This window comes from Ruegeria sp. BC5, from assembly GCF_056539205.1.
Genome location: NZ_JBQFUN010000003.1, coordinates 55049 through 278053, shown reverse-complemented (window position 1 = coordinate 278053; position 223005 = coordinate 55049). Strand labels below are relative to the sequence as shown.

The following is a 223005-nucleotide window of genomic DNA, read 5'->3' as shown; positions in this document are numbered from 1 at the left end:
GCCCATCGGTTTGCTGCCCGATGTGTCCTTTCAGCGGATCGAAACTTACCTGCACCCTGGCGATAAACTGATGCTGTATTCTGATGGCTTTACCGAGTGTCGTCTGGCCGATGGCGGCTTGCTTGAGGAAGAAGGCCTGCAGCAGATGGCCCGCGATTGTGCGCCCGACCGCAGCGGTACCGAGTTTCTGGACGATATGTTCTGGCGCCTGACGCAGGCCATGGCACCGGGCAGCGGCATGGATGATGACGTGTCCGCCGTGTTCTTTGAATATAACGGGGTTTAGAAACTGTTCAGATGTCGGGTGGCAAAGTGACGGTCCCCCTCGTTGCCAAGCATCTGCACCGCAACGGCAGTTTCCATCCAAAGTGCTTCGTGAAACTCTTCGCGAGGCGGTCCCATCCGGCGCACCGGACGGGCGCTGTAGATCATGCAGATTTTCTCGGCCCAAAGGTCATATTCAGGCATAAAGGTGAACCGGCGAAACGCACCGATCCGCCGCGGGGCGGCGATCAGCCAGCCGGTTTCTTCGAACACTTCGCGATGCAGCGCGGTAATCGGGGATTCGCCCGGATCAATGCCACCGCCCGGCAGCTGCAATTCGGGGTTCAGCCCATCGTCATACCACGTGACCAGAAGGTCTTTTCCTTGCGGCAGCAACGCATAGACACCCGGTCTGCGTGTATATGTACGTCCTTTTTCCGGGGTTTCACCGAACCGTCTGATCATGTATGGCCCCTTCAAACCCAATCTGTTCAACCTATATGGTGCCGGTATGCCAACCCGTGGCGTGTAAGGAAACCCCATGTCTCTTGGAACGAAAATCGCGTGGGACGATACTGTCCTGCCCTTTCAACTTGATGTATCGGATATGCGCGGCCGTGTAGCCCGTCTTGATGGCGTGCTGGACGGCATCCTGAAGCAGCATGACTATCCTGAAAAGGTCGAGGCGTTAGTGGCCGAGATGGCCCTGCTGACCGCGTTGATCGGCCAGACCGTTTCGCTGCGTTGGAAACTGTCTTTGCAGGTGCAGTCCAAGGGCCCGGTACGCATGATCGCGACCGATTACTTTGCGCCCAAGGTCGAGGGTGAGCCGGCCCGCATCCGCGCCTATGCCAGTTATGATCGCGACCGCCTGACCGATGGTGGGCCGTTTGATCAGGTGGGCGAGGGTTATTTCGCCATCATGATCGACCAGGGTGAAGGCACGCAGCCGTATCAGGGAATCACACCGCTGGCGGGGGGCTCGATCTCTGCCTGTGCCGAGGCGTATTTCGCACAATCCGAGCAGCTGCCGACGCGGTTCTCGCTCAGCTTTGGCAAATCGACCGAGCCGGGCGTCGGTGAACATTGGCGCGCGGGCGGAGTGATGTTGCAGCACATGCCCAAGGCCTCGCCCTTTGTGGCGGACGGACAAGGTGGGGGGCAGATCCTGACCGCCGAAGATCTGGTCGACGGGGAAGAGAGTGAAAACTGGGGCCGCGTCAACATCCTGTTGGATACGGTCGAGGATCTCGAATTGATCGGGCCTTCGGTGGCGCCGACCGACCTGTTGATCCGGCTGTTTCACGAGGAACAGCCGCGGGTCTATGACGCTCAGTCCGTGCAATTCGGCTGCACCTGTTCGGAAGATCGTGTGCGGCAAAGCCTGTCGATCTATTCGGCCAAGGACATCGAAAAGATGACCACGCCCGAAGGCAAGGTAACCGCCGATTGTCAGTTCTGTGGCGCACATTACATACTGGAACCGGGTTCGGTCGGCTTTGATGCGGACGACGCCTGATCCTACGGTCCAGTTGCGGGCGGCCCTGCGCCGCCCCGGCCACGGTTCAAGCGATTTCGACCTGAACCCCGAAACCAACCTGCCTGAAGGGCGCAAATTGCGCCCGGCGGGGGTGCTGGTTCCGATCACGGTGTTTGACGACACGCCGCGGCTGATTCTGACGAAACGATCCTCGGCTCTGAAACACCACCCCGGCCAGATCGCCTTTCCCGGCGGTAAGCAGGATCAAGGCGACGTAGATGTCACCGCCACTGCCCTGCGTGAGGCGCAGGAGGAGATCGGTCTGCCGCCCGACTTGCCCGAGATTCTGGGCCACCTATCGTCTCATGAAACCGTCACGTCCTTTACCGTTACACCGGTTGTCGCGATCCTGCGCGAACCGTTTCAACTGACCCCCGAACCGGGCGAAGTGGACGAGGTGTTTTCGGTTCCGCTTGCACATGTCCTCAACCCCGCGAATTATATCGTTGAATCGCGCCGCTGGCGTGGTCACAAACGGTATTATTTCACGGTGCCGTTCGGCCCCTACTACATCTGGGGCGCGACGGCCCGAATGTTGCGGGGATTGGCCGCACGGGTGAATGAATGACGCGAATTTCTGAGGCCTGGGTTACTGATCCGGCAACGCAAAAGGTCTGTGCAGCGTTGACGGGCGCCGGTGCGCAAGCGTTGTTCGTCGGGGGTTGCGTGCGCAACGCGCTGCTGGGCGCGCCGGTCTCGGATATCGATATCGCCACCGATGCGCGCCCCGAACGGGTGATGGAGCTGGCGCAGGCAACGGGCCTCAAGGCCATCCCCACCGGAATCGACCACGGCACGATCACTGTGGTCAGTGGCGGTGCCCCGCATGAGATCACCACTTTTCGCCGCGACGTGAAAACCGATGGCCGCAGGGCGGTGGTGGCATTTTCCGACAAGTTGGAAGAAGACGCCGCGCGCCGCGATTTCACCATGAATGCGATCTATGCGCGGCCCGATGGCAGTATTCTCGACCCGTTGAACGGGCTGCCCGACCTGCAATCCCGCCGCGTGCGCTTTATCGGCAACGCCGAGAACCGCATTCGAGAGGATTACCTGCGATCCCTGCGGTATTTCCGGTTTCACGCCTGGTATGGCGATGCCGAGGCTGGGTTTGATCCGGACGCTCTGGCGGCGATTGCGTCTAATCTGGACGGGCTAGAGGGCCTGTCTCATGAACGGGTCGGGGCCGAACTTCTGAAACTTATGGGCGCACCCGATCCGGCACCCTCGATTGCCGCGATGCGTCAATCGGGAGTTCTGGCCCGGCTGTTGCCAGGGGCCGAGGACCGTGCGTTGGCACCGTTGATAGCCTTAGAGGAACAGGCCGGGGCCGCCCCTGAGTCAATTCGGCGTCTGGCCGCAATCGCAACACCGGATATCGCCAAGACCCTGCGCCTGAGCAAGGCGCAATTACAACGTCTGACCCGCATGCGGGATGAGGCATCCGGTACTGCCAGCGTTGCCGAACTGGGGTTTCGTTATGGCGAAGAGGGCGGCTTGCACGAAACCTTGCTGCGCTGCGCCTTCCTTGAACAGCCGTGGAGCGAAACCTTGCGCACCGATCTGCACAAAGGGGCTGAGGCTGATTTCCCGATCAAGGCCACCGACCTGATTCCCGATTTCACCGGTCCCGCGCTGGGCAAAAAACTGGCCGAGCTTGAGGCGCGCTGGATTGCATCAGGCTTTGCGCTGACCCGCGAGGAATTGCTGAGCATCTGACACGAAGTCTCAAAAGGGGATGACAAATCAACTTCTTTGTGGTTTCGTGCGCCTGTCACATGAATGGAGGGATGCGAATGTATTACGGGATCTGGTTCGGCTAAAGCCGGAACACTTTGACCCGTAGGGGTGGTGTTCTGGTGCCATCTTTCTTCGCATGACCTATTTGCTGCTCAATCGGAGCACTCTCCATGTTTCGCTATTTCGAAAACCTTGTTGACCCTTTTGCCGACTATACCGAGACCGACACACCGCCCACGCGGCTGTGGCCGTTTATGCTGGATTATTCCCGACCTTTCATGCGGGTGTTTTTCTGGACCGCGCTGATTTCAGTCATCGTCGCCGCGGTCGAGGTCGGGCTGATTTATTACATGGGCCGCGTGGTTGACCTGTTGTCTGGCCCTCCGGCTGAGGTCTGGCAGGCCCACGGGACTGAATTGATTCTGATGGCTGTGTTTGTGCTGCTGTTACGGCCGATGCTGCATGTGGTTGATGTCCTGCTGCTGAACAACACGATCCTGCCGAACTTTGGCACCATCATACGTTGGCGGGCGCATAAGCATGTGCTGCGTCAGTCCGTGGGGTGGTTCGAGAATGACTTCGCGGGCCGTATCGCAAACCGGATCATGCAGACGCCCCCCGCCGCGGGTGAGGCCGTGTTTCAGGTTTTTGACGCGATTTCTTTCTCGCTGGCTTATCTGATCGGGGCGGCGATCCTATTGATGGCGGCCGATCCGCGCCTGTTGTTGCCGCTGCTGATCTGGTTTGCACTATATGCATTGTTGGTGCGCTGGACGGTCGCTCGGGTCGGACCGGCGTCCAAGGCGGCGTCGGATGCGCGCTCGGCGGTGACGGGTCGGGTGGTGGACAGTTACACCAACATCCACTCGGTCAAGATGTTCGCGCATGATGATCAAGAGTTGGACTATGCCCGCGAAGCCATAGCTGAAACCCGTCGCACCTTCCAGGTTGAGATGCGGATCTTCACCATTATGGATGCGGTTCTGGTGACGTTGAACGGCCTGCTGATCGTTGGTGTTGTCGGTTGGGCCATTGCCTTGTGGATGCAGGGCAGTGCCACGGTCGGTGTGGTAGCAGCGGCGACCGCGCTGACCTTGCGACTGAATGCGATGACCGGTTGGATCATGTGGGCGTTGACCAGTTTCTTCCGCCAGCTTGGTGTGGTGGCTGAAGGGATGGAGACGATTGCCCAGCCTATCGACCTGCTGGATGCGCGGGATGCGAAACCATTGCAACTGACCACAGGTCAGATCGACATCCGCAACCTGTCGCATCACTATGGCCGCAAAACCGGTGGGCTGGATCATATCAACCTGACCATTCAACCGGGTGAAAAGATTGGTCTGATCGGGCGGTCCGGTGCCGGAAAATCGACCCTAGTTAAGCTGCTTTTGCGGTTTTATGACGTGGAACAGGGTGCAATCCTGATTGACGACCAGAACATCGCAAGCGTCACTCAGGACAGTCTGCGCAGCAAAATCGGTATGGTGCAGCAGGACAGTGCGCTGCTGCACCGGTCGGTGCGCGATAATATCCTGTATGGTCGTCCCGAGGCATCCGAGGAACAGATGATGGCCGCCGCCAAACAGGCCGAGGCGCATGAATTCATCCTCGACCTGCAAGATCCGCAGGGACGCACCGGATATGATGCACATGTGGGGGAACGGGGCGTGAAGCTGTCCGGTGGACAGCGGCAGCGGGTGACGCTGGCGCGGGTGATCCTGAAAGACGCACCGATCCTGCTGTTGGATGAGGCGACATCCGCCCTGGATTCCGAGGTCGAAGCGTCGATCCAGGAGACCCTCTACGGCATGATGCAAGGTAAAACCGTGATCGCCATTGCCCACCGGCTGAGCACCATTGCGCAGATGGATCGTATTCTGGTTATGGATGGAGGTCGGATTGTAGAGCAGGGCGGGCATTCCGAATTGTTGGCGCATGGGGGGCTTTACGCTCAGTTCTGGGCGCGGCAATCTGGTGGCTTCCTGAACCCGGAGGCTGCGGAATGAAGGCTGCCGATCTTATAGATCCGTTCAAAAAATCTGAGACGCCCCCGCCGCAAACGCTGGGGGCGTTCATCCGTTGGTGCCTGTCCGGCGCGTGGCCGATGATTTTTGTCGCGGCCAGTTTTTCGGCCATGGCTGGCGCGATGGAGGCAGGAACGGCCTGGATGTTGGGTCTGGTGATCGATCTTGCCTCGGAAAATGGACCTCAGGGTTTTTTCAACGCAGATAATCTGTGGATGATTCTGGGCGTGGTGGCATTTTTCATGTTGCTGCGCCCAGCGCTGTTCGGGCTGTCTTCGGTGACGAACAACTATATCGTCATGCCCAATGTGCCGCCGCTGGTGCTGGCCAAGCTGAACCGCTGGACCCTTGGCCAATCGGTCACTTATTTCGACGATGATTTCGCGGGCCGGATCGCGCAGAAACAGATGCAGACGTCTAACGCATTGGCCTCTGTCGTGTCCGAGACAATCAGTGCAATTGTGTTTGCCTTGGCCTCACTTGCCGGTTCTTTGTTCTTGTTAGGGTCTATTCATCCACTGGTGATGTTACCCTTCGCCGGGTGGCTGGTGGTGTATTTCCTGCTGATCCGCTGGTATCTGCCACGCATTCGCGCCCGGTCTGCTGCGCGGGCTGGCGCGCGCGCCATGGTGTCCGGGCAAGTGGTTGATACCATCACCAATATCAAGACCGTAAAGCTGTTCGCCCATTCTGCGTTTGAGGATCAGGCCGCGCGAAACTCGATGGTTGATCTACGCGAAAAGATGTTGGCCTTCGGGGCATTGTCCGCCAGCTTCCGATTTATCCTGATGGTGCTGGCCGGGGTTCTTCCGGTTCTCTTGCTGGGCGCGACGCTGCTTTTGTGGAGAAACGGGATTGCGACGGCGGGTGATATCGTGGCGGCTGGCGCGGTTTCGATCAGAATTGCGCAGATGACCGGCTGGGTCAGTTTCACACTGATGGGGCTCTACGCGAATGTGGGTGAGGTCGAGAACGGTATGAAGACGCTTGCCAAACGCGACCGGGTCGAGGACGCCGCGCAAGCCATTGACCTGACAGTGACCGAGGGGCGGATAGAATTCGACCATGTCAGCTTTGCCTATGGTCGCGATGTGGGCGGTGTGTCCGATGTGAGAATGACCGTGCATCCGGGTGAAAAGCTGGGAATTGTTGGGGCCTCGGGCGCTGGGAAATCCACTTTGGTCTCGTTGTTGCTCAGGCTCTATGACGGGGAAGAAGGCATTATTCGCATTGATGGGCAAGATGTCAGCCAGGTAACGCAGGACAGTTTGCGTAGTCAGATCGGCATGGTCACGCAGGAAACTGCGATGTTCAACCGCTCAGCGCGTGAGAATATCCTGTATGGCCGCCCAAACGCGTCAGAAGACGACATGATTGCAGCGGCGAAGAAGGCTGAAGCGCATGAGTTTATTCTTAGCCTACAGGATGCCCATGGCCGCAGCGGCTATGACGCGCATCTAGGCGAACGCGGTGTGAAGCTCAGCGGTGGGCAGCGGCAACGGATCGCTCTGGCGCGCGCTATCCTCAAAGATGCGCCGATTCTGGTGCTGGATGAGGCGACCTCGGCGCTGGATTCCGAAGTTGAGGCGTCGATTCAAACCGCCCTGCACCGGGTGATGCAGGGCAAGACGGTCCTGGCGATTGCACATCGCCTGTCCACGCTCAGCGAGATGGACCGGATTATCGTCCTGGATCAGGGGCAGATCGTCGAATCCGGCGCCCATGACGCGCTGTTGGAGCAGGGCGGGTTGTACGCGCGGTTCTGGCATCGCCAATCGGGCGGGTTCATTCAGGCCGAAGCCGCCGAATAACGCACAAAGCGTGCTAGGGGGTTTTGTTGCACGCAAAGCCCCGGTATCAGGCCCCTTATGACGCAACACTTCACCATAAATCGCCTGGGTCATCAGGGAGACGGCATTGCTGACGGCCCGGTTTACGCGCCGCGTACCCTGCCAGGTGAAGTGGTAAGTGGTACATTAGTAGGGCAGCTGCTGACTGACATACGGGTTGAAACACCCTCGGACCAAAGGGTGAAACCTCCTTGCCGTCACTACAAGGCCTGTGGTGGATGCCAATTGCAGCACGCCGCAGATGATTTTGTGGCCGACTGGAAGGTCGAAGTGGTGCGCACCGCACTGGCGGCGCAGGGGCTAGAGGCGCAGATGCGCCCGATCCATACTTCGCCCGAGCGGTCGCGCCGCCGTGCCACGATCGCCGTGCGTCGAACCAAAAAGGGCACGCTGGCCGGATTCCATGGCCGAGCGTCCGACACGATCACCGAAATCCCCGATTGTCATCTGCTGGACCCGGCCCTGATTGCTGCCATACCGGTGGCCGAGGCGCTGGCTATTCTGGGCGGAAGTCGCAAGGGCGTACTGGCCGTGACACTGACCTTGTCCGAAGGCGGGCTGGATGTGGCCGTCAAGGGTGGCAAACCGCTGGATGGGCCGTTGGAACTGGCATTGGCGCAGGCAACCGAGAAGCACGGCTTGGCGCGGCTTAGCTGGGATGGTGAAGTGATCGCAATGCGCCAACCTCCGATGCAACGCTTTGGGGGTGCTGGGGTTGTGCCACCGCCCGGAGCATTCCTGCAGGCGACAAGAGATGGAGAACAGGCTCTGTTACAGGCCGTTTTGCAGGCAATACAGGGTGCGAAGCGTATTGCCGACCTGTTTGCAGGCAGTGGGACTTTCTCACTACCACTTGCCGAAAGTGCCGAGGTACACGCGGTCGAAGGTGAAGCCGCGATGACGGATGCGCTGGATCAGGGCTGGCGCCGCGCGCAAGGGTTGAAACGGGTCACGACCGAGTCCCGCGACCTGTTCCGCCGCCCGCTGATGCCCGATGAGTTGAAATCCTTTGACGCCGTTGTGCTGGACCCGCCCCGCGCTGGGGCCGAGGCGCAAGTTGCCGAACTGGCACAGGCGCAGCGCCCGGTGATTGCATATGTCTCGTGCAACCCGGTGACCTTCGCGCGGGACGCAAGAACGCTGGTTAATGCGGGCTACACTCTTGAATGGGTACAGGTGGTGGACCAATTTCGATGGTCGTCACACACGGAACTTGCCGCGCGGTTTGTATGGGGGCCCGCATCATGAGCAGACAGGAGAGTGTCAATATGGGCTTCAATCAGCGTCTGCTGACCATCATCGAACATCCCACTTTTGGCCGGTTCATCACTGCGGTCATCATCTTTAATGCTGTGTTGTTGGGGATGGAGACATCGCCAACCCTGATGGAGGCCGCGGGACCCCTGATCGTGACGCTGGACACAATCTGTCTGGCCATTTTCGTGGCCGAGATCGCCATGAAGCTGTTGGCGACCGGGCGACGGTTCTTTCTCAGCGGCTGGAACGTCTTTGACTTTATCGTTGTCGGCATTGCCCTCATCCCCAGCGCCGGGGGGCTGTCGGTATTGCGGGCGTTGCGAATCCTGCGGGTACTGCGGGTTATCTCGGTCGCGCCGCGCCTGCGGCGGGTGGTCGAGGGTTTTATTTCGGCCCTGCCGGGCATGGCCAGCGTATTCCTGTTGATGGCGATCCTGTTCTACATCGGTGCCGTGATCTCGACCAAGCTGTTCTCGGCCACTTTCCCGGACTGGTTCGGCGACCTAGGTCTGTCGGCCTATACGCTGTTCCAGATCATGACGCTGGAAAGCTGGTCCATGGGCATTGTCCGTCCGGTGATGGAGGTCTATCCCTATGCCTGGCTGTTCTTTGTTCCGTTCATCATGGTCACCACCTTTGCGGTCGTGAACTTGCTGGTCGGTCTGATTGTGAACTCGATGCAGGATGCGCATCATGCCGAGGATGAGGTGCGAACTGACGCCTATCGCGACGAAGTATTGGAACGGCTGGAAAGCATCGAGCGCCGCCTGACCGAACAGCAGCACATCAAAAAGTGATTTCAGTTTTTCGGAAATCTGGCATAATGCTGAAAAAAAAGAGCAGGCAGTGAAACATGGATCGTCGAGCATTTGGATTGGGCGCTATGGCAACGCTGGGCCTTTCGGCCTGTGCCACAGCTAGCCCACGATTTCTGACATATGATGGCCCCGAGGTGACTTCTTTGGTCATCAACAAGGGCGCGCGGAAGATGTATCTTCTGCACAACCAAACCATTCTCAAGGAATACAAAGTCGATTTGGGCTTTGCGCCAGATGGTACAAAGACAAAGCGCGGTGATGGCCGCACGCCCGAAGGCAGCTATCTGATCGACCGTCGCAACCCCAACAGTCGCTATCACCTGTCGCTGGGGATTTCCTATCCGAATTCCAATGATATCGCGCAGGCCAAGGCGGCCGGTGTTGATCCGGGTGGTGATATTTTCATTCACGGTCAGCCGAAAAAGCGGTCGGAACTGAAACGCGCCAAGAAGACAGCGGATTGGACCGCCGGTTGTATCGCCGTCAAGAATGAAGAGATCGAAGAGATCTATGCGATGGTCAACAAGGGCACACTGATCACGCTGCGCCCGTAACTGGTTCCCAATCCCCGAACCCGAATTGCACATAGTCGCGCTGGTAGGCCTCAGCCGCCAGCGTTTCTAATCTGTCGTCATAAATTTCGGCCAACGTGAACGGGATTTCCGGCGCGCAAAACCCGGGTGTTGGTGGGCTGTCATGCCCCATCCGTCTGGCTAGATCGGGCAGGGTTGTTGCGATCTCATCCTCGCGCAGGATGAAGTCAGGCAGAGCAAAGGATGCCATCCCGTCTAATACCTGAGACTGGCTGCACCACGTTCCATCCACACGAACGGGCGTCTGTCCAGCCAGATTTTGGCGTAGGAAGATTAGGAAGGCCGAAAACGCCTCATAATGCTGATCAACCGGGTAATTGCCGTCACGCAGCTGACCCGGGATCGGAATTTTGAACCGGTTGCGCAGCATATTTCGGATTTTCAGGTAAGCGCCGGGCCCGGTGCTGAGGATGTTGGAGCAAAAGGCCGAATGCGCCCGTGCCAGAGGGTGCTGTAGTACCGTGAATTTTCGGTGTCCGGGATGAGCGTGCAGCCATCGCCGCATCTGTTTGCGGTTCAGATTGGTGACCAGCTTGTCGGTGCTGACCGAGTCAAGATCGGCCATCCATTGGGTCACAGGTGCCTCAAGCCCGCCGCGTATCGGCATAAACATCAAGGGCGTATGCGGCGCGGCGACATAATTGCCGACGGTCGATCCGCGCCGGGGCTCGAAATTCGGGGTGCGATGCAGGTTGAAACTGTCGATCCGGGCCAAGGCATGCTCGGTCTCTTCCGGGTTTGTCACCTTGGACAGGGTCGGGCCCGGGTTCTGCGGCTTGATCGTATCGTCAATCGAAGCCGACCGCGCCGAAATACCCAACCACGCGGCCAGCCCGTTCAGCACCTCCAGATTGGTCAGGTCGTCATAGGAAATGTAAAACCCGGTTTGACCTGTTCGCTGAAGGGTATTGAGCAACAAGAGCTGAAAATCCTGCTGTCTATCCAGATAGGATTCAAACTCTTCCGCATTAAACTCTACCTGTGCTTCGCGGCGGCGTTTGATGTTCTTCAGTTGCCACTGCTTGGTTTCCCGCGCAATTTTCAACGAAACGTAACTGTCCAGAGGATTGCGCGTCAAAATGATTTTGGCGCAGCGTGGGTCAGCCAAAACAGGCTCTAACACGCGGTTATCGTGCCCCTGAAAGAAGCGGAACCCATTTAACTCGCCGGGTGCATCTTTGATTGCCTGCACCAGTTTCATCGGATCGCCGTCACGATCTTCCAAAGTTACATCCAACAGACTTTCAGATTTCAGCCGACCAATGAAATGTGGGTTGAATGCCTCACCAAAGCTGGTGACGCCTTCAAGCGCGTTGAGATTGAACTCAAGCAGGTTGGACCCGGTGCGCATCGCGGCGAGGATGACGAAATAGTCGAACTTGGATGTCATGACAGACTATTGCACCAGATAGGGTTTCTTGAATGGCCGAACCCGCGCGCCGAAAATATCATCTGCCGGAAAATCCCCCACCAAATAAGGATGCATTCCCTGATTTTTGAGGTTCTGGAGGAATTGTCCAAAGCCAGTCAAATCCACCATTTTTGGCGCCTCGGTCAAATGGTTCGCGCGATGGGTGCCGATTTCCTCGATCACGGTCTGCATGGGCTCCATCGGAGATTCCACAAATTCGGCCAAGGACCAGGTCCGCACCTGCGCCTTGGTCCAGACCGAGCCCAGAACCTCAAGCTGTTTGGTTTCAATCTGTTGAAGGCGTGCCGCTTCACAGCGGATATCGGCGAAATTCATGTTCGACCGGAACAGTGGGATCGCCCAGGCCCCGGTGATAACCGAGATTTGCGCGTTCTTATCCCGCGCCAGAAACCAGCTGATCTTTTGCGTGTCCCCGGGACCGAATTGAAAGCACTGCCGCTCACCCCGTGTGTTCCAGATCAGGTTCGAGATAAAGGCCGTTGGGTTATAGTCACGCAGAACCGCACAATCGCTGAGCGCACCGTTTGTGATCGTGTCCCCGTTGGCGAACTCGGCCCGAGCGGGGCCAAACAGGTGCCCATGCACCCGTGCGCCTGTGGTCTCAGCCAGCCAGGGTTCAAAATCCTCGAACAGCTCGGCAAAGCCCTGAAATACCGAATAAGGGAATGAGGTCAGGCCGTTCTCACTGCCGTGGCGAGGAAAGCGGCTTTGCATGTACAGCCCGTCGCGCCCACGGGTTCGACGCTCGACCGCTTTGGAAAATACCCGGTCGATCTTGCCCGGGTTGGGTTCGGCTGGTCGCATGGCGCTGCTCTGATCGGTCAGAAAGGCCTGATACAGCCGATCAGCACGCGGCCAGATCTTTCGGGCCACAAAACAGTCCGACCGGCGCAGCAACTGTAGATGATCATCATAAAAGATATGTGGTCGCCCCTGATAGTCGAATTTCGACAAGGTCAGCGACCGGCTTTCGATGTGGGTGGAATACAGTCGGGCCAGCGTCTGGAAATAGCTTTCATCCGGAATCCAGACGCGGCGGAAATAGCGGTCATAGGTCTGCCGCTTGGGGTCCTGCAGAATGGCCGACAGGGTCTGTCGGGTCAGGCACCACCATTGGCTGCCCATATGCGGCATCAGCCCTTCGGGGATTTTGCGGCGCATCCCGAGGGCGCGTTGCAGTTTTACATAAGCGTCGAACAGTTTGCGGTTCCGGCGCCAGGAAAACGGAAAGCGCAGTGTAAAACGTTCCTGATCCAGCCCACCGATCGTCCAGCTGACATCGGCGGTCGTTGCGCTTTCGATGAAATCGACCCGAGGCCGGTCAGAAAGATAGTCGATCAGCTCATCCACGGGCCGCAGGGGCAGGCAGGCCCCCGAAGACAAGTAGACGTGATGAACGTCCGGAAAAGCCTCAAGCATCAGTTCGGCCGCGGATTGTGAGGCCGCGACAATTCCCCAACTACCCCATTCGCAGGTATGGCGTTCCGAGAACCGGATCAACGCTTCATCCGCGAACGCGGCAACGAAATCGGAATAAACTTGATCCGGCACTTTGCGGTCCACATGGATCACCACCGGACAGCCCGATGCCGTCCAATGCCGTGCCACCTGCTCGGCCCGGTGCAGTGCTGTATGAACCAGCATGACAACGCCCAGACGGCTCATGCCCAGTTTCCTTTCGACATGAGGCCAAGGATCTCAAGCTGACGCCAGTTGATGTATTTCTCGGACCGGTCGCACCAGAATACCGGCTGCTCGTCCAGCCCCTGGGCATATGCGCGATATTCGCCAGAGCGGCGGTAATGCTGGCCACGCTGCATCTCTTCGCGGGCTTTGTCGCCCAGCGTGCTGATCAGCTTGGCGTGCAGCAACGCGCCGCTGGTCTTTTCACCGCCCCAATCGTCATAAACCTGGTTCAATCCACGCGGCAGCAGCGAATGGGTCGAGCTGACATAGACATAGCGACGGTCCCATTTGACCAAGGGGATCTTGTTAAGCGCAGGCGCTTGCAAGGGGGTGTCGCGAAAGAAAACGCGCGCACGAGGTCCCCCCTGAATCCACAGGTTCTTATACTCGGGGTTCTTTGTGATCATATAGTTGCCGGCATCAAACCAGCGGGCGATCTCAAACGGGTCCTGCCCTTCGTGATATGGCTGAGTATCCACTGGTCCTTGCGGATACATGTCGATCAGCATGGTGCCGAAACTGCGTACCGCGCAGCCATCCAGCCAGTCGGTCAGGGCGCGGATCGGTCGGGTGTCGCAGAACGGATAGATAAAGAACTCATCCGGGTCGACTGTCAGAACCCAGTGTCCATGCGCGTATTTCCGCAACAGATAGTTTGACCAATCCAATCCAAACGAAGCCTGTTTATAGCTGGCATTTGCCCGCCAAACCGAAGCGTCAGGTTGGCTTGCCAGGTATTCGCCCGAGCCATCATCGCTGTCGTTGTCGACAAACAGAAAATGATCGACGCCCAACCTGCGGTAGTATTCCAGAAAGTAAGGTAGGCGGATTTTCTCGTTCCGCAGAACGCTCATCAACAAGATATCGTCGCGTTGGATATCGTTGGTCTTGTCGGAAATCGGCTTTAATTGCCGACGTTTGCGCAGGCAGCGCACCAGACGACGCTTGCGCCGCAATCTCATTCGGTATGAATCCAACAGGCTCACGCGTTTGCACTGCCTTTTTCGTTACGCGAGCATGCCCGGGGGCTGGACGATCCAGAGTGGTGCCGGGCAAGTGCCGTTTTATGCCATTGATGCATCTTTCAAGGCAACGAATTTAAAAACAGTTAGTCACATATGCTGCTTTTCAGCAAACTTTCCCCATCAGACCCAATTGTTGTAACTGGACCCAGCCCTCAAGACGCACGGACTGAGGCGTCCACATGTCGGGGCGGTTTCCAATTGCATCATAATATGACCCAAATAGGTCGGGATCATAAAAATGCTGCCGTCGGGTTTTTTCGGTCGATGACTTGTCCACCACCTCGGGAAGAAATTTGGTGTGCAGCAACACGCCCGAAGGCGTCTTGCCGCCGGGGCCGTCATAGACCGCGTTCAGATGCCGGGGCAGGGCCGAGTGGCACGAGTTCACATAGGCATAGCGCCGTGACCAGCGCACCAGCGGGATTTTGTTCAACGTGGGCGAATGCCGCGGCCTGTCGGCAAAAAACATCCTTTCTCGCGCGCCACCCTGCACCCACAGGTTACCCAATGGGCCTTGGCGCTGCGCCCGGTAGGGGCCGGGATCGAACCAGCTAAGGGTTTTGGTCGGGTCCATTTCGGGGTCATAGGGCTGCGCGCCCAGTGGCCCCTTGGGGTAGAGATCCAGCAGCAGCGCGCCAAAGGCGATGTGGCCTTGTTGGTCCAAGGTGCCTGTTAGGTCATGCAGGGATTTGCTGTCGTGGTTGGGGTAGATCAGCAGCTCATCCGCGTCCACCATCAAGGTCCAGTGTCCGTGGCCATAGCGCATTTGCAGCCATGTCAGCCAATCCAAACCGTATCGCGCGTCGCGATAGCTGTTAAGGGTCTGCCACAGCGACACATCGGGCTGATCGCGCAGAAATTCTACCGAGCCGTCATCGCTGCCGTTATCCACGACCAGAAAGCGATCCACCCCAAGCCTGCGATAGTGGCGGAAGAACCACGGAAGGCGATTGATTTCATTGCGCAACGTGGTGAAGGCCAGTACCGCGCCGGGTCTGATTTGCGCGGTCTGATCCTTGAGGCTGGCTAGCTGATGGCGGCTGCGAAAGGATCGCCAAAGCAACCGCCGTCGTTTCAGACGCAACCGGTACTTCTGCACCCATCCAATGGGTGGAAGATTATCGGCTACATGATCTGTCACCTATGGCTCACTTTTCGTAATTGCCGTTCTGATGCCAGCGCCAGGCATCACTGATCATAGTCTCTAACGTTGATCTTTTTGGGGTCCAACCAAGCTCTTGCCCGGCGCGGACCGAGCCTGAAACAAGCTTGGTGCAATCGCCAGCGCGGCGGGGGCCGATGGAATAGGGCACCTCGCGGTTAGTGACGGCTTTGGAATGGTCGATCACCTCCATCACCGAAAAGCCCGATCCGGTGCCAAGGTTGAAAACCCGACTACCCTTGCCCTGTTCCAGCCAGTTCAACCCCAAAACATGAGCATCGACCAGATCACAGACATGCACATAGTCGCGGATGCAGGTACCGTCGGGCGTGTCGTAATCGGTGCCGAATACGGTCAGCCCGTCGCGCTTGCCGTCAATGGCGTCCAGCATCAGCGGCACCAGATGAGTTTCGGGACGGTGGAATTCCCCCACTTCACCCTCGGGGTCGGCACCGGCCACGTTGAAATAGCGGAAGATCACGTGATTCAGGCCATATGCAGCCTCGAAATCATGCAGGATATCTTCGATGGCCCGCTTTGAGGCACCATAAGCGTTCAGCGGCAGTTGCGGTGTGTCTTCATCCAGCACCACATTGTCATGCTCACCATAGGTGGCGCAGGTCGAGGAGAACACAAAGTTCAGGCAACCGGCTGCCACGGCTGCCTCGATCAGGTTCAGTGACCCTGTGACATTGTTGGTCCAATATCTGCCTGGCTGGGACATCGCCTCGCCCACCTGACTGAGGGCGGCGAAGTGCATTACTGCGGCGGGTTGGTATTTGGCGAAGACCTCATCCAACCGAGCGCGATCCAGCAGATCGCCCTGTTCGAACGGTCCGAATTTCACCGCGTCCTGCCAGCCGGTGATCAGGTTGTCATAAGTCACGGGTGTATAGCCCGCCTGCGCCAGCGCCTTGCAGGCATGCGATCCGATATATCCAGCCCCGCCGGTTACAAGAATATTGGTCATCTGTCTTCCAGACAAAGAAGTTTGTGCCCTGCTATGCCAACAGGTGTGTCCAGGTCAGGGGGAAAATGGCTCAATCCAACCCCATCGCGGCCATCATTTCCTCAAGCTTGGGAACGTCCTGCGGGTTGTTCAGCTCCCAGAACTGGCGGCCTTTGGCCTCAACCTCGACGCACAGAACTTTGCGGCCATTCTCCATAAAGCGCAGTTGCTCAAGCCCTTCCAGCTGTTCCAGCGGGCCCACCGGCCAGGTGGAATAGGCGGCCAAAGCATCGGGGCGATAGGCGTAGACGCCGACATGGTGGAAAACCGGGGTCTCTTCTTCGCCTGCGTAGGTCTCGGCGGTGAACGGGACGACTTCTTTTGAGAAATACATGGCGCTGTGATCCGCGGCGAAGACGGCGGTGGTGCCGCCAACGCGCCCGTGCTTGCGGTCGTTCAGCAGACTGTTCAGCGCGTCACCATCGCAGCGCAGCACGGGTGTGGCCACGCCCGCCCCGGGCGCGGCGCGCAGGCCAGCGACTAGGTCTTCGACAAACCAATGCGGTGTCAGCGGCGCGTCGCCTTGCAGGTTCACCACGATGTCATAGCCAGCGCCAAGGTTGGCATGGGTCTCAGCGCAGCGTTCGGTGCCATTGCCACAGCTTTCCGAGGTCATCACCACCTCGGCCCCGAACCCTTCGGCCACTTCGCGGATGCGGTCGTCATCGGTGGCAACGACCACCTTGTCGACGCCCGACACCGAACAGGCCGCGCGCCAGGACCGCTCGATCAACGTCATCGCGGTGCCATTGGCGCCGGTCAGCGGAACCAGCGGTTTGCCCGGATAGCGGGTCGAGGCATAGCGGGCGGGAATGGCGATCAGAACGGACATCAGGCCTCCTTCAGGTCAACACCCGGAGCGTAGGCGATAAAGAACGGGTTTGCATAGCCGTCCTTGCCATAGGTCAGCGGTGAATGATCATCAAAGCGCACCACGTTGCCGCCCGCACCGGCCAGCACGGCATGGCCCGCAGCTGTGTCCCATTCCATCGTGCGGCCAACGCGGGGGTAAAGATCTGCCTCGCCCGTGGCCACCAGACAGAATTTCAGGGATGAGCCCGCGCTCTTGCTGTCCTTCACCTGATATTTGTTGATGTAATCCTCGGTGGCCTGATCGCGGTGCGATTTCGACGCAACGATTAGAAGTGCTGAATTTTCCGGATTAGACACTGATATGGAAGTCACCTCCCCAGCCTGGGCTTTGTCCAATGCTCCGGTCTCTTCAACCGACTGACCATCGGCCTGTGTATAAAACATGCGACCCTTTGCAGGCGCATAAACCACGCCACGGGTTGGAACGCCGTTTTCGACCAACGCAATATTCACCGTGAAATCGCCGCGCCGGTTGATGAATTCTTTGGTGCCGTCCAAAGGATCGACAATCAGGAATCTGTCACCCTTTTCTGAATGCGAGGCGGACTGTTCCTCGGTCACCAGCAGAATATCCGGGAAGGCATCGCGCAGACCGGCCGAAATCAAGGCATCGGCAGCTTCGTCTGCTTCGGTCACCGGGCTGGAATCGGATTTGACCTTTACGTCGAAATCATCCGAATTGTAGATCTCCATGATCTTGTCACCGGCTTCCAGGGCCAGCCGTCGAATGACGGGAATGAGGGCGTCGTAGGTCACAAAAAAGCTCCGTTCCTGTGATTTGTTGATCGAATAGCCTGACGGCCTTATGATGTGCCGGTTACGGAACGGCAAGAATTTCGTGACAGATTGCAGGCGAAAAAACGGGAAAGACGCTTCGGGTGTATTATTTCAAGCGAAACCAGTCCTTACTGGGCGGCGCGTTCACAACGGCCGAGCTGATTTTCCACGCCGTTGTTCGCAGCATACGGTCCCAGCATCACAACGCGGTCGTGGCCATAATCATCAACATCTTGCAGGTTCTCGCCCTGGTTTTGGTGTTGTATACGATCCTGTCTTTCCTGGGACCACGTATTGCAAGAATCCGGGGCGAATTTGTCCTGTTTCTGCTGTCGGGCGTATTTCTGTTCATCACCCATATCAAGTCCGTCAGCGCGGTAGCGGGGGTCGGGACCGGCAACAACCCGATGATGCTGCATTCGCCGATGAACATGGTTGTCGTCCTGTTGGCCACCGCTTTTGGGGCGCTTTACACGCAGATTGTGACAATCATCGTGATCCTCTTTATTTACAGTGTAGCAGTCGCGCCAATTGAAATTCAGGAACCGGGCGGCGCTTTTGGCATGTTGATCCTGAGCTGGTTTGTTGGCTGCGCAATTGGCGTCGTCTTCATGGCTCTGCGACCGTGGTTTCCCACTTTTGTGACAGTCCTGACCAATATCTACCGGCGCTTGAACATGATCTTTTCGGGTAAAATGTTCGTGGCGAATGCGCTGGGCGGTGCCACGTTGGCCATGTTCACCTGGAACCCCCTGTTTCACGTCATCGATCAGTGCCGCGGTTTTCTTTTCCGCAATTATTTTCCTCGCAATACCAGCTGGGAATACGCGCTTTGGGTGGGGCTGATCCTGCTGCTGATCGGCTTGTTGGGAATTTTCTTCTCTCGTCAGCATGTGTCCCAAAGCTGGGAGGCGCGCCGCTAACCTGCCACACGCAGCGTCAGGTTGATCCGACCACCCTTGGGCAACAGTTTTGATGATCCGAACCGGATGCGGTCGACGCCGTGATAGGTCAGCCGGGCGGGCCCGCCCATGATCACCACATCACCCGAGTTCAACCAGATGGATTCGGTCTTGCCGCCCCGTGTCTGGTTGCCGATGCGGAACAGGGCATCATCCCCCAGTGAGATCGACAGGACCGGCCAGGAAAAATCGGCCTCGTCCTTGTCCTGATGCAATCCCATCCGGGCCCCTTCGCCGTAGTAGTTGATCAAACAGCAATCAGGATCACGGTCCGCACTGGCAAGGTCGCGCCAGATACCAAGAATCTGCTCCGGGATCGCGGGCCAAACCGCGCCTTTGGGGTGTTGCGCCTGATATCGGTAACCCGTCTTGTCGGTGACCCAGCCCAGTGACCCGGCCGACGTCATACGCACGGACATTTCCTTACCCGATGGCGTGACCGGCCGGAACAAAGGGGCGGATTTCAGAATCGGCCGCAGGCTGTCGATCAGCCGCTCCTGCGCGGGCCCGTCCAGCCAGGCTTTCCTGATATCAAAACCGCGTAAAAGCAGCCGCGCCATCCGAGAATCCCCGATCCTTGCCAAAACCTTGCCAAAAAGGCCACAGATTCCCGAAAACCTGCGTTTTACAACGCTTGCAGGCCTCTGATCCCGCCCTTATATACGCCGGGACGCGCGATGGTGTAGGGCTGTTGCGCACATCAGATCGGGGCCGGGTGCCATAACGGGTTCGGACCTCGGGACATCGCCTTGAAGAGAAAGGGATTGAACATATGGGAAAAGTAATCGGGATTGACCTCGGAACCACCAACTCGTGTGTGGCCATCATGGACGGCTCGCAGCCGAAGGTCATCGAAAACGCCGAAGGGGCGCGGACCACGCCCTCGATCGTCGCCTTCACCGAAGATGAGCGACTGGTCGGTCAGCCTGCAAAACGCCAGGCGGTCACCAACCCCGACAACACGATCTTTGGTGTTAAGCGTCTGATCGGTCGTCGTGTGGATGATGCAGAAGTCGAAAAAGACAAGAAAATGGTGCCGTACGCCATCGTCGATGGCGGCAATGGCGACGCGTGGGTGGAAGCCCGCGGTGAAAAGTACTCCCCAAGCCAGATCTCGGCCTTCACTCTGGGCAAGATGAAGGAAACCGCCGAGAGCTATCTGGGTGAGGAAGTCACGCAAGCCGTGATCACCGTTCCTGCATATTTCAACGACGCACAGCGTCAGGCCACCAAAGACGCCGGTAAAATCGCCGGTCTGGAAGTGCTGCGGATCATCAACGAACCGACAGCGGCTGCGCTGGCCTATGGTCTGGACAAAGAAGAAACTCAAACCATCGCGGTCTATGACCTTGGTGGCGGTACTTTCGACGTGACCATTCTGGAAATCGACGACGGCCTGTTCGAGGTCAAATCGACCAACGGTGACACCTTCCTAGGTGGTGAAGACTTTGACATGCGCATCGTCAACTACCTGGCGGATGAGTTCAAAAAGGAACACGGTGTCGACCTGTCGCAAGACAAGATGGCGCTGCAGCGTCTGAAAGAAGCTGCTGAGAAAGCCAAGATTGAGCTGTCTTCGACTTCGCAAACCGAAATCAACCAGCCGTTCATCTCGATGGGTTCGAACGGTCAGCCGCTGCACATGGTCATGAAACTGACCCGTGCCAAGCTGGAATCGTTGGTTTCGGACCTGATCAAAAAGTCGATGAAGCCCTGCCAGGCCGCACTGAAAGACGCTGGTCTGTCGGCTGGCGACATTGACGAGGTTGTTCTGGTCGGTGGTATGACCCGGATGCCGAAAGTGATCGAAGAGGTCACCAAGTTCTTCGGGAAAGAGCCGCACAAGGGTGTGAACCCGGACGAAGTGGTTGCCATGGGCGCCGCCATTCAGGCCGGTGTTCTGCAGGGCGACGTCAAAGACGTAGTTCTGCTGGACGTGACCCCGCTGTCGCTGGGGATTGAGACGCTGGGTGGGGTGTTCACCCGTCTGATCGACCGCAACACCACGATCCCGACCAAAAAGTCTCAGGTCTTCTCGACCGCCGAGGACAACCAGAACGCCGTAACCATCCGCGTGTTCCAGGGTGAGCGTGAAATGGCTGCGGACAACAAGATCCTGGGTCAGTTCAACCTCGAAGATATCCCGCCTGCACCGCGCGGCATGCCTCAGATCGAGGTGACTTTTGATATCGACGCCAACGGCATTGTCTCGGTTTCGGCCAAGGACAAAGGCACTGGCAAAGAGCAGAAGATCACCATCCAGGCCTCGGGCGGTCTGTCGGATGAAGACATCGACAAGATGGTCAAGGACGCCGAAGAGAACGCGGAAGCCGACAAGGAACGCCGCGAGCTGGTAGACGCCAAGAACCAGGCGGAAAGCCTCATCCACTCGACCGAAAAGTCGATGGAAGAGCATGCCGACAAAGTCGACCCGACCACCATCGAAGCCATCGAGCTGGCAATTGCCGCGCTGAAGGACGAGCTGGAGACCGAGAATGCCGACAAGATCAAGTCGGGCATCCAGAACGTCACCGAAGCGGCCATGAAGCTGGGCGAAGCCATCTACAAGGCGCAAGCCGAAGAAGGTGAGGATGAACCTGCGGCGGCAGATGCTGCGCCGGGTGAGGACGACATTGTTGACGCCGAGTTCGAAGATCTGGACGACGACAAGCGTAACTAACGGGTAACCGGGCCAATGTGGGCCGGTCCGGTTGCCGGGCCGGCCCAAATACGTTGAGGCTGAAGGAAATACTGATGTCAAAACGCGACTACTACGATGTGCTCGGCGTATCAAAGGGCGCATCAGCGGATGAAATCAAAAAGGGTTTTCGCAAGAAAGCCAAAGAGTTGCATCCCGATCGCAACAAAGACAACCCGGATGCCGAGTCGCAGTTCAAAGAAGCCAACGAGGCTTATGATGTTCTGCGCGACGCCGACAAAAAGGCCGCATATGACCGTTTCGGCCATGCCGCCTTTGAAAACGGTATGGGCGGCGGTGGTGGTCGTCCGGGCGGCGGCTTTGGTCAGGGTGATTTCTCCAGCGCATTCTCAGACGTGTTCGACGATCTGTTCGGCGATTTCATGGGCGGTCAGCGTGGCGGCCCCGGTGGCGGGCGCCGTGCGGCGCGCGGATCGGACCTGCGCTATAACCTGCGCGTGACGCTGGAAGAGGCGTTCGCGGGCCTGCAGAAAACCATCAGTGTTCCTGCTGCCGTGGCCTGTTCGGCCTGTGACGGATCGGGTGCAGAAGGCGGAGTGGAGCCAACCACCTGTCCAACCTGTTCGGGCATGGGCAAGGTGCGTGCACAGCAGGGTTTCTTTACCGTCGAACGATCCTGCCCGACCTGTTCGGGTCTGGGTCAGATCATCAAGAACCCCTGTAAAGCCTGTGGCGGTGCAGGCCGCGTGGAAAAAGAGCGTGCGCTGTCCGTCAACATCCCCGCCGGTGTCGAGACCGGAACCCGCATCCGCCTGGCGGGTGAGGGTGAAGCTGGGATGCGCGGTGGCCCTCCGGGTGATCTGTATATCTTTGTCGAAGTGTCGGATCACAAGCTGTTCGAACGCGACAGCGTGAACCTGTATTGCCGCGTCCCGGTCAGCATGGCCAAGGCTGCGCTGGGCGGTTCGATCGAAGTGCCAACCATCGATGGTGGCCGTGGCCGCGTGCAAATACCAGCAGGCAGCCAATCGGGCCGTCAGATGCGCCTGCGCGGCAAAGGCATGCCCGCCCTGCGCGGTGGTGGTGTGGGCGACATGTTCATCGAACTGGCGGTGGAAACGCCGGTCAATCTGACCAGCCGCCAGAAGGAACTGCTGAAAGAGTTCGACGATTTGGGTGAGGATAACCACCCGGAATCAAAAAGCTTTTTCTCATCCGTCAAATCCTTTTGGGATGGGATGAAGGGCTAAGATCACTCCACCAAGTTGCTAAAAGGCCGATCCCCTTGGGTCGGCTTTTTTCGTTTTATAGGTCCAGTTTGTCCATGAACTTCGCGAAATTTGGCTCTTGAATCTTGCCACATCCCCTGAGATTGTCGCGCCAACCGTTGGGGTGCCCTGATCAAGGGGCTGAGAGGCGTGAATGCGCTAACCCATCGAACCTGATCCGGGCAATACCGGCGTAGGGAACGGTCTACACACACAGACGTTTTCCATGCTGCGTTGCCCCCTGATGATGGAGCAACGATATGGCGCATATTGCCCTGACAATTGCGGGCTCGGACAGTGGCGGTGGGGCCGGGATTCAGGCGGATCTCAAGGCTATGTCTGCGTTGGGCGTGTATGGGGCCAGCGTGATCACGGCGGTCACGGCGCAGAACACGCGGGCTGTGACCGCAGTGCATGGCATACCGCTCAACGTAGTGGCCGCTCAGATCGAGGCGGTGCTGACCGACCTGGATGTGAGCGCGATCAAGATCGGCATGCTTGCGACCCCTGAAATTATTCAAACCGTTGCCGGGGCCATCGCTGGGTTTGATGGCCCCGTCGTTTTGGACCCGGTGATGATCTCCAAATCTGGCGATGCCTTGCTGGCACAGGATGCGGTTCGCACCCTGCGTGATGTTCTTGTGCCCCAAGCGACCATGCTTACCCCGAACTTACCCGAGGCCGCTTGTTTGCTGGGCACCTCGGTCGCCGAATCCCCCGATCAGATGATCGCGCAGGGGATGGCGCTGTGCGGGCTGGGGGCGCGGTCGGTATTGATGAAAGGCGGACATGGGCGCGGCGACGTTTGCCACGACGTCTTGCTTGATCCTTCGGGAGTTGTGGCAGAATTCACCGCCCCCCGGTGCGATACGCGCAACACGCATGGCACCGGTTGCACCCTGTCGTCTTCGATAGCAGCCGGGCTGGCGCGAGGGCTGGGCCTGACCGATGCGGTCGCGCAGGCGCATGAGTATCTGCAAGGGGCCATTGCTAAAGCTGACGGTCTGATGGTCGGACAGGGGCATGGCCCGGTTCATCATTTCCATCGGGTCTGGCCCGCGTGACGGTCTGGTCGGTCATAGGGGCCGGTGTGGCCGGGCTGGCAGCAGCCAGCGAGCTAGTGTCGCGCGGGGCCAAGGTTCAGATCTTTGATCCCAGTGGTCCACCTGGCCCGCATGGGTGTTCTTGGTGGGCTGGCGGTATGCTGGCCCCATGGTGCGAGTTTGAAAACGCCGAAGAACCGGTGTTGCGGTTGGGAAAGGCTGCGTTCGAGTGGTGGTCTACGCGTACTCGGGTGGAACAACGTGGCACGCTGGTTGTTGCCAACCCGCGTGATCTGCCGGATTTGCGTCGGTTCGCCCGTCGGACCGGGGGGTATACCGAGATTAGTCCGGCTGAAGTTGCCAATTTAGAGCCTGATTTAACCAGTTTCACCAACGGTCTGCATTTCACGGATGAGGCTCATCTGAACCCACGACAGGCGCTGCGGGATCTGCACCGCCAATTGCTGGACCAAGGGGTAGTCTTCCACCGGAAACTGGCCCCGACCCAGCTGGAGAATGTAATCGATTGCCGCGGTCTGCACGCGCGTGAGGTTTTGCACGACCTGCGCGGCGTCAAGGGAGAGATGTTGGTGATCCGCTGCCCGGACGTGACCCTGACGCGACCTGTACGTCTACTGCATCCAAGGATGCCGCTGTACATCGTGCCGCGTGAGGATGGTGTCTACATGCTGGGCGCAACGATGATCGAAAGCGAAGACAGCAGCCGTATCACGGCCCGATCCATGCTGGAACTGCTCAGTGCCGCCTATGCGCTGAACCCCGCCTTTGGCGAGGCCGAGGTGCTTGAGATCGGTGTCGATCTGCGCCCGGCTTTTCCCGACAACCTGCCCCGCATCCGGCGGCTGGGGCATACGATTTATGCCAACGGACTGTACCGCCATGGCTATCTGCTGGCCCCAGCGCTGGCGCAGGGAGTGGCCGATCTGGCGTTGGACAACGAACATTCGGAGATGGTCGATGAAGATCGTGCTTAATGGTGAATCGCGCGAGGTGCGCGCCGAAATCCTCTCGGACCTGTTGGTCGAATGCGGGTTCTCTGGACGGGTGGCGACAGCTGTAAACGAAGACTTTGTGCCCTCGGGTCTGCGCATTGCTCAAAAGTTGACCGATGGCGACCGGGTTGAAGTCGTCGCGCCGATGCAGGGAGGCTGAGGATGAAAAGCTTTTATGGGACCCAACTTCCCAACTCATTGATGCTGGGCACGGCGCAGTACCCCAGCCCCGCCATTCTGGAACAGGCGTTTCGCGAGAGCGGCGCGGGTGTTGCCACAGTTTCCTTGCGCCGTGAATCCGGGGCTGGGCAGACCTTCTGGCAGATGATCCGCGAGCTGGGCGTGCTGATCCTGCCAAACACCGCTGGTTGCCACACGGTCAAAGAAGCCGTAACCACCGCCCATATGGCGCGTGAGGTGTTTGACACTAATTGGATCAAGCTGGAATTGATCGGCCACACTGACAGTTTGCAGCCAGATGTGTTTCAACTGGTCGAGGCCGCGCGCATACTGACCGAGGACGGGTTTCAGGTTTTCCCCTACACCACCGACGACCTGATCGTGGGCGAGCGTCTGCTGGCCGCCGGGTGCGAGGTGCTGATGCCTTGGGGTGCACCCATCGGGTCGGGGCGCGGGCTGAACAATGAATATGCTCTACGCGCGATGCGGGCCGAGTTCCCCAATGTTCCATTGGTTGTGGATGCCGGGATCGGCCTGCCCAGTCACGCTTCGCAGGCGATGGAGTTGGGTTATGACGCCGTTCTGCTGAATACCGCTGTCGCTCGTGCTGGAAACCCTGTGGCCATGGCCCGCGCGATGATACTGGCGATTGAGGCCGGGCAACTGGCGCATCAAGCCGACCCGATCGAGGCGCGCGATATGGCCGAACCGTCAACTCCGGTAATCGGAAAGGCCTTCTTATCATGATGTTAGGCCGATTTTATCCGATCTTCGACCACTCTGATTGGTTGCGCCGGATGCTGCCCCTGGGTGTGAAGCTGGTGCAACTGCGGATTAAGGATCAGCTTGATGTGGTCATACGGGAACAGATCGCCCAATCGTTGGAACTATGCCGTGCCCACGGCACCGTGCTGGTGGTCAATGATCATTGGCAGGCGGCTATCGACGCTGGTTGTGAGTGGATTCATCTCGGGCAAGAGGATCTGGACGTGGCTGATCTGAAAGCCATCCGCAAGGCGGGGCTGAAACTGGGTGTCTCCACCCACGATGATGATGAATTAGAGCGAGTCCTGACCATGGACCCGGACTATGTGGCTTTGGGCCCGGTCTATCCGACGATCCTGAAAAAAATGAAATGGGAACAGCAGGGCCTGCCACGCGTCACCGAATGGAAGGCACGGGTGGGGGATATCCCTCTGGTCGCGATTGGCGGCATGAGCGTTGAGCGGGCGCCGGGCGTCTTGCAGGCGGGCGCCGACATCGTCTCGGTCGTCACGGACATCACGCTGAATTCCGATCCAGAAACCCGTGTTCGCGAATGGATCGAGGTCACGAGATGAGCCGCTATGCCCGCCAGATGATCCTGCCCGAGGTTGGATCGGCAGGCCAGACCCGCCTGTCAGCAGCGCGGGTTCTGGTGGTGGGCGCGGGCGGATTAGCCTCCCCGGTCTTACCCTTGTTGGCCGGGGCCGGGGTTGGGCATATAACCATCTTGGACCGGGATCAGATCGCGCTATCGAACCTGCACCGGCAGACATTGTTCGCTGAATCCGACTGTGGGCGCGCCAAGGCCAAAGTCGCCGCAGAACGCTGCCGGGCGCTGAATGGTGACATCACCGTAATGGCCAAGAATCAGGCTCTAACAAACCAGAATGTTTTAAATTTTGTCCGCAGCTCTGACATTGTTCTGGACTGCGCGGACAGTTATGCGGCCAGCTATATCCTGTCGGATACCTGTTTGTTGCAGGGCAAGCCGCTGATCAGCGCATCCGTATTGGGGCTGACCGGCTATGTCGGTGGGTTCTGTGCTGGCGCGCCGTCCTTGCGTGCGGTGTTCCCGGATGCACCGGATAGCGGCGCGAGCTGTGCAACGGCCGGCGTGCTGGGCCCTGTCGTTGGGGTGATAGGTGCCTTGCAGGCGCAAATGGCGCTGGGCGTGATCCTTGGCATGGACCCCTCGCCTTTGGGACAGTTGGTACAGTTTGACGCCCGCACGCTGCGCAACAGCACATTCAGATTTGACGGCGCACCGGAACCGGCGCACCACTTTCGATTTCTTTCCGCCAGCCAATTGACCGAAGATGATGTGATCATTGAACTGCGCACCCGGGACGAGGCCCCCGAGCCTCTTCACAGCAGGGCACGTCGGGACATTGTTGAATCCCTGAAAACAGAGCCTAACAAAGGAAAAAGACTTGCGCTTTGTTGCTCTAGCGGATTGCGCGCATGGCGGGCGGCTGAGCAAATTCAATTGGATTGGTCCGGTGAGATTGTCCTGGTTGCAGCCTCAACTACATGAGTGAATTGATTCACGAGGTAAGTGGAAACCGGTGACTATCGACCAAAGGGGTCTAGGGTCGTTTGGGCGCGTTAACCTTTCGGAAACCGATTCTGCGTAAATCTGAACGCATGACTCAGGACGCCTTTGCCGAAGCCCCGATGCTGTTTGAAAGTGACGAAGCCCCGGTGGCACCCCTGCCCTCGGGTCGGTTACCGTCCTACATCAAAGACCACCGGAAACGCCTGCGGGAACGGTTCATGTCAGGCGGATCGGCGGCGATGCCGGATTATGAACTGTTGGAACTGGTGCTGTTCCGTTCAATCCCGCGGCAGGATGTAAAGCCGCTGGCACGGGCGCTGATGGACACGTTTGGGGATTTCAACCGGGTTCTGACCGCGCCCGAGGAACGGCTGCGTCAGATCAAGGGCGTTGGTGACACGGTGATCACCGATCTGAAGATACTTGAGGCCTGCGCCCATCGCATGGCCCGCGCGCGGGTGATGCAGCGGCACGTGATTTCAGGTTGGGATGCACTGCTGGACTATTGTCACACCACGATGGCCCATCGCGAGACGGAGCAGTTCCGGGTGTTCTATCTGGATCGCAAGAACGTGCTAATCGCGGATGAGGAACAGGCCACGGGCACCGTCGATCACGTACCGGTATATCCGCGCGAGGTTGCGAAACGGGCGTTGGAATTGAATGCGTCAGCCTTGATCCTGGTACACAATCACCCTTCGGGCGATCCGACCCCGTCGCAATCAGATATCGACATGACCAACCGGATACAGGACGCATGTTTGGCCCTGGGGCTGACGCTGCATGATCATCTGATCATCGGCAAATCGAATGAACTGAGCTTTCGGTCGCAGGGATATCTGTAGCGAGTTACTGAACCCAGATCTCGACCCGGCGGTTGATCTTTCGGCCCCATTCGGTGTCGTCGCAAGCCATCGGCATCGCCTCACCAAACGCATCGACTTGCAATTCAACACTATCAGGAATGGCAGTTTCCACCGCCGCCAACACCGCATTGCGCACGGTTTTGGCCCGCAGCAAGGCGATCCGCTTATTTGCAGTCGCGGCTCCGTCGCCGTCGCTGAAACCAACGAACACCAGCTTGCGCGCATTCAGCGTCCCGGCCTCAAGCTGTTGGGCCAAATGCTGGATGTTCGACCGTGATTGTGCGTCGGGGCGGGACGAGCCTGCCTCGAACCTGACCGATAGCGACAGCCGGGACATGGGTCTGAGGGTATCGACCATACGCTGCAATTCCTCCAACCCAACCTCGGGGCCACCCGAGGCCACCGCATTGGCCAGACGATCCCCCTGCAATCCGATCCGCATCATCTCGGGTTCCTGATCGACAAAACCCGCATTGCGGATCGCCTTTTGGGCTGCGTCGCCTTGGGTATAAGCCAGAAACTGCCGGGCGATACGGGGCAGGCGGCGCTTGGGGAGGTACAGGAACATGGGTGAGGTCAGCGGGTAGTCCTCGGTCTTGATCGTCTGCCGGGTGGCCATCAACACGTGACCACATCCACCGGTCAGGGGCAGTGCGCGGGCCGCGTCAGCCTCGGCCTGGCTAGCGATGCCGATGGCAAAAGGGTCCTTGGTGACCTTTTGAACCAGATCGCTGCTGCGCTCATGCCGGATAACGGCATCAGACAGAACGACACTGGCGGGTGAAAGCAGTTGATCCTCGACCCCTTGTGCCAGACCTGATCCGGCGTCGGGCAGGTGCAGCGCAATTGGTGCGTCGGGTCCACCCAAGGCGGACCAATTGTCAATCGTGCCAGAAAACACCAAGGCGAGATCCGCGGGAGTGATTTGGGGCACGGGATTGTCCGGCGCTACGATGGGCACCAACGCATCCAACGCAATAACCCGCGACCGGCGCGCGTTGTTCAAGTCGCCCAAACCAGCGGCCTCGGCAGCCTCTTGCTCTGACGGGCGAATTTCGCGCAAAGCCATGACAATGTCGGTTTGATCCGCGATCAGATCGGCAAAGCCCTGACCGGTATTGCCGATATCGAAATAGAATCGGCCAAGCGGCGCGTCGCGCCCATCCTGATGAAGCTCGTATATCAAACTGTCCGGAGCGGATTGGCGGGACGTGACTGACAGCCCTTCCTGTTCGGCAAAGCCCATCAACAGGGCAGGCAACACGTTCTCGGCCATGACGGAAGAGCCTGAAAACCTCAGTTCGCCCACGAAATCGGTCAGATTGGGGCAGGCAGGGCCATCGCAGGTCACGCCCGAGCCATCCACCGTCAGCTCACCAAATTGGGTGTCGACGCGGTAGAACTCTCCGTCAAAGCCAAGCAAGGTACCTGTCACCTCGACCTTGCCGTCATGAGAGGTGAGCGTGATATCCTGCGCCTGAACGGCTGAGGAAAGTGTTGCCGAAAACAGTGCGACCGCCGCCACACGAAGAAATGTCATAGGAAGTTCTAGCCTGCCTGCGGTTTTAGTTTGCCGCGATTGTCAGGTTTTGGAACAGATTATTCAACACCAGAAACTCACCTGTTTTGGAGCAGTCTGGAAAGTTCAGCGTTAATTCGCGCGGCCGCAGTTTCCGGTCTTCGCGCAACTCCAGCGACTGGACGTGCAGGTCCGTGCCGCAATTTTCTGCCGTCACCTCAGCCTCGACCGTCAATTCGATCGAGCCCGATTGACCCGATTGCCCGGCGGGAAAGGAATAGATCTCGAGGTTGCGCGCATCGCTGAAGGTCGGTTGCGTCAGCTGAACGACACTGCCTGCGCCTTGCGAGTCAGACTGAGCCGAAACATGACCTGCATCCCCATAGCTGGCCCCAAATTCCAGCGCGTGGATCTGCAGTTCGGTCGTGCCCTGCCATTGTAATACAACGCGGGCATACTGGCTGATGTCGGGAACGTGAGTGGTGGCTACGGTCCCTTTCTGATCGTCAAGCGAGATCAGGAAGATCGCGTATTCCGACAAGGCTGGTATGGTCAGGTCCAGCGTGCCATTGGCGTCTGTCTGCTGGGTTACGGTCAGTCCACTGTGATGCACCTCGATCCGTTCATTGCCATAGCAGGGGGCCTTGATGATCAGGCGCGCGGCAGCACCGGGCACGGCGCGTGCGCGGGCGCTCAGGCTACAATCAGCGTGATCAGAGGGGGTTGACCGGCCGGGAGTCTCAACTCGTTGTGCAGAAGGGATGGCGCGAACCGTTTCCTGGGCGGGGGTCGAGGAGGTCAAGACAATGTCCTCCAGCCCGGGAATACCGGCGCCTTGATCAGCGGCCGCAAGTTCAGTGCCCTGCACGTCGTCAGACCACGCAGGAAACCCATTTTGCATCAGGTAACCAATTGCCAGCGCGCAAACGACTGTGCCGCCGGTGGTCACGTAGTTCTTTATTACAAACAAGACACCCTCCCCAGTTGAAGGAGCGAGTCGCATATTGATTCTGAATCACGGCCAATATGTGGCCGTGAGGGGGACTCAATGTGTCTGAATTACGCTGACGTCAGGTCAGGCGCCCGTGGCAGTGTTTAAATTTTTTGCCCGATCCACAGGGGCAACGGTCATTGCGCGACGGGTTGCCCCAGGTGCTTGGATCATCCTCGACAAAGCCGGGACGCGGATCGCCCGAGGCTTCGGCCTCGGCTACCGCTTCGGCCCGTTCGGTCGCTTGTTCGACCTGCTGCTGCGCCTGAGCCTGTTGTGCTTGCATCTGCGCCAGCATTTCCCGCTGCTCTTCTTCAGACAGTGGGCGCACGCGTGACAATTGCTGAGTCACGGTCTCACGCAGGCTATCGAGCATCGACTCGAACAGCTGGAAGCTCTCGTTCTTGTATTCGTTCAGCGGATCGCGCTGGGCATAGCCGCGGAACCCAACGACCGAGCGCAGATGTTCCAGCGTCAACAGATGCTCGCGCCATTTACCGTCGATGGTGTTCAACAGCACCTGTTTTTCGATGTTGCGCATGTTTTCGGGACCAAAGGCCGCCGCTTTCTGCGCCATCATCTCGTCTGCGGCGTTGATCAGACGTTCGCGTACCTGCTCGTCATCCACGCCTTCTTCGGCGGCCCAGTCCTGTACAGGGGCGTCGATGGTCAGCTTATCCTTGACCGCCTCGTGCAGACCGTCAGTGTCCCATTGATCGGCATAGGATTTTGGCGGCATGTGTTCGTCGATCAGATCGTCGATCACCTGTTCGCGCATATCCGAGACGATTTCGGACAGGTCGTCCGAAGACATGATCTCACGCCGTTGGCTGAACACTACCTTCCGCTGGTCGTTCATCACGTCGTCAAATTTCAGGACGTTCTTGCGCATGTCAAAGTTGCGGCCTTCGACCTTGGACTGTGCCCGCTCCAGTGACTTGTTCACCCAGGGGTGGACGATGGCTTCGCCTTCTTTCATGCCCAGGGTGGTCAGCACCTTATCGAGCCGTTCTGACCCAAAGATTCGCATCAGGTCGTCTTCGAGGCTCAGGTAAAACACGGTGCGGCCCGGATCGCCCTGACGGCCCGAACGGCCACGAAGCTGGTTGTCGATGCGGCGGCTTTCGTGACGCTCGGACGCCATTACATAAAGACCACCGGCTGCCAGAACCTTTTCCTTTTCCTCGGCATGGCGGGATTCTTCAGCGGCACGCAGCTGGGCCGGGTCGGCCTCGGGGTTTTCGGCCAGTGCCTGCAAAACCTTCATTTCCACATTGCCGCCCAGCTGAATATCGGTGCCGCGGCCAGCCATGTTGGTGGCGATAGTCACCGCACCCAGACGGCCGGCATCGGCGACGATCTGCGCCTCTTGCTCGTGCTGGCGGGCGTTCAGAACATTGTGTGCAATGCCTTCCTTTTGCAGCATTTGGCTGAGCAGTTCGGATTTCTCGATCGACGTGGTGCCCAGGAGGACCGGCTGGCCCTTTTCCTGCGCCTCTTTGGTCTGTTCGATCATCGCGCCGTATTTCTCACCGGCGGTGCGATAGACCTGATCGTCTTCGTCCAAACGGGCAATCGGTTTGTTGGTCGGAACCTCGACTACGCCCAAACCGTAGATTTCAGCGAATTCTTCGGCCTCGGTCAGTGCGGTGCCAGTCATGCCGCCCAGCTTGTCGTACAGGCGGAAATAGTTTTGGAAAGTCACACTGGCCAGCGTCACGTTTTCCGGCTGAATCTGCACACCTTCTTTGGCTTCGATGGCCTGATGCAGACCTTCGGACAGGCGGCGGCCCGGCATCATCCGGCCGGTGAATTCGTCGATCAGCACGACATCGCCGTCACGGACGATATAGTCCTTGTCGCGCGTGAACAGCTTGTGCGCGCGCAGACCTTGGTTGACGTGGTGCACCACGGTTGTGCTTTCGGGATCATACAGCGAATGCCCTTCGGGGATCAGCCCCGCAGCAATCAGCTGCTGTTCCAGAAACTCGTTGCCCTCATCGGTGAAGGTCACGTTGCGGGACTTTTCGTCCAGCGTATAGTGATCGTCCTGCAACGAGGGGATCAATCCATCAATGGCGGTATACAGATCCGAACGGTCCTGCGACGGCCCAGAGATGATCAGAGGTGTTCGCGCTTCGTCGATCAGGATCGAGTCGACCTCGTCCACAATCGCGAAATTGTGGTATTTCTGGTAAATCTGATCCAGCTCGGCCTTCATATTGTCGCGCAGATAGTCGAAACCCAGCTCATTATTGGTGGCATAGGTCACGTCACAGGCATAGGCCGCTTTCTTTTCGGCGTCGGGTTGGCCCGACCAGATCACGCCGGTGGTCATGCCCACGGAGGCAAACACCTTGCCCATCCATTCCGAGTCGCGCTTGGCCAGATATTCGTTCACCGTGACCACGTGAACGCCCTTGCCGGTCAGCGCATTCAGATAGGCGGGGAAGGTGGCGACCAGAGTCTTGCCCTCACCGGTCTTCATTTCCGAGATGTTGCCTTGATGCAGGAACGCGCCGCCCATCAGCTGCACGTCAAAGGCGCGCAGACCCAGCGCGCGCTTGGCGCCTTCGCGGACGTTGGCAAAGGCTTCGGGCAGCAGGTCATCCAGGCTTTCACCATCCAGCGCGCGTTTGCGCAGCTCGGCGGTTTTTTCGATCAGGCCGTCATCGGACAGTTTTTCGAACTCTGGCTCCAGCGCGTTGATTTTCTCGACCAACGGGCGGGTCGCCTTAATCTTGCGGTCGTTCGGTGTTCCGAACACCTTTTTGGCGAGCGTTCCGAGTCCCAGCATGTTCACTCCAGCGGATCTGTTCTTATCGTGGTTGCGACAGGCTTGCCCACCTTGCGCGCAACCCATAGATACGGGGGGTGAAAGGCGGCCCTGTCCAAGGCTTCAAAGCGATGTAAGCGGCAGGTCCCAGAGTGTCAACGCTGCGCCCTGTCGCGGCAAAGAAATAGGATGATTCCATGCCCAAAGGCCTCACTTTTCTGCCATCGTTGGCGCTTGCTGCTGTGATGGCCCTGCCATTGGCCGCCGAAACCAAACCTGATGCCGCCACCGTGGTCGCTCGTGTGAACGGTGATGAAATCACATTGGGTCACATCATCGCCACCGCAGCCGCGCTGCCCGAGCAGTACCAGCAGATCGAAGACGATGTTCTGTATGATCTGATTCTGGATCAGCTGATCCAGCAACAATTGTTGAGCCAGCAGCAGGACGCTTTGAGCAAACTGAACACTCTGGCCTTGGAAAACGAGACGCGATCCATGCGGGCGGTGCAGGCGGTGGATGCGTTGATCGACGAAAACCTGACGGACGACGTGATACAAGACGCCTATGACGCCCAGTACGCAGATTTCGAAGGTTCGGACGAGTTCAACGCCAGCCATATTCTGGTGGAAACGGAAGACAAAGCCAAAGAAATCAAGGCACAGCTGGATGATGGCGCCGATTTTGCCGAGATGGCCAAAGAACACTCCACCGGCCCGTCGGGCCCGAACGGGGGTGAGCTGGGCTGGTTCGGACCCGGTCAGATGGTCCCGGAATTTGAGGCGGCCGTGATCGCGCTGGACAAAGGCCAGATTTCCGAGCCGGTGAAAACTCAGTTCGGCTGGCATCTGGTCACCCTGAACGACAAGCGCAAAACCGAAGCGCCTGAATTGGAACAGGTACGCGCCGAGTTGACCCAAACCCTGCAACAGGGCGTCATTCAGGCGCGGATCGACGAGCTGACCCGCGAGGCCGACATCGATCGTCCCGCCCCCGAGGGTGCTGGCCCCGAGGCGCTGCGTCAGATCGAACTGCTTCAGGAGTAACCCCCGTGGCCACGATCACCAAGGTATCCCCGCTGGCCCCGGCGGCCTTTCCCGATTTGCCCGCGATTGACGGTGTGCGGTTCGCCACGGTCGAGGCCGGTGTGCGTTATCAGGGCCGTACTGATGTTATGCTGGCGGTGATGGACCCCGGCACCTCGGTGGCCGGGGTGTTCACCCGGTCCGCCACACGCGCGGCCCCGGTTCTGGACTGTCAGGACAAGATCGGCGGTGCCAGTGACGGGCCAGCGGCGATCCTGGTGAATTCGGGTAATGCCAATGCCTTTACCGGCCACTATGGTCAGACCTCGGTGGCCGAGGTGACGCAGGCAGTTTCCAAGGCCACCGGTGTTCCGGTCGAACGGGTTTTTACCTCGTCCACCGGCGTAATTGGTGAGCCGCTGCCTCATGATCGCATCGTGGCGCAGCTTGAGGCTCTGAAAGCGGGCCTCAGCCGTCACGCGGTCGAGGATGCGGCGCGTGCGATCATGACCACGGACACGTTCCCGAAAGGATCCTGCGCGCAGGTCGAGATTGATGGAAAAACAGTCTCTATTGCGGGGATTGCTAAGGGATCAGGCATGATCGCCCCGGATATGGCGACGATGCTGGTTTACATTTTCACAGATGCGCAGGTCGAACAGTCGGCGCTGCAGGCGCTGCTAGGCGCGCAGACGGACCGGACATTCAACTGCATCACGGTGGATAGCGATACCTCAACTTCGGACAGCCTGTTGCTGTGCGCGACCGGGGCGTCAGGCGTGGATGCGACGGGCAATGCCGCCTTCGCCGAGGCACTGGAAGGCGTGATGCTGGACTTGGCACAGCAAGTGGTGCGCGACGGAGAAGGTGCGACAAAGTTCGTGGAAATCCGTGTGACTGGGGCCACCTCGGACGCAGATGCCAAGGTGCATGGGTTGGCAATCGCCAATTCCCCTCTGGTCAAAACCGCAATTGCGGGCGAGGACCCGAACTGGGGCCGCGTTGTTATGGCCATCGGAAAATCGGGTGCCGCGGCGGATCGGGACCTGCTGAGCATTTCTTTCGGTGACATTCTGGTGGCCGAGAAAGGCTGGGTCAGCCCCGATTACAGCGAGGACGCCGCCGCCGCCTATATGAAATGTCAGGATCTGGTGATTTCGGTCGACCTGGGGCTGGGCGAAGGTAAGTCCACCGTTTGGACCTGCGATCTGACCCACGGGTATATCGAGATCAACGCGGATTATCGCTCGTGAAACCGGAGCAATTCAAGCAAAAGTGGAGCCCGGTTTTGCGTCCGGGATTGCGACCATGAAAACCGTATTAGTGTCTGCCGTCGCCCTGATCGACATCGAGGGCCGGGTGTTGCTGGCGCAGCGCCCGGAAGGCAAATCCATGGCGGGCTTGTGGGAGTTCCCCGGCGGCAAGATCGAAGCCGGGGAAACGCCCGAAGCCGCCTTGATCCGCGAATTGCATGAGGAGCTGGGCATCGACACCTGGGCCTCGTGCCTTGCCCCGCTGACCTTCGCCAGTCACAGCTATGACGATTTTCACCTGTTGATGCCCTTGTTTGCCTGCCGCAAGTGGGAGGGGATCCCGCAGTCTAAAGAAGGGCAGGCACTGAAATGGGTGCGCGCGAATGAGCTGCGAAACTACCCGATGCCTGCAGCGGATGTGCCGCTGATCCCAATTTTGCGGGACTGGCTGTAAGTCCGTCAGATTGGACGTCGGAACGAAATCAGTTCCGTTTTCAACCAAGAGAATGTGAATGCAATGTGAACAACGCGTTGCTTCTGTATTTAATATTGTTGATGCAAACTCTGTTAGCTTACGGCGAGTCGAAAACACCTAATGGTGCCTGTCTGCAGAATTACTCAATGATAAGGTCAGGGGCGGCTACACAGATTGAATGGCGCAGATCGGATTGGTGATGTTATGAAAAGCGATACAAGTTCCACCAACAATGAATTGCAAAACAAATGGGCGACATGGACGATGAAGCCTGAAAAGAAACAGCTAAGTTTCAAGTATTTAGCGTCTGCATTGGTCATTGCGGCGTCGGCCTTTGTTGTTGTCGGCCTTCATCAACACGCGATTTTCTGAATTTTTTACCAGCGCCTAATGCGCCGTGTCTTATGTGGTAATCCAGAATATTTAGCCATTAGAAGACCTCCGCAAGACCGATGTCTGCGGCGGCAAATCGTTCCTGACGATCAGAGCATTTGATAGTAGGTCAGAGCTGTTTATCTGTTCGTTCGGTTTAGGTTTGCAATTTCCACACCCGAGATCGGTCAGGTTTCACCACGTCTTGGTTGTTACAATTCGTAAGAATTGAGAAAACATCAGGAAAAAGTTGACGCTGATCGTGCAAGCGTCCCTTAATCGGGCGTTGGCGTCCGGGGTTGATCCTCGGGTCCGCTTTTTCCGGCCCGGGGAGAGGCCGGATGTGGAGGAGAGGAAGATTGGCTCAGACGCAGTCGGGCGCCGAGGGGATGCACTCCCTTGCTGCGCTGCTACACCGAAACGCGACACAGTTCGGGGACGCCCCGGCCTATCGAGAGAAAGAATTCGGCATCTGGCAATGCTGGACCTGGGCTGAGACGACTAAGGAAGTTCGTGCCATCGCGTTGGGGTTTCTCGAGTTGGGTGTTGAAAAGGGCGACCACATTGCTGTGATCGGTCGCAACCGCCCGGCGCATTATTGGTCGATGGTCGCGGCGCAAATGGTCGGTGCGGTTCCGGTTCCGCTGTATCAGGACGCGGTGGCCGAAGAGATGGCCTATGTGCTGGAACATTGCGGTGCAAAATACGTCGTCTGCGGCGATCAAGAGCAGGTCGATAAGGTCATCGAGATTCAGGAAAACCTGCACCAGGTCAAACACATCCTTTATACCGACAAGCGGGGGATGCGGAAATACGACCATTCCCAGATGAATGCGCTGGATGATATTATGGCCGAAGGCCGCGCCGGTCACGCCCGGTTCGATGCGGAACTGGACAAGCGCATCGCTGCGATCACCTATGACGATACCTGCGTGATGCTCTATACCTCAGGCACTACCGGCAAGCCCAAGGGCGTGGTGTTGTCGAACCGCAACGTCATCGAAAGCGCCAAGAATTCAGCCGAGTTCGATCATCTTACCCAGAGCGAGGATATCCTGTCCTACCTGCCGATGGCCTGGGTGGGCGATTTTATCTTTTCCATAGGTCAGGCCTATTGGTGCGGGTTCTGCGTGAACTGCCCCGAAAGCGCCGATACGATGATGACCGATCTGCGCGAGATCGGGCCGACCTATTTCTTCGCCCCGCCGCGCGTGTTTGAGACCCAGCTTACCAATGTGATGATCCGGATGGAGGACGCGGGCAAGCTGAAGCAGCGCATGTTCCATCACTTCATGGCGCATGCCAAGAAGGTCGGAGGTTTGCTGCTGGATGGCAAACCCGTGGGCCTTGGTGATAAGTTGAAATACGCGCTGGGCAATCTGCTGGTCTACGGCCCGCTGAAGGATACGCTGGGTTATGGCCGGTTCCGGGTGGGCTATACGGCGGGTGAGGCCATCGGGCCCGAGATTTTCGATTTCTACCGATCCCTTGGCATCAATCTGAAACAGCTCTACGGGCAGACCGAGGCCACCGTGTTCATCACCGTGCAACCGGACGGCGAAGTACGCGCGGATACGGTTGGTGTGCCTGCGCCGGATGTCGAGTTGAAGATCGATGACAAGGGAGAAATTCACTATCGCTCGCCCGGTGTTTTTGTTGAGTATTTCAAAAACCCGGATTCCACGGCCTCGACCAAAGATGCCGAGGGATGGGTTGCCACTGGCGATGCCGGTTTCATCGAAGAGAACTCAGGGCATTTGCGGATAATTGACCGCGCAAAGGATGTGGGCAAGATGGCCGACGGGTCGATGTTTGCGCCGAAATACGTCGAGAACAAGCTGAAATTCTATCCTGACATCCTTGAAGTTGTATTGTTCGGAAACGGCAAGGATCGCTGCGTGGCCTTTATCAATATCGACCTGACAGCAGTGGGCAATTGGGCGGAACGTAACAACGTGGCCTACGGGTCTTATCAAGAACTGACGGCGAATCCACAGGTGTTAGAGACCATCAAGGCGCATGTGGAAGAGGTGAACAAATCTGTTGCCGCCGACGAGATGCTGTCGGGCTGTCAGGTTCATCGCTTTGTGGTTCTACACAAGGAACTGGATGCGGATGACGGCGAGATGACCCGCACGCGGAAAGTGCGGCGCGGGTTTGTCGAGGACAAGTTCAGCGACATTATCGCGGCGCTGTATGACGGGTCAGAGACCGTCTCGACCAAAACGGAAGTGACCTATGAGGACGGCCGCAAGGGATCGATCAGCGCAACGCTTGAGATCGTAGATGCGTCGGTTGTACCGGTCGCTCAACATAAAGTGGCTGCGGAATGATGGGTCGCCGAGCGCCGCTCGACCTGCGGTCATCGCCCCGCCCGCCATCCCGTTTTTGCGTAGGTCAGGGAGTGACTGATGCTGGATAGTTCCGAAGGATATGTCACCGAAGACGGCCGCAAGATCGGCGGCGTGGTGATGGAGATGAAGAACATCACTCTGCGTTTTGGCGGTGTGGTGGCGATCAAGGATATCTCGTTCGATATTCGCGAGGGTGAGATCCGGGCGATTATTGGACCGAACGGGGCGGGCAAGTCCTCGATGTTGAACGTGATTTCCGGGTTCTATGTCCCGCAGGAGGGTGAGGTCTGGTTTCACGGAGCCAAGCGCCCGCAGATGCGGCCATTCGAGGTCGCGCAGCAAGGCATTGCGCGGACGTTCCAGAACATCGCTCTGTTCGAAGGTATGAGCGTTTTGGACAACGTTATGACCGGACGGCTGAACTTTATGAAGACCAACATTTTTCAGCAGGCCTGGTGGAAGGGCAAGGCAGAAGCGGAAGAGGTGGAGAACCGCGAGGCGGTGGAGAAGATCATCGATTTTCTGGAAATCCAGCACATTCGCAAAACGCCGGTGTCGCGCCTGCCCTACGGGCTGAAAAAGCGGGTCGAGCTGGCCCGTGCGCTGGCGGCCGAACCCAGGCTGCTGCTGCTGGATGAGCCGATGGCGGGCATGAATGTCGAAGAAAAAGAGGACATGAGCCGCTTTATCCTAGACGTGAATGACGAATTCGGCACCACCATTGCCTTGATCGAACACGATATGGGCGTGGTGATGGACCTGAGCGATCGCGTGGTCGTGATGGATTATGGAAAAAAGATCGGCGACGGCACCCCGGATGAGGTGCGCAGCAATCAGGACGTCATCGACGCCTATCTGGGGGTCAGTCATGACTGAGCATCGGACAGACATGGGGAGAGGCGCAGATGCCTGAACAACTCGTATTCGCGATGGAGGTCATCCTCAACGGTCTGATGGCCGGGGTGCTCTATGCGCTGGTCGCGCTGGGCTTTGTTCTGATCTACAAAGCTTCGGGGATTTTCAATTATGCCCAAGGCGTTATGGCGCTGTTTGCGGCGATGACGCTGGTCGGGATCATGAACGGGCAGGTGCCCTTTGCGCATGTGATCAACGCGACTTTTGGCACGCACGTTCATACTTTCGGGTGGAATGTGCCCGCTTTTGTGGCGATCCTTTTGACCATGGGTGTCATGGTATTGCTGGCCTGGGCGGTACAGCGGTTCGTCATGCGTCATCTGGTAGGGCAAGAGCCGATCATCCTGTTCATGGCCACCATCGGGCTGGCCTATTTCCTTGAAGGTGTGGCCGACCTGATGTGGGGGTCCGAGATCAAGACGCTGGATGTGGGCCTGCCGCAGGGCATCAATCTGTGGATTGATGAGAGCACCTTTAACATCTTCGGTTATGGCTTCTTCCTCGACAATCTGGACATCGTGGCGACCGTGATTGCGGCGCTGCTGGTGGCGGCCTTGGTGGCGTTCAGCCAGTACACCAAACAGGGCCGGGCCATGCGTGCAGTGGCCGATGACCATCAGGCAGCACTGTCGGTTGGCATCTCGCTGAACTTCATCTGGATCATGGTCTGGTCGGTGGCTGGGTTCGTGGCGCTGGTCGCGGGCATCATGTGGGGCACCAAGTCGGGCGTGCAGTTCTCGCTGTCGCTGATCGCGCTCAAGGCGCTGCCGGTGCTGATGCTGGGCGGGTTTACCTCGATCCCAGGTGCCATTGTCGGCGGGTTGATAATCGGTGTGGGTGAGAAACTGTTCGAGTTCGCCGTCGGCCCGCTGGTCGGCGGCGCGACCGAGAACTGGTTCGCTTACGTTTTGGCGTTGATCTTCCTGGTGTTTCGTCCGCAAGGTCTCTTCGGTGAGAAAATTATCGAGAGAGTATAGATGGATAAGCTGGAACCCCTCTTCAAAACGTTGCCAATTGCATTGCTGGCCTATGGGTTCGCGCGGTCACTTGGTGACTGCTTTGAACTCAACCTGTCTGGTTCAAGCATAGCGATGCCTGGCGATACAGCGTGGGAGATGAGGATGTTGCTCATTGTGAGCTATCTGCGAGCCTTGGACTCGCTGTTCTTCTACGCAGCTTTTGCTGCTGTGGTGCATTGGCTGAACGTCAAAAGCCGCGGGGTCGCTGCATGACCAAACTGATCGCCATCATCAACGTCATCGCATGGGCAGGGTTCTGGGCCTTTGGCTATATCGCCGTCACCTCGGAAGATCTGACCGAAAGCCAGCTGGTCGTGGCCGCGATACTGGCTTTTGCCGGGCTGATCACGGGCGTTCTGGCCTACATGAAACTGGTGCGCAACTCCGAGGCGAGCGGATACGCCAAGGGCACAAACCAACTGGATGCCGAGGCTCGTAACCGGGCACAGGAAGAGTGGGAGAAGTAAGTTATGTTCTACCGTGAGGCCGGGGATTTCAAAACCTCCTACATCGATGACAACCAGACCTTTCCGATCAAGTTCGACCGGTATCGGTACTATGTCGTGCTGGCCGTGGCCTTTGGGATTATTCCGTTCCTCATCAATGATTACTGGGCCAATGCGTTGCTGTTGCCGTTTCTGATCTACGCGATTGCAGCGATCGGGTTGAACATTCTGGTGGGCTATTGCGGTCAGGTCAGCTTGGGCACCGGGGGGTTCATGGCCGTGGGGGCCTATGCCTGCTACAAGCTGATGACCGCGTTCCCGGATGTCAGCATGTTCATACATGTCATTCTGGCGGGCGGGATCACCGCCATTGTCGGCGTGCTGTTCGGCCTGCCAAGCCTGCGGATCAAGGGGTTCTATCTGGCGGTGGCAACTCTGGCCGCGCAGTTCTTTCTGGTCTGGCTTTTCAACCGCGTACCGTGGTTCTACAACTATTCCGCTTCGGGCCAGATCAACGCGCCCGAGCGTGACGTGTTCGGCATCATTATCACCGGCCCGAATGCACCGGCCTGGGCCACCTATCTGTTCTGCCTGATCTTCCTGTCGGTCAGCGCCATCATTGCGCGCAACCTGACGCGTGGCACCACGGGGCGCAGCTGGATGGCGATCCGCGACATGGATATCGCCGCCGAGATCATCGGGGTGAACCCGCTGAAGGCGAAACTGACCGCTTTTGCCGTCAGCTCGTTCTTTGTGGGCATCGCCGGGGCGCTGTTCTTTGCCGTCTATTTGGGCGCTGTCGAAGTGGGTGAGGTCTTTGGCATTCAGAAATCATTTCTGGTGCTGTTCATGATCATTATTGGCGGGTTAGGGTCTATTTTCGGATCCTTTGCGGGCGCTGCGTTTCTGGTGTTGCTGCCCGTGGTGCTGAAAGTTGTTGGCGCCGATTGGCTGGGCTGGCCCACCGATATTGTGGCGCATCTGCAGCTGGTGATTGTCGGCGCGCTGATCATCATGTTCCTGATCCTTGAGCCACACGGTCTGGCGCAGCTTTGGCGCGTGGCGAAAGAGAAACTCAGACTCTGGCCGTTCCCGCACTAAGGGGCAGGCCCAATCAGATAACGGGTGCAAAGCCCGACCCCAACATCGGACCAACCAAGGGAGGAGACACCCGATGAAATTGACACTGGCAACCGCGGCGCTTAGCGCCCTGATGGCCGCAGGACCGGCTCTGGCGGATTTGGTAATCCCTGATCTCAGCTACCGGACTGGGCCCTATGCAGCTGGCGGCATTCCGTTTTCGGACGGGTATAACGACTATTTCACTCTGTTGAACGAACGGGATGGTGGCATTGGCGGCGTGCCGATCCGCGTGGTCGAATGCGAAACCGGCTACAACACCGAAAAAGGGGTTGAGTGCTACGAATCCACCAAGGGCGAAGGCGCGTTGGTGTATCAACCGCTGTCGACGGGCATCACCTATCAGTTGATCCCAAAAGTGACTGCGGACAATATCCCGCTGCACACGATGGGATATGGCCGGACTTCGGCTAAGAATGGCGACGTTTTTAGCCATACGTTCAACTATCCGGCCAACTATTGGGACGGGGCGTCAGGTGCGATCAACTATCTGTTGGAAGAAAACGGTGGCGATCTGAGTGGCAAGAAAATTGCTCTGGTCTACCACAATTCGGCCTACGGCAAGGAGCCGATCCGCACGCTGGAAGAACTGTCCAAGAAGCACGGCTTTGAGCTCGCGGCCCTACCGGTTGATCACCCCGGTCAAGAGCAGAAGTCGCAATGGCTGCAGATCCGCCGCGACCGTCCTGACTATGTCTTGATGTGGGGCTGGGGCGTCATGAACCAGGTTGCGGTACAGGAAGCCGCAAACATCCGCTTCCCGATGGAGAATTTCATCGGTATCTGGTGGTCCGGCTCGGAAAATGACGTTGTGCCTGCGGGTGAGGCCGCGAATGGCTACAAGGCGCTGACCTTCCACAATGTGGGCACGGATTTCCCGGTCTTTGCTGACCTGCAACAATATGTGGTCGATTCTGGCAAGGCTGCCGGTGCAGGCGATCAGGTTGGGACGGTACTGTATAACCGTGGCCTTTACGCTGCGGTGCTGGCTGCAGAAGCCATTAAGAAAGCACAAGAGCTTTCGGGCAATGCCGAAATCACTCCGGCTGACATGCGTGACGGTATGGAAGCGCTTGAAATGACCGAAGAGAAAATGGCTGAGCTGGGCCTGCCGAACTTTGGTCCGACCTTCTCGGTCTCGTGCAAAAACCACGGCGGCGACGCTCTGGTTGGTGTGACGCAGTGGGACGCGGCGAACAAGACCTGGTCGCTGATTTCGGACTTCAAACCAACAGATGGTGACGTGATCGGTGCGCTTATCGACGAGGATTCCGCAGCTTACGCGTCGGAAAACAACCTCGAGGGGCGCTGCAACTAAAGCACAACAAAAACAGGGGCGGCGGTGATCTGCCGCCCCATCCCCCAAACAAGGACGCGCGGTGATGCTGGAGTTTCTCCGGATAAGAACAGGGATAGTGCTGGGTACGGTACTTGGGCTTGCTGCGTGCAGCGCGCCCGAGATCGACGGGCCGACCTGCACCGGGCTTGTCCGAGATTTTGTTCCGGCGAAATCCGTGGTCGGGCGCAGCTCAGCGCCGAATGTGGATGCGACTGCGGATCTGTTTGCCCGGGTGTTCGAAGGTCAGGCCGCGCAACGTGCAAACCTTGACCGCGATGGGCGGGGCATTCCCGTCGAAATTCTGGCTATGACCACCGGTGGGCAATATGGTGCCTTCTCATCAGGCGTTCTGACCGGCTGGACAGAAAACGGCAGGCCAGACTTCAACGTCGTGACCGGGGCCAGCGCCGGGGCTTTGATTACCCCTCTGGCATTTGCGGGATCGGCGTTTGACGCGCGCCTGAAATCCAATACCAGGATCAATTTGAACGATGTGCTGTCGCTGCAAATCGTGCCACCGATTCCTTTGGCCAGCTCTGTCTTCAGCACCAAAAAACTGAAACGGCTGGTCGAAAGTGAAATTGACGAACCTCTGCTGGATCGTATCGCCGAGCGGGCCGATCCGGGCCAATCCGGGCAAGAGGTCAACAGCGTGGTGGTCGGCGCGGTCAATCTGAAAACCGGGCGGTTCGACATCATGGATATCGGTCAGTATCTGGCCACCACCCCAGATGATTTCGCGACAAAAGAGGATTGCGTGTCCGAGGCGGTTCTGGCCAGCTCGGCCATTCCGGTTCTGTTCCCGCCTCGCAAGATCAATGGGGACCTATATGCGGATGCAGGTGTGCGCCAGCACGTGTTTCTGGAAGGCCTGGCTAAAGGTCAGCAAACAGCTACGCAGCGCACAGGCCAACAATTTGACATTCGGGTAACTTTGCTGGTGAACGGCGATCTGGTTGTCGCAGAAAAGGACCCAGGACCCGGTATCCTCGCGTTGGCAGGCCGGAATTTCCAACTGGTCACCGATCAGGGATTTCGCGAGTCGATCGATCGAACCCTTCGCGTTGTGAAACAGAACCCCTCTTGGACCTTTAAGGCATTGGTTGCGCCTGAACTGCCCGCGCTCAATTGCAAGAACCCCGAACCCCTGTTTGACAAATGTATTACCGGGGCGTTGTTCGAGGCGGGGAAGAACATGACAAGCTCTCAACCCATCCCGTGGCTGACCGCGGCTGAGTTGGAGCGCAAGATCAACGAAATCTACGGGAGTTGACGATGCTGGATGCGGCACAAACCACCGATGTACAGGCCGAAACCCTGTTGGAGGTCAACAATATCGAGGTGATCTACAACCACGTCATTCTTGTGCTGAAGGGCGTCAGCCTGACCGTGCCCAAGGGTGGGATCACCGCCTTGCTGGGCGGCAACGGGGCGGGCAAGACTACGACGCTCAAGGCGGTGTCGAACCTGCTGCAGTCCGAACGGGGCGAGGTCACCAAGGGTACGATCACCTATCGCGGCACCAGCGTGCATGAAAGCGATCCGGCCGATCTGGTGGAAAAGGGCGTCATTCAGGTGATGGAAGGCCGCCATTGCTTTGAACACCTGACGGTCGAGGAAAATCTGCTGACCGGGGCCTATACTCGCAAGGATGGCAACGCGGCGATCCAGCAGGATCTGGAACTTGTGTATTCCTATTTCCCGCGTCTCGCCGAACGGCGCCGGTCGCAGGCGGGCTATACCTCGGGCGGGGAACAGCAGATGGTGGCGATGGGTCGGGCTTTGATGTCGCGCCCAGAAACGATCCTGCTGGATGAGCCATCGATGGGTCTTGCGCCGCAGCTGGTCGAAGAGATTTTCGGCATCGTCAAGGATTTGAACGAGAAAGAGGGCGTGTCCTTCCTGCTGGCCGAACAGAACACCAATGTGGCACTGCGGTTTGCACATTACGGATACATTCTGGAATCGGGGCGTGTTGTGATGGACGGCCCGGCGGCCGATCTGCGCGAAAACCCGGATGTGAAAGAGTTTTATCTGGGCATGTCCGACGAGGGGCGCAAAAGCTTCCGTGACGTGCGCTCATACCGCCGCCGCAAAAGGTGGCTGTAAGCGGATGGAGGATCTGGTCATGACGAATTACTACGACGCGCTCGAGACCCGTTCAGCCGACGAGCGCGCTGCCGATCAGGCGCAGGCGCTGCGTGTTCAAATTCAGCGGGCGTTGTCCGCGCCCGGTTTTGCGGCGCATCTGGCAGGGGTTGATTGCAATGCTGTTGCCTCGGCCGAGGATCTGGTGAAACTGCCGGTGCTGCGCAAATCTGAACTGGCGCAGGCACAGGCGGCGCGGCCGCCGTTTGGCGGGTTCACGGTCACACCGGCGCGGCATTTTCACCATGTTTTCCAGTCCCCGGGTCCGATTTATGAGCCCGGCAGCACTGATCCCGATTGGTGGCGCATGGGCCGGTTCCTGCATGCGGCAGGCGTAGGACCCGGTGATATCGTCCATAACTGTTTTGGCTATCACCTGACCCCGGCTGGGATGATTTTTGAAAGTGGTGCGCGGGCTGTTGGGGCCGCTGTGCTGCCCGCCGGTACCGGCCAGACCGAGTTGCAGGTCACTGCGGCGCGTGATGTGGGGTGTACGTCTTATGCGGGTACTCCGGATTACCTGAAGGTCATTCTGGACAAAGCGGATGAGATGGGCGTGGAGCTGAACTTTTCTTCTGCCGTGGTGGGTGGTGGCGCGCTGTTCCCATCGCTGCGTCAGGATTATGCCGACCGGGGTATTTCCTGTCTGCAATGTTATGCCACCGCCGATCTGGGCAATATCGCCTATGAAAGCCACGCGATGGAGGGAATGATCATCGACGAGCATGTGATTGTCGAAATCGTCACGCCCGGCACAGGCACCCCGGTTGCAACGGGTGAGGTGGGTGAGGTCGTGGTGACCTCGCTAAACCCAGATTATCCGCTGATCCGGTTTGCCACCGGTGATATGTCCGCGATCATGCCCGGACAATCGCCTTGTGGCCGCACCAACCTGCGTATCAAGGGTTGGATGGGACGGGCCGATCAGACCACCAAGATCAAAGGCATGTTCGTGCGTCCTGAACAGGTGGCCGCGCTGGTCGACAAACATTCAGAGATCGTCAAAGCCCGTGTCATCGCCGCGCGACAGGGGGAAATGGACACGATGACCGTTCAGATCGAAAGTCCACGCGACGATGACGTGACCTATGCCAAATCCGTAATTGAGGTGCTGAAACTGAAAGGCGCAATTGAGGTTGTGGCCCCCGGGTCGCTGCCCAAGGACGGGTTGGTGATCGAGGATCAACGCGTTTACGAATAGTCCAACAAAGGGTTCTGCGGCAGTTTGTGCCGTAGAATTGTTCCTCTGCCTACTGGTGTTTCTTAGCATTTTAGTCGATTAAAGGCGAAACCTGCGCCTCTTTGCCTGTAACACCGGAAACATGGCCGAAATCGAATACTCAGAACACGGAACGCGCAATCGGGGCGTGTTTGGCACCCGGCTGGTGGCCGTGGTGGCCTATCTGGTGGCTGCGGCCTGTCTGCTTCCGATGATGGCTGTTGTGCTGGCAGCGGTGACGGGTGGGACGGAAACGATCTCACACCTGCTGGATACGGTTCTGCCCGGCTATGCGCTGACAACGTTGATTTTGGTGGTTCTGGTCGCCATCGGCACCTTGTCCATCGGTGTGGGCGCGGCCTGGCTGGTGACGATGACCCGCTTTCCGGGCGTCCGCTTTCTTGAGATCGCACTGGTCTTGCCACTGGCCTTTCCGGCCTATGTTCTGGCCTATGCCTATACGTTCATTCTGGATCACCCCGGCATCGTTCAAACCACCCTGCGCGAGGTGACCGGCTGGGGCCCGCGCGACTATTGGTTCCCCGAGATTCGCTCGACCGGGGGCGCGGCGGTGATGCTGATCCTGGTTCTGTATCCTTATGTCTATTTGTTGGCCCGCGCCGCCTTTCTACAGCAAAGCTCGACCGCTTTTCTGGCCGCGCGGGCGTTGGGAAAAAGCCCTTGGCTGGCGTTCTGGCATGTGTCCTTGCCAATGGCGCGCCCGGCAATTGCCGGCGGGGTCCTGCTGGCGATCATGGAGACCATCGCCGATTTTGGCACCGTGGCTTATTTCGGCGTTCAGACCTTTGCCACCGGTATCTATACCAGCTGGTTTTCGATCGGAGACCGCGCTGCCGCCGCGCAGTTGGCCATGTGCCTGCTGGGTTTCGCATTGCTACTGGCAGTGATCGAACGCACTCGGCGGGGCAAGGCAAAATATTACCAGGCAGGTAAAAGCCACGCCCCACTGCCAGCACAGCAGATTAAAGGTTGGTTTGCAGTTGCGGGGTTCACGCTGTGTGCCATTCCGGTGCTATTGGGTTTTTTGCTGCCGGTGTTCATTCTCGTGCAGATGGGGCTTGATTCGGAACAGAACCTGCTGTCGCGGCGCTATATCGGGTTTATCCAGAACTCGTTGACGCTGGCAGGTACGGCCGCCGTCGTCACCGTTTTTGCGGCGATTTGCATCGGGTTCTATCAGCGGTTGCGCCCGGGCAAAGGGTCAGCCACGACGGGTTATGTCGCGCGGCTGGGTTATGCAGTGCCGGGCGGTGTAATCGCGGTGGGCCTTTTGGTGCCATTTGCCAGTTTCGACAACGCATTGGATGCTTGGATGCGCGAAACTTTCGATATCTCGACCGGACTGCTGGTTACCGGGTCAATCTGGTTGCTGATCGCGGCCTATATGGTGCGTTTCCTGGCCGCTGCGCTCAGCGCTTATGAGGGTGGGCAAAGCACGGTGCATGTCAACATGGACGCCGCTGCACGGTCGCTGGGCCAGACCCCGTTGGGAACGCTGAGACGGGTGCATTTGCCGATCCTGACGCCCTCGCTGCTGACGGCGCTGCTGATCGTCTTCGTCGACGTGATGAAAGAGCTTCCCGCCACCCTGATCATGCGGCCCTTCAACTTTGATACGCTGGCGGTACAGGCGTATCGGCTGGCCTCGGATGAGCGGTTGGAGGGTGCCGCCGTGCCCTCGCTGGTGATCCTTGCGGTGGGGCTGTTGCCGGTGATTCTGATCTGCCGTCAGGTCGGGCGGCGCTAGCACAGGGCGAACCAAAAAATCACATCCTGTTGTGCTTGGGCTTGATTCAAACGCAATTTCCGGCAAGGCTTGGGGTATGAACATGCAGCCTCCCAGCCGGTTTTCTGCAAACTCGGCCCAGATGCCCGTCGCGTTTAACCGGCACGAGATGTCCCATATTCTATCCGTCTATGGCAGGATGGTCGCCGCCGGAGAATGGCGCGATTACGGAATTTCCAACCTGCGCGACATGGCGGTGTTTTCCATCTTTCGGCGAACGGCAGAACATCCGATTTACCGGGTCGAGAAACATCCACGTCTGCGGCAAAGGCAGGGGATGTATTCGGTGGTTGGCATGGATGGCCGCATCCTGAAACGCGGCCAGGATTTGCGCACGGTTCTAAGGGTGTTGGAACGCAAGCTGATTCGCTCGGTCGACCTTGATTAGAGCCGTTTGTGGGCGGTCACTGGCCCATCACCCTGTTCCAGAATACGCGTGATAGCCTGATCCATCGGCTCGAACGTCACATCCATGTGATAGGCATTGGCATGCAGCAGCATGTTTTCGCCATAGACCCAGGCGACGTGACCCTTCCAAAACAGCAGATCGCCGCGTTTCGGTTCCGTCCCAGCGGGCAGGGCCTCGCCCAATTCACGCTCTTGATCGCCGCTATCGCCGGGACAGGGCGTGCCGCAGGCCAAAAGCCCAGCCTGCACCAGACCCGAGCAATCCAATCCGAACCGGCTGTTGCCGCCCCAAAGATAGGGTGTGCCCAGAAACAGTTCGGCCACGGAAACCGGATCGGTCAGGTGGATGGCGTTGCGCTTGGCATGAACGGCGGGGATGAATCCCAGCTCAGTTTCCAGAAACCGGCCATTTTCCGAAAGAACCTGAACCCTGCTGCCGAAACTCAACGAGATCCGGTCGGGGCTTTTTATATCCGGCTGCGCATAGGCGTGGGTCGCAGGCGCCGTGACCCAATGCGTATCGGGCACCGGTGCCCCCAAATGATCCAGGTTTACCCAGCCCGGGTAACCGTCCTTGTCGGCGGTGATCCGGCCCCAACCCTGTTGCGTTTCAAGGACGGTGACGGTGTCACCGAATAAAAGCTGCCGGTCCCGCGGACCATCCGGGCGGCGCAACAGGTCAGCGACGGGGGTTATGATGCGCTGTTGGGTCATAAGCCCAGAATCTCGGGTAGGGCGGTCAATATGGCGCGGGGGCCTTGACCGAGGCCGCCTTTGCTGCGACCCGGGACCTTGCTGGGCTGCCACGAGTAGATGTCGAAATGCATGTAACGACTATTGCCCACAAACCGACGCAGGAACAGCGCGGCGGTGATCGAGCCTGCAAACCCACCCGGAGGCGCATTGTCCAGATCGGCGATGCCGGGTTCGATCATTGCCTCATAGGGTTCATGGAACGGCATCCGCCAAACCGGATCAGCGGCCTGCCTGCCTGCTTGTGCCAAAGCATCGGCAGCACTGTCGTCATCGGTGTAAAACGGCGCAAGATCGGGGCCAACGGCCACCCGCGCGGCACCCGTCAGCGTGGCCATCGAGATTACCAGATCCGGCTCCCCCTCATCTGCCAGCGTCAGCGCATCGGCCAGTACCAGCCGCCCCTCAGCGTCGGTATTGTTGATCTCAACCGTCAAGCCCTTGCGCGAGGTCAGGATATCGCCGGGGCGAAAGGCGTCTCCGGCCACCGAATTTTCAACCGCTGGGATCAACACCCGCAGTTGCAGCGGAAGGTTCAACGCCATGATCATCCGGGCCAGGCCCAGCACATTGGCCGATCCTCCCATGTCCTTCTTCATCAAGCCCATCGAGTTGCCGGGTTTCAGGTTCAACCCACCGGTATCAAAACACACACCTTTGCCGACCAATGTCAGCTTGGGGCCAATACTGCCCCAGTTTATCACGATCAGCCGGGGGTCCTGCGCGGATGCCCGGCCAACGGCGTGGATCATCGGAAAGTTCTGATCCAACAGCGCCGCGCCGCGGATCACGTCGCACGACGCCTCGAATTCCTGCGCCAGCGCCTCTGCCGCAGCTTGCAATTGATCCGGACCCATATCTGCGGTGGGCGTGTTGACCAAATCGCGGGTCAGGGCCTCGGCTTGGGCCAAAACTTCGATCAACGTGGCGTCGACGCCCTCGGGCGCGATCAGCCGGGCGTTGGCCGGAGATTGCTTGGCATAGCGGTTGAACGCATAGCCGGTCAGCAACCAGCCCAGACATTCGGTCGCTAACACCTCGGATGGGACGCCAGAAGCAATGTGATAGGTGCCTTCTGGCAGGGTTTCGGCCACGGCGGCCAGCGGAAAGCGCTTGCGCACCCGGCCTGTTGCTTTGCCATATCCCCCCAGCGCAAATTCGGGTTTGCCTTCCGGTCCGGGAATCAGCACTGCCTGACCCAGCGCGCCGGTGAACCCGCTGGCCCTGACCCAGTTTGGAATATGGTCTGGCTGATCGCTCAGCCAACCTTCCAGATCGGGTTGTGCGATGACATGCAGCGGAAGCGATGGATCAGAAGAGGAAGCGAAGGACAGGGTCATGGAAATCTCGGCTTGTTCGATTTGCGCCCAGCCTAGCCGCCCACGGCCCGTCCGCAAGCCCCGTCAGACCGAAAGGTCCTGCTGATCCCAGATCACCGTCAACGAGTTTTCACCGACCCGGATCAGCCGCGACAGGGTGGCGCCGGTGGCAACGGCATCCCCTGCATCCACGGACTGCGCCACATCTCCGGCGACGCGGGCCAATGCGACCATGCCGATCTGTTCGGCGATCGCCACCAGCGACCGCGCGCATTTGCGCAACCCGGCCCAATCGCGTTGCCGCCAGAACCGTTCGCAGTTCGACAGGCGCACGGCCAGTTCCTCGACCGTACGGCACAAAACGTCCAATGCGTTCTTGTCGCCCAATTGCCGGTACAATCCATTCAGCCGGTCCTGATCCAGACGAACGGTTTCCTTGTGTTCAAGCGTGAGTATCTTATCCACCACATTCACCCCAATATTTTGTGCCCCCACGGCATGGACCGACTTTGACCGCGAATTCCTTTGCAAAACCTTGCATTCGCGGGGGATAATCGCTCGAATTTTCTGCGAATTCGGGGTAGAGCAGCCCCCAGCGAACAAATCAGGGACTTTCAAATGGATCACGCCAAACCTTTGCCGAACTATTTGGTCAAGCGGTATCACGGCTGGAAAGCCACCACATATTCTGAAAATCAAGTCTGGTATCGCCGTCTGGCCACTGAAGGACAACGTCCACGGGCGATGGTGATTTCATGTTGTGACAGCCGCGTCCATGTCACTTCGATCTTCGGGGCCGATCAGGGTGAGTTCTTTATTCACCGCAACATTGCCAACCTGGTGCCGCCCTATGCACCGGATGGTGATCATCACGGCACCAGTGCGGCGATTGAATATGCGGTCACCGCTCTGAAAGTGGCGCATCTGATCGTGCTGGGCCATTCGCAATGTGGTGGTGTGCAGGGCTGTATCGACATGTGCAAGGGGCAGGCCCCGCAACTGGAAGCCAAAGAAAGCTTTGTGGGCCGCTGGATGGATATCCTCAAACCGAAATACGACCTGGTCGCCGATGTCGAGGACAGCGTTGAACAGGCGCGTCAGTTTGAGCGGCAGGCGGTTGTGGCCTCGCTTGAGAACCTGATGACCTTTCCCTTCGTGTCCTCTGCGGTGCAGGATGGTTCGCTCAGCCTGCATGGGTTGTGGACCGATATCGGCGAAGGCGGGCTGCAAAGCTATGATCCGCAGGAAAAGAAATTCGTCGTCGTCTAAGCGGCGCTGAAATGTTGCGCAAATAGTGGGCGGAGGATCAGGTCTCTGATTCTGCGCCCTTTTTTGGTATAGTGGCCTGATCCAGGTTTGGGTTAGAGGCGCGATATGCGAGTCATCAAACGTATTTTCCTTTTTCTAATCTGTCTTGTTTTGCTATTGATCGGTGTCTCATACCTGCTGCCCGGCAAGGCGATCGTGTCGCGCAGCATCACCATCGATGCCCCGGCCAGCGCCATCTTTCCTTATGTGAATTCCATGCAAGAGACCGAGAAATGGTCTCCCTGGCTGGCGCGGGACCCGGAAACGCAACTGTCCTATAGCGGACCCGAAGCTGGGGTGGGCAATACCCTGAGCTGGAGTTCCGAGCATCCACAAGTCGGCAGCGGCACTCAGGAAATCATCGAAAGTGTTCCGGATCAGACCGTCAGAACCGCGCTGGATTTTGGTCCGATGGGCACGGCATCGGCGTCGTTTGAGCTGGCGCCCGAAGGCGATCAGACTCAGGTAACTTGGGGGCTTGAATCCGATCTTGGGATGAACCCGATGGCACGCTGGATGGGGTTGATGATGGATAAGTGGGTCGGCGGCGATTACGAACAGGGACTGAGCGATCTAAAGGCGCTGGTCGAAGGACAGACCTAAGCCAATAGGTTTTGCGCCGCAGGTTTTGATCTATGCAGCCCGGCGCAACGGTCGGGCAGATTATTCAAATCGAATTCGGGCGAGCTTTCCAAGGTGGTCGGAGCCCATAAAGGGGCGCAACTCAACCGTTCCCGTTGTTCCTTTCGGGAACAACAGGTTGTCGATTGGCAAGGGTATCTGCCAGCTGCCAAGGTTATGAGTGTTCAAGATAGTTCCAAAGCTTTGATTGTCTGCTGCCGCCGCGATCCGCTGAACGCTTTGGCCCCAGGGCACCATATTGAAATCTCCGGCAATCAGAACCGGCCCGTCGAGTTCCTTAATGCGATCAGCAATCACTTGGCTTTGTTTGGATTGGTCGTAAGGAAACGGCCAGTTCAGGTGTACGGATACAACCCAAACCAGACCGCCGCCGGGGGTTTTAACCTGCACCCCGACAAGCCCATACCCTTCCAGGCAAAACTCGGAACCTTCGACAATTGGCAATGTGGTCAAGATGGCGACGTTTTGTTCGGGGCGAAATTCACAGATCGATTTTGCCGGGTAATGTTCGAACATGTTTCTCATGAACTTGCGATTGTGACTGGACACTTCCTGCAAGGTCACGATCTCGGCGTTGGATTCTATTATGTCATCGGCCAAGGGATAGCGTGGCCAGGCCTGGCTCATGAGGTTCTTTTGATACAACGTCAGGCAAGCACCGTTGCAATCACCTGAGGGCGCTGCATAGCTGGTTGCGATTGACCCAATCGCGAGGACGGCGACGGCTATCGCGCTCAAAGCGACGTAACGCGCGCGCATGCACAGCAAAATCACGGCGCATGGTAAAAGCAGAACGCCGGCCAGCGGGCGAAGCAGGGCGAACGAATCCCCAGCTGCAATGACGGGGCCTGTAAAGCCAATAATGACCAGACCCATCAGCATACTTGCGCAGCCTATGATCAGGTTTCGTACAATCCTGTGCTTGGTCAAAACTCGCATGCTCTGCCTCTGTCGCTTTGTTCGGGGCAATGCATGTGGTTTGCTGTGTCACATGTCCCGCTGTCAAAGCGCGTCATTTTGGTGACAAGCCAGCCTGTCTTTGTCAACAGGCAGAGGTGGAATGTGCCACGTCATCCAACATGGCACATTCGATATGTTTATCAGCCCTTTTTCAGGACTTCACGACCCAGCAGTTCGGCAATCTGCACAGCGTTGAGCGCCGCGCCCTTGCGCAGGTTGTCGGACACGCACCACAGGTTCAGGCCGTTTTCGATCGTCGAATCCTGGCGGATGCGGCTGATGAAGGTGGCAAAATCGCCTGCGCATTCGATCGGCGAGACGTAGCCGCCGGGTTCGCGCTTGTCGATCACCATGATGCCCGGTGCCTCGCGCAGGATGTCGCGGGCTTCGTCTTCGTCCAGGAATTCTTCGAATTCGATGTTCACCGCCTCGGAATGGCCGACGAACACCGGAACACGAACGCAGGTAGCAGTAACCTTGATCGACGGATCGACGATCTTTTTGGTTTCGACAACCATCTTCCACTCTTCCTTGGTCGAGCCGTCTTCCATGAAGACGTCGATCTGAGGAATGACGTTGAAGGCGATCTGTTTCTGGAACTTCTTCGGTTCAACCTCGGTGGTGGGGTTGTAGATGGCCTTGGTCTGATCCCACAGCTCATCCATCCCCTCTTTGCCAGCACCCGAAACCGACTGATAAGTCGACACGACAACGCGCTTGATCTTGGCGCGATCATGCAGCGGCTTCAGCGCGACAACCATCTGCGCCGTCGAGCAGTTGGGGTTGGCGATGATGTTCTTGTTCTTATAGTCGTGAATCGCCTGCGGATTACATTCCGGCACGATCAGCGGAATCTCCGGGTCATAGCGATAGAGCGACGAGTTATCGATCACCACGCAGCCAGCCGCGGCCGCCTTGGGGGCGTAAACCTTGGTGGCCTCGGACCCCACGGCAAACAATGCCATGTCCCAGCCGGTGAAATCGAATGTGTCCAGGTCTTTGGTCGTGAGGGTCTTGTCGCCAAAAGTCACCTCAGTCCCCAGCGAACGACGGCTTGCCAGGGCAGCAAGTTCATCGACAGGGAACTGGCGTTCCGCCAGGATGTTCAGCATTTCGCGGCCCACGTTACCCGTGGCGCCGACGACTACGACGCGATAGCCCATTTCATGTCTCCAAAGTTAAGGACGCGCGTTCATAGCCGCGTTGCAGCAAAGAAAAAAGAGGAATCGCGCCATTATTCCGAGGATGACGGCGATTTGAGGCGTTTCCGGCCTCAGTCTTGCGCTAACAGGGATCGATACACCTTGACGATCTCTTCTGCCTCGCCTTCGATTCGAAAATTCTGTTCGATATGCTGGCGGGCGGCGGTTCCGGCGGCGGCCATTTTGCCTGGGTCGCTCAGCATGTCGTGCAAAGCCTCGGCCAGCGCATCAACGTTGTCTTTTTCTACCAAACGACCGGTTACTCCGTCCTGAATCTGCGCACTAAAGGCGCCAACGCCATGGCAGGCGATGGCCGGAACGCCTGATGCCATCGCTTCAAGCGGGGTCAGGCCGAACCCTTCATGGCGGGCAGGGGCGACGAACAAATCCAGCGCGCGATAGGTTTCGACGATCTCCTCCCACGGGCGTTCGCCCAGAAACCGGACACGGTCGGCCAGCCCGGCCTGTTTCAGCTTGGTTTCCTGTTCACGCTGGAAGGCTTCGAATTCTTTCGTGGCATTGCCGGTAAAGACGATTTTGGCATCAGGAAAGGATGGCAGCACCTTGATCGCCGCATCAACCAACAGATCGACGCCTTTTTGGGGTCGAATACGCCCGAAACACCCGATCAACGTCCCGGTTGGCAATCCAAGCTTGGCGCGCAGTGCTTCCTTATCCTCGGCCGGGTGGAAGATCTGCGTATCAACGCCATGCATGATCACCTTCGACGGGTGTTGCAGGAATGAGGCCGCCTGTGGTGTGGTGGCAATCAACGCATCCATTTTCGAGATCAGCTTTTTGGTAAATCCCGAATGATCGCGTTGTGCGGCCGACGTGAACAGCATTTTATAGTTGCGGCGGAATACGGACCTTAGGAACAGTCCCATCAGCATTTCGGTGTTGCGACGCGCATGCCAAACGATGGGCTCTCGATTGGGCAAAAACAGAGTCTTCCAAAGGGGGATATGCGGAATATTATCTGGCAACCCTGGGCCCGTGGCGCGGATGTTGATCATCTTTTCCTGGATGGGCAGTAGCCGGATAACAGTTGTGGTCACTCCCGAAAGACTATGTTTCAGGTTCGGCGCCAGAACTTCGATATCCTGCATTGAGTTCTCCATACCCGATGATCCGAGGCGGGATCAGTCTATGCTGTCGCGGCTGAATAGATAAATCACGCACCCGATAGCAAGCGCGACTGCGAAAAAGCCGAATATCGCTGTGTAGGGTGCGGTCGGGCTGATGTCCACCGTGGCCGCGTGAATGCGTCCGGTGATAAATTGGGCCAGCCCCACACCACCGATGCCAAACAGGTTCAGCAAGGTCATGCCGCGCCCAACCAGATGCGGTGCAACGAAAGCGCGGCCATGCGCCATGATCACCGGAAAGCTGGCCCCTATGAATCCAATTACCGCCATCAGAACCACTGATACCCAGACGGCGTTGTCGATCCACAGACACAACAGCACCAGCGCCACGGTGCCCAACGCATTGCCGCCGAAAATCACCCATTTCCGCGTGCCTAGCATCCGGTCAAGCGGCCCGTAGGCAAAGGTGCCTGCAATCATCGCCGCGCCCATGATCAGAGTCGCCGTCCCGATCTGAGTGGTGCTTAGGTTGAATATATCGCTTAGGTACGGCCCGGCCCACAGTCCTCGTGTGGCGCCCGAGGGTGCATAGGCGACCAGCATCAAAGGCAGGATCGTCCAAAGCGCGGGTTCCTTCAGCAAATCCAGCACGGACCCCCTGTGTTCGGTCTCGACCCGTTTTGGGTCATGCACGGTGAACAAGATACCCAGTGCGATAGCCCCCGAAAACAGCGCCAACACCCACATCGTTGCGCGCCATCCAACCAGTTCGACCGCCAGCGCAGTGGGGTATGAGGCCACCAGATTGCCGACCGATCCAACCCCCAACATCACGGCGGCCAATGTCGCAAAGCGGGCGGGCGGGTATTCCCGCGCGAAGATATAATAAGATGCCATCAAAACAGGGGAGCATCCGACCCCGATCAATCCCATGGCGATGGCGATGTGAAACGGCGTTTGGGCCACGGCAAACAGGGCTGCGCCGCCTGCGCCGCCGACCAGCAAAAGAACGGCCGAGGTCAGGCGCGGCCCGACTTGATCCAGCGCCCATCCTACCGGTAATTGCATCGCGGCAAAAATCAGAAACCAAAGACCCGAGGCAAAGGCCAGATCCTCGGGTGTGGCGCCGATATCGCGGCCCAGATCAACGCTGAGAACCGCCAGAAAGGCGCGAAAGAACTGGCTGAGCACATAGCCCAGGCACAAGACCACCAGACCTGCCTTCATTTTTCGTCCCTTCTACCCCTGCCTGCGCGGAAATGCTTCGCACGTCACGATGCGCCACACAAGCGCGTGTGCTATACTGTTTTCACCGGACAGCGTTCACATTCGGTCTATCTAACTATTTACCCATCACCCCGAGGTGCAGATGAAAGACGCCCAGGCCGCCTTTTATGACAGCCTTCCCCTGCAGCGGGACTTTACTCGACTGGCTCAGCCTGCGCGGTTTACCGCTGTGCCGGATGACTGGGCGCTGGGCGTGGCCGATATCGTTGATTCCACCGGTGAGATTGCCAAAGGGCGTTATAAAACCGTCAATATGGTCGGCGCGGCTGTGATCTCGGGCATGATCAACGGGTTGAAGGGGCAGGAGTTTCCCTATGTCTTCGGTGGCGACGGGGCCGGATTTGCCATACCCGCCAGCGCGGTTGACACGGGCCGAACGGTCCTGGCCCAGCTTCGGCGCTGGGCGGACGAGGAGTTTGGGATTACTCTGCGCGGGGCCTTGGTGCCTGTGTCCGAAATCCGCATGGCGGGCAAAGACCTGCGTGTGGCACGCTATGCGCCGTCAGACGGGGTGGATTACGCCATGTTCTCGGGGGGTGGGCTGGCCTGGGCTGAGGCGCAGATGAAGGAAGGCCAGTTCGAAGTGCCGCCCGCCGACCCCGGCGCGCAGCCCGACCTTACCGGCCTGTCCTGTCGCTGGTCCAACAGCAGGGCACGGCATGGAATGATCGTCTCGGTCGTGGTGCAGCCGACTTCCAAAGCCACCGAAAGCGATTTTGCCGATCTGTCTCAATCCGTCCTATCCGCGGCCGATCGGTTGGAGCGCGCAGGTCACCCGGTGCCAGAAAACGGCCCACCAATCAGTTGGCCACCCCCCGATGTCGCGCTTGATGCGCGTGTGTCACGGGCCGGGCGCAACCTGTTTGCGCAGAAACTCAAACTTTTGGGGCAAAACCTGCTGATTGCGCTGCTGTTCAAGACCGGTAAGCGATTGGGTCAGTTCGACCCTGAACATTACAAACACATGGTCAGTCGCAATGCCGATTTCCGCAAATTCGATGATGGGTTGAAAATGACGCTGGATTGCGATCCGGCCACCTTATCGCAGATCCGCGTGATGCTGGAACAAGCGCGCGGGCAGGGCAAGGTCCGCTATGGTCTGCACGTGCAGGATGAGGCGATGATGACCTGTTTCGTGCCCTCGGCCACGCGCGATGATCATGTGCATTTCGTCGATGGAGCTTCGGGTGGTTACGCGCAGGCCGCGGCAGGGATGCAGGGCTAAGGCGTCACTTCGCTCTCCACTTGGCCGCTAAGGCCCGCGCCGCCTGCGCCAATAGCATCACATCGATTCCCACTGCCAGAAACTGCGCGCCCATATCCATATAGGTCTGATTTGCCTGATCATTGGTGCCCAGAATGCCAGGTGCCTTGCCGGCGGCTTTGATACGGATGATGGCGTCGGCGATGGTGGCCTGCACCTCGGGCGCGGCGCTATTGCCTTGATAGCCCATGTCGGTGGACAGGTCCGCCGGGCCGATGAACACACCATCAATACCGTCAACCGTCAGAATATCGTCCAGTGCTGCCATCCCGGCGCGGTTTTCCACCTGAACCAGCAGGCAAATCTGCGCATCTGCCGTTTGAATGTAATCCGTGACGGACCCATAGCCAGTCGCCCGTGCGGCCCCTGCACCGACACCGCGTAGGCCCATGGGCGGATAACGACAGGCGCGGACCAATTCCTGTGCCTGTTCGGCGCTTTCTACAATCGGTACCAGAATGGTTTGCGCCCCCACATCCAGCACCATCTTGATCTTCGCCGTTTCCCCCACGGGCACGCGTACCACCGGATGCGAGGGGCTGGCGGCCAGCGCCATAAGCTGATCGCGTATCGAACGGATGTCATTCGGCGCATGTTCACCGTCGATCACCAGCCAGTCGAATCCGGCGGTGCCCATGATCTCGGTTGCGATGGGTTCGGCAAAACTGCTCCAGCAACCGATTTGGCGATCTCCGTTGATCAGAGCCTGTTTGAAAGTATTTTTTGGTGCAGACATGGTGGAACCCTTAGGTTAGTGAGCGTGCGATTTCGGTGATGACATCATAGGCCATTCGCACGTCATCTTGCGTGGTTTCGAACTGACCCGCCTGAAAACGGATCGTCATATCACCATCAACACGGGTTTGGGTCAGGTAAATGCGGCCATCATCGTTGATGGCATTAACCAGCCGCAGGTTCAGCGCGTCCAGATCGGGGTGCCCTTCAGGCGCATAGCGGAAGGTCCACAACGACCACATCGGTTGCGTGGTGATCTGGAAATCCGGCTCGGCCGCCAACTTGTCATTCAGGTCGACGGACCAGTTCACATGATTGCGCAGCCGTTCACGCAACCCCTCAAGCCCATAGGCGCGTATAACGAACCACAGTTTCAGCGCACGGAACCGACGGCCCAGAGGCACCGACCATTCCGAGTAGTTGATGATCCCGTCCTTACCATGTGTCTTCAGGAATTCCGGGCTAATTGCCAACGTCTGCACCAGGTCATCCGGGTTTTTCAGGAAATGCGCACAGCAATCGAATTGCACACCAAGCCATTTATGCGGGTTGAAGACGATGCTATCGGCCTGATCCACGCCGGGCCAATAGTAGCGATATTCCGGGCAGATCATCGCCGACCCGGCCCAGGCCGCATCCACATGCGTATAAAGCCCGTATTTCTGCGCCACCTTCAAGCATTCGTCGATCGGATCGGTGGCCCCAGTTCCGGTGCCACCAACACACATAATGACACCGGCGGGCTGAAAACCAGAGTCTAAATCAGCTTGAATTGCCCTATCTAGTGCCGCAGGATCCATCCCACGCCAATCTCCCTTGATCGGAACACGTACCAGATTATCCTGCCCAATCCCCGCAACCCAGATGGCGCGGTCCACCGATGTATGGACCTCGGCCGAGCAATAGACACGAAGCGGTTTCTGACCGAACAACCCCTGACGATTGCCCTGCCAGTTCAACACTTTTTCCCGCATAGTCAGCACAGCGGCCAGCGTTGCCGACGAAGCAGAATCCTGGATGACACCAGCAAACTCTTCGGGCAGGTCCAGCGCCTGTCGCAGCCAGTCCATCATCCGCGTTTCCATCTCGGTTGCGGCGGGCGAGGTCTGCCACAGCATGCATTGTGGCGCGATTGCGCTGGCCAGAAACTCGGCCAGAACCGAAGGGGCCGAGGCGTTCGAGTTGAAATAGGCAAAGAACCGGGGGTGCTGCCAATGGGTAATGCCGGGCATCACGATATCTTCGAAATCGCGGAAAATGTCCTCGATCGCCTGCGCCTGTTCCGGCGGATGGGCGGGCAGGGCGTTGAACACTTCTCCGGGCTCGGTCTGGGAGCGCACCGGTTTGTCCCCCACGGTCAGGTGATAATCCTGTGCCCATTCGGATATTTTCTTGCCCCAGTCTGAGAATTCATCCCATTTCATCGCTATCCTCAGCATTGTTTGGTGGGGGTTACCCCCAGGCTGGTTTTGTCTTGCTGATAGTGATGGACAACGCGGGCAGAAGGTCAACGATCTTTCGATCCTTCACTTCATCACAAAATGACAACTCTGTGAAAATATCCCATCGCATAGAGTCTATTTATGGCCAAATAGGTAAGAACAGCCGAAAAAACCCTTTGTCCCGTTGCAGTGTCGGCGGAATTCGGCAAGAATTTCGTATGACCAATGATGTACCATTGACGTCACGTTCATTGCCCATTGCGTTGCTGCGGGCGCGGGAACGGGTCATGGGACCCATTCGCAAGATGCTGGTGGATGTTGGTGTGACCGAACAGCAATGGCGCGTGCTGCGTGTCCTGAACGAGGAAGGCCCGCAAGAGCCGACTCATATTGCGGACCGTGCTTGCCTGTTGTTGCCCAGCCTCACTCGCATTCTGCAAAAGCTTGAGGTCAAAGGCCTGATCCTGCGGAGCGCGCACCCTTGTGACAAGCGCCGCCAGATCGTCGACATCACAGCCAAAGGAAAGCAGATTATCCAAGACAATATTCAGATAACCATCCATCTGGCCGAGGATCTGCGCACCAAACTTGGGCCCGACCGGCATGAGGCCCTGTTGGACCTGCTGAACGAATTGCGCGAACTGGAAACGTGACACCCCAAATACGAACCCCGCCAGAGACAGGTGCTATCTCTGACGGGGCGGCCAGACGTGTACTGGATTATATGCCTGGCCCGAGGCCGGTTGCACCGGATAGTTCCCGACGGTCCGGCCCGCAATTCAGAGAACGCGCCAATCAAAAAAGTAACCGGCTTTTTGCTCCAAAGACATTGGGGGTAACGCCTTTGACCATAGTTCTCTGAAATATTCGCACCCGATAATTCCGCGTGATGCGGGACCCTATGGGGTGTCTTGACGTCGTGGCGGGTGCTTGGGTCCCCGCCATATCTGTGAGTGGCGGTCAGAGCGCGCGGCACCCCGATTTGCCAGCGCTCGTCACCCAGCCATCTTTCAACTTAGAGCTGTTTGAGCGTTTTCCAAGCCCGTCGACCAGATTGTGAACAGCTGTCGGCCAGGGCTTGCCGATTGGCAGGTAAAATTGCAGTGAATTCAGCCGATGTCGCGAGAAGCGGCGACTTGTTCCCGCGGTTCACCGCATTAAGATGCGCGCTGGCTGATAGATTAGGGGGCTCCCATGCCAGACAATTTGTTTTCTCTTCCCGATCCGGTTGTGATTCCGATGCGGGGGCAGGATGCGGCCTATCCGGTGGGGCGAATTTTCTGTGTGGGCCGTAACTATGCCGCTCATGCCGCCGAAATGGGGCACGAGGTCGACCGCGAAGCCCCCTTTTATTTCACCAAATCAGCTCCAAACGCAGTTCTGACCGGTGCGTCTGTGCCATACCCTCCGGGGACCGAGAATTTTCATTACGAGATGGAGCTGGCTGTAGCCATCGGCAAGCCCGTTTTCCGCGCCACCAGTGCGCAGGCCTGGGACGCCGTCTATGCCTATGGCTGTGCCCTGGACATGACCCGTAGGGATCTGCAAATCCGAGAGCGCAACAAACAGCGACCCTGGGATCTGGGTAAGGACCTTGAGGCCGGGGCAGTGTTTGCGCCCCTGACCTCGGCTGCGGACTGGTCACCGCAAGACAACACACGCATTCATCTAAGCGTGAACGGCGACATTCGTCAGGATGCCACGCTGAGCGAACTGATCTGGAAGATCGACGAAATCATCAGCCATTTGTCCGGATATTACCATCTGCGTCCAGGTGACCTGATCCTGACGGGCACACCCGCCGGTGTTGGCCCAGTGCAGGCTGGGGATGTGATCGAAGGGGGGATTGACGGGTTGCAGCCGATCCAATTGACGCTGACGGATTCAGAATAGACCCTATTTAGGGTCTTTCAGCCAATCGGTTGCGAATTCAAAACCGTCCAATCCAGCAAACCGGCGGACGCGATCCATCTCGGCCTCTAGCCTGCGTGTCCGCGCGCCGGACCAGCGCACGGATCGCTCTGGCCATAACGCGTTGATCTGTAGAATGCCACGGTCGCGCTGGGCTTTCATATCGATCCGGCCAATCAATCGGTCCCCTTCCAGCAGCGGAAACACGTAATAGCCATAGGTCCGTTTGGCGGCGGGAACGAAGACCTCAATCCGATAATGGAACCCGAACAGACGTTCCGCGCGGTTGCGGTCGCGCAGCATCGGGTCAAAGGGGCTAAGCACGCGAATGCGACTGGACGGCGAAGGCGGGTTTTTCTCGGCCAAATCCGGGCGCGCGAGCAGTTTGCGGCTTCTTCCATCGGCACAGGTGACTTCAATCTCCTCCAGAATACCCTGTGTTAGACCCTTATTACACCAGTTCTTGGCCTCGCTAACACTGACCGTATCCCAGAATGCCGCCAGCTCTCCGGGTGTGGCAAATCCCAGCCGGTCCAACGCTGCATTGCACAACCAATCCACGGTTTCCTTGGCGTTGCAGGGTATGTTGCCAGGACACAGATGCGTCTCGATGACCCGTTCGGTCAGATCGTATTGTTTTTGAAACCCGTTGCGGCCAACCACGGTCAGCGCGCCCGACCGCCACAGGAACTCAAGCGCCGTTTTCGATGGGTGCCAATCCCACCAACCGCCCGAGCCCTTTTTCTCGTCCTTGCCCACATCCGAGGACGAGACCGGGCCATGATCGCGGATGTGTTGCAGGACAGAGGCAAATTGCTGCTCAAATCCATCCCGGCGCCAGTTTTTCCAGCGGGATTTCAACAAGGTCTCATCACGTTGAAAACGCAGATGCCAATGGGGGTAAAACTCTATCGGGATGACAGCAGCGTCATGAGTCCAGTGTTCAAACAGCGCCTTGTCACGTTCGTAAAGTTGTTTGAGGTTTTTGGCGCGATAGGATGGCCTGCGCGAATACAGGATCATGTCATGGGCGCGGGCCACGGTATTGATACTGTCCAGCTGAACAAAGCCCAGTCGGTGGATCAAGCCCAATAACTCCGCACCTTTGGCCCCGCCCGAAGGCGGTTCGGCCAGCGCATGGTGATCCATAAACAGCGCGCGGGCCGTTTTGTTGTCCAGCCGCCGCGGCGCCATGAGTTTAGCGCCGCTTCAGGGTGTCGCCATAGCTGATCTTGGGGGTCAGTGTCAGACGCGTGTCGACCTCGGTATTCGGATCGGCCAATTGCGTGGCGATAATCTCGGCCGCCTTGCGCCCGATCTCAAGACGGCAGGCATCCATCGTGGCAAGCTTGCGTGGTAACCCCTGCAGCAGTTCCACATTGTTGAACCCGGCCAGACCGATCTGTCCCGGTATGTCGATGCCCTGTTCCAGCAGGTACAGCAATCCACCAGCACCAATCATATCATTGGAATAATACAGGAAATCCAGATCTGGCGAACGATCCAGCATGGTCTGCGTCATCTCGCGCCCTTTGGCCAGGGCCGAGCCGCCGGAGTAGAACTCGCGATCTTCGATCTCGATCCCGTTCTTGCCCAGCACTTCGGTAAAACCTTCAAAGCGTTTCCGCGCGCGGTGGTCCAACGGCATCTTGGTGCCCATGAAACCGATATGTTGATAACCCGCTTTCAGGATCGCAGCAGCCATTTCACGCCCGGCACGGCGGTGTGAGATGCCGACCATCGCGTCCACTGGTTTGCCGTCCGTATCCATGATCTCGACCACCGGAATTCCGGCTGAATCCAACATTGCGCGGGCGGCTTCGGTATGTTCCAGTCCTGCGATGATCACACCCGACGGCCGCCACGAGAGCATCTCGTAAAGGACCTTTTCTTCTTTCTCGGGCAGGTAATCGGTGACGCCGACCACGGGCTGCAATTCAGTGTCTTCCAACACCTGATTGATACCGGTCAGAACCTCGGGAAAGACCATATTGGACAGCGACGGGATAATCACCGCAACCAGATTTACGCGGCTGGAAGCCAGCGCGCCTGCAATCTTGTTAGGAACGTATCCCAACTCTTTCGCGGCAGCCAAAACGCGGGTGCGGGTGGCGTCGGACACGTCACCTCGGTTCCTCAGAACGCGGCTGACTGTCATTTCGGACACTCCTGACGCTTCCGAGACATCACGAAGGGTAAGCGGACGTTTTGTTTCTGTGGTCACGGAGGGCACCTGCACTGTTGTTTTGCCCGATGGTAGCGTGAACGGGACTTGATTTACAACTGTTGTGCAAAGGTCATGACAACCTGAAAAAACCGGGTTACAGAGAGCCTTGCGCGGCCCCGTGGCTCAACTGGATAGAGCAGCCCCCTCCTAAGGGGCAGGTTGCAGGTTCGAATCCTGCCGGGGTCACCACACATCTGCAAACAATGTCAGCGTGTTGCGTGCAAGGCACCAGTTGCCAAACGATGCACACAACACAATGCGCTGCGCCTCCGCTGCACTCATCGCGCTGAAGTGTCCCTCATCGCACAAGGGAGAGATGCGAGATGGCGACGATTAACAAGAGACCAAGCGGCAAGTGGCAAGCAACGGTAAGACGTGAAGGACGCAGTGCCAGCAAGTCGTTCACCAAGCGCGCAGATGCAGTAAAGTGGGCTAGAGATGCAGAGTTGCGTGCAGAACGCGGTCATTTGCATCAACAAGAACGCGCACAGGCAGGGACAACCACGCTTTCTGATGCGTTGACCGCGTTCCGTGACACCGTTGTTCCGACACATCGCAGCGCAGATAGAGAACAACGGTGCATCGACGCGATGTTGAAGCATCACAAGTCGTTCATGAGATTGCGGTTAGACACGTTGACTGCCGTTGATGTCTGCAAGTGGCGCGACAAGCGGCTGTCTCAGGTGTCGCCAAGCACGGTAGTGCGTGAACTGACTCTGTTACAGAGTTCAGTCGGACACGCGCTTGAAGCTGGAGCGGTCAACGTGGTCCAGCAAGTCAAGCGCCCTCGCGTTGATGATCGGCGAGAACGCAGGTTGCAAGCAGATGAGTGGGATCGGCTGATGCAGGCGTGTGACCAAGGGCGCAATCCGTTCATGCGCTCGTTGTTGGTGCTGGCAGTCGAGACAGCGATGCGGCGTGGTGAGTTGCTGGCGATGCAGTGGCAGCATATTGATTTGCAAAGGTGCACGGTACTCTTACCGAAGACCAAGAACGGACACGCGCGCACTGTGCCACTCAGCCCGACGGCGGTGCAGACGTTGATCGAGTTGCCGCGCACTGATGACCGCGTGTTGCCGATGTCAGCCGACTGCGTGCGACAGGGATTTGAACGAGTGCGGACACGTGCTGGTGTCGATGACCTGAGATTGCACGACTTACGGCACGAGGCGGTCAGCAGGCTTGTTGAACGCGGTCTGACGCTTTTTGAAGTGCAGCAAGTCAGCGGTCATCGCACATTGCAGATGTTGCAGCGCTACGTGCACCTACAAGCCGCAGACATCGTAGCGAAGTTACACGCTCCGCTTGCTGCTGACTGAACAGCACGGACACAACATGTAGTGTCGGAATAGCCAAACGGGGCCTCGGGGCGCTAAATGTTGGGCCAAATGGCTTGACTCTAGGGCCGTGGTGGGCCTAGTTGGGTCAGAGAAGACGCACTGAGGCAGACTTAATCTGCGGGCGCACCGTTCACCACCAAACGGAGCGTCCCAAGTGCCTAAACCCCTCAATAAGATAGAAGCAGCCAATCGCATTGGCGTGTCGTTACGCACCTTAAATCGAATGTTGAGTGCGCGTCGTGCTGGCCGAAACACCGCTTGCCCGCCTTGGTCTCAGATCGGACACCGCGTTTTGTTCGATCCCGTCGACGTGGATGCTTGGTTGCAGATGCGCAAATGCATTTTGCACCCGACGACGCTTGAGATGTCGAAGGATGTGCCGCAATGAAAGCGACAATAGGGTTCCTCAACGCTTTCAATCCGCTCGGCAACGCCTTGTCGCAAATCGATGCGCATCCCGATGACCGCTGTGTTCTTGAACGCATCGCACGGAAGTTTTCGCACGTTGATGAGAACGGATGCGTGTTCATAAGCGGCACGATGGACAGCAACGGTAGACCTCGCATTGGTTGGCTGGGCAGGCGACACCGCGTTGCTCGTGTAATCGTCGCAATCCGAGACGAGTTGCTGCTCTACGAAGACTGGAAGTGGGACACACGGCACCTTTGCCACAACCGCGCCTGCGTCAACCCGGATCACCTCATGCATGGAACGCGGCAAGAAAACTCAGATGATTGTGTCGAAGCGGGCAGAGCCGCACGAGGCAAAATGCACGGCAGATCGAAACTGAGCGAACAGCAAGCCAGCGACATCATCAAAGACACGCGCCCTCATCAAGTGATCGCAGATGAACTTGGCATCGCTAGACAAACCGTCAGCAAAATAAAGAGCGGTGAGCGGTGGGCGCACCTGCATGAGGAGGCAGCGCAGTGACGATACGTAGGCAAGCCCGAACCCCCGTCCAGCTTATTCTAGAAGGAAAATGGCTTAATCATCTGATATTTAACAGTAAAGCAATCGAGATGTTGCATTCTTCCTGCAACAAGTCCCTGAGATATTGCAGAATTTGTACAACATCTTCGGTCCAGCCAAGGAGCCAGACCGGATGACCAGAGCCACACAACACCGAGCCAGTGTCCGTCAGACCCGCCACGCGATCACGACGATTGTGCACAAGGCACCGATGCAGGATGACTTCCTGCCACCACGCTCGTGGGTCCGCGCATCGCACGAACTGTTCTTCAAGATGCTGCTGCTTCGTCCCGACGCACGACGCGTTCTTGCTGTGCTGTTGTCGCAAATGACCATGAACAAGAACAAGGTTGATCTGACGCAAACACAGATTGTGCAGCTGGCAAACAAACTTGCAGACGCGTGCAACGACGACGATCCCGTACATGACCTGCGGATGCTGACCCTGCAACGCGTCTGTCGCGCAGCAGCCGATTTGAAGAAGGCAGACATAGCAACGTACTCGAAGCGCGGAGGGTTCTGGACGATCAATCCGTTCGTCGTGCAGTTCGGCAACGTGCTGAATGATCCTGCATTGTCGGCGATAGTGGCAGCGCAAAACGAAGACGACGTGCTGTTCCCCGAAGACAACGGTCAGCAACCAGTATGCATCGAAGACAGCGACACTCACACAGACACTGATCGCAGCCGAGGCGAAAAGGAGGTCAGCAGATGACCACCACTACAGCACGATCCACAATCTGCAACCGTGCAGCACGTCGCAAACAGCGCGCGCACCTGACCCCGATGCAACGGGCCGAGTTAGATGCGCAACTTCGTATCGAAGCCCGCAAGCGAGCATCTGCGTCGCTGCGTGTAAGTGATGCAGCAGTCATGCAAGCACTTCGTAAGGCAACGCCACAAGCAAGGAGGTTTGTCAGTGGGCTGATTCTGCACGTGTTTGGCGTTGGCGGCACTGATAAAGCCGTTTTCGAAGACGCTTGTCGAGCAGTCGGAGACAAGCGTGTGTCGTGGCGTGCCATCGAAGAACTGCACGCATGTGGCATCCTGCGTTGGGATGCGGAAGGTAATCACGTTCTGCATCGTGTATTGAGTAGCACGGGGCAGCAGTGGGCAAGGATCGCCGCGCCAGATGGTTTGGCAGAAATTGACCGCAGCGGTGCTAACGACATGGCGCACGAGAACACCCACAACGTAATTGAGTTGGTTTCGGAGAAGCATGGATGATCGGTGTCACTGGTCTGTGTTCGCATGGTTTCGCGCTGAACGGCAATGATGGTGCCGTGATCCTGACTGCTCTTGTCAGCACCTACTGGCGCTTATTGTCGAAGCGAAAGTTTAGCGGCTATGGCTCGCTCGGCAACGCTGCATCGTCGAAGCAGGAATTTGTGTGATGGCTCGAACACGCCGCCTCAGACAGCGCCCGCTCAAGGTGCAGATGTCGACAGTTCAGAAGATGAGCATGGCATTGGAGAACATTCGCCGCAGGAAAATGATCCGGCAATTGGTGATTGATGAGTCGCGCAAGTACGGCATCGAAGTGAATGATCGAGAGGGTGAGGATGCTGCAAAGTGATACGAGACCTGACGCGGCAAAGCCGCCCGAAAAGCCAAGCCCAGGCATCGCAGTGTCAAGACATGACGGCCTTGAACAGCATGACCCAAACCTTGTGAGTTTGATCCGCCGCGACGGCACGATCTACGCGCATGAACTTTGCCGGGTCTGCGGGATCAAACCAAACACGCTGCGGATGTCGCGTTTGCGCGGGAAGGGGCCAAAGGCGAAACGGATTTCGAATAATCGCGTTGTAATCTCGTTGCGCGACGCTGCGGCATGGTTGCAGGCGACAGGGCGATACACGGCGGCGCTAAGGTTGGCAGAATGGCTGGATCAGCAGTGGCGTGAAGCAGAACGGGAGCATAGGTCTATCGAACTTCCAAAACTAAATTTGGCTCTGCGTAGCGTTTCTATTTAGTTAGTGCTTGGTGGCGATCCGTGACGCCCTAATGGATAAGAAAGTGGCTTGCTATCTGGTTTCGAGGCGCGCTACTGGACCGAGTTTTTCTTCAACGCTTCTCAACGTCTGTTCTATTTTTTTGCCAAAGTCATCGTTTTTGCCGTGGCCGAATGCCTTTCTCTTTAGGTCTATGCGCTGCTCAACTTCCTCCTTCGTCAGGTCCTCGTACGAGGACATTTCCAATAGCATTTCCAACGCAATAAGTAGTTCAACACGAATCCTGAAGATTTCTTCGATATCACTATCTGCACTATTGTTTTGCAAAACGACTTTCGCTCGGACCTGCGCATGACGCAGCCTTTCAAAGACTTCGTTTCGGTCTGCCATTCTCTCCCATCTTTGTTTGTAGATATATCCCGGATCGGAAGTACTTTCTTTCGGGACCCGCGACATAGGCGAACGCAGCGATTGAATTACATCAACAGAGTTTTGCGCTTCGGCCATCAAGTCCTCTGCCACCTCAGCGCGACGACGATCGCGTGCCTCAGTCCGCCAAAGTGTTATTTGTTTAAATCCGAAAAACAGGCCAAAAATTACAGCGATTGCTGATATCGCAGATGATATTGCGCTGATCCAATCTGGATTTAATACGAAACCAATCATAGGCGGGTCCCGAAAGTTTGAGCCATCAACGAAGCACTAAGGTGCTCTGCACGGTCATTTGAGTTCTCAAACTGAACAGAGGTTTGGCGAACTCTATTGATCAGGTCCGCGTACTTTTTCTGCATATCCAAAGGGGGAGTAATTGTTGGAAGTGTTTTTAGCTTTTTCTGTGAAATATTCTGCATACTTGAGCTTGTCCCAGTCGCCAGTTGGCTCAACGCGCTACGGGTTGAAGGCATCTTGAGAAACCCGTGCAAGAACTCTGAAACTACTGGCGCACCTTCCGGAAGAACAACCCTCCAGAGCTTGTCTGGGAGAAGCAGATTAGAAGCTTCTTGATCTACAATTGCGGTTGCGCCCACAAGTGCAGCTGTGTTTGCTCGACTGAATAGAAGGTCACCCATTTGCAGTTTGTGTTCATTCGGAGGGACGTAATCGTCCGGTGCCGGCTTCGCTTCGGCGGCATTGAAAACTCCAGAAGTCACAGCGCTTACCTTTAGAATGCGAAATGGTGAGGAACCGCTACCGGCTTGAATGTTCTTGCCGCCTTGGAATGCTTTAACGACTTCACCCAGCGGCTTCACATCCCACCCCATCGGGTTGTCGATGGGATCACCGAACATCTTGATGAACAGGGCGGGGATCAGATCGCGCAGGTGTGCGGTGGCTTGTGCCCGCAACCGCTCGATGCTCGCCGCGCGGTTCAAGATGTCGACGATGCGGCGTTGTTCGTCGAGGGGTGGGAGAAAGAACTGTTGCTCGCGAATTATCTTTTGGTTGATGTTTGGTTGAGCTCCTCCAACACTTTCGCCGATTAGTTCTTTTCTTCTCGCTTTCAAAAGATGGAAAAGAAACATCTTGTCCAACTTTTCTGTTGGGAAGATGCCGCAAACCGCTTGATTTGTCGCGGCGTCGATATCGAGAATTCCGAGTTTTCCGACTGTAGCACCATACATCGCCATCAACAGTGTGCCTTTGGGAAACACTTTTGCGCTTGAGTTTTTCACACCTTCATCAGTGACGGTTTCCGAAGTCGTGGTCACCAACCCGTCATTGAGTTCACCCGATTTGACCCAAGGAATTGCGCCGTCAAAGTAGTGCGAGTTCTTTCGATTGGGAGTGCCGCCGCTGGTTGTTTCACACACGTCGCCTAGCTTTACGAATCGGAAACTAGTCACCGCACAACCTCACGAACCAAACCTGTCAGTTCATTGAGTTCATCCAAAATCTCGCGTTCGATCGCTTTCAAATCGTCCAGTATCTCGATCGGATCACGATGCTCTACTTGAGACCGGCTTTGCGGCCTGTGTCGTCCTGCGCTCAAATTGAAGTCGGCAGCGCGCAGAGCGTCGGTGTCAGCGAACCACCATTTTTCAGTCCATTCATCCGCCTCATCACGCGATGTCCAAGTCTGCCAATTCTGTTCACGCGCAACGAATGCTTCAGCCAACATCGGCAGATCATCCGCGTCGATGGGCGTGTCGTGATTTGCATCCATCTTGTAGCCGTCATTGTCAGCATGAAGGAACATCACGCGGTCCGTTGTGCCGCCCTTGCGGAAGATCAGCACGGATGTCTTCACGCCAGAATAGGGGTTGAACACACCTCCGGGCAGCGACAGCACGGCCTCGACGGTGTTGTTCTCCACCAGTTTGCGCCGCAGTTCCTTGTGTGCACCGGTGGAGCCAAACAAGACGCCTTCCGGCAGGATCACGCCGCAGCGTCCGTCGTCCTTCATCTGGTTGAGCATGTATTGCAGGAACAGCAGTTCTGTTTGCGTAGTGGTGCCAACCTTGACCTCTTCGACAATGCGGTTTGCATCAAGGCGGCCTGAGAATGGTGGGTTTGCCAGCACAACATCGAAGCCATCGGCTGGCAATCCGCGCTCTGCCTTTTCTGCTTTGTTCAGCGTGCGTGTCAGGGCGTCACGCCGCAGGATGCGCACTTTGTCCAAACCGCGCAGAAACAGGTTCATCGTCGCAAGGCGAACCATCTGCGGGTCAACGTCGTTGCCGTAGAATGTGGCTTCCTGCAATTGTGCGAAGGCGTCGCGGCTGAGCATGTCACCAAGTCCGCGCTTGATGGTTTTGCCGTCTACCAGCCCCTCCTGCACACCGCTGTCCGATGAGTTTGCAAGGCGGATGTGGTCATAGGCTGCAACAAGGAAACCAGCTGTGCCAGCGGCAGGGTCATACACCGTTTCGCCAATACGCGGGTCAACCATTTCAACAATGGTGCGGATCACGTGGCGCGGTGTGCGGAACTGCCCCAGTTCACCCGCCTGCTTGATCTGGCGCAGCACATGTTCGAAGAGATCGCCCTTTGTGTCGGCATCCATCGTTTCGAGGTGCAGGTCATTGATCTGGCTGAGCACCTGCGAAAGCACGGTTGGCTCATCTATGCCAAGTCGCGCACCGTCCATGAAGTCGGTGGCACCCTTGGCTGCGATTGCTGCGTAGAAGGGGAAGACCTCATCGCGCACCCATGTCACCAGTCGTTCGCCATTCAACCCGTTTGCCCAATTGGACCATCGCAGCAATTCTCTCGGCACCTCTTCTGCGCCCCGGTCTTTTGCGTTGAGCGGGTTCTTCAGTTTCCACTGCCCATTGAACGCACTGGTGTAAGGCGCGGCACCGGGTCTCCGAGCACTCCTGATCTGCGCAGCGTCAGCGGCTTCGAACATGTAAAAGAAGATCAGAAAGCTAAGCTGTTCAGCATTCTGTGCAGGGTTGGGGTAGCCACCGCCATACAGATAATTGCGAATTTGTTCGATGTTCTGTCGGAGCGCAGGGGTAAGAGACATGTGGTGCTTTCAATTCAGTGTATCGGGTGGCCGTGCTCGGCAGAGTGACGCTCAATGTCCGGCCCGTCGAACAGGGCGATGTTTAAGCTGCCAAGTACGATGTCGAGTGCGTCTTGTCCGCCGAAAACACGTACTGCTTGATCAAATCCGCCAAGCGCAGTGAAAGGTGGTTCGTCAAAGTCGTAATCCCAAAAGCCATCAATTGACATTGCGTTCGCTTTTACGCGGCTTTCGATCAGTCTTGCCCATCGTTCTTGTTCTGCATTGAACGACTGTGCTTCGAACCAAGCCTCAAACCGTAGACCCAAAGCTGCTGAGGCCGCATCATGTTCGTCAGTGCGTACAATGCGCCCGTTTTCGTCGAGTGTGACCCAATCCCGTGATGCCGGGTCAATGTGATCGTTCACGTCGAGGTTCAGCAGCGAGCTAGGTGTGGATGGCCCAGTCGTGGGCGTCGAAACGCCAATGACCCCGCCTTCAATCCTGCTCGGATCATCACCGTGAAAGTCAGTGACACCAACAAAGTCGAACATGGTGAAACTGCTTTTGAAGATGTGCGGAGCCTTACGAGTGCCGCGCCCGCGCATCTGCTGGTACAGGATCGCGCTCTTTGTAAACCGTGCCATCACCAGGTTCACCACCTCAGGGCAATCAAAACCAGTATCGAGCATGTTCACGCTGACAAGTATCTTGGGATATTCTTCTTCTTTGAAGCGTTTGATGATGGTGCTCGCACCCGGTGTTGGTCCACCACCAAGATCACTGACAACGAAATCAGCGTATCTCGTTGTTTGGTTGGGTTTCTTGTCAGCGAAATGCTGATCAAACATCGTTGCCAGTGTTTCCGCGTGTTTCTTCGTGACACCGAACACGATTGTTTTGCCATCCAATGGGTAACGCATGATCCCGTCCGCACCTTTGAAGCCGTTTTCGACGACTTCCCGAAACTCGCGAACGATTGCGCGATTGCGTTCTGGAATTGTGAACTTCCGTTCAAGCGCATTTGGATGCACGGTGATTGGATCACCTTCAGCAAACAGTTCTTCGAACTCGGCCTTTGTATTGGGGTCCATCGCAGACCAATCGAGTTCTGACCGGTGTACTTGGAAGCCAGCGTCTGCTGCTGTCTTGACCGTCATTGCCTTATAGATGCGATACGGCACAAGGTGTCCGTCCTCGACAGCTTCGGTCAGCGTGTAGCTGTATGTGGGCTTGTCCAATTCAAAAAAACGGAGCGTATCACGCACAAACAATCCGTCTTCTGGGTCTGGTAGGTCTTCGGCATCAACCGAACATGGCGTCGCTGTCAGACCAAGCTGATAGCCATCAAAATGCTTCAGAACACCGCTCCACTTCCCGTAGATGGAGCGGTGGCATTCATCGGTTATGATAAGGTCAAAGTAGCCTGACGAAAGCTGATCATACTCGTTGATCATTGTTTGTAGGGTGGCGAGCGTGATCCTCTTTCCATGGTCAAACCCTCTACCGGGGCGCAAAATCTGGCATGGATAGTCTGCAAGGTAGTCCGTAAACGCGTCCTCTGTTTGTGTCGCCAGTGTTATGCGGTCAACGAGGAACAGAACACGGGTAACAATTCCCGCTTCAAACAAGCGTTTGATGAAAGCTGCTGCGGTTCTGGTTTTGCCTGTTCCCGTTGCCATCTCGACAAGCATCTTGCGGCGTCCAAGCGCCACCTCTTCGCAAAGCGCGTCGATGCAGTCGATTTGGTATTGGCGTCCATCACCACCCGCAATCTTCAAGTCTGTTGGAACGGTATGAAGGTCACGCCGAAGTACACGGCTTGCCATACGCCGCTCAAGATCACCTTGTGCAAAGAGTGTCGCAACTTTTCGCGCATGTGCATCGATGGTTCTGTCAAAGAACCACACTTCTTCACCGTTCGACAGAAATACGAACGGCACATCAAGCAATTCGGCATATGCCTTGCCTTGATCTTGTGCGGCAATCGGATCGACGGATGCACGTTTGGCTTCAAGAACAGCGACAGGACGGCCTTTTCGATCACACAATACGTAATCAGCGCGTGTGCCGTCGCTCAGAGTGTACTCAAAGTGCACACTTGTTCCGTCGATCAAGTCCCAACCAGCATCACGCAACAGAGCGTCGATCTTTGCACGCGCAAATGCTTCCGTTCCACTACGTGCCAATAGTTAAGCCCTTCTCGACAATGCCTGTCATGCAAAGCGCAGCTTGTTTCCTGCAACTCGGCTCAACAAGTTCTGCAATTTACATGCGATTACTTTTTCTTTTGAAAGCAAAGTGCATTCGTCTTGCTGTGAATGCAACCGCACCGTGTTGCAATTTGCAAAAGGGGGACGCGTCCGACATCCGGCCCGCAGTGCGCCTCACCTGATACCCGTGTTTTGCTTTTGTGCGGGGGAGTTGTCGAACAGGAGGGTGGGTGGTTCAATCCGTTACGCTGCACGCACGAACCTCATGACACACGTTGTCGCATCCGAACACTGTGTTGTTTGATCATCGTCATCAGAGTGTGTGTGACACTGTCACAGACAACGCTGCACCTCCGCTGCACTTGGGCTGCTTTTACTGACCGATCACGTACCTTCTGGTATTGTAATGCACCCACTGACATGCGAAACTTAACTCACTGACAACACGGACAAATCACGCGATGTGATGCAAGTGTTTGCAGTGCATGACATTGCTTGTTGCACCTCCCTCCTAAGGGGCAGGTTGCAGGTTCGAATCCTGCCGGGGTCGCCAAGTTTGCTGAAACACAGCTATAGGCGGCCGGGCGGTCAGGTAGTGTACGACGACATTCAAGAATAGGCGTCAGCGGTTTGATCGGTCAGCTTGCCCGATGCCAGCGCTGCCAGTGCAACCATCGCGGCTGCGGTGCCCAGGACCAGGGAAAGACCTCCGATTTGATAGGTCAGCCCGGACAGGACGGTGCCCACAAGGCGGCCCGTCGCGTTGGCCATGTAGTAAAATCCGACATCCATCGTCACCCGTTCCGATTTTGTGAAGGCCAGAATCAAGTAGGAATGCAGCGATGAGTTGACTGCGAACACCGCGCCGAACAGCAGCAGGCCCAGAACCAGCGTGACGGTTAACCATGTTTCGGGGCCTGAAGAGAACAGCACCACAATCGTCAATGCGGCGGGTACGCAAAACAAAGCTGCGGCCCAGCTGCGGGCGGAATGGATCAGGTCTGCTTCGCTGCGTTCACTGGCGCGCAGAATCTTGGGCGCGCTGGCTTGAACAGCGCCGTAAAGGATAACCCAGACCGCCATGAAAGAGCCGATCATGAAAAAAGCTGCGCGGTTTCCTTCTTGGGTGCCGTCGGACAGCACGGCGTAGAAATAGATCGGGATGCCGACCACGAACCACACGTCTCGGGCGCCAAAAAGAAAGACACGCGCCACCGAAAGCCAGTTCACATTGGCGGATTTCGAGAACACCTCGGAGAATTTTGCCCCCTTGCGGCCCATGGGCAGACCTGCGGGCATGAACAGTATTACTCCAATCAATATCAGCGCCAGAACTGCGGCCATAATCAGGATCGCCATCATGAATCCCGAGGTGGCCAACATCACCGCACCCAGCAGAAAACCCAGCCCTTTCACCGCATTCTTGGATCCGGTCAGCACCGCTACCCAACGAAAAAGCCCGCCCCCCTCGGTGGGTGCCAGCAGTTTCACAGAAGATTTCGAGGACATCTTGGCCAGGTCCTTGGCCACGCCGCTGGCCCCTTGCACCATCATCACAAAGGTCACCGATGCTGCGATGGTCCAATTCGGGTCCAGTTGCGTCATCGCCAGTAAGGCCAGAACCTGAAGTCCCAGACCGGCATAAAGCGTCGAGGTCAACCCGAAGCGTGCCGCAATCCAGCCCGCCGTCAGATTGGTTACGATCCCTGCGACCTCATACAAAACAAACAGATAGGCCAGCTGCACCGGTGAAAAGCCCAGCGAATGAAAATGCAACAGCACCAACATGCGCAACGCACCGTCGGTCAGCATAAACGCCCAATAGGCGGCTGTGACCGCGATATAGGCTGACAGACCCTCGGGCCGTTGGGTCACAGCCCCGACCCAACCATAAGGGCAACGTCCACCAGGCGGTGCGCATAACCCATTTCATTGTCGTACCAGGCATAGATCTTTACCTGCGTTCCGTTCACCACCATGGTCGAAGGCGCATCCACGATCGAAGAGCGTGTATCATTGGTGTAGTCGGTCGACACCAAAGGCCGCGTTTCATAACCCAGAATACCTTTCAAGTCCCCTTCGGCAGCGGCTTTGAACAGGGCGTTGACCTCTTCAGCAGTTGTTTCCCGCTCGACTTCGAATACGCAATCGGTCAGCGAGGCGTTCAGCAACGGCACACGCACTGCATGGCCGTTCAGCCGCCCCGTGAGTTCGGGGTAGATCAGCGTGATTGCGGTGGCCGATCCGGTGGTGGTCGGGATCAGAGAATTCAACGCCGAGCGTGCGCGGCGCAGGTCCTTGGCCGGTCGATCCACAATGGTTTGCGTGTTGGTCACGTCGTGGATTGTGGTCATCGATCCGTGTCGAATGCCCAGGTTATCATGGATCACCTTGACCACAGGCGCCAGGCAGTTGGTGGTGCATGAGGCCGCAGTGATGATTAGGTGCTTGTTCGGGTCATAGGTGGCATCGTTGACGCCCATGACGATATTGGCAGTCGGTCCCTCCTTGACCGGAGCCGAGACGACAACCTTTTTCACGCCAGCCTCGAAATATGGGGCCAGCTTGGCCTCGGTCTTGAATACGCCTGTACAATCGATCACCACATCGACACCGTCCAGTGGAAGGGCATTCAGGTCCTTGGTGCCAATAAAAGGCAGGCGGGTGCCATTGATCGTGACACTCTCTGCGTCATGCTCGAAATTGGCATCCCAGCGGCCATGCACGGTGTCAAACTCCAGCAGATGCGCGTGCATTTCGGGGTCGCCCACTGCATCATTGATCCAGGCGATCTTGGCGCCTTTTTCCAGCAATGGTTTCAAGGCCAGCTTTCCCATCCGGCCCAAACCGTTCAGTGCGTAAGTTGTCATTGTTCTTCCTCGACGGGCGTTCTGCCGATGTCATCGACAGCAGATTGCAATGCGATCCGGTCAAGACTTTCGACCGGCAAAGAGGTGAAGGCTTCAATCCGGCGCTTGAGCGCGCCATAAGTGTTCTGAAACGCTAGGCTTTTTTCGGCGTCTGTGCCTTCGGTCTGGACCGGATCGATCATACCCCAGTGGCCGCTAATCGGCTGACCTTCCCAGGCGGGGCATTCTTCGTTTGCGGCCTTGTTGCAGACAGTAAAAACGAAATCCAACTCGGGCGCGTCGGGGCCCGAGAATTCAGATATGCTTTTGGACCGTAAACCCGAGGTGTCATGACCCTTGTCCTCAAGCACTTGCATGGCCATCGGATTCAGCTCGGAAAACGATTTTGTGCCAGCTGAGTAGACGTTGAACCGGTTCCCAGCGATGTCTCGCAGCAGGGTCTCGGCAAAAATGGAACGTGCCGAGTTGCCAACGCAGATAAACAACACGTTGAATTTGCGGCCCGTCATTGCGCCGTTTCCTTGCTCGGATGGCATGCAGATATCAGGGCGGCCACGGCAGCAATCGTTCAGCAGGAAGCCCAGCATGTTCTGAACGTTCTTCATTTCAACCGAATAAAGCAGGGAAGTCCCTGACCGTTTCTGCGTCACCAGCCCGGATCGTTGCAATGCGTTCAGATAGTTCGACAGAGTGCTGGGTTTGATACTCAGCTCTGTCGCCAATTCACCCGCCGGAACGGCGTCAGGAAAGCGTCGCATCAATATACGAAACACCGAAATACGTTGCGGGTGGCCAAGGACAGCGAGTTGGTTTGTTATTCGATTTATCATATTTCATGAAATATCGAAATAACACGCAAGCAACAATCCCTAACCCGCGCCGTTACAATAAATTCACATTCGTTGTCACTGAATGTTCGCGTTGGGGTCGAGCGGTCAACAGCACAGCTTGCCCAAACGCGTGGAAAAAGCACGAGGAAACCAAAAAGAAGTAGGCTTGCGCGTACCACCCCGACCGTTTAAACGAACCCTCGCTTGCCTCAATAGCTCAGCTGGTAGAGCAGGTCCTTCGTAAGGACAAGGTCGGGGGTTCGAGTCCCTCTTGAGGCACCACATGCATTCCCGAATCGTGTTCCGGTAACCGCTTAGGCGCGTTTTTCGCCTATTGTTGTGACGCCCAGAACCGACAGAACCTTGGCTTCGATCTGTTCGGCATTCATGCCCGCAACGGCATACATGTCCGCTGGGCTGGCCTGATCGATGAAGATATCCGGCAGCACCATCGAGCGGTATTTCAGCCCGTGATCGAACACACCCTCATCCGCCAATAGCTGTGCCACGTGGCTGCCAAATCCGCCAACGGCACCTTCTTCGATGGTGATCAGAGCCTCGTGGTTAGCGGCCAGATCAAGGATCAGATCACGGTCCAGCGGTTTGGCGAAACGGGCGTCGGCGATGGTGGGTGTGATCCCGCGGGCTGAAAGGGCCTCGGCGGCCTTCTGCACCTCGGCCAAGCGGGTGCCAAAGGACAAAAGCGCCACGCGCGCACCTTTTTGGATCATGCGGCCTTTGCCGATCTCAAGCACCTCGCCTCCTTCAGGCAGGTCGACGCCCACACCCTCGCCGCGCGGATAGCGGAACGCAATGGGACCGTCATCATGGGCCGCCGCCGTGGCCACCATGTGCATCAGTTCGGCCTCATCCGCAGCGGCCATGACGGTCATGCCGGGCAGGTTGGCAAGATAGGCAATATCGAAGGATCCCGCATGGGTTGCGCCATCAGCACCCACCAGCCCTGCACGGTCGATGGCAAAACGCACCGGCAGGCGCTGAATGGCCACGTCATGCACCACCTGATCATAGCCGCGCTGCAAAAAGGTCGAATACATCGCGCAGAACGGTTTCATACCGCCAGCCGCCAGCGCCGCCGCGAAGGTCACGCCGTGCTGTTCCGCAATTGCGACGTCGAAACAGCGCGACGGGTAGCGTTCGGCAAACAGGTTCAACCCGGTGCCGTCCGGCATTGCGGCCGTGACAGCCACGATCTTGTCATCGCGCCCCGCCTCATCAACCAGCGCTTTGCCAAAGACCGACGTATATGACGGCGCGTTGGACGGGGCCTTTTTCTGCTCGCCCGTGACCACGTCAAATTTCGCGGTGGCGTGGCCCTTGTCGCGGGCCTGCTCGGCGGGCGCGTAGCCCTTGCCCTTTTTTGTCAGCACATGGATCAGGATCGGACCGGTCGCCCGTGCTTTGACCGTGCGCAAAACCGGCAGCAACTGATCCATGTCGTGACCGTCGAGAGGCCCGATATAGGAAAAGCCAAGCTCTTCGAACAGCGTGCCGCCCACCGCCATGCCTTTCAGCATTTCCTTGGCCCGTTTTGCACCTTCTCGGAACGGTTCAGGCAGAAGCGAGACCGCACCCTTGGCAGCGGCTTTCAATTCGTGGAACGGGGCTTCGGTGTAAATTCGCGACAGATAGCTGGACAGTGCACCGACGGGCGGGGCGATGCTCATCTCATTGTCATTAAGGATGACGATCAGGCGTTTGCCCAGATGACCGGCGTTGTTCATCGCCTCAAAGGCCATACCCGCCGACATCGACCCATCGCCGATCACGGCAATTGCGTCACCCAGCCCTTCGGGCGTGACGCCTCCCAGATCGCGGGCCACGGAAAATCCAAGCGCAGCGCTGATCGAGGTCGAACTGTGCGCTGCCCCAAACGGATCATACGGGCTTTCGCTGCGCTTGGTGAACCCGCTCAGTCCGTCCTTCATGCGCAGGGTTCGGATACGGTCGCGCCGTTCGGTCAAGATCTTATGCGGATAACACTGATGCCCCACATCCCAAATGATCTTGTCGCGGGGCGTGTCGAATACCGCATGTAACGCGGTGGTCAGCTCGACTACACCTAGGCCCGCGCCCAAGTGCCCACCTGTGACGGACACGGCCGAAATCGTCTCGGTTCGCAATTCCTGCGCCACCTGATGCAGTTGCGCATCCGAGAACTGCTTGAGATCCGCAGGACGGCTCACAAGGTCCAGCAAAGGCGTTTTCGGGCGGTCAGACATTTGGCGTTCCTGGCTTAGCTGTCCCGGGCAATAACGAAGCGGGCGGCGTCCTTCAAGGTTTCTGCCGATGCGCCATAGCCGTCCAGTGCGGCGCAGCCTTGATCCACCAGTTCCGCCGCACGGGCTTTGGCTGCTTCCAGACCCAACAGTGAAACAAATGTGGCCTTGCCAGCCTGGGCATCCTTTTGCAGGCGTTTTCCAGCCTTTTCGGCATCACCCTCGACATCCAGAATGTCGTCCGCGATCTGAAAAGCAAGCCCCAGTGCCCGGGCATATTGGCGCAACGGCCCGGGGTCGGCCTGCGCCAAACGTGCGCCTGCACATGCGGACCATTCAATAAGGGCACCGGTCTTACCCGCTTGAAGGCGCGTGATTTCGTCCAGGGTCAGCGGTGCTGCAGCCGTTTCCGCCGCGATATCCAGCGCCTGACCCAGCACCATACCTTGCGCTCCGCTGGCCTTGGCAAGGGTCAGGGCCAACTCTGCCCGAACCTCGGCCGTGCCGACCTCAGGGCGGGTGCAGAGTTCGAAGGCCAGCGTCTGCAACGCGTCCCCGGCCAGAACGGCGGTGCCTTCGTCCCATTTCACATGAACCGTGGGCCGCCCACGGCGCAGATCGTCGTCATCCATACAGGGCAGATCGTCATGGACTAGTGAGTACGCGTGCAGTGCTTCGATCCCGGTGGCGGGCCAAACGGCGCGACTTGCATCCACGCCGTGCAGGCGCGCGCTTTCCAGCACCAGAAACCCACGCAACCGTTTGCCACCTTTGATGGCATAGGCCATCGCACAGGTCACATTCAGATCGTCCAGCGCGCCCAGAACCAGATCGAACTGATCCTGAATCCGCGCCGCATCCTGCGCTAGTATTTCACGAAACATTTACTGACCTTCGACAGGCGTCGTCCCGGTCGGCTGACCGTTGGCGTCCAGAGTAATAGCGGCCACCTTTTCTTCGGCCCGCTTCAACTCCTCCTCGCAGCGCTTTTTCAACGCCGCGCCGCGCTCATACAACGCGATGGACTGGTCCAGCGCCACATCGCCGCGCTCGAGCTGGCCAACAACGGCCTCAAGCTCTTTCATCGCCTGTTCGAATGTCATCTGGTCTACTGGGGTATCGGTCATCGGGCTGCCTTCATCAATTCTTCCACATGGGCGCGTGTGGCCTGGGCCAGTGCGTTCAGATCATACCCGCCTTCCAGAGTCGAGACGATACGTCCCCCGCAAAGCTCATCGGCTATTTTGCAAAGCTCTGCGGTGACCCAGGCAAAGTCACCTGTGGACCAGTTCAGATTGGCCAATGGATCGTCCTGATGCGCGTCAAATCCAGCCGAGATGATGATCAGGTCCGGCTTGAAGGCGCGCAGGCGCGGGAAGGCCTGTGTTTCATAGGCCGCACGCATCTCGGCCCCGCCGGAACCGGGGGGCAGGGGGATGTTGAGAATGGTCTCAAACGCGCCGGTTTCATCCGGACGCCCCGATCCGGGCCATAGCGGCATCTGCTGGCTGGTGATCACAAGTGCGCGTTTCTCATCCCACAGCAAATCCTGCGTGCCATTGCCGTGATGCACGTCAAAATCAACCACTGCGACGCGGTTCAGCCCGTGGTGATCCAGCGCATGTTTCGCCGCCAGCGCGGCATTGCCGAACAAGCAAAACCCCATCGCGGTGTCAGTCTCGGCGTGATGCCCCGGAGGCCGGATCGCACAAAACGCATTTTGCGCCTCACCGCCCAGCACCATATCCACCGCCCGTACCACAGCCCCCGCCGCGCGATAGGCCGCATCGACTGAGCTCGGAGACATGAACGTGTCCCCGTCGATCTGGGCAAAGCCCTCCGCGGGGCGCATTTTGCGCACATCCCGGATGTAGCTTTCCGGATGTATGCGCAGCAGATCGTCATCCGCCGCCAGCGGGGCTGTCACCCGGTTCAGGTCCAATGACTCCAACGCATGCAGGATATGCTCCAGCCGGGCCACCCGCTCAGGGTGCCCATCCGGGGTGACATGCTCCAGACAATCCGCATGAGTCAAAAGGGCGGTTTTCATATCGATCCCCTGTTCATCTGGCTAAAAATACCTTCGCCGAAGGCCAATAGTCGCCGCGCAGCGGCCTGATCAATCCGGCGCCAGCATATACCCGGCGCCCCGAACCGTCTGCAGATAACGTGGCTGCTTTGGGTCTTGTTCGATCTTGCGCCGCAGCCGGGTGATTTGCACATCCACCGCGCGTTCCTGCGCCTGTCCCTTGTCGCGGCCCAGATCCTCGACCAGCTTGGCGCGGCTGATCGGCTCACCGGGTTGGGTCGAGAAGATCTTCATCAACTGGCTTTCCGTCGCAGTCAGACGCACCGGTTCTTCGCCCTGCCACATCTCACCACGTTCCACGTCATAGCGGATCGGGCCGAGGGTCAGAATCTTGGTCGCCGTATCCTGGGCAGGCGTTTCGGGCATCCGCCGAAGAATGGCATTGATCCGCAACAACAGCTCTTTCGGCTCGAACGGTTTAGCCAGGTAATCGTCCGCACCGGCCTCAAGCCCGGCGATCCGGTGTTCGGTCTCACCACGCGCGGTCAACAGCAGGATCGGGGTTGAATGGGTTTCGCGCAGAGTTCTGGTCAGGCTTACGCCGTCTTCGCCCGGCATCATCACGTCCAGAACGATCATGTCGAAGTCCAGCCCCGAAAGTACCCGCCGCGCATGGGCGGCATCACGGGCGGCGGTCACCAGAAACCCGCTGCGCATCAGGAATTTCTTGAGCAGATCACGAATACGCTCATCGTCGTCGACGATCAGCAGATGGGCATCCAAATCGCTCATGAGGTCGTATCCCGCAGTTTCGTGTAAGCATGACGCATATCAGCATCCATCATTGCTTCAAGTACTTTACGAAATCCTGATACCGCCTCGGGGCCCGCATCCTTGTAGGCGGCGCGCATTCGCACCCGCTGAGCCTCAGAGAGTTTGGCCTCAAGCGCCTTGCCTTTTTCGGTCAGAAACAGATGGCGTTCGCGCTTGTCCACTGTGCCCACGCGGCTTTCGACCAGCCCGTCATCGATCAAGGTCCGCAGTACCCGGTTCAGCGACTGTTTCGTCACGCCCAGGATTGCCAGCAAGTTGTTCACGGTCGTTCCTGGCGCGCGGTTGATGAAATGAACGGCGCGGTGATGGGCTCGACCATAGGCGAGTTGCGCCAGAATGCGATCAGGATCGGCGGTAAAGCCCCGGTAAGCGAAAAACATCGCTTCGATCCCTTGTCGCAACTGTTCGTCGGTCAAAAACAAAAGGCTTTCACCGCCAAACACTTGGGCGGGGCGCGTATCCGACATCATTTGCCTCATTCGTTACTCAGGACCGACTTTATGTCAGCGTTATTGACATTCCAAGAGTGGACAGGTATCGAACCGCAGTTTCTGCGCAACTTTATGTCCGCATCGGACTTAAATGGCGCAACAAGCGAAAAATTCAACCCAGTTCAGGAGGTTTCGCATGGCGGGGTATGATGATCGTGACGGCGTGATCTGGATAGACGGTGAACTGGTGCCTTGGCGCGATGCCAATGTACACATCCTGTCTCATGCAATGCACTATGCGTCCTCGGTGTTCGAAGGTGAGCGCGCATATAACGGCAAGATCTTCAAAAGCCGCGAGCATTCCGAGCGTCTGATCGCATCTGCCGATGCGCTGGACATGCCGATGCCTTATACGATCGATCAGATCGAAGCCGCCAAGGAAGAAACCCTGAAAGCCAGCGGTCTGCAGGACGCCTATGTGCGGGTGCTGGTCTGGCGCGGTTCGGGCGAAGATATGGGCGTGGCCTCGGCCCGAAACCCGGTACGTATGGCCGTCGCGGTTTGGCCTTGGGGCGCCTATTATGGCGACGCTAAGATGCAAGGCGCCAAGCTGGACATCGCCGAATGGAAGCGCCCCAGCCCCGAAACCATCCCGGTTCACGCTAAGGCGGCGGGTCTCTACATGATCTGCACCATTTCCAAGCACAAGGCCGAGGCCAAGGGCTGCTCGGACGCGCTGTTCATGGATTACAACGGCTATGTGGCCGAGGCGACCGGTGCCAACGTGTTCTTCGTCAAGGATGGCGAGGTACATACTCCGTTGGCCGATTGCTTCCTGAACGGCATCACCCGTCAGACCGTGATCCAGATGCTGAAAGACAAGGGCATCAACGTGATCGAACGTCGTATCAAGCCCGAAGAAATGGCTGATTTCGAGCAATGCTGGCTGACCGGGACGGCGGCCGAGGTCACTCCGGTGGGGCAAATCGGCGACTACACTTTCGAAGTCGGAGATCTGACCCGCGAGATCGCCGCAGATTATGAGGCGCTGGTTCGCGCCTGATCTGACCAGAAACGCACAGTTAGGAACCCCCGCGTTTCGTGGGGGTTTTTCTTTGCCCGCCGTTCAAGTTCTTGTGCAGATCGTTCAACGGGCTGGACGGCAGCGCAGGCAGCGATAGGTTACGCCCATGTTGGACCTGCTCAGCGATATCCTCACCCGCCTGTCCTTGCGGGGGACATTCTATTTCCGCACGTCATTCACGCCGCCTTTCGGTATCCAGGTCCCTGCCTATCAAAATGTCGCCCGGTTCCACTTTGTTCAGCGCGGCGAATTGAAGGTTTACGTCTCTAACACAGGGGAAACGCTGCGGCTCAAGCAAGGCGATTTGATCCTGATCCCGCACGGGGCCGCGCACGCGCTGCTGTGCAATGAGATCAAGCCACTGGACGCGTTGCCATTAGAGCAGGTTCTGGAGGAGGCCGGTTATCAGGGCGATGGCGTCCTGATTTACGGGGGCGAGGATAAAAGCCGCGATACTCAGCTGGTGTGCGGCCATTTCTCATTCACTGGTCCACCGGGACGAAGGGGCGCAGGTCATATGCTGATCGACCGCTTGCCGTCGTACATTCTGATCGAAAACTACGGCGAAGAGGCCGGTGCCTGGATCGAAGCGACCCTGCGCATGATCGGGTCCGAGATCAACGGTGCCCGTATCGGGGGCGACCTGATCGCCCTGAAACTGTCCGAAGTGCTATTTGCGCAAGCCATACGCGCCCATCTGGAATACCAAAGCCCCAGCGATACCGCCTTGGCCGGGTTCGCTGACCCGCGCATCTCGCGGGCGCTGACCGCCTTTCATCAGGCCCCCGCACAGGAATGGAGTGTCGAGTCACTGGCGCGTGAGGCCGGGATGTCACGTACCGCCTTCGCGCAGTTGTTTGCCGAGAAGATGAACGCGACCCCCATGCAATATCTGACGGATTGGCGCATGCAGATCGCCTGTCACGGCCTGACTGAGAATCGCTGGAACGTTGCGGATGCGGCGGCCGAGGTTGGCTATGCGTCAGAAGCAGCCTTTTCCCGCGTGTTCAAGAAACAGATTGGCCTGTCTCCGGCAGCTTACCGGTCCATGCACTGATCCGCTGGATCTTCGAACGATCTGCAATGTTTAGCGGACGATCCAGAATTAAACGTCCGACTATCCAATCTTAACTTGGTGCCATGCCAAGTTAGGAAAGGAAAAAACAATGTCTGTCCGTTTTGTTACCCGCACTGTGCATGCTTATCTTGATTATCCGGTTGCTCTGGCGCTGATGGTGTTGCCTTTTGTTTTAGGGCTGGGGCAATCCAACCCAATGGCGTTGTGGCTGTCGGTAGTCACCGGTGTCGCGGCGCTTGTTCTGACCGTGCTGACCGACCACCATCTCGGCGTCTGGCGGGTTCTGCCCTATAAATTCCACCTGGCGGTTGATTTGCTTGTCGGCGTCACGTTCCTGGCCGCACCTAGCCTGTTTGGTTTTACGGGGCTGGACGCAATTTACTACTGGCTGAATGGTGCGGCGGTGGTTGCTGTGATCTCGCTTAGCGCGTCGGAACAGGGCGCAACCGCCTGAGTGTGAAATACGCCCACTTTTATGTCTGTGAGTCGCTTGTTTTAAGAACAGGCGGCTCATCCGCTCATCAAACGCATCACACCTGATCACACGGCGCTTTTGCTCTTGCAATTCCCGACTAAAATAATCAGATAAATAGCAACGCTGGGTATGATACTATCCGGCACCGAATTTCGAGGCGGTTTGCGGGCTTAGCGCGTGACTTGGTGAGAGCCCGCCGCCGCCTCGGAAATGAAACAGACTGGCATGGAAAGAGTTTGGTATGGGCGATCCGCTGGACGAAATCATGGCACGGTATGAGGCCGCAACCGCGTGCGGCTGCTGTTGTGACGACGATTTTTGCGCCTATGTCGACAAGAAAAAACCTGCCACAGATGCCAATTCATCCGACCGTTTACCTGACAGCGCCGCCAGCCAACGCGGGTCTGTCCGTTTTCTCAATGAAAATCGGGCGGTGTAACAGCCCCGAATTGGGGCTGTTTAGACTTTGTTTTCAGAAATCTACGCCGCGCTGGGCTTTGATACCGGCTTGGAACGGGTGCTTTTCTTCGGTCATTTCGGTAACCAGATCGGCATAGTCGCGCAGCGCTTGCGGGGCGTCGCGCCCGGTCAGGAACACGCTGGTCTTTTCCGATCGTTCGTTCAGACCGCCAATCACCTGATCAACCGACAGGTATTCATAGCGCAGGGCGATGTTGATCTCATCCAGAACCACCAGATCATAATCCCCGCTGGCCATCAGCGCGCGGGCCTTGTCAAAGGCGGCATTAGCGGCAGCGATGTCACGCTCGCGGTCTTGGGTGTCCCAGGTAAAGCCCCCGCCCATCGTGTGCCAGGTGACCAGATCACGTTCTTCGAAGAAACGCCGCTCGCCGGTTTTCCACTTGCCCTTGATGAACTGGACCACGGCGACCTTCTGCCCCCAACCCAAGGCGCGGATTACCACGCCAAAAGCGGCCGAGGATTTGCCCTTGCCCTTGCCGGTATTGATTAGCACCAGCCCGCGGCCCGGATCGACCGCCTCTGAGACTTTCTTGCGGTGCTGGGCCTGCACCTTTTGCATCTTTTCCTTGTGATCCTGCGCGTCGCTCATGGGGAACCCTCATTTTGTGTCGCGCCACACCCTAGGGGAAGTTTGGCAAAGGTAAAGGTTAGGCTTTTGGGTCTGTGACGGCTCGGGCGCGTCCGCGTTCCAGACCCAGCTGATGTTCGCGCCAGATCACCACGATATTGCCGGCGATCACCAGCGCCGCACCGATCAACATCACCAGTGTTGGCAGTTCGCTGAACCAGAAATAGCCGATGACAATGGCAAACAACATCGAAGTATAGTCGTAGGGCGCCAGCATCGACGCCTGACCAAAGCGATAGGACGAGGTCACCAGAATCTGCGCCACTCCGCCGATCAGCCCGGCCAGAATCAACATGGCGGCTTGCTCCCACGTGGGCAGGACCCAGCCCCAGAAAACGGTCAGACCGGACAGCAAGGTCGCGGTCATCGAGAAATAAAACACAATGGCCGCCGGGTGGTCGACCTGCACCAACTGCCGGATGTGAATCTGCACAAAGGCGCGTGCAACAGTCGCCCCTAGAATGCACAGCGCGCCGATGGTGGCGGCGGCCTCCATGTTGTTGCCGCCCAGTCGGGGCCAGATCATAATCAGAACACCCAAAAGGCCAATGGCCACGGCGGCGATCCGAATCTTGCGGATGCGCTCGCCCAACATGATCGCGGCCAGAATCAGGGTGAAAATCGGGGTCGCGTAACCAATTGCCGTCGCCTCGGGCAGGGGGATCAGGCCCAGGCCAGTAAAGGTCAGCCCCATCGCTGTGGTCCCCAGTACGCCGCGCCAGAAGTGACCCATGGGTTTGCGAACAACAAAGCCTTGCGCCAATTCTCCGCGTGAGATCAGCCAGATGACGATAACTGGAATGGCGAACAGTGATCGGAAAAACACCATCTCTCCCGGCGGAAAGTGATCAGATTGCGACTTGATCAACCCGGCCATCACGGTGAACAAAAACACCGCGCTCGTTTTCAGAGCGACAGCCAACAGCGGTCGATGCGATGTTAACGGTTTTGCCATCGGCGCGAACCTGCGCCTTTGTTCGACAAAGATCAACGCGTGGAATCAGGAATTCGTCCAGTCCGCAGGCAGAGACTGGCCGATCTCGTCCGCGAAGTCCTCCAGAAAGCGGATCATCAGCTCGATGCGTTGTCGTGCAAGGATTTTTCCGCCCTCGGTCAGCATGTCACTGGGCAGGCCCAGCAGCTTTACCTTCCAGTGATCCAGCGAATAGGTCAGATCGTCCAAGGACCGATTTGCGGCAAACGGATCAGCCGGATCGTACAGCGCCCGTCCCAAAGCGCCTGAAACCGAAAAGTTCCGCGCAATGCCAATCGCGCCCAGCGCGTCAAGCCGGTCCGCGTCACGCAGAATGCAGGCCTCGGGTGAGACTGGCGTGATATTGGCAGAGAAGCTGTGTGCCTCAATCGCATGCTGAATGGCGCGAATTTGGTCTGGGCCATAGCCGAGTTTGCCCAGTATAGGCTCTGATTCCTGCGCGGACTGGCGGGATGCCAGATGGCGATCCGGGTCGTCCTTGGACAGGTTCACCAGATCATGCAGATAGCTGGCGGCCAGCAACACGGGCATGTCGGTCTGATCGTCCGCAATGGCCTGCGCGTTCACCCAAACCCGGTCCAGATGGGCCAGATCATGCGCCGGGTCGGTCTCCATCCGCTGCGCGACGATGGCGCGCAGGCGCGCGCGCAGATCAGCCGATCCGTCCACGGTTCTCTCCGATCTGGCCACGGTGCAGCAGCAAGTGGTCGAGGATGACGCAGGCCATCATTGCCTCGCCCACGGGCACAGCACGGATGCCGACGCAAGGATCGTGGCGCCCTTTTGTAATGATCTCGGTTTCCTCACCGGATTTTGTGATGGTTTTGCGGGTGGTCAGGATCGACGAGGTCGGCTTTACCGCAAATCGCACCACAAGATCCTGCCCAGTCGAGATACCGCCCAGAATACCGCCCGCATGGTTGGAACTGTATTGCGGACCGTCCTGCCCCATGAAAATTTCGTCTGCGTTGGCTTCGCCGGTCAGTTCGGCAGCGGCCATACCTTCACCGATCTCAACACCTTTGACAGCGTTGATCGACATCATCGCAGCGGCCAGATCAGTGTCTAACTTGGCATATACCGGGGCGCCGATGCCGGCAGGGACGCCTCGGGCTACCACTTCAACCACTGCGCCGACCGAATTGCCGGATTTGCGCAGGTCATCCAGATAGGTCGCCCAGTCTTCGGCTGCTGCCGCGTCAGGTGTCCAAAACGGGTTCTGTTCGATCTGCGACCAGTCAAAATTGGTGCGGTCAATCTTGCGCGGCCCCATTTGCACCATATAGCCGGTGATCTGCACATTGGGAGCGATCTGTTTGATAGCTTCGCGCGCCAGCCCCCCGGCGGCCACACGCGATGCGGTTTCCCGGGCCGAACTGCGCCCGCCACCGCGGTAGTCCCTGATACCGTATTTCTGCCAATAGGTGATATCGGCGTGACCCGGCCGGAACTTGTCCATGATATCGCCGTAGTCTTTTGAGCGTTGATCGGTGTTCTCGATCATCAGTTGCACGGGCGTGCCGGTGGTCTGGCCTTCGAACACGCCGGACAGGATTTTAACCTGATCAGGCTCACGTCGCTGGGTGGTGAATTTGTTCTGCCCTGGTTTGCGCTTGTCCAGCCAGTGCTGAATCATCGCCTCGTCAATCGCAACGCCCGGCGGGCAGCCATCGACGGTGGCACCCAAAGCGGGCCCGTGGCTTTCGCCCCAGGTGGTGACGCGGAAGAGGTGTCCAAAGCTGTTCATCGACATGGGGCATGCTCCTTTGCGCGTCGTGATTAGCGGGCAAGGCCCGCGGCCTCAAGCGGATTTGCGGTTGGGGCCGTTTGACCCCAACCTTGTTCACATCACGCAGCTGCCGCCAACCCGGCGCGGGTCTGGGTGATTTTCAGCGCCGCCTGTGCGGCTTCGCGGCCCTTTTGCACAAAGTGGTCGCGGTAGATGGCATTGTGGTGGTCGGTTTCCTGATACTGGTGCGGGGTCAGCGATACCGATAGGACTGGAATACCTGTGTCCATCCCTGCGCGCATTAGCCCGTCAACCACGGCTTGGGCAACGAAATCGTGCCGGTAGATACCACCATCCACGACGAATGCGGCACAGGCGATCGCGGCATAGCGCCCGGTTTGGGCCAGGTCGCGGGCCAGCAGCGGCATCTCGAACGCACCGGGGACGTCATAAACATCGACCTGCTCGGCGGGGATGAGGTTCAGAAACCCATCCAGCGCGCGGTCAACGATATCGGAATGCCAGTTGGCTTTGATAAAAGCATAGCGGGTGTGTGTCATCATGATCTCCTTTCGTAACAGACACGTCACCCAAGGCGATCACGAGCAAACACGCCGCATCACCGGCGTTACTTGCACGTTCTCTTTCATCCGGACTGTAACCGTCGGCTCTGGCCTCTCACCAGATCTGCTGACACCCCGGTCAACGGGGCCGCTCGCGGGCTTACGGGTCTTGGCCCGCATACCGCCGGTGGGGAATTTCGCCCCGCCCTGAGAACGGGATCGACATTGCCAAGGCCCGCGCCGTTCCGCAAGGGCGAAGGTGCTGGCAATTGACGGGTTTTGTTTCTAACGAGGTGCTGTAGGGTTTCTGAAACCCAGGAGAACGTGAATGAAACTCTATCACAGTCCGATGTCCCCCTATGTGCGTAAGGTTTTGGTTTTGCTGCATGAAACCAACCAACTTGACGATGTCGAGGTGATGACCATTACCAATACGCCGTTGGATCCATCCGATTCCCTGCTGGGCAAGGTGCCGTTGACCAGAATCCCCGCGTTGGAGCGGCCCGATGGTCCGACATTGTTCGACAGTCGGGTGATCTGCGCCTTTCTGGATGCACGCGCAAAGGCCGGGATGTACCCCGAGGGTTCCGGGCGCTGGGACGTGCTGACACTGGAAGCGCTGGCAGACGGTATTATGGATTCAGCTTTGGCGGTCGCCTATGAAGAGCGTTTCCGCCCCGAGGATAAGCAGTGGGACCTTTGGAAGGATGCGCAATGGGGTAAGATCGAACGCGCCTGCGCTGCGCTGAACCAACGGTGGATGGCCCATTTGGCGGGTCCGCTGGATATGGGCCAGATCGCTGTGGCCTGCGCACTGGGTTATCTGGACCTGCGGCATGATGCGCGTGGCTGGCGTAAGGGCAATGATGCGTTGGCCGCGTGGTACGCGGATTTCAGCGAACGGCCAGGCATGGTTGCCACCCGCCCGCCAGCCTAGGGAACAGGCCCCGCGCCGAGGATGGGGCGGAGCCTTTTGCATTACTGGCTGCTGAAGGTGGCCAGATAGGCGGCAATGTCTTCGGCCCCTTTCTTCAGCTTCACGCTCATGTTCGGGCGTGCGGTTTCGTCATTCAGGTAATCCTGAATAAACCCAATCGGGTCTTGCGAGTAAGCGATGATATTTTCCTCGGTCCACACAAGCCCTTCGTTGCCCGCACGGATCATGTCATCAGTGAACATTCCGATGGGCAGGCGTTCGCTTCCGTAAAGATAATCAGTCTCGGATCCGGCAACACGACCTACCACACCATACAGATTCGGCCCGGTGATGCCGCCTTTGACCAAAATTTCTCCATCTTTGATGATCGCGTGGCAAGAAGAGCAGCGGTTATATAGTTTTTCGCCCTTAGCCGGATCGCCAACGGCCACGGCCTGAGACGCGATGGCCAGAAAAAGGGTCAGCGTTGGTGCAAAAAGTTGTGACACGGGGTTTGACATTGAAAACGTCCTGCAAAGGTTGGAATTTCCTTGCCTTTCGTGGATTCCCGTTAAAAGTGCAATCGAATTCAGACGTATATAACCTGTTATAAAATATACATTTTTAACTCAGTTTTTAATTGGTCACACATTCCAGAAAAGTGGAAAACAGGGTGGCAGAATCTGGTCTGAATTTTGCCCGATGCCCGCTTTCTTGCGGGGCAAAACCCAGTTCTGCATGCCGGTTTCGCCCTCAGTATGCCTCATCCGAATCACATGGGCAGCAGGTTTGGACAGTTGGCGGTTTCCCCCGCTTAAATCTGCCCCCATCTTGAAAAAATACCCCGTCGTTGTGACATGAATGCCCTGTTGAGGCGTCCTGCGCGCCTATGACCGCTGGACGAACCGATTTCTCCCGGCTAGATAGCCGCGATGAGACGCCGCTTTGATGCGGTGCTGATGCATGTTTGCCCGCAACTGCGGGCGCCGGAATCGGAGAAAACCTCGTGTCCCACGCAGAAGACCACGAAGGCACCCGCAGAGATTTCCTCTACTACGTCGCAGGCGGCGCAGGTGTCGTTGCGACGGGTGCAGCCGTATGGCCCCTGATCAACCAAATGAACCCATCGGCAGACGTTCAGGCGCTGTCCTCGATTCGCCAGGACGTCAGCGGTGTCGAGCCGGGCACGCAGCTGACCGTCAAATGGCTGGGCAAGCCTGTATTTATCCGTCACCGTACCGGTGCTGAGATCCAAGAGGCTCAGGAACAGGACGCCGAAGGCGTAGATGCACTGCCTGATCCGCTGGCGCGCAACTTCAACCTGCCCGCCGATGCGCCCGCAACGGATGCCAACCGCGTGATGCCGTCGCCCGAAGGCGAAGCGCCCGGCGCATGGATTGTTCAGATGGGCGTTTGCACCCACCTGGGCTGTGTCCCTCTGGGCGATGCGGGTGACTTCGGTGGCTGGTTCTGCCCCTGCCACGGTTCGCACTATGACCTTGCCGGTCGAATCCGCAAAGGCCCCGCGCCTGAAAACCTGCCCGTTCCGCCCGTTGAATGGGTGGATGCGACAACCATCAAGCTCGGCTAAGGGAGACCCAGATGTCCGGAATTCCCCACGATCATTACGAGCCGAAGACAAATGGCGAGAAGTGGCTGAACAGCCGTCTGCCGATCGTCGGCCTGCTGTATGACACCCTTATGATCCCAACGCCCAAGAACCTGAACTGGTGGTGGATCTGGGGCATCGTCCTGGCGTTCTGCCTGGCGCTGCAAATTGTCACCGGTATCGTTCTGGTGATGCACTACACCCCGCATGTCGATCTGGCCTTTGCCAGCATCGAACACATCATGCGCAACGTGAATGGCGGCTATATGCTGCGCTACCTGCACATGAATGGCGCATCGCTGTTCTTTGTTGCGGTATACATCCACATCTTCCGTGGCCTGTTCTACGGCTCGTACAAAGCCCCGCGTGAGATCACGTGGATCATCGGGATGCTGATTTACCTGATGATGATGGGCACCGCCTTCATGGGCTACGTTCTGCCTTGGGGTCAGATGTCCTTCTGGGGTGCAACCGTGATCACCGGCCTGTTTGGCGCGATCCCGTTTGTGGGTGATGCGATCCAGACTTGGCTGCTGGGCGGACCCGCGGTGGACAACGCCACGCTGAACCGCTTCTTCTCGCTGCACTACCTGCTGCCGTTTGTCATTGCGGCGCTGGTGATCGTGCATATCTGGGCCTTCCACACCACTGGCAATAACAACCCAACAGGTGTTGAAGTGCGCCGCGGTTCGAAAGCCGAAGCCGAGAAAGACACGCTGCCGTTCTGGCCGTACTTCGTGATCAAGGATCTGTTCGCACTGGCTGTTATCCTGGTTGTGTTCTGGGCGGTCGTCGGTTTCATGCCGAACTATCTGGGCCACCCGGACAACTATATCGAAGCCAACCCGCTGGTGACGCCTGCGCACATCGTGCCCGAATGGTACTTCCTGCCGTTCTACGCGATCCTGCGTGCCTTCACTGGTGAGGTCTGGGTCGTGCAGTTCGCCAGCTTCATCACCGGCGGCATTGTTGACGCCAAATTCTTTGGTGTGATCGCGATGTTCGGTGCGATCCTGGCCATGGCGCTGGCGCCCTGGCTGGACACGTCGACTGTGCGTTCGGGCAAATACCGCCCGCTGTTCAAATGGTGGTTCTACCTGCTGATCATCGATTTCTTTGCCCTGATGTGGCTGGGTGCGATGCCCGCGGAAGAGCCCTATGCGACCTTCTCGCTGATCGCGTCCGCCTACTGGTTCGCTTATTTCTTCGTGATCCTGCCGATCCTTGGCGTGATCGAGAAACCTCTGGCCCAGCCCGAGACCATCGAAGAAGACTTCAACGCGCATTATGGCAAGGCTGACGCCGACGCCACGCCGGCCGAGTAAGAAGAGGGACCGGAAACATGTTCAAGAAACTTGCAATCGGTGCCGCGTTTGCTCTCGCCCTTGCTCCTGCTGCGTCCTACGCGGCAGGCGGCGGCGAACAGCATATCGAGGACTTCCACTTCTCGTTCGAGGGGCCGTTTGGCACCTGGGATCAGAACCAGCTGCAGCGCGGTCTTCAAGTCTATACCGAGGTTTGCGCGGCTTGCCACGGCCTGAGATACGTGCCCCTGCGCGACCTTGAAGCGCTGGGCTATTCGGAAGAAGAAGTCATCGCCTATGCGGCGGGCAACTTCGAAGTGTTCGACCCCGAGCTGGACGATTTCCGTCCGGCCATTCCGACCGATCACTTCCCGGCAAATGACGGCGTTGGCGCACCGGACCTGAGCCTGATGGCCAAGGCCCGTGCGGGCTTCCACGGTCCTTACGGTCTGGGCATCAACCAGTTCTTCAAAGGCATGGGTGGCGCGGAATACATCGCCTCGCTGCTGGATGGCTATACCGGCCATGAAAAAGAAGAGGCCGGCACGATCCTGTACGAAAACACCGCCTTCCCAGGCGGCTGGATTTCGATGGCACCGCCCCTGGCCGAAGATCAGGTGGAATTCGCTGACGGTCACCCGGCCACGGTCGAAGCCTTGTCCGAAGACATCGCGGCCTTCCTGATGTGGACGGCCGAGCCGAAGATGATGGAGCGTAAGTACTCCGGCTTCGTCGGTGTCATCTTCCTGTCGCTGTTGTCGGTGTTGCTGTACCTGGTCAACAAGCGCCTGTGGGCAGGCGTGAAAGGCAAGAAGACCGTCTGATCGGATTTTGCTTCTGAATGTTACGAGGCCCGGTGTTCGACACCGGGCCTTTTTTGTTCGGCTGGCTGCCGGTGTTATACTTGCCCCGTCCTTTGTTGTTTCTGGGGCAGCACATTTTCAGCGCATTACATTTGGGAGAACGAATTATGGACACGCAGAGCAATGTCGAAAAGATGCGGAAAGCCTTTGCAGAATGGAACGATTGCAAGGCGTCAGATATCGGTATGTGGGAAAAATACACGACCGAGGATCTGTGCATGCGTTCGCTGGGCCGGGGCCAATACGGGCTGGATTTTAGCTGTGGGCGCGATGGTCGGGCCGAGATGCAGGAATATCTGGAAGATCTGACTGCCGCATTCGAGATGCAGCATTGGACCCTGAAAGACACCATTGCACAGGATGACCGTGTTGTCGGCATCGGCGCCTGTGCCTGGACGCATAAAGGCACTGGCAAGACGGTAGAGACGCCGATTTTGATCATTTGCCGGTTTCGCGACGGGCTGGTCTGTGAATACGAGGAATTCTATGACACCGCAGCGGTGTCTGCGGTCACCACCTAAGCAGCTTTACCTCAGGCAGTCAGCTGTGTGTCTGAGCGCCCTAGCACTTTGGCCGTCACGATCTGTCCTTCGGTATGCGGGGTGTTGAACGCGACCTCGGTGAACTGCTCGGTGCGGCCCATATGCGGGTTTTCCATCAGGATGTGATGGGTCTTGCCGATCTGTTCGTTCAGGTGCTTTGCGACCTGTGCTTCACCCGCCGCGCGCAGCCGGGCGGCACGGTCCTTGATGATGTTGCCGTTGATCTGCTGCGGTATCCGAGCCGCTGGGGTGCCGTCGCGCTTGGAATAGGGAAAGACGTGCAGCCAAGTCAGATCACAGTCAGTGACCAGTTTCAGAGAATTCTCGAAATGCGCCTCGGTCTCAGTCGGGAAGCCAGCGATGATGTCGGCACCAAAGGTCATCTCAGGCCGCAGCTTGCGGGCCTCTTCAGTAAAGCGGATGGCATCGTCACGCAAATGGCGGCGCTTCATCCGTTTCAGGATCAGGTCATCCCCGTGCTGTAGCGACAGGTGCAGATGCGGCATCAGGCGTGGTTCGGTTGCGATTGCCTGCATCAGGTTCTCGTCCACTTCGATCGAGTCGATGGAACTGATCCTCAGCCGCGGCAGGTCAGGCACCAGTTTCAGGATGCGCATGACCAAATCGCCCAGCTTGGGCTCTGCGGGCAGGTCAGCGCCCCAAGAGGTCAGGTCAACGCCGGTCAGTACAACCTCGTTATAGCCCCGGTCCACCAGCCGCTTGATCTGATCCACCACCACGCCCGCAGGGACGCTGCGCGAGTTGCCGCGGCCATAAGGAATGATGCAGAAGGTGCAGCGATGGTCACAGCCATTCTGGACCTGCACATAAGCGCGCGAGCGGGTGCCGAACCCATCAATCAGATGTCCCGCCGTCTCAGTCACCGACATGATGTCATCGACCTGCACAGCCTCAGTCTCACCGATGAAATCCGCGGCCATGCCTTTCCAGGTGTCGGGCTGCATCTTTTCGGTGTTGCCAATCACCGCATCGACCTCCTCCATCCGGGAAAAGGTCTCGGGCTCGGTCTGCGCAGCACATCCAGTCACGATCAGCCGTGCGTCGGGGTTCTCCCGCCGCAGTTTGCGAATCTCTTGCCGGGCCTTGCGCACGGCCTCGGCAGTTACAGCGCAGGTATTCACCACCACCGCGTCGGTCAGACCGGCTTGCTGCGACAGCTCTTTCATCGCCTCAGTCTCATAGGCGTTCAGGCGACAGCCTAGCGTGGTGAATTTGGGAGCGCTCATTCCAGAGATTCCAGAAATTCCGGGGTCAGAGTGCCCGAGAGCACATGGCAGGTGGGTCCGGTCATCCAGACGCCATCTTCGCGCCAGTCGACCCAAATGGTGCCACCGTCCAGATCAATCTGCACCTTGCGACCAGTCAGGCCAAGACGAGCAGCAGCCACAGCTGTCGCGCAGGAGGACGAGCCAGAAGCCAACGTGATTCCCACGCCCCGCTCCCAAACACGCATGCGGATGTGGTCCGGTCCGATGACTTGCGCCACCTGAACATTGGTGCGCTCAGGGTACAGTGGGTGATATTCGTACCGCGCGCCAAATTCTTCCAGGGGAATCGCCTCGGCGTTTTCGACAAAGAACGTGCAATGGGGATTACCCATACCGGTCGCAGTTGGAGTACCCTCGATCGGCAATTCCAGTGTATCAACCTCTTCGGCCAGCGGAATCTCGTGCCAGTCCAGCTGCGGTTGCCCCATGTTCACCGAGGTCATGCCGTCCCCGGCATCGCAGGCAAAAAGCGTGCCGCGTTCGGTGGTCAGCGTCAGTTCCGATTTGCCGCTTTCTTCCATCAGGAAACGGGCGATACAGCGCGTGGCGTTCCCGCACGCCGCTGAGGTCGACCCGTCGGCGTTATAAAACACCAGATGCGCATCTGCGTTACCGTTTTCTATCACGGCCAGCTGGTCGAAACCCACGCCGAACTGTCGGTGCCCGATTCCCCTAGCAAGCGCAGGCGAAATCTCAACACTTTGCGCGCGCGCATCTACAATGACAAAGTCATTGCCAAGCCCGTGCATCTTCATGAAGGGCAAACCAGAGGTCATCATTCGTTGCATGGCGCGCATATAACCACGCGTTTGAAAGGAATCCACCCTGCGAAGCAGATTCCTGAAAAAAGGGGTTGACCCCCCCGCGTCACCTCCCTAATTAGGCCGCCTATCGGGACGCCGGAAACAAGTTAAGTGACGGTGAAACGAGGTGCAAAATAAGGGCTTGAACCCAGTCGGGAAAATACCTTAGAGAGCGCCACGGATCGAACAGATCCAACAAAAGAGTGGGCCGTTAGCTCAGTTGGTAGAGCAACTGACTTTTAATCAGTGGGTCGCAGGTTCGAATCCTGCACGGCTCACCACTTTTCACAAATTATCCTTTCTCTGCTTGGGTTTGGTGTCAGATGTGACGAACCTCTCGGAAAGGTTCGACAAATTGCGCTCGCCATTTGGGCGAGCGACGAGTTTTTCAATTGCAGAATCGGCCATTCCCTCCCGGCCAGCTGCTTCGGTGTAGCGCTGCACGAGGGCCAGGGTTTTGTGCCCGGTGACTGCGCCGATCTCGTGCGCAGTCGCCCCGGCTTCAGCCAAACGGCGTGCACAGGCCTTGCGCAGCCCATGGGCGGAACATTGAGGCAGTCTAGCGTCTTTAGTCCAACGCTGCATTAGATTGCCTAAGCCACCGGCAGAGCGCATCGTGCCCTTCTGTGTGGCCAAGAAGGGACGATCCAGCGGTAACTTTTCCAGAACCTCGGCTAAGTCTGGATGTATCGGAACGGAAACCAGCAACCCGCCAGAGCGTTGAGTTTTTTGCCGTCGATATTCAACCTTACCGTTGCGGATGTTTTTCGGCCCCAGCTTAACCGCATCGACCCGTGCCGCTCCTGTGTAGAGCATGAGCGTCACCGCTGAATGCGCAAGCGTACCAGGCTTGTGGACTTTGAAGAACTGGGCCAGCTCGTCTTCGTCCCAGGTGTGGAAACCATCACCACCTACACGGAAAGGTTTTGTTCCACGCACGGGGTTGTCGCCTCGCCAATCCAAAGAGATTGCGAAATCCATCAGTTGGATCAGCCGCTTTCGCAGGTTGTTTGCCGCTGTGGGGGTCTCGGCCTTTTCAGCGAGGATTGTCTGCACATGCCTTCGGTGCATCAATCGAACCGGTTTGTCGCTGTGTTCCTCACGGAACTTTTCGATAATGCCGCGATAGACTTTCTGCGTGCTCGGCGCGAGATCGAGAAACTCAGGCGAGCGATACCATAACGCTATGAGCTGGCCGACGCTGTAAGGTTTGGTCCGACTCGCTCCCAGCGTTTCGCGCGTCTTTTGTCCATTTACGGCGTTCTCGTATCGCTGGACAAAATCCTCCGACCCATAGTCGCTCCCCAGCTCCGCCGAAAACCCACCTTTTCGAAACCGCCAACGCCGCTTCCCGTGTCGGTCGAAATAAGCAGTCGCGCCGGGAAACTGTTTGCGGCGTTTCACTACCGATCCCACGGGTTGTTAACCTCGTCGGTTTGTTTTTCGGTGCTGTAGATCACGACCTTGCCGTCGCGGCTAATTTCTGAACGCACGACCGGAATGCCTGCGTCCCGGTATGCCTTGAGGTATCTTGTCAATTCGGTCTGCGTTATTGACGTGCGAGGCATGTTCATGGAGTTTCCTAACGCGTCACAGGTTTGAGTGCTGAGGTTCGCCTAAAGGTAAGCTTGATAGCTTGTTGGTTGAGCGCTTGACCTTTGTGGCCTCACGCTGGAAACGCTCCCAGCCACTCATAGTGAGCAACTTAGTCTTAGTTGAAATCTCAACAAACTCCAGTCGCCCATCGTTCATCAACGCGCGAACTTGCGCTGCGCTGAGACCAACAATGTCTCCCAGCTCTTTGGGTGAAAGTAGTTTTTCTCGTGTCAAAACCTACTCCTTTTCATATGGTAGCGCGAATCGCATCAAACTTTCTTTGTCACTATGGTTCAAAACAAAACATGACGAATTGCGCACAATTGTGCGTATAGCATCCAAACGAACGCGCCCGCAAGAGGAATGCTGCCGAAATGGCGGATCGACCCTATGACTATTTAAGCTCGCTCGGCGCACGCATCGCGATTGCGCGAAATGAGCTTGGTATGTCGCAGGCGAAAATGGCGGAAGCGCTCGGAATTTCTCTGCGTGCGTATCAGAGTTACGAACTCGGAAAGCGCTCCATACCTGTCGAGCGCCTAGTTGAGCTGCATCGCAAATACGATGTGGATCTCAACTGGATACTCCTAGGCGCTGAGTCAGTAAGACTGCGGCACGACTTGGTCGCGCTGCAGGAATTCGAAGTCGCGCTAGACAGGCACTTATCCAACAGTGGTGTAAAGCTGAAAAGCGAAAAGCGTGGGGCCATCGCTGCACGTTGGTACCACTCTTTTTTAGAAGGAAAAGAGGTAGCCATGGACGACGTACACACTTGGATCGAACTACTTAGGGAGTAAAGCTTGGAAAAACCAACCATCAAGTGGCAGCGCGCCCGATCGGCGGCACTAGAAGGCGCGCATCGCAGAGTATTTGAACCAATAGGAAAGTGCTTGTTTAACGGGACGACAGTAGCAGTGTTTTCTCTTTTTTCAGTCTATTGCTTGCACAGTCTTTTCCCATACCAAGGTGATGAGATTTCGTGGTGGCAGGCGATACAGTCAGTAGTCGCAGGACTATCGATGCTGGCGATTCTGTTTTTTACCCTATTCGCTTGTCCAGTGGCTTTGCTTGATTGGCGTTTCCGGCGTGAATTGAGTGACCGTATTTGAACGTCGTGATGGAAACGCACAACTTTAGCGGTAGACTTCATCAAAAGGCGCGGCTTCAAGCTACGTTGCACCGGAACGCGACACAAATCTGAACAACTGGACAAGCAGTATCGCTGGCACCTAAGGGTCGATGCGTCCAGCGCTAATGTGGGGTTCAACAGTTCTATCAAAGCGTTTAAATCGGTGAAATGTGGCCGAATCCGTTTCCCAATGTGTGAAAGCTAAAACCAAGATAGCTTTGTTGACGACTTGTCAGAAAGCGCTGAGACAAAGGTGTTCGATGGCACTCCACAAAGATGAGATACTCGATAATCTAGCTGGCCGCGGTAATGTTGCTCAGTTCGTTGCCTTTGCTCCAGACAGCAACTGTCGTCCTCAGCAGACGTTTTGCAGAGTAAAAGGGCAGAAGCCAAATCAGCAATTTCGTGATGTTTTGTCAGCAATTCAAGCGCTTCTAAATAGAAGTGCCGACGGCAAGATAAACGTCAGAAGTTATCTACCCGAAGATCCGCGAAGCAGAGAATTTATCTATGCTTTGACCACAGCTGAAAATGCATATTCAGCAGTCGAACGTTTGAGTGCTGAGGGTTTGCACACGATTGTTAATGAAACAGTCGACATCAACGACGGGGGAGTATCTGGGGTCGTTCAAGGTGATGTTATTGAATTTAGTCCTGACGACACACCTCGTTGTGTTGAAAAACCTGGCGTTCTTTCGATGCCCTTCGGTCTGGGAATGTCACTACTAGAGAAAGTGTACGGATTCAGGCCTGACCTTTCAGCGAAATCGGGTGAGCGAACCGAGTTTAGCATCCATCCCATTGCTCGAGGCTGGAAGGGTACTCATACTCTATTGTGGGAACATGAAGAGAACGTAGATTCACCAGTTGAGCAACCCATAAAATGGCCAAACAACTTTAGTAGACATTTGGGAGATAAGGCATTCGGATTGCTGTTGGCCGACGAGTTAGGCGCTCCAGTGCCCACGACTTTGGTTGTCCCCAGGAAGCTTGCGCCATTTTCCTTCGGTTCAGCGACAGGTGTTGAGGAGGTTTGGACGCGAACATGTCCTGTCGAACCTCAACCTGGATTGTTTACGACCGTAAAAGGTTGGATTGATCCATTCGCTCTTATGGCTAACGAAGACCCAAATAGTTCCGAGATTGCATCGTTGCTAAGGCAAGACGCCGTTTCTGCCGAATGGAGCGGAGCTGCGATTACTAATAATGAAGGGGAAGTAGTAATCGAGGGGGTAGCAGGTGAAGGAGATAAGCTCATGCTTGGTCTCGATAAACCTGTAGTAGTGCCGAACAACATTGTCCGAGATGTGGAGTTGCTTCACTCAAAGCTTTCTAGTGAACTTGGTCCCGTCCGACTTGAATGGGTTCATGATGGAACACAAGCATGGTGTGTTCAGCTTCATGTCGGGGGGACGCAAACCAGCGGATCAATCGTAGTTCCAGGTGAAGCTGACGATTGGTCTCAAGTTCATGCAGAGCAAGGTCTTGCAGCTATTCGCAGAAGCTTAGACGAACTCCCTGAAGGGTTTGGAATTTTAGTGCACGGCGACGTGGGTGTCACAAGCCACATCGCCGACTTACTGCGGAAGAAGGGAGTACCTGCTCGGCTCGTTTAGAGTGACATGACAGTTAGGATCTAAGGGTGGTCGTCATCCTTTGCGTCAGGCGAGCGCCATAACTCTGTGCCTAGCGTGTCGTTTACCACCTCATGTACAGCGAGAACGTGATCCAAAATGTCGGGCACCGAGTGATCCACGAGTAGTTCAACGACATTGTTCTTGACGTTTCTCGTTTTGGACCTCTCTGCAAAGGGGAAATCATTTATACGTGCAAACGTGGCGAGACCTCGCGGTTGGGGCTTAAAAAGTGTGGCTCCACTATTGATTGGGCTAAGCCAAATCTTTTCTCGATGTGCTGAAACCAAGCTGGCAGTGTCGATAGTTAGTACGGTCTGGGGTAAATCGCGGTAGGCTCTTGCCCGCAGAAGCCGCCATATTCGATCGCGCGAAAGCCAAAAAAATGTCCTCGAATTGAGCAAGCCGTACCAATCACTTGGAGTAAGGCCATCTTCTAGGCATTTTGACAATGCTCCGTCGCTCATTGGTTTTTGATCGCGAATTACAGCACCCGGTCGCCCTGGTCGCTCCAAGGGCACAGATTCCGGTCTACGCATTGTTCGCAATTGTTCCTTCCGCGCTTCCTCAACTGAATAATCATCGAGCAGTGCGGAGGAGCTCATTAAGCCGCGCTCCCTAATTGCAGGCCAAGCTCCTTGGTGGGCCATATGCCAAAGACGCGGATATGTCTCTACAAGCTGTTGTTCGTTCATTAATCTGTCTCAGTTTCTAGAACACCGTCGACCGCAAAGTCCTTGGACACCATTGTCACGGGCACCCCAGAAACGCGCTCAATCCGTTGAATAAAGTCTCGAGTGTTTTCGTTTAACTCGTCGAATGACTTTGCGTCTCTATTTTCTATGCCCAGATAATCTGCAAATGTAATGGCGATCTCCGTTGCTCCATTCATTGTCACCGAGCGCCACAACTGCCCATAGTCAAATTTCGCGATACGGCGCTGTTTTTTAGACACTGTTCCTTTCTCAGTTTCCTTCAATTCATCAATTGGGATATTCGACTGTCGGCTCAACTCTTCGTATGTTAATTCAGGGCCAATCCAACCAGATGGTCCTCCCACTCTAATGGGATAGGTTCGCACCACCATTATCACCCGGTTGAGGCGCGCAGGAGCTATTCCAGCGTCCGACAGGCACCCAGCAACAGTCGTCTCTCTCGAAGTAACGTGCGGATAGAGGCCATGATGGATGCTGAGCATGGTGCCTTGGGTCCCTTCAACCAAAACACGCGCACCGCTTTCTAGAAGGTTCTCAAGGCAAAGCCGAACATCTTGGATGTAGTCCTTCAGTTCTTCTACATCTCTGGCCAATCGCACCGGCACACTCCAAGTTTCGTTTCCGCGGTTCAGAATTTTCCTCGCTGCAGCGGCACCTACACCTTGCCCGGTGGTTGAGATATTTTGCAGACCACCTGCTTCGATCTCCTGATCCCGGTCTTCAATAATCATGGCTTGAGGGTCGATGTGCAGCCGGTCCCCATCGAGGCTGTGATCTCCGATTTCTTTGAGAATTTGTGGGAGCCAAATTGTGGAGCCTGCGCCGATGAAAATCTTTGCCTTTGGATTGGAGCCAGTGCCTGATGGCAATTGCACATACTTGTACTCTGGCTCCGCTACACAATGACCAGCGTTTGGTCCTCCGATCCTTACGAGCGCTTCATAGTTTTTTGCGATGTGAGCGCAGACATTGCCCTTGCCTTCACTACCGTACTGTCCACCTACAATTACATCGACCAATCGTTTGGGATCATACTCATTTGCTTTTAGACCCCACCAAGCGGTGGCGGTACGTGCTAAACTCTCAGCGTCAACGTGATCTGTACTGAGCGACAAATCGGCAATCTTTTCTAATTCTGGAACCTTTTGTTCGGTTCCATGATTGGACGCCTCTAGATAGGTTTCAAACTCTTTAAGATCTGAGCTTCTTGATACGTAACGGCGCTCAAGCTCTTCAGGTTCTGCTGTCAAGTGAACGTGAAAGACGGATGAGCCAAAGCGACGTCGCAGTTCATTAATCTGGTTGGGAATTCTAGCGGAGTCTACGAGTAGTATTTCGGAAGAACTGCCTTCTTTAATCGCCTCATCAACTGCATCCGCTACCCATGATCCACTCGTTTTTTCGTCCAGCTGATCTCCGGCCATTTGCAGGGCACGTCGTTCGTTCTCACATCCCGTGGTTGCAAGGATGAATTTTCGAGTTGATACTCGCTCGGCCGGGTAGTTTCTTTCAATCGCAGCAATAAACTCAGATTTTCCAGCGCCTATAGGCCCAGAAGTAACGATAATCGTTTGCAAGACGATACTCCATATTATGTTTTCAAGTCCTGGGAACACTAAATATTGCGTTGGCGCCAAGTCTGTGCGAGTGAATGGTAGAGACTTTCAGGAGGGGTGCAATATGAATATGATACAGCAACAAGTTGTCGCAGTTCGGGTCGCAAAAGGACCGGAGATCATGTTGGCCAGCGGAAAGTGGTTTGACTTCCTCAACCCACACGGAAGTGAGTTCGACATTGAAGACATCGCTCATGGTCTATCAAAGGTCTGCCGCTACTCAGGACAATGCAAGGAGTTCTACTCGGTCGCTGAGCACAGCTTAATTGTTAGTGAACAAGTTGAGGATTTTGCCTTTGAGGCATTGCTTCATGACGCTTCTGAAGCGTTTATGGGCGATATCACTCGCCCGCTTAAGCAGCTGGTGCCGGAATTCAAGCGCCTCGAGGCTGAGATAGAAAGCGCCATTTCAGAACGCTTCGATCTTCGCTCAAACTACCGCAGCGTTGTGAAACAAGCTGACCTTCGGGTTTTGGCGGCTGAGCAAATTCAAATCATGGCTGAAGGCTGCGCGGATTGGGTCGAAGAGGCAGGTATTGAACCAGCTCCCATCGAAGTACGACATTTGACACCTGAAAAGGCCAAAGATGAGTTTCTCGCGAGGTTCTACGAATTGCGGAGTTCCCGCTAGATTTTTTTTCAGAAAAGCGGCCACTGAATCAGGAATTGCACTCCAAATTCGCAATTTTCTACAGCATGCAGAAAACTCACCAATTGTCGCGGATGTTGAGCAAATGTGTATTGTGAGTGGCCGCACGATAGCGGCCACTGCGTTTCTATTTTTTTCGTCTTATTGTTTCGACAACATGTGTCGCTTTTTTTGACCTTGCTCGTTTTACAGTAGTGAAACGACCGGTTTTGGCGCTTCGGCCTACTTTGAATGTTTTCTTAGCCATGTGTATGTTCCGTTTCGGCAAGTGTGTTTAGGAAGCAGGCGGCATGCCGCCTGCAAATGACTTTGATGCATCAGCTTATTCCGGGATTAGAATAGGCCATGCGCGCAACCCATACGCTTTCGCGTAGAGCCGTTGACCGGAGTTTGGGCATGTTCGCCAAGGGCGAAAAACATACCTAAATCCAGGCGGTGGAGTGAAAGAACGCTTAGTCATTTCACTGTCCTCTTCGGGGCGTATCTTGCCATTTGACCCGAAATGCGCTAGTTCAGCCCTTGCTAGGAGACTGATTTGCATTCACGGGAGGCTCTGCATCGTCTAGCCCCTAATGCACGATATCAGAATTCAATGAGGGCTCAGGCTGCAACCTGAGCCTTCTTTTTTAGATAGCCAACCCTTTCCCAAGTTTTTCCAAGCGAATTCGTGCCGCTGTTTTTGAAACTCCGAAGCGTTCCATCACGGCATTCGTATTGTCGAATGCCATAATGTGCTGTTCCGGCATCAACAGAGTGGCGGCAAATCTGTCGGCTTGTTTCTCTGCAGATTCGAACGCCCGCAACTTTTCAAACCTATCAGTCCGCGCAAAGGGTTGATTTTGTCCGGTATGAAGCAAAAAGTGACCCAGTTCATGTGCCAATGTATAGCGGGGTCGCCTTCCGCCCGAGCAAGCTTCTTCATAAACGTCCTCACGAATTCGGATGAATGATCCCTCTGGACAAGTCAATCCTTCGGCGTTGCCCATTTCGTCAACAGTTCCGACTTGGAAGCTAAAATCTGCCTCATCGCCCACAACTAGCGGCAATACGTTTTCCAACACCTCCACAACAGGGAAGTAGGGGATATCCGTTAAGTGAAGCAGCTCTCGAAGCCTATCAGCGACCCCGTCAACTTGCGTCCACTTTAGAGGGGACACTCTGTAGTCATAAATATCGCTCATCTGTCGCTACCTTCCTTGCGCAGAATTGCCAATATTTTCTCCAACTCGTCTGCAGAGAGTGTATTCATAGTGGAATTCATTCTGCGAGCCATTAGACCCGCAGTGTCTCGCTCCAAGGGCGATTTTGGCTCAATAGTAAATGCTCTACGTGAAGCATCAGCGGCTGAGCGAAGTTCATCGGCAGAACTTTCAGTTAATTTGTAAGCGACGATAACGAGCTCCTCGAAGCCCATTGGCGGGCTTTTATCGCCACGCTCAACGGCGGAGATGAATGCGGAAGATTTATTTATGCGCTTAGACATGTCCAAGAGGCGTTCATCCTCTTCAATGCGCAATTTTCTTAGTGCCTTACCAAACTCTGTGATCATGGCAGTCTCCCATCTTGGTTAACAAGTGATTATCAGGTTTGGATGAAAAATTCAACCTTTAGGTAGAAGAATTTACCAAGAAGGAAGAATGTCTCCGGGCTTCCCGAAAATTGATTTTGTGCGCACAAGAATAGAACGACCGTCCAACGCGACTAACGGCACATCAACAATGACTTATGATTGGAAGACTTGCGGTCAGCGCTAAACTGTCACGACTAGTCCTACGGAAAGATCCGTTGCATCCATTTCCAACTCTCGGATCAAAAACCCTTTTTGTCCCCACTTCTGAATATAGCGCAGGTAACGGTTGCTTTGTGCATCAAAAAAGAGACAGCGGATGTCGCTGTATTCGCCCCAGACACCGGCAACTGCAAACAGCGGGATACCATTTGGCAAGCGGGGCACCTTCTTAAAGGTTCGATAGTCGATTCCGTAATCAAGAGCTTGACGAAAACTCATGGTGAAACGCTCGTGTTGAAACTGCATGTTTTCGCCCAGATTAAAGATGGAAACCGTAATCGAGGTCTGATTCCCGCAAACGCTCATTTAGCTCTCTTGCAGCCGAATTTCGGCGTCCCTCGCTAGCTTCAAACTGGTCTGCAAGTTCTCTTCCAGCGTCGTGTAGTTCTGTTCTTCGGTCAGCAAGTCGGACAATGTAGCTACGGACTTGAGATGTGATTTCATTAGCAGTTCGATACACAGCGCTAAGCCATTTAGTCTGGCCTCGATCACGGTCGTCGAGCGTTCTTCCAAATTGCGCAATTCCGTGGCGGAGGTCTCGCAAGCCGTCACCAACTGCTCGACGCACGCGAGCAAATCTCGCTCCAAGGCTGTCAGGGGTTGATCCATCTAGTTCGGCTCCACTCTGATGCAGGAAACCAATCGGCTCGCCACCGAACAGGTGCGCATGCTTGATGTTTCTGGCGGCAGGATCAAATAAGTCGCTCCCTCGTGAATTACCGTCTGGATGCCCAATCTCTCTAGCTGTGTCGAGGTGGCTATCGTTGAGAGTTTCCAGCTCCACAGAAAAGTCAGTCCTAAGGTTGCTGCGATCAACACCATACAGGCCGTTATCACCGCCCAAGGTGAGATCTGAATTAGGAATTTGATCTTGTCGATGTGACTCTGCCAGGTCGTCCCGCTCCAATCCAAAAACGTGCGGGTATCGGCTTCGATTGTATTCCGCGCGAGTGTTACACATGCTTGAATATCGCTCCTGAAGCTCTGCAATTGAGAATCCATCAAGGCGGCGTGCTCTTTTCGGATCTTGTCCAAGTCCGCGTTCAATTTCTCGCTCAGCCGGGTCGGCTTGCCAGTCGTCATGGAAAATCCCTCCTTTCAATCGCCAGCGTTCGCCTGTGTCGGGGTCTTTAGCGGTGATGTAATTTTTGCTTACGCGTGGGATATCGAAACCTGCGTCGGTCAGAGCATCGACCATGCTTGCGCGGTCGGTGATGGTGCCGATGCTGATCTGGTCTAAGATCCATTCGTGCAGTTCTTCGCGGCCCTGTGCCCTAGTTGGGGCCTCAACGGTGGCTTGAACCTCCCGTGCGCGTTCCAGATCCATCGGATCGACCCAGTCATGCGTCTTGTTCATCAGTTCGCGCAGACTGTCATAGGCTGTCCGATAGCCAGGTGGCGCGATGTTGAGGCTTTTACCGGTTGTCAGCTCCAAACGCGGTGCACAGAAATGCAGTTCAACGCGGTCTTCGTGGCTGTGCCGGACCCAGAGCAAGTCGAATTGCTCACTGTCCATACCAGCGAACGCTAGTTCCTCGAAGGCGTTCATGACTTCGGCCTGCTGGGCTTCGGTGGGTGCATCCTCGCTGGCAAAGCTGATGACTCCCGCGCGGTAGGTCCACTGATTGCGACTGGCGTCGATTAGGGCCTCGGTGCGGGCGGGATCGCCGCGCAGCACTTCGGGCAAGGGATCACGTATGACCGTCATGGGTTGGCCATCAGCATCGCAGATTAGATCGCGATTGGCGTCATAGGCCAAGACTTCACGCGTGACGAGATAGCCAACTGGGCCAGCACCCGCGCCTTTGCCATTGGGAAAAAACTTGATCAGCATTGTCGTGCCTCATCAAGGATCTTGGTAAGCTGGCGTTCAATCACAACTAATTGTCGGGCCACGACCATCGCATCCAGGTCAACCTGACCAACCAGAAGCGCCCGATTCACAAACCGCGCTACCTGGTTGAGGTTACCGCCAATGCGTCCAAGCGCCAGAACCAGAGCGGGGTCAACGCGAGGCGCAGGCTTGCGACGACGTGCTTCCGTCAAACCCAAGGCTTCGCGCAAGAGGGTCGCGGCGGACACTCCGGCAGCTTCGGCTTTGGCGCGAAGCTCTGCCTTCTCAGCAACGCTACATCGAAAGACGAATGTCTCGGTGAGCGGCGCTTTGGCGAGGGGCGTGCCTCCGCCGGTGGGGTTCGAAGGGGAGGCTTGCAACCCCTCGCAAGGTCCCGTGTTAGCAGCGCCAGCGTATGACATGGGTCGCCTTGCTCTTTGCTCAGACCGCATGGCACAGCTCCTGCTTCGATGGTACAAACAGGGTCCAGCCTTCGGTGAGGAGCCAACTGCGCAACGTGGGCCACTCGTTTTTGTTCGTTGGAGGGAACCTGCCGGGGAGCCAGTAACCGCGCTCGTTGTTTTCGATGGCTTCAGGAAGTACCCGGTCGATCCAAGCACCAAACATTTGTTCGGTGAACTGCTCCCATTGGCGGCAGCCGAAAGATTGGCGCGAGACGAAGACGGGTTGCGCGCACCCCACGCGCGCCGAGTCGGATGGCCCTCCATCCGGCAGATCCGGCTCAAGCGCGGGGTTTTGTTCTTTAGATGGTTCTTTCTTTATATAGGAAAGATCACCCATGCGCCCTTTGTCTGTCACGGGTGAACCCTTTTGCCCTTCCGAAAGGCTCATCGGTGCATCCTTTTTCCTCTGGCGAAACGGGATGATTTTTGTTGGAGAGCGAAGGTCGTATTCTGTGTGATTGCCTGCCCCACGCCCTTCAGTTCGAAACAGCCAACCGAACTCGACAAGCTGTTTGAGGCAACGTTTGATGGTTGCTAGCGACATTCCGACCAGGAACTCATCAAGCGTTTTTAGTGAGGGATTGAGTTGGCCGGTCCTGTCGTTGGCGAACTGTACCGAAAGCGCTGAGGCTACTACCTTAGTTGACGAGTTGAGGTCAGCGCATTGCAGGACGGCCTTGAGCCATTCAAAGCGATTGAGCCTAGACATATACGCCTCCCGCGATTGCGGACCGGCTGCGAATTTGGTATTCTGATCGTGCAGATAGATTTGCATTACCGTTGAGGTGGGTGGCCGCCCCCTCAGCGGTTTTTCTTTGAGTTTCAGTGTTTTTTTGGTTCGCCAGACGCTCGATTATTCTAGTATTTTCAATGCGCCATTTCCCGGGGTTCGTCAGTTTAAGTTGTTGATTTCGTTCAGCAGGTACACTCCTGCACGGCTCACCACTTTTTTCAATAAAAGCAAGATTTGTCGTGGAGCAGAAGCTGACGTTACCACGAGGTTTGTTTGCACCCCTTCCCCGATAGCTATTCACGTGTGAGTGTGCTTGCGAACGAGAAATTTAAGCCGATCAGACCTGAAGTGGGCGCAGGTCCGACATGTAAGTCTGTTCGTGCCAGTGAGTGGACTGCGCGATGACAAATAGGACTGCCTGCAACTGCCCCAGTGACATCAACTAGAGCAGCACGCTGTTGCCCTGGACCCGGCAATAGGGTTGAACGGGTCGAAAATCGCACTTTATCACAAAGATGTCCGCAACCCTTTCGCGCCCCAGCGGTCTTGGATAAGACGGACATAGCGCTGTCAGAACCTCTGCCTGCGTGAAACAATTGGGAGCGTATTCATGAAGTTTCGCCCTTTGGCCCTTGCTGCCATCGTTAGCACGCTGCCCTTTGCGGCTCAGGCCCAAACTGCGAAGGATGCGCCGGGGTTGGTGGTCGAGCTGAACGCGACTGAAGATGTCGAAGGCGCCTGCCGTTTGACCTTTCTGGTCGAAAACGAAACTGCAACGGCGATAGACACTGCCAATTATCAGGTGGTGATTTTCGATGCCGCTGGTGTGTTCGAACGCTTTACCCTTTTTGGATTTCGGGACCTGCCAGCGGAACGCCCCCGCGTGCGTCAGTTTGATGTACGCGACATCGCCTGTGAAAATCTTGGGCGGGTTCTGATCAATGGGCTAAGCGGCTGTACCGTCGACGGTGCTGACAGCGAAATCTGCGACAAGACACCAACCTTGCGCAGCCGTACTGAAGTGGAGCTTTTGGGATGAGTATTCTTGACGCCCTGCGTGAAATTCTGGCCCTGGGCGGGCCGGTTGTGGCCATCCTGATCGCCATGTCCGTGGTGACGCTGGCGGTGACGCTTTACAAGCTTTGGCAATTCGCCGCCTCGGGTGTTGGTCGGCACCGGGTTCTGTCGCAGGCGCTGGACGCTTGGGATGCCGGCGACAAGCAAGCCGCCCGCGCGCGACTGGCCAAAAGCAACAGCTATCTTGCGCCGCTGGTCGGCGTGGCGATGGATGCGCCGGACGCACCCGGTCTGGATCAACGGTTGGATGCCGAGGCGGGGCTGGCGCTGGCCGGGCTTGAACGTGGTTTCCGTCTTCTGGACACGGTGGCGCAGCTGGCGCCGCTGTTGGGTCTGTTTGGTACGGTTCTGGGCATGATCGAAGCGTTCCGCAGTCTGCAAACCGCCGGGTCTTCGGTTGATCCGTCGCTGTTGGCGGGTGGTATCTGGGTGGCGCTGGTGACCACTGCGGTGGGCCTGGCGGTGGCGATGCCGACCTCGATGGTGCTGTCGTGGTTCGAAAGCCGCACCGCGCGGGAACGGGTGTTCGCCGACAAGGCGCTGCGCACGGTACTGGTGCCGGGGCAGGCCATCCCGCTGGCCGAGGACGCACAGAGCATGGCGGCCACGCCCGGACATGCGTAACCTCGCACCCTTTGTCAGGCGACCACTGGCGATGACACCGCTCATCGACGTGATCTTTCTGTTGCTGCTGTTTTTCATGCTGACCTCGACCTTTTCCAAATATGGCGAGATCGAGCTGAGCGCCGCAACCGCGGGCAACCCGACCGCGGACACACCTCAAGATCGCGCCTTTGTGCAGCTGGGAGAAGAAAGGCTGGTTCTGAACGGTACTCCGGTCACGCTTGCGGACCTGACCACACAGGTGACGACCGGGCAGGTGCTGGTCAGTTTGGACCCTGACACGACGGCGCAGCGGCTGGTGGACCTGCTGGTTTTGCTGCGCGGGCGCGAGGGCCTCAGCGTTCTGGTGCTGGAATGATCCGTCCTGGCCGCCCCCGCCGCAAACGCGACTCGACCATTGCGCTGATCAATGTCGTGTTCCTGATGCTGATCTTCTTTCTGATCGCGGGAACGGTGGCCACGCCGCTGGATCCTGATCTGAATCTGGTCGACACGTCCGAGTTGGAAGGCCGCGAACCGCCCGATGCGCTGGTGTTGCACCGGGACGGAACGCTCAGCTTTCGCGGCGCGCCGATGGACCCCGAAACCTATATGACAGGGCGCGACCCCGGACCGGTACGTATCGTCCCGGATCGCGAGGCGCCGGGCGCTCGGCTGATGGAAGTGACGGCTGAACTGCGGCGACTGGGCGCCGTATCCGTGTTTGTCGTGACCGAAAAGGCTCTGGAATGATCCGGGGGTCGGTGGTCATTGCGGTTCTGGCCGCGCTTCTGTCGCTGCTGCTGCATCTGACGGGGCTAAGCCTGACCGCACCCAGACTGACCGGGCAATCAGGTGACACTGATACACCCGACAGGGTCGAACTGGGCAACAGTTTCGAAGATCTGGTTGAAGCCGTCGCTGAACCTGTGGAGCCCGAACCGAAGGAAACGCCTGAACCTCCGGTCGAAGACCCGCCCGAACCTGCCGAGATTCCAACCAGCGAAGTGCATGTGGCCTCGGACGATCCCCAACAAACCTTTGCGCCCGATACGGGCACCTCAGAAGTGTTGCAGCCCGTTTCCCCCGAACCGGTCGAGTCAGAAGCCCCCGAACCCCAAGAGACCACGGATGGCGACCAGAGCGCCAGTGACGAGGTGGAAGAAACTCCGGACGTAGAAACTGCCGAGGTTGTCGAAGTCCCAGAAAGCAACCCCGAGGTGACCGAGCCGATTACTGAGGCCGCGGCACCTGAACCGGTTGAGGCCGAGCAGCTTGCCGCGCTGCCGGACCCGTCGGAAGACGTATTGCCATCAGTTGCGCCGGATATCCCCATTGAAAGCGAGGCGGTCGAGCCCGATATTCCCGCAGTCCCGGCCGAATCCGCACCGCAGGCAGAGGAAAGCAGCGAAGGATCAGAGCTGGCCGTGGCCTCTTCGATCCGCCCACAACTGCCGGATCGTCGCCCACAGTCTGAACCGCGGGACGTGTTGCGTAGCGTGCGGGATTTCAGCAACCTTCGGTATCCATCGCGCGAAATTGAATCCCCCCTGACCACATACGCACGCCGGGGTGTCGACAGGTTTACATCGGGCAATAGCGGCAGGCGCTCAGGCGGGCGTGGGCCCGGAAATTCTGACCGGACGAATTATGCCGGAGAGGTTCTGGTTCACCTGAACCGCGCGCCGATCGTCTATACAGCAGCGCGGGGCTTTGCGAGGGTGTTTTTCGTGATCAAGCCGGACGGAACCCTGGATTATGTAGAAGTGGTGGATACCAACGGCACACCGGATCTTGAACGGGCAGCCAAGGCACAGGTGGCAGCGGCCTCACCTTTTCCGAAACCGCCCGGAGGTGTCAGCCGGTCGCTGTCTTTTGTCTACTACGGCAACTGATCTGCCGAAGAGCTTGGCAGGCTGAGCAGGTATATTCGAAAGCGTTGGATTTTGCCGATCAGCGTGGCCGTAAGGCGTTGGCATGAGTATCGAAAACACCATTTACGGCTATTGGGTCAGTCTCTTTAAATTAAAGAGGTCGCGGCCTTTTTCTGCGATCAACTTTTTGTAACGGCTTCTGGAAGCTATGCTAATTATCTAAAAATAAACAATAATAATTAGTTTATCTGATTTCACCTGTGCAAAGTTGCAACGCAAGCCGAGGGCAAGACGTTCGAATGTCCGCGGGCCCTGTTGAGCATGCCCGCGATTTGTTCGACTAGGCGCTCAGCCACACTTTGTAGCCAAACTCCTCTCACTCTCATGGACTTATCATGAAACAACTTCTTTTTGCGTCGACCGCAACAATTGCAACCGCAGGCATCGCAGCGGCCGAATCCGGCATCAACCTCAGCGGCTATGGCCGTTTTGGTATTGGTTACCTTGAGGACCGTCAGAACACGACACTGACCACCACCACAGCCAATGGTACGGTAAACCAATTCACGGCGGATTCTGACGAGGCCATCCTGATCTCACGTTTCCGTCTGAATATTGACGGTTTCACGGAAACTGACGGTGGCGTTCGGTTTGAAGGTCGTGTTCGTCTGCAGGCCGACGAAGACTCCGACACTGGTGAAGCCAACAACGCCGGTCTGAACGGCGCGAGGTTCTCTGTTATCTATGGTGGCTTACGTGTTGACGCCGGCAACGTGGCCGGTTCATTCGACAATCTGGATGACTATTTCGGCACCGAGCCCGGCCTGGAAGAGTTTCTGGGTCAGTATTCGGGCGTGAACTACTCGTTCCTCGAGTATGAATCGACCGGTTCGGGCGACAATGCCGTGTTCTTCCAGTACACCGTTGGTGATTTTGCTGTTTCGGCGTCTTACGACCAGAACACCATCTTTGCAAACAATGGCACTGGCTCAACCACGGACCGTGACCGCTGGGACGTAAGTGCGGCTTATACTTTCAACAACATCACCGCCTCGCTGGTTTATGGTGAAACCGATGAAGGTGATGGTGTCGAAAAGGAAAGCCTGACCGTCTTCACTTTGGGTGCCGAATTCAATGACTTCTACGGAACGCTGTTCCTGGCGGACGACGATGTGGCCGATGATGATGAAAACGGCACTGCTTACGGTTTCTCGGTCGCCTATAATCTGGGTGCAGCGACCACGTTGCAGTTGGTCTATGGTGACGGATCGGCCGATAATGACACGCGCAACATCGGTGTGGGCGCCATCTATGATCTGGGTGCGGGCGCTACACTGCGTGGTGCTGTTGGCGAAGTTAAAGACGGTGACGACGACGGCCGGATTCAGGCCGACTTTGGTGTCTGGTTCAACTTCTAAAGTGGCCTGATTGACCTAAGTTCAAGGGCGGGCCTTTGGGCTCGCCCTTTTGGGTGGCTTACTGTTTTTCAAAGAACAGGATGACCTCGCCCAGCCGTACGCCATATCGCGAAACATAGGCGCGGTTCAGCAGACGATCATCGCTTAGCAGCCACATCCAGTCGTCAAAGTTGACCCGCATGGTGCCGTCTTTGATCGGCAGATCGATCTTGTATGTCCAGTTGAAGGTATCACCACGCTCGACCCCGCTGGCAGCGCCCAGAACGCCAGGCGCAGTTCCGGTCCAGGTGTCCTGACCGGTTTTGATCAGGGTCCAGATGCGTTGTTCGGTGGCGCCGTCGTCATAGACGAAATCCTCGATCAGGGTCAGGGTTTCACCATCCCAGGTGCCTTGGATATCCACCGTAAATCGGCGAGGGACATTGCCCAGAACATCCTGAAACTGACCATAGGCGACGGTTTTGCCTTCAAAGAACTCCTCAAGATTCAACTGCCGGTCGGACAGAAAGCTTTTAGGTACGCGCGGCTTGGCGGAACAGGCGGTCAGCGCGGCAAGCCCCGCGATGGCAAGGGCCGCGATCAGGATGCGGCGGGGCGTCATTGCAAGGTCCTCGTTTCTACCGCGGTGTCATAGCCATTTGAACCGCTGACATGCGCAGCTTTAGCTTCGGGCGCGGGGCGCATAGTGGCGACCAGTTCAGCGACCTTGATGCCGAATTTGCGCATCTCGGACCGGTTCATGATCACACCGTTCTCGGTCAGGTACATCCAATCGGTGACGTCCAGTGTGTGCCCGCCCGCGTCTTGGGGCAGGATGATCCGATAAGTCAGCTTCACGGTCGATCCCGAAATTGTGCCGTGACCCTCACCGACGATATCTTCTGCCGTCGCGGTAAGCGTGTTGCCCGTGCCCAGCGTCAGATGCCATTTGCGGGTCATCTTCTTGCCGTTGGAATAGGTGAAATGCTCGGTCAGCGTGCCGGTGTTGCCATTCCATTTCCCCACCATACGGGCGACAAAGCTGTTCGACATCTTCCCATTGGGGCCATAGACCAGCCCTTCGGACAGGATTTCGCCGTTCAGGACTTCTTTCATTTTAAAGGCAGGCCCGGTGCCGCTGTAATCGGCAGGGGATTGCGAGCGAAAGCTTAGGAACCGGCGCTGAGCTGCGACTAGAACAAGGATGGCAAGCAGTAGGATAGCTACGATAGTCATTTGGCTGAGACCTCAGAAGGCAACGTCAGGACCAGCCCGAACGCGCCGAGTTTCAGGATGCAGGGCAGCACGGCATAGGCGAGGGTGAGCGTCCGCAACGCCTCGGCCGAGTTTGCCTGTCCTGGGGTGAACCCGCTGCGTTCCAGCAGCGGCAGAGTGAAAAAGGCAGCGAGCGCGAGGCCCAGCTTGCCAGCGAATGACCAGATGCCAAATGCGGCGGATGCGTTCAGCCCCGCCCGCGTCAGCGCGACTGAGAACATCGCGGGCAGCACCACCATATCCGCCCCCAGTGCCGCGCCCGAGGCCAGGCAGATTGCGGCGAACCCGGTCAGATTACCGGCGGACAACAAAGCTGCGCCAACAAATCCCGCGATCGACAGGGGCATGGCGATGATCAGTGTTCGTTTCGGGCCAATCCGGTTAGCCAGCTTTGCCCAAAGCGGAACGCTGGCCCCGGCGCTGAGGAAGAACAGGATCAGCAGTGGTCCGGCTTTTCCCGGCAATTGCAGGCGATCTTCGACAAAGAACAAAAACAGGGTCGAAGTGATGGCCACTGGCAAGCTGTTGACCAGCGCCAGCAGCAGCAAGCGCAGCGCACCAGCTTGTGCGAGCCCATTGAACGACAGGCCATCGCCAGTAATCGGGGGTCGGCGCCAGATTGGGATCGTCAGGGTCAGGGTGAAGATCGCGATCAGGCCCAGAAACAGGCCAAAGGCGGGATAGCCCTGCGCGCTGGCTCCGAATCCTACGAACAAGGCTGGGGCGCTGGCTGCAAGGATGACGCCTGTCAACTGCCCGCCTTCGCGCCATGCGGCCATTATTATCAACTCTTTCGGCTCTGGCTGTATGGCAAGCGTCGCGCTGCGACCGTAAAGCAGGATGGTGCCTAAGCTGTAGGCTGAGAATAGTAGAATTAAAACAGAGACTAATAAGGCAATATTTGTTCCCGGCGGCAGTCCAAACAGCATTGGAAACCCGATCGCCAAACCAATCGCAGCGGTCGCAGCAAACAGCAGTTGCGCGTTTGGCCAGCGGTCTATGGCCCAACCAATCAGCGGATCCTGCACCAGATCGATTAACCGGATCACCAGCAGAACGGTGCCGATCACACCCAACCCGATACCAAGATTGACGGCAGCAAATCGCGGCAGATGGATATATAGCGGTATCCCCGCCGCAGCGAGCATCAGCGCATACAGACTGACACGCGGGTACAGCATCATCCGCCCTTCAATTGCCGGGTGAAACTGCCCGATCGGGTGTTGTCGCCCAGAAAAATGGACATAAAGGCGCTTTTGGCGCCGGGATAGGACAGGGTACAGGTCTTTTGGCCGTTTCGCCAAAATCCAACTTTGTTCGGGCCTTCCGAGATTGCAATATAGTTGTCGCCCTTGCTAACCGCCTGAAAACACTTCTGCAACTGGGCCTGCGTCGGGGCAGGGTTTCCTTGTCGAGCCATCTCATCCAACGTCGATTCAACCAGTGCTTTCTGTTTCAGGGATTTGCGATAGGTCAGCTGCAATGCAAAGTCCTGCGTCCAATTGAGCGTGCTGCCTTGCGGCGTATACAGCTTGGCTTCGTAGATCGGCATGCCCAAAAACCGGAAGGTTGCGCTGCCTCTGAGTTGCGCATCAGTCAGCGTCTGGGTGATCGGTGACGCGGCCAACCCGCCCGGGGCCAGCACGATCACAGAAAACAGTGCAGCGCGGCAGGTATCAGAGATCAGCCGAGGCAGGGATGGCCGGGTCTTGTGCAGGAATGCCATTTTCAGCTCCGAGTGTGTGCGGGGTGCCGTTAAGGCGCTCAACAACATGCATCGCGCTGGCAATCCCGTCTTCGTGAAAGCCATGCCGGTTGTAAGCCCCGGCAAACCAGGTTCGGTTCTGTCCCTGCATCTCGCGGATTTGCCCCTGAGCTTTCAGGGCCGCTTTGTCGAACACCGGATGGGCAAACTCGACCTTGTCATAGATTTTACCCGCAGGAATTTCCGAAGATGCGTTCAGCGTCACAAACAGCGGGTCGCTGTCTGGAATATTCTGCAGTCGGTTCATCCAGTAAGTCACGCCAACATTCCCCGCTTGCGAACGGTAGGTCCAGCTGGACCAGCACGCGCGACGGCGGGGCATCTGGCTTGGGTCGCAATGCAGGATAGCCGTGTTCGGTTGGTAACGAATAGAGCCTAACGCAGATCTTTCCGCATCTGTTGCGGTCTCGCCCAGAATGGCAAGGGACTGATCGGAATGGGTGGCCAATATGATTTCGTCGAACAGATCAACCTGACCCTGGCTCTGGACAGTCACACCGGCATCGCCGCGTTGAATATGCTCAACCGGGCAGGCCAGACGGATTTCACAACCGCGCTCACGTAACGCGGCATCGATGCGGCGGACATATTCGATGCTGCCGCCCTTGACAGTGTACCATTGATGCTGATTGGCGCGACCACTGGCCAGCAGGGCATGGTTGCGGAAGAATTGTACCAGCGAGCGGGCCGGGAACTGATCCACAAACTCCACCGGAGTGGACCAGATCGCGCCGCACATCGGCATCAGGTAATTGTGGCGGAACCAATGGCCTAGGCGCAGTTGATCGACCAGCTCTCCGATCGTGGTGTCATCGTCACGTGCGGCTTCGGGGGCTTCTTTGCCAAAGCGCAGGATGTCCGCGATCATCTTATAATAGGCAGGCCGTGCGAGGTTGCGTTTCTGCGCCGTCAGGGTGCGCAGGTTGTTCAGACCGTATTCAATGCGGCCGTTGTCGATGGTGGCACCAAAGCTCATCTCGGATTTGATGACGGGCACGTTCAGCTCATCGAAGAGGCGCGTCAGATAGGGGTAGGTGGCATAATTGAAGACGATGAAACCGGTATCGACAGGTTGGTCGCCGTTTTTGCCTGCCATGACGGTTCGGGCATGGCCGCCCAGTCGGGGTTCGGCTTCGAACACGGTCACATCGTTGTTTTTTGACAAATAGTAAGCGGCCGACAGACCTGAGATACCTGCACCTACTACCGCGATTTTCTTGCGTACGCCTCGGGTTTCGTCGAACATGCCATCCTCTTTGTGCGACATTTTACAATAGGATACGCAGGAAATGCCGGGGTGGATCAATCGGATTAGAAGTTTTTCGCAAAAGCACTATGTTCTGACGTCTGGAGTTTGATCCAGTGCGTCGCTCTGGCCGTAAAATCATAGACACAACTGTATTGGCCAGGGCATGAGCAGCTTTGTAGGAAAAACCTATTGGATCGTTGGCGCCAGCGAAGGGCTGGGCCGGGCTTTGGCCGAGGAGCTGAGCCGTCAGGGCGCACATCTGATCCTGTCTGCCCGCAATACCGAGCGTCTGACCGAGATTTGTTCTGCCCTGCCAAATGCGCAAGCTGTTCCGTGCGACGTGACAGATCTGGACGCTGTACGTCGTGCCGCGGTCGAGGCGGGAGAGGTGGACGGATTGGTCTATAACGCCGGAGCTTATGAACCGATGCGCTCTGCCGATTGGAATTCCGAGGCCGTGCTGGCGATGACGGATGTGAATTACACGGGTGCCCTGCGGGTTCTGGGTGAGGTTGTACGCAGGTTCGTACGCAGGGGTCGGGGGGATATCACGCTGATCGGGTCTTTGTCGGGGTATCGAGGGTTACCCGCGGCGGTGGGGTACGCGGCCAGCAAGGCAGCACTTGTTTCGTTGGCCGAGACCATGCGGTTCGACCTGGCGGGCACAGGGGTGACGGTGCGCATCGTCAATCCGGGCTTTATCAAGACCCGTCTGACCGAGAAGAACACTTTCAAGATGCCGATGCTGATGACGCCCGAGGATGCAGCGGACCGGGTGGTCAAAGCGATGTCACGTCGCCGATTCCGTACGGATTTTCCAGCACCATTTTCCTGGCTGGTGCGTCTGATCGACTATCTGCCTGATTGGCTGATTTATCGCGGAAAATAGACTCTAACAAAACTGTCCCTGGCAAAACCATCCTGCCGACATGGTACCGCCATGGCCATAAAACAGCCACAGTCGCTCGCCCTGTTCGGTTACCACCACCCAGTAATCGCGCACGCCGCTGCGCCAGTTGGGATCGTCCAGCCACCATTCCGGCGCAATGCGTTCCGGGCCCGTGGCCTGCGCCAGTTGCCAGTCGCGCCCACGCCAGCGAAAGGCGCTGGGCACGTCCGGGGTTTCCGGCGCCATCACCGGTTCGGGTTGCCACATCTGCAAGGGGCGGGGACGCGGAGGGGCAGGCCAGTCATGCGCCGGTTCCGACCAGGCTGCGGCCAGCGTCTGCGCCGTCTTCTCGGGGATATGTGAGGCCGCCGGGTGCCGCCGCGTGATCGCCTCCAGCCCCACGCGTGCGCCCAGCTTACCGATCAGGTCGTCGACGGCGGTGTTGCCCTCAAGCCGATCCCGCACGGCGCGGCGGGCCTCGGCATGGCCCGCCATGGTGCGGGCGTGGATAGGCTCGGTCTGGACTGCCACAAGCCGCAGCATGTCGATGCCATAACCCGCATCAATCTTGTCGATTTTCATCTCTAACAAAGGGCGAATACGATATTTGTCAAAGGTCGGACGGGCGAGACCGACTTCGACAATCTCAGCGGCCTGATCGGCGCGATGTGCCTCAAGCCGCAGGGTGCGAACGCCGCGGCCTTTCTCCTCCAGTTTTGCGCAGAGCGTGGGCAGTATCCGATCAATGGCGGCCATGACGTCTTCGATCAGACCGATTGGGTTGGGCAGGGTCATCCGCACCGCAAAGCGATGCGGCGGACGGGCGGGCGAGACCGGTTCGGGCGCGCTGCCCATGGCCTGATCCAGCCGCAGCACCAGACCCCGCCCGAACCGCCGCGCCAAACTGGCACGCGGCTGGCCCAACAGATCGCCGATCCGGCGCAGGCCCAGCCGGTTCAACTGCGCCGCGGTCTGATCCTCCAACCGCAGCGCCGCGATGGGCAGGGGGCTGAGCGCGCCATAGGATTGTCCCGGCGCTGCAATCCGCGCGCCACCACCCAAGGCCATCACCTGCGGCGCGGCGCCACCTTTGGTCCAGTGCCGCCGTTTGGTGGCGCGGGCACGGGTGGCACGGGCCTCTTGGCTGATGGCGTCGCCGTTGCGGTCGGATGTGGCCTCTTGTCCGGCGTATCGCGCCAACGCCCAGGCCGCGCCCAGCGTGTCGGCGATGCCCATCTGTACGCTCAGGCCCATATCGGCGCAGTCGACCTCAAGTACGCTCAGCAACGCCTCTTCGCCGCCGAACAGATGGGCGCAGCCCGACAGGTCGACAATCAGCCCGTCCGGTGATTCTTCGGCTACCCAGGGGCTGAATTTGCCTGCCCAGCGGCGCAAAGCGGTTAGAAACGCGGTCTCGGCGGGGGTATTGCGAGGGCGCGTCACAAGATTCGCGCACATGGCATGGGCATCGCGCACCGGCTGACCCACGCGCAACCCGGCGGCCTGAGCCTGTGCATTCAGCGAGGTGACAACCTGCATGTTCGCCTGCTCGGCCACCACGGCCAAAGGCCCATCCTGCAGGCCCCGCGCAGCGCGGACCAGCCGTTCAGCCCCCAGACGGGGAAACCAGAGTGAGAGTATTCGTCGTTTGGGCATCGGCAGACATCAAAATGTTCCCATTTTGTTCTTACCGTAGAATCATACCCCGAGTCCACGCCTACCCGCAGGTCAGACGCTGAATGATCCCGGCGTCATTGACGAACACGTTCAACCGGTCGATGCGGTAATCCTGCGTGGCCAAATCATCCGGCCCTAACACACGCGCGCGTTCAGGCAGCTGGCCCTGAATGGTCGAAACCGGCTGACCAATGGAATCGCCAAAGGGTTCACCCTCGCAAAAGGCCAGATCGACCGGTGCGGCTTCGGGTGCAAGGCGGGCGTCTTCCGGTGCGGGTGGCGTTTCGGCACAAGCGGCCAGCAAGATCAAAATCGGAATAAATCGGCGCATTGGCGTTCCTCTTTGCGGCAATGTCGTTTCTGCAATATCAAATCATTAGCCGATCTGTCACCAAAGCGCAGTTGAAAACCCTCTGCGATTGACGCAGGGTCGGGGCAAAGAAGACAGGGAGACAACGATATGCGTACCCGTGCCGCCGTCGCCGTTCAGGCCGGCAAACCCTTGGAAGTGATGGAAGTAAACCTCGAAGGCCCCAAAGCGGGCGAGGTTCTGGTGGAAATCAAGGCCACCGGCATTTGCCACACCGATGAATTCACCCTGTCGGGTGCTGACCCCGAAGGGTTGTTCCCCGCCATTCTGGGCCACGAAGGCGCGGGCGTGGTGGTCGAGGTCGGCCCGGGAGTGACCAGCCTGAAGCCGGGCGATCACGTGATCCCGCTCTACACCCCGGAATGTCGCGAATGCGAATATTGTCTGCACCCCAAGACTAACCTGTGTCAGGCGATCCGCGAAACCCAAGGTAAGGGCCTCATGCCCGATGGCACCTCGCGCTTTTCGACGCTGGATGGCGATCCGATCCTGCACTACATGGGTTGCTCGACCTTCGCTAACCACACGGTCCTGCCCGAGATTGCGCTGGCCAAGGTGCGTGAGGACGCTCCGTTCGACAAGATCTGTTACATCGGCTGCGGCGTGACGACCGGTATTGGCGCGGTGATCAACACCGCCAAGGTCGAGATTGGTAGCCGCGCCATCGTGTTCGGTCTGGGCGGTATCGGCCTGAACGTGATCCAGGGCCTGCGTCTGGCCGGAGCTGACCAGATCGTTGGCGTTGACCTGAACCCGTCCAAGGTGGAAATGGCCACCAAGTTTGGCATGACCGATTTCGTGAACCCCAAAGAGGTCGAGGGCGATCTGGTCTCCTATCTGGTCAACCTGACAAAGGGCGGTGCGGATTATACATTCGACGCCACCGGTAATGTCGGTGTGATGCGTGACGCGCTGGAATCGGCGCATAAGGGCTGGGGAGAATCGATCATTATCGGCGTAGCGCCTGCTGGTGCCGAAATCTCGACCCGCCCCTTCCAGCTGGTCACAGGCCGGTCGTGGCGCGGCACCGCCTTTGGCGGTGCGCGGGGCCGGACCGATGTGCCCAAGATCGTTGATTGGTACATGGACGGGAAGATCGAGATTGACCCGATGATTACCCACACCATGGGTCTGGACGACATCAATCACGGCTTTGACCTGATGCATAAAGGTGAGAGCATCCGGTCGGTGGTTGTTTACTGATAAAACTTGAAAAATCTGAAAGGGTGGGCTTTTGCCCGCCCTTTTTGTCATTACATTCCATGTTACGAATAAAATTTATAGTTGAGGGATTGAGGTGACAACAGGAAGGACAGACCGCCTTGCGGTTCTGATTGATGCGGACAACGTGCCCGCAAAACATGCCGAAGAGATTTTTGAAGAAATAGCTACTTTAGGCGAAGCTGGCCTGAGGCGCATTTACGGTGATTTCTCGAACGGGTCGCCACAAGGTTGGGACGCTAAGTCATTGGCCAAATACGCCATTGTTCCCCACCAACAATTTGCCAATACATCCGGCAAAAACTCCAGCGATATCGCGTTGGTGATTGATGCCATGGACATTCTGCACTCGGAACGGTTTGGTGGGTTTGTTCTGGTGTCGTCTGACAGCGACTTCACCCGACTTGCTAGTCGGATCCGGGAACAGGGATTGGATGTTTTTGGTATTGGAGAACGTAAGGCACCCAAAGCCTTTGTCACAGCGTGCAATAGATTTATTTACGTTGAGAATATCGAAAAAACTGCATCAGTCAGCCAGCCGGCTGAGACTGCGGCCCCCCAAAAAACAAAATATGATCTGAACCATGCCTTCCAGTTGATTCACAATGTGGTTCGGAACACAGATGAGCCAGACGGATGGGTTAGGCTTGGGCTCGTTGGCAGCCAACTCAGCAAAATCTACGCGGATTTCGATTCCCGTACTTACGGTTACAAGAGGTTGAGCGATTTGGTGCGTGCGACCGGAAAATTTGAAGAAAAAGGGGCGAACGGCCACTTTATGATCAGGCATAAGGACAGCTGAAAAAGGCTGTCAGAGATCCCTGAATTTGCGTGTTTTTGCCCTTACTCCCCCGGCCGTGACGCCCCGGTATCTGACCGCGGTGACCGTACCCGCAGAACAGGGGTGTTGGCCGAGGTGGTGTTGGTGCGGCTTTCGCGCCAGACTACATAGACACCGGACGCGATGATGACGCTTGCGCCAACCGCCACCCAGATGTCCGGGCGTTCACCAAAGAAAACCATGCCAAAAATCGTGGCCCAGATGATCTGGCTGTACTGGCTGGGGGCAATAACGCCCGCAGGCGCGGCGCGATAGGCGAGAATGATCAGGTGCTGGGCGATCACCGAGAACACGCCGACCAGCGCCATCATTGCCAGATGCAGCAGCGAGGGCGGCAGATACACGGCGGGTTGGGCAAGGCTCATCGCTACAATGGCCAGCAGCATCGGATATAGGATCAATACGGCCGAGCGTTCCTCATTCCCGATCTTGCGCACCAGAACGGACGCAAAGGCACTGCAGAACGCGGCCGTCAGGGCCGCGAGATGGCCCAGGGTGATATCCGTGGCACCGGGGCGCAAGACGATCAGGACACCGATCAGACCAACACCAACGGCGGCCCAGCGTTGGGCGCGCACGACCTCTCCCAATATCGGAATCGACAGGACGGTGACGATCAGCGGGAAGGAAAACAGCAGCGAGTAGACCTCAGCCAGCGGCAGAACCGAAAAGGAATAGAAAGCACAGACCATGGACGAAACCATCAAGGCTGAGCGAAGCAGTACCAGCCAAGGGTGATGGGGCAGGAAGTTCCCGGTTGTCCGGTCGGTCAGGATTGTCACCGCCATCGGCACGAAGGAAAACAGCGTGGCGAAAAAGATGATCTGCATCACCGAATAGGTCCCGCCCAGCACTTTGATCAGTGCGTCATGACTCGCAAAAACTGCAAAGCCCGCAAACGCATAGCCAAGACCCCGGAGGGTGGTGTTTTGAGTGCTCATGAGTCTGGCCTCGGGTGATGTGCGGTGTTTAGGGCGGCACGGAGTGATCTCGGGCTGTCTATTCGCGCTGCATAAACCCATTTTGCAGAGTCTGATAGCCCCTATTTTACCGCTAACATGTCAAAGCCGGTATGATATCCGATCATCGCAGGATCGGTGGCGCGTCCTTAGGCTGACGGGCAGACTGAACACCCGCTTTCATCCCCACACCGATACGACGCGCCAAGGCGACCCAGGGAATGGCGGTTTCCGGTGGCAGCATCCGGGTGGCGACCTCTTCGAACAGATCCAGCCAATGGGCGAAGAATTCGGGTTTTACATCGGGCCGCTCGATATGAACCCGCTGTGGATTGCCGTCATAGCTACGCTCGAACAGGATGGCGTTGCGCCAGAAGGCGGCAATTTTTTCCTCATGCGCGGGCCAGTCATCGACATGTCGGTCGAAGATTGGCCCCAGCACTTTGTCTTCCCGGACGCGAGCATAGAAGGCGCTGACCTGCGCGTTGATTTGCTCGGGCGTCGCGGGGAATCGCGGGGGCATGGTTGGTCTGGACATGCGTGATCTCGGGGTTTCGATTCTGTTCGCGGTCAATAGCCGGTTCAGGGGTTACGCTACAGGGGTGGTTTTGTCGCGCTGGTCCGGTGTCAGAATATGCCGCAGCAGGGCCACCGGATGCGCCTTGAGGCTGAGACGGGTGGCCACATAATCCTCGACCACCTGTTCGCCCAGCGTCATCTGGGGCAGATAGGCTTCGGGCTCGTCCAGCGCCTCGCCTTCCAGATTCTGTGAGAACAGCGGTAGAGGTTTGGCGGTGGCAATCGCCTTGGCTTGCCACAGCGCCTCGCGCCGGGTCAGGTCGCAGGCGGCGAAGGCATCGGCTTCGGCCAGCCGTTCGATCACCGACGGCCCCAGCCCGGCACGACGCCAAACATCGTCGACCTGGGTGTAGCCGTTGCCGCGCGCGGCGGTCAGCCAACTGGCGTCTTCCTCGCTGAGGCCTTTGATCTGGCGAAACCCCAGCCGCAGGGCCAGCCCGCCATGACCGTCGGGTTCCATCACATTGTCCCAGAAACTGGCATTGATGCAGACCGGGCGCACCTGAACCCCATGTTCGCGTGCATCCCGCACGATCTGAGCAGGCGCATAGAACCCCATCGGTTGCGAGTTCAGCAGCGCGCACGCGAAAATCCCCGGGTGATGGCATTTGATCCAGGCCGAGGCATAGACCAACAGCGCAAAGCTGGCCGCGTGGCTTTCGGGAAAACCGTAAGAGCCGAAGCCTTCGATCTGAGAAAAACAGCGCTCGGCAAAGTCGTCGTCATAGCTGTTGCGCTTCATGCCGCGCAGGAACAGCGCACGGAATTCGCTGACATTGCCATGTTTCTTGAAGGTTGCCAGCGACCGGCGCAGGCGGTCGGCCTGTTCCGGGGTAAACCCGGCACCGACAATGGCGATCTGCATTGCCTGTTCCTGAAACAACGGAACGCCCAGCGTTTTCCCCAGCACCTCGCCCAACGCGTCCGAGGGGAAGCTGACCTCCTCTTCTCCGTTGCGGCGGCGGATATAGGGGTGGACCATGTCGCCTTGGATGGGGCCGGGGCGGATGATGGCGACCTCGATCACCAGATCATAGAAATTGCGGGGCCGCATCCGGGGCAGAAAGTTCATCTGCGCACGTGATTCTACCTGAAACACGCCGATACTGTCTGCCTTGCACAGCATGTCATAAACCATTGGGTCCTCGGGCGGCAGGGTGGCCAGCGTATAGCTGGTCTGGTGGTGTTGGCCGATCAGGTCGAACGCCTTGCGGATGCAGGTGAGCATTCCGAGGCTGAGGACATCGACCTTGAGGATACCCAGAGAGTCGATGTCGTCCTTATCCCAGCAGATGACCGTGCGGTCCTCCATCGTGGCGTTTTCGATGGGGACCAGCTCGTCCAAACGCCCCTCGGTGATGATGAAACCGCCGACATGTTGCGAAAGGTGGCGGGGAAAGCCGTTGATCTCATAGACCAGCATTAGAGTCTGTTTTAGGCGGCGATCCTCGGGGTCGAGACCGATTTCGCGCATGCGTTCAGCCTCGAGCCCGGCGGCAGAGAAAAAGCCCCAGAGTTGTGAGGATAAGGCTGAAATGGTGTCTTCTGTCAGGCCCATCGCCCGTCCGACCTCACGAATGGCGCGTTTGCCGCGATAGTGGATCACGGTGGCGCAGAGACCCGCACGGTGGCGGCCATAGCGGTCGTAGATGTGCTGGATCACCTCTTCACGCCGTTCATGTTCGAAATCGACGTCGATATCGGGGGGCTCATCGCGGGCCTCGGACACGAAGCGTTCAAAGACCATGGTGCCCATCTCGGGGCTGACTTCGGTGATGCCAAGGCAGAAGCAGACCACCGAGTTGGCCGCCGATCCCCGCCCTTGGCACAGGATACCGCGCGAGCGGGCGAAATGGACGATGTCGCGCACGGTCAGGAAATAGGGTTCGTATTTCAGCTTGCCGATCAGGGTCAGTTCATGCGCCAGCATCTTTTGCGCCTTTTCCGACGCGCCCGCCGGATAGCGCCATTTTAAACCCTCATGCGCCAGGCGGTGCAGGCGTTGGGTCGGGGTTTCCTGCTCGCTGCCCTCGCTTGGGTATTCATAGCGCAGCTCGTCCAGAGAAAAGGTTAGCTGTTCGCTGAGTTGATGGGCGCGGGTGACCGCGCCTTCGTGGCCTTTGAATATCCGCAGCATCTCGGCCTCAGACCGCAGGCGCTGTTCCCCGTTGGCCAGCGCCTCGCGACCGAGCTCATCGACTTTGCGGCGTAGGCGGATGGCGGTCACCACATCGGCCAGCTTGCGACGGGTGCCGTGATGCATCAGCGGTGTGCCACTGGCTAGGGTGGGAATGCCGAGTTGCTTTGATTCAGTCTCTAATAAAGAGAAATAGACAGTATCTGCGCCATCATACCGGGGGTGCATCAACAGATGCATCCGTCCGGCAAAGCGGCGCGTCAGCTGTTGCGCCTGTGTCCGCCATCCGTTCGCGCCGCCCGGAGACGGTGTCGCCTGTGGCCAGAGCAGCAGGTGGAGACCGTCGGAGAATTCCAACAGGTCGGACAGCTGTAGAATGCAGTCGCCCTTTTCGGCGCGCAGGCGGCCTTTGGACAGGATACGGCACAGGTTGGCCCAGCCCTGCCGGTTCAGGGGTAGGGCGGTGACGGTGGGCGCGTCGGTAAAGATCAGCCGCGCCGCTGGGATCAGGCGCGGCACCGCGTGGATGGGGTAAGAGGGCGGTTTGGGGATGTGATCGGGGCAAGGTGGGCCGATAGAGGTGTTCTGCGCTTCCCACTCCAGCCGTTCACGTACCTTGCGGGCGATTTCGCGCGCTTGGGTATGGGCACGGACGATTCCGGCGACCGAATTGTCATCGGCAATCGCGATGGCCGGTAGGCCAAGGGTGACGGCACGCTCCATATATTCCTCGGGATGTGAAGCCCCGGTGAGAAAGGTGAAATTCGACGTGATCGACAGTTCGGCATACATGGCGATTCTATATTATATTCACGTTTTGTTCTTTTTCGAGTCCTTTGCGCAGGAAACGGGTCGATTGGGATTTTCCGGGTGGGCATGATTGGGCAAAAGGAGACGCAAAATGTTCAAGATCACCGCATTGGCAACCGACGAAGTGCGCGCCCTTCAGGCTGGTCACCCGGATGCTTATGGCGCCACGCCAGAGCGCGCGACATCCACAGGCAAAGGCAATCCATGCCGCCATTGCTTGCAGAATATTCCTGAGGGCGAAGAGATGCTGATATTGGCGCACCGGCCTTTTCTAGAGACACATCCTTACGCGGAAACGGGTCCGATATTTCTATGCGCTGCACAGTGTGAGCGGTACGAGGGGAAAGGGCTGCCAGAAATTCTGACCACGTCACCCGACTATCTGATCAAGGGCTACGGAACCGATGACCGGATCGTCTATGGCACCGGAGCGATCACACCCACAGACCAGATTGCCACTGCCGTCAGGGATATCTTTGCCCGCCCCGACGTGAGCTATATCCACGTCCGATCCGCGCGAAACAATTGCTACCAGGCCCGAATCGACCGGGTCTAAAGCTTGACCCGGTGCAGGCCCCGGCGCGGCTGATCCTGATCGTCCGCCGGGGTTTCATTCGCGCGGGATGAGGTGAGGGCGAGGAAGACATCCTCGAGATCAGCTTCTTCGGTGCGCACGTCGCGGATGCGGATGCCAGCAGCGCGTACGGATTCCAGAACCTGTTCGGCACTGGTCTGGGCGCTGCGATAGCTCAATACCAAGGTGCCATCGTCTCGCAAAGCGGCTTCGACGCCTTCGGTCGTCGGCAAATCGGTCACCGGGCTATCCGGAGCAATCACCATGGTGCGACTGTCCACCCGGCCCAGCAGGTTGGCGGTGCTGTCCTGCGCGATCATTTCGCCGTGGTTGATGATGGCGATCTCGTCACACATTTCCTGTGCTTCTTCCAGGTAATGCGTGGTCAGGATGATGGTCATGCCCTGTTCATTCAGCTTGCGCACATTGGCCCACAGCATCTGACGCAGTTCGATATCCACGCCCGCCGTCGGTTCATCCAGCACAAGGATCTTAGGATGATGCACCAGCGCCTTGGCCAACAGCAGCCGCCGCCGCATCCCGCCCGAGAGGGTTCGCGCATAGGCCTCGGCCTTGTCGCTGAGGCCAACAAGCTCCAGAATCTCATCGCTGCGGCGCTGTGCTTTGGGCACGCCGTAAAGGCCAGCCTGTACCTCAAGCGCACCGCGCGGGGTGAAGAACGGGTCGAGGTTCAGTTCCTGCGGCATCACGCCAATGGAAGCACGGGACTGGCGCGGGCTCTGATCCTGATCGTAGCCCCAGATCGATACATGGCCCGAGGTTTTCACCACCAGCCCGGCCAGGATGTTGATCAGGGTTGATTTTCCGGCCCCGTTCGGCCCCAGCAGGCCAAAGACTGACCCCCGTGGAACGGTCAGGTCGATGCCTTTCAATGCGCTCTTCTCGGGCTGGCCCTTGCCGCCACGATAGGTTTTGCGCAGCCCTTCGATCCTGATTGCCGCATCGGCCATGTGACCCTTGCCCCCGGTTTGCTCATCGCTCATAAACGCACCTAATGCATGCCCGCGAGGCCGACAACCGAAGAAGGATCGCCAGCCGTGACAATCGAAGCGCCGGAAACCAAGATCGTCGAAACCGCCCGTGTCGCCTGTGACGGCGGCGAAGGCGCATTGGGCCATCCGCGCGTCTGGCTGCAAATCCCCGAGGATATTGGTTGGGTCGAGTGTCCGTACTGTGATTGCAAATTTGTGCTGTCCGGCAGCCAGGCACAAAGCTGACAGAGTGGCAGGTGCCGCGCGAAACGGAGGCCGGATGCCATATGCAGTGCAGCTTTTGCGGCTATCGGATCAGGAGCCACTGGCAAAAGGCGGCCACAGAAATGTGTATGCCTACCCGGATCAGCCCGCGCTTTTGATCAAGGTGACACGGCCCCGTACACGCCGGAACCGCTCGTTCTCTAAACGGTTGGTGCGGCGGATATTGCCGGACACCGCCTTTCGCAACGCTTTGAAAGAGATCGAATGTGAGATGAAAGCCGCGCTGAAAAGCGGTGAGGAAATCGCGCAGCTGCCATTGGCGCGGTCGTTCGGCGTTGTGCAGACAGATGTCGGGCCGGGGGTTGTGGTTGAACGGATTCAATCCAGCGATGGCCAGCTTGCGAACCATCTTTTGTCGATGTGCCGACAGCAGGGGCTGAGCGATCAGATGCTGGGTGACCTCAACCGTTTTGTGGAAAAGTTGTTCGAACTGCAGATTGTGGGCCGTGACATCCACGCGGAAAACATCGTCTACGGGTTGCGCGGTCAGACCCGGATGTTTCTTCTGATCGATGGGTATGGTGAGCGTAACCTTGTTCCCCTGCGGTCACTGAGCCGTCGTTTGAATGATCGGTCCCTAAACAAGCAGTTGCAGCAAATCGCAGATCGTACAGGGCTGGTCTGGGATAAGGCGCGCAGGGTATTCAACCTCGGCTAAGCAAGCGGATCCGCAGTTTGTTTGTCTTCTGCGCTGGTCACCTGCACAACCCTGTGGCAGAACCGTTCCCAACCAGAACGGAGCGCGTACATGAGCAATTTCGGAAAAGGATGTCACCTGCATCTGATCGACGGATCGGCTTTTATTTTTCGGGCCTATCACGCGCTGCCCCCATTGACGCGGAAATCCGACGGGTTGCCGATTGGCGCTGTGTCTGGGTTCTGCAACATGCTGCAGAAATATGTCGAAGGAAACGCCGGGCCGGACGCGCCGACCCATGTGGCCGTGATTTTCGACAAGGGATCGCACACCTTCCGCAATGACCTGTATGACCAGTACAAGGCCAACCGCGAGGCGATGCCCGAAGATCTGCGCCCGCAGATGCCGCTGACGCGCGAGGCGACGCAGGCGTTCAACATCGCTTGCAAAGAGTTAGAGGGCTATGAAGCCGACGACATCATCGCGACCCTCGCCGTGCAGGCGCGCGATGCCGGCGGACGGGTGACAATCGTTAGCTCGGACAAGGATCTGATGCAGTTGGTCGGCGGCGGCGTGGAAATGCTGGACGCGATGAAGAACAAGCGCATCGACCGCGATGGGGTGTTCGAAAAGTTCGGTGTTGGGCCGGAACGGGTGGTCGACGTACAGGCGCTGGCAGGTGACAGCGTCGATAACGTGCCGGGCGCGCCTGGGATCGGGATCAAGACGGCGGCCTTGCTGATCAACGAATATGGCGATCTGGAAACCCTGTTGGACCGTGCCGAAGAGATCAAACAGCCTAAGCGCCGTCAGACGCTGATCGAAAAGCGCGATCAGATCGAGCTGTCGAAAAAGTTGGTGCAGTTGGACGAACAGACGCCGCTGGATTTCACCCTTGATGATCTTGAGGTGAAAGACCCCGAACCGGACACTCTGCTGGGTTTTCTGGCCGAGATGGAGTTCCGCACCCTGACCAAGCGCATCGCCGACAAGTTGGGGGCCGAGGCCCCGGTAATCGCTGATGCGCCCGCACCTGCGGTCGAAGAGGCCGAGGCTGAGGCCGTCCCCTTTGATGCGTCGAAATACGAATGCGTACGCGATGCCGGGGCGCTGCAAAAGTGGATTGATCAGGCATATGAGCGTGGCTGGGTCGCGGTCGATACCGAAACCACCGGGCTGAATGAAATGATCGCTGAGTTGGTGGGTATCTCACTGTGCGTTGAGGCGGGTGAAGCTTGCTATGTGCCGCTGATTCATCGCGAAAGTGCAACGGATGATCTGTTCGGATCGGATGCGCTGGCCGATGGGCAAATGCCGCTAGATGAGGCTCTGACCCTGCTGAAACCGATGTTTGAGGATCCATCGATCCTGAAAATCGGCCAGAACATGAAATACGACGCCAAGATATTCAAACGGTATGGCGTCGACGTGGCGCCGATCGATGACACCATGTTGATGTCCTATGCGATGCATGGGGGCGAGCACGGACATGGTATGGATACCCTGTCCGAACGGTATCTGAACCACACGCCGATCCCGATCAAACCGCTGTTGGGCTCGGGCAAGTCGGCGATCACCTTCGACAAGGTTCCGATTGATGAAGCTACGGCTTACGCTGCCGAGGATGCGGATATCACTCTGCGCCTGTGGAAACTGTTCAAGCCGCAACTGCATCAGGTGCAGGTGACCACAGTATATGAGACGCTCGAACGCCCTCTGGTGCCGGTTTTGGCAGAGATGGAGATGCACGGCATTAAGGTCGACCGCGACGTCCTGAGCCGCATGTCGAACGCGTTTGCGCAGAAAATGGCGGGATTAGAGGCTGAAATCCATGAGCTGACGGGAGAGAGCTTCAATGTCGGCTCACCCGCGCAGCTGGGTGAGATTCTGTTCGACAAGATGGGTCTGGAAGGCGGCAAAAAGGGCAAGACCGGTAAATATTCGACCGGGGCGGATATCTTGGAAGATCTGGCAACCGAGCATGAGTTGCCGCGCCGGGTGTTGGATTGGCGGCAGCTGTCCAAATTGAAATCGACCTACACCGACGCGCTGCAGACCCATATCAATCCGGATACGGGCCGGGTGCATACTTCTTATTCGATCACTGGGGCGAACACGGGGCGTTTGGCCTCGACCGATCCCAACCTGCAAAACATCCCGGTGCGCACGGAAGAAGGGCGGCGCATACGCGAGGCGTTCATTGCCGAGCCGGGCAATGTGCTGGTCAGTCTCGACTATAGCCAGATCGAATTGCGGATTCTGGCGCATATCGCCGATATTTCGGCTCTGAAACAAGCGTTTTCAGATGGTTTGGACATTCACGCCATGACCGCGTCCGAGATGTTTGATGTGCCGCTGGACGAGATGACGCCGGATATCCGCCGTCAGGCCAAGGCGATCAACTTTGGTGTGATCTATGGCATCTCGGGTTTTGGACTGGCGCGCAACCTGCGCATCCCACGAGCCGAGGCGCAGGGTTTCATCGACCGTTATTTCGAGCGGTTCCCCGGTATTCGCCGCTACATGGACGACACCGTCGCCTTTGCCAAAGAGCATGGTTACGTGCAGACGCTGTTTGGGCGCAAAATCCATACGCCCGAAATCAATGCCAAGGGCCCACATGCTGGGTTCTCGCGCCGGGCGGCGATCAATGCCCCAATTCAGGGCACAGCAGCGGATGTGATCCGGCGCGCGATGGTTCGAATGCCGGATGCGATCAATGGGTTACCCGCAAAAATGCTGTTGCAGGTGCATGACGAATTGCTGTTCGAAGTGGCTGAGGACTCTGTGGACCAGCTGGTAGACGTGGCGCGCGACGTGATGGAAGGCGCCTCGGATCCGGCGGTAAAGTTGGACGTGAAGCTGAGCGTGGACGCGGGGCAAGGGGCCAACTGGGCCGAGGCGCACTAGCTGCTAAAAACAAGGGCGGCGCAGTTCATCAGGCACGGCGGGCCCTCTTCACAGCGGGTCAGTCCTGTGGCCTGACCAGGCGGTTGACCAACCGTTGCACGGATGGGCCAAGCAGCAGGATGACGGTGAAGGCGATGGGCCAGCAAAAGGCCCAGGACGCTATCCAGTCGCTGACGGTGTTAGGGCCAAACCCGATGGCTTTTACCGTCGCGATCCCGGTCACCAGGCAGGACATGAGGCCCGACATGATCAGGCTGAACAAGGCGCGGGAAAAGCGGGCGGGGATCATTGCGGGCATCCTGATGGTCTTGTTTCCCCTGATGTGCTGTATTTTCCGTCAAAACGCCAGAGCTAGCCCCGCATCCAGTCAAGGCTGTCCGTTGTTCGTGACGTGGAGGCAATATATTCGGCGCTGACCCAGCCGGAATAATCCGTTGCGTCCATCGCTGCGAACAGACGTTGGAAATCTGTCGGTCCGCGCCCCGGTTCACAGCGGTCGGGGGCGGCGCCGATCTGGGCGTGAACGATCCGCGGGTGAAAGCGATTCCAGACAGTTTCCGCGTCATCGTGGATCATATGAGCATGAAAGCTGTCATATTGCAGGCCGACATTGGGGCGGTTCACATGGTCCAGCACCTGCATTGCCAGATCGTAATCGTTCAGAAAGTACCCGGGCTGGGAAACCGGATTCAGCGGTTCGATCGTGAACTGCTGTTGCGGGGCGAAATCGGCGGCCCATTGCAGGTTGCGCACGAAACAGTCCTGCGCGTCCGAACCCGTGGCATACCCCGACATGATGTGGATCAGCCCTGGTCGCAGGATCTCGGCATAGCGCAAGACACGGCGGATATCGGATTGAAACCGCGCCACGCCACCCGGAACTGCGGCATAGCCGGGCTCACCCCCGGTGTAATTGGGCGGCGGCGCGTTGATCAGAACAAGTTCCAGTCCATTTGCCAGCAGCGCGCGGCGCGTTTCCTTTGCAGCCAGTTCATAAGGAAACAGAATTTCGACCGCTTTGAATCCGGCGTCGGCCGCCGCCTGGAAACGCTCCAGATACGGAAGCTCAGCAAAGAGCAGTGAGATATTGGCGGCAAATTTGGGCATGGGCGGTCTCGGGCAGCTGTTGGCCGGACCTTAACGGGACGGCGATTTTTGGGGAAGGGGATCAAAAACGACAGATTGTCGAAAATCGGCCAGATCGCCCGGATCAAATTAGAGACTTTTGGGGCAACGCGGCGAATCATTTTTGCGCGCCGTGCCAACAGAAGGTTTGAACACGATGGCAATGAGCCCTGACCCCGTGCGCGGGAACGTCCTTACTGTGTCTGGCGGACGGACATCCGCGGTGTCTGGCAATGGTCTGGCGGTTGCATCCATGCTGACTTGGGCGGCGGGATTTCCGGCCGCCGAGGTGCTGTTGCAAAGCTGGCCTCCGGTGGCCCTGTTTGCAGCACGATTGGTATTGGCGGTGGCGTTTCTGGTTCCGGTCTGGTTGCTGATTGACGGTCCGTCACGCGTATTGCGCGCCCGTTGGGGACATGCGTTGTTTGTTGGCGGCACGCTGGGCGTTGGCATGTTCCTGATCATTGTGGCGCAAAAACTGACTGACCCGGTGACAGTGGCCATCATCGCCTCTTGCGCGCCTTTGTTCGCGACGCTGTTGGAACTGGCGACCGGCACACGGCGGTTGCGGTGGAACTTTGCGGTAGGTCTGGTCGTGTCGATCGTCGGCGGGCTGATCGCCACCAGTGCGGTAGCTCCGGCGCAGCTGGGGTTGGGTGCGGGCTGTGCCATCCTGTCAACCGGGCTGTTTTGTTGGGCCAGCATGGCGACAGCGCGGGATTTCCCCGACCTCAGCCAGACCGGGCGCAGCACGATTACCTTGGTTGGGGGGCTGATCGTGGCTGCATTCCTGTTCTTTGCGGCCGGTCAGGCTGGCATGGATATCCTGCCCTCGGCACCGATTGATGTGCAGCAGATGGGGATGCTGGTCATCTATGCGCTGGTGTCGCTGGGGCTGAGTCAGGTGCTGTTCATCGCGTCGGTGGGCAAGCTGGGCGTGGCGTTGGCCTCGTTTCATATCAACATCGCGCCCTTCTATGTGATGCTGATCATGCTGGTATTGGGCGAAGAGTGGAATTGGACCCGCGCGCTGGGCGCGAGCATCGTCGCTGTCGCTGTGGTTCTGGCGCAGGATCGCCGGGTCCCGCGACGAGCTTAATCCGGCAGGTCCTCGGACGGAATCAAAGGAAAAAACCGCCCCCCCGACCGAACGCCGAACCAGCCATCCTGATGCTGGGCAAGGTCCACGAGGCGGTAAAAGCTTTTACGATCAATCCGCGCCTCAAGGTTTGTGCGCACCAATACATAGGGCGACGGCTCTTCTGTTTCCTCGTCGATGACAATGCGAATGGGATGATCCGGCCCCGCCACAGCGCGGTCACCGACATGCGTGCTAAAAGTCACGCTTTGCCCGTCACCTTCCCCCTCGACATCGAAATCGACGGCCACAAAGGGCGCATCCTCGACGGTGATTCCAACCTTTTCCACCGGGGTTACCAGGTAATACTTCCCGTCTTCTTTCTTAAGAATTGAGGAAAAAAGCTTCACAAGCTCGAACCGGTTGATGGGCGACCCTAAATAACTCCAGGTGCCATCTTTTGCGATCTTGATGTCCAGATCGCCGGAAAACGGAGGATTCCACAGGTGAACAGGCGGCAAACCCTTGGATTTGGTTGCTTTGACTGATGCTGCCAGACCATCAGGTGAAGGGGTCACAGGTTTTTGTCCGCTCATTGCTTTTGCCATTTCCTCTCAGCGCGATACACTTCAATCATAATAGTCCACGGAAGGGAAAGTCATGAGCGAACCTGCCGACCTCGTGTCCGAGATCGAAGCGCTGGAAAACAAGCTGCAAGAGGCCAAGGCCTCGATCACCCGTCGCTTTATCGGACAGGAACGGGTCGTTGACCTGACCCTGACTGCGCTGTTGTGCGGCGGTCACGCTTTGTTGATCGGCTTGCCGGGGCTGGGTAAGACGCGATTGGTTGAAACCTTGTCGACGGTGATGGGCTTGCATGGCAATCGTATCCAGTTCACGCCCGATCTAATGCCTGCCGATATTCTGGGGTCCGAGGTTCTGGACACCGCTGATGACGGCACCCGCCACTTCCGCTTCATCTCTGGCCCGATCTTCTGTCAGTTGCTGATGGCGGATGAGATCAACCGCGCCAGCCCGCGGACTCAGTCGGCTCTGCTACAGGCAATGCAGGAACGCACCGTAACCGTGGCGGGCGAAGATCGCCCGCTGGGCGAGCCGTTTCATGTTCTCGCCACGCAAAACCCGATTGAACAGGAAGGCACCTATCCCCTGCCCGAGGCGCAGCTGGACCGGTTCCTTGTTCAGGTCGATGTTGAATACCCTGACCGTCAGACCGAACGAGACATTTTGCTTGCAACCACAGGGGTCGAAGAAGACGAAGCCCATCAGATTTTCACCAAAGATGAACTGCTGGCCGCGCAGGTTTTGCTGCGTCGCATGCCGGTGGGAGAGTCGGTTGTGGAGTTGATTCTTGATCTGGTTCGTGCGTTCCGCCCAGAAGAGGCGGGTGCGTCCGAGCGCGTCGCAGAAACAGTTGCCTGGGGTCCAGGTCCCCGTGCGGCGCAGGCGCTGATGATGACGGTGCGGGCCCGCGCGATGTTGCAGGGGCGGTTGGCGCCAAATGCCGAAGATGTCCTGGACATGGCCCGCCCGGTGCTCAGCCACCGGATGGCGCTGAACTTCGCGGCGCGCGCGCGTGGTGATAGTCTGGCTGAGCTGATCGACTCGACGGCCGCCGGGTTAATCCGTACCGAGGCCGCGGCGTGAATGCCGCGCTGACCCTTCGAGAAAGATCCGAAGCCGAGGCATCTCGGCTACCGCCGCTGTTGGCGCGCGCCGAACATCTAGCCGGAACCGTTTTGCTGGGCGATCACGGGCGCAGGCGCTCGGGCCTTGGCGATGATTTCTGGCAATACCGCCCGGCGCAGATTGGTGACAGCCGCCGGATGATCGACCACCGGCGCTCGGCCCGCGGGGATCAGCAGTTTGTGCGTGAACGGGAATGGCAGATCGCGCAATCGGTGATGCTGTGGGTGGATCAGGGTGCCTCGATGCGGTTTGCGTCCAACAAGAACCTTCCCACGAAAGGTGACAGGGCCCGTTTGCTGGGTTTGGCAATCTCGATCCTGCTGGTACGCGGTGGAGAGCGCGTGGGCCTAACCGGCACCACGCTGCCGCCCCGGCGCGGAAACGCGCAAATCATCCGACTGGCGCAGGCCTGGTCAGGCGATGTGCAGGACGATTATGCCTCGCCCGAGCATCGCGCCATGATCCCGCGCGCGCGTGCCGTGTTCATATCGGACTTTCTGGGCCCGATGAGCGAGGTGGAGCTGGCCCTGACCAAAGCTGCCGACCGTGGTGTACGGGGCGTTTTGATGCATGTTCTAGACCCGAGCGAGGAATCTTTTCCCTATCACGGCCGCACCGTGTTCGAGAGTGTCGGACGAACCCTGAAACACGAGACACTGAAAGCTGGTGCTTTGCGTGGCCGGTACCTTGAGCGGCTGGCGGAGCGTAAGGAAGCGCTACAGCAATTGTGCCGGGCGACAAATTGGCAATATGGCCTGCACCACACCGAAGACAGCGCGCAGGCGGCGCTGCTGTGGTTGTACCGCGCTTTGGACGGGAGCTTGCGATGACGGCATTTCTGTCAGTGATCAGCTTCACATCCCCTTGGGTATTGCTGAGCCTGCTGGCCCTGCCGATCCTGTGGCTGATTCTGCGCGCGGTTCCACCTGCACCGATCCGCCGCTTGTTTCCCGCGGTCACTTTGCTTTTGGGACAGAAGGACAAGGAAAGCGTTTCGGACCGTACTCCATGGTGGTTGCTTTTGCTGCGGATGTTGGCAGTTGCCGCGATCATCATCGGATTAGCCGGACCGGTATTGAACCCGTCACGTATTCAGGCCGGGTCCGGCCCGTTGCTTTTGGTGTTGGATGCAAGCTGGGCCGGGGCTACGGGATGGCCAGGAACGCTGGAGCAAATTGACGCCCAGTTGGTTGAAGCCGGACGCGCGGGCCGTCCGGTATCCATTTTGCGCCTTACAGAGCCGGAAACCCCTGTCTTTCAGGCGGCAGAGGCCTGGCGCGGGCGGTTGCCGGGGATGGTTCCGGTGCCGTGGCAACCAAGCGAAACCCAGATCACGCAGGCAATTGACGTGCTGGATCAGATCGAAGAGGACTTTGACACATTCTGGTTCAGCGACAAGCTGGCTTACCCGAACAGCGCCCGAATTCTGGACACTTTGCAATCGCGCGGTGACGTGACGGTGTATCAATCTGCCGCCCCGGTGCTGGCGATGGTTCCGGCAGTGTATCAGGATGGGGTTATTCAACTGACTGCAAGACGATCTGAACCCGGGCCGGCGACGGCTGTCACGCTTGTGGCTCAGGGCCGCGACCCGGCGGGTGTCATGCGCATTCTGCACAGCGCTGATGCCGTTTTCGAAGAAAATGAAACAACGGCGCAGGTGGAGCTTGCCCTGCCATCCGAATTGCGGGGACGGATCACAAGGTTCGAGATTCAGGGGCAGCGTTCGGCCGGTGCGGTAACGCTAACGGATGACAGCCTTCGCCGACGCGAGGTCGCCCTGATCGCCGGAACGTTGAACCGTGAAGGGTTGGAACTGCTCTCACCGCTGCACTATTTGACCCAGGTCCTGAGCCCCACTGCGGACTTCGTGGATGGAGGGTTGCTGGAAGTTTTACCTGCCAATCCTGATGCCATCGTTCTGGCCGATGTGGCCAAACTGTCGCCCGGGGAGCAGACGACATTGGTGGAATGGGTCGAACAGGGCGGATTATTGCTGCGCTTTGCCGGTCCACGCATGGCCGCCAGCGACCTGGGCCGCGATTCCGAGGATGTATTGCTGCCGGTACGTCTGCGCAGCGGCGGTCGCTCGGTCGGTGGCGCGATGAGCTGGGGTGAGGCCAAGGGGCTGGCTCCCTTCCCGGAAAACTCGCCTTTCTACGGCTTGCAGGTGCCCGGCGATGTTACGGTCACAACACAGGTCATGGCGCAACCAGACCCTAACTTGGCGGATCGGGTGATTGCGTCGCTGTCCGACGGCACGCCCCTGGTCACACGCAAGGCGCTGGGCTTGGGCCAGGTGGTTCTGTTCCATGTGACGGCGGATGCAGAATGGTCCAGCCTGCCGCTTTCGGGGCTGTTTGTTGAGATGTTGGACCGTCTGGCCGTGGCCTCGGCTGCGAAATCCCGGCAGGATTCGCAGCTACAGGGCACCACGTGGGAGCCGTTGCAAGTGATGGACGGCTTTGGCGCCCTGTCCGATGCGGGCAATCTGGCTGGCGTGGACGGGGTCGAGCTGATCTCGGGCACAACCGGCCCCGATTTGCAGCCCGGCCTTTATGAAAGCGGCAAACAGAAGCTGGCCTTGAATGTTCTGACAGAAGAGGCAGTGATTAGCTCGGCAATCTGGCCTTCGGATGTACCGATCAAAGGGCAGGAGGTGAACTCTGAGACACCTGTCGGGGGCATCCTGCTCAGCCTCGCTCTGCTATTGCTGACGATTGATGTGATCGCCTCATTGGCCTTGTCTGGCCGCCTTGGTCTGGCCAAAGCGGCGGCGGTTGCGCTGGGTGCCATGCTGTTGGTGCCCGAGGCGCAGGCGCAGACGCCCGAGGATACAGAATTCGCACTGAATGCCACGCATGAGCTGGTGCTGGCCCATGTGCTGACCGGAAATGCGCAGGTTGACGATGTGGCAGGTGCTGGCCTGCGTGGCTTGTCGCAAACGTTGTTCTATCGCACATCGGTCGAACCTGCCGAGCCCTTTGGGGTGGATCTTGAGCGCGATGAACTGGCGTTTTTCCCGCTGCTGTATTGGCCGATCACTCCGGATCAGCCGCAGCCTTCGGCTGAGGCCTATGTTAAACTGAACGCTTATTTGCGGTCGGGTGGCATGATCCTGTTCGACACACGTGATGCGGATATCGCGCGCTTTGGGGCCTCGAGCCCCAATGGACGCAAACTGCAACAACTGGCGGCTCCGCTTAATATTCCGGCGTTAGAGCCTGTTCCGGGTGATCATGTGCTGACTCGTGCCTTTTACCTGCTGCAGGATTTTCCGGGTCGCTACGCTGGTACAGAAATCTGGGTCGAGGCCGCCCCGGTGGATGCCGAGCAGATCGAGGGCATGCCATTTCGCAATCTCAACGACAACGTCACCCCGGTGGTGATAGGCGGCAATGACTGGGCCGGGGCTTGGGCAATTGACCGCAACGGACAGGCGCTGTTGCCAGTCGGGCGTGGTTATGCCGGGGAACGTCAGCGCGAGCTGGCCAATCGCTTTGGGGTCAATCTGGTAATGCATGTGCTGACCGGGAATTACAAATCGGATCAGGTACACGTGCCTGCGCTTTTGGACAGGTTGGGACAATGACCGGAACAGTCATCTTTGATCCGCTGATCCCGTGGCCAGTACTGGCCATTGTCGCCGCGATTGCGGTCACAGGGGTTCTGCTGGCCCTTTGGCGCGGCCTGTCTGGTTGGGCCTTGCGCGGGCTGGCGGCGCTGGTGGTGATCGCGGCCTTGGCGGGTCCGGTCTATCAGGTCGAAGACCGTGCGCCGCTGACTGATATCGTGCTGATGATCGAGGATGAAAGCGCCAGTCAGGCCCTTTCGGATCGCGCCGACCAAACCGCGCAGGCGGCCGAGGGTTTGGCTGCTGATATCGAGGCCCGTGACAATACCGAGCTGCGCCGAATCAAGGTCGCCGACGGAGACGGCGACGAAGGCACGCAGGTTATGGCCGCGTTGAGCGCGGCACTGGCCGAAGAGCCGCGCGCACGGATTGCGGGTATTCTGGTGGTTTCAGACGGTCTGGTGCATGATGTCGAGCAGGCCCCCGACCTGCCCGCGCCGATGCACTTGCTGCAAACCGGACGTGAAAGCGACTGGGATCGCCGCCTGATCGTCCGCAATGCCCCCGCCTTTGCCATTATCGGTGAACCTGTCACCCTGACCTTGCGCGTGGAAGACAGCGGCGCTGCGCCTACCGGGGCGACCACTGCGCCGCTTGAGATATCAGTAGATGGGGCCGAGCCGGAACAATTCACCATTCCCATCGGCGTCGATGTCGAATTGCCCATCGCTCTGCCGCATGGTGGGCGCAATGTCATCCAGTTCACTGTGCCTCAGGCCGAGGGCGAATTGACCGACCGCAACAACACCGCGCTTATCCAGATGAACGGGGTGCGTGATCGGTTGCGCGTGCTGCTGGTGTCGGGTGAGCCGCATCCGGGTGGGCGGACCTGGCGCAATCTGCTGAAATCCGACAGCTCGGTCGATTTGGTGCATTTCACCATCTTGCGCCCGCCCGAGAAACAGGATGGCGTGCCGGTGGACGAGTTGTCCTTGATCGCTTTCCCAACGCGCGAGCTGTTTCTGGAAAAGATCAACGATTTCGACCTGATCATCTTTGATCGCTACAAACGGCGCGGCATCCTGCCCGCGATCTATCTGGACAATGTCACCAATTATATCAACGAAGGCGGCGCTGTTTTGATTGCGGCGGGGCCGGATTTTGCCAGCGCCGACAGCATCTTCCGTTCACCTTTGGCGCCGATTCTGCCGGCACAACCCACTGCCCGAGTGATCGAGGAACGTTTCGTGCCCATGGTGACCGATCTGGGCCATCGCCACCCGGTGACGACAGATCTGGGGGATTCCGAGGATTGGGGCGCATGGCTGCGCCAGATCGACGTCAACCACCGCACGGGTGAGCTGTTGATGACCGGTGTGGATGAGCGGCCCTTGCTGGTGCTGGACCGCGTGGGCGAAGGGCGCGTGGCGCTGCTGGCGTCGGACCATGCCTGGTTGTGGAGCCGGGGTTTTGAGGGCGGCGGGCCGCAATTGGAACTGTTGCGCCGTCTGGCCCATTGGATGATGAAAGAACCCGAGCTTGAGGAAGAAGCCTTATGGGCCGAAGCCAACGGGCAGGTCATGCGTATCATCCGTCAGACATTGGAGGATGAGGTCGGACCGGTGACCATCGCCCGCCCCGATGGCGAAACGCTTGAAATAACGCTCGATGAGGTCTCCCCTGGGCGGTTCGAGGCGACCTATTTTGGACCCGAGATTGGCCTCTACCGTCTTCAGGAAGGTGACCAGATGGCAGTGATCGGGCTGGGCCCCGCTGCCCCGAAAGAGTTTGAGCGCACCATCGCCACTGATGAGGTGCTGAAACCCGTACTGGCCGAACTGCGCGGGGGTACAATCCGACTGGAAGACGGGTTGCCGTCTATCCGCAATGTCCGCGCCGGGCGTCCAGCTGCTGGGCGCGGATGGATCGGCCTGACCCCGCGAGAAGCCTATGAGACGCGCGATGTCACACAGGCCGGGCTTTTACCGCCCTGGCTGGTGCTGGTGCTGGCCGGTGGCTTCTTGCTGGCCGGATGGTTGCGCGAAGGGCGACGTTGATTACTCGAACACCACGCTGACCGTGGGATCACCGGGCAGACCCGCATAGGTGACGGACGCCCCGCCTTTGCCCTTTGCAGGCGGCACAAGCGGGCCGAAAGACCCGACCGAAATCAGGTCGCCGGCTTGAAACTCGATACCTTTCGACATCAGCCATAGGGCCGCATTTGCCGGGTGCCCCAAAACGGCGACCCCTGGGGCTTGCGCCAATACCTCTCCATCCGCGGCCCGGAGTGTGACCGTCATATCCTGCAACGCCTGCGTCATCGCCGCAGGATCGGATACCGGAATTTCAGAGCCTAACACGCCGAGTTTCGGGGCAACGCCAATGGCGGTTAGGGTAACCGGCGTGATTGGCTCCCCCTCGGCTAGGGTAAGATCCGGCAGCTCGATAAAGGGGCGGATGGCTGAGATATGGGCAAGAACTTCGGCCGGGGTAGACGCCTGATTGATGCCAGCGTCGCCGACAACCAGCACCAAATCGGCCTCAAAAACCGGACGCGCACCCCATGTGGCGGGTACAGTGGCCCCGTCGTCCAGCATCATACCGCGGTACAGAACGCCCTGAACCGGTTCAGATGCGCCGAACCGCTCTTGCGCGGGGGCGCTGGTCAGGCCAGCCTTATAGCCGATGATCGGCCCCAAATGTGGTTCTAACACACTGACTATCTTGGCCTGTGTACACAGCGCGTCTTCCATGCTGCCATCCGCAGAAAGGGCCGCCGTCGGCGTGTTGGTCAGATAGTCCTGCACATATTGGTCGATCTGCGCTTCTGTGGCGCAATCCGCCACCGCATGAGAACCCAGCGTGATGGCGCAGAGTATTGGCAAGTATGTTTTTCGCGGCATGGCAGACCTCCGGGTTTTCGAAAACTCTGGCACGATGGTCCGTGTTCGGGCAACGGCTTAAACACTTTTTCACGCTCTGTCGGGATGCTGGGCGCAAGTTACCTGGGATCAGAAACGATGAGTCTAGCAACCAAACTGGCACAGGAACGGCGTGCGCGGCTGGCGGCCGAGCGGCTGTTGGAAATGAAGCAGATCGAATTGTCAGCCGCCAATCGCAAGCTGGGTTTGCATGCGATGGCCCTGACCAAACGCATCGGTGAAACCCAGGCCGAGGTCGAAACGGTCAGGGATGAAAATGAAAAGGTCAAATCCGACCTGACCGAAGCCAATGCCAAGATCGAAGTGGCCGAGCGCCGCTTGTGGCATTCGATGCAGACCATTCAGGACGGATTTGCCTTTTTCGATGATCAGTGCCGCATGATTGGGGCCAATGGGGCTTATCTCAGCCTGTTTGATGGGTTGGATGAAGTGTCACCGGGTATTTCTTATGCCCGTATCCTTGAGATTTTAACCGACGAAGGGCTGATCGACATTGGCGCGGAATCTCCGGCCGATTGGCAGGCCAGAATGCTGAATCGCTGGGCACAACCCCAGCCGGAATCGGTGGTGATCAAGCTGTGGAATGGTGAATATTTCAAGTTGATCGACCAGCGCGGCAATGGCGGTGACGTGGTCAGTTTGGGCCTGAACATCACCGCCTCGGTTCGGCATGAGGCTGAGTTGAAGGCCGCCCGCGAACGGGCCGAGGCCGCAAACCGGGCCAAATCTGCCTTTCTGGCCAATATGAGCCATGAAATCAGAACCCCGATGAACGGCATTGTCGGCATGACCGAGTTGATGTCGGAAACCCCGCTGGACGAGGAACAGCGGCTCTATCTCAACACCATCCGCAACTCGGGCGAGGCGTTGTTGGTGATCATCAACGACGTTCTGGATTATTCCAAGATCGAGGCGGACAAGCTGATCCTGCACCCTGAACAGTTCGATTTTGAACGCTGCATTCTTGAGGTTGCGATGCTGATGCAACCCAGCGTGCGCGACAAAGGGCTGTCCTTGTTGGTCGATTATGATTTGTTCCTACCGACCTTGTTCGTGGGCGATCCCGGTCGCGTGCGGCAAGTATTGACCAATCTGGTGGGCAATGCGGTCAAGTTCACCACCGAAGGCCATGTGTTGATCCGCGTCACTGGTGTGCCGAATGCAGACACGAACACATGCGATATTCACGTTGCGATCGAAGACACCGGTATCGGCATCGAAGAGGACAAGATCGGGCACATCTTCGGTGAATTCAATCAGGTCGAAGATGAAAAAAACCGCGCATTCGAGGGTACAGGGCTGGGGTTGGCGATCACCAAGCGGCTGATCACACTAATGGGCGGGTCGGTCTGGGTGGAAAGCGAACCTGAGCAGGGCTCCTGTTTTGGATTTCGCATCTCGTTGCCCACCATCGAAGGCCCGCAACCCACACCGCCTGATTTGGCTGGTCGGTTGCGCCACGTGGTCGTTGTCGAGGATCTGGCGGTGAACCGTGCCATCCTGTCGAAACAGCTAGGGCGATTGGGATCGAAAGTCACCGTTTGCGCCTCGGGGGGTGAGGCGCTGGCCGCTGTTGATGGCAGTGTGGACCTGTTGCTGTGTGATCACGACCTGCCGGACATGGATGGGTTGGAACTGGCGACCACGCTGAAAGACCGGGGCTGGGGGGATTTGCCCGTGGTGGTGATGTCGGCCAATCCCGGTGTCATCCACGCCAACCCGGCACGTAACCTGATTGACGGGGTTTTGCAGAAACCTATTCCCCGCGCCGAACTGTATTCGCGCTTGACGACATTGGGGCGGCTGCCTGTCACGCCTGAAGCTGCTTCAAGTGATCCCGAGGCACCGTCAGAGCCGCAGGGTGAACGCCAGATGCGTGTTTTGGCAGCCGAGGACAATCGGACCAATCAGTTGATCCTGCAAAAGATGGTCAAGGATTTGAATATTGACCTGCAATTCGCTGCGAATGGGCTGGAAGCCGTAGACCAGCATCAGAAATTCGACCCGGACCTGATTTTCATGGATATTTCGATGCCCAAGATGGATGGGAAACAGGCCACGGCGGAAATCCGGCGGCGCGAGATTGACACAGATCGGCATGTGCCGATTGTCGCATTGACGGCGCATGCCATGGCTGGGGATGATCAGGGCATTCTGTCGGCCGGATTGGATCACTATCTGACCAAACCGCTGCAAAAGCGGAGAATCCACCAGATGATATTGGACCATCAGCCCGAGGATGTTTTGCCTGTCATTGCCGAAGATGCACAGGCTGAATAGGGTAAGCCATGACTGATCGTGGATTTCAGCCTCGTGCCTTGGGTGAGATTGCCATTCGCTGTGCCGATATGGGCGCGATGATGGCGTTTTATGAAGATGTAATCGGGCTGGAACGCCTGAGCGGTGATCACAACAGCGCCATCACCTTTTTCCGCATCGCCGAAGGGTTTGGCGGACATACACAGGTGTTGGCTTTGTTCGACCATGCGGCCGCCCCGCGGCCTGGGTTGCGCCCGACCGGCGCCGACAAGCCCACTACCGGCGCCGGGTCATCGCTGCATCATATTGCTCTGTCATTGCCCTTTGCCGAACAAGAGGCCGTTATGCGCTGGTATGACAAAATCAGTCAGCCTTACCGCGTTGAACAATTCGGCTGGATCGGATGGCGGGGCATTTTCACCGAAGACCCCGAGGGCAACACGGTTGAGTTGGTTGCTTACGACCCATCGATGCTGGATCAGGCCTGATAGGGGCGCACGAAAACGAGTCTGTCCTCTTGCGACAGGTCCGAGCGGTATTCATATCCACCAGTGTCGAAATCCAGCAACCCTTTGGGGTCGGTCAGACGGTGTTGAACGATATATCGGGCCATCGCACCCCTCGCTTTTTTGGCAAAGAAACTGACGATCTTGGGGGTGCCGGCCTTGTCTTCCATAAAGACCGGCGTGACCACCCGCAGCTTCAACGCCTTAAGGTCAACCGCGCCGAAATACTCCTGACTGGCACAATTCACCAGAATGTCCGATCCAACCTCATCAGCTTGTGCGTTCAGCGCCTTGCTCAGCTGATCGCGCCAGTATTCATACAGGTTTTTGCCGCGCCGGGTTTTCAGCTTGCTGCCCATTTCAAGACGATAGGGTTGAATTGCGTCCAGCGGGCGTAACACCCCATACAGACCGGACAGGATACGCAGATGGTCTTGTGCCCAGGCCATTTCTTCGGCATCCAGCGAGGTCGCTTCCAGCCCCTGATAGGTATCCCCAGCAAAGGCCAGCGCTGCAGGTCGGGTCAATTCAGCGCCAGGCGAGTCCGAAAATGCTCGATACCGGTCACGGTTCAGACGGGCCAGATCGTCGCTGAGGTCCATCAGTTTTTTCAAATCGCCCAGTGTCAGATTGCGGGCGGTTTTCGACAGTCGGATCGCGTCGTCCTGAAAGTCGGGTTGCGTGACCTCAACGTCCCGCTCTGCCCAATCCAGCCGCTTGGCCGGGGAAACCACTACCAGCATATCCGCCCTCGTTTCTTGCCTGATGCTGGGTATCTAGCCCGCCTGACGCAGCACGTCCAGAAACGCGGCACCAAACCTTTCGTGACGACGGTTGCCCAGCACCTGTTCCATCCCGCGCGGGTCATTGGGGCGCAGTTGTGCGACCTTGGCCAGTTGTGAGGCCGAACAGGTCAGCGGTTTGTCAATCCCGTCGGAGCCGCGTGAAAGCCGTGTTTGAACCTCAAGCAGTCGGTCATAGATATCCCCTTGTTCGCGGCCCGCCAGTTTGCGGCGTGCTGGGTGCAATTCTTCAACCGCGCCGGTCAGCACCTCAAGGAAGGTGTCGCCGTACCGTTCCAGCTTTTTTGCGCCAACTCCGCTGATCCGGGCCATATCGTCCAAAGAGGCCGGGCGTTTTTCGGCCATTTCAATCAGGGTGCGATCGGGAAAGATAACATAGGCCGGAACTCGCGCGCTTTCCGCCAGCGCGCGACGTTTGGCCTTGAGCGCAGATAGCAGCGGCGCGTCTTCCTCGGACACCATCATCTTGACGGCGGGTCTCCGGGTGGCCTTGCGGATCGTGTCTTTGCGCAGGTTGATCTGCGCCTCACCCTTCAGGATCGGCTTGGCTGCTTCGGTCATGCGCAACGCGCCGTGGCGTTCGGGATCGGGGCGGACAAGGTCGTGCCCCATCATCTGTCGGAAGATCGCCTGCCATTGCGGGCGCGACCAGTCCTTGCCGATGCCCCATGTGGACAGGTTGTCGTGCCGCCGGGCGCGAATCTTGTCGGTTTCATTACCCAGCAGAATGTCGATCAGATGGCCCGCGCCGAACCATTCCTCGGTGCGCAGGATCGCCGACAAGGCCATGCGAACGGGGGTGGTGCCATCGAACACTTCCGGAGGGCTGTCGCACAGGTCGCATTTACCGCAAGGTTCGATCTGTTCTCCGAAATACCCCAGCAGGGTCTTGCGTCGACATTCGAGCGCCTCGGCCAGCCCGAGCAGAGCGTTCAGCCGCGCATGATCCGCCATGCGCCGTTCCGGTGGTGCGAGCCCCTCGTCGATCTGGGACCGGCGCAAGCGAATGTCGTCGGGGCCGAACAGGGTCAGGGTTTCAGCAGGCCCGCCGTCGCGGCCGGCGCGGCCGATTTCCTGATAATAGGCTTCGATGGACTTGGGCAGGTCCGCATGCGCGACCCAGCGGATATCGGGCTTGTCGATGCCCATTCCGAACGCAACGGTGGCAACCACGATCAGCCCATCCTCGCGGGCAAAGCGGGTTTCGACGATGCGGCGGTCTTCGGCCTCCATTCCGCCGTGATAATGACAGGCGGTGTGGCCTTCGGCGCGTAAGGCCTGGGCCAACACTTCGGTTTTGTTGCGGGTGCCGCAATAGACGATACCGGATTGGCCTTTACGCGCTTCGGCGAAGTCGAGGATCTGTTTGCGTGGGCCGTCCTTGGCAGCAAAGGCCAGATGGATATTGGGCCGGTCAAAGCCGCGCAGGAACTTACGCGGGGCGGTGCCGTCGAACAGTTTTTCGACAATCTCGTCCTGCGTTTCGGCATCCGCAGTGGCGGTGAAAGCGGCCAAAGGCACGTCCAATGCGCGTCGCAGCTCTCCGATCCGCAGATAATCTGGGCGGAAATCATGGCCCCATTGGCTGACGCAATGGGCCTCGTCCACGGCGATCAGGCTGACATTGATCCGACGCAACATGCCCAAGGCTGACCCGGCGGCCAGACGCTCGGGGGCTATGTAGAGCAGTTTCAGACGCCCGGCCTCCAACGCCTTCCACACGGCGTCGGTTTCTTCGGGGGTGTTGCCCGAGGTCAGCGCACCGGCCTCGACCCCGGCCTCTTGCAGCCCGCGCACCTGATCGCGCATCAGGGCAATCAGAGGAGAGATAACCACCGTCACCCCGTCGCGCATCAAGGCAGGCAGCTGAAAACACAGGGATTTGCCGCCGCCCGTGGGCATGATCGCCAGCACGTTTTCACCCAGCGAAACGGCGTCGACGATCTCTTCCTGACCGGGGCGGAAATCGTCGAATCCAAAGACATCTCGCAGCAAAGGCGCGGCGTCGAACATGTGCGGGGTTGCCCTGTTTTAAGGTTTATCTGCTCTTAAGACAGGACAATCACATACTAAGATTCGGTGAACAAGAGGTCAGACGAAATAGCCCATATTGTTAATTAGAATGATCCGCAGCGCGTAGACCCCGATCAGCACCACCAAAGGCGTCAGGTCCAGCCCACCCATCGCGGGCAGGACGCGGCGGATTGGGCCATAGATAGGCTCTAATATCCGGTTCAGGCCATACCAAATTTGCGCCACCAGTTGCTGGTGCAGGTTGAGAACCTGAAAGTTGATCAGCCAGCTCATGATCACATGGGCCAAAATGATGAACCAGACAATGTCCAGGATCAGCAGCAGAATTTGGATCAACGACAGCATGGGGCCTCCGGTAAATACGTGAGATGAGAGGTAAGCGCCCCCGCGACAAAGAGCAAGCCCGCGCCAACACAACGCTTGCGAATTGGGTTAAAGCCCCGTCTTATGAATGCAACAATAAACAGGGGCAGTTATGGCAGAGATTTCCAAGCGCAAGCGCATTTGGGGTTGGTGGTTTTTCGACTGGGCCAGTCAACCATATCACACCCTTCTGGTCACCTTTGTGTTCGGCCCCTATTTCGCCGGGGTTGCGGCGGGGTATTTTTCAGGAACCGGGTTGGATGCCGAGGCTGCGGCCGCGCGGGCGCAGACGGTTTGGGCCAATTGCCTGACCATCACCGGGTTGATCATCGCCTTTGGCGCACCTTTGCTGGGTGCGATGGCGGATGTGTCGGGGCGGCGCATTCCGTGGATCTTTGCCTTTTCGGCGATGTACGCGGTGGGATCTGCCGCGCTTTGGTACACGCTGCCAGATGGATCGAACATGTGGCTGATGCTGTCGGCCTTTGGGCTGGGTTTTGTCGGCGCGGAATATGCGCTGATCTTCATCAACTCTCAGCTGCCTGATCTGGGCAATGACAATGAAGTGGGCGAAATTTCGGGTTCGGGCTTTGCGTTTGGCTATTTCGGCGGGTTGATTTCATTGGCGATCATGCTGTTGCTGTTCGTCGAACAGCCCAACGGCAAGACACTGATTGGGATGGACCCGATGTTCGGGCTGGATGCGGCGAGCCAGCAGGGCACGCGGTTCGTCGGTCCCTTTACCGCCGGTTGGTTCATCCTGTTCATGGTGCCCTATTTCCTGTGGGTGCGTGATGACCCGGACAGTAACAAGACTGGCAGCCTGCGTGAGGCATTGCGACTGCTGGGCAAATCCATCTCAGACTTGCGGCACCGGGTCAGTCTGGCGACCTATCTGGGTTCCTCCATGTTCTACCGAGATGCGCTGAACGGGCTGTACAGTTTCGGCGGTGTCTATGCACGGCTGGTATTGGAATGGGGGCTGATCAAGATCGGAGTGTTCGGGATTGTCAGCGTTCTGGCCTCGGCCATCTTTGCGTGGGTCGGTGGCAAGATGGATAAGAAATACGGCCCTAAACCAGTTATTCTGGTCGCGATCTGGGTGCTGATCTTTGTCTGCATCACCGTGGTGTCGATGGATCGGACGCAGATTTACGGCATCTCCTTGCCCGAAGGGTCAGGCCTGCCGGATCTGGTGTTCTTTGGCTGCGGAGTTTTGATCGGCGGTATGGGCGGTATCCTGCAATCGGCCAGCCGATCCATGATGGTGCGCCATACCGACCCAAAAACGCCAGTCGAAAGCTTTGGCCTTTACGGCCTGTCCGGCCGCGCGACATCTTTTGCCGCGCCTTTGCTAATCGGGATTGCCACAACTGTTACGGGCAGTGCGCGGTTGGGGGTGTCACCGATCATTCTGTTGTTTATTCTGGGCCTGTTCCTAATGCGCTGGGTTAAACCGGAAGGGGATCAGAGCAGATGATTTTACTACGTTTTTTAGCAATAATCGCCGCGATGACATTGGCAGGAGCAGCCGGGGCGCAGCCCTTGGCCAAGCAATTGTTCGGGGCGCAAAAGCAAAGTTCACAGCAAAAACCAGCCGCGTTCGGCAGTTATTCGCGCGGATGTGCCGCGGGGTCGGTGCAACTGCCCGAAACGGGGCCGACATGGCAAGCCATGCGCCTGTCGCGTAATCGCAACTGGGGCCACCCGGAGGCGGTGGATTACGTACAGGACCTCAGCAAGTTTGCAGCTCGGCAACCGGGGTGGAATGGTCTCTATGTCGGGGATATCAGCCAACCGCGTGGTGGTCCGATGACTTCTGGTCATCGCAGCCACCAGTTGGGGTTGGACATCGATATCTGGATGCTGCCTGGCGACAACATGCGGCTGTCGCGCAAAGCGCGCGAGAATATCTCGTCGATTTCCCTGCGCCGCGCCAACGGGGCCTATGTGAATGGCAATTGGACGGCACAGCACCACGCCGTGCTGCGTGAGGCGGCAAAGGACAAGCGCGTGGCGCGGATTTTCGTCTTTCCCGGCGCCAAGGTTCAGATGTGCAATGATGAGAAAGGCAACAAGGCCTATCTGCGCAAGATCAGGCCATGGTGGGGGCATCATTATCATTTCCACGTGCGTCTGAAATGCCCCAAGGGCTCGCGCGGCTGTGTCAATCAGGACGCGCCGCCTAAAGGTGATGGGTGTGCCGAGGCGCAGCAATGGGTGCGCAACATCCTCAACCCGCCGCCCCCTGACCCGAACGCGCCTGCGCCGAAGAAACGCCGCGAGTATGTTCTGACCGATTTGCCCCAGCAATGCGCCGCAGTCTTGCAATCCAACTGATTGCTACTTTGCTGGCGGGTGCGGTTTGGGCGGTCGAGGTCAAGACGGCCACATACTTAAACAGCTTTGTCTGGCGCCACCCGGCGGAATGGTTTGGTGGGTTTTCGGCCCTGTATATCTCGGACAACGGTCGGCATATGCTTGCGCTTAGTGACCGGTCGGTTCTTGTCCGCGCGACCATTGCGCGGGACGAGGATGACATTACAGGGGTCCGGATCACCGGGAACTGGCCGGTTCTCTCTAGCACAGGACGGCCCCTATCCGGCGAAGCAGGGGATTCCGAAGGCATTGCGGTCGCACCGGACGGTAGCCATTACATCTCATTTGAGTCAGTGCATCGCGTTGCCCGGTACGCGACCCCCGACGCCGAAGCGCGGGTGCTGCCGCGCCCAAAGGCGTTTGAAAATCTGAAACTGAATGGGTCGTTCGAAGCCTTGGCAATCGACAATCAGGGGTGGCTGTATACCCTTCCCGAAAGAAGCCGGACCGACGCAGGCGACATCCCCGTTTATCGCTGGGACGGGCAGGGTTGGTCGACCCCTTTCGTGTTGCCACAGCGGGGCAAATTCTTGCCTGTATCTGCCGATTTTGGTCCAGATGGTCGGTTCTATTTATTGGAACGAGCCCTGTCCCTGACAGGGTTCCGCACCCGCCTGCGGCGGTGGCAGATCACAGAGGATTCAGTCGGTGCCGAAGAAAACCTGTTTACGACCGGCACAGGCACGCATGACAACCTCGAAGGGTTGTCGGTTTGGCGCGATGATCAGGGGCGGTTGCGCGCCACGATGATCTCGGACGACAACTTTCTGGTCCTTCAGCGCACTGAACTGGTGGAGTATCTGCTACCGGATTGACACATCCCAACCAAAGGTCTAAACGCACGGCTTGCCTTGGGACGGTCCCTTGGCCAAGTCGCCGCTACCTTGTCAAAACGGGCATCTGAAAACATGCAACGCGCTTATATACCCGGCATTATTGCCATGGCCGCCATTGTTGTGGCCTCGAACATTCTGGTTCAGTTCCTGATTTTTGACGGGCTGCTGACCTGGGGTGCTTTTACCTATCCGCTGGCCTTTCTGGTCACCGACATCATGAACCGCGTCTATGGCGTGGCCACGGCCCGCAAGGTGGTGTTTGCTGGGTTTGTCACCGGCATCATCTGTTCGCTGATCGGCAGCCAGATCATGCTGCAAGGTGACGGGTTCACCTATGCCGCCGTACCGCTGCGGATCGCTGTTGCCTCGGGGACGGCGTTTCTGATTGCACAGCTGACCGATGTCACCGTGTTCAATTCGCTTCGCGGTGGTCGCTGGTGGCGCGCGCCGCTGGTGTCGACCCTGGTTGGCTCGGCGCTGGACACCGCGCTGTTTTTCACCATCGCATTCTCAGCTTCTGTCACGGTTTTCGGTGCCAATGCTGATGCGGCGATCAACTGGGCGTGGGAGCCTGTGCCCTTCATGTTGACTGGTCCGATGGTGCCCCTGTGGGTGACGCTGGCCTTTGCCGACTGGCTGGTGAAGTTGTCGCTGGCGATGATTGCGCTGATCCCGTTCAAGGTGATCGTTGCGCGGTTGACCGCGCAGCCGGCATAAAGGCGCGGTTGACCGCTCAGCTTGCAAAAAAAGTGCTTTGAGAATGGCGCATCTTGTGTCAGGCTCAAAGTTAACCGCAACAGATAGAAAAGGAGGTGATCCAGTGTCGAGAAAGAGATTGGAGAGAGGTGTCGGAACAACCGGGGGGATCGCCTGTTAGGGCAGCCCTTGGCGGAGCGCTCGCTCCGGCTGGTCGATTGATCTAACCGACCCAACCTCCTGTACTTTCGAAGGGCCGTCCCGCCGGGGCGGCCCTTTTTGTTTCTGCTTGTGCCGGATAAGGTCCACTTCATGTTGCGCATCACCGACGATATCACCCTGCAGGACTGGGAAATGACCGAGAGCTTTGTCCGCTCGTCCGGTCCCGGTGGTCAGAACGTGAACAAGGTCTCGACCGCAGTTGAGCTGCGGTTCGAGGCTGCGCGCTCGCCCTCCTTGCCCGATCCGGTCAAAAACAGGCTGAAACGGTTGGCCGGGCGGCGCTGGACCAAAGATGGCGCGATCATCATTCAATGCGAAGAAACCCGCAGCCAAGCCCGCAACCGCGAGATTGCCCGCGCCCGTCTGGCTGAACTGATTGTCCTCGCGCTGGTGAAACCCAAGCGGCGGATTGCGACGAAACCCACCTATGGCTCGGTTAAACGGCGGCTGGCGGCCAAAAAAGCGCGCTCGGATGTGAAGGCGCTGCGCGGCAAGGTCGCAGAAGATTGAACTGGCAGTTTCACGGTGCCTTGCTAGTTTGAATGGGCAAGGGAGAGCAAGATCATGAGGTTAGAGGAGAAAACCGCGATTGTAACCGGTGGCGCGTCTGGCTTTGGTGCCGGGATCGTGCAGAAATTCCTGTCCGAAGGCGCGCGGGTCATGATTGCCGATATCAATGGTGACGCGGCCGAGGTTCAGGCAAATCAGCTTGGGCCGAATGCGATTGCTCAGATGGTCGACGTGGCGAATGCAGTCTCGGTGCAGGCCATGGCGGATATGGCGATGGATCGGTTCGGGCAATTGGATATTCTGGTGAACAATGCCGGTGTCACGCATCTGCCGACGCCGCTAGAGGATGTCACCGAAGAGGAATTTGACCGCGTCTTCAACGTGAACATGAAATCGGTCTATCTGACCGCACGGGCGCTGGTGCCAGCGATGAAAGCGCGCGGGGCGGGTGCGATCCTGAACGTGGCCTCGACCGCGGGGCTATCGCCACGTCCGAACCTGAATTGGTACAACGCGTCCAAGGGCTGGATGATCACGGCCACCAAGACAATGGCGGTGGAACTTGCGCCTTCGGGGGTGCGTGTAAACGCGCTCTGCCCGGTGGCCGGGGAAACACCACTGCTGAAATCCTTCATGGGAGAAGATACGCCTGAAATGCGCGCCAAGTTCCTGTCGACCATCCCGCTGGGGCGTTTCTCGACCCCCGACGACATGGCCAACGCCGCCTGTTTCCTGTGTTCGGACGAGGCGAGCATGATCACCGGCGCTGCTTTGGAGGTCGACGGTGGCCGTTGTATCTGAGGTCCATCCATGATCCCCGGACCCCGTAATCTGATCACCGATGTCCCTGGCCTGAGGGTCGGAAATGCGCAGGACGCTGCGTTGAAATCGGGAACAACTGTCCTGACGGCAGATCAGGCCTTTACCGCCTCGGTTCACGTGATGGGGGGCGCACCGGGCACGCGGGAAACCGATCTGCTGGCGCCGGATAAATCGGTCTCGCAAGTGGATGCAATTACTTTGTCCGGTGGGTCGGCCTTTGGACTGGATGCCTGTTCTGGCGTCTCGGATGCATTGCGGTCGCGGGGCAGGGGGTATCCAGTGGGCGATACCGTGGTGCCCATTGTGCCCGGAGCGATCCTGTTTGATTTGTTGAACGGCGGAGACAAGGATTGGGTTGAAAACCCATATCGCGCGCTGGGACGAGCGGCTTTTGACGACGCAGATGTGGATTTTGCGTTAGGCACAGCGGGGGCCGGAACCGGCGCTTTGGCGGCGCGGCACAAGGGGGGGCTCGGGTCCGCCTCATTGGTTCTGGACAATGGGGTGACCGTCGGTGCCCTGGTTGCGGCCAACCCGTTGGGCAGTGTGACAACACCCGGCGACCGCCATTTCTGGGCAGCGCCGTTCGAGTTTGGAGACGAATTTGGCGGTTTAGGATCTGATTCAAGTGCCGGTCTTGGCTTTCCTGCTCCCAGCCTCAAGGCGCAGGCGATGCGGCTTGCCGAGCCGGATAAGGGCAACACGACAATCGCTATTGTGGCCACGGATGCTGCCTTGTCGAAATCGCAGTGCCAGCGACTGGCAGTGGCAGCACATGATGGCATTGCCCGCGCCATTCTGCCGGCACACACACCAGGGGACGGAGATCTGGTCTTTGCGGTCAGCACTGGCGCGCAGACCATCGACGCCGAAGCCGGCTTGGGGCTGATCGGACATGCGGCCTCGGTCTGTCTGGCACGAGCTATTGCGCGGGCTATTTACTTGGCGACCCCGGCAGCGGGCGATCTATTGCCCTGTTGGACCGCACCACATGACAAAAGTTAAGGACTGTCTTTATGCCGCAGGGCACATTACCCTCGCGCGGCAATCTGCGCGTTGACTCTTTTTTGCGCCGACGGTCCATTCGGTGCAGCCAATTCGTATCGGAGCAAAACTCATGAATCGTATCCTCGCTACCGCAATTGTCGGCCTGCTGGCCCTTCCTGCCTATGCGGAAGGTGACGCCGAGGCGGGCAAGAAGGCCTTCAATAAATGCAAATCCTGCCATCAAATCGCTGACCCGGCCGGTGAAGTCATCGTCAAGGGCGGTAAGACCGGTCCGAACCTATACGGTATCGCGGGCCGCACCGCCGGAACCGTCGAAGGGTTCAAATACGGAGACAGCATCGTTGAGGCTGGTGAAAACGGTCTGGTCTGGGATGAAGCCACATTTGTCGAATACGCGCAGGATCCCAAGGCGTTTTTGAAAGATTACCTGGGTGAGACATCGGCCAAGTCGAAAATGACCTTCAAGTTGAAGAAGGGCGGCGAAGACGTCTATGCCTATATCGTCAGTGTCTCGGGCGAATAACGTCTGAAAAACCAGACCATTCGAAAGATTGCAAAAGGCCGCAGCCCCCTGCGGCCTTTCGTGCGATTGATAACAGCTTGGATCAAGGTCACCTTGGGGATACGCGGTTCATCATGCCCTTGCATGACTTCGCAAAGCCAAGCCGGTCCGGCGGCAGCCAATTCCATACATCCCGCCGCCCTGGCGGATCGGCAGCAGGAGACGACAGATGGGAATCATGATCCCGGCCTGGGTTGATGGTGAGTTGACCCCCGTGGACAAGCTTGAGGCGCATGAAAAGGGCCTGCGGCACAAGGCAGTGTCGGTCTTTGTCGTGCGCGGCACCGAGATCTTGATGCAACGCCGGGCTTTGGGCAAATACCATACGCCGGGCCTGTGGGCGAATACCTGCTGCACCCATCCCGATTGGGGCGAGACGCCCTCGGAATGTGCCGTGCGTCGTTTGCGCGAAGAGCTGGGGATCACCGGCTTGTACCCGGAATACCGGCACCGGCTGGAATATCACGCCGATGTTGGCAACAACATGATCGAACACGAAGTGGTCGATATCTTTCTGGCTCATGTTCGTGGGCCGCTTAAAATCGAGCCTAATCCAGACGAAGTCATGGATATCCGGTGGATCGACTACCATGATCTGCTGGCTGAAGTGCAACGACATCCGCAGCGGTTCACGCCGTGGCTGAAGATCTATCTGCACAGTCACGCCGACACTATTTTCGGTCCTGATCTGATCATCTCGGCCACGTCCTGACCGCAACGGCTTGCAAGGGCCGCCCAAGCCGCCTAAATCAACGCGTCATGGCCAAGCAAAAGACAGACCCGAATTACAAAGTTATCGCCGAAAACCGGCGTGCGCGCTTCGATTACGCGATCGAGGACGATATCGAGTGCGGCATCGTGCTGGAAGGGTCCGAGGTCAAATCCCTGCGCGTTGGTGGGTCAAACATTGCCGAAAGCTATGCTTCGGTCGAGGATGGCGAGCTGTGGCTGATCAACAGCTATATCGCGCCTTATGAGCAGGCGAAGGTTTTCAAGCACGAAGAACGCCGCCGCCGCAAGCTGCTGGTGTCGCGCAAAGAGTTGTCGAATCTGTGGAATGCGACCCAGCGCAAGGGCATGACGCTGGTGCCGCTGGTTTTGTATTTCAACCACAAGGGCCAGGCGAAGCTGAAGATCGGCATCGCCAAAGGTAAAAAGCTGCACGACAAGCGTGAGACTCAGGCCAAGCGGGACTGGTCACGGCAGAAACAGCGGCTGATGAAGGATCACAGCTAGAAGGCCATCGCGGCCTCAACCGCGCGTTTCCAGCGATCATAGGCGGCGTCGCGTTCTTGGGCGGACAATTCCGGTTCAAACCGACGATCCAGTGCCCAGGTTTCGGAAAAACCCTGTTGGTCCGGATAAACACCGGCGCGCATGCCGGCCAGCCAGGCCGCCCCTAATGCCGTGGTTTCCTGCATCACCGGGCGGTCGACCTCGGCCCCCAGATAGTCCGACAGCCCCTGCATCGCCCAGTCCGAGGCGCTGGCACCGCCATCCACGCGCAGGGTGACATCGGTGTCCGCGCCCCAGTCGCCCTGCATGGCGTGCCACAGGTCGCGCGTTTGATAGGCGATGCTTTCCAGCGTGGCCTTGGCGAATTCCGCGCGGCCGGAATTACGGGTCAGGCCAAATATCGCGCCACGGCAATCAGGTTTCCAATAGGGCGCGCCGAGGCCCGTAAAGGCGGGGACCAACACGACATGCTGGTTCGGATCGGCTTGTTGCGCCAACTCGCCGCTTTCGGGGGCCGATTCGATGATCTGCAGCGCATCGCGCAGCCATTGCACAGCGGCCCCAGCGACAAAGATCGATCCCTCCAGCGCATAGGTCCGCTTACCGTCCAACTGATAAGCGATGGTGGTCAGCAGGCGGTTCTTCGATTCAACCGGTTTGTCTCCGGTGTTCAAAAGCGCAAAACACCCCGTGCCATAGGTCGATTTCATCATTCCGGGCTGGAAACAGGCCTGCCCGATAGTGGCAGCCTGCTGATCCCCCGCCACGCCTAGAATCGGGATACTTCCCCCAAATAGGGTCGTATTTCCGAAATCCGAGGCGCAATCGTTTACCTCTGGCAGCATGTTCATCGGCACGTCCAGCAGATCGCAAATCTCGGCACTCCACGCGCCTTTGTTGATGTCGAACAACAGGGTGCGTGCAGCATTCGTGGCGTCGGTGGTATGGCTGCGCCCCTCGGTCAGACGCCATATCAGGAAACAGTCGATGGTGCCGAACATCAACTCTCCGGCCTCGGCGCGGTCGCGTGCGCCGGGCACGGTGTCCAGCAGCCATTTAACCTTGGTGCCCGAGAAATAGGGGTCCAGCAACAACCCGGTCTGGGCGGTCACGTCATCTTCGCACCCCGCCCGTTTGTAGCGCGCGCAAATCTCGGCGGTGCGGCGGTCCTGCCAGACGATGGCGTTGTGGAGTGGTTGACCGGTGGCGCGGTCCCAGACCACAGTGGTTTCGCGCTGGTTGGTGATGCCGATGCCTGCGATCTGGTCGGCGGTGACGCCAGTGGTTTCCATCACTTCGCGGCAGACACGCAGAACGCTCTCCCAGATTTCTTCGGCGTCGTGCTCGACCCAGCCTTCCTGCGGGAAATGCTGGGTGAATTCGTGCTGCGCGGTGCCTACGCGCTGCATATCCGCGTCGAACAAAATGGCCCGCGATGATGTGGTGCCCTGATCAATGGCAAGAATATAGGTCACGCCTGCGCCCCCCTCCGGTCTGGTTTTGCCGGACTTTAGCGCAAACAATGACGATCGTGCCAGAGCGTTCAGACAGGAATATTGTCGATCAGCCGCACGCCATCCGCCCAAGCCGCCGCAAACAGCCGAGCGGGCCGTGTGGCATGGGTCAGCGGGTCCAGTGTGTCGGCGCAGCGCAGTTGAATATATTCAACTTGAGTGAAGCCTGCCGCCAGCAGATCAGACTCGGCCCGCGCGGCCACAGTTTCAAACGCGGCCCCTGCTTTCAGCGACTGGACCACACCCTGCATGATCCGGTGCTTGTTGGCCGCAATGTTCAACCCCTCGGGCGAGAGGAGGAGGTTGCGCGATGACATCGCCAACCCCGAGGGTTCGCGCACCGTGGGGCAGCCGATCACCTCGATGGGGATGTCCAGATCGCGGGCCATGCGGCGGACGATCATCAATTGTTGATAGTCTTTTTCCCCGAAATAGGCTCGATCTGCCTGCGTTTGCAGGAACAGCTTAGCGACCACAGTGGCGACGCCGTCAAAATGGCCGGGGCGGAATTCACCCTCCATCACATCGGTCAAACCGGCGACTGATACGGTGGTGGCGAAGCCCCGCGGATAGATCTCCTCGGGATCGGGGACATAGATCGCGTCGACACCGTAAGGGGCCAGTTTCTGCGCATCTTCGTTCTCGGTCCGCGGGTAATTGGCCAGATCGTCGGGGTTGTTAAACTGTTTGGGGTTCACAAAAACCGTAACGATCACCCGGTCGGTTCCGGCCTTGGCGGCTTCGGCCAGAGACAAGTGCCCCTGATGCAGCGCGCCCATGGTGGGGACGACACCGATCGTCTCGCCGTTGCCGCGCCATTTGGTCGTCAGCGCGCGCAAATCACTTAGGCGGCGCAGAATGGGTGCGGTCATGTCTTAGGTCCTTTGGCCGGAGCCTGATCGGCAAAGACATGTTCATCCGCTGGAAAGCTGCGGGCGCGCACATCGGAGGCATATTCCGCGATGGCGGCCTCGGCTTGCGGACCCAGTTCGGCATAGCGTTTGACAAATTTCGGTTTGAACGCGGTGAAAAAGCCCACCATGTCGTCCACGACCAGAATCTGCCCATCACAACCGGCTGAGGCGCCAATGCCGATGGTCGGAATCGCGACCTCGGCGGTGATCTGATCAGCCAGGCCTTGCGGTACCTTCTCAAGCACAACGGAAAATGCACCAGCCTCGGCCACGGCATGGGCATCGGCCAGCACGGCCTTCGCCTGTTCGTCGCGACCCTGCACCTTGTAGCCGCCCAGCGTGTTGATCGATTGTGGCGTCAGGCCGATATGCGCCATCACCGGGATACCGCGCTTGACCAGAAAGCGGATGGTCTCGGCCATTTCGACGCCGCCTTCCAGCTTGACCGCACCTGCGCCGGTTTCGGCCATCAGGCGAGCGGCATTCTTGAAGGCATGGGCCGGGTCGTGTTCGTAACTGGCAAAGGGCATATCGATAACCATCATCGCCCTGTCCAGACCGCGCGCAACGGCCTGACCATGCATCACCATCATCTCCATCGTCACACCCAGGGTCGAGGTCAGCCCATGCAGCACCATGCCGACGCTGTCGCCGACCAGAACAAAGTCGCAATGGGCATCCATCAGCCGTGCCATCGGTGTGGTATAGGCGGTCAAACTGACCAATGGTGTGCTGCCTTTGCGGGCACGGATGTCCTCGGCATTCGGGGCTGTTTTGCGGGCGGTGGCGCTCATGATCGCTCCTGCGGGGTTCATGTTGCAGTGCGGCATAGCAGATTGCACAAGGTTATAGAAACCCCGGTTGCGCGAACATTTCCTTGATTGACCCGAGGTTTAAAGGGACATTGAGTGCAGAAAAGCCTGTAAAACAGCCGGTTCCAAGGATTCAAACAGGGAGAGTTTTTCATGACAAAGCAGATGTTTCGGAGTATTGCGTCGGCTCTGGCGGTGGGCGCCAGCCTGTTTGCCTCGCAGGCTTTGGCCAAATCGGACATTACGATTGCGATGCAGTTGGAGCCGCCACACCTGGACCCGACCAGCGCCGCCGCGCAGGCCATTGATTCGGTTGTTTACACAAATATCTTCGAGGGTCTGACCCGCTTTATGGGTGACGGCTCGGTCGTGCCCGGCCTGGCCGAAAGCTGGGAAATTTCCGAGGACGGCACTGTCTATACATTCAAGCTGCGTGACGGGGTGACCTTTCATGACGGCACCGTCATGGATGCTGAGGACGTCAAATTCAGCCTCGACCGCGCCACGGCCGAAGACAGTGCCAATGCGCAAAAGGCGCTGTTTGCAGGCATCGAAAGCGTTGAGGTTGTGGATCCGCTGACCGTAAAGGTCACCCTGTCCGAGCCGAACGGCAATTTTCTGTTCAACATGGCTTGGGGGGATGCGGTGATCGTCGCGCCCGAAAGCATCGACAACATCAAGACCAACCCGGTGGGGACCGGTGCCTTTACCTTTGGTGACTGGGTGCAGGGCGATAGCATCACGCTAAACCGGAACCCCAACTATTGGGGCGAACAACCTGCGTTAGAGACTGCTACGTTCAAATTCATCTCGGATCCCACTGCCGCCTTTGCCGCGGTGATGGCCGAAGATGTGGACGTCTTCGACAACTTCCCCGCACCCGAAAACCTGCCTCAATTCGAGGCTGACCCGCGCTTTCAGGTGCTGGTGGGGTCGACCGAAGGGGAAACCATCCTGTCGACCAACAACAAGAAACCTCCGTTCGATGATATCCGCGTACGGCAGGCGCTGGCCCATGCCATCGACCGGCAGGCGGTCATTGACGGGGCGATGTTCGGCTACGGCACGCCCATCGGTACCCATTTCGCACCGCATAACCCGGCTTATGTCGATCTGACCGGCAACTCGGCTCATGACCCGAAAGAGGCCGCCAAGCTGCTGGCCGATGCGGGGTACGCAGACGGGTTTGAAACCACCTTGCACTTGCCGCCGCCCTCATATGCAAGGCGCGGGGGCGAGATCATTGCCGCACAACTCGCCGAGGTTGGCATCAAGGCCGAGATCATCAATGTGGAATGGGCGCAGTGGCTGGAATCGGTGTTCAAGGGCAAGGATTACGGTCTGACCATCATCAGCCATACCGAGCCTATGGATATCGGCATCTATGCCCGCCCCGATTATTATTTTCAGTATGACAGTCTGGATGCCCAGACACTGATGGAGACATTGAACGCCACCACCGACCCGGATGAGCGTAAAAAACTGCTGGGCGATATGCAGCGCCTGATCGCCACGGATTATGTCAACGGATACCTGTTCCAGTTGGCCAAGCTGGGGGTCGCCAAGGCCGGTGTTCAGGGCCTGTGGAAGAACGCGCCAACAGCTGCCATCGACCTGACCCAGATCAGTTGGTCCGAATAATCTGATCCGGGGCTGTATCCGGCCCCGGATTGCCTGTTCCCGAATGAGCCCGAAAATGAACCTGGTCCGATTTTTGTGTTTTGTTGCTGTGACTGCCTGCTTCTGTGTGCTGGGCGACAAGTCGCAGGCGCAAAACGTGCTGGATGGCGGGCTTGCGGCGTTGGTTGGCACGCCGGAAAACCCGCTGAAGGTGGGGATCGGTATCCGGATAGATCAGGTCACCAGCGTAGATCAAAAGGCAGAGAACTATGGTGCCGTTGTCGTTCTGCGTGTCGAATGGACCGACCCGGCCCTGGCCTTCGACCGCGAAGAGGTCGGCCGCGAGTTTCAGGTTTTCAATCCGAGGACGCTGGCCAAACATACCTCGGATATTGGGGCGGTGGTTCCGGCCTTTGTCATTCACAACCAGCAATCCAACAAATGGATACACGAAGCCGCGGCCTCGCTGCACTATGACGGGCATGTGGTCTATGTCGAGAAATCCTCGCTGACATTGCAGGCCCCGCATTTCGACTTCCGCAAGTACCCGTTCGACACGCAGGAGTTCTTTTTCGAGGTCGTTTCAATCTTTCCATCTGAATACGTGACTTACTATCCGCTGGAAGATCACTCCGGCCTGGGTGATCTGCTTGGCGAGGAAGAATGGATACTGGACAACCCACAGATTCTGCATTCAACGGTCATCGGCCTGTCTGGTCGGGACAGCGATCAGGTGGCGCTGGCGTTCGAAGGAAAGCGGCACCTGACCTATTATGTGATCCGGGTGTTCCTGCCGATGCTGGTTCTGGTCTCGGTGGGCTGGGCACTGTTTTTCCTCGACGAATACCGCCGCCGGATCGAGATTGCCGGGGGCAATCTGCTGGTCTTCGTGGCCTTCAACTGGGCGATTTCGGCCGATCTGCCCAAGCTGGGGTATCTGACCTTTCTGGATTTCATCCTTCAATGCATGTTCCTGATGACGGGGGCGCTGATCGTGTTCAACGTGGCCTTGCGCAAACTGAAAGTGTCCGGGCGTGAGGATGGGGCCAGAAAACTGGACAATTACGCAATCAAGTGGATTTACCCGCTGGGCTATGCAGCCATCGTCGCTTACGCGGTTTTTGCCTATCTGTTGGTGCCTTAGGTGCTGGACCCGCGCGATATGTGATCCTAACGTGGCTTCAATGCTGCGCTTTGCCCTCAAACGACTGATATCTTTGCTGATCAGCCTTGTGGTTGCTTCAGTGGTTATCTTCGCCGTGATCGAAGTGGCGCCGGGTGATCCGGCCTCGTTCATGCTGGGCGTCAACGCGCAAGAGGACACGCTGGCCGCATTGCGGACCGAGCTGGGATTGGACGGGTCCAAGATCCAACGATATTTCAACTGGGTTGGCGGCATGGTGGTGGGGGATTTCGGGACCTCTTACACGTATCGCACACCGGTGTCGCAGATGATTGCGGATCGGTTGTGGGTGTCCTTGCCGCTGGCGCTTTATGCACTGACCTTATCGACCCTGATTGCCTTCCCTGCCGGGATTTACGCCGCCGCCCGCCGAGGTAAGCCGGGGGATCTGACGGTGATGGGGGCGACGCAGCTGGGCATCGCGGTGCCGAATTTCTGGTTCGCGATGATGCTGGTGCTGATCTTTGCCATCAACCTTCGCTGGTTCAACGCCGGAGGTTTTGCGGGTTGGGACAAAGGCGTCTGGACCGGCCTGCATTCTCTGACATTGCCAGCCATTGCGCTGGCCTTGCCGCAGGCGGCGATCTTGGCGCGGGTCATGCGGTCTTCGCTGCTGGATATACTGGGCGAAGATTTCATGCGCACTGCCCGCGCCAAGGGATTGTCACGCCGTCAAGCAATGTGGCGGCACGGTGTGCGCAACGCGCTTATCCCGGTTCTGACCATCATCGGGCTGCAGTTCTCGTTTCTGTTGGCGGGGTCGATCATTATCGAGCAGGTGTTTTATCTGCCCGGACTCGGGCGGCTAGTGTTTCAGGCGATCTCGGCCCGCGATTTGGTCGTGGTGGAATCGGTGGTCATGCTGCTTGTCTTTGCTGTCATCACCGTGAATTTTCTGGTCGATCTCGCCTATGCCGCCGTGGACCCAAGGCTAAGGGGCCGGACATGAGCCGCAACCTGCTTCTTGGTTCAGTATTGTCCTCGTTGGTCTTGCTGGCGGCGCTTATGTCTTTTGTCTGGACGCCGTATGATTATGCGGCGCTGGATATCCCCAACAAGCTGGAGCCGCCTAATGCACAGCATTGGTTCGGCACAGATCATTTCGGGCGCGACATGTTCTCGATGATCATGGTGGGGGCTCGCACGTCCATCGCTGTGGCACTGGTGGCGGTGGGGATTGGCATGGTGCTGGGCGTGCCGCTTGGCCTGGCTGCAGCAGCGCGTAAAGGATCATGGTCGGATGAGGTGATCATGCGCGGCAACGATCTGGTCTTTGCCTTCCCCTCGCTAGTCATCGCCATTCTGATCACAGCGGTGTTCGGAGCAGGCGCGATCAACGCGATCATCGCGATCGGTATTTTCAACATTCCCGTCTTCGCCCGCATCACCCGTGGCGCGGCCTTGTCCCTATGGGAACGCGAGTTCATTCTGGCCGCGCGTGTCGCGGGCAAAGGCGCGGCGCGGATATCGGCGGAACATATTCTGCCCAATATTGCGAATCTGCTGATAGTTCAGGGGACCATTCAGTTCTCTCTGGGTATCCTGGCCGAAGCGGGCTTGTCTTATGTCGGTCTGGGTGCGCAGCCGCCCACACCCAGTTGGGGTCGAATGCTGGCCGATGCGCAGACAATGGTCAGTTTTGCCCCGCATTTGGCTCTGATTCCGGGGCTGGCGATTATTGTCACTGTGCTGGGACTGAACCTGTTAGGCGATGGGTTGCGCGATTGGCTTGATCCCAGAATACGAGTCACGCGCGCATGAGCTTGCTGGAGATCGAAAACCTTTCTCTGACCATCCATGAGACCGAGATTCTGAAGCGGGTCAGCTTGTGTATTGGTGCCGGACAAATTGTTGCCGTGACCGGTGAAAGTGGCTCGGGCAAGTCGATGACCGCGCTGGCCGTGATGCAATTGCTGCCAAATGGCGCAAAGACAGAAGGTGCGATCTGGCTGGGACGTCAGAATCTGCTGAAACAGTCTGAACGCGAAATGTGCGCCCTGCGCGGGGCCGAGATTGGGATGGTGTTTCAGGAACCCATGACCGCCTTGAACCCGGTCAAAACCATTGGCGATCAGGTGATCGAAACCATTCTGGTCCACAAGGCCATGTCGCGCACCAAGGCGCGGGCCCGTGCACACGAGGTTCTGAGCCGCGTTGGCCTGCCACCTGACCGTTTCCCGCTGTCGCAATACCCGCATGAATTGTCCGGCGGTCAACGGCAGCGTGTCGTGATCGCCATGGCTATCGCGCTGCGCCCCAAGCTGCTGATTGCGGATGAGCCGACAACCGCGCTGGATGTGACGACGCAGGCGCAGATACTCGACCTGCTCAAAGGACTGGCGCGCGAATATGGCATGGGGCTGCTGATGATCACGCACGATCTGGCGGTGGTGGCAGACATGGCCGACCAGATTGTCGTGATGCGCCATAGAGAGGTGGTCGAAAGCGGTGCAACCACTGACCTGCTGCACAATATGCAGCACCCCTATACACGGAAGCTGTTTCAGGCCTCGGGGCATCAGGTTTCGCTGCCTGAACCGCCCGAGTCCCTGCCATTGCTAGAGGTGAGAAATGTGGTGCGCGACTATAGCTTGCCGCGAAAAGGTCTGTTCAGCAGACCGGATCACCACCGCGCGGTCGATGAAGTCAGCTTTACCCTGCACCGGGGTGAGCGGTTGGGCCTGGTCGGAGAATCTGGTTGTGGAAAATCGACCCTAACACGGGCAATTTTGGGTTTGGAGGACGTGCAGAGCGGTGAAATTTTACTGGACAACCAGCCTGTCTTTGCCGGTCACAAGCCGAACCCCGTTGTGCGACGTAAGATGCAGGTGGTGTTTCAGGACCCCTATGGCAGTTTCAACCCGCGCCACCGCGTCGCCCGCCTGATCACCGAGCCGTTTCACCCGTTGGACAACCCGCCCACCGGCACAGAGCGGCAAGACCGTATCGCCGAAATGCTGACCGCCGTGGGCCTCAGCCCGGATGATGCGAACAAATACATCCATGAATTCTCGGGCGGGCAACGACAGCGGATCGCCATCGCCCGCGCACTGATCATCCGCCCGGATCTGATCCTGTTTGATGAGGCGGTCTCGGCCTTGGATGTATCAGTCCGGGCGCAGATTCTGGACCTGCTGGCCGAACTGTGCGCCACATACAATCTGACATATCTGTTCATCAGCCACGACCTAAGCGTTGTGCGCACGATCACCGACCGGGTGATGGTGATGCAGGCAGGAAGAATTGTTGAACAGGGTGAGACCGAACAGGTATTCTCTTCCCCGCGGCACGCTTACACTCGGACCCTGATCGATGCCGCACCGGTCTTGCCCGGTATCGGTGTAAATGTCGCGTAATTCCTTTGTTAGAGTCGATATGGAGGCCAAAATGCCCAATTCTCTCTGGTTCAATCCCGGCCTTTGCCTGATCGGCGGTGATTGGGTCGCGCCTGCGTCACAGCAGACGATTTCGATGATCAATCCGTCTGACGGATCCGAGATCTGCCGGATTGCTCGCGCGAATGCACCAGATATAGATGCCGCTGTGCAGGCCGCCCAAACGGCGTTGGATGGGGATTGGGGGCGAAAGACGGCGTTGGAGCGCGGCCGCGTCCTGATCCGACTTGGCCAACTGGTTTTGGAGCGCGCAGAGGACTTGGCGCAGCTTGAGGCGATGGATGTAGGAAAACCGCTGACACAGGCCCGTGCGGATGCCGTGGCGTTGGCGCGTTACTGCGAATTCTACGGCGGCGCGGCGGACAAGGTGATGGGCGAGACGATCCCCTATCTGGACGGCTACACCGTGTACACGCTGCGCGAACCGCACGGGGTGACCGGACATATAGTGCCGTGGAACTATCCGATGCAGATCATTGGCCGCTCTGTCGGGGCAGCTTTGGCGATGGGCAACGCCTGCGTGCTGAAGCCAGCGGAAGAGGCGTGTTTGACCGCGCTTGCCTTTGCCCATCTGGCGCAACAGGCGGGCCTACCTGCCGGAGCGCTGAACGTGGTGCCGGGGTTGGGGGCCGAGGCCGGGGCGGCATTGTCTGCGCATCCAGGCGTGCAGCATATCTCATTCACAGGGTCAGTTGCCACCGGCGCGCTGGTGCAACAGGCGGCGGGGCGCAACGTGGTGCCGGTGACGCTAGAACTGGGTGGTAAATCGCCCCAGCTGGTATTTGACGATGCCGATCTTGATGCCGCACTGCCGTTTCTGGTGAACGCGGGTATTCAGAATGCCGGGCAGACCTGCTCGGCCTCGTCCCGTATTCTGGTGCAGCGTGGGGTGTATGAGCAGGTCAAAACCCGCATGGCAGCCGCCTATGCCGATCTGACTGTTGGTCCAGCACCCGAAGATTTGCGGGTCGGCCCCCTGATCTCGGCCCGTCAGAAACAGATCGTCGAGGGGTATTTAGCCAAAGGCGCCGACCTCAACATCGCAGGACAAGGGCGTATCGTAGATCATGCACCCGGCGAGGGGGCATATGTGCAGCCAACCCTTTTTGCCGATGTCCCGTCAGATCACCTTCTGGCTCGGGATGAAATTTTTGGACCGGTGCAGGTTCTGATCCCCTTTGAAACCGAGGAGGAGGCGGTTCAGATCGCCAACGCCACCGAATACGGGTTGGTTGCCAGCATCTGGACCCGCGACGGTGCGCGGCAGATGCGGTTGGCGAAACAGCTGCGTTCGGGACAGGTGTTCATCAACAACTATGGTGCGGGGGGCGGGGTAGAGTTGCCGTTTGGCGGTGTCGGCAAGTCCGGTCATGGCCGCGAAAAGGGGTTCGAGGCGCTGTTTGGGTTCTCGCAGGTGAAAACAGTAGCGGCTTACCATGGTTAGGGTCTAAACAATCACTTCGATCGACTGTTGTGCACCCACACCGAAGACGCGCTTATAGCGCTCGATCTCATCCTTAGGGCCCATCGCTTTTTCCGGGTTGTCGGACAGTTTCACGGTTGCTCGGCCATTGGCGGACACCGCCTTGCAGACCAGCGAGAACGGTGCCAGCGCGTCTTGTGGGACCAGCCCACGGAAATCATTGGTCAGCAAGGTGCCCCAACCAAACGAGACCTTCGTGCGATGAGCGAACTGGCTGTGTAGTTCGTGGATTTTGTCTACGTCCAGCCCGTCCGAGAAGATTACCCGCTTTTGCAGCGGGTCCTCACCGCGCGATTTCCACCAGTTGATGGCAATCTCGGCACCTGTTGCCGGATCTCCGCTGTCGACACGAATACCGGTCCATCCCGCCAGCCAATCCGGCGCATTGTCCAGAAAGCCCTGCGTGCCATAGGTGTCGGGCAGGATGATGCGCAGATTGCCGTCATGTTCCTCGTGCCAGTCGCTGAGGACGTCATAGGGGGCCTGCGCCAGTTCGGTGTCGGATTCCGCCAGCGCGGAATAGACCATGGGCAGTTCATGGGCATTGGTGCCGATCGCCTCAACCTCGCGTCGCATCGCGATCAGGCAGTTCGAGGTGCCGGTAAACGCGGGCCCCAGCCCTTCGATCATCGCCTGCACGCACCAGTCCTGCCACAGGAAGGAATGCCGCCGACGGGTGCCGAAATCAGCAATGCCCAGCCCATCGATGCTGCGCAATTGATCGATTTTTTCCCAAACGCGGGTCATAGCACGGGCATAAAGCACCTGCAGTTCGAACCGGCGCATATTGTTCAGAACGGCCCGGGATCGCAGCTCCATCAGCACCGCAAGCGCCGGGATTTCCCACAGCATGACCTCGTGCCATTTGCCCTCGAAGGTCAGTTCGTACTGATCGCCTTTGCGCTCAAGGTGGTAGGGCGGCAGGCGCAGATTCTCGAACCACTCCATGAAATCCGAGCGGAACATCTGCCGTTTCCCATAGAACATATTGCCGCGCAGCCAGGTGCTTTCACCCCGGCTGAGGCTCAGCGACCGGATGTGATCCAGCTGTTCGCGCAGCTCACCCTCATCGATCAATTTGGCCAGTGGAATGTGATTCGACCGGTTGATCAGCGAAAAAACCACATCCGTTTGGGGCTTATTTCGAAACACTGACTGGCACATCAGCAGTTTGTAGAAGTCTGTGTCGATTAAAGACCGTACAATCGGGTCAATCTTCCATTTATGATTGTACACGCGCGTCGCAATATCGACCATGGCAGAACTCCTGCGATTTCTATTGTTAGATCAATAGGTGCATGAATTGGCAAGAGTCGCTAGATTGAAGACAATGACAAGGTGAGGTCACAAATCGAGCATATTGTGTAATCTTTTCATTGGTTAGTGAAAAGAAGGGGTTGGAAGAACAAGGTTTAGTTGGTGAATGGGTCTCGAGTACGACTTTGATATTGTAGCGATTGCGCCTGATGAAGTGGATCCGGAACATGGCATGGCTGCCGTGACGGGCCACCGCGCCGTTCGCGCGACCTTTCGCAATACTCAGACTGTTGAGGCCTTGCACAGTGCATCCCCCAAGATTCGTCGTATTTTTCTGGAATCGGGCTTCAGCCTGGAATCCAAGGGTGGCAGCCTTCCACATGGTTATTTCCTGTCCGAAGATGCACCGGATCGTGAACGCATCCTGAAACGGCTGTTTTCGAATATCCGCAATATGGGTGTTCAGGGGGAATATTGTGGTGATTTCGACTTTTGGCATTTCCTGGACGACGTAAGGCGGGCACGCCCCCGGGCAAATGCCACGCGCGAGTTGCAGGAATTGACGCCAAGCCCTCAAGCGCCTGATGTGGTCAAACCAAAACGACGCTCGGTTCAGGGGCGTATCGGGTTTGCGCTTGGTCTGGCCGTGGTTGTGATTGTCGTGCTGAGATACCTGGCGTCCGAGGGGTCTGCCCCCTAGGCCAGGATAACGCCGGCTTCCCGCATTGCGGTTTCAGCAGCGGCCAGTGATCCATCCATATCGATAGCTCGGCACGCATCCATTCGGACCGTGACGTCAAAACCCAGACGTGCTGCGTCGATTGCGGAATAGTACACACAAAAATCAGTGGCCAAGCCGACGAGCGTCAGTTTCGTGATTCCGCGCGACTTAAGATACCCCTCCAACCCTGTTGGTGTTTTCTGGTCATTTTCGAAAAACGCCGAGTAGCTGTCGATACCGCTACGAAAGCCCTTGCGAAGGACAAGATCCGCATGGGTGTTCAGATCCGGATGGAAATTGGCGCCCTCGGTTCCCTGAACGCAGTGATCCGGCCAAAGTACCTGCGGGCCGTAGTGCATTTCCGTCATGTCAAACGGGTTCTTGTCGTCATGCGACCCGGCGAAGGACGAATGACCCGCCGGATGCCAGTCCTGCGTCAGGATCACGGCATCGAATTCGTCCATCATGGCGTTGATCGGGGCCACGATCTCATCCCCTCCGGGTACGGCCAGCGCGCCGCCGGGGCAGAAATCGTTCTGGACGTCGATCACAAGCAGGGCGTGGGTCATCGCGGTTTCTCCTTAGGTTGCTCTATCGGTAGGGCGCGCAGGCCCAATCGTCAATCTGGCTGCGAAGCGTCAATTCGATCCCTTGCGACTCTGTTGCGTCAGGTTTAGACCGCGCGCATGTATACCATCGCTGCTCTCTATCACTTCACCCGTTTCCAGGATCACGCTGCCCTGCGCGCGCCTTTGTTGGACCTGTGCCGTACGCAATCTGTCAAAGGCACATTGCTGCTGGCGCAAGAGGGGATCAATGGCACTATTGCCGGCCCCCGCGCTGGGATCGATGCGGTGCTGGCGCATATCAAAGCGCTGCCCGGCTGTGCCGATCTGGACTGGAAAGAGGCCACCGCCGATCACCCGCCTTTTGGCAAGATGAAGGTGCGCTTGAAAAAAGAGATCGTGACCATGGGGCAGCCGGATATCGATCCGCGCGCCCGTGTCGGCAACTATGTCGAGCCTGAGGATTGGAACGATCTGATCCGCTCGGACGACGTGGTGGTGATCGACACCCGCAACGATTATGAGGTGGCGATTGGCACGTTTGAGGGCGCAATAGACCCTGAAACGGCCAGTTTCCGTGAGTTCCCGGCTTGGTGGGAAGAGAACAAAGAGCGGTTCCACAACAAGCGCGTCGCCATGTTCTGCACCGGTGGTATTCGCTGTGAGAAATCCACCAACTTCCTGCTGGGGCAGGGGGTTGAGGATGTGTATCACCTGAAGGGCGGCATCCTGCGCTATCTTGAAGAAATGCCAGCTGATGACAGCACCTGGCAGGGCGAGTGCTTTGTGTTCGACAACCGTGTGTCCGTTGGGCACGGGCTGGTCGAGGGGCCGCATAACCTGTGCCACGGTTGCCGCCGTCCGATTCTGCCCGAGGATATGAAGCGCCCTGAATACGAGCATGGCGTGTCCTGCCACCGGTGTGTTGACGAAACCTCTGAAGCCGACAAAATGCGGTTCCGTGAGCGGCAGAAGCAGATCGGTCTGGCGCGTCAGCGCGGGCAAGAGCATCTGGGCGCCGACTAACTCTCTGATAAATAAGGTTGCAGGCGCGGGTCGGAATGTCGATCATTGAACCTGCATCACCGTATCGGAGGTTTAATGCACCGCGACCCGACAACTCTGGATGAGTGGAAATCGACCTTGGTCGCGGCCCTGGGTCTGGTGGTCGTCAGCTTTGTTGCCTGGTATGGCCTGTCGCGGCTGAGCGAGACCACTGCTGGCGACAAAATAGGGACTGCAACTACCGTAGGGTTGACGATCTGGCTGGTGTCGCAGACCTGGTACTACATGACCCAGGTGAAATCCCCAAAGCGCCAGCTGTTGCTAATGGGGATATCCTTTATTCAGGTCGTGCCTTTCTTGTTCGCAGCCGTTTACGGCTCGTTCGGGTATAACGATCTGTGTGTGGTCGGGGCCAAAGGGCCGTCAGACGTTTTGTATTTCTCATATGTCACATTCACGACGGTTGGGTTCGGAGACCTGCATCCCGCAGGCCTGTGCCGCGGGCTGGCCGTGGCTGAGGCGATCACTGGGTATATCCTGCTGGGCCTGTTCGTAGCGGCGGCCGTGGGCATTTACGCGCGCGGACACAGCCAGAACTGAACGGTCACTTGTTGTGGTCGATCCACTGGGACATTGCGTATTTGTCGCGAAAACACTCAGACGGGATTGGCCTGCGTTTGCTGCGCGAAATCCGTTCGGCAAAGGCGACCTGCTTGCCGCTGGGGTAGTTGGCAAAAGGTGACGGGTCGTGTGGTTTATGTGCCGAAATCCAGGCTGACATTGATCGGCGGTCGCGTTGTGCTTCGACCGGGATTTCCAGCGCCGACTGTTCCGCAATAGCGCGGGCAAAGCGCATCTGCCGGTCCGTGACGGGCAGCAGGTGATAGTCGTTTGTCGGGCCGCTTGGGGCGGAATTTCGCAAGTTCTGGGTCATCGGATGTTCCCCTGACTATGTAGAACATAAATGGAACATTAACTTTTAATTTCAAGAGAGGGGGCTGCGACTCGGCGGGATGTTGCCTGTTACGGCTTTTATTGACTGACCAATCAATAAAAGCTAAATCCGCGGATAACGCTCTTTGCCCGACGTGGGTGCAATCAAGAAAAGGACGCGGCATGAAGTTTCAGCCCAAGGCCAGCCATTTCATCAACGGTGAATATGTCGAAGACACCAATGGCGCCCCCATCGACGTCATCTACCCGGCCACTGGCGAGGTCATCGCGCGGTTGCATTCCGCCACGCCAGAGATTGTAAATCAGGCTCTAATCAGTGCCAAAGCGGCGCAAGCGGAATGGGCCGCGATGTCCGGAACTGAACGTGGCCGGGTTCTGCGCCGCGCCGCCGATGTCATGCGTGAGCGTAATCGTGAGCTGTCGATCCTCGAAACCCACGACACCGGAAAACCACTGCAAGAGACCTTGGTGGCCGATGCAACCAGTGGCGCGGATGCGCTGGAATATTTCGGTGGGCTGACGGCGTCGCTGACGGGTGAGCATATCCCGCTGGGCGGTGGCGATTTCGTCTACACCATCCGCGAGGCGCTGGGTGTCTGCGTCGGAATCGGTGCGTGGAACTATCCGACCCAGATCGCTTGCTGGAAGGGTGCCCCTGCGCTTGCCTGCGGCAATACGATGGTGTTCAAACCCTCTGAGACCACGCCCCTGTCGGCCTTGAAGGTGGCCGAGATTCTGATCGAAGCCGGCGCGCCCAAAGGCGTCTACAACGTGGTGCAGGGCTATGGCGATGTAGGTGCGTCACTGGTGACCGACCCGCGCGTGGCCAAAGTATCGCTGACCGGCTCCGTTCCGACGGGCCGCAAGGTCTATGCCGCCGCGGCGGATGGCATGAAACACGTGACCATGGAATTGGGCGGCAAGTCCCCAATGATCGTGTTCGATGACGCCGATATCGAAAACGCCGTGTCGGGTGCGATTTTGGGCAATTTCTATTCCTCAGGTCAGGTCTGTTCCAACGGCACCCGCGTGTTCGTGCAGAAAGGCATCAAAGAGACCTTCCTGAACCGTCTGTCCGAACGTTTGGCAACGGCGAAAATCGGCGATCCGCTGGATGAAGAGGTCAATTTCGGCCCCATGGTCAGCGAAAACCAGATGAACATCGCGCTGGGTTATATCAAAAAGGGCAAGGCCGAGGGCGCACGGCTGGTCTTTGGCGGTGAGCGCATCGAAGGTGACGGGTTCTATATGCAGCCTACTGTTTTTGCCGATGTCACCGATGATATGACCATCGCGCGCGAAGAAATCTTTGGCCCGGTCATGTCGGTGTTGGATTTCGACACCGAGGAAGAGGTACTGGCCCGCGCCAACGACACAGAATTCGGCTTGGCCGCCGGTGTGTTCACCAACGACCTGACCCGCGCCCACCGCATTGTGGCCGGGTTCGAGGCGGGCACCTGTTATATCAACACCTACAACCTTGCTCCGGTCGAGGCACCGTTTGGCGGGTCGAAAATGTCGGGTGTCGGACGTGAGAATTCGAAACTGGCGATCAACCATTTCAGCGAGATGAAGACGGTTTATGTTTCAATGAACGATGTCGAGGCACCGTATTAACTCATCTCTGCGTGAAAATTATTCATACCGAGAATACTCTGTTCCCGACATTTCGCGTCGGGAACAGAGCATAAGCCACTTTTGACCTGTGGCTGACTTTCCTGACAGGGTGCGGTTCATGCGCCCGCCAGCAGGAGGTCACACCCATGAAAACCCACGCCCAGGCCGTTGTGATCGGAGGAGGTCTTGTCGGCTGCTCGATCCTTTATCATCTGGCCAAGCTCGGCTGGACTGACGCGGTGCTGCTGGAGCGGGATGAGCTGACCTCGGGTTCGACCTGGCATGCGGCGGCGAATATTCATGGGCTGCACGACAACAACAACATCACCCGCATCCAGCATTATACGATGAACCTGTATAAAGAACTGGAAAAGGAAACCGGACAGGGCTGCGGCGTGTTCCAGTCGGGCTCGCTGTATCTGGCGCAGACCGAGGACCGCGAACACCAGCTGCGCCTGCAAGAGGCCAAGGCAAAATTCTACGGCCTGAACTTCTATGAGATCAGCTGCGAACAGGCGATGGAACTGCATCCGCTGGCGCAGTTCGACGATATCCGCTGTATCATGTTTGAACCCGATGGCGGCAACGTCGATCCGTCGGGTGTGACCCACGCCTACGCCGCAGGGGCGCGCGCGATGGGGGCAACGATTGAGCGGTTTTGCCCTGTAATAGGGACTGAACAGAAATCTGATGGCTCGTGGATCGTGCGCACCGAAAAGGGTGATATCCACACGCAATGGGTGGTCAATGCCGGGGGTCTGTGGGGGCGAGAAGTCGCGGCTCTGGCCGGGATCGAACTGCCGCTGCAACCGACCGAGCACCAGTATTTCGTGACCGAGGCGATTGACGAGGTTGCGGAACTGGGCCGTCGCCTGCCCTCGATCGCCGATCGGGATGGTGAGTATTATTTCCGTCAGGAAGGAAACGGCCTGCTGATCGGAGCCTATGAGAAAGACATGCGGTTCTGGGCCGAAAACGGCACGCCGCTGGACTTCGCGCATGACCTGTTCCCCGACGATCTGGATCGGATCATGGAGAACGTGATCCGCGCTACCGAACGTGTGCCGGTGGCGGCAACAGCCGGGGTCAAACGGGTGATCAACGGCCCGATGATCTGGTCGCCGGACAGCAACGCGATCTGGGGGCCGGTGCCAGAACTGAAGAACTATTTCTGCTGTACCGGTATCATCCCCGGCTTCTCGCAATCCGGTGGCCTCGGGCTGTTGGCGGCGCAATGGATGGTCGAGGGCGAGCCGCAATATGACATGTTCGCCTGGGATCTGGCGCGGTTCGGCGACTGGGCCGATAAGAAATTCACCAAGGCGCGGGTCGAAGATGTCTATACCCATCGATTTGCCATCCATTTCCCGAACGAAGAACGCAGCGCTGGCCGTCCCGCCCGTGTGCGCCCCGCTTACGAGATGCAGAAAGATATGGGCTGCGTCTTTGGACTGAACTGTGGTTGGGAACACCCGCTTTGGTTCGCAGATCACCCCGGGGCGACTGAAACCAACGGCTTCACTCGCCAGAATTGGTGGGAGCCAGTTGGCCGCGAAGTGCAGATGCTGCGCGATCATGTGGGCGTCATCGATATCTCGAACTTTGCCAATTACGTGGTCAAAGGGCCGGGCGCGTATGACTGGCTGGATCGTCTGGTGGCCAATCGGGTGCCGACTGCAGTGGGACGGTCCTGCCTGACGCCACTGATCTCGGTTCGCGGTGGCGTGGCCGGTGATTTCACTATCACCAAGGTGGCCGAGGACGAATACATGATGATCGGCTCTGGCATGGCGGAACGCTATCATCAGCGCTTTTTCAACATGGTCGATCTGCCCGAAGGCACCACGTTCGAGGTTGCCACCAATCGGATTGCGGGCTTCAACGTGGCCGGTCCAAAATCGCGCGATCTGCTGCAACGGCTGACCAACGCGGACCTTTCGAACGAAGCGTTCCGCTTTATGCGGTCCCAGACCATCGAAGTGGCCGGGGTGACCTGTCTGGCCATCCGCGTTTCGTTCACCGGTGATCTAGGGTGGGAGCTACACTGCGCCGAATCCGATCAAATCAGGCTCTATTCCGCGCTTTTGAATGCGGCGAAAGAGTTGAACGGTGGCCCGGTTGGCGGTCGCGCGTTGGGATCGCTGCGCATCGAAAAAGGCTACGGCTCGTGGGGACGGGAGTATTCTCAGGAATACTGGCCGCAAGAGGTCGGGTTGGCCGGCCTGATCAAACTGGACAAGGATTTCCTGAACAAAGACGCCTATCTGTCCATCAAAGATAATTCTGCCCGCGAAATGCTTTCGATCTTTGAGGTTGATGCCGTTGACGCTGATGCCACCGGAGGTGAGCCGATATTCATGCCAGATGGTACGCCTGTGGGCCGGGTGACCTCGGGTGCCTATGGCTATTCGGTGGGCAAGTCCCTGGCCGTTGGGTATGCCGACCCCAAGGTGGCCGGACCCGGCGATACGGTCGAAATCTACATTCTGGGTAAGCCGCACAGCGCCAGAATCCTCTCGGAACCGCCTTTCGATCCCAATGGTCACAAGTTGCGTGATATTCAGCCGGTCGCCGAAGGCGTCTCATGACTGGAACCTTCGCCCGCGTTGCAGATTTTGCCCTGAACCGATCTGCCGATCAGATGCCCGACAGCGCCAAGGAAGCGGCTGCGCTGATGATGCTGGATACGATGGGCATCCTGATCGCCTCTGGCCCGATGGAGGCCGGGGTGATCGCACGCGACACGGCGGCTCTGCTCTATGGCAGCTCTGATCCGGACTACAGCGCCCGGATGATGTTCGACGGGCGTCCGGTCAGCATGGCTGGGGCGGCTTATGCGGCGGCGACCCAGACGGATAACCTGGATGGGCATGACGGTTATAACCCGACCAAGGGGCATATAGGTGTTGTGGTTTTGCCCGCACTGGTCGCCATGGCCGCCCATCGCCCGGATCTGACGGGCCCCGAAGCACTGGCGACGGTGATCACAGGCTATGAAATTGCCGGGCGCGCGGGGTTGTCGCTGCATGCCTCGGTCAGTGACTACCATACGTCAGGTGCATGGAACGCGTTAGGCGTAGTCGCGATGGCCGCCCGTCTGCGCGGCCATTCGCAGGATCAGATGCGGCAGGCAATGGGTATCGCCGAATATCACGGTCCCCGCAGTCAGATGATGCGCGAGATTGCCAACCCCACGATGCTGCATGACGGATCGGGTTGGGGTGCGCTTGTCGGAGTTTCAGCCGCTATTCTGGCCGAACGTGGCTTTACCGGTGCCCCCGCCATCACGATCGAGGCAGAAACCGCCGCGCCTCATTGGGCCGATCTAGGCCAGTTTTGGCAAGTCGAGCATCAATACGTGAAACCCTACCCAATCTGCCGTTGGGCCCATGCCGCAATCGACGGTGTCCGGGCGGTAATGCGGGACAATGACCTGTCTCATGCGCAAATCCGGTCTATTCAGATCAACACATTCCATCAGGGTGCTTGCCTGTATGCCGGAATGCCCGGCACGACCTCTCAGGCACAGTATTCGTTGCCTTTCGCGGTGGCCGTGCAGGCGCTTTACGGTCGGATCGGGGTCGAGCATATTTCCGGTTCCGGTCTTTCTGACCCGGCAGTGGCCGCGCTGATACCCCGTATTCACGTGGCCGAGAGTGATCGTCACAATGCCCGCTTCCCCAAGGGGCGTTGGGCCGATGTCAGTATCGAAACCTCAGATGGGCAGATTTTCGACTCTGGAGATGTCCACGCCCGAGGCGGTCCCGAGGCCCCCATCAGCCGCGAAGAAGTGATCACCAAGTACTCGGAATTCGCAACGCCAGTCATCGGTCCGACCCGGGCTGCGGCAATTCGGGATGCAATTTTGGGCTGGGTCGCGCCGGACTCTCGGATGTCTGACTTGTCTCCGTTGATATTTGATCCTTAGAAAATGTGTCGCTTACGTCGCGCGTGTCGACAAATTTCAGGAAAGTGTCCGCGTTAGAGCCGTACTCACGGCTGATTCAATATGGCAAACAACTCCGCAATCCTGTTGCGGGTTTCCACGCTGTCCCTCAATAGGTTCTCCGCGTCGGCCAGGGGCGTTTCAGGAAGTCGGGCCGGTGCGGCTGTTAGACCTTGGGATGTCTGGACGACCTGATCGAATTTGGTGTGATTTTCCAAATTCACTTGCTCTGGTAGATCGGCCAACCAGAACAAGCGGTTTGCTTCATCCTCACGACCTGAGTTGCGCATCAGATCACCCGCCGCCGCAAAATCCTCTGCTGCAATCAGGGCTTCAGTCCGTAGCATAATCGCTGCGTCCGTCTGATCATCGTCCAGTTCCAGCATCGCTTGATGCGGACGCTGATCCAATAGCGCGGCTTTGGCCCGCAGACGGGCACGCTCACCCCGCCTCAGCCTGTCCTGAGGACGCTTTGCTAGTGCGTATGCATGTCGTGAAAACCCAAGCTTTGCCAGTCGGTCAGCTACGGCAATGGCTGTGTCGGTTTTCAGATTTTGAGAATGCTTATGTGACAAGATCAGGACGCGGCGCAAAAAGGTCGCATCATCAGCGCGTTCGGTCAGGATAAGCACTGCACGGTTTAGAGCGTCCGCGGAATCCGCATCCTCTGACAGCTCTGCCACCAAATCCAGAGAGGCATCGAATTCCTGACTCAGGCTTAGCGCGACCATATGGGTTTGTTTCATCAGGGGGCCGATGTCAGAACGGCGAAACTCAATCGTGTAGGATTCCGCCAGATCCAGTTCCTGAGGAGAGATTGCGCCACGTTCCAGCCAACGTTTGTCGACCAGTCGGGCCAGTGCCAACGGCGCCTCAAGAGTGGCGTCTGATGCTTCGATCGCTTCAGTCAGCAAGACTTCGGTCCGGGGGGAGTCACCTTCGGCCGCTGCAACCTTGGCCTTTGCCTGCGCGACATTTGCGCTGGTTTGCGTCTTGACGCGATCGACCGAACGCAAGATCCGCCGGGCGGCTTCTAACTCGTCCCCGTCTACCAGAATGTCCGACAAGGCCGGGCCGACATGGCGCCGCAGATGGTCCGGTAAGCGGGCAAAAGACTGTTCGATAGCCGTTAGACTGGCGTCGCCTTGCAAGTCGCCCTCACTCAGCGCCGCCCACAAAGCCGCATCGCCCTCGCAACGCTGCAAGCCCTGGAACGGATTGTCTTCGATCAGCGGCCCATCATCCAGAACACGGGCAATGGCCGCGATGTGTTCGGTTTCCAAAGATCGCTCGTCCAGCAGGTCCAAAGCCCGGATCGCTTCGGCGCCAAACCCGGAATGCGCGTACAGTTTCGCCAGTTTCAGCGCGCTCTCTTTGTCGATGGTATCGAATTCTTGGTACAGTTCTGATCGAAGCTGCGCGGCTTGTTCTGGAAACGGACGCTCGTCAGACCAACGGTCAAAAGCCAGCTCGGCGCTGGATACGCAGGGTGGGCGCCGTTCCACTTTTGGAACATCCGGACCCAAAAGCCCGTTCAAACCGTCCAAAATCGAAGTCACTTGAACATTCAATTCAACATCGGCTGGCAAAAACAGGCTTTGATTCCCGTTGGATGCGCGTGGCCCCACCGGCGCAATGTTCAGATCAATGATTCCGCGGTCCGCCCCCTGCAGCAGCCGGGTCGAAAGCTGGTCTTCGAATCCGTTCGCGTTGAGGTTCAACAGCGGCAGGGCCAGTGCATCAATAGTCTGCTCCGGGCCTGTCGTTTTGATTTCTTTTGGGGTTTTGGGCAGGACCGGGGCCGGAATATCACTGGTGAGCGGCGGCAGGAAGGTGCCGGGTGCGATATCAATCACAATCATCGTACTTTTGAAAAGAAAGGCCGAAGCGACACAATCGCAACCGAACTCCAGTTCCAGTGCACCGCCCGGTTCGGCCTGCGAAATCGCGGCAAGTCGGTTTTGCGTCAGGCGTTGGAAGACGGTGCCGGTTCGGTATGTCACATCCTTCAGCGCGACGTTCAGGCGTGCGCCGTTTTTTGTCTGTTTCAGAACCCAATCGGTGTCTTGAGGCACTTGAACCACCAATCTGGTATAACCTTCATGCTCACCCGAGCGCACCGTCAGATCTTGCGCCGTGGCTCCGCTGGCCCCGGCGATAAACGCCGAGAATAAGAATGCAAACCGGGTCATGCGGCTGCCTGTTTGAGTTCTTTCAACGCTTCTTCCAACTCGGTGAAATCAGGGCGGTTGTGGGTTGGGGTGTTCTGACGCCCAACCTCAATGCACATGGCAGCGTTGTGGTTGTGCAGATTGGCGACCAACACTTCTTTGATCAGCTGGTAGAAGTGGTTGTCTTCTTCGACGACAGCTTTCAGTTTGCCCGCGAAAGGTCCGACCAGGCCATAAGCCAGAAACACCCCAAGAAAGGTCCCCACCAGGGCGCCGCCGATCAATTTACCCAGCACTTCGGGGGGTTGGTCAATCGAACCCATCGTCTTGATCACGCCAAGAACCGCCGCAACGATGCCCAGGGCAGGCAGGCCATCCGCAACCGTTTGCAAGGCGTGGCTGGAATGCATGGCATGGTGGAAGTTCGCCTCCATCCGCTTTTCAAGAACTTCTTCCACCTGATGCGGATCATCATAGTTCATCGAGGCGGCGCGCATCGTATCGCAGATCAGGTCAACGGCCTCTTTATCTGCCTGAATTTTCGGGTAAACCGAGAACAGAGGTGAATTTTCCGGGTCTTCGATATGTTGTTCCACCTCGACCGGGTTGGCCTTGGCAATACGGATCAGCGAAAACAGCAGGCACAGCAGGTCGCGGTAGTCCTCAGGTTTCCATTTTGGTCCTTTGAACACTTTGCCCATGTCTTTGAGGGTGTGTTTGACGGCGCTCATGTCATTGCTGATCAGGAAAGCGCCAACAGCGGCACCGCCGATCATCATCATCTCAAAAGGAAGCGATTTCAAAATGATGGTCATTTTGCCGCCCGCAGCCAGATAACCGCCGAACACCATGGCGAAAATGACGACAATTCCGATTATTCCGATCATGGGTGATCTCCAGCAAAATCCTGTGCGGGGTTAGAGTTTTATTCCTGTGGGGCGGCGGCGTTGCGGCCCGCCATTATGACGCTGATGGTATAGGCGGCTTCGGGGCGCAGACCGGCCAGAACACCAGCAGCCGCATCGGGCGGCATGCGAGACAGGAATCCGGCGGCAAAGCTTGGGTCCATCGTCTCAAACAACGTTGCCGCGTCCTTGGGTTTCATGCTTTGATAGACATCCGTCAGGCGCGTCAGATCGGTCTCGGCAGCTTTTTCGGCAATGGCGAGCGTCGCGCGCAGGGCCTCTTCGGCCTCTTGCAGGGCAACCAGTCGCATCTCGATCGCCTGATCGGCGATGGCCAATGCCTTTTCCTTGTCAAGCGCTGTTGCCTCGCGCTTTTTCAGCGCTTCTTCCCGGCGCAGCAGTTCGGTCAGCAGGACCTGTGCGCCGGGCAGATCGGCCTGTGCGTGTTTGACTTTGGGGGCATAAGGTTCGGCAGTTTTTGCCAACGCTGGTCCTGCTTCCAGCCCAAGACGAATCGCGGCAGACCCGATCATCAGCAAAGAGATGACGGCCAGCACGCCACCTTTTGGGCGCCTATCGGCTTTCCGGCGGGTCATGATGCGACCTCACCCTGAGAGCGATCGTGGCGGAAGAACATCAAGCCGCCCGGCCGCTTGGCCGGTTCTGGGGCGGTCGCGTCCTTTTTTGGCTTCTCGGGCGCTTCGATCGTTTCAGCGACTTCATCTGACTCAGCCACGGCGGATTCCGCCTGTTCCTCGGGTGCGGCGCTGATATCTTCTTCGGGGTCGGTCGACTGGTCGGGTTTATCTTGCGATGGAACGACGTCGTGCATCGAAGCCATCATCAGCTCTAACCGCTGCGCCACTGATTCTGCCCGCTGCGTCAGCTCTTTCAATTCCGCACCGGACTGGTCCGAGGCTGCTCGTGCGGCACCCAGGGATTTCTTAAGCTCATCCGCCTGGGTCGACAGAACAGCAACCGCGCCGCCCACGCCTTTTTCCAGATCGGTGAAGCGTTTCAGCCGCCGGGACAGCACGAAACAATACAGACCCGCACCCAGCGCGCCGGCGACCAGCAAAATATCTGCAATCAGCTCCAATTTCGCCTCCTAGTTCAAAACGAATTCCATCACGAGAACGTCGCGCACGCGGCCTTCTCCGACGACGATTTCAATGCGGCGCAGCAGATGGCCGCGGATGCGCATCAGGGCCAGAGAATCTTCAAGGTCCGAGACTTCGACCGAGCGTAGATACCCGTTCAGGATGTCCATGATTCGGGGTTTCATCTTTTCGACATCGGCGGCGTGTTCGCTGTTCACCTCAAGCTGAGCGTGAAATTTCAGATGCCGCGAATCGCCTGCGTTCACCGACACGATCACCGCCGGCAGATCGATGAATCCCACTTGCGGCAGGGCCTTTACAGCCTTGCCCTTATCCGTTTCCTTGACGTCTTCCATTGCGGGCTTGCCAACAAAAGGAAGTAACCCGGAGGTGGTCAGGAAATAGCCACCAGCCGCCCCGGCCACGACCAGAATCACCCCTATGATCATCCCTTTTTTCCCAGATTTTTCTGGTACTTCTGCCTGTTCTGCAGTCGCGTCAGTCATGACGTCCTCATTTGTCCGTTCTGCAATCGTCATAACCCGGCAGGGACTAACCGATTGTTAAGGGCAATCGTTCAAACAAGGGATGCGCCGGGCAGAATGTCGGCGAGTCGGAGGTGATCGTGCAGCAGATCGGAACTGTCTGGGCAAGTTTGGACAGGCGTAAACAAATCATCGTCGCCGGCGCAGTAGTGCTGGTTTTTCTTGGGGTTCTTGCGATGTCGCGACTGGTCACGGCGCCGTCGATGACCTTGCTTTATGCCGGGCTGGAAAGTGGCGCGGCGGGGGATGTCGTCCGCTCGCTGGATCAGCGCGGGGTGCCTTATGAGATTCGGGGCGGCTCGATCTACGTGCCCGGATCACAGCGAGATGAGCTGCGCATGACACTCGCCAGCGAGGGGATGCCCGCCAACGGCAATCAAGGCTATGAGCTGCTGGATTCACTTAGCGGGTTTGGCACCACCTCGCAGATGTTCGATGCCGCCTATTGGCGCGCAAAAGAAGGTGAGCTGGCCCGAACCATCGTTGGCAGCCCTCATGTCAGCCAGGCACGGGTTCATATTGCCAACGGATCGAACAACCCGTTTCAGCGCAGCGTGGCGCCGACGGCCTCGGTCTATCTGGTGCCGTCAGGGGCGCAGATCACATCCGATCAGGCCAACGCGATCCGGTTTCTTGTGGCGTCTGCCGTCAGTGGTCTGGCGCCTGAGAATGTCACCGTGGTCGATTCGAACGGGGCGGTGATCGGCGCGCAGGAGACCGCAGTCGCTGCGGATACGGCAGATGACAAGGCGCGCCAGTTGCGCGAGCGTGTGATGCGATTGGTCGAGGCGCGCGTCGGCACGGGCAATGCTGTGGTTGAGGTCAGCGTCGACACCGTGACCAAGACCGAATCCATCCGCGAACGCCGTTTTGACCCCAATGGCCGCGTTGCCATCAGCACTGATGTCGAGGAACGCTCGGACAGCGCCCGCAATCAATCCGCCGATGTCACCGTGGCGTCGAACCTGCCGGATGGCGATGGCGCGGGTGGGGACGAATCGAATTCGAACGCGACGCTGACGCGGGAACGGGTGAATTACGAGGTCTCGGAAACTGAATTGGAAGTCCACAATGCCCCCGGTGCGATCAAGCGTCTGACGGTTGCGGTTCTGGTCAACGGCACACGGTCCGTGGATGCGACCGGAGTCGAGACATTTGAGCCGATGCCCGAAACCGAGATGGAGGCCTTGAAGGAGCTTGTGGCCTCGGCCGTGGGGTTCGACGCCGAACGCGGGGACGTCATCACCCTGAAATCGCTGGACCTGCCGGTGGTAGAGCCGCAGGGCACATTGGCAGCGGCCTCGATCTGGCAAAAGGTTCATTTCGACGCGATGTCGCTGATCCAGATGGCAGTGTTGGCGATTGTCTCGCTGGTGCTTGGGCTCTTCGTGATCCGTCCGATCCTGACTCAACCGGCGATGGCCCCGGCCTTGCTGCCCGCCGGGGCACCTCCTGAGCCCGAGGCCATTCTGACCGGCGAGATAGCGACTGACGAAAACGGACAATTTAGCGCGCTGCCGGGCCAGACTGCCGCTAGCGACGTCCCGGCGCTGGCCGCGCAGGCGGGCGCTGATCCGGTCGACCGGTTGCGGGCTATGATCGGCGATAAACAGGAAGAGACCGTCGAGATCCTGCGCAGCTGGCTTGAAGAAGGTGAGGAGCGTGTCTGATGTCGATTGCTCATCTTCTTGAGGATTTCACGCTGCAAGCCGGGGGTGGCAAGCTGCACCTGCTGGACGAGGACGCGCTGGAGGAACAGCGGCTGGCAGCGTTCGAGCAAGGCTATAGCGCCGGTTGGGAAGACGCGCTTCAGGCGCAAGAACAAAGCCGAGGTCAGGTCTCGGACGGGCTGGCCAGATCGTTGGAGGATATGTCCTTTACTTATCATGAGGCTGTCACCCGCATGACATTGTCGCTGGACCCGATGTTCCAAAGCCTGGTGGACACTGTCCTGCCCGAAACGCTGGATCGCGGTTTTGCTGTCCGGTTGGCCGAACAGCTGACCGAAATGGCGCGGGAACAGATTGGCCAGCCGATGCAAATCTTCGTGCCCAAGGGCCGCGCGGCTGGGGTAGAGGCCCTGCTGCCGCAGGAACTGTCCTCACCCACTCGCGTGATCGAAGACCCCTCGTTAGAGCCAGGACAGGCCCGGTTGCAGGTCGGTACAACCCAGCGTGAGGTGGATTGCAGCGGTCTGCTCGCCGCGGTCGCGGGGGCATTTGACGCATATGTATTTGAGGCAAAAGAGGCAGTGAACCATGAATGATCCCCAAACTCCGAAACCCGAAAAAGCCAATCCGTTCGAGGCGGTTCCGATTGAGGTTACGGTTTCGGTCGGGCGTGCGCGCCCGCTGATCCGCGACCTGCTGAACATGGGTGAGAACGCCGTGCTGACGCTGGACAAGCGGATCGAGGACCCGGTCGACCTGTATGTCGGAGACCAACTGGTCGCCCGCGGCCTGCTGGAAGAGATGGAGGGCGATCAGGCCGGGCAGCTTGCTGTGCGCCTGACAGAGATTGCTGATTTGCAGCACGGGATCGGTTGATGCGGCTTCTGCTTTGGTTGGTTGTTGCGCTGGCGACGCTGTCCCCGTCTCTGGCTGCGGCGCAAGAGCTGTCGCTGTCATTGGGCGAGGGGGGGTCGATCTCGGCGCGGACCATCCAGCTGATCCTTTTGATCACGATCCTCAGCCTGGCACCTGGGCTGGCGATCATGGTCACCTGTTTTCCGTTTCTGATCACCGTTCTGGCCATTCTGCGTCAAGGGATCGGATTGCAGCAATCGCCACCGAACATGCTGATCGTCAGCCTGGCGATGTTCCTGACTTATTTCATCATGGAGCCCGTATTTTCCGAGGCCTGGGCCACCGGTATTCGACCGATGGTCGCAGAAACCATGGCGGTCGAACCCGCGTTGCAGATTGCCATTCAGCCCTTCCGAGCCTTTATGACCGCACGGCTGGACCCGGATACGTTTCACGCGATGGCGGCCTTGCGACCTGGCGGTGACGCTATCGCCCTGACGCCCGAGGCGCCGCTGTCGATCCTGATGCCGTCCTTCATGCTGTCCGAGATTGCACGCGCCTTTCAGATCGGCTTTCTGATTTTCCTGCCATTTCTGATCATTGATCTGGTTGTGGCGGCGGTGCTGATGTCGATGGGAATGATGATGGTGCCGCCTGCGACGGTATCGCTGCCATTCAAGCTGGCGTTTTTTGTTATTGCGGATGGATGGTCTCTGATCGCTGGGGCGTTGGTGCGCAGCTATATGACATGAGAAATCACTGCCGGGTGATTTGCAACCGCGCACGCAAGCCCTGATCCCCGGCCTCGAAGCTGAGGGTGCCCCCATGCTGTTCGGCAATTGTGGCCACAATAGTCAGGCCCAGACCGAACCCGTCTGAGGATCCGATGTTCGATCCGCGCCGGAACGGTGCCATCAGGTTTTCGATATCCGTGACGGATAAATCCGCACCCTTGTCCTCGACCGTGATGGTCGCGGTGCGGGCGTCGGTTTCCAGCTGCACCTCGGCATGGCGGCCGTATTTCAGGGCGTTGTCGATCAGATTTGTTAACGCCCGTTTCAGAGAAATTGGCCGCCCCATCACCAGCATCCGCCGTGTCTCGGGCAAGGATCCATGCCCGCGTCGGGACATGAAGACCGATGGCGCGCCTTCGACTGCGACCGGGGCGATTTTCTTCAGGGTTACCGGCAGGTCCATGTCCTGATAATCAGCGACCACAGACTCGACCAGTGCGGTCAGGGAAATCTGACGGGGGTCTTCAACGCTGAGTTCCGAGCGTGTGTAAGTCAGCACGCTTTCGATCATGCCCGTCATCTGATCCACATCGGCCTCAAGCTTTTCGCGCAGTTCGTCATCGGCGATCAGGGCCGCGCGCAGGCGAACACGCGTGGCAGGGGTGCCAAGATCGTGACTGACACCAGACAGAACGGTAGCGCGTTTTTCAAGCTGCATGCGCTCGGCATCCAGATGGTCGTTCACGGCTGACACGATGTCGCGCAGTTCCGCCGGGCCGTCGGCATCATAGCTGCTCGGCCCGCCCCGGCGCTTGCGGCCGCGCAGGGCGTTGGAAAACCGGGTGAAACTGTCCGAGACATTGCCGATCGATGTCAGGATGACCGCCAAAGCCACGATGGCGGCCAGAATGGCGGGCAGGCGCAGGTCGGCAGGGGCGGCCTTGCAACCCCAGATATCGGTGCCGTCCACCTGCTGCCAGCCCCTGTGTCCGAACCGGGCGACCAGGATTGGCTCACTGCAATAGGTGGCCAGAAGGCGGGTCAGATTGCCCATCTTCTCGGCCCCGGTCTGGTCAACGCGGGACAGAAGATCAGACACCGGATAAACCAGCCGGTCGGACATCACCGCCAGCGTCAGTTCGCGCCCGGCCAGGGGGGCGGTGTTGTCGGTCAGGATCGACAGGTTGGTGACAAAGCTGCGATCCGACAGGCCGGGCAGTTGCTCGAACCGCCCGGCATCGGCCAACTGCGCAGCTTCGGGGGACAAGGGGGTGATCGTGATCCCCGGCGGGGGGATTTTGCTGACCCGAAGCTCTTCATAGACGGAAAACCCTGCGACATAGGCGCGGGTTAGAAAGTTGTCCCAGGCGCGGGCCGAAGAAAACCACAGCCCGGCGGAGAGTAGCCCCGAGGCAAAGGCGGCCCCTGTCCAGATCCAGCCCAGGCTGCGCAGGCGCGGGGCGTGTGTGGTCATGCGTCCTCTTCCACCGACACTTCGGCCGCAAAGACATAGCCGACCCCGCGTTCGGTACGCAGCATCTGCGGGTCTTTCGGGTTGACCTCGATTTTCGAACGCAACCGACCAACCAGCATGTCGATGGCGCGACCCTGCGCCTCGGGTTTGTCGGCGCTGCCGGTGACGTCCAGCGCAGCGGCGATTTCATCCCGGGTCAGGGGGATATGCGGGTTGGCCAGCAAAACCTTGAGCAGCGCAGTTTCCCGTTGCGACAGAGGAACCAGGTAGCCTTCCGGTGAATGCACCTCATCCCGTTTGCCGTCATAGGCCCAGTCGTTGAACCGAAAGCGGTGTGTGCGGCGGCGATAGGCCAGCGACGGCGTACGCCGGGCGCGTTGCATCACCGCACGAACCCGCGCCAGCATCAGCTGCGGGTTGAAAGGCTTGGCGATATAGTCGTCGGCCCCGACCTCGTACCCCGCCATGCGCTGATGGTCGGCTGACAGGGCCGAAACCAGAATGATCGGCACATCCTGTTCAGCCCGCAGGCGGGCGCAGATTTCGACTCCGTTCTCATCCCCAAGCATCACATCCAGCAGGATCAGGTCGATCCGTCCCGCTGTCAGATGGTTGCGGATTTCAGCCTCGGAACTGGCGGGCAGGGCGACGAACCCGTTCTGATGCAGGAATTGGGTCATCATCGACCGCATTTCAGGGTCGTCATCCACCACCAAAAGTCGCGGAATGCTCACGCGGTTTGTCCTCCCAGTTTCTGCTCCTCCGACATCATCCATTGTAACGAACGGAAACAGATTCAATGTCAACGTAACACGCTGTAACAAAAGCAGTGAATTTTTGGGTGGTTGCCGGGCTTTGGCGCGGATTCAGCGTTGCCAGATGACGAACTGGTCTCAGAATAACGGGCATCGCTGCATCAGCAGTCACTAAGTTCTCTAGGGAGGAGACAGACAATGAAGCATTTTGCATTCGCCACCGTTTCGACATTGGCCGTTGTGGCCGGGTCGTCGGTTCTGGCCGAGCCGCAGGCCGAGGTTCTGCATTGGTGGACGTCGGGTGGTGAGGCCAAGTCGGTCGCCGTACTGCAGGAAGAGTTCGCGTCGAATGGCGGAACCTGGACCGATATGCCGGTTGCAGGTGGTGGCGGTGACGCGGCCATGACCGCGTTGCGTGCCCGGGTGCTGGCCGGAAACGCGCCGACCGCAGTTCAGCTGAAAGGCCCCGCAATTCAGGAATGGTACGAAGAGGGCGTTCTGGCCGATATCTCATCCGTGGCCGACGCCGAAGGCTGGGCGGATGTGCTGCCCGCATCCATCGCAGGTCACATGAAGTGCGAGGGCACATGGTGCGCCGCACCAGTGAACGTACATCGCGTAGACTGGATCTGGGCCAATGCTGATGTTCTGGCCGCAAATGGCATCGAAATGCCGACCACCTGGGACGAGTTCAACGCTGCTGCTGATAAGCTGCAGGCTGCCGGTGTGATCCCGCTGGCCCATGGTGGTCAGTCATGGCAGGACGCGACCGTCTTTGAAACTGTGGTTCTGGGTATCGGCGGGCCCGAGTTCTTCCAGAAAGCGCTGGTCGATCTGGACCCCGAGGCGCTGACCTCGGACACGATGGTTCAGGTCTTTGATCAGATGCGTACCCTGCGCGGCTATGTCGACGAGAACTTCTCGGGCCGCGACTGGAACCTTGCAACAGCGATGGTCATGAACGGCGAAGCAGCCTTCCAGATCATGGGTGACTGGGCCAAGGGTGAGTTCCTGGCGGCCGGCAAGAAGCCCGGTGAAGATTTCCTGTGCGCCTCGACCCCCGGCGACGGCTATCTGTACAACGTTGACAGCTTTGCCATGTTCGACGTGGACGGAGATGACAAGAAAGCCGGTCAAGACCTGTTGGCCAAGCTGATCGTGGCGCCGAACTTCCAGAAGGTGTTCAATCTGAACAAAGGCTCGATCCCTGCCCGCACCGACGTCGCGCTGGATGATTTTGACATCTGCGCCAACCTGTCGGCTGAAGACATGGGCTCGACCTCGGACGCTGGGTCGCTGTTGCCGTCCTATGCCCATGGCATGGCGCTGCGCGGGTCGCAGTCCGGTGCGATCACCGACGTTGTGACCGCGCATTTTAACTCGGATATGTCCTCGGCTGACGCGGTTCAGCAACTGGCGGACGCGGTGGCGAACAGCTACTGATCCAATACGCTCTGCCCCCTATAATGCGGGGCAGAGCATCTTTCCCCGGAGGCTAAAATGTCCGAATGGCTGGAAAACCACCTGCCCAAGGTGGTGCTGGCACCGTCGTTCATCGCCGTATTGATCTTTGTTTACGGATTTATCGGATGGACCGCATGGGTGTCGCTGACACGATCTAAACTACTGCCGAAATATGAGATCAACGGGTTCATCCAATATGAGCGCCTGTTTGATTCACCCCGCTGGGATACGGCAATCAACAACCTTTACATCTTCGGTGCTCTGTTCATCGTGATCGCGATGGTACTGGGTCTGCTGCTGGCCATCCTGCTGGATCAGAAGATCCGCGTCGAAGGAGCCATCCGCACAATTTACCTGTACCCGATGGCACTGTCGATGATTGTGACCGGTACCGCGTGGAAATGGATACTGAACCCGGGTCTGGGTATTGAATCCATGGTGCAGGGCTGGGGTTTCCCGAATTTCGAGTTCGATTGGCTGGTGAACCCGGATTACGCGATCTACACCATCGTAATCGCCGCAATCTGGCAGAGCTCGGGCTTTGTTATGGCGCTGTTCCTCGCCGGTCTGCGTTCGGTGGATGGCGAAATCATCAAGGCCGCGCAGGTCGATGGTATCCCCACGTGGCGCATCTATACGGCGATCATCATCCCGTCGATGGCCCCGATCTTCCTGTCTGCCTTCATCGTGCTGGCCCACCTTGCGATCAAAAGCTTTGACCTTGTCATCGCCCTGACGGGTGGCGGTCCGGGCTACGCGACCGATCTGCCAGCCACCTACATGTATGCCATGGCGTTTTCGCGCGGCGATATCGGTCAGGCGGCCTCTTCCGCGATGATCATGATGCTGGTCGTCTTTGCCATCGTGGTTCCCTATCTTTACTCAGAGCTGAGGGCTAAAAATGACTGATCTGTCGATGCCCCAAACCCAAACCCGCACGCAAAGCGCAACCGGCAAAATTGCCTTGCGCTGGTTGCTGTATGTCCTGCTGGGCCTGTTCGCGCTGTATTACCTGATGCCGCTTTTCGTGATGTTGACCACGTCGCTTAAAAGCCTTGAGGAAATTCGCACAGGCAGCCTGATCTCGCTGCCGCGTGAGGTCAGCTTTGACGCCTGGAAAACCGCGTGGTCCGGGGCTTGCACCGGTATCCAGTGTGAAGGGCTGCGGCCTTACTTCTGGAACTCGGTCCTGATCGCGGTGCCTGCGGTGGCCCTTTCGACCCTGCTGGGCGCGCTGAATGGCTATGTCGTGGCGCAATGGCGGTTCAAAGGCGCTAATATCATCTTCTCGCTGATGCTGTTTGGTTGCTTCATCCCGTTTCAGGTTGTGCTGCTGCCGATGGCGCGGCTGCTGGGCATGATGGGGATCGCCGGGACCATTCCGGGTCTGATCTTCGTCCACGTGATCTATGGCCTCGGTTTCACCACACTGTTTTTCCGCAATTACTATGTCACCATTCCGGCCGAGCTGACCAAGGCGGCACGGGTCGATGGGGCCGGATTCCTGCGGATATTCTGGTCGATCTTCCTGCCGCTGTCGCTGCCCATCATCGTGGTGACCGTGATCTGGCAGTTCACGCAGATCTGGAACGACTTCCTGTTCGGCGTGTCGTTCAGCCAGGCGGGAACGCAGCCCGTGACCGTGGCGCTCAACAACATCGTAAACTCCACCACCGGCGTCAAAGAGTACAACGTCGACATGGCCGCCGCGATCATCGCGGGGCTACCGACGCTGCTCGTTTATGTCGTCGCCGGTAAGTATTTCATCCGCGGTCTGACCGCTGGCTCAGTGAAGGGATAACCCATGGCTCCCATCCTCGATATCAACAATCTGTACAAGAATTACGGCGCAACCGAGGTTCTGAAGGACATCAACATTTCGATCGAACCGGGTGATTTCCTGGTGTTGGTCGGCCCCTCGGGTTGCGGCAAGTCCACCCTGCTGAACTGTATTGCGGGGCTGGAGGAAATTACCGGCGGCACGCTGTCCATCGGGGGCAAGGACATGACCCATGTCAGCCCCAAGGATCGCGACATCGCGATGGTGTTCCAGTCCTACGCCCTGTACCCGACAATGTCCGTGGCCAAGAACATCACCTTTGGCATGAAGGTACGCGGGGTCGATCAGGCGACGCAGGAGGCCAAGCTGAACGAGGTTGCCTCGTTGCTGCAGATCGAGCCGCTGCTGAACCGCCGCCCCAGCCAATTGTCAGGCGGTCAGCGTCAGCGGGTGGCGATGGGCCGGGCACTGGTGCGCGATCCCAAACTGTTTCTGTTTGACGAGCCGCTGTCGAACCTTGACGCGAAGCTGCGGGTCGAGATGCGAACCGAGATCAAGAAACTGCATCAGACGCTGGATGCCTCGATCGTCTACGTGACCCATGACCAGATCGAGGCGATGACGCTGGCGACCAAGATCGTGGTTCTCAAAGGTGGAATCGTGCAGCAGATCGGCAGCCCGGCTGAAATCTACAACAACCCGGCCAACCTGTTTGTGGCTGATTTCATGGGCTCACCGGCGATGAACCTGATCCCGGCGCAAGCGTCCAAGACCGGCCCGGGCACGCAGATCGCCATTGCACGTGAAACGGGCGAGACACTGGTTCTGAACGATGCCCGCGATCTGTCACTGCCCGAGGATGTGATTCTGGGCCTGCGCCCCGAAGACATTGCCGAGGCCGGGTTCCGTGCCGGTGATGGTGTGCAAGAGGCCTCCTGTATGGTCGACATGGTCGAACCGGCGGGGGCTGATACTTATGTGGTCTCGGAACTGGGCGGCAAACAGGTCACTGCGCGGCTGCACGCGGAAACCAGTGCGCAGGCGGGCAAGATGTTGAACCTGGCCTTTGACATGAGCAAGGTGTCCTATTTCGCCAAGGAAACTGGCGAACGCCTGAACTAAAACCAAAAAAGCGCCGCGCGAAACCAATCGCGCGGCGCTTTTTCATTTGTGAACCGGATCAGCTGAGCTTGTTTCGGCTCATATCCTTGATCAGGCGGTTCAGATCGCCCCCACGCGCATCCAGCATGGCGCCGACCTCGGTCCGTTCGGTCAGCAGCATGTTCACCCCTTCGATGAACATGTTGAAGAACTTGTCGCGGCCCGATTTGTCCGACACCAGGAATGTCACCTCAAACGGGGAAGACCCCTGCAACTTGACCGAGGTGCGCACCTCGTAGCCCGCCTTGATTTTGCGGGCATTGCGAACTGTGACTTGGCCACCAATGAACTCGCGGAAGCGGCGGCCATATTTGTTGGAAATATAGCCCTGAAACGCTTTGGTGAATTGCTTGATCTGCGAGGGGCTTGCTGAGCGGCCATCTGCCCCCAGCACATAGCGCGCCATGATCGGCACATCGGCATATTGCACGAAGATCTTTTCAAAATCGCGGATCATCGCCTTTTCGGATTTGCCCGAGGCGATCACGCGGTTGATATCGTCCACGACACTGACAACCAGTGCCTTGGCGCTGGCTTCGGTCTGGGCAAAGGCGGGCAGGGCGGTCAGCATCGCACTGGCCAGGCCAGTGGCGATAAAACCGCGTCGGTTCAGATGGTTATTCGGCATAGGGGTCCTCGTAGGGGTCTAGGTAGGGGTCCCTGACTGGGTCAGTCCCGATATCTGCATAAGGGTCATCATACAAACCCAGATAGGCGTCCTCATCGTCGCGTGCCAGTTCAAAGCGGCGGTTTTGGATGTAAATTGTCTGTGCCTGCGCATAGCTGTCGGCGCTTTCATACAGGATTGAATCCACCGTATCCGAGAACCGGCCCCGATCACCCATGCGGCGGACGACCTCGGCATATACGCCGATATTGTCCACCGGACGGACCGGTGTGAAATTGATCGGATTCGAGAATAGATTGACCACAACACCAATCGCATCCCGTTGGGTTGACGGGCCATAGAAAGGCAGCTCGACATAAGCGCCCTCGCCAACGCCCCAAACATGCAGGGTCTCGCCGAAATCTGTATCCACCGGCGGCAGGTTCAACTCGGCAGCGGGGTCAGACAGGCCCAAGCCGCCCACAGTGGTATTGACCACAAAGCGCAGCAAAGCGTTGCCGGATTGTTTGACATTGCCTTGCAACAGGTAGTCCAGCGCCTGCCCGGGCATCGTCAGGTTTTCAGCGAAATGGTTAAAGCTTGTCACCATCGGATCGGGTACGATCTTGACATAGCCTTTCGAGGCCGGACGGAACAGAAACCGGTCAACGCCCAAGTTGAATTTGTGAATGCCCCGGTTGGTGTTCTCATAGGGATCGAACACCTCATTCGACGGGGTCCCCTCCGGCGGTCGCGTGGCGCAGGCGCTAAGGAATGCCATCACGGACATGACGATAAGGTGCTTCAGGCGGGGTCTGCTCAACACGGTCTTTGCCACTCCTAAACGTTCGGGTTCCACACGCCCGAACTGTCAATCAATACTGCCCGTGGCCACATAGCATGGCCCAATCCGATGTCACATATACGTTTCGCAACCAGTATGAAACAAAAAGCGTTTAACCTGTGCGACGTACTTACGTAAAGTGGTACAGGTTCAACTGTTCGGCATAGGAAGAGTTACGCTGACCGCTCTGGGTCGTCTATCCCCGTTTTCGTACTTTCCGATCCCGGTCTTCCCGGTTAGCTTCGCCCCGACTCAAAGATTGGGAGGAAACTTCATGAGCATCGCAGCAAAACTGGAAAGCCTGGGCGTCAACCTGCCGGACGCGCCTGCGCCGGCGGCGAACTATGTACCCTTCGTTCGGGTGGGCAACATCGTCTATGTCTCGGGCCAGATTTCCAAGGATGACGATCTGATCACCGGCAAGCTGGGCGATGACATGGAAATCGAAGCCGGTGCCGCGGCGGCAAAGGTTTGCGCCATCAATCTGCTGGCGCAGGTCAAGGCAGCCTGTGGCGGTGACATCGACAAGCTGGTGAAAGTGATCAAGCTGACCGGTTTCGTGAACTCGACCGCCGATTTCACAGCACAGCCCCAGGTGATCAACGGAGCGTCGGATTTCCTGGTCGAGGCGCTGGGCGAGGCTGGCCGTCATTCCCGCTCGGCCGTCAGCGCCGCGGCACTGCCGCTGGGCGTGGCCGTCGAAATCGAAGGTATTTTCGAGGTTCAATGACACCGACCTTGCCGTCAGTTTTCCTGCAGGCCCCGATTGCGCATCGGGCGCTGCATGACCTTTCGGATAACCGCCCGGAAAACAGCCGGGCGGCCATCCGTGCGGCTGTCGAGGCCGGGTACGGGATCGAGATTGATTTGCAGCGAACCTCGGACAGCCGGGCAATAGTGTTTCATGATTACGACATGACACGCCTGACCGGGCAGCCCGGCCCTATTCAGCAGGTGACGGCGACACAGGCGCAGGCGACGCAGCTGCTGCATGCTGATGATGGTATTCCGACGCTGGACGACGTGCTTGCACAGGTGGACGGCAAGGTTCCCTTGCTGATCGAGTTCAAGGATCAGGACGGCGCGATGGGTCCCAATGTCGGATCACTTGAGGCCGACGCGGTACGGGCCTTGCAGGGTTATGACGGGCCAGTGGCCTTGATGTCTTTCAATCCCAACAGCGTGGCCGAACTGGCGCGTCTTGCCCCCCATCTGCCGCGCGGGTTGGTGACTTGTTCTTACCAGCCCAAGGTCGAGCTGTTGCCGCAGAAGGTCTGCGATCACCTGCGCGACATACCCGATTTTGACAGGGTCGGTGCCAGCTTTATCAGCCATGAGGTCGCCGATCTGTCCCGCCCCCGCGTGGCCGAATTGAAAGCGCGCGGCGTGCCGGTTCTGTGTTGGACCGTACGCTCGGCCGAGCAAGAGGCTCAGGCCCGAAGGGTTGCCGATAACGTGACCTTCGAAGGGTATTTGGCGCCACATCCGGGTTGAACCTGCCCCTCGGTGTCACAGATAAAGATCAGACGCGGAGGGCACATGGATCAGGCGCAAATCGAAGTTCAGGTTCTGAGATCGCTTTCGCAGATTTCTGCGACCGAATGGGATGCCTGCGCCTGCCCCGAGGCCGCCGATGGCGGGCGGCCGCTTGATCCCTTTACCACGCATCGATTCCTGCTGGCGCTGGAAAACAGCGGTTCGGTTGGGGCGGGCACTGGCTGGCAGCCTCAATACCTGACCGCATATCTGGATGGGATGCTGATCGCGGCCGCGCCGATGTATGCCAAATCGCACAGTCAAGGCGAATACATCTTCGACCACAGCTGGGCCCATGCTTATGAAAACGCAGGCGGGCGGTATTACCCCAAACTGCAGATCGCGGTACCGTTCACTCCGGCCACCGGGCGGCGGTTTCTGGTGCGACCGGGGTACGAGGTTCCGGGTATGTCGGCCCTGGTGCAAGGAGCCGTGCAGATTGCAGCCGATAACCGGGTGTCTTCGGTCCACGCCACGTTCTGCACCGAGGACGAAGCGCTGGCGGGCGAACAGATGGGTCTGTTGCTGCGTCAATCACAGCAGTTTCACTGGCTTAACGACCAATATGCGGATTTTGATGGGTTTCTGGCCGCGCTGTCCTCGCGCAAGCGCAAGAATATCCGTAAGGAACGCGCGCAGGCCTGCGAATTTGGCGGAGAAATTCACACCTATTCCGGTGATGATCTACGCCCTGAACATTGGGATGCCTTCTGGCGGTTCTATCAGGATACCGGCGCGCGGAAGTGGGGATCGCCTTACCTGACGCGACAATTCTTTGATATCGCTCAGGAAACCATGGCGGATGATATGGCGTTGGTTCTGGCGGAACGCAATGGCTATCCGATTGCCGGGGCACTGAATTTCATTGGACGCGAAACGCTTTATGGCCGCTATTGGGGCTGCGTCGAACATCACCCCTGCCTGCATTTTGAATTGTGCTACTATAGGGCGATCGACTTTGCCATTGCCGAAGGATTGGCCCGTGTTGAGGCCGGCGCGCAAGGCGAACACAAGCTGGCGCGGGGCTATATGCCTATGCGCACGCATAGCTTGCATTGGGTCGCCGACCCCGGCTTTGCCGATGCGATCAAGAAATATCTGGACGCCGAGGCCCACGCAGTGGGACAAGAGATTGAGATTCTGACGGAATACGGCCCGTTCAGGAAATCGAACCCGGAGGAACAGCAATGACCGAACTACTGTCGCCCGAGACCCGCGGACCGCTTCTGGACCCGCTGTTCAACAACGGCTGGACCATGGTCGAAGACCGGGATGCGATCACCAAGACCTTTATCTTCGAAGATTTCGTGCATGCCTTTGGCTGGATGACGCAGGTGGCGATTTTTGCCGAAAAGTGGAATCACCACCCCGAATGGTCCAACGTCTACCGCACAGTCGAGGTGACGCTGGCCACCCATGATGTCGGTGGCATTTCGGCGCTGGATGCAAAGCTGGCGCGCAAGATGGACAGCCTGGTTTAGCCTCTGTCGCTCCGCGAGCCTTCTCCGCCGGCCAGGGATGCAGCAATACCCAATTGCCGGAACTCATCAGGTGTCACGGTTCCGTCGCTGACGTTGATATTGCCAGGAATTTGCGTCGTCCGATTGCCGATTTGGCGCACACTGCGGGCTGCCGGATTAATATCCAGACATTTGGTGTTATAGCAGGTCAGCCCGGAAGTGTTGATCTGGATAAATGTCTGCCCGTCCGGTCCGTTCACAACCGGCGCCTGCGGTACATCGCAGGCCGCCACCAGTAAAAGCGCACCCAAACGGATCCATTTGTTCATCGTGCGCTCCTGTTGCTAGTCCAGTTGACCGTTGCCGTTCTTATCCGCCGCGTTGAAATCGTCGTTCATCTGCGCGTCGTATTCCGCCCGAGAGATAAAGTCGTCATTATCGCGGTCAACGTCCTGAAACTGTTTTATGTCCAGAAACGGCTTGGCTTCGTCCAATCCCAGCGTGCCGTTCTTGTCGTCATCCATTTCCTGAAAGGCATAATCGGAAAAGGCATCGAACTCATCACGGGACAAGAAGCCGTCATTGTTCTTGTCGATGGCCTTCAGTTCGTTTTCATGCAACTCGCCCACGGTCTCGGCTGTGGCCGCACCGGCCAGTATAAGGGCCGCAGCAATCAAAATTCCACGTGTCATCTCGGCTCTCCTCAGCATGCGTATCTGTTGCCTTCAATCGCGCCTGCGGCTGCGCCTGCCGCAGTCAGGATGGATTTACCTGATCCACCACCGAATTGGTTGCCGATCGCGCCGCCGATCAATGCACCGCCCAGTGATCCGCTGAGACATGCGATTTCATGCTGCCGCGCCGCCTGTTGCTGAGGGGTGGGTGCCGGGCCGCAGGCGGCCAATGCCCCCGCTGTGCCCAGTAATAGAGTGAATACTTTCAGTTTCATCAATGAACTCCCTGATTGTATGCCACAACTATTGGCTGATCAGGGCGTTGCATCAAGTTAAATGCGTTTGCGGCCCCGAGGTGACCCAGGGCCGCGCGCAGGATCAGATCGCGTCCAGCAAAGTTTCGCCTGCCGAAATCTCGCAGGTGCCGGGGCTTTCTTCCAGGTTCAGCGCAGTGACCTTGCCGTCTTCGACCAGCATGGCATAGCGTTTGGAACGGGCATACAGTCCGGCGGGCGGGGCGTCGAATTCCATGCCAATGGCCTTGGTGAATTCGGCTGAGGCATCGCCCAGCATGGTCAGGCCTGCATCGGCCGCGCCTGTGGCCTCGCCCCAGGCTTTCATAACAAACGGGTCGTTTACCGAAACGCAGATGATCTCATCCACGCCATTGGCGGTAAACTGGTCTTTGGTGCGAATGAAGCTGGGCACATGGGCCGAACTGCAGGTCGGCGTGTATGCTCCGGGCACCGCAAAGATCACCACTTTGCGCCCTTTGGTTTTGTCTGAAATCCGCACCTCTTCGGGGCCGTCTGCGCCCAGTTGCGTCAGTGTGGCGTCGGGCAGTGTCTCACCTGTTGAAATCATTTTTTAAGCTCCTGTCGTTTGGATTTGCAGAGTCGGGCTCAGCCGCAATATAGGTGGTCGAGTGGATGAGACCACGGGAATTCGACGCGGTGGGAGGAACATGAGCCATATTGTCGTCATCGGTGCCGGGCAGGCGGGGTCGTCGCTTGTTGCCAGGCTGCGCAAAGACGGGTTCGAAGGGGACGTCACTCTGATCGGGGCCGAGCCGCATCTGCCTTATCAGCGCCCGCCGCTGTCCAAGGCTTATCTGCTGGGTGAAATGGAGCTGGAGCGCCTGTTCCTGCGGCCCGAAAGTTTCTATGCCGAGAACAATATTACCCTACGTTTGGGTCAACGCGTGACGGCGATTGATCCGCAGGCCAAAACCGTGACCGTAGGGGATGAGGTCATCGCATATGACGAACTGGCCCTGACCACCGGGTCGGACCCGCGCTACCTGCCTGCCGCGATTGGCGGTGATCTTGAAGGTGTCCACGTAGTACGCGATCTGGCCCATATCGACGAGATGGAGCCCCGCGTGAAAGACGGCGCGCGCGCCCTGATCGTGGGCGGCGGCTATATCGGGCTTGAGGCCGCGGCAGTCTGCGCCAAGCGCGGGGTCAAGGTGACTTTGGTCGAGATGGCCGACCGCATCCTGCAACGGGTGGCCGCGCCCGAGACCAGCGATTACTTCCGCGCATTGCACAGTGAATATGGCGCCGATATCCGCGAAGGTGTCGGGCTGGATCGTCTGGTGGGCGACAACGGCAAGGTGGTTGGTGCGGTTCTGACCGACGGCACCGAGATCGAGGTCGATTTTGTTGTTGTCGGTGTCGGCATCGTCCCATCTACTCAACTGGCCGAGATCGCAGGGCTTGAGTTGGAGAACGGCATTAAGACCGATGCGCATGGTCGAACCTCTGATCCGGCGATCTGGGCGGCGGGCGACTGCGCGTCCTTCCCACATGGCGATGCCCGTATTCGTCTGGAAAGCGTGCCGAACGCGATTGATCAGGCCGAGATCGTAGCCCAAAACATGCTGGGCGCAGCCAAGGACTATGTGGCGACACCGTGGTTCTGGTCGGATCAGTATGACGTCAAACTGCAGATCGCGGGCCTGAACACCGGCTATGACCGCGTGGTGACCCGTCAGGGTGACGGTCAGACCGTGTCCTTCTGGTACTACAACGGCGATCAGCTGATCGCCGTTGACGCGATGAATGATCCTCGCGCTTATATGGTTGGCAAGCGTCTGATTGAGGCGGGCAAAACCGCTGATCCGGCCGTGGTCGCCGACCCGGACGCGGATCTGAAACCGCTGCTCAAGGCGTGAGGATCATCGCCGGAGAGTTCCGGGGCCGGGCCTTGGCGTCGGTCGGCAAAGGGGATGCGGGCGCTCATTTGCGCCCCACCACCGACCGGGTGCGCGAAAGCCTGTTCAACGTGTTGGGTCATCAAATCGACTTTGACGGGCTGCGCGTTCTGGACCTGTTTGCCGGAACCGGCGCGCTGGGGCTTGAGGCGCTGTCGCGTGGCGCTGCACAGGTGACCTTTGTGGATGACGGGCGGGTGGCGCAGGGGCTGATCCGCAAGAATATCGACCTGACCCGCAGCGCCGATCGCACAACCTTGATCCGCCGGGACGCCACGCGGCTGGGCGAAAATTCAGGCGCGCCCTATGATCTGATCTTTCTGGATCCGCCTTATGGAAAATCCATGGGGCAAAAGGCCATCGCTGCCCTGTCCCATGGCTGGATCGCCGACGACGCGCTGATCGTGTGGGAGGAAAACAGCCCCATGGCAGCGCCGCAGGGGTTCGACCTGCAGGACAGCCGGAAATACGGTGACACGCATATCTCGTTGATGTGGCGAAATGTTTCAGGCTGAAACCCTGCGGGCAAGGTTCTGCTGACACCCGGTTTGCACCTGCGCGCACGGTTGGTTAGGCACAGTGCAAAACAACGAGGGCAGGCATGCACGATCTGGTCATTTTCGATTGCGACGGTGTTCTTGTGGACAGTGAACCGCTGTCCAATCAGGTGCTGGTCGACAATCTTGGACGGTATGGGTTGAACTTGACGCTGGAAGACAGTGTTGCGTTCTTTCTTGGGGGTACAATGACCGGAGTGCGCGACAAGGCCAGCGCGCTGGGTGCAAACCTGCCCGATGATTGGGTCGATGAGGTTTATGCAGAAACCTATGATCGTTTGCGGCAGGGCGTGGAACTGGTTTCCGGTATTCCGGAACTGCTGACCGCGCTGGATGCTAAGGGCATCCCCTTCTGTGTGGCGTCAAATGGAAGTCCCGACAAAATGCAGATCACTCTGGGCCAGAACGGTTTGTGGGAGCGTTTTAGCGGCGCAATGTACTCCGCCCATGTCTTGGGAACCGCCAAGCCTGATCCGGTCATGTTCCAGACGGCCGCCGATCAATTCGGGGCCACCGCACCAGTGGTGATCGAAGACAGCCAGAACGGCGTAATGGCAGCCAAACGCGCGGGCATGCGCTGTCTGGCCTACGCGCCGCATGGGCAGGGCGAGAAGCTGGCGGAACTTGGGGCCGAAGTCTTTACCGATATGGCCGAGGTCCCGACGCTTTTGGGAATCTGACCCGGACGTGCTAGCATTCGGGGCATGGACCGTACCTTAAATCCCCCGATCTGGACCCTTTCAAAGGATACGGAATCGACTACCGGCCCCGAACGCAATCCCATGCGCGCACCGGTATTCATCCACGACGCAGTGACGCCGTGGCGGGATGAGACATTGCTGCTGAAGCTATTGCGAGATCAGGCCGTCAATCAGGACGAATAGGTTGGGTGAAACTTGTTGCCCGGTGACAGGGTAAAGATTTCAACCCCATCTGCCGTGACACCCACCGAATGTTCGAACTGCGCCGACAGTGACTTGTCACGGGTCACGGCGGTCCAGTCATCGGCCAGCGTTTTGGTCTCGGGGCGGCCCAGATTGACCATCGGCTCGATGGTGAAGAACATGCCTTCTTCCAGCTTCGCTCCGGTCCCCGGACGGCCATAGTGCAGCACGTTGGGCGGGGCGTGGAACACACGACCCAACCCGTGGCCACAGAAATCGCGGACAACGCTCATCCGGTGCGCCTCGACATAAGCCTGAATCGCGTGGCCGATATCGCCGAAGGTGTTGCCCGGCTTGACCATCTCAATGCCTTTGAACAGCGCATCATGGGTCACCTGAATCAGACGCTCTGCCTTGCGGGGCAGTTTACCGGCCACGAACATGCGCGAAGTATCGCCGAACCAGCCGTCAACGATGACGGTAACGTCGATATTCAGGATGTCGCCATCCTTCAGGCGCTTGTCGCCTGGGATGCCGTGGCAGACCACATGATTCACGCTGATACAGCTTGCGTGCTGATAGCCCTTGTAGCCTATGGTGGCCGACGTTGCGCCTGCATCCTCGACCATCTGAGTGATCAGGCGGTCGATCTCACCGGTTGTTTGGCCGGGAAAGACATGATCCGCAATATCGTCGAGTATCCGCGCCGCCAGTGCCCCTGCCGCGTGCATGCCGGCAAAGTCACCCTGTTCATAGATGCGGATGCCATCCTTGGTCAGACGGCCACGATGTTCTTTCATGGATGCGAGGCTCCAAATGTTTCGCGCAGCACTCCTTTTACGCTGCTTGTGCAGAAAGTACCAGAGGGCGTTGGGTCGTAATGTCAAGTCCGCGCCCGGTCTGGTACCTGATCGCATATAGACCCTCAGGTAATTTTCAACTAGCACAAAGCAAGGCTGCGCGGGTGCGCGAAACAGGAGAAGGCGTGCAAATGCAAAGAAAAGCAGACCAGTTGAGGGCCGAGATCACCAATATCAGCGCGCTTCTCCAGGCTGGTCGGCTGGATCAGGCCTTTAAACGCGCCACCAAGGCGGCCAAGAAATGGCCTAAGGCTGCGGCGTTGCCCCGAATTGCCGGTCTGTGCGCAATTCAGCAGCAGAACTTCAAGCAGGCCCAGATTTATTTTGAACGCGCTTGGCGGCTGGACCCCGGCAATGCCGAACTGATCCAGAACTATGGCCTGAGCTTGATTCAAGGCGGCGAACCGGCTGCTGCCTTGAAGTTTCTGGAAAAAATCAGCGCACGTGGTCCTCTCAGCCCGGCGCAGCTGTTCATTCAGGCGTTGGCCCTGCTGCAAGAGCAAGAAGCGGAAATGGCCCTTGTAGCCATCGAACAAGTCCTGAAGCGCGAACCCGCCAATGTGAATGCGCAAATTCTGAAGGCGGACATTCTGGACGCGTTGCAGCAATGGGATAGTGCTGTAGACATGTTGAATACGCTGGTTCGAAAAAACCCGCGGTTTCTTCCCGGCCTGTTGCGTCTTGCCAGATCTCAGTTGGGTTTGGGCCAGCTTGGCGAGGTGTTAAAGAACCTACGCACAGCCCTGGTGCAAGCGCCTGGTCACCCCGAGGCGCTTGAGATGATGGCGGGGTTGCCCAACCTGACCTTCGAGGATGCCGCAACGCTGAAGACGCAGATCGCAGCTGCGCTGGAGCGCGGCGTGCCAAACCCTAAGGATGCTGTGATGGTATGCTTTGCTGCGGCCAGCCTGGCACGCCGCGAAAAGAACACACCGCTTGAAATGCAGCACCTGTCTGAGGCTCATTTGATGCAGCGTGCGGGGTTTGACTCTTGGGAAGAACGCAGCGTGCAGGAATGCGATAAACGGCTGGCTGCGCCATTGCCCGCTGCCCAGCCCAAACCATCCAAGGGCAGTACCCGGCCGATTTTTGTGGTTGGTCTACCCCGGTCGGGCACCACGCTGGTCGAGCGTATTCTGGGCCGTCACTCTGCTGTTCAGGGTTTGGGTGAGCTGGCATCAGTACACCAATGGGCCAGACAGGCCGAAGCGCAACCACCCGAATGGCGCGAGGCTCATAATCTGGCCGATTTCTACACGGGTAAGCTGCCTTCGTTGACAAATGGCGCAGTGGCTTTTGTGGACAAAGCACCGGGCAACTACGCTTTTTTGGGTGAGATTGCGCAAGCTTTCCCCAATGCCGTGATTTTTAACGTGCTGCGAGACCCGCGCGATGTCGCGCTGTCCATGTGGCGCGCGAATTTTGGCGCGGGCGGGTTGTATTTCACCCATGACCTGGACTGGATGGCGGCCGAGGCCAACCGGTATCAGCGCTATATGCGGCACTGGCACAAGGTACTGCCCGGGCGCATTCACGACGTTCGGTACGAGACGTTGGTAGGCAATCTGGAAGAAACCGCAAAAGAACTGGCTCAGATTTGCGATCTGTCCTTTGAGGACGCGATGCTGTCACCGGACAAGTCCCCGAACGCGATTAAGACGGCCAGTAACCTACAGGCGCGCAAGCCGGTCAATGCCGCCTCGGTCGGGGGCTGGCAGGCGGTGACAGATGAGTTCGAGCCGTTTGTGAACGGACTGGATGCCGAGTTGTGGGCAGAGTTTCTGGATGCGCCGGGCGATGCTGAGGAACAGCAAGCCTGAAACCGGTTGCGCCCTTATCCATTGTGGCCGCTTCGGTTCAATCCCTTGCGGGCAAACGATCGCGCGCAAGCGCAGTCCAGAAATCGACCCCCAAGAGCAGCAATTCATCATTGAAATCGTAATCGCTGGAGTGCAGCGGTTGCCCATGCGGTCCGGTTTCGCCATTTCCCATCAGCAGAAAACAGCCCGGAACGGCCGCGCTGAAATGAGCGAAATCTTCGGAAAAGCTCATGGGTTGGCGGTCGGGGATGGTGTCGGCGCCGATGAATCGTGCGGTCCGAACAACGGCCTGTGTGGGTTCCTCGGCATTAATTGTTTCGATGAATTCCGTGTTGAACATGACATCGACCGAGACCCCGTGCGCGATGGCCACACCGCGTGCGATTTCGCGCATCAGGCCCTCGATGGTGATGCGGTCTTCGGGGCTGCGGGCGCGTACGTCGCCTTTCAAAGTCGCATGTCCCGGCAGAACATTGCGTTGCCCATCGGTCAGAAACTCGGTTACTGACACCACTGCCCCGGCACCGGGGGCAAGTTTACGCGATACGATGGTCTGCAATGCCTGCACCATGTCCGCGCCAATGGTTATCGCATCGCGCCCTGCTTGCGGCATCGAGGCATGACCCCCCTGACCGGTGATTGCAATCTCGAACAGGCTTTCTGAGGAACAGATCAACCCGGTCCGCGTCGATATCTGCCCGACAGGGGCACCGGGAAGGTTGTGAATGGCATAGATCTCGTCCACCGGAAACTGTTCCAGAATCCCTTCATCAATCATCGCCCGCGCGCCGAGCCCATGTTCTTCATTGGGCTGGAACAAAAAAACTATGGTGCCATCGAAACCGGGATCAGCAGCCAGTTCTTGCGCGGCGCCAAGCAACATGGTCATGTGGCCGTCATGCCCACAGGCATGCATCACGCCGTCGGTCTCCGAGGGGTAATCGTGCTGGCTGGTCTCATGAATCGGCAGGGCATCCATATCAGCGCGCAGCCCGATGGCCCGGTTGCCTGTACCCGCTTTCAACACCCCCACGACGCCGACGCCCTCGTGAACGTCCAATCCGAGATCGCGCAGAAATTCCGCTACTTTGGCCTTGGTACGTGTCTCATCGAACCCAAGTTCCGGAAAGCGGTGAAAATCTTGCCGCAAGGCAACTAGCTTTTCTTGATTGGACTCCAAGTGCGTTCCCCTGACTGGTTGGTAAATCGTTGGTACGGGTGACCCGGGCATAGTCAAACGCGCGGACCGGGAAATGGCAACGGGCGCAACAGATAAAATCCGGCCTTATCCGGGTTGCGCCCGAATCCTTTCGCCGACCGTGATTTCGGTGGGTGCAATGCGCGTGCCGTAAATCAGCCACTCGACCCCTTGCCCCTGCGCGATCTCGAACGCGGCCGCGTAGGCTGTGTCGATATCCGCGGCCAGCGCGAACCGGTCGCAATCGGTGCGCTGCACCAGATACAGCATGATCGCGCGGTGCCCCTGCGCCGCCATCGCCGCCAATTCACCCAGATGCTTGGCGCCGCGGGCGGTGACACTGTCCGGGAATTCGGCCAGTCCCGGTTGGCGAGACAGGGTGACGCTTTTGACCTCGACATAGGCATCTGGCAGGCCCGGTTGGGTCAATAAAAAGTCGATGCGGCTGTTTTCGCCGTATTTCACCTCGGGGCGGACGGTCCTATAGGCAGCAAGTTCCGGAATCTCACCAGCTTCCAGTGTCGCGCGCAGGGCTTTGTTGGGAACCGAGGTGTCGACCCCGGTAAAGTGTCCATTTTCATGATCGACCAAACGCCAGCCGTATTTCAGTTTCTTCTTCGGGTCGTCGTTGGGCTCCAGCCAGATTTTCTCGCCCGGCTCCGCCAGACCCATCATTGAGCCCGGATTGGCGCAGTGTGCGGTCACCTCGCGCCCGTCCTCCAACGTGCAATCGGCCAGGAAGCGTTTGTAGCGTCGGATCAGGCGGGCGGGGACAAGGGGGGTTTCAAATTTCATGCCTCAGGGCCTATACCTGCCCCAAAGGTCGATCAAGAGGGAGGCACGCGCCATGGCCAATCCAACCGCTGCAATGCTGGTGATCGGGGATGAAATCCTTTCAGGCCGCACCCGAGATGCGAATATGCATTACCTCGCCGGTGAACTGACCAAACATGGCATCGATCTGAAAGAGGTGCGCATTGTCAGCGACGACGCATCCGCCATTGAAACGGCGGTCAAGGCGTTGTCGGAAGCCTATGACAATGTCTTTACCAGCGGTGGGATCGGCCCGACCCATGACGATATCACCGCCGACAGCATTGCCCGTGCGTTCGACACGCCTATCGACGTGCGCGAGGATGCGCGCGCTTTGTTGCAGGCCCGCTATGACAAATCCGGGCAGGAGTTGAATGCGGCCCGCCTGCGTATGGCGCGCATTCCGGACGGGGCGGCGCTGATCGACAATCCGGTTTCGACCGCGCCGGGGTTCACCATTCAGAACGTGCATGTGATGGCCGGGGTGCCCTCGGTGTTTCAGGCGATGGTTGCCAGCGTGTTGCCCGGCCTGACCGGTGGCAGCCCGTTGTTGTCGCAAACCCTGCGCGTGGAACGTGGTGAGGGTGATATCGCGGGACCGCTGTCCGCCTTAGCTGAAGATTTCTCGGACCTGTCCATCGGCAGCTACCCGTACCAGATCAACGGCGTGTTTGGGGCGAACGTGGTTGTGCGCGGCACAGACGGGGCACGGATCGACGCGGCTGTCACCCGGTTGGCGAAAGAGCTTGATCTGTGAGCGTCAACTGGCCCGACATCGTTGACGGCACCTGGCCCGCTGCGGGCTATGAACGGCTGGGGCCGTTTCAGCTGCGACAAGGGCAGGGCGGCGGATCGCGGGTGTCAGCGGCCAGTGCACTGGGCCCGGTGACCGAAGCTGATATCAGCGCCGCCGAGGCTGCAATGCAGGCAATGGGGCAAAAGCGCCTGTTCTGTCTGCGTCCGGGGGATGAGGCATTGGATGCTCAGCTTGCCGCGTGCGGGTATGAGGTTCTGGATCCGGTTAACATCTATGCCTGCCCAACTGATCACCTGACCGATACACCGATCCCGCGCGTGATGGTCTTTCCAACACCGGAACCCCTTGCGATCATGCGCGAGATTTGGGCCCATGGGGGGATTGGTCCGGCACGTGTTGCGGTGATGGAGCGGGCGAAGGGCCCGAAAACCGGGCTACTGCTGCGCCGCGACGATCAGCCCGCCGGTACTGTATTTGTCGCGATTCAAGACGGTGTTGCAATGGTTCACGCGCTTGAGGTTCTGCCGCAGCACCGGCGACACGGGTTGGGTGCCTGGGCGATGCGCGCGGCAGCCTTTTGGGCACAGGAAAACGGTGCCGAAAAACTCAGCGTGATCTGCACCAAGGCGAATGCTGCGGCCAACGGGCTTTATCACGCACTTGGGATGGAGATTGTCGGCGAATACCACTACCGTCAGCTTGTCCAAGGAGAGAGCCTGACGTGACCGACCAGAATATGCCCACCGCGCTGAATTTGCCGATGGTGGACCCGCTGCCGCCCGAGACGCAGAAATACTTTGATATCTGTGTGGAAAAGCTGGGCTTTGTACCGAATGTGCTGCGGGCCTATGCGTTTGATATCGACAAGCTGAACGCATTTACGGCGACGTATAACGATCTGATGCTGGGCGACAGTGGGCTGAGCAAGCTGGAACGGGAAATGATCGCCGTGGTCGTGTCGGCGATCAACAAGTGCTTTTACTGCCTTGTGGCCCATGGCGCAGCGGTGCGGCAATTGTCGGGCGATCCACAATTGGGTGAGATGCTGGTGATGAACTACCGTGTGGCGCCACTGGACCTGCGACAGCGCGCGCTGCTGGATTTCGCCGCCAAAATGACGACTTCCAGCGCCGAGATCGAAGAGCCCGATCGCCAACACCTACGGGATGTCGGGCTGACAGACCGGGATATCTGGGACCTTGCCAATGTCACCGGATTTTTCAACATGTCGAACCGGGTTGCCAGTGCTACGGCCATGGCCCCGAACGACGAATATCACGCGCAGGCCCGATGACCCGAATTGCCTTTCTGATCCTGGTGTTGCTGGCCGGACCGCTTGCCGCGCAAGACCTGACCCTGCCTAGCGGCGCACGTCAACTCAGCGACCGTGTCAGCCCCTTGGACAGTTACGATCTGCCAACTGGCCCCTTTGCCGATGGCAGCCTGCCCGTGCGCCACGTCGAAGGGCAGATTGAGCGCATCACATGGCGTGTGCAATCGGGCTCTAGCACCACGTTGCAATTGTTGGCGCCATTGCGTGAACAGATCATCGCGCAGGGCTATGAGGTTTTGTTCGAATGCGAGGCTCGGAACTGCGGCGGGTTCGATTTCCGCTTCGGGACCGAGGTGGTGCCGACCCCCGACATGTATGTCTCGATCCAGGATTATCGCTTCTTGGCTGCCACGCGCGGGGATGAGGTGCTGAGCCTGCTGGTCAGCCGCAACCCGCCCAGCGGCTATGTGCAGATGATCCGTGTCACCCCGGTTGGTGTCGCTGCTCCGCCGCCGCTGGTGATTGAGGAAACGGTCAGTGGTTCAGACGGCCTGCTGAGCGAATTGGCCCAGAACGGGCATGTGATTCTGGACGACCTGCATTTCCGTACCGGTGAGATCACGCTGGGTGACGGGCTCTTTGCCTCTCTGGATTTGATTGCCGGGTATTTGGCCGACAATCCGGGTACGCGGCTGGCGTTGGTGGGCCACACAGATGATACCGGCGCGCTGGATGCTAATATCTCGGTTAGCACGGGTCGGGCGCAAGCGGTGCGAACCCGCCTGATCGAGGCGCATGGGGTTGCCGCCGACCGGCTTGAGGCGCGGGGGATTGGGTATCTGGCGCCGTTGACGTCAAACGCGACCGCCGAAGGGCGCGACCTGAATCGCCGGGTTGAGGCCGTATTGCTGGTCAATTGATCGCACCGACTTAGGTCAGTGAGAGGTCCAAGAGTGAAGGAGCCCGCCATGGCCGATCAGACACAAACCCCTCAGGCATTGATCATCGGCGCGGGGGCAGGCCTGTCGGCCTCATTCGCGCGGGCCTTGGCTCGGGATGGATATGCGCTGCACTTGACCGCGCGCGATATCGCGAAACTGGAACCACTGGCTGCCGAAACGGGTGCGACGCTTCATCAGCTGGACGGTACGGATGCCACGGGCGTAGCGGCGTTGGTCGCCGATCTGCCGGGTGAATTGCGTGTGGCCTGTTACAACCCCTCGGCCCGGCAGCGTGGTCCCATCACCGATCTGGACCCCGAAACGGTACGCAAGGCAGTTGAAGTAACGGCCCACGGGGCCTTTTTGTTAGGGCAGGCCGCTGCCCGCCGCATGCTGGACCAGCCGATGCGGGACAACCGGCGCGGAACGATTCTGTTCACCGGTGCCTCGGCTGGGGTCAAAGGCTTTCCGCTGTCCGCACCCTTTGCCATGGGCAAATTTGCACAACGCGGATTGGCGCAATCCATGGCGCGCGAGTTGCACCCCAAAGGCATCCACGTGGCGTGGGTCAATATCGACGGTGGCATCCGCAATGCGTCCCGTCCGGAACGGGTTGAGGCTACGGACAACCCCGACAGCATGTTGGACCCGGACGCCATCGCGCGGGAATACATGCATTTGGTACATCAGGACCGATCCGCCTGGAGTAACGAGCTGACCTTGCGTCCTTGGGTCGAGCGTTTCTAAAAGACAATCAAGAAAAAAAGACCCGCACTGATGCGCGGGCCGTCGAGGTTCACCGGGGGAGATCTTTCCTGTTACTTGCACTATCACTGGCAAAAGAGACGATTTGTCGACAAAACGAAGACGATCTGTGGTTGTTCTTCGACTAATCGCCTTCGGTTGGCTCTGACCGTCAGGGTTTCTGACTGCGACGTTGATTTCGCAAGCGCGCAATCAGGCCATATTCCGCGATCCAGTCAGCATAGACGTGATAGTCTTCGTCGGTCATAAGATGCTTTTCTTCCGTCTTGGCGCGCGCGTAATACAGTGCATTCACCCCCAACAACAAAATGCAGCTTTGAAGGGCGGCCGCTGGTCCGACGGCCGAAAGAAATGGCATGTAAAGCATCCACCACATGATGTTTTTGGACAGATAGGCAGGATGCTTGGAATAACGAAACGGCCCGGTCGTGATAATCCCGCGATGGGTCAGGTTTGAAAAACGAAGCCCGAACGCAGCGGTTGCCCAGGCATAGATTATGGCAAGCAACAGAATTACGCCGCCCCAAACAATCAAAAGCACAGGCTGATCCGACAGCCAATCCGTCCATGATTGCGTGCCTGCGCGATAGTCGAGCGGGCCGCCAGTGGTCATCAACGCGAAGGGGGGATAACACACCAGCGCAGCGACCCAGGCAGACAGATACGGGTTCGCAGTTCTAATATGTGAATCGAGAACCCGGAACGTGCAGACATAGCCAATCGACCCGATGCACACATCCACAAGAAAGGAAACCTGGATCAAGAGCAGGATGAGCGACACCGGATCGGCAAAAAAGCTCTCTAGATCCGCGTTGGTCACGAAACTGACGATCTGCGGTAGGATGGTGATCATGAAGGCCAGGAAAAACCCTTTGACCAGCCATGTCCTGCAATGGTCTTTGATCTTTTCAGAATCCACGACGGAAAGCTGCAGGGTGATCAGCTTACCAAAGTGCCAAAGTTCGTCGCGCGGCTCGACCATGTGGCGGGTGGTGAAGGCAATATAAGCTGGGGACAGAATCCAAATTATAGGAAACCACGCAAGGGTCAGTGCGCGAACCAGCTCGTATTTCGACGAGTCGTAGGTCGGAATGATCTGGTAGGCCATGGCGATGACGAAAAAGGTCGCCCCAAGGCCCAGGGTCTTTGTTACCGTGATTGAGACAACATCTGAAGAGTGCCTCCTCAGCCCATAATCCAATCCTGTTGAGGCGCGCAAATGGGCCCTGTCCAGCAGGATAGACGACACAATCATCGGAAGCGCGGCACCCGCCAACAACAACTGAATGGACTGCAACAACGATGTGTCGAAATAGACGGCTGCCAATGTTGCTGCAAAAAGGCCGACTACGCCAATCAGGCCAGTGATTTCGCTTACGGCTGAAACCGGGGGCGTTTTTGACCCTGTTGACGATGCAGGACGTGCGTCGCCATCGGCGTGCTCGGTGCTATTCTCGGTCTGAATAGCTGTATTCATTTGTTCAGCCTGTTGAGCATCGGGTCAGTCCACCCAATCCATCAGGCCTTTTTCCGCAAAGGACTGAACCAGGAAATCGATGAACGCGCGTACTTTGGGCTGCGTGAAGCGGCCGGGTGGATAGACGGCATAGATACCCTGCACCTCATCGGGCAATGACGGCATCGCATCCAGTACCTCGCCGGATTTCAGCGCTTCGGCATACAGGTAGCTGGGCAGATATGCGATCCCCAGCCCCGAGATCGCCGCGTTCAACAGCGACTGGCCGTCATTCACGCTGAGCCAACCGGCGGTGCGCACTTGTCTTTTTTCACCTGACGGTGCCGTCAACCTCCAGACATTGCCCGAGGATTGGCTCGAGTAATGCAGCAGCTTGTGTTCATTCAGATCGTCGATTTTCTGCGGACGACCGAATTTCTCGATATAGCTGGGCGCGGCCACCATCCGTTTCACGGTTTCGGTCAGTTTACGTGCGCGCAGGGTGCTGTCCTCAAGCTCACCAATGCGTACGGCGACGTCGAAGCCTTCGGAAATCAATTCCACGTAACGGTTGTTCAGAACCATATTCACGGTGATATCCGGGTACGCGGCCAAAAAGTCCGACAGCACCGGCGACAGATGGTTCACCCCAAAATCCGTCGCCACGCTGATTCGCAGCAGGCCAGAAGGTGCCGATTGCATTGAGGTGACCAGCGCATCCGCTTCGCCCGCGTCATTCAGTACGCGGCGCGCGCGGTCGTAATAGGCCAGCCCGATCTCGGTCGGGGATACCCGACGCGTGGTACGGTTCAGCAATCGTGCGCCCAGCCGTGCCTCTAGGCTTGATACATGCTTTGATACTGCAGATTTGGAAATACCCATCTTCTTGGCCGCATCGGTGAACCCACCCTGATCCACCACATTGGCAAAGGCTTCCATTTCGGTCAGTCGGTCCATACTCGTTCCCCGGCGTTTTGTCTCTGCCTGACTTTGGCGCCCAATCTGGGCGGAAACGGGGCAGACATGGGATAATATCAGGGATTTAATTGCTATCGTTTGCAGATGGGAAACGCGGAAACAATAGTTTCCAAGGTGACTACACCCCAAAAAAGACAAAGGGTTTAGGGGCATTGGCGCGAATATGCTAAGATGAGAATGGCAAATTTGTGACCACGGAGGAGATCATGAAAGCCTTTTTCGCCCTTGCTGCCCTGTGCCTGTCCGCAACCCTTGCGTTGGCCGGTGGAGAAACGCCATCCAACCCCGAAGCAAAGGTTTATTTCGTCAATCTGGCGGACGGGGATACCGTCAAGTCCCCCGTGACGGTGGTCTTTGGTCTTAGCGGCATGGGCGTGGCCCCGGCTGGGACCGAGAAGGAAAACACCGGTCACCATCATTTGCTGATTGACCGCCCACCGCTAGGTGAGGGCGAAGACGGCGCGGATGAGCTGGCCTATGGTTTGCCCGCAGACGACAATCACCTGCATTTTGGTGGCGGTCAGACCGAAGTGGCGCTGGACCTTGCCCCCGGTGAACACACGCTGCAACTGGTGTTGGGCGATGCAGGCCACGTGCCGCATGCAACGCCAATTGTGTCCGAGGTGATTACGATTACGGTGGAGTAGTCACCAGAACTGCCAGCGAAAACGGTTTACATTAATTTGATTGTCGGAAACTCTGCCTCGGAACAAGTTGGAGGCGGCATGTCGCTTGAGTTTTTTCTGACATCCTTAATTGTGGTGCTATTGCCGGGGACCGGTGTGATATACACGCTGGCCGTTGGTCTTGGGCGCGGTTTTCGCGCCAGCCTTGCGGCCGCAGTTGGATGTACAATTGGAATCGTTCCGGCAGCGCTTGCCAGTATCATCGGGCTTGCCGCGCTTTTGCATACCAGCGCGCTGGCGTTTCAGCTCATCAAGTATCTGGGTGTCCTTTATCTGTTTTATATGGCTTGGGGGATTCTCAAAGATGGCGGCGCATTGGAGGTCAATGCCGAGAAATCCTCGGTAAGCCACGTCAAAATCGCGGTGACCGGAACTTTGATCAATGTTCTGAACCCCAAACTATCCTTGTTCTTTCTGGCCTTCCTGCCACAGTTCTTACCGGCAGGTACGGCGAACGCAGGGCTGGAACTGATCAAGCTCGCCCTTGCCTTCATGGCACTGACCTTTGTGGTCTTTGTTGGATACGGAGCCTGCGCGGCGCTGGCGCGGGATTATGTCATTCACCGACCATCCGTCATGACCTGGATCAAGCGGTGTTTCTCAACCGCGTTTGGTGCGCTGGGCGTCAAGCTCGCGCTTTCCGAGTAACCTTTGTACGAACTCAGAGGCTAGCCGCCAACCGTGTGCCCTGATTGATCGCCCGCTTGGCGTCCAGCTCTGCCGCTACATCCGCGCCACCAATCACGTGCGGGGTGATGCCGCGATCGATCAGCGCGTTGGCAAGGCAGCGTTCAGACACCTGACCAGAACACAGAACAATCGTATCCGCTGGGATGACAGTCGGATCAGCGCGTTCTTCGCCAAAGGTTACATGCAGGCCGTCCTCGTCGATGCGTTCATAGTTCACGCCGCCTACGAAATTGACGTTTTTCATCTTTAGCGTTGCGCGGTGAATCCATCCCGTAGTTTTGCCCAGCCCTTTGCCGTGTGCCTGCTTCTTGCGCTGCAACAGGGTGATCTGCCGCTTGGGAGCCTCGGGCTGCGGGCCTTCGGGGGCCAGGCCCGAGCGGTGATCCTCGGGGTCGGTCACACCCCATTCCTTCATCCAGACGGGCAAGTCGGTTGTGGGGCTATGTCCGTCTTCAATCAGGAATTCGGACACATCAAAACCAATGCCGCCTGCGCCGATCACGGCGACGGACGCGCCGACCTCGGCCTTGTTGCGCAGCACGTCGATATAGCTGAGGACGTTGTCCCGATCCTGTCCCGGTATCTGCGGATCGCGAGGGGTAACACCGGTGGCGATGATCACTTCGTCAAAACCGGTCAGGTCATCGGCACTAATCTCGCGGTTCAGTTCCACTTTCACACCCAGATCAGCCATCATGGTGCGGTACCAGTCGACCAGGCCCCAGAACTCTTCTTTACCCGGTACCTGTTTGGCCATGTTCAGCTGACCGCCAATTTCACTGGCGCGGTCGAACAGGGTGACCTCATGGCCGCGCTGGGCGGCGGTCATGGCGGTGGATAGACCAGCCGGGCCAGCACCGACAATAGCCACTGTCTTGACCGTATCTGCCTTGGCAATCTCCAACTCGGTCTCGTGGCAGGCGCGCGGGTTAACCAGGCATGAGGTCAGCTTGCCGCTGAACGTGTGATCCAGGCAGGCCTGGTTGCAGGCGATACAGGGCGCGATCTTGGCGCTGTCCCCGGCAATCGCTTTGTTCACGAAATCCGCATCCGCCAGCATTGGGCGGGCCATTGAGACCATATCGGCGCAGCCTGTCGCCAAAACCTCTTCGGCCACTTCCGGTGTATTGATCCGGTTTGAGGTGATCACGGGGATCGAGACCTTGCCCATCAGCTTTTTGGTCACCCACGCAAAGGCGGCGCGGGGAACACTGGTCGCAATCGTCGGAATCCGTGCTTCGTGCCAACCGATGCCGGTGTTGATGATCGTCGCACCGGCCTGTTCTACCCGCCGCGCCAATTCCACCACCTCATCATGGGTCGAGCCGTTGGGGATCAGGTCAATCATCGACAGGCGGTAGATGATGATGAAGTCCGTTCCCACCGCCTCGCGCGTGCGGCGTACGACTTCGATGGGCAGGCGCATCCGGTTCTCATACGACCCGCCCCAACGATCGGTGCGCTTGTTGGTGTGGGTTACAAGGAACTGATTCAGGAAATACCCTTCAGAGCCCATGATCTCGACCCCGTCATAGCCTGCCTTCTGGGCCAATCGGGCAGCGTTGACGATATCGCTGATCTGTTTCTCGATGCCGTCTTCGTCCAACTCGTTTGGCGGAAACGGCGAGATCGGAGACTTCACAGGGCTGGGGGCTACACATTTCGGGCCATAGGCATAGCGGCCCGCGTGCAGGATCTGCATCGCGATCTTGCCGCCTGCTTCGTGTACCCGCTGCGTCACGATGGAATGGTTCGCCACTTCTTTGTCGTTGGTCATCATTGACGCGCCCGGCAGGACCGAGCCTTCAAGGTTCGGGCCAATCCCGCCCGTCACCATCAGTGCTACGCCACCCCGCGCACGGTCGGCATAGAACTCGGCCACGCGGTTCCAATCGCCGGTTTCCTCAAGCCCTGTATGCATCGAACCCATCAGCACGCGATTCTTCAACGTAGTAAAACCCAGATCCAGCGGGGCCAGCATGTTTGGGTACGCAGTCATGGCGAAACTCTCCCTCACGAATTTGCAACCTAAATTGACGCGCGCGTAAACTTTGTCACGCGAAACCTAACGTCACCCCCTTTGCGGACCTCGCGGCGCTTGTTAGAGGTTGCCTGAACATCCCCATGAGGCCACGCATGACCCCCGAAGAAATCGCCAAACTTCCCTATCGCCCCTGCGTCGGGTTGATGCTGATGAATGCCGACGGCAAGATTTTTGTCGGCCAGCGTAATGACCGCCATAAGGACGCGTGGCAGATGCCGCAGGGTGGGGTGGACAAGGGTGAGGACCCCCGCGATGCTGCCTTGCGTGAGCTATGGGAAGAAACAGGCGTGACCGCTGATCTGGTCAAGGTGGTGGCCGAGACCGATGGCTGGCTGGCTTATGACCTGCCGCATGAGATCGTGCCCAATATCTGGAAGGGCCGCTTTCGCGGGCAGGAACAGAAATGGTTCCTGCTGCGCTTTACCGGCAGCGACGATCAGATCAACATCGCAACGGATCACCCGGAATTCACCCGCTGGAAATGGCAAGACCCCGGCAAGCTGATCGCGGAAATCGTGCCCTTCAAGCGTGAGGTCTATGAGCAGGTGGTGGACGCGTTCGCCGATTACCTGTCATAAACCAGCATGCAGATCGAAGATATTTGGCCGAAATATCGCGCTCGTCTAAAGGCGTTTTTGCATTCGCGCGTGTCCAATACGGCGGATGTGGATGACCTGCTGCAAGAGATTTCGGTCAAGGTCTTCACCGGCCTGCCTGATTTGAAAGATCCGGCCAAGCTGCAGCCGTGGCTGTTTCAGACGGCGGATCGCACTATCATTGACCACTATCGCAAAGCGGGCCGTGCGCAGGCGCATCCGGATGACCTGTGGTATCATCGCGATGATCCCGAAACCCGTCAGGATCTTGAAGGCTGTGTCGAACCCTTCATTCGGGGTCTGCCCGCCGAGACCGCAGATATGTTGATGGCCATAGACATCAATGGCATGTCACAACGCGATTATGCACAGGCGCATGGGCTGTCCTATTCGACCCTCAAGTCACGCGTTCAAAAAGGTCGGTCCGAGCTGCGCAAGGCGTTTGAAGACTGCTGCAATATTTCGATGGATGTGCGGGGAAACATCTCGGACGTGCAGGAAAAATCCACCAATTGCAGAAAATGTTGATCTGATCGTCGTCTTTTTGGCGTGGGCTTCGTCCGACAGGTGAAGCAACCAAAAGGAAAGACCAATGATCCGTATTATCAGCTTTAAAATCTGCCCCTTCGTTCAGCGCGTCACGGCGCTGCTTGAAGCCAAGCAGGTGCCTTATCAAATTGACTTCATCAGCCTTAGCGACAAGCCTGATTGGTTTCTTGAGCTGTCGCCCACAGGCCAGGTGCCGGTGCTGGTGACCGAAGGCGGCACGCCGCTGTTCGAGTCAGACGCAATCGCTGAATATCTTGATGAAGTCGCTGCCCTGCTGCAACCCGATCTGACGCCCGAACAGCGCGCCTTGAACCGAGCGTGGAGCTATCAGGCCAGCAAACACTATCTGGTTCAGTGCAGCACCATGCAAAGTGCGGACAGCGCGGTATTTGGTGAACGCGTGACCAAATTGAACGCCGCCTTTGCCAAGGCGGAAAAACAACTGGGCGATGGTCCGTTCTTTGCAGGGGAAACGCTGGGCAATGTGGATATGGCATGGCTGCCCTTGTTGCACCGCGCTGCGATTGTCGCCGATCACAGTGGGCACGACATGCTGGCCGATTATCCCAAGGTGAAAGCGTGGCAGCAGGCCCTACAGGCCACGGGCATTCCGCAGAAATCCGTGTCCGACGACTTTCACGACCGCTTCACCGGTTTCTATCTGGCCGAACGCACCTGGCTGGGTCGGGGTGCGAATGTGAACGAGGCTCCGTCTGCGACCGAAGTGAAACAATCCGGTGGCTGCTGCGGCTGATCGTTCACCGGCCCGCACGTTGGCGTGAGAGGGCGTGGTCGCTTGTCCGAGCCCTCTCTAGCTTGGTGCGTATGAAAGACACCGCGCATCCCCAGCCCGCCATTGCCCCCGCCGGACGCAAGTTCGCAGGTACCGACCGTCGTGCCCCCTTGCGTGGTGGTTTGCTAAGTTGCGGTGAATTTGGCGCGGGACAGACAGCGGGGCGGTTTTACCCCATCGCCTGCGTCGCGCTTGAGGTCACCCAGCACTGCAATCTGGATTGCACGCTATGCTACCTCTCGGACCGGGCCGAGATGACCTTTGACCCACCGCTTTCGGTTCTGTTTGCACGGCTCGCCACGATCCGCAGCCACTATGGCACAGGTGTCTCGGTACAACTGACGGGCGGTGATCCGACCCTGCGCAAAGTCGAGGATCTTGAGACCCTGTGCCGCGAGATCCGCCGTCTGGGCATGCGGTCCTGCCTGATGACCAACGGTATCCGCGCCAGCCGGGCTTTTCTGACGCGGCTGGCAGCGGCAGGGTTGGATGATGTCGCCTTTCACGTCGACCTGACCCAGGAACGAAAAGGGTTCAGCACCGAGGTCGAACTGAACACCGTGCGCCGCGCCTACATCCGCCGCGCGCGCGGGTTGGGGTTGCGTATCCTGTTCAATACCACCGTGTTTGGCGGCAATTTCGGCGAGATACCGAAATTGGCCCGGTTTCTGCGTGACCGCCCGGAGGTTACCTTTGTGTCGTTCCAGATGCAGGCCGATACCGGGCGCGGTGTTATGCGCGTGCGGCCCGATGCGATCACGCAGGACAGTGTGACGCGCGCGATCGAAGCAGGCTACGGCACGCCGCTGCATTTCGACACTGCTGCCGTTGGGCATTCCAAATGCAATCGTTATGCCAGTGTGGTCACCGCCGGAGGGCGCGCGGTCTCGTTGCTGTCGAACCGGCGGCTGGTGCATCGGGTGATCGCCGCGCTTGAGGGCGTTGACGATAAGCAGGACGCGCATATCCGCATCCGCCCCAAACTGCGGCGCATGATCCGGCGGCACCCGCTTCTGGCCTTGCGGGCGCTTGGTCATCTGGCGTTAAGCGTGGTGCGTCTGGGATCAGGGCTGCTGCGCGGCCCGGTGCGGCGGCAGGCCGTGTTCATCCATAACTTCATGGCGGCGGATGCGCTTGAGGAGGATCGCTGCGCCTCATGCGTGTTCATGGTCGCGACGGCCAACGGACCGCTGTCGATGTGTGTACACAATGCGCAGCGCGATATGCATCTGGCCAGCCCGGACCGGATCGAAGGCCCGACCGGCCCAAGCTGGTGGAACGCCGCCGTGCCGCGTCTGTCTGGTGGGCCGGATCTGCCCGAGCTTGGCGACCCCTCGCTTGCCCCGCTGAAGCGGCTCAAGGGTCAGATGCGGGCCCTGCGCCAGATTCGGAAGGACGCGTCATGAGATACCTGCTGATCCTGCTGCTGTCCTTGCTGGCCGCCTGCGCCAGTGTTGAGCGTTTGGCGCTGCCCGCGCCTGAGACCTTGCCGGGGCAGACCTTGACAAGCTACGCGCCACTGCCCGGACAACGGGTTGATCACGGTGATTGGACGGCTTTCCTGTCCCGTTATGTCGCGCCGGATGCGCAAGGTGTAAATCGGCTGCCTTATGGGCAGGTGACGCAGGCCGACCGAGCGCGGCTGGATGGTTATCTGACCGATTTGCAAGCCGTGGATCCGAGGCAACTGACTCGCGATCAGCAGCTGGCCTATTGGATCAATCTCTATAATGCAGTGACGGTGGATGTGGTTCTTGAAAACTATCCCGTCGCCTCGATCCGCGACATCAAAGACGGGCCGCTGTCGATCGGCCCCTGGAACCGGCCTCTGGTTGAGGTGGCGGGGCAGACGCTGACCCTGAACGATATCGAGCATCGCATCATCCGACCCACATATGATGAGCCCCGCATCCACTATGCGTTGAACTGCGCGGCCGTGGGTTGTCCCAATCTGAAGAGCCGCGCTTGGCAGGCCGGGACCTTGGAGCAGGACTTTGCCGCGGCCGAGCGTGCCTATGTCAATGATCCGCGCGGGGTGCGGTTCAATGATCACGGAAGGCCTGTCCTGTCAAAAATCTACATCTGGTTCCGCGAAGATTTTGGACCAAATGAACAGGCCGTGCTGTCCTATATTCGAACGGCCGCCGATCCCGACTTGCGGGCCCGATTGCAGCAAACACAGCGGGTCAGGGCGTATGATTACGATTGGCGGCTGAACGACGCGGCCGG

General features: G+C 58.1%; 228 protein-coding genes, 3 tRNA genes and 2 riboswitches (2 of these 233 only partly in view). Of the genes, 133 read left to right on the top strand and 98 right to left on the bottom strand.

All coding sequences use genetic code 11. The features are described from left to right. Positions 1–286, top strand: the 3' portion of a protein-coding gene (locus ACR0LY_RS11080) for a PP2C family protein-serine/threonine phosphatase (protein ID WP_368040137.1). Its footprint begins 986 nt before the window's first position; the window shows 286 of its 1272 coding nt (coding positions 987–1272); its start codon lies beyond the left edge, outside the window; the stop codon is at positions 284–286. Here the strand turns inward: ACR0LY_RS11080 and ACR0LY_RS11075 are convergent. Then, complete coding sequence (locus tag ACR0LY_RS11075; protein ID WP_170349572.1) at positions 283–729, bottom strand: NUDIX hydrolase; 447 nt, start codon at positions 727–729, stop codon at positions 283–285. The two genes, ACR0LY_RS11080 and ACR0LY_RS11075, sit on opposite strands and share 4 nt — an antisense overlap. A gap of 76 nt (positions 730–805) precedes the next feature. Here ACR0LY_RS11075 and hslO point away from each other — a divergent pair, with 76 nt between their 5' ends. The 8 genes from hslO (at position 806) to ACR0LY_RS11035 (ending at position 10050) form a co-directional block, all read left to right on the top strand. Continuing rightward, a complete protein-coding gene (gene hslO, locus ACR0LY_RS11070) occupies positions 806–1783 on the top strand; it encodes an Hsp33 family molecular chaperone HslO (RefSeq protein WP_170349573.1) in 978 nt (325 codons plus the stop codon). Then, positions 1767–2372 carry a CoA pyrophosphatase gene (locus tag ACR0LY_RS11065; protein WP_170349574.1) on the top strand — a complete coding sequence of 202 codons (606 nt, stop codon included), beginning with the start codon at positions 1767–1769 and terminating at the stop codon, positions 2370–2372. Before hslO ends, ACR0LY_RS11065 begins: the two co-directional genes overlap by 17 nt. Continuing rightward, positions 2369–3523: a CCA tRNA nucleotidyltransferase gene (locus ACR0LY_RS11060; protein WP_170349575.1), complete on the top strand. Its 1155-nt coding sequence runs from the start codon at positions 2369–2371 to the stop codon at positions 3521–3523. The genes ACR0LY_RS11065 and ACR0LY_RS11060 overlap by 4 nt, the downstream gene beginning before the upstream one ends. A gap of 191 nt (positions 3524–3714) precedes the next feature. Then, complete coding sequence (locus tag ACR0LY_RS11055; RefSeq protein WP_170349576.1) at positions 3715–5553, top strand: ABC transporter ATP-binding protein; 1839 nt, start codon at positions 3715–3717, stop codon at positions 5551–5553. Then, positions 5550–7382 (top strand): ABC transporter ATP-binding protein, encoded by a 1833-nt coding sequence (locus ACR0LY_RS11050; protein ID WP_170349577.1) that lies wholly within the window; start codon positions 5550–5552, stop codon positions 7380–7382. Before ACR0LY_RS11055 ends, ACR0LY_RS11050 begins: the two co-directional genes overlap by 4 nt. 57 nt (positions 7383–7439) lie before the next feature. Next, complete coding sequence (locus tag ACR0LY_RS11045; protein WP_170349578.1) at positions 7440–8669, top strand: class I SAM-dependent RNA methyltransferase; 1230 nt, start codon at positions 7440–7442, stop codon at positions 8667–8669. Positions 8670–8689: 20 nt separating this feature from the next. After that, complete coding sequence (locus ACR0LY_RS11040) at positions 8690–9475, top strand: ion transporter (RefSeq protein ID WP_170349843.1); 786 nt, start codon at positions 8690–8692, stop codon at positions 9473–9475. A gap of 56 nt (positions 9476–9531) precedes the next feature. Continuing rightward, positions 9532–10050, top strand: a complete 519-nt coding sequence (locus ACR0LY_RS11035) for a L,D-transpeptidase family protein (RefSeq protein ID WP_170349579.1) — start codon at positions 9532–9534, stop codon at positions 10048–10050. On the opposite strand, the gene ACR0LY_RS11030 is transcribed toward ACR0LY_RS11035, so the two are convergent. The 7 genes from ACR0LY_RS11030 to cysQ form a co-directional block, all read right to left on the bottom strand. Beyond that, positions 10034–11479: a nodulation protein NodH gene (locus ACR0LY_RS11030; RefSeq protein WP_170349580.1), complete on the bottom strand. Its 1446-nt coding sequence runs from the start codon at positions 11477–11479 to the stop codon at positions 10034–10036. The two genes, ACR0LY_RS11035 and ACR0LY_RS11030, sit on opposite strands and share 17 nt — an antisense overlap. Positions 11480–11485: 6 nt before the next feature. Further along, positions 11486–13186: a DUF5927 domain-containing protein gene (locus tag ACR0LY_RS11025; RefSeq protein ID WP_170349581.1), complete on the bottom strand. Its 1701-nt coding sequence runs from the start codon at positions 13184–13186 to the stop codon at positions 11486–11488. After that, on the bottom strand, positions 13183–14169 hold the full coding sequence (locus ACR0LY_RS11020; protein WP_170349582.1) for a glycosyltransferase family 2 protein: 987 nt from the start codon (positions 14167–14169) through the stop codon (positions 13183–13185). Before ACR0LY_RS11020 ends, ACR0LY_RS11025 begins: the two co-directional genes overlap by 4 nt. 166 nt (positions 14170–14335) lie before the next feature. Continuing rightward, on the bottom strand, positions 14336–15373 hold the full coding sequence (locus ACR0LY_RS11015; RefSeq protein ID WP_170349583.1) for a glycosyltransferase family 2 protein: 1038 nt from the start codon (positions 15371–15373) through the stop codon (positions 14336–14338). A gap of 7 nt (positions 15374–15380) precedes the next feature. Further along, positions 15381–16364 (bottom strand): UDP-glucose 4-epimerase GalE, encoded by a 984-nt coding sequence (galE, locus tag ACR0LY_RS11010; protein WP_170349584.1) that lies wholly within the window; start codon positions 16362–16364, stop codon positions 15381–15383. A gap of 70 nt (positions 16365–16434) precedes the next feature. After that, on the bottom strand, positions 16435–17235 hold the full coding sequence (locus ACR0LY_RS11005) for a 3-deoxy-manno-octulosonate cytidylyltransferase family protein (RefSeq protein WP_170349585.1): 801 nt from the start codon (positions 17233–17235) through the stop codon (positions 16435–16437). Further along, positions 17235–18032: a 3'(2'),5'-bisphosphate nucleotidase CysQ gene (gene cysQ / locus ACR0LY_RS11000; RefSeq protein ID WP_170349586.1), complete on the bottom strand. Its 798-nt coding sequence runs from the start codon at positions 18030–18032 to the stop codon at positions 17235–17237. Before cysQ ends, ACR0LY_RS11005 begins: the two co-directional genes overlap by 1 nt. Positions 18033–18154: 122 nt before the next feature. Between cysQ and ACR0LY_RS10995 the strand changes: the two genes are divergently transcribed. Then, positions 18155–18976, top strand: coding sequence for an ABC transporter permease (locus ACR0LY_RS10995; RefSeq protein ID WP_170349587.1), 822 nt, complete (start codon positions 18155–18157; stop codon positions 18974–18976). Here ACR0LY_RS10995 and ACR0LY_RS10990 read toward each other — a convergent pair. Beyond that, positions 18973–19575, bottom strand: coding sequence for an alpha-ketoglutarate-dependent dioxygenase AlkB family protein (locus tag ACR0LY_RS10990; protein WP_170349588.1), 603 nt, complete (start codon positions 19573–19575; stop codon positions 18973–18975). The genes ACR0LY_RS10995 and ACR0LY_RS10990 overlap by 4 nt on opposite strands. A gap of 212 nt (positions 19576–19787) precedes the next feature. Here ACR0LY_RS10990 and dnaK point away from each other — a divergent pair, with 212 nt between their 5' ends. From dnaK to radC, 9 genes are all read left to right on the top strand, one after another. Next, entirely contained in the window at positions 19788–21695 is a 1908-nt protein-coding gene (dnaK, locus tag ACR0LY_RS10985) for a molecular chaperone DnaK (protein ID WP_170349589.1), read from the top strand. 74 nt (positions 21696–21769) lie between these two features. Then, positions 21770–22924 (top strand): molecular chaperone DnaJ, encoded by a 1155-nt coding sequence (gene dnaJ, locus ACR0LY_RS10980; protein ID WP_170349590.1) that lies wholly within the window; start codon positions 21770–21772, stop codon positions 22922–22924. Between the two features lie 128 nt (positions 22925–23052). Beyond that, positions 23053–23159: riboswitch (TPP riboswitch) on the top strand. Positions 23160–23202: 43 nt separating this feature from the next. After that, on the top strand, positions 23203–24006 hold the full coding sequence (gene thiD / locus ACR0LY_RS10975; RefSeq protein WP_170349591.1) for a bifunctional hydroxymethylpyrimidine kinase/phosphomethylpyrimidine kinase: 804 nt from the start codon (positions 23203–23205) through the stop codon (positions 24004–24006). Further along, positions 24003–24980 carry an FAD-dependent oxidoreductase gene (locus tag ACR0LY_RS10970; protein ID WP_170349592.1) on the top strand — a complete coding sequence of 326 codons (978 nt, stop codon included), beginning with the start codon at positions 24003–24005 and terminating at the stop codon, positions 24978–24980. Before thiD ends, ACR0LY_RS10970 begins: the two co-directional genes overlap by 4 nt. Next, complete coding sequence (gene thiS / locus ACR0LY_RS10965; RefSeq protein ID WP_170349593.1) at positions 24964–25158, top strand: sulfur carrier protein ThiS; 195 nt, start codon at positions 24964–24966, stop codon at positions 25156–25158. Before ACR0LY_RS10970 ends, thiS begins: the two co-directional genes overlap by 17 nt. Positions 25159–25160: 2 nt before the next feature. Then, positions 25161–25925, top strand: coding sequence for a thiazole synthase (locus tag ACR0LY_RS10960; protein WP_170349594.1), 765 nt, complete (start codon positions 25161–25163; stop codon positions 25923–25925). Next, complete coding sequence (locus ACR0LY_RS10955) at positions 25922–26518, top strand: thiamine phosphate synthase (RefSeq protein WP_170349595.1); 597 nt, start codon at positions 25922–25924, stop codon at positions 26516–26518. Before ACR0LY_RS10960 ends, ACR0LY_RS10955 begins: the two co-directional genes overlap by 4 nt. Further along, positions 26515–27477 (top strand): HesA/MoeB/ThiF family protein, encoded by a 963-nt coding sequence (locus tag ACR0LY_RS10950; protein ID WP_170349596.1) that lies wholly within the window; start codon positions 26515–26517, stop codon positions 27475–27477. The genes ACR0LY_RS10955 and ACR0LY_RS10950 overlap by 4 nt, the downstream gene beginning before the upstream one ends. Positions 27478–27587: 110 nt before the next feature. After that, positions 27588–28343, top strand: a complete 756-nt coding sequence (radC, locus tag ACR0LY_RS10945) for a RadC family protein (RefSeq protein WP_170349597.1) — start codon at positions 27588–27590, stop codon at positions 28341–28343. 4 nt (positions 28344–28347) lie between these two features. Here the strand turns inward: radC and ACR0LY_RS10940 are convergent, their stop codons facing one another. From ACR0LY_RS10940 to secA, 3 genes are all read right to left on the bottom strand, one after another. Next, positions 28348–29904 carry a phosphate ABC transporter substrate-binding/OmpA family protein gene (locus ACR0LY_RS10940; protein ID WP_170349598.1) on the bottom strand — a complete coding sequence of 519 codons (1557 nt, stop codon included), beginning with the start codon at positions 29902–29904 and terminating at the stop codon, positions 28348–28350. A 25-nt stretch (positions 29905–29929) separates the two neighbouring features. Beyond that, positions 29930–30853 (bottom strand): hypothetical protein, encoded by a 924-nt coding sequence (locus tag ACR0LY_RS10935; protein ID WP_170349599.1) that lies wholly within the window; start codon positions 30851–30853, stop codon positions 29930–29932. A 100-nt stretch (positions 30854–30953) separates the two neighbouring features. Then, positions 30954–33671: a preprotein translocase subunit SecA gene (gene secA, locus ACR0LY_RS10930; RefSeq protein ID WP_170349600.1), complete on the bottom strand. Its 2718-nt coding sequence runs from the start codon at positions 33669–33671 to the stop codon at positions 30954–30956. Positions 33672–33847: 176 nt separating this feature from the next. Between secA and ACR0LY_RS10925 the strand changes: the two genes are divergently transcribed. From ACR0LY_RS10925 to ACR0LY_RS10850, 16 genes are all read left to right on the top strand, one after another. Beyond that, positions 33848–34696 (top strand): peptidylprolyl isomerase, encoded by an 849-nt coding sequence (locus ACR0LY_RS10925; RefSeq protein ID WP_170349601.1) that lies wholly within the window; start codon positions 33848–33850, stop codon positions 34694–34696. Positions 34697–34701: 5 nt separating this feature from the next. After that, positions 34702–35928, top strand: coding sequence for a bifunctional glutamate N-acetyltransferase/amino-acid acetyltransferase ArgJ (gene argJ / locus ACR0LY_RS10920; RefSeq protein ID WP_170349602.1), 1227 nt, complete (start codon positions 34702–34704; stop codon positions 35926–35928). Between the two features lie 55 nt (positions 35929–35983). Next, the gene (gene mutT, locus ACR0LY_RS10915) at positions 35984–36382 is read left to right on the top strand and encodes an 8-oxo-dGTP diphosphatase MutT (protein WP_170349603.1); all 399 of its coding nucleotides are present in this window, start codon (positions 35984–35986) and stop codon (positions 36380–36382) included. 195 nt (positions 36383–36577) lie between these two features. Further along, positions 36578–36775, top strand: a complete 198-nt coding sequence (locus ACR0LY_RS10910; RefSeq protein ID WP_480640896.1) for a hypothetical protein — start codon at positions 36578–36580, stop codon at positions 36773–36775. Between the two features lie 389 nt (positions 36776–37164). Then, entirely contained in the window at positions 37165–39108 is a 1944-nt protein-coding gene (locus ACR0LY_RS10905; protein ID WP_170349844.1) for an AMP-binding protein, read from the top strand. 78 nt (positions 39109–39186) lie between these two features. After that, the gene (locus tag ACR0LY_RS10900) at positions 39187–40005 is read left to right on the top strand and encodes an ABC transporter ATP-binding protein (protein WP_170349605.1); all 819 of its coding nucleotides are present in this window, start codon (positions 39187–39189) and stop codon (positions 40003–40005) included. Positions 40006–40034: 29 nt separating this feature from the next. Then, positions 40035–41021: a branched-chain amino acid ABC transporter permease gene (locus tag ACR0LY_RS10895; protein ID WP_170349606.1), complete on the top strand. Its 987-nt coding sequence runs from the start codon at positions 40035–40037 to the stop codon at positions 41019–41021. Then, complete coding sequence (locus ACR0LY_RS10890; protein WP_170349607.1) at positions 41022–41276, top strand: hypothetical protein; 255 nt, start codon at positions 41022–41024, stop codon at positions 41274–41276. Continuing rightward, positions 41273–41530 carry a hypothetical protein gene (locus tag ACR0LY_RS10885; protein WP_170349608.1) on the top strand — a complete coding sequence of 86 codons (258 nt, stop codon included), beginning with the start codon at positions 41273–41275 and terminating at the stop codon, positions 41528–41530. Before ACR0LY_RS10890 ends, ACR0LY_RS10885 begins: the two co-directional genes overlap by 4 nt. A 3-nt stretch (positions 41531–41533) precedes the next feature. Then, entirely contained in the window at positions 41534–42610 is a 1077-nt protein-coding gene (locus tag ACR0LY_RS10880) for a branched-chain amino acid ABC transporter permease (protein ID WP_170349609.1), read from the top strand. Between the two features lie 73 nt (positions 42611–42683). Beyond that, complete coding sequence (locus tag ACR0LY_RS10875) at positions 42684–43967, top strand: ABC transporter substrate-binding protein (protein ID WP_170349610.1); 1284 nt, start codon at positions 42684–42686, stop codon at positions 43965–43967. A gap of 64 nt (positions 43968–44031) precedes the next feature. Further along, complete coding sequence (locus tag ACR0LY_RS10870) at positions 44032–45261, top strand: patatin-like phospholipase family protein (RefSeq protein ID WP_170349611.1); 1230 nt, start codon at positions 44032–44034, stop codon at positions 45259–45261. Positions 45262–45263: 2 nt separating this feature from the next. Beyond that, positions 45264–46097: an ABC transporter ATP-binding protein gene (locus ACR0LY_RS10865; RefSeq protein ID WP_170349612.1), complete on the top strand. Its 834-nt coding sequence runs from the start codon at positions 45264–45266 to the stop codon at positions 46095–46097. 19 nt (positions 46098–46116) lie between these two features. Beyond that, complete coding sequence (locus ACR0LY_RS10860; RefSeq protein WP_170349613.1) at positions 46117–47337, top strand: phenylacetate--CoA ligase family protein; 1221 nt, start codon at positions 46117–46119, stop codon at positions 47335–47337. Positions 47338–47458: 121 nt separating this feature from the next. Next, complete coding sequence (locus ACR0LY_RS10855) at positions 47459–49123, top strand: ABC transporter permease (RefSeq protein ID WP_170349614.1); 1665 nt, start codon at positions 47459–47461, stop codon at positions 49121–49123. Positions 49124–49199: 76 nt separating this feature from the next. Further along, entirely contained in the window at positions 49200–49550 is a 351-nt protein-coding gene (locus tag ACR0LY_RS10850) for a DUF2794 domain-containing protein (RefSeq protein WP_170349615.1), read from the top strand. Here ACR0LY_RS10850 and ACR0LY_RS10845 read toward each other — a convergent pair. From ACR0LY_RS10845 to ACR0LY_RS10835, 3 genes are all read right to left on the bottom strand, one after another. Continuing rightward, complete coding sequence (locus ACR0LY_RS10845) at positions 49547–50284, bottom strand: C40 family peptidase (RefSeq protein ID WP_170349616.1); 738 nt, start codon at positions 50282–50284, stop codon at positions 49547–49549. The genes ACR0LY_RS10850 and ACR0LY_RS10845 overlap by 4 nt on opposite strands. Beyond that, positions 50281–51663, bottom strand: a complete 1383-nt coding sequence (locus ACR0LY_RS10840; RefSeq protein WP_170349617.1) for a leucyl aminopeptidase family protein — start codon at positions 51661–51663, stop codon at positions 50281–50283. Before ACR0LY_RS10840 ends, ACR0LY_RS10845 begins: the two co-directional genes overlap by 4 nt. 63 nt (positions 51664–51726) lie before the next feature. Further along, on the bottom strand, positions 51727–52116 hold the full coding sequence (locus ACR0LY_RS10835; RefSeq protein WP_170349845.1) for a hypothetical protein: 390 nt from the start codon (positions 52114–52116) through the stop codon (positions 51727–51729). Between the two features lie 144 nt (positions 52117–52260). Here ACR0LY_RS10835 and ACR0LY_RS10830 point away from each other — a divergent pair, with 144 nt between their 5' ends. After that, entirely contained in the window at positions 52261–52911 is a 651-nt protein-coding gene (locus ACR0LY_RS10830; RefSeq protein ID WP_170349618.1) for a carbonic anhydrase, read from the top strand. A gap of 105 nt (positions 52912–53016) precedes the next feature. After that, positions 53017–53553, top strand: a complete 537-nt coding sequence (locus ACR0LY_RS10825; RefSeq protein ID WP_170349619.1) for an SRPBCC family protein — start codon at positions 53017–53019, stop codon at positions 53551–53553. A 60-nt stretch (positions 53554–53613) separates the two neighbouring features. On the opposite strand, the gene ACR0LY_RS10820 is transcribed toward ACR0LY_RS10825, so the two are convergent. The 4 genes from ACR0LY_RS10820 to ACR0LY_RS10805 all read right to left on the bottom strand — a co-directional run bounded on the left by ACR0LY_RS10820 (position 53614) and on the right by ACR0LY_RS10805 (position 58069). Continuing rightward, positions 53614–54531, bottom strand: coding sequence for an endonuclease/exonuclease/phosphatase family protein (locus ACR0LY_RS10820; RefSeq protein WP_170349620.1), 918 nt, complete (start codon positions 54529–54531; stop codon positions 53614–53616). A 161-nt stretch (positions 54532–54692) separates the two neighbouring features. Further along, complete coding sequence (locus tag ACR0LY_RS10815) at positions 54693–55715, bottom strand: aspartate-semialdehyde dehydrogenase (RefSeq protein WP_170349621.1); 1023 nt, start codon at positions 55713–55715, stop codon at positions 54693–54695. Positions 55716–55825: 110 nt separating this feature from the next. Continuing rightward, on the bottom strand, positions 55826–56863 hold the full coding sequence (locus tag ACR0LY_RS10810; RefSeq protein ID WP_170349622.1) for a glycosyltransferase family 4 protein: 1038 nt from the start codon (positions 56861–56863) through the stop codon (positions 55826–55828). A 33-nt stretch (positions 56864–56896) separates the two neighbouring features. After that, positions 56897–58069, bottom strand: a complete 1173-nt coding sequence (locus tag ACR0LY_RS10805) for an MFS transporter (RefSeq protein ID WP_170349623.1) — start codon at positions 58067–58069, stop codon at positions 56897–56899. Positions 58070–58211: 142 nt separating this feature from the next. Between ACR0LY_RS10805 and ACR0LY_RS10800 the strand changes: the two genes are divergently transcribed. After that, positions 58212–59354, top strand: a complete 1143-nt coding sequence (locus ACR0LY_RS10800) for a DUF3095 domain-containing protein (RefSeq protein ID WP_170349624.1) — start codon at positions 58212–58214, stop codon at positions 59352–59354. Between the two features lie 4 nt (positions 59355–59358). Here the strand turns inward: ACR0LY_RS10800 and ACR0LY_RS10795 are convergent, their stop codons facing one another. Then, complete coding sequence (locus ACR0LY_RS10795) at positions 59359–60129, bottom strand: HpcH/HpaI aldolase family protein (protein ID WP_170349625.1); 771 nt, start codon at positions 60127–60129, stop codon at positions 59359–59361. Positions 60130–60139: 10 nt separating this feature from the next. Next, on the bottom strand, positions 60140–61552 hold the full coding sequence (locus ACR0LY_RS10790) for a pyridoxal phosphate-dependent decarboxylase family protein (RefSeq protein ID WP_170349626.1): 1413 nt from the start codon (positions 61550–61552) through the stop codon (positions 60140–60142). A 236-nt stretch (positions 61553–61788) separates the two neighbouring features. Between ACR0LY_RS10790 and hpaR the strand changes: the two genes are divergently transcribed. Both hpaR and ACR0LY_RS10780 read left to right on the top strand, forming a co-directional pair. After that, entirely contained in the window at positions 61789–62223 is a 435-nt protein-coding gene (hpaR, locus tag ACR0LY_RS10785) for a homoprotocatechuate degradation operon regulator HpaR (RefSeq protein ID WP_170349627.1), read from the top strand. 541 nt (positions 62224–62764) lie between these two features. Continuing rightward, positions 62765–63463, top strand: coding sequence for a fumarylacetoacetate hydrolase family protein (locus ACR0LY_RS10780; RefSeq protein WP_170349628.1), 699 nt, complete (start codon positions 62765–62767; stop codon positions 63461–63463). 3 nt (positions 63464–63466) lie between these two features. Here ACR0LY_RS10780 and ACR0LY_RS10775 read toward each other — a convergent pair whose 3' ends face one another. Further along, positions 63467–64675, bottom strand: coding sequence for a winged helix-turn-helix domain-containing protein (locus ACR0LY_RS10775; protein WP_170349629.1), 1209 nt, complete (start codon positions 64673–64675; stop codon positions 63467–63469). A 4-nt stretch (positions 64676–64679) separates the two neighbouring features. Further along, positions 64680–65705 carry a LacI family DNA-binding transcriptional regulator gene (locus ACR0LY_RS10770; RefSeq protein ID WP_170349630.1) on the bottom strand — a complete coding sequence of 342 codons (1026 nt, stop codon included), beginning with the start codon at positions 65703–65705 and terminating at the stop codon, positions 64680–64682. Between the two features lie 115 nt (positions 65706–65820). On the opposite strand from ACR0LY_RS10770, the gene ACR0LY_RS10765 reads away from it, so the two are divergent. From ACR0LY_RS10765 to ACR0LY_RS10735, 7 genes are all read left to right on the top strand, one after another. Then, positions 65821–65897: transfer RNA gene (locus tag ACR0LY_RS10765), tRNA-Arg, on the top strand. 134 nt (positions 65898–66031) lie between these two features. After that, positions 66032–67027, top strand: a complete 996-nt coding sequence (locus tag ACR0LY_RS10760; RefSeq protein ID WP_170349631.1) for a site-specific integrase — start codon at positions 66032–66034, stop codon at positions 67025–67027. A 405-nt stretch (positions 67028–67432) separates the two neighbouring features. After that, a complete protein-coding gene (locus ACR0LY_RS10755) occupies positions 67433–67981 on the top strand; it encodes an HNH endonuclease (protein ID WP_170349632.1) in 549 nt (182 codons plus the stop codon). Positions 67982–68153: 172 nt separating this feature from the next. After that, positions 68154–68735, top strand: coding sequence for a hypothetical protein (locus ACR0LY_RS10750; RefSeq protein WP_170349633.1), 582 nt, complete (start codon positions 68154–68156; stop codon positions 68733–68735). Then, positions 68732–69247 carry a hypothetical protein gene (locus ACR0LY_RS10745; RefSeq protein ID WP_170349634.1) on the top strand — a complete coding sequence of 172 codons (516 nt, stop codon included), beginning with the start codon at positions 68732–68734 and terminating at the stop codon, positions 69245–69247. The genes ACR0LY_RS10750 and ACR0LY_RS10745 overlap by 4 nt, the downstream gene beginning before the upstream one ends. Beyond that, positions 69244–69414 carry a hypothetical protein gene (locus ACR0LY_RS10740; RefSeq protein WP_170349635.1) on the top strand — a complete coding sequence of 57 codons (171 nt, stop codon included), beginning with the start codon at positions 69244–69246 and terminating at the stop codon, positions 69412–69414. Before ACR0LY_RS10745 ends, ACR0LY_RS10740 begins: the two co-directional genes overlap by 4 nt. After that, positions 69414–69596, top strand: coding sequence for a hypothetical protein (locus ACR0LY_RS10735; protein WP_170349636.1), 183 nt, complete (start codon positions 69414–69416; stop codon positions 69594–69596). The genes ACR0LY_RS10740 and ACR0LY_RS10735 overlap by 1 nt, the downstream gene beginning before the upstream one ends. Positions 69597–70047: 451 nt before the next feature. Here the strand turns inward: ACR0LY_RS10735 and ACR0LY_RS10730 are convergent, their stop codons facing one another. The 7 genes from ACR0LY_RS10730 to ACR0LY_RS10700 form a co-directional block, all read right to left on the bottom strand. Then, positions 70048–70641 carry a hypothetical protein gene (locus ACR0LY_RS10730; protein WP_170349637.1) on the bottom strand — a complete coding sequence of 198 codons (594 nt, stop codon included), beginning with the start codon at positions 70639–70641 and terminating at the stop codon, positions 70048–70050. Continuing rightward, positions 70638–71819, bottom strand: coding sequence for a restriction endonuclease subunit S (locus ACR0LY_RS10725; RefSeq protein ID WP_174820474.1), 1182 nt, complete (start codon positions 71817–71819; stop codon positions 70638–70640). The genes ACR0LY_RS10730 and ACR0LY_RS10725 overlap by 4 nt, the downstream gene beginning before the upstream one ends. Next, positions 71816–73444, bottom strand: a complete 1629-nt coding sequence (locus tag ACR0LY_RS10720) for an HsdM family class I SAM-dependent methyltransferase (RefSeq protein WP_170349639.1) — start codon at positions 73442–73444, stop codon at positions 71816–71818. Before ACR0LY_RS10720 ends, ACR0LY_RS10725 begins: the two co-directional genes overlap by 4 nt. Positions 73445–73458: 14 nt before the next feature. After that, the gene (locus ACR0LY_RS10715) at positions 73459–75612 is read right to left on the bottom strand and encodes a type I restriction endonuclease subunit R (protein ID WP_170349640.1); all 2154 of its coding nucleotides are present in this window, start codon (positions 75610–75612) and stop codon (positions 73459–73461) included. Positions 75613–76245: 633 nt separating this feature from the next. Continuing rightward, positions 76246–77511, bottom strand: coding sequence for an organoarsenical effux MFS transporter ArsJ (arsJ, locus tag ACR0LY_RS10710; RefSeq protein ID WP_170349641.1), 1266 nt, complete (start codon positions 77509–77511; stop codon positions 76246–76248). Next, entirely contained in the window at positions 77508–78506 is a 999-nt protein-coding gene (locus ACR0LY_RS10705) for an ArsJ-associated glyceraldehyde-3-phosphate dehydrogenase (RefSeq protein ID WP_170349642.1), read from the bottom strand. Before ACR0LY_RS10705 ends, arsJ begins: the two co-directional genes overlap by 4 nt. Continuing rightward, a complete protein-coding gene (locus tag ACR0LY_RS10700; RefSeq protein WP_170349643.1) occupies positions 78503–79336 on the bottom strand; it encodes an arsenate reductase/protein-tyrosine-phosphatase family protein in 834 nt (277 codons plus the stop codon). The genes ACR0LY_RS10705 and ACR0LY_RS10700 overlap by 4 nt, the downstream gene beginning before the upstream one ends. A 206-nt stretch (positions 79337–79542) precedes the next feature. Between ACR0LY_RS10700 and ACR0LY_RS10695 the strand changes: the two genes are divergently transcribed. Next, positions 79543–79618: transfer RNA gene (locus ACR0LY_RS10695), tRNA-Thr, on the top strand. A 32-nt stretch (positions 79619–79650) separates the two neighbouring features. Here ACR0LY_RS10695 and dxs read toward each other — a convergent pair. The 6 genes from dxs to ACR0LY_RS10665 all read right to left on the bottom strand — a co-directional run bounded on the left by dxs (position 79651) and on the right by ACR0LY_RS10665 (position 84906). Further along, complete coding sequence (gene dxs / locus ACR0LY_RS10690) at positions 79651–81579, bottom strand: 1-deoxy-D-xylulose-5-phosphate synthase (RefSeq protein ID WP_170349644.1); 1929 nt, start codon at positions 81577–81579, stop codon at positions 79651–79653. 14 nt (positions 81580–81593) lie between these two features. Further along, positions 81594–82460, bottom strand: a complete 867-nt coding sequence (locus ACR0LY_RS10685; RefSeq protein ID WP_170349645.1) for a polyprenyl synthetase family protein — start codon at positions 82458–82460, stop codon at positions 81594–81596. Beyond that, positions 82461–82703, bottom strand: a complete 243-nt coding sequence (locus tag ACR0LY_RS10680; protein ID WP_058282745.1) for an exodeoxyribonuclease VII small subunit — start codon at positions 82701–82703, stop codon at positions 82461–82463. Beyond that, positions 82700–83626, bottom strand: coding sequence for a histone deacetylase family protein (locus ACR0LY_RS10675; RefSeq protein WP_170349646.1), 927 nt, complete (start codon positions 83624–83626; stop codon positions 82700–82702). The genes ACR0LY_RS10680 and ACR0LY_RS10675 overlap by 4 nt, the downstream gene beginning before the upstream one ends. A 69-nt stretch (positions 83627–83695) precedes the next feature. Beyond that, a complete protein-coding gene (locus ACR0LY_RS10670) occupies positions 83696–84397 on the bottom strand; it encodes a response regulator (protein WP_170349647.1) in 702 nt (233 codons plus the stop codon). Next, positions 84394–84906: a MarR family winged helix-turn-helix transcriptional regulator gene (locus ACR0LY_RS10665; protein ID WP_170349648.1), complete on the bottom strand. Its 513-nt coding sequence runs from the start codon at positions 84904–84906 to the stop codon at positions 84394–84396. Before ACR0LY_RS10665 ends, ACR0LY_RS10670 begins: the two co-directional genes overlap by 4 nt. A 160-nt stretch (positions 84907–85066) precedes the next feature. Here ACR0LY_RS10665 and ACR0LY_RS10660 point away from each other — a divergent pair, with 160 nt between their 5' ends. From ACR0LY_RS10660 to ACR0LY_RS10645, 4 genes are all read left to right on the top strand, one after another. Beyond that, complete coding sequence (locus ACR0LY_RS10660) at positions 85067–85933, top strand: branched-chain amino acid aminotransferase (protein ID WP_170349649.1); 867 nt, start codon at positions 85067–85069, stop codon at positions 85931–85933. A 127-nt stretch (positions 85934–86060) separates the two neighbouring features. Then, a complete protein-coding gene (locus ACR0LY_RS10655) occupies positions 86061–87011 on the top strand; it encodes an AraC family transcriptional regulator (protein WP_170349650.1) in 951 nt (316 codons plus the stop codon). Between the two features lie 109 nt (positions 87012–87120). After that, positions 87121–87486: an SPW repeat domain-containing protein gene (locus tag ACR0LY_RS10650; RefSeq protein WP_170349651.1), complete on the top strand. Its 366-nt coding sequence runs from the start codon at positions 87121–87123 to the stop codon at positions 87484–87486. Between the two features lie 262 nt (positions 87487–87748). Then, positions 87749–87946 (top strand): hypothetical protein, encoded by a 198-nt coding sequence (locus ACR0LY_RS10645; RefSeq protein WP_170349652.1) that lies wholly within the window; start codon positions 87749–87751, stop codon positions 87944–87946. A 33-nt stretch (positions 87947–87979) separates the two neighbouring features. Here ACR0LY_RS10645 and cobO read toward each other — a convergent pair whose 3' ends face one another. The 5 genes from cobO to ACR0LY_RS10620 form a co-directional block, all read right to left on the bottom strand. Then, positions 87980–88579, bottom strand: a complete 600-nt coding sequence (gene cobO, locus ACR0LY_RS10640) for a cob(I)yrinic acid a,c-diamide adenosyltransferase (RefSeq protein WP_170349653.1) — start codon at positions 88577–88579, stop codon at positions 87980–87982. Between the two features lie 58 nt (positions 88580–88637). Next, complete coding sequence (locus ACR0LY_RS10635; RefSeq protein ID WP_170349654.1) at positions 88638–89573, bottom strand: DMT family transporter; 936 nt, start codon at positions 89571–89573, stop codon at positions 88638–88640. Between the two features lie 45 nt (positions 89574–89618). Continuing rightward, entirely contained in the window at positions 89619–90281 is a 663-nt protein-coding gene (locus tag ACR0LY_RS10630; protein ID WP_170349655.1) for an HD domain-containing protein, read from the bottom strand. After that, on the bottom strand, positions 90265–91365 hold the full coding sequence (gene aroC / locus ACR0LY_RS10625; protein ID WP_170349656.1) for a chorismate synthase: 1101 nt from the start codon (positions 91363–91365) through the stop codon (positions 90265–90267). The genes ACR0LY_RS10630 and aroC overlap by 17 nt, the downstream gene beginning before the upstream one ends. Positions 91366–91460: 95 nt before the next feature. Continuing rightward, positions 91461–91901, bottom strand: coding sequence for a 6,7-dimethyl-8-ribityllumazine synthase (locus ACR0LY_RS10620; RefSeq protein WP_170349657.1), 441 nt, complete (start codon positions 91899–91901; stop codon positions 91461–91463). A 74-nt stretch (positions 91902–91975) separates the two neighbouring features. Further along, a riboswitch (FMN riboswitch) is annotated at positions 91976–92123 on the bottom strand. Between the two features lie 109 nt (positions 92124–92232). Here ACR0LY_RS10620 and ACR0LY_RS10615 point away from each other — a divergent pair. Beyond that, on the top strand, positions 92233–92841 hold the full coding sequence (locus ACR0LY_RS10615) for a glutathione S-transferase (protein ID WP_170349658.1): 609 nt from the start codon (positions 92233–92235) through the stop codon (positions 92839–92841). Positions 92842–92882: 41 nt separating this feature from the next. Here ACR0LY_RS10615 and ACR0LY_RS10610 read toward each other — a convergent pair whose 3' ends face one another. After that, on the bottom strand, positions 92883–93341 hold the full coding sequence (locus tag ACR0LY_RS10610) for a c-type cytochrome (protein ID WP_170349659.1): 459 nt from the start codon (positions 93339–93341) through the stop codon (positions 92883–92885). A gap of 485 nt (positions 93342–93826) precedes the next feature. Here ACR0LY_RS10610 and petA point away from each other — a divergent pair, with 485 nt between their 5' ends. The 4 genes from petA (at position 93827) to ACR0LY_RS10590 (ending at position 97117) form a co-directional block, all read left to right on the top strand. Continuing rightward, the gene (petA, locus tag ACR0LY_RS10605; RefSeq protein WP_170349660.1) at positions 93827–94411 is read left to right on the top strand and encodes a ubiquinol-cytochrome c reductase iron-sulfur subunit; all 585 of its coding nucleotides are present in this window, start codon (positions 93827–93829) and stop codon (positions 94409–94411) included. Positions 94412–94422: 11 nt separating this feature from the next. Continuing rightward, entirely contained in the window at positions 94423–95754 is a 1332-nt protein-coding gene (gene petB / locus ACR0LY_RS10600) for a cytochrome b (protein WP_170349661.1), read from the top strand. Between the two features lie 17 nt (positions 95755–95771). Next, positions 95772–96557 (top strand): cytochrome c1, encoded by a 786-nt coding sequence (locus ACR0LY_RS10595; protein ID WP_170349662.1) that lies wholly within the window; start codon positions 95772–95774, stop codon positions 96555–96557. 146 nt (positions 96558–96703) lie between these two features. Beyond that, on the top strand, positions 96704–97117 hold the full coding sequence (locus ACR0LY_RS10590) for a nuclear transport factor 2 family protein (protein ID WP_170349663.1): 414 nt from the start codon (positions 96704–96706) through the stop codon (positions 97115–97117). An 11-nt stretch (positions 97118–97128) separates the two neighbouring features. Here the strand turns inward: ACR0LY_RS10590 and mtaB are convergent, their stop codons facing one another. Together mtaB and dapF are read right to left on the bottom strand one after the other, a co-directional pair. Continuing rightward, entirely contained in the window at positions 97129–98385 is a 1257-nt protein-coding gene (gene mtaB, locus ACR0LY_RS10585) for a tRNA (N(6)-L-threonylcarbamoyladenosine(37)-C(2))-methylthiotransferase MtaB (RefSeq protein WP_170349664.1), read from the bottom strand. Then, positions 98382–99215: a diaminopimelate epimerase gene (gene dapF / locus ACR0LY_RS10580; RefSeq protein WP_438826207.1), complete on the bottom strand. Its 834-nt coding sequence runs from the start codon at positions 99213–99215 to the stop codon at positions 98382–98384. The genes mtaB and dapF overlap by 4 nt, the downstream gene beginning before the upstream one ends. A 220-nt stretch (positions 99216–99435) precedes the next feature. Here dapF and ACR0LY_RS10575 point away from each other — a divergent pair. Continuing rightward, positions 99436–99511: transfer RNA gene (locus ACR0LY_RS10575), tRNA-Lys, on the top strand. Positions 99512–99515: 4 nt separating this feature from the next. Here ACR0LY_RS10575 and ACR0LY_RS10570 read toward each other — a convergent pair. From ACR0LY_RS10570 to ACR0LY_RS10560, 3 genes are read right to left on the bottom strand one after another with little or no spacing between them, the layout of a single operon-like run. Further along, positions 99516–100634 carry a site-specific integrase gene (locus ACR0LY_RS10570; protein ID WP_170349666.1) on the bottom strand — a complete coding sequence of 373 codons (1119 nt, stop codon included), beginning with the start codon at positions 100632–100634 and terminating at the stop codon, positions 99516–99518. Continuing rightward, on the bottom strand, positions 100634–100804 hold the full coding sequence (locus ACR0LY_RS10565; protein ID WP_170349667.1) for a hypothetical protein: 171 nt from the start codon (positions 100802–100804) through the stop codon (positions 100634–100636). Before ACR0LY_RS10565 ends, ACR0LY_RS10570 begins: the two co-directional genes overlap by 1 nt. Before the next feature lie 16 nt (positions 100805–100820). Further along, positions 100821–101060, bottom strand: a complete 240-nt coding sequence (locus tag ACR0LY_RS10560; protein ID WP_170349668.1) for a hypothetical protein — start codon at positions 101058–101060, stop codon at positions 100821–100823. A gap of 140 nt (positions 101061–101200) precedes the next feature. Between ACR0LY_RS10560 and ACR0LY_RS10555 the strand changes: the two genes are divergently transcribed. From ACR0LY_RS10555 to ACR0LY_RS10545, 3 genes are all read left to right on the top strand, one after another. Continuing rightward, on the top strand, positions 101201–101623 hold the full coding sequence (locus ACR0LY_RS10555; RefSeq protein WP_170349669.1) for a helix-turn-helix domain-containing protein: 423 nt from the start codon (positions 101201–101203) through the stop codon (positions 101621–101623). A 3-nt stretch (positions 101624–101626) separates the two neighbouring features. Further along, positions 101627–101935 carry a hypothetical protein gene (locus ACR0LY_RS10550; protein ID WP_170349670.1) on the top strand — a complete coding sequence of 103 codons (309 nt, stop codon included), beginning with the start codon at positions 101627–101629 and terminating at the stop codon, positions 101933–101935. A gap of 280 nt (positions 101936–102215) precedes the next feature. Next, a complete protein-coding gene (locus ACR0LY_RS10545) occupies positions 102216–103571 on the top strand; it encodes a hypothetical protein (RefSeq protein WP_170349671.1) in 1356 nt (451 codons plus the stop codon). Positions 103572–103591: 20 nt separating this feature from the next. Here ACR0LY_RS10545 and ACR0LY_RS10540 read toward each other — a convergent pair whose 3' ends face one another. Beyond that, positions 103592–104284 carry a DUF7002 family protein gene (locus tag ACR0LY_RS10540; protein ID WP_438826483.1) on the bottom strand — a complete coding sequence of 231 codons (693 nt, stop codon included), beginning with the start codon at positions 104282–104284 and terminating at the stop codon, positions 103592–103594. Beyond that, complete coding sequence (locus tag ACR0LY_RS10535) at positions 104284–105882, bottom strand: adenylosuccinate synthetase (protein WP_170349672.1); 1599 nt, start codon at positions 105880–105882, stop codon at positions 104284–104286. Before ACR0LY_RS10535 ends, ACR0LY_RS10540 begins: the two co-directional genes overlap by 1 nt. A 103-nt stretch (positions 105883–105985) precedes the next feature. Here ACR0LY_RS10535 and ACR0LY_RS10530 point away from each other — a divergent pair, with 103 nt between their 5' ends. Then, a complete protein-coding gene (locus ACR0LY_RS10530; RefSeq protein ID WP_217360542.1) occupies positions 105986–106552 on the top strand; it encodes a YfbR-like 5'-deoxynucleotidase in 567 nt (188 codons plus the stop codon). 644 nt (positions 106553–107196) lie between these two features. Here ACR0LY_RS10530 and ACR0LY_RS10525 read toward each other — a convergent pair. The 6 genes from ACR0LY_RS10525 to ACR0LY_RS10500 form a co-directional block, all read right to left on the bottom strand. Next, positions 107197–107751 carry an ImmA/IrrE family metallo-endopeptidase gene (locus ACR0LY_RS10525; protein ID WP_170349673.1) on the bottom strand — a complete coding sequence of 185 codons (555 nt, stop codon included), beginning with the start codon at positions 107749–107751 and terminating at the stop codon, positions 107197–107199. Next, positions 107748–108119: an XRE family transcriptional regulator gene (locus ACR0LY_RS10520; RefSeq protein ID WP_170349674.1), complete on the bottom strand. Its 372-nt coding sequence runs from the start codon at positions 108117–108119 to the stop codon at positions 107748–107750. Before ACR0LY_RS10520 ends, ACR0LY_RS10525 begins: the two co-directional genes overlap by 4 nt. Positions 108120–108320: 201 nt before the next feature. Next, positions 108321–108605 carry a hypothetical protein gene (locus ACR0LY_RS10515; protein WP_170349675.1) on the bottom strand — a complete coding sequence of 95 codons (285 nt, stop codon included), beginning with the start codon at positions 108603–108605 and terminating at the stop codon, positions 108321–108323. Between the two features lie 13 nt (positions 108606–108618). Further along, positions 108619–110193 (bottom strand): relaxase family protein, encoded by a 1575-nt coding sequence (locus ACR0LY_RS10510; protein WP_170349676.1) that lies wholly within the window; start codon positions 110191–110193, stop codon positions 108619–108621. After that, positions 110187–110573, bottom strand: coding sequence for a plasmid mobilization protein (locus ACR0LY_RS10505; protein WP_480640879.1), 387 nt, complete (start codon positions 110571–110573; stop codon positions 110187–110189). Before ACR0LY_RS10505 ends, ACR0LY_RS10510 begins: the two co-directional genes overlap by 7 nt. A 61-nt stretch (positions 110574–110634) precedes the next feature. After that, positions 110635–111432, bottom strand: a complete 798-nt coding sequence (locus ACR0LY_RS10500; RefSeq protein ID WP_480640877.1) for a hypothetical protein — start codon at positions 111430–111432, stop codon at positions 110635–110637. 568 nt (positions 111433–112000) lie between these two features. On the opposite strand from ACR0LY_RS10500, the gene ACR0LY_RS10495 reads away from it, so the two are divergent. From ACR0LY_RS10495 to ACR0LY_RS10470, 6 genes are all read left to right on the top strand, one after another. Continuing rightward, on the top strand, positions 112001–112429 hold the full coding sequence (locus ACR0LY_RS10495) for a hypothetical protein (protein ID WP_170349678.1): 429 nt from the start codon (positions 112001–112003) through the stop codon (positions 112427–112429). Then, complete coding sequence (locus ACR0LY_RS10490) at positions 112426–113091, top strand: MotA/TolQ/ExbB proton channel family protein (RefSeq protein ID WP_170349679.1); 666 nt, start codon at positions 112426–112428, stop codon at positions 113089–113091. Before ACR0LY_RS10495 ends, ACR0LY_RS10490 begins: the two co-directional genes overlap by 4 nt. Beyond that, a complete protein-coding gene (locus ACR0LY_RS10485) occupies positions 113084–113449 on the top strand; it encodes a biopolymer transporter ExbD (RefSeq protein WP_254437405.1) in 366 nt (121 codons plus the stop codon). Before ACR0LY_RS10490 ends, ACR0LY_RS10485 begins: the two co-directional genes overlap by 8 nt. Further along, entirely contained in the window at positions 113446–113823 is a 378-nt protein-coding gene (locus tag ACR0LY_RS10480) for an ExbD/TolR family protein (RefSeq protein WP_170349681.1), read from the top strand. Before ACR0LY_RS10485 ends, ACR0LY_RS10480 begins: the two co-directional genes overlap by 4 nt. After that, entirely contained in the window at positions 113820–114965 is a 1146-nt protein-coding gene (locus ACR0LY_RS10475; RefSeq protein WP_170349682.1) for a TonB family protein, read from the top strand. The genes ACR0LY_RS10480 and ACR0LY_RS10475 overlap by 4 nt, the downstream gene beginning before the upstream one ends. Positions 114966–115339: 374 nt before the next feature. Further along, positions 115340–116362, top strand: a complete 1023-nt coding sequence (locus ACR0LY_RS10470) for a porin (RefSeq protein WP_170349683.1) — start codon at positions 115340–115342, stop codon at positions 116360–116362. A 58-nt stretch (positions 116363–116420) separates the two neighbouring features. Here the strand turns inward: ACR0LY_RS10470 and ACR0LY_RS10465 are convergent, their stop codons facing one another. Genes ACR0LY_RS10465 through ACR0LY_RS10445 form a run of 5 tightly spaced genes read right to left on the bottom strand, consistent with a single transcriptional unit; the run spans position 116421 to position 120627 of the window. Continuing rightward, entirely contained in the window at positions 116421–116963 is a 543-nt protein-coding gene (locus ACR0LY_RS10465; protein ID WP_170349684.1) for a DUF3833 domain-containing protein, read from the bottom strand. Further along, positions 116960–117577 carry a DUF3833 domain-containing protein gene (locus ACR0LY_RS10460; protein WP_170349685.1) on the bottom strand — a complete coding sequence of 206 codons (618 nt, stop codon included), beginning with the start codon at positions 117575–117577 and terminating at the stop codon, positions 116960–116962. The genes ACR0LY_RS10465 and ACR0LY_RS10460 overlap by 4 nt, the downstream gene beginning before the upstream one ends. Next, the gene (locus ACR0LY_RS10455) at positions 117574–118797 is read right to left on the bottom strand and encodes an MFS transporter (protein ID WP_170349848.1); all 1224 of its coding nucleotides are present in this window, start codon (positions 118795–118797) and stop codon (positions 117574–117576) included. The genes ACR0LY_RS10460 and ACR0LY_RS10455 overlap by 4 nt, the downstream gene beginning before the upstream one ends. Next, entirely contained in the window at positions 118797–119342 is a 546-nt protein-coding gene (locus ACR0LY_RS10450; RefSeq protein WP_170349686.1) for a hypothetical protein, read from the bottom strand. Before ACR0LY_RS10450 ends, ACR0LY_RS10455 begins: the two co-directional genes overlap by 1 nt. Further along, positions 119293–120627, bottom strand: a complete 1335-nt coding sequence (locus ACR0LY_RS10445) for an NAD(P)/FAD-dependent oxidoreductase (protein WP_170349687.1) — start codon at positions 120625–120627, stop codon at positions 119293–119295. The genes ACR0LY_RS10450 and ACR0LY_RS10445 overlap by 50 nt, the downstream gene beginning before the upstream one ends. 166 nt (positions 120628–120793) lie before the next feature. Between ACR0LY_RS10445 and ACR0LY_RS10440 the strand changes: the two genes are divergently transcribed. Then, positions 120794–121519 carry an SDR family NAD(P)-dependent oxidoreductase gene (locus ACR0LY_RS10440; RefSeq protein ID WP_480567140.1) on the top strand — a complete coding sequence of 242 codons (726 nt, stop codon included), beginning with the start codon at positions 120794–120796 and terminating at the stop codon, positions 121517–121519. A 3-nt stretch (positions 121520–121522) separates the two neighbouring features. Here the strand turns inward: ACR0LY_RS10440 and ACR0LY_RS10435 are convergent, their stop codons facing one another. Continuing rightward, positions 121523–123175: a DUF6504 family protein gene (locus ACR0LY_RS10435; protein WP_170349689.1), complete on the bottom strand. Its 1653-nt coding sequence runs from the start codon at positions 123173–123175 to the stop codon at positions 121523–121525. Between the two features lie 61 nt (positions 123176–123236). Then, positions 123237–123527 carry an I78 family peptidase inhibitor gene (locus tag ACR0LY_RS10430; RefSeq protein WP_170349690.1) on the bottom strand — a complete coding sequence of 97 codons (291 nt, stop codon included), beginning with the start codon at positions 123525–123527 and terminating at the stop codon, positions 123237–123239. Between the two features lie 129 nt (positions 123528–123656). On the opposite strand from ACR0LY_RS10430, the gene ACR0LY_RS10425 reads away from it, so the two are divergent. Then, positions 123657–124769, top strand: a complete 1113-nt coding sequence (locus tag ACR0LY_RS10425) for an S-(hydroxymethyl)glutathione dehydrogenase/class III alcohol dehydrogenase (RefSeq protein WP_170349691.1) — start codon at positions 123657–123659, stop codon at positions 124767–124769. A gap of 94 nt (positions 124770–124863) precedes the next feature. After that, entirely contained in the window at positions 124864–125589 is a 726-nt protein-coding gene (locus ACR0LY_RS10420) for an NYN domain-containing protein (protein WP_170349692.1), read from the top strand. Between the two features lie 41 nt (positions 125590–125630). Here the strand turns inward: ACR0LY_RS10420 and ACR0LY_RS10415 are convergent, their stop codons facing one another. The 3 genes from ACR0LY_RS10415 to ACR0LY_RS10405 all read right to left on the bottom strand — a co-directional run bounded on the left by ACR0LY_RS10415 (position 125631) and on the right by ACR0LY_RS10405 (position 130095). Next, complete coding sequence (locus ACR0LY_RS10415) at positions 125631–126569, bottom strand: DMT family transporter (RefSeq protein ID WP_170349693.1); 939 nt, start codon at positions 126567–126569, stop codon at positions 125631–125633. A 142-nt stretch (positions 126570–126711) separates the two neighbouring features. Continuing rightward, positions 126712–127110: a group III truncated hemoglobin gene (locus ACR0LY_RS10410; protein ID WP_480640872.1), complete on the bottom strand. Its 399-nt coding sequence runs from the start codon at positions 127108–127110 to the stop codon at positions 126712–126714. Between the two features lie 66 nt (positions 127111–127176). Continuing rightward, complete coding sequence (locus ACR0LY_RS10405) at positions 127177–130095, bottom strand: error-prone DNA polymerase (RefSeq protein WP_170349695.1); 2919 nt, start codon at positions 130093–130095, stop codon at positions 127177–127179. Positions 130096–130204: 109 nt separating this feature from the next. Between ACR0LY_RS10405 and ACR0LY_RS10400 the strand changes: the two genes are divergently transcribed. Beyond that, positions 130205–130669 carry a DUF1203 domain-containing protein gene (locus ACR0LY_RS10400; RefSeq protein ID WP_170349696.1) on the top strand — a complete coding sequence of 155 codons (465 nt, stop codon included), beginning with the start codon at positions 130205–130207 and terminating at the stop codon, positions 130667–130669. On the opposite strand, the gene ACR0LY_RS10395 is transcribed toward ACR0LY_RS10400, so the two are convergent. After that, the gene (locus ACR0LY_RS10395) at positions 130666–131658 is read right to left on the bottom strand and encodes an ABC transporter ATP-binding protein (RefSeq protein WP_170349849.1); all 993 of its coding nucleotides are present in this window, start codon (positions 131656–131658) and stop codon (positions 130666–130668) included. The two genes, ACR0LY_RS10400 and ACR0LY_RS10395, sit on opposite strands and share 4 nt — an antisense overlap. An 87-nt stretch (positions 131659–131745) precedes the next feature. Between ACR0LY_RS10395 and ACR0LY_RS10390 the strand changes: the two genes are divergently transcribed. The 3 genes from ACR0LY_RS10390 to polA all read left to right on the top strand — a co-directional run bounded on the left by ACR0LY_RS10390 (position 131746) and on the right by polA (position 135511). Beyond that, entirely contained in the window at positions 131746–131925 is a 180-nt protein-coding gene (locus ACR0LY_RS10390) for a zinc-finger domain-containing protein (RefSeq protein ID WP_170349697.1), read from the top strand. 34 nt (positions 131926–131959) lie between these two features. After that, positions 131960–132622, top strand: coding sequence for a YrbL family protein (locus ACR0LY_RS10385; RefSeq protein WP_170349698.1), 663 nt, complete (start codon positions 131960–131962; stop codon positions 132620–132622). Between the two features lie 90 nt (positions 132623–132712). Next, complete coding sequence (gene polA, locus ACR0LY_RS10380) at positions 132713–135511, top strand: DNA polymerase I (protein WP_480567137.1); 2799 nt, start codon at positions 132713–132715, stop codon at positions 135509–135511. Positions 135512–135569: 58 nt separating this feature from the next. On the opposite strand, the gene ACR0LY_RS10375 is transcribed toward polA, so the two are convergent. Both ACR0LY_RS10375 and ACR0LY_RS10370 read right to left on the bottom strand, forming a co-directional pair. Then, positions 135570–135800, bottom strand: coding sequence for a DUF2798 domain-containing protein (locus ACR0LY_RS10375; RefSeq protein WP_170349700.1), 231 nt, complete (start codon positions 135798–135800; stop codon positions 135570–135572). 62 nt (positions 135801–135862) lie between these two features. Then, a complete protein-coding gene (locus ACR0LY_RS10370; protein WP_170349701.1) occupies positions 135863–136618 on the bottom strand; it encodes a hydroxypyruvate isomerase family protein in 756 nt (251 codons plus the stop codon). 181 nt (positions 136619–136799) lie between these two features. Here ACR0LY_RS10370 and ACR0LY_RS10365 point away from each other — a divergent pair, with 181 nt between their 5' ends. After that, positions 136800–137735: a DMT family transporter gene (locus tag ACR0LY_RS10365; protein ID WP_170349850.1), complete on the top strand. Its 936-nt coding sequence runs from the start codon at positions 136800–136802 to the stop codon at positions 137733–137735. On the opposite strand, the gene ACR0LY_RS10360 is transcribed toward ACR0LY_RS10365, so the two are convergent. Next, entirely contained in the window at positions 137732–138310 is a 579-nt protein-coding gene (locus ACR0LY_RS10360; RefSeq protein WP_170349702.1) for a DUF1285 domain-containing protein, read from the bottom strand. The two genes, ACR0LY_RS10365 and ACR0LY_RS10360, sit on opposite strands and share 4 nt — an antisense overlap. 64 nt (positions 138311–138374) lie before the next feature. On the opposite strand from ACR0LY_RS10360, the gene ACR0LY_RS10355 reads away from it, so the two are divergent. From ACR0LY_RS10355 to ACR0LY_RS10340, 4 genes are read left to right on the top strand one after another with little or no spacing between them, the layout of a single operon-like run. Further along, positions 138375–139382, top strand: coding sequence for an AAA family ATPase (locus ACR0LY_RS10355; protein WP_170349703.1), 1008 nt, complete (start codon positions 138375–138377; stop codon positions 139380–139382). Then, complete coding sequence (locus ACR0LY_RS10350) at positions 139379–140254, top strand: DUF58 domain-containing protein (RefSeq protein ID WP_170349704.1); 876 nt, start codon at positions 139379–139381, stop codon at positions 140252–140254. Before ACR0LY_RS10355 ends, ACR0LY_RS10350 begins: the two co-directional genes overlap by 4 nt. After that, positions 140251–143016 carry a DUF4159 domain-containing protein gene (locus tag ACR0LY_RS10345; RefSeq protein WP_170349705.1) on the top strand — a complete coding sequence of 922 codons (2766 nt, stop codon included), beginning with the start codon at positions 140251–140253 and terminating at the stop codon, positions 143014–143016. Before ACR0LY_RS10350 ends, ACR0LY_RS10345 begins: the two co-directional genes overlap by 4 nt. Continuing rightward, positions 143013–145055: a hypothetical protein gene (locus ACR0LY_RS10340; RefSeq protein ID WP_170349706.1), complete on the top strand. Its 2043-nt coding sequence runs from the start codon at positions 143013–143015 to the stop codon at positions 145053–145055. Before ACR0LY_RS10345 ends, ACR0LY_RS10340 begins: the two co-directional genes overlap by 4 nt. Here the strand turns inward: ACR0LY_RS10340 and ACR0LY_RS10335 are convergent, their stop codons facing one another. Continuing rightward, on the bottom strand, positions 145056–145904 hold the full coding sequence (locus tag ACR0LY_RS10335; protein ID WP_170349707.1) for a 2-keto-4-pentenoate hydratase: 849 nt from the start codon (positions 145902–145904) through the stop codon (positions 145056–145058). A 117-nt stretch (positions 145905–146021) separates the two neighbouring features. On the opposite strand from ACR0LY_RS10335, the gene ACR0LY_RS10330 reads away from it, so the two are divergent. Then, positions 146022–148223, top strand: coding sequence for a response regulator (locus tag ACR0LY_RS10330; RefSeq protein WP_170349708.1), 2202 nt, complete (start codon positions 146022–146024; stop codon positions 148221–148223). 8 nt (positions 148224–148231) lie between these two features. Then, a complete protein-coding gene (locus tag ACR0LY_RS10325) occupies positions 148232–148690 on the top strand; it encodes a VOC family protein (RefSeq protein ID WP_170349709.1) in 459 nt (152 codons plus the stop codon). Here the strand turns inward: ACR0LY_RS10325 and yaaA are convergent. The 3 genes from yaaA to ACR0LY_RS10310 all read right to left on the bottom strand — a co-directional run bounded on the left by yaaA (position 148681) and on the right by ACR0LY_RS10310 (position 151890). Beyond that, the gene (gene yaaA, locus ACR0LY_RS10320; protein ID WP_170349710.1) at positions 148681–149451 is read right to left on the bottom strand and encodes a peroxide stress protein YaaA; all 771 of its coding nucleotides are present in this window, start codon (positions 149449–149451) and stop codon (positions 148681–148683) included. The genes ACR0LY_RS10325 and yaaA overlap by 10 nt on opposite strands. A 33-nt stretch (positions 149452–149484) precedes the next feature. Beyond that, positions 149485–151524, bottom strand: coding sequence for a DNA helicase RecQ (recQ, locus tag ACR0LY_RS10315; RefSeq protein ID WP_170349711.1), 2040 nt, complete (start codon positions 151522–151524; stop codon positions 149485–149487). Between the two features lie 78 nt (positions 151525–151602). Then, positions 151603–151890, bottom strand: coding sequence for a YggT family protein (locus ACR0LY_RS10310; RefSeq protein WP_170349712.1), 288 nt, complete (start codon positions 151888–151890; stop codon positions 151603–151605). Between the two features lie 130 nt (positions 151891–152020). Between ACR0LY_RS10310 and ACR0LY_RS10305 the strand changes: the two genes are divergently transcribed. The 10 genes from ACR0LY_RS10305 to smpB all read left to right on the top strand — a co-directional run bounded on the left by ACR0LY_RS10305 (position 152021) and on the right by smpB (position 160179). Further along, the gene (locus tag ACR0LY_RS10305) at positions 152021–153388 is read left to right on the top strand and encodes an MFS transporter (protein WP_170349713.1); all 1368 of its coding nucleotides are present in this window, start codon (positions 152021–152023) and stop codon (positions 153386–153388) included. 32 nt (positions 153389–153420) lie between these two features. After that, positions 153421–154248: a penicillin-insensitive murein endopeptidase gene (mepA, locus tag ACR0LY_RS10300; protein WP_480640866.1), complete on the top strand. Its 828-nt coding sequence runs from the start codon at positions 153421–153423 to the stop codon at positions 154246–154248. After that, complete coding sequence (locus ACR0LY_RS10295; protein ID WP_170349715.1) at positions 154221–155102, top strand: esterase-like activity of phytase family protein; 882 nt, start codon at positions 154221–154223, stop codon at positions 155100–155102. Before mepA ends, ACR0LY_RS10295 begins: the two co-directional genes overlap by 28 nt. Positions 155103–155195: 93 nt before the next feature. Further along, the gene (locus tag ACR0LY_RS10290; RefSeq protein ID WP_058282690.1) at positions 155196–155840 is read left to right on the top strand and encodes a queuosine precursor transporter; all 645 of its coding nucleotides are present in this window, start codon (positions 155196–155198) and stop codon (positions 155838–155840) included. Positions 155841–156131: 291 nt separating this feature from the next. Beyond that, positions 156132–156551: an alternative ribosome rescue aminoacyl-tRNA hydrolase ArfB gene (arfB, locus tag ACR0LY_RS10285; RefSeq protein WP_170349716.1), complete on the top strand. Its 420-nt coding sequence runs from the start codon at positions 156132–156134 to the stop codon at positions 156549–156551. Positions 156552–156605: 54 nt separating this feature from the next. Then, positions 156606–157352 carry an SDR family oxidoreductase gene (locus ACR0LY_RS10280; RefSeq protein ID WP_170349717.1) on the top strand — a complete coding sequence of 249 codons (747 nt, stop codon included), beginning with the start codon at positions 156606–156608 and terminating at the stop codon, positions 157350–157352. A gap of 9 nt (positions 157353–157361) precedes the next feature. Further along, positions 157362–158378 carry a P1 family peptidase gene (locus tag ACR0LY_RS10275; protein ID WP_170349718.1) on the top strand — a complete coding sequence of 339 codons (1017 nt, stop codon included), beginning with the start codon at positions 157362–157364 and terminating at the stop codon, positions 158376–158378. A 112-nt stretch (positions 158379–158490) separates the two neighbouring features. Continuing rightward, positions 158491–158904 carry a c-type cytochrome gene (locus ACR0LY_RS10270; RefSeq protein ID WP_170349719.1) on the top strand — a complete coding sequence of 138 codons (414 nt, stop codon included), beginning with the start codon at positions 158491–158493 and terminating at the stop codon, positions 158902–158904. A gap of 208 nt (positions 158905–159112) precedes the next feature. Beyond that, complete coding sequence (gene idi, locus ACR0LY_RS10265) at positions 159113–159655, top strand: isopentenyl-diphosphate Delta-isomerase (protein WP_170349720.1); 543 nt, start codon at positions 159113–159115, stop codon at positions 159653–159655. Between the two features lie 47 nt (positions 159656–159702). Further along, on the top strand, positions 159703–160179 hold the full coding sequence (smpB, locus tag ACR0LY_RS10260; RefSeq protein ID WP_170349721.1) for an SsrA-binding protein SmpB: 477 nt from the start codon (positions 159703–159705) through the stop codon (positions 160177–160179). On the opposite strand, the gene glpK is transcribed toward smpB, so the two are convergent. The 3 genes from glpK to panB form a co-directional block, all read right to left on the bottom strand. Then, complete coding sequence (gene glpK, locus ACR0LY_RS10255; protein WP_170349722.1) at positions 160176–161654, bottom strand: glycerol kinase GlpK; 1479 nt, start codon at positions 161652–161654, stop codon at positions 160176–160178. The two genes, smpB and glpK, sit on opposite strands and share 4 nt — an antisense overlap. Positions 161655–161722: 68 nt before the next feature. Next, positions 161723–162565: a pantoate--beta-alanine ligase gene (panC, locus tag ACR0LY_RS10250; RefSeq protein ID WP_170349723.1), complete on the bottom strand. Its 843-nt coding sequence runs from the start codon at positions 162563–162565 to the stop codon at positions 161723–161725. Beyond that, complete coding sequence (gene panB / locus ACR0LY_RS10245) at positions 162562–163401, bottom strand: 3-methyl-2-oxobutanoate hydroxymethyltransferase (protein WP_170349724.1); 840 nt, start codon at positions 163399–163401, stop codon at positions 162562–162564. Before panB ends, panC begins: the two co-directional genes overlap by 4 nt. 171 nt (positions 163402–163572) lie before the next feature. Here panB and ACR0LY_RS10240 point away from each other — a divergent pair, with 171 nt between their 5' ends. Genes ACR0LY_RS10240 through ACR0LY_RS10215 form a run of 6 tightly spaced genes read left to right on the top strand, consistent with a single transcriptional unit; the run spans position 163573 to position 171061 of the window. Then, a complete protein-coding gene (locus tag ACR0LY_RS10240) occupies positions 163573–165060 on the top strand; it encodes an ABC transporter substrate-binding protein (protein WP_170349725.1) in 1488 nt (495 codons plus the stop codon). 55 nt (positions 165061–165115) lie between these two features. Then, positions 165116–166183, top strand: coding sequence for a ligand-gated ion channel (locus ACR0LY_RS10235; RefSeq protein ID WP_170349726.1), 1068 nt, complete (start codon positions 165116–165118; stop codon positions 166181–166183). Between the two features lie 40 nt (positions 166184–166223). Next, positions 166224–167171: an ABC transporter permease gene (locus ACR0LY_RS10230; RefSeq protein WP_170349727.1), complete on the top strand. Its 948-nt coding sequence runs from the start codon at positions 166224–166226 to the stop codon at positions 167169–167171. Continuing rightward, positions 167168–167983: an ABC transporter permease gene (locus ACR0LY_RS10225; RefSeq protein WP_170349728.1), complete on the top strand. Its 816-nt coding sequence runs from the start codon at positions 167168–167170 to the stop codon at positions 167981–167983. Before ACR0LY_RS10230 ends, ACR0LY_RS10225 begins: the two co-directional genes overlap by 4 nt. Beyond that, the gene (locus ACR0LY_RS10220; protein ID WP_170349729.1) at positions 167980–169578 is read left to right on the top strand and encodes an ABC transporter ATP-binding protein; all 1599 of its coding nucleotides are present in this window, start codon (positions 167980–167982) and stop codon (positions 169576–169578) included. Before ACR0LY_RS10225 ends, ACR0LY_RS10220 begins: the two co-directional genes overlap by 4 nt. A gap of 31 nt (positions 169579–169609) precedes the next feature. Then, positions 169610–171061: an aldehyde dehydrogenase family protein gene (locus tag ACR0LY_RS10215; RefSeq protein ID WP_170349730.1), complete on the top strand. Its 1452-nt coding sequence runs from the start codon at positions 169610–169612 to the stop codon at positions 171059–171061. 3 nt (positions 171062–171064) lie between these two features. Here ACR0LY_RS10215 and pncB read toward each other — a convergent pair whose 3' ends face one another. Further along, positions 171065–172357, bottom strand: coding sequence for a nicotinate phosphoribosyltransferase (gene pncB, locus ACR0LY_RS10210; RefSeq protein ID WP_170349731.1), 1293 nt, complete (start codon positions 172355–172357; stop codon positions 171065–171067). A 166-nt stretch (positions 172358–172523) separates the two neighbouring features. Here pncB and ACR0LY_RS10205 point away from each other — a divergent pair, with 166 nt between their 5' ends. Then, positions 172524–173057: a hypothetical protein gene (locus ACR0LY_RS10205; RefSeq protein WP_170349732.1), complete on the top strand. Its 534-nt coding sequence runs from the start codon at positions 172524–172526 to the stop codon at positions 173055–173057. On the opposite strand, the gene pncA is transcribed toward ACR0LY_RS10205, so the two are convergent. Further along, on the bottom strand, positions 173054–173647 hold the full coding sequence (pncA, locus tag ACR0LY_RS10200) for a bifunctional nicotinamidase/pyrazinamidase (RefSeq protein ID WP_170349733.1): 594 nt from the start codon (positions 173645–173647) through the stop codon (positions 173054–173056). The genes ACR0LY_RS10205 and pncA overlap by 4 nt on opposite strands. Before the next feature lie 117 nt (positions 173648–173764). Here pncA and trhO point away from each other — a divergent pair, with 117 nt between their 5' ends. Both trhO and ACR0LY_RS10190 read left to right on the top strand, forming a co-directional pair. After that, a complete protein-coding gene (trhO, locus tag ACR0LY_RS10195) occupies positions 173765–174670 on the top strand; it encodes an oxygen-dependent tRNA uridine(34) hydroxylase TrhO (RefSeq protein ID WP_170349734.1) in 906 nt (301 codons plus the stop codon). Between the two features lie 75 nt (positions 174671–174745). Continuing rightward, complete coding sequence (locus tag ACR0LY_RS10190) at positions 174746–175249, top strand: potassium channel family protein (protein ID WP_170349735.1); 504 nt, start codon at positions 174746–174748, stop codon at positions 175247–175249. A 4-nt stretch (positions 175250–175253) separates the two neighbouring features. Here ACR0LY_RS10190 and ACR0LY_RS10185 read toward each other — a convergent pair whose 3' ends face one another. Then, a complete protein-coding gene (locus tag ACR0LY_RS10185) occupies positions 175254–175583 on the bottom strand; it encodes a hypothetical protein (protein WP_170349736.1) in 330 nt (109 codons plus the stop codon). 182 nt (positions 175584–175765) lie between these two features. Here ACR0LY_RS10185 and betB point away from each other — a divergent pair, with 182 nt between their 5' ends. The 3 genes from betB to ACR0LY_RS10170 all read left to right on the top strand — a co-directional run bounded on the left by betB (position 175766) and on the right by ACR0LY_RS10170 (position 181148). Further along, positions 175766–177220, top strand: coding sequence for a betaine-aldehyde dehydrogenase (gene betB / locus ACR0LY_RS10180; RefSeq protein ID WP_170349737.1), 1455 nt, complete (start codon positions 175766–175768; stop codon positions 177218–177220). A gap of 146 nt (positions 177221–177366) precedes the next feature. Further along, a complete protein-coding gene (locus ACR0LY_RS10175) occupies positions 177367–179808 on the top strand; it encodes a GcvT family protein (protein WP_170349738.1) in 2442 nt (813 codons plus the stop codon). After that, entirely contained in the window at positions 179805–181148 is a 1344-nt protein-coding gene (locus ACR0LY_RS10170) for an MmgE/PrpD family protein (RefSeq protein WP_170349739.1), read from the top strand. Before ACR0LY_RS10175 ends, ACR0LY_RS10170 begins: the two co-directional genes overlap by 4 nt. Before the next feature lie 65 nt (positions 181149–181213). Here the strand turns inward: ACR0LY_RS10170 and ACR0LY_RS10165 are convergent, their stop codons facing one another. From ACR0LY_RS10165 to ACR0LY_RS10145, 5 genes are read right to left on the bottom strand one after another with little or no spacing between them, the layout of a single operon-like run. Continuing rightward, positions 181214–183358 carry a hypothetical protein gene (locus ACR0LY_RS10165; RefSeq protein ID WP_170349740.1) on the bottom strand — a complete coding sequence of 715 codons (2145 nt, stop codon included), beginning with the start codon at positions 183356–183358 and terminating at the stop codon, positions 181214–181216. Continuing rightward, on the bottom strand, positions 183355–184224 hold the full coding sequence (motA, locus tag ACR0LY_RS10160) for a flagellar motor stator protein MotA (protein WP_170349741.1): 870 nt from the start codon (positions 184222–184224) through the stop codon (positions 183355–183357). The genes ACR0LY_RS10165 and motA overlap by 4 nt, the downstream gene beginning before the upstream one ends. Before the next feature lie 38 nt (positions 184225–184262). Continuing rightward, positions 184263–184838: a MotE family protein gene (locus ACR0LY_RS10155; protein ID WP_170349742.1), complete on the bottom strand. Its 576-nt coding sequence runs from the start codon at positions 184836–184838 to the stop codon at positions 184263–184265. Continuing rightward, positions 184835–185341, bottom strand: a complete 507-nt coding sequence (locus ACR0LY_RS10150) for a DUF6468 domain-containing protein (RefSeq protein WP_170349743.1) — start codon at positions 185339–185341, stop codon at positions 184835–184837. The genes ACR0LY_RS10155 and ACR0LY_RS10150 overlap by 4 nt, the downstream gene beginning before the upstream one ends. A gap of 9 nt (positions 185342–185350) precedes the next feature. After that, the gene (locus ACR0LY_RS10145; protein WP_254440204.1) at positions 185351–185848 is read right to left on the bottom strand and encodes a flagellar basal body-associated FliL family protein; all 498 of its coding nucleotides are present in this window, start codon (positions 185846–185848) and stop codon (positions 185351–185353) included. 119 nt (positions 185849–185967) lie between these two features. Here ACR0LY_RS10145 and fliF point away from each other — a divergent pair, with 119 nt between their 5' ends. Genes fliF through fliP form a run of 4 tightly spaced genes read left to right on the top strand, consistent with a single transcriptional unit; the run spans position 185968 to position 189164 of the window. Beyond that, positions 185968–187557 carry a flagellar basal-body MS-ring/collar protein FliF gene (fliF, locus tag ACR0LY_RS10140; protein ID WP_170349745.1) on the top strand — a complete coding sequence of 530 codons (1590 nt, stop codon included), beginning with the start codon at positions 185968–185970 and terminating at the stop codon, positions 187555–187557. Then, a complete protein-coding gene (locus tag ACR0LY_RS10135) occupies positions 187557–188153 on the top strand; it encodes a FliH/SctL family protein (RefSeq protein WP_170349746.1) in 597 nt (198 codons plus the stop codon). Before fliF ends, ACR0LY_RS10135 begins: the two co-directional genes overlap by 1 nt. After that, a complete protein-coding gene (locus ACR0LY_RS10130) occupies positions 188146–188433 on the top strand; it encodes a FliM/FliN family flagellar motor switch protein (RefSeq protein WP_170349747.1) in 288 nt (95 codons plus the stop codon). Before ACR0LY_RS10135 ends, ACR0LY_RS10130 begins: the two co-directional genes overlap by 8 nt. Continuing rightward, positions 188433–189164 (top strand): flagellar type III secretion system pore protein FliP, encoded by a 732-nt coding sequence (fliP, locus tag ACR0LY_RS10125; RefSeq protein ID WP_170349748.1) that lies wholly within the window; start codon positions 188433–188435, stop codon positions 189162–189164. Before ACR0LY_RS10130 ends, fliP begins: the two co-directional genes overlap by 1 nt. A 4-nt stretch (positions 189165–189168) precedes the next feature. On the opposite strand, the gene ACR0LY_RS10120 is transcribed toward fliP, so the two are convergent. Both ACR0LY_RS10120 and ACR0LY_RS10115 read right to left on the bottom strand, forming a co-directional pair. After that, positions 189169–190620: a sensor histidine kinase gene (locus ACR0LY_RS10120; RefSeq protein WP_170349749.1), complete on the bottom strand. Its 1452-nt coding sequence runs from the start codon at positions 190618–190620 to the stop codon at positions 189169–189171. After that, positions 190617–191354 carry a response regulator transcription factor gene (locus tag ACR0LY_RS10115; protein WP_170349750.1) on the bottom strand — a complete coding sequence of 246 codons (738 nt, stop codon included), beginning with the start codon at positions 191352–191354 and terminating at the stop codon, positions 190617–190619. The genes ACR0LY_RS10120 and ACR0LY_RS10115 overlap by 4 nt, the downstream gene beginning before the upstream one ends. Before the next feature lie 219 nt (positions 191355–191573). On the opposite strand from ACR0LY_RS10115, the gene ACR0LY_RS10110 reads away from it, so the two are divergent. The 4 genes from ACR0LY_RS10110 to ACR0LY_RS10095 are packed head-to-tail and all read left to right on the top strand — an operon-like array spanning position 191574 to position 195741. After that, entirely contained in the window at positions 191574–192818 is a 1245-nt protein-coding gene (locus ACR0LY_RS10110; RefSeq protein ID WP_170349751.1) for an ABC transporter substrate-binding protein, read from the top strand. A gap of 57 nt (positions 192819–192875) precedes the next feature. Further along, on the top strand, positions 192876–193748 hold the full coding sequence (locus ACR0LY_RS10105) for a carbohydrate ABC transporter permease (RefSeq protein WP_170349752.1): 873 nt from the start codon (positions 192876–192878) through the stop codon (positions 193746–193748). Beyond that, positions 193741–194640, top strand: a complete 900-nt coding sequence (locus tag ACR0LY_RS10100) for a carbohydrate ABC transporter permease (protein WP_170349753.1) — start codon at positions 193741–193743, stop codon at positions 194638–194640. The genes ACR0LY_RS10105 and ACR0LY_RS10100 overlap by 8 nt, the downstream gene beginning before the upstream one ends. Positions 194641–194643: 3 nt before the next feature. Further along, the gene (locus tag ACR0LY_RS10095; RefSeq protein ID WP_170349754.1) at positions 194644–195741 is read left to right on the top strand and encodes an ABC transporter ATP-binding protein; all 1098 of its coding nucleotides are present in this window, start codon (positions 194644–194646) and stop codon (positions 195739–195741) included. A gap of 58 nt (positions 195742–195799) precedes the next feature. Here the strand turns inward: ACR0LY_RS10095 and ACR0LY_RS10090 are convergent, their stop codons facing one another. Beyond that, positions 195800–196408 (bottom strand): MlaC/ttg2D family ABC transporter substrate-binding protein, encoded by a 609-nt coding sequence (locus ACR0LY_RS10090; protein WP_170349755.1) that lies wholly within the window; start codon positions 196406–196408, stop codon positions 195800–195802. Next, the gene (locus tag ACR0LY_RS10085) at positions 196398–197177 is read right to left on the bottom strand and encodes an MlaA family lipoprotein (protein ID WP_170349851.1); all 780 of its coding nucleotides are present in this window, start codon (positions 197175–197177) and stop codon (positions 196398–196400) included. The genes ACR0LY_RS10090 and ACR0LY_RS10085 overlap by 11 nt, the downstream gene beginning before the upstream one ends. Before the next feature lie 328 nt (positions 197178–197505). Between ACR0LY_RS10085 and ACR0LY_RS10080 the strand changes: the two genes are divergently transcribed. Genes ACR0LY_RS10080 through ACR0LY_RS10065 form a run of 4 tightly spaced genes read left to right on the top strand, consistent with a single transcriptional unit; the run spans position 197506 to position 200248 of the window. Continuing rightward, positions 197506–197961: a RidA family protein gene (locus tag ACR0LY_RS10080; RefSeq protein ID WP_058282655.1), complete on the top strand. Its 456-nt coding sequence runs from the start codon at positions 197506–197508 to the stop codon at positions 197959–197961. Next, the gene (locus tag ACR0LY_RS10075) at positions 197958–198725 is read left to right on the top strand and encodes a glycerophosphodiester phosphodiesterase family protein (RefSeq protein WP_170349756.1); all 768 of its coding nucleotides are present in this window, start codon (positions 197958–197960) and stop codon (positions 198723–198725) included. Before ACR0LY_RS10080 ends, ACR0LY_RS10075 begins: the two co-directional genes overlap by 4 nt. A gap of 45 nt (positions 198726–198770) precedes the next feature. Next, positions 198771–199958: a GNAT family N-acetyltransferase gene (locus ACR0LY_RS10070; RefSeq protein WP_170349757.1), complete on the top strand. Its 1188-nt coding sequence runs from the start codon at positions 198771–198773 to the stop codon at positions 199956–199958. Then, positions 199955–200248 (top strand): 4a-hydroxytetrahydrobiopterin dehydratase, encoded by a 294-nt coding sequence (locus tag ACR0LY_RS10065; RefSeq protein ID WP_170349758.1) that lies wholly within the window; start codon positions 199955–199957, stop codon positions 200246–200248. Before ACR0LY_RS10070 ends, ACR0LY_RS10065 begins: the two co-directional genes overlap by 4 nt. Here ACR0LY_RS10065 and ACR0LY_RS10060 read toward each other — a convergent pair. The 4 genes from ACR0LY_RS10060 to ACR0LY_RS10045 form a co-directional block, all read right to left on the bottom strand. Beyond that, on the bottom strand, positions 200245–200556 hold the full coding sequence (locus ACR0LY_RS10060; protein WP_170349759.1) for a hypothetical protein: 312 nt from the start codon (positions 200554–200556) through the stop codon (positions 200245–200247). The genes ACR0LY_RS10065 and ACR0LY_RS10060 overlap by 4 nt on opposite strands. 15 nt (positions 200557–200571) lie before the next feature. Then, entirely contained in the window at positions 200572–200919 is a 348-nt protein-coding gene (locus ACR0LY_RS10055) for an EF-hand domain-containing protein (protein ID WP_226689088.1), read from the bottom strand. Positions 200920–200930: 11 nt separating this feature from the next. After that, a complete protein-coding gene (locus ACR0LY_RS10050; protein WP_058282649.1) occupies positions 200931–201176 on the bottom strand; it encodes a glycine zipper 2TM domain-containing protein in 246 nt (81 codons plus the stop codon). Between the two features lie 103 nt (positions 201177–201279). Further along, complete coding sequence (locus ACR0LY_RS10045) at positions 201280–201765, bottom strand: peroxiredoxin (RefSeq protein WP_170349761.1); 486 nt, start codon at positions 201763–201765, stop codon at positions 201280–201282. Between the two features lie 100 nt (positions 201766–201865). On the opposite strand from ACR0LY_RS10045, the gene ACR0LY_RS10040 reads away from it, so the two are divergent. The 4 genes from ACR0LY_RS10040 to ACR0LY_RS10025 all read left to right on the top strand — a co-directional run bounded on the left by ACR0LY_RS10040 (position 201866) and on the right by ACR0LY_RS10025 (position 204557). After that, the gene (locus ACR0LY_RS10040) at positions 201866–203077 is read left to right on the top strand and encodes an NAD(P)/FAD-dependent oxidoreductase (protein ID WP_170349762.1); all 1212 of its coding nucleotides are present in this window, start codon (positions 201866–201868) and stop codon (positions 203075–203077) included. Next, a complete protein-coding gene (gene rsmD / locus ACR0LY_RS10035; protein WP_170349763.1) occupies positions 203074–203631 on the top strand; it encodes a 16S rRNA (guanine(966)-N(2))-methyltransferase RsmD in 558 nt (185 codons plus the stop codon). The genes ACR0LY_RS10040 and rsmD overlap by 4 nt, the downstream gene beginning before the upstream one ends. Positions 203632–203717: 86 nt before the next feature. Then, positions 203718–204353 carry an HAD family hydrolase gene (locus tag ACR0LY_RS10030; protein WP_170349764.1) on the top strand — a complete coding sequence of 212 codons (636 nt, stop codon included), beginning with the start codon at positions 203718–203720 and terminating at the stop codon, positions 204351–204353. A gap of 24 nt (positions 204354–204377) precedes the next feature. Continuing rightward, positions 204378–204557, top strand: coding sequence for a hypothetical protein (locus ACR0LY_RS10025; RefSeq protein ID WP_170349765.1), 180 nt, complete (start codon positions 204378–204380; stop codon positions 204555–204557). On the opposite strand, the gene map is transcribed toward ACR0LY_RS10025, so the two are convergent. Next, entirely contained in the window at positions 204545–205357 is an 813-nt protein-coding gene (gene map / locus ACR0LY_RS10020) for a type I methionyl aminopeptidase (protein WP_170349766.1), read from the bottom strand. The two genes, ACR0LY_RS10025 and map, sit on opposite strands and share 13 nt — an antisense overlap. Positions 205358–205548: 191 nt before the next feature. On the opposite strand from map, the gene ACR0LY_RS10015 reads away from it, so the two are divergent. Then, positions 205549–207237, top strand: a complete 1689-nt coding sequence (locus ACR0LY_RS10015; protein ID WP_170349767.1) for a tetratricopeptide repeat-containing sulfotransferase family protein — start codon at positions 205549–205551, stop codon at positions 207235–207237. A gap of 37 nt (positions 207238–207274) precedes the next feature. Here ACR0LY_RS10015 and ACR0LY_RS10010 read toward each other — a convergent pair whose 3' ends face one another. Together ACR0LY_RS10010 and sfsA are read right to left on the bottom strand one after the other, a co-directional pair. Then, entirely contained in the window at positions 207275–208417 is a 1143-nt protein-coding gene (locus ACR0LY_RS10010; protein WP_254440205.1) for an amidohydrolase, read from the bottom strand. Between the two features lie 105 nt (positions 208418–208522). Next, the gene (sfsA, locus tag ACR0LY_RS10005; RefSeq protein ID WP_170349769.1) at positions 208523–209230 is read right to left on the bottom strand and encodes a DNA/RNA nuclease SfsA; all 708 of its coding nucleotides are present in this window, start codon (positions 209228–209230) and stop codon (positions 208523–208525) included. A gap of 52 nt (positions 209231–209282) precedes the next feature. Here sfsA and ACR0LY_RS10000 point away from each other — a divergent pair, with 52 nt between their 5' ends. From ACR0LY_RS10000 to ACR0LY_RS09980, 5 genes are read left to right on the top strand one after another with little or no spacing between them, the layout of a single operon-like run. Then, positions 209283–210005: a competence/damage-inducible protein A gene (locus ACR0LY_RS10000; RefSeq protein WP_170349770.1), complete on the top strand. Its 723-nt coding sequence runs from the start codon at positions 209283–209285 to the stop codon at positions 210003–210005. Further along, a complete protein-coding gene (locus ACR0LY_RS09995; protein WP_170349771.1) occupies positions 210002–210730 on the top strand; it encodes a GNAT family N-acetyltransferase in 729 nt (242 codons plus the stop codon). Before ACR0LY_RS10000 ends, ACR0LY_RS09995 begins: the two co-directional genes overlap by 4 nt. Then, a complete protein-coding gene (locus tag ACR0LY_RS09990; RefSeq protein ID WP_170349772.1) occupies positions 210727–211299 on the top strand; it encodes a peroxidase-related enzyme in 573 nt (190 codons plus the stop codon). The genes ACR0LY_RS09995 and ACR0LY_RS09990 overlap by 4 nt, the downstream gene beginning before the upstream one ends. Next, entirely contained in the window at positions 211296–212198 is a 903-nt protein-coding gene (locus ACR0LY_RS09985; protein ID WP_170349773.1) for an OmpA family protein, read from the top strand. Before ACR0LY_RS09990 ends, ACR0LY_RS09985 begins: the two co-directional genes overlap by 4 nt. Positions 212199–212246: 48 nt before the next feature. Beyond that, the gene (locus tag ACR0LY_RS09980; protein ID WP_170349774.1) at positions 212247–212966 is read left to right on the top strand and encodes an SDR family NAD(P)-dependent oxidoreductase; all 720 of its coding nucleotides are present in this window, start codon (positions 212247–212249) and stop codon (positions 212964–212966) included. A 169-nt stretch (positions 212967–213135) separates the two neighbouring features. Here ACR0LY_RS09980 and ACR0LY_RS09975 read toward each other — a convergent pair whose 3' ends face one another. Both ACR0LY_RS09975 and ACR0LY_RS09970 read right to left on the bottom strand, forming a co-directional pair. Next, positions 213136–214461 carry a methyltransferase family protein gene (locus ACR0LY_RS09975; protein WP_170349775.1) on the bottom strand — a complete coding sequence of 442 codons (1326 nt, stop codon included), beginning with the start codon at positions 214459–214461 and terminating at the stop codon, positions 213136–213138. Positions 214462–214485: 24 nt separating this feature from the next. Beyond that, positions 214486–215397 carry a LysR family transcriptional regulator gene (locus ACR0LY_RS09970; RefSeq protein WP_170349776.1) on the bottom strand — a complete coding sequence of 304 codons (912 nt, stop codon included), beginning with the start codon at positions 215395–215397 and terminating at the stop codon, positions 214486–214488. A 227-nt stretch (positions 215398–215624) separates the two neighbouring features. Here ACR0LY_RS09970 and ACR0LY_RS09965 point away from each other — a divergent pair, with 227 nt between their 5' ends. Both ACR0LY_RS09965 and ACR0LY_RS09960 read left to right on the top strand, forming a co-directional pair. After that, a complete protein-coding gene (locus ACR0LY_RS09965; protein ID WP_170349777.1) occupies positions 215625–216065 on the top strand; it encodes a DUF4399 domain-containing protein in 441 nt (146 codons plus the stop codon). Between the two features lie 78 nt (positions 216066–216143). Next, on the top strand, positions 216144–216752 hold the full coding sequence (locus ACR0LY_RS09960) for a LysE family translocator (protein ID WP_170349778.1): 609 nt from the start codon (positions 216144–216146) through the stop codon (positions 216750–216752). A 13-nt stretch (positions 216753–216765) separates the two neighbouring features. Here the strand turns inward: ACR0LY_RS09960 and ACR0LY_RS09955 are convergent, their stop codons facing one another. After that, the gene (locus tag ACR0LY_RS09955) at positions 216766–218793 is read right to left on the bottom strand and encodes an NADPH-dependent 2,4-dienoyl-CoA reductase (RefSeq protein WP_170349779.1); all 2028 of its coding nucleotides are present in this window, start codon (positions 218791–218793) and stop codon (positions 216766–216768) included. Positions 218794–218930: 137 nt separating this feature from the next. Here ACR0LY_RS09955 and ACR0LY_RS09950 point away from each other — a divergent pair, with 137 nt between their 5' ends. The 5 genes from ACR0LY_RS09950 to ACR0LY_RS09930 form a co-directional block, all read left to right on the top strand. Next, a complete protein-coding gene (locus tag ACR0LY_RS09950; protein WP_170349780.1) occupies positions 218931–219416 on the top strand; it encodes an RNA pyrophosphohydrolase in 486 nt (161 codons plus the stop codon). Between the two features lie 6 nt (positions 219417–219422). After that, positions 219423–219962, top strand: a complete 540-nt coding sequence (sigZ, locus tag ACR0LY_RS09945; protein WP_170349781.1) for an RNA polymerase sigma factor SigZ — start codon at positions 219423–219425, stop codon at positions 219960–219962. Between the two features lie 64 nt (positions 219963–220026). Then, the gene (locus ACR0LY_RS09940; RefSeq protein WP_170349782.1) at positions 220027–220737 is read left to right on the top strand and encodes a glutathione S-transferase family protein; all 711 of its coding nucleotides are present in this window, start codon (positions 220027–220029) and stop codon (positions 220735–220737) included. A gap of 71 nt (positions 220738–220808) precedes the next feature. Continuing rightward, a complete protein-coding gene (locus tag ACR0LY_RS09935; protein WP_170349783.1) occupies positions 220809–222182 on the top strand; it encodes a radical SAM protein in 1374 nt (457 codons plus the stop codon). Then, positions 222179–223005, top strand: partial view of a DUF547 domain-containing protein gene (locus tag ACR0LY_RS09930; protein WP_170349784.1) — the 5' portion only. 7 nt of this gene lie beyond the right edge of the window; only the first 827 of its 834 coding nucleotides appear in the window; it begins with the start codon at positions 222179–222181; its stop codon lies beyond the right edge, outside the window. The genes ACR0LY_RS09935 and ACR0LY_RS09930 overlap by 4 nt, the downstream gene beginning before the upstream one ends.

Bases quoted from the DNA above. Each gene is read 5' to 3' on its own strand.
- ACR0LY_RS11075 (WP_170349572.1), bottom strand. From the start codon at position 729: ATGATCAGACGGTTCGGTGAAACCCCGGAAAAAGGACGTACATATACA.
- hslO (WP_170349573.1), top strand. From the start codon at position 806: ATGTCTCTTGGAACGAAAATCGCGTGGGACGATACTGTCCTGCCCTTT.
- ACR0LY_RS11065 (WP_170349574.1), top strand. From the start codon at position 1,767: ATGCGGACGACGCCTGATCCTACGGTCCAGTTGCGGGCGGCCCTGCGC.
- ACR0LY_RS11060 (WP_170349575.1), top strand. From the start codon at position 2,369: ATGACGCGAATTTCTGAGGCCTGGGTTACTGATCCGGCAACGCAAAAG.
- ACR0LY_RS11055 (WP_170349576.1), top strand. From the start codon at position 3,715: ATGTTTCGCTATTTCGAAAACCTTGTTGACCCTTTTGCCGACTATACC.
- ACR0LY_RS11050 (WP_170349577.1), top strand. From the start codon at position 5,550: ATGAAGGCTGCCGATCTTATAGATCCGTTCAAAAAATCTGAGACGCCC.
- ACR0LY_RS11045 (WP_170349578.1), top strand. From the start codon at position 7,440: ATGACGCAACACTTCACCATAAATCGCCTGGGTCATCAGGGAGACGGC.
- ACR0LY_RS11040 (WP_170349843.1), top strand. From the start codon at position 8,690: ATGGGCTTCAATCAGCGTCTGCTGACCATCATCGAACATCCCACTTTT.
- ACR0LY_RS11035 (WP_170349579.1), top strand. From the start codon at position 9,532: ATGGATCGTCGAGCATTTGGATTGGGCGCTATGGCAACGCTGGGCCTT.
- ACR0LY_RS11030 (WP_170349580.1), bottom strand. From the start codon at position 11,479: ATGACATCCAAGTTCGACTATTTCGTCATCCTCGCCGCGATGCGCACC.
- ACR0LY_RS11025 (WP_170349581.1), bottom strand. From the start codon at position 13,186: ATGAGCCGTCTGGGCGTTGTCATGCTGGTTCATACAGCACTGCACCGG.
- ACR0LY_RS11020 (WP_170349582.1), bottom strand. From the start codon at position 14,169: ATGAGATTGCGGCGCAAGCGTCGTCTGGTGCGCTGCCTGCGCAAACGT.
- galE (WP_170349584.1), bottom strand. From the start codon at position 16,364: ATGACCAATATTCTTGTAACCGGCGGGGCTGGATATATCGGATCGCAT.
- ACR0LY_RS11005 (WP_170349585.1), bottom strand. From the start codon at position 17,235: ATGTCCGTTCTGATCGCCATTCCCGCCCGCTATGCCTCGACCCGCTAT.
- ACR0LY_RS10990 (WP_170349588.1), bottom strand. From the start codon at position 19,575: ATGGCGCGGCTGCTTTTACGCGGTTTTGATATCAGGAAAGCCTGGCTG.
- dnaK (WP_170349589.1), top strand. From the start codon at position 19,788: ATGGGAAAAGTAATCGGGATTGACCTCGGAACCACCAACTCGTGTGTG.
- dnaJ (WP_170349590.1), top strand. From the start codon at position 21,770: ATGTCAAAACGCGACTACTACGATGTGCTCGGCGTATCAAAGGGCGCA.
- thiD (WP_170349591.1), top strand. From the start codon at position 23,203: ATGGCGCATATTGCCCTGACAATTGCGGGCTCGGACAGTGGCGGTGGG.
- thiS (WP_170349593.1), top strand. From the start codon at position 24,964: ATGAAGATCGTGCTTAATGGTGAATCGCGCGAGGTGCGCGCCGAAATC.
- ACR0LY_RS10960 (WP_170349594.1), top strand. From the start codon at position 25,161: ATGAAAAGCTTTTATGGGACCCAACTTCCCAACTCATTGATGCTGGGC.
- ACR0LY_RS10955 (WP_170349595.1), top strand. From the start codon at position 25,922: ATGATGTTAGGCCGATTTTATCCGATCTTCGACCACTCTGATTGGTTG.
- ACR0LY_RS10950 (WP_170349596.1), top strand. From the start codon at position 26,515: ATGAGCCGCTATGCCCGCCAGATGATCCTGCCCGAGGTTGGATCGGCA.
- radC (WP_170349597.1), top strand. From the start codon at position 27,588: ATGACTCAGGACGCCTTTGCCGAAGCCCCGATGCTGTTTGAAAGTGAC.
- ACR0LY_RS10940 (WP_170349598.1), bottom strand. From the start codon at position 29,904: ATGACATTTCTTCGTGTGGCGGCGGTCGCACTGTTTTCGGCAACACTT.
- secA (WP_170349600.1), bottom strand. From the start codon at position 33,671: ATGCTGGGACTCGGAACGCTCGCCAAAAAGGTGTTCGGAACACCGAAC.
- ACR0LY_RS10925 (WP_170349601.1), top strand. From the start codon at position 33,848: ATGCCCAAAGGCCTCACTTTTCTGCCATCGTTGGCGCTTGCTGCTGTG.
- mutT (WP_170349603.1), top strand. From the start codon at position 35,984: ATGAAAACCGTATTAGTGTCTGCCGTCGCCCTGATCGACATCGAGGGC.
- ACR0LY_RS10905 (WP_170349844.1), top strand. From the start codon at position 37,165: ATGCACTCCCTTGCTGCGCTGCTACACCGAAACGCGACACAGTTCGGG.
- ACR0LY_RS10900 (WP_170349605.1), top strand. From the start codon at position 39,187: ATGCTGGATAGTTCCGAAGGATATGTCACCGAAGACGGCCGCAAGATC.
- ACR0LY_RS10895 (WP_170349606.1), top strand. From the start codon at position 40,035: ATGCCTGAACAACTCGTATTCGCGATGGAGGTCATCCTCAACGGTCTG.
- ACR0LY_RS10890 (WP_170349607.1), top strand. From the start codon at position 41,022: ATGGATAAGCTGGAACCCCTCTTCAAAACGTTGCCAATTGCATTGCTG.
- ACR0LY_RS10885 (WP_170349608.1), top strand. From the start codon at position 41,273: ATGACCAAACTGATCGCCATCATCAACGTCATCGCATGGGCAGGGTTC.
- ACR0LY_RS10880 (WP_170349609.1), top strand. From the start codon at position 41,534: ATGTTCTACCGTGAGGCCGGGGATTTCAAAACCTCCTACATCGATGAC.
- ACR0LY_RS10875 (WP_170349610.1), top strand. From the start codon at position 42,684: ATGAAATTGACACTGGCAACCGCGGCGCTTAGCGCCCTGATGGCCGCA.
- ACR0LY_RS10870 (WP_170349611.1), top strand. From the start codon at position 44,032: ATGCTGGAGTTTCTCCGGATAAGAACAGGGATAGTGCTGGGTACGGTA.
- ACR0LY_RS10865 (WP_170349612.1), top strand. From the start codon at position 45,264: ATGCTGGATGCGGCACAAACCACCGATGTACAGGCCGAAACCCTGTTG.
- ACR0LY_RS10860 (WP_170349613.1), top strand. From the start codon at position 46,117: ATGACGAATTACTACGACGCGCTCGAGACCCGTTCAGCCGACGAGCGC.
- ACR0LY_RS10855 (WP_170349614.1), top strand. From the start codon at position 47,459: ATGGCCGAAATCGAATACTCAGAACACGGAACGCGCAATCGGGGCGTG.
- ACR0LY_RS10850 (WP_170349615.1), top strand. From the start codon at position 49,200: ATGAACATGCAGCCTCCCAGCCGGTTTTCTGCAAACTCGGCCCAGATG.
- ACR0LY_RS10845 (WP_170349616.1), bottom strand. From the start codon at position 50,284: ATGACCCAACAGCGCATCATAACCCCCGTCGCTGACCTGTTGCGCCGC.
- ACR0LY_RS10840 (WP_170349617.1), bottom strand. From the start codon at position 51,663: ATGACCCTGTCCTTCGCTTCCTCTTCTGATCCATCGCTTCCGCTGCAT.
- ACR0LY_RS10830 (WP_170349618.1), top strand. From the start codon at position 52,261: ATGGATCACGCCAAACCTTTGCCGAACTATTTGGTCAAGCGGTATCAC.
- ACR0LY_RS10825 (WP_170349619.1), top strand. From the start codon at position 53,017: ATGCGAGTCATCAAACGTATTTTCCTTTTTCTAATCTGTCTTGTTTTG.
- ACR0LY_RS10820 (WP_170349620.1), bottom strand. From the start codon at position 54,531: ATGCGAGTTTTGACCAAGCACAGGATTGTACGAAACCTGATCATAGGC.
- ACR0LY_RS10815 (WP_170349621.1), bottom strand. From the start codon at position 55,715: ATGGGCTATCGCGTCGTAGTCGTCGGCGCCACGGGTAACGTGGGCCGC.
- ACR0LY_RS10810 (WP_170349622.1), bottom strand. From the start codon at position 56,863: ATGCAGGATATCGAAGTTCTGGCGCCGAACCTGAAACATAGTCTTTCG.
- ACR0LY_RS10805 (WP_170349623.1), bottom strand. From the start codon at position 58,069: ATGAAGGCAGGTCTGGTGGTCTTGTGCCTGGGCTATGTGCTCAGCCAG.
- ACR0LY_RS10800 (WP_170349624.1), top strand. From the start codon at position 58,212: ATGAAAGACGCCCAGGCCGCCTTTTATGACAGCCTTCCCCTGCAGCGG.
- ACR0LY_RS10795 (WP_170349625.1), bottom strand. From the start codon at position 60,129: ATGTCTGCACCAAAAAATACTTTCAAACAGGCTCTGATCAACGGAGAT.
- ACR0LY_RS10790 (WP_170349626.1), bottom strand. From the start codon at position 61,552: ATGAAATGGGATGAATTCTCAGACTGGGGCAAGAAAATATCCGAATGG.
- hpaR (WP_170349627.1), top strand. From the start codon at position 61,789: ATGACCAATGATGTACCATTGACGTCACGTTCATTGCCCATTGCGTTG.
- ACR0LY_RS10780 (WP_170349628.1), top strand. From the start codon at position 62,765: ATGCCAGACAATTTGTTTTCTCTTCCCGATCCGGTTGTGATTCCGATG.
- ACR0LY_RS10775 (WP_170349629.1), bottom strand. From the start codon at position 64,675: ATGGCGCCGCGGCGGCTGGACAACAAAACGGCCCGCGCGCTGTTTATG.
- ACR0LY_RS10760 (WP_170349631.1), top strand. From the start codon at position 66,032: ATGGCGACGATTAACAAGAGACCAAGCGGCAAGTGGCAAGCAACGGTA.
- ACR0LY_RS10755 (WP_170349632.1), top strand. From the start codon at position 67,433: ATGAAAGCGACAATAGGGTTCCTCAACGCTTTCAATCCGCTCGGCAAC.
- ACR0LY_RS10750 (WP_170349633.1), top strand. From the start codon at position 68,154: ATGACCAGAGCCACACAACACCGAGCCAGTGTCCGTCAGACCCGCCAC.
- ACR0LY_RS10745 (WP_170349634.1), top strand. From the start codon at position 68,732: ATGACCACCACTACAGCACGATCCACAATCTGCAACCGTGCAGCACGT.
- ACR0LY_RS10740 (WP_170349635.1), top strand. From the start codon at position 69,244: ATGATCGGTGTCACTGGTCTGTGTTCGCATGGTTTCGCGCTGAACGGC.
- ACR0LY_RS10735 (WP_170349636.1), top strand. From the start codon at position 69,414: ATGGCTCGAACACGCCGCCTCAGACAGCGCCCGCTCAAGGTGCAGATG.
- ACR0LY_RS10730 (WP_170349637.1), bottom strand. From the start codon at position 70,641: ATGATTGGTTTCGTATTAAATCCAGATTGGATCAGCGCAATATCATCT.
- ACR0LY_RS10720 (WP_170349639.1), bottom strand. From the start codon at position 73,444: ATGTCTCTTACCCCTGCGCTCCGACAGAACATCGAACAAATTCGCAAT.
- ACR0LY_RS10705 (WP_170349642.1), bottom strand. From the start codon at position 78,506: ATGACAACTTACGCACTGAACGGTTTGGGCCGGATGGGAAAGCTGGCC.
- ACR0LY_RS10700 (WP_170349643.1), bottom strand. From the start codon at position 79,336: ATGATAAATCGAATAACAAACCAACTCGCTGTCCTTGGCCACCCGCAA.
- dxs (WP_170349644.1), bottom strand. From the start codon at position 81,579: ATGTCTGACCGCCCGAAAACGCCTTTGCTGGACCTTGTGAGCCGTCCT.
- ACR0LY_RS10685 (WP_170349645.1), bottom strand. From the start codon at position 82,460: ATGTTTCGTGAAATACTAGCGCAGGATGCGGCGCGGATTCAGGATCAG.
- ACR0LY_RS10680 (WP_058282745.1), bottom strand. From the start codon at position 82,703: ATGACCGATACCCCAGTAGACCAGATGACATTCGAACAGGCGATGAAA.
- ACR0LY_RS10675 (WP_170349646.1), bottom strand. From the start codon at position 83,626: ATGAAAACCGCCCTTTTGACTCATGCGGATTGTCTGGAGCATGTCACC.
- ACR0LY_RS10670 (WP_170349647.1), bottom strand. From the start codon at position 84,397: ATGAGCGATTTGGATGCCCATCTGCTGATCGTCGACGACGATGAGCGT.
- ACR0LY_RS10665 (WP_170349648.1), bottom strand. From the start codon at position 84,906: ATGTCGGATACGCGCCCCGCCCAAGTGTTTGGCGGTGAAAGCCTTTTG.
- ACR0LY_RS10660 (WP_170349649.1), top strand. From the start codon at position 85,067: ATGGCGGGGTATGATGATCGTGACGGCGTGATCTGGATAGACGGTGAA.
- ACR0LY_RS10655 (WP_170349650.1), top strand. From the start codon at position 86,061: ATGTTGGACCTGCTCAGCGATATCCTCACCCGCCTGTCCTTGCGGGGG.
- ACR0LY_RS10650 (WP_170349651.1), top strand. From the start codon at position 87,121: ATGTCTGTCCGTTTTGTTACCCGCACTGTGCATGCTTATCTTGATTAT.
- ACR0LY_RS10645 (WP_170349652.1), top strand. From the start codon at position 87,749: ATGGGCGATCCGCTGGACGAAATCATGGCACGGTATGAGGCCGCAACC.
- cobO (WP_170349653.1), bottom strand. From the start codon at position 88,579: ATGAGCGACGCGCAGGATCACAAGGAAAAGATGCAAAAGGTGCAGGCC.
- ACR0LY_RS10635 (WP_170349654.1), bottom strand. From the start codon at position 89,573: ATGGCAAAACCGTTAACATCGCATCGACCGCTGTTGGCTGTCGCTCTG.
- aroC (WP_170349656.1), bottom strand. From the start codon at position 91,365: ATGTCGATGAACAGCTTTGGACACCTCTTCCGCGTCACCACCTGGGGC.
- ACR0LY_RS10620 (WP_170349657.1), bottom strand. From the start codon at position 91,901: ATGACACACACCCGCTATGCTTTTATCAAAGCCAACTGGCATTCCGAT.
- ACR0LY_RS10615 (WP_170349658.1), top strand. From the start codon at position 92,233: ATGAAACTCTATCACAGTCCGATGTCCCCCTATGTGCGTAAGGTTTTG.
- ACR0LY_RS10610 (WP_170349659.1), bottom strand. From the start codon at position 93,341: ATGTCAAACCCCGTGTCACAACTTTTTGCACCAACGCTGACCCTTTTT.
- petB (WP_170349661.1), top strand. From the start codon at position 94,423: ATGTCCGGAATTCCCCACGATCATTACGAGCCGAAGACAAATGGCGAG.
- ACR0LY_RS10595 (WP_170349662.1), top strand. From the start codon at position 95,772: ATGTTCAAGAAACTTGCAATCGGTGCCGCGTTTGCTCTCGCCCTTGCT.
- ACR0LY_RS10590 (WP_170349663.1), top strand. From the start codon at position 96,704: ATGGACACGCAGAGCAATGTCGAAAAGATGCGGAAAGCCTTTGCAGAA.
- mtaB (WP_170349664.1), bottom strand. From the start codon at position 98,385: ATGAGCGCTCCCAAATTCACCACGCTAGGCTGTCGCCTGAACGCCTAT.
- dapF (WP_438826207.1), bottom strand. From the start codon at position 99,215: ATGCAACGAATGATGACCTCTGGTTTGCCCTTCATGAAGATGCACGGG.
- ACR0LY_RS10565 (WP_170349667.1), bottom strand. From the start codon at position 100,804: ATGAACATGCCTCGCACGTCAATAACGCAGACCGAATTGACAAGATAC.
- ACR0LY_RS10555 (WP_170349669.1), top strand. From the start codon at position 101,201: ATGGCGGATCGACCCTATGACTATTTAAGCTCGCTCGGCGCACGCATC.
- ACR0LY_RS10545 (WP_170349671.1), top strand. From the start codon at position 102,216: ATGGCACTCCACAAAGATGAGATACTCGATAATCTAGCTGGCCGCGGT.
- ACR0LY_RS10540 (WP_438826483.1), bottom strand. From the start codon at position 104,284: ATGAACGAACAACAGCTTGTAGAGACATATCCGCGTCTTTGGCATATG.
- ACR0LY_RS10530 (WP_217360542.1), top strand. From the start codon at position 105,986: ATGAATATGATACAGCAACAAGTTGTCGCAGTTCGGGTCGCAAAAGGA.
- ACR0LY_RS10525 (WP_170349673.1), bottom strand. From the start codon at position 107,751: ATGAGCGATATTTATGACTACAGAGTGTCCCCTCTAAAGTGGACGCAA.
- ACR0LY_RS10520 (WP_170349674.1), bottom strand. From the start codon at position 108,119: ATGATCACAGAGTTTGGTAAGGCACTAAGAAAATTGCGCATTGAAGAG.
- ACR0LY_RS10515 (WP_170349675.1), bottom strand. From the start codon at position 108,605: ATGCAGTTTCAACACGAGCGTTTCACCATGAGTTTTCGTCAAGCTCTT.
- ACR0LY_RS10510 (WP_170349676.1), bottom strand. From the start codon at position 110,193: ATGCTGATCAAGTTTTTTCCCAATGGCAAAGGCGCGGGTGCTGGCCCA.
- ACR0LY_RS10500 (WP_480640877.1), bottom strand. From the start codon at position 111,432: ATGCAAATCTATCTGCACGATCAGAATACCAAATTCGCAGCCGGTCCG.
- ACR0LY_RS10495 (WP_170349678.1), top strand. From the start codon at position 112,001: ATGAAGTTTCGCCCTTTGGCCCTTGCTGCCATCGTTAGCACGCTGCCC.
- ACR0LY_RS10490 (WP_170349679.1), top strand. From the start codon at position 112,426: ATGAGTATTCTTGACGCCCTGCGTGAAATTCTGGCCCTGGGCGGGCCG.
- ACR0LY_RS10485 (WP_254437405.1), top strand. From the start codon at position 113,084: ATGCGTAACCTCGCACCCTTTGTCAGGCGACCACTGGCGATGACACCG.
- ACR0LY_RS10480 (WP_170349681.1), top strand. From the start codon at position 113,446: ATGATCCGTCCTGGCCGCCCCCGCCGCAAACGCGACTCGACCATTGCG.
- ACR0LY_RS10475 (WP_170349682.1), top strand. From the start codon at position 113,820: ATGATCCGGGGGTCGGTGGTCATTGCGGTTCTGGCCGCGCTTCTGTCG.
- ACR0LY_RS10470 (WP_170349683.1), top strand. From the start codon at position 115,340: ATGAAACAACTTCTTTTTGCGTCGACCGCAACAATTGCAACCGCAGGC.
- ACR0LY_RS10465 (WP_170349684.1), bottom strand. From the start codon at position 116,963: ATGACGCCCCGCCGCATCCTGATCGCGGCCCTTGCCATCGCGGGGCTT.
- ACR0LY_RS10460 (WP_170349685.1), bottom strand. From the start codon at position 117,577: ATGACTATCGTAGCTATCCTACTGCTTGCCATCCTTGTTCTAGTCGCA.
- ACR0LY_RS10455 (WP_170349848.1), bottom strand. From the start codon at position 118,797: ATGCTGTACCCGCGTGTCAGTCTGTATGCGCTGATGCTCGCTGCGGCG.
- ACR0LY_RS10450 (WP_170349686.1), bottom strand. From the start codon at position 119,342: ATGGCATTCCTGCACAAGACCCGGCCATCCCTGCCTCGGCTGATCTCT.
- ACR0LY_RS10445 (WP_170349687.1), bottom strand. From the start codon at position 120,627: ATGTTCGACGAAACCCGAGGCGTACGCAAGAAAATCGCGGTAGTAGGT.
- ACR0LY_RS10440 (WP_480567140.1), top strand. From the start codon at position 120,794: ATGAGCAGCTTTGTAGGAAAAACCTATTGGATCGTTGGCGCCAGCGAA.
- ACR0LY_RS10435 (WP_170349689.1), bottom strand. From the start codon at position 123,175: ATGCCCAAACGACGAATACTCTCACTCTGGTTTCCCCGTCTGGGGGCT.
- ACR0LY_RS10430 (WP_170349690.1), bottom strand. From the start codon at position 123,527: ATGCGCCGATTTATTCCGATTTTGATCTTGCTGGCCGCTTGTGCCGAA.
- ACR0LY_RS10425 (WP_170349691.1), top strand. From the start codon at position 123,657: ATGCGTACCCGTGCCGCCGTCGCCGTTCAGGCCGGCAAACCCTTGGAA.
- ACR0LY_RS10415 (WP_170349693.1), bottom strand. From the start codon at position 126,569: ATGAGCACTCAAAACACCACCCTCCGGGGTCTTGGCTATGCGTTTGCG.
- ACR0LY_RS10410 (WP_480640872.1), bottom strand. From the start codon at position 127,110: ATGCCCCCGCGATTCCCCGCGACGCCCGAGCAAATCAACGCGCAGGTC.
- ACR0LY_RS10405 (WP_170349695.1), bottom strand. From the start codon at position 130,095: ATGTATGCCGAACTGTCGATCACGTCGAATTTCACCTTTCTCACCGGG.
- ACR0LY_RS10400 (WP_170349696.1), top strand. From the start codon at position 130,205: ATGTTCAAGATCACCGCATTGGCAACCGACGAAGTGCGCGCCCTTCAG.
- ACR0LY_RS10395 (WP_170349849.1), bottom strand. From the start codon at position 131,658: ATGGCCGATGCGGCAATCAGGATCGAAGGGCTGCGCAAAACCTATCGT.
- ACR0LY_RS10385 (WP_170349698.1), top strand. From the start codon at position 131,960: ATGCCATATGCAGTGCAGCTTTTGCGGCTATCGGATCAGGAGCCACTG.
- polA (WP_480567137.1), top strand. From the start codon at position 132,713: ATGAGCAATTTCGGAAAAGGATGTCACCTGCATCTGATCGACGGATCG.
- ACR0LY_RS10375 (WP_170349700.1), bottom strand. From the start codon at position 135,800: ATGATCCCCGCCCGCTTTTCCCGCGCCTTGTTCAGCCTGATCATGTCG.
- ACR0LY_RS10370 (WP_170349701.1), bottom strand. From the start codon at position 136,618: ATGCCCAAATTTGCCGCCAATATCTCACTGCTCTTTGCTGAGCTTCCG.
- ACR0LY_RS10365 (WP_170349850.1), top strand. From the start codon at position 136,800: ATGAGCCCTGACCCCGTGCGCGGGAACGTCCTTACTGTGTCTGGCGGA.
- ACR0LY_RS10360 (WP_170349702.1), bottom strand. From the start codon at position 138,310: ATGAGCGGACAAAAACCTGTGACCCCTTCACCTGATGGTCTGGCAGCA.
- ACR0LY_RS10355 (WP_170349703.1), top strand. From the start codon at position 138,375: ATGAGCGAACCTGCCGACCTCGTGTCCGAGATCGAAGCGCTGGAAAAC.
- ACR0LY_RS10345 (WP_170349705.1), top strand. From the start codon at position 140,251: ATGACGGCATTTCTGTCAGTGATCAGCTTCACATCCCCTTGGGTATTG.
- ACR0LY_RS10340 (WP_170349706.1), top strand. From the start codon at position 143,013: ATGACCGGAACAGTCATCTTTGATCCGCTGATCCCGTGGCCAGTACTG.
- ACR0LY_RS10335 (WP_170349707.1), bottom strand. From the start codon at position 145,904: ATGCCGCGAAAAACATACTTGCCAATACTCTGCGCCATCACGCTGGGT.
- ACR0LY_RS10330 (WP_170349708.1), top strand. From the start codon at position 146,022: ATGAGTCTAGCAACCAAACTGGCACAGGAACGGCGTGCGCGGCTGGCG.
- ACR0LY_RS10325 (WP_170349709.1), top strand. From the start codon at position 148,232: ATGACTGATCGTGGATTTCAGCCTCGTGCCTTGGGTGAGATTGCCATT.
- yaaA (WP_170349710.1), bottom strand. From the start codon at position 149,451: ATGCTGGTAGTGGTTTCCCCGGCCAAGCGGCTGGATTGGGCAGAGCGG.
- recQ (WP_170349711.1), bottom strand. From the start codon at position 151,524: ATGTTCGACGCCGCGCCTTTGCTGCGAGATGTCTTTGGATTCGACGAT.
- ACR0LY_RS10310 (WP_170349712.1), bottom strand. From the start codon at position 151,890: ATGCTGTCGTTGATCCAAATTCTGCTGCTGATCCTGGACATTGTCTGG.
- ACR0LY_RS10305 (WP_170349713.1), top strand. From the start codon at position 152,021: ATGGCAGAGATTTCCAAGCGCAAGCGCATTTGGGGTTGGTGGTTTTTC.
- mepA (WP_480640866.1), top strand. From the start codon at position 153,421: ATGACATTGGCAGGAGCAGCCGGGGCGCAGCCCTTGGCCAAGCAATTG.
- ACR0LY_RS10295 (WP_170349715.1), top strand. From the start codon at position 154,221: ATGCGCCGCAGTCTTGCAATCCAACTGATTGCTACTTTGCTGGCGGGT.
- ACR0LY_RS10290 (WP_058282690.1), top strand. From the start codon at position 155,196: ATGCAACGCGCTTATATACCCGGCATTATTGCCATGGCCGCCATTGTT.
- arfB (WP_170349716.1), top strand. From the start codon at position 156,132: ATGTTGCGCATCACCGACGATATCACCCTGCAGGACTGGGAAATGACC.
- ACR0LY_RS10280 (WP_170349717.1), top strand. From the start codon at position 156,606: ATGAGGTTAGAGGAGAAAACCGCGATTGTAACCGGTGGCGCGTCTGGC.
- ACR0LY_RS10275 (WP_170349718.1), top strand. From the start codon at position 157,362: ATGATCCCCGGACCCCGTAATCTGATCACCGATGTCCCTGGCCTGAGG.
- ACR0LY_RS10270 (WP_170349719.1), top strand. From the start codon at position 158,491: ATGAATCGTATCCTCGCTACCGCAATTGTCGGCCTGCTGGCCCTTCCT.
- idi (WP_170349720.1), top strand. From the start codon at position 159,113: ATGGGAATCATGATCCCGGCCTGGGTTGATGGTGAGTTGACCCCCGTG.
- smpB (WP_170349721.1), top strand. From the start codon at position 159,703: ATGGCCAAGCAAAAGACAGACCCGAATTACAAAGTTATCGCCGAAAAC.
- panC (WP_170349723.1), bottom strand. From the start codon at position 162,565: ATGACCGCACCCATTCTGCGCCGCCTAAGTGATTTGCGCGCGCTGACG.
- panB (WP_170349724.1), bottom strand. From the start codon at position 163,401: ATGAGCGCCACCGCCCGCAAAACAGCCCCGAATGCCGAGGACATCCGT.
- ACR0LY_RS10240 (WP_170349725.1), top strand. From the start codon at position 163,573: ATGACAAAGCAGATGTTTCGGAGTATTGCGTCGGCTCTGGCGGTGGGC.
- ACR0LY_RS10235 (WP_170349726.1), top strand. From the start codon at position 165,116: ATGAACCTGGTCCGATTTTTGTGTTTTGTTGCTGTGACTGCCTGCTTC.
- ACR0LY_RS10230 (WP_170349727.1), top strand. From the start codon at position 166,224: ATGCTGCGCTTTGCCCTCAAACGACTGATATCTTTGCTGATCAGCCTT.
- ACR0LY_RS10225 (WP_170349728.1), top strand. From the start codon at position 167,168: ATGAGCCGCAACCTGCTTCTTGGTTCAGTATTGTCCTCGTTGGTCTTG.
- ACR0LY_RS10220 (WP_170349729.1), top strand. From the start codon at position 167,980: ATGAGCTTGCTGGAGATCGAAAACCTTTCTCTGACCATCCATGAGACC.
- ACR0LY_RS10215 (WP_170349730.1), top strand. From the start codon at position 169,610: ATGCCCAATTCTCTCTGGTTCAATCCCGGCCTTTGCCTGATCGGCGGT.
- pncB (WP_170349731.1), bottom strand. From the start codon at position 172,357: ATGGTCGATATTGCGACGCGCGTGTACAATCATAAATGGAAGATTGAC.
- ACR0LY_RS10205 (WP_170349732.1), top strand. From the start codon at position 172,524: ATGGGTCTCGAGTACGACTTTGATATTGTAGCGATTGCGCCTGATGAA.
- pncA (WP_170349733.1), bottom strand. From the start codon at position 173,647: ATGACCCACGCCCTGCTTGTGATCGACGTCCAGAACGATTTCTGCCCC.
- trhO (WP_170349734.1), top strand. From the start codon at position 173,765: ATGTATACCATCGCTGCTCTCTATCACTTCACCCGTTTCCAGGATCAC.
- ACR0LY_RS10190 (WP_170349735.1), top strand. From the start codon at position 174,746: ATGCACCGCGACCCGACAACTCTGGATGAGTGGAAATCGACCTTGGTC.
- ACR0LY_RS10185 (WP_170349736.1), bottom strand. From the start codon at position 175,583: ATGACCCAGAACTTGCGAAATTCCGCCCCAAGCGGCCCGACAAACGAC.
- betB (WP_170349737.1), top strand. From the start codon at position 175,766: ATGAAGTTTCAGCCCAAGGCCAGCCATTTCATCAACGGTGAATATGTC.
- ACR0LY_RS10175 (WP_170349738.1), top strand. From the start codon at position 177,367: ATGAAAACCCACGCCCAGGCCGTTGTGATCGGAGGAGGTCTTGTCGGC.
- ACR0LY_RS10170 (WP_170349739.1), top strand. From the start codon at position 179,805: ATGACTGGAACCTTCGCCCGCGTTGCAGATTTTGCCCTGAACCGATCT.
- ACR0LY_RS10165 (WP_170349740.1), bottom strand. From the start codon at position 183,358: ATGACCCGGTTTGCATTCTTATTCTCGGCGTTTATCGCCGGGGCCAGC.
- motA (WP_170349741.1), bottom strand. From the start codon at position 184,224: ATGATCGGAATAATCGGAATTGTCGTCATTTTCGCCATGGTGTTCGGC.
- ACR0LY_RS10155 (WP_170349742.1), bottom strand. From the start codon at position 184,838: ATGACCCGCCGGAAAGCCGATAGGCGCCCAAAAGGTGGCGTGCTGGCC.
- ACR0LY_RS10145 (WP_254440204.1), bottom strand. From the start codon at position 185,848: ATGACTGACGCGACTGCAGAACAGGCAGAAGTACCAGAAAAATCTGGG.
- ACR0LY_RS10135 (WP_170349746.1), top strand. From the start codon at position 187,557: ATGTCGATTGCTCATCTTCTTGAGGATTTCACGCTGCAAGCCGGGGGT.
- ACR0LY_RS10130 (WP_170349747.1), top strand. From the start codon at position 188,146: ATGAATGATCCCCAAACTCCGAAACCCGAAAAAGCCAATCCGTTCGAG.
- fliP (WP_170349748.1), top strand. From the start codon at position 188,433: ATGCGGCTTCTGCTTTGGTTGGTTGTTGCGCTGGCGACGCTGTCCCCG.
- ACR0LY_RS10120 (WP_170349749.1), bottom strand. From the start codon at position 190,620: ATGACCACACACGCCCCGCGCCTGCGCAGCCTGGGCTGGATCTGGACA.
- ACR0LY_RS10110 (WP_170349751.1), top strand. From the start codon at position 191,574: ATGAAGCATTTTGCATTCGCCACCGTTTCGACATTGGCCGTTGTGGCC.
- ACR0LY_RS10105 (WP_170349752.1), top strand. From the start codon at position 192,876: ATGTCCGAATGGCTGGAAAACCACCTGCCCAAGGTGGTGCTGGCACCG.
- ACR0LY_RS10100 (WP_170349753.1), top strand. From the start codon at position 193,741: ATGACTGATCTGTCGATGCCCCAAACCCAAACCCGCACGCAAAGCGCA.
- ACR0LY_RS10095 (WP_170349754.1), top strand. From the start codon at position 194,644: ATGGCTCCCATCCTCGATATCAACAATCTGTACAAGAATTACGGCGCA.
- ACR0LY_RS10090 (WP_170349755.1), bottom strand. From the start codon at position 196,408: ATGCCGAATAACCATCTGAACCGACGCGGTTTTATCGCCACTGGCCTG.
- ACR0LY_RS10085 (WP_170349851.1), bottom strand. From the start codon at position 197,177: ATGTCCGTGATGGCATTCCTTAGCGCCTGCGCCACGCGACCGCCGGAG.
- ACR0LY_RS10080 (WP_058282655.1), top strand. From the start codon at position 197,506: ATGAGCATCGCAGCAAAACTGGAAAGCCTGGGCGTCAACCTGCCGGAC.
- ACR0LY_RS10075 (WP_170349756.1), top strand. From the start codon at position 197,958: ATGACACCGACCTTGCCGTCAGTTTTCCTGCAGGCCCCGATTGCGCAT.
- ACR0LY_RS10070 (WP_170349757.1), top strand. From the start codon at position 198,771: ATGGATCAGGCGCAAATCGAAGTTCAGGTTCTGAGATCGCTTTCGCAG.
- ACR0LY_RS10065 (WP_170349758.1), top strand. From the start codon at position 199,955: ATGACCGAACTACTGTCGCCCGAGACCCGCGGACCGCTTCTGGACCCG.
- ACR0LY_RS10060 (WP_170349759.1), bottom strand. From the start codon at position 200,556: ATGAACAAATGGATCCGTTTGGGTGCGCTTTTACTGGTGGCGGCCTGC.
- ACR0LY_RS10055 (WP_226689088.1), bottom strand. From the start codon at position 200,919: ATGACACGTGGAATTTTGATTGCTGCGGCCCTTATACTGGCCGGTGCG.
- ACR0LY_RS10050 (WP_058282649.1), bottom strand. From the start codon at position 201,176: ATGAAACTGAAAGTATTCACTCTATTACTGGGCACAGCGGGGGCATTG.
- ACR0LY_RS10045 (WP_170349761.1), bottom strand. From the start codon at position 201,765: ATGATTTCAACAGGTGAGACACTGCCCGACGCCACACTGACGCAACTG.
- ACR0LY_RS10040 (WP_170349762.1), top strand. From the start codon at position 201,866: ATGAGCCATATTGTCGTCATCGGTGCCGGGCAGGCGGGGTCGTCGCTT.
- ACR0LY_RS10030 (WP_170349764.1), top strand. From the start codon at position 203,718: ATGCACGATCTGGTCATTTTCGATTGCGACGGTGTTCTTGTGGACAGT.
- ACR0LY_RS10025 (WP_170349765.1), top strand. From the start codon at position 204,378: ATGGACCGTACCTTAAATCCCCCGATCTGGACCCTTTCAAAGGATACG.
- map (WP_170349766.1), bottom strand. From the start codon at position 205,357: ATGAAAGAACATCGTGGCCGTCTGACCAAGGATGGCATCCGCATCTAT.
- ACR0LY_RS10015 (WP_170349767.1), top strand. From the start codon at position 205,549: ATGCAAAGAAAAGCAGACCAGTTGAGGGCCGAGATCACCAATATCAGC.
- sfsA (WP_170349769.1), bottom strand. From the start codon at position 209,230: ATGAAATTTGAAACCCCCCTTGTCCCCGCCCGCCTGATCCGACGCTAC.
- ACR0LY_RS10000 (WP_170349770.1), top strand. From the start codon at position 209,283: ATGGCCAATCCAACCGCTGCAATGCTGGTGATCGGGGATGAAATCCTT.
- ACR0LY_RS09985 (WP_170349773.1), top strand. From the start codon at position 211,296: ATGACCCGAATTGCCTTTCTGATCCTGGTGTTGCTGGCCGGACCGCTT.
- ACR0LY_RS09980 (WP_170349774.1), top strand. From the start codon at position 212,247: ATGGCCGATCAGACACAAACCCCTCAGGCATTGATCATCGGCGCGGGG.
- ACR0LY_RS09975 (WP_170349775.1), bottom strand. From the start codon at position 214,461: ATGAATACAGCTATTCAGACCGAGAATAGCACCGAGCACGCCGATGGC.
- ACR0LY_RS09970 (WP_170349776.1), bottom strand. From the start codon at position 215,397: ATGGACCGACTGACCGAAATGGAAGCCTTTGCCAATGTGGTGGATCAG.
- ACR0LY_RS09965 (WP_170349777.1), top strand. From the start codon at position 215,625: ATGAAAGCCTTTTTCGCCCTTGCTGCCCTGTGCCTGTCCGCAACCCTT.
- ACR0LY_RS09960 (WP_170349778.1), top strand. From the start codon at position 216,144: ATGTCGCTTGAGTTTTTTCTGACATCCTTAATTGTGGTGCTATTGCCG.
- ACR0LY_RS09955 (WP_170349779.1), bottom strand. From the start codon at position 218,793: ATGACTGCGTACCCAAACATGCTGGCCCCGCTGGATCTGGGTTTTACT.
- ACR0LY_RS09950 (WP_170349780.1), top strand. From the start codon at position 218,931: ATGACCCCCGAAGAAATCGCCAAACTTCCCTATCGCCCCTGCGTCGGG.
- sigZ (WP_170349781.1), top strand. From the start codon at position 219,423: ATGCAGATCGAAGATATTTGGCCGAAATATCGCGCTCGTCTAAAGGCG.
- ACR0LY_RS09940 (WP_170349782.1), top strand. From the start codon at position 220,027: ATGATCCGTATTATCAGCTTTAAAATCTGCCCCTTCGTTCAGCGCGTC.
- ACR0LY_RS09935 (WP_170349783.1), top strand. From the start codon at position 220,809: ATGAAAGACACCGCGCATCCCCAGCCCGCCATTGCCCCCGCCGGACGC.